Genomic DNA, 227,982 nt, shown 5'->3' with positions numbered 1-227,982 from the left:
AAGGGCACGGAATGCGGGCGGGTGTTCACCAATCGTCCGCATTTCGATGTTTGCCGTCGGCCCCTCCTCGTGTTTACGGTCGAGAACCGCTCTGTTCCCCGTATCCCATTCGAGGACGCATTCATCATGAAGCAGTCTGCTGCCAAGACCCTCGGTGTCGCCGCTCTCGGTGCCGCCTTCGCCGCCGTCGGCGCGGGCGCCGCGAACGCCGCCCCTGCCGTTCCGGACGCCACGCAGGCCCTGGACGGCATCACCAAGACGCTGCCGGCGGAGACCGTGGCCCAGGCGCTGCCCGGCGCCGCCGGTCAGGCCCTGACGCAGGCCCAGCCGGCGCTCGGCGCGGGCCTGGCCGCCGCCCAGCCGGTCGCCGAGAAGGTGCTCGCCGGGAGCCCGACCGCGCCCGTCGCCGGACTCCTCGGCGGCCTGCCGCTGCAGGGCCTGCCCACGCACGGCCTGCCGATCAACGGCATCCCGCTGGGCTGAGCGGCGCAGCACGCGTCACGCACAACGCCGTTGGGGCGCACCCGAAAAGCACCGGGTGCGCCCCAACGGCGTTGTGCACGGGCGGGCTCAGGTCGTCACCAGGCCGTGCGGGCCGCCTTGTCCTCCGAGGGCAGCAGCACCCACAGCGCTATGTAGAGCAGGAACTGCGGGCCGGGCAGCAGACACGAGAGCAGGAAGATCACGCGCATCGTGGTCGCGGAGGTGCCGAAGCGCCGGGCCAGCGCGGCGCACACTCCGCCGATCATGCGGCCGTTGGTGGGGCGGGCGAGGCTGGACATCTGCGGCTCCTTCTTGAGCGTCAGGTCGAAGGCGGCCCCTGCGGCCGTCCTCCATCTGCCTTCAACGCTACGGAGACGAAGGGGACGAAGCGTCGCTCTATGGTGCGATGCCGACCCTGGGAATCCTCGGGGTCCGACCCTGAGCCGCCTCCTCCTGACGGACCGCGGCAGGCGCCCGGCGCTCGTCCCTGCGGCGCAGCCGCGCGCGGAGCGCCGGCACCACCGCGACGTGCGCGAGGGCCACCCCCACGGTGTTCAGCAGCATCGAGTCGACGTCCACGACCTGACCGGGCACCCCGGTCTGCAGCAGCTCGATGCCCAGCGACAGCAGCGCGCCCGCCGTGACGGTACGGATCAGGGAGGCGAGCGGCGAGACCCGGAGCCGGCCGTGCACCAGCGGCAGCAGGACGCCCAGCGGGGCGAGCAGCCCGAGGCCCGCACCGATCCGCCGGGCCGCCTCGGGCCAGCCCAGCCGCAGATCGGCGCGGATCCCGTCGAACGGGTGCAGATTGGCGGGCATCACCCAGGGAACGTTCAGCGGGCGCAGCGTGACCCAGGCGACGAACACGAGGTGGGCGGCCAGGAGGAGAATCCCGGTCGCGCGGATGCGGATCGCGGCGCTGCCGCCGATGGAGCCTTGACGCTGCACGCCCCCCAAGACGCGCCCCCCGGCACGATCGGTTCCGGCTCACCGCCCCGGACCGGCGGGCGCCCCAGGTCCGGCCCGCCCGCCGCCGCCCCTCGACAGACGGTGACCTGCGACGACGACCTGCGCCCGGCACACCATGAGGCGTCCGCCACACGACGTCTTCGCGGAGCGGCTCAGCCGCCGTCCGTGACCGCCGACGACGGGGGCTCCGCGCTGCCGGGGCGGGAGCGGACCTCGTCGGTGCACGCGTAGCGGCGCAGCGGATCGGAGCCGGGACCGCCCAGCACCACCGAGCCGTCGCCCTCGGCCGCCGCCGAGTCGGAGAACGTGCAGACGACCTGGGCGAGGGCGAACGAGGTCAGGTCCCCGGGCGAGGTGCTCAGCCGCAGCGCGTCGTCCGGGTCCCGCGGGCGCGGCCCGCTCACCGACATCCCGCCGCGCACGTCCGTCGTGTACCCGGCCTCCTTCTCGGCCGCCGACGGCGACTCGGCGAGCTGGTCGAGCAGGCCCTGCGCCACCACCACCCGCCGCTCGGAGTCCGCCGCGCCGTCCGGCACCCGCACGGACCGGTCCACGGCCACCAGCGACGAACCGCACAGCAGGAACACCTGCACCGGCACGCCCGCGCGTGCGGCCTGCGAGGTGATGTCCGGCTCGGGGAGCGAGCAGCGCACCCGGGACGGCGCCGGCCCGAAGTCGGTCGGCACCTCGGTGGCCCGGATGCCGCAGCCGCCGAGCAGCCCGGCCAGCCCGGCCAGCACGGGCACGGCGAGCAGCCGTCGCAGCGCTGCACGGCCCATGGTCACGATGCGTCCCCCTTGTCCGGCACGGCCGTCCTGCCCTGCTCGCCGCTCTGTTCCGCCAGCTCGGAGGCGTCCCGGGGCAGCCGCAGGGTGAACACCGCGCCGCCCTCCGGGTCGTTGGCGGCGGTGATCTCGCCGCCGTGGATGTGGGCGTTCTCCAGGGCGATGGACAGGCCCAGCCCGCTGCCCTCGGAACGCGGCCGGGAGGCGCTCGCCTTGTAGAACCGGTCGAAGACGTGCGGCAGCACCTCCTCGGGGATGCCGGGCCCGTGGTCCCGCACGGAGATGACGACCGAGTCGTCCGCCTCGGACACCGACACCCGCACCGGCGACCCGCCGTGCTTGAGCGCGTTGCCGATCAGGTTGGCGAGGATGACGTCCAGCCGACGCGGGTCGAGCAGCGCGTGGATGCCGCGGGCGGCGTCCAGGTCGACCGAGTCCAGCCAGGCGCGCGCGTCCATGCAGTGGGTGATCTGGTCGGCGACGTCGACGTCGTCCAGGACCAGCCGTGCGGTGCCCGCGTCGAAGCGGGTGACCTCCATCAGGTTCTCGACGAGGTCGTTGAGCCGACGCGTCTCGCTCACCACGAGCCGTACCGCGGGCTCGATCATCGGGTCTATGCTGCCCGACTCGGCGTCCAGCTCCTCCTCCAGCACCTCCGCGACGGTGGTGATGGCGGTGAGCGGGGTGCGCAGCTCGTGCGACATGTCGGCGACGAACCGGCGCGAGGCGCTCTCACGGGCGGCCATGTCGTCGACCCGCTTCTCCAGTGCCTCGGCCGTCCCGTTGAACGTCCGTGCCAGATCGGCGAGTTCGTCCGTGCCGGAGACCCGCAGCCGGGTGTCGAGCTTCCCCTCGCCGAGCCGCCGCGCCGCGACGCCCAGCCGGTGCACCGGCTTCAGGACGGTCGTGGCGGCGGCCTGCGCGAGCAGCGCGGCGCCGATCAGCGCGAGGGCGGTGGCGATCCCCAGCGACCAGGCCAGCGAGTTGAGGTCCTTGGCCTCCGGCTCCAGCGACTTGCGCATGTACCCGGTCGGCCCGCCCCCGATCACCTTCGTCCCGGCCACCAGATACGGCGTCCCGTGGTCGACGACCCGCTGCCAGTACAGGTGGTACGGCGACTTGTTGCCGCCGGTGACGTCCTGCTCCTTGTTGACGGCCGTCCGCAGCGACTTGGGCACGTCGTCCAGCGAGAACCCGTTCAGCCCGCCCGAGTTGCCGTACACGGTCTTGCCGGTCGAGTCCGAGCCCACCAGGAGCACGCTGAAGCGCTGGCTGCTGTTGGCCATCTGCCCGGCGGTGTGCTGGAGCTCGTCCTGCGAGGGATGCTCGGGCAGCGAACCCGCCCGGTTCTGCATCTCCTGCTCGAAGTCCCGCAGCACCGCGCCCTGGGTACGGGTCAGCACGGCCTCGCGGTTGAGCCAGTACGCGATGCCGGACGCGGACACGGCGGCCGTCAGCGCCACCGCCCCGAACACGACCACGAGCCGCAGCCGCAGGCTGGTGAGCCGCAGTCTCGACAGTCTTCCCTTGCGCACCGCGGACCAGCCGCGGAGCCCCCCTCGAGCCTCAGTCACTGAGGGGCGTCCAGGCGGTAGCCCACACCACGCACGGTACGGATCAGGACCGGGGACGACGGAACGTCCTCCACCTTGGCCCGCAGCCGCTGGACACACGCGTCCACCAGCCGTGAGTCGCCCAGGTAGTCGTGCTCCCACACCAGCCGCAGCAACTGCTGACGGGACAGCGCCTGCCCCGGCCGCCGGCTCAGTTCGAGCAGCAGCCGCAGCTCGGTCGGGGTGAGCTGGAGGTCCTCGCCGTTCTTCGTCACCGTCATCGCGGCACGGTCGATGACGAGGCTGCCGAAGCTCGCCGAGTCGTTCGACTCACGCTCACCACGCCGCAGCACGGCCCGGATACGGGCGTCCAGCACCCGCCCCTGCACAGGTTTGACGACGTAGTCGTCGGCGCCGGACTCCAGCCCGACGACCACGTCGATGTCGTCGCTGCGGGCGGTGAGGAGAATGATCGGCAGCTGGTCGGTGCGCCGGATGCGCCGGCACACCTCGAAACCGTCGATGCCGGGCAGCATGACGTCCAGCACGATCAGATCCGGCCGCTGCTCGCGCAGCAGCTTCAGACCGTCCTCACCGCTCGCAGCGGTCGCCACCCGGTGCCCCTGGCGCGTCAGTGAGAGCTCCAGGGCCGTACGGATGGCGTCGTCGTCCTCGATCAGCAACAGGGAAGGCACGGGCTCATTCTGGCCCATGAGGGGCCTGTCGTTCGACCTATGGGGCGGGGCTCAGGCGCCAGAGGGAGACGGTTTCCGCGGCACGGGCCGCGAACAACGGGTCGGAGGCGTCTTTCGAACGCATGTGCCTGGGTCGTACATCGATCCGGTCCGCAACGCGCAGACCAGCGGTTTCGACGAGTCCGAGCAGCTCGTCACGGGTCCGCAGACCGAGGTGCTCGGCCAGGTCGGACAGCACCAGCCAGCCCTCGCCGCCCGGCCGCAGGTGCTCCACGAGACCTCCCAGGAACCCTCGCAGCATCCTGCCGTCCTCGTCGTAGACCCCCAGTTCGATCTCCGCGGTCGGCCGCCCGGGCAGCCACGGCGGGTTGCAGACGACGAGATCGGCCCGGCCGCCGCGATCCGGGTAGAGGCAGGGCCCGGTCACCTCGATCCGCCCGTCCAGGCCCAGCCGGCGGGCGTTGTCCGCCGCGCAGACCAGCGCCCGCGGACCGGCGTCCGTGCCGACGATCCGGCCGACGCCCCGGCGGGCCAGCACCGCCGCGAGGACGCCGGTACCGGTGCCCAGGTCGAACGCGGTGGCCGCGGCGGGGTCGCGCAGGACCGCCGGCGGCAGGGGAGCCTGCGCCACGAGGTCGACGTACTCGCTCCTGGTCGGTGCGAAGACGCCGTAGTGCGGGTGGACGCGGGCGCCCAGGGCCGGGACCTCGACGCCCTTCAGCCGCCACTGGTGGGCGCCGATCACCCCGAGCAGCTCCCGCAGCGGGACCAGGCGCGCGCCGACGGGCGGACCGTAGGCCGCACGGCAGGCCGCCCGGACGTCGGGGGCCCGGCGCAGGGCCACCGTGTGCTCGGCGGTCAGTTCGACCAGCAGCCGGTCCAGGACGCGGGCGCGGTGGGCGCGCGAGCGCCGGTGCAGCCGGTAGGCCTGCGCGGGGTCGGGAGAGGTGGGGCCGCCGCCGATCCGGCGGTCCATCGCCCGCAGCAGCTGACGGGCGCCCTGGAAGTCGCCCCGCCACAGCAGGGACGTGCCCTCCAGGGCGAGGCGGTGGGCGGTGGCGGCGCGCATCCGGTCGTCGGCGTCGACGACGACGGCGTCGGTCGGGATCGGGGTGGGGTGGGACTCCACGTGCGTACTCCTCGTGGTCGTGAGTGCCAGGACACGAAGGGCACTTCGACGAAGGACGGGGAGCGGCGAGCCGGGATCGAGCAGGCCCGACCGGCGCCCGGACGCCGCATACGGGCGGGGCGCGTGAGGTCGGGAGGAAGGGTGGCCGCTACCGCGTCCGCGTCGAAGCGCGGAGGCGGGAGTCGAACAGCACCATGCCGGGAGTCGTCATGCCGGGAGTCACCCCGGCAGCGTCCCACGGTGACCTGCGAGGACCAAGCCGGCCGGCGTACTGCGAACGGCTGTGAACGAGCTGTGGTCGCGCGATGACAGGCCCCTGTGACAGGTCTGTGACAGTCGGCGGACACGGCGATGAAGTGGCCCGGGCAATCTTTTGGTCACGGGGCAAGAGACCGAACACCGGCAAGTCCACGACGGGGGGCGCGAGATGAACACGCTGCACGGTATGAGCACCAGCGCAGTGATCACGCGCCTGCACGATGTGAACCGGGGTTCCGAGAAGTCCGGCGCCGTGAGCGGGCGGGGGTGCGCTCGCGGCGCCGGGCGTCAGCACACCGGGTACATGACGGTGGTCGACGCTCACACGGGGGAGCAGCCCGCGGCGGTAGCCGCTATGGGCACTGCGGGGGGAGCCGCGTACGGGGAGGACACGGGGGAGCGTCGCTCGCTGACGGAGGCGGAGTTCACCGCCTACGTCCAGGAGCGCCGCGCCTCCCTGTACGCAACCGCCTATCACCTCACCGGTGACCGCTTCGAGGCCGAGGACCTGCTGCAGAGCGCGCTGTTCTCGACCTACCGGGCGTGGGACCGGATCAGTGACAAGGCCGCGGTCGGCGGATACCTCCGCCGGACGATGACGAACCTGCACATCAGCGCGTGGCGCCGCCGCAAGCTGAACGAGTACCCGACCGAGGAGCTGCCGGAGACGCCCGGCGACACGGACGCGATGCGCGGCACCGAGCTGCGCGCGGTCCTGTGGCAGGCGCTGGCCCGGCTGCCCGAACTCCAGCGGACGATGCTGGTCCTGCGCTACTACGAGGGCCGCACCGACCCGGAGATCGCGGAGATCCTCGACATCAGTGTCGGCACGGTGAAGTCCAGCATCTGGCGGTCGCTCCGCCGGCTGCGCGAGGACGAGGTCCTCAGCTTCGGCCGTGACGAGGAGGACGCCTTCGGGGAGCTTGTCGCCTGAGGGTCACGGGGGAAGGGCCCGGCTCCGCTCAGGGGAGCCGGTGAACGGGGGAAACAGGGGAAAAGGGGAAAACAGGGGGGACGCGGTACCCGGGGGCCCGACGGGGGACGTCAGGGGAGCGGTACCGCACAGCACGGGGGAAGCACCACCCGGGGGGACACGGGGGAGCGGGACTGGAGGGCCGGGGGGTCCGTCCAGTCCCGCTTTTTTGTGCCCCGGAGGAGTCCTAGGCGGCCGTGCGCGCCGTCGATGACTGCCGGCCAGCCGCCGCGGCGGCCAGCCGGCCCATCGCCTCGTCACGGTCGCAGGCGTACGCGCCGAGCGCGCTCTGGCGGGCCACGATGGAGCGTTCGGCGCGCATCAGCCGCCAGCCCCGACGCAGCAGGAAGGGGACCGACTTGCGGCCCTCCTTCAGATCGCGCAGGAAGCGCCGGCGGAACGTCTTCACCGGGCCGCGGCTCAGACACAGCGCGTCGGCCAGGACGCCCAGCTCCTGGCAGCGGTTGACGATCTCGGCGGCGAAGATGCCCTCCGCGATGAACAGCGGGGTCCGCCCGATGTCGATCGCCTCCTCGCCGGTGCGGGCGCTGAGCGAGATGTCGTACACGGGAACGTTCGTCCGGCCCGTGCCGCACAGCTCCACGATCGAGGCGACGGCCGTGTCCGCGTCCCACGAGTCGGGGTGGTCCCAGTCGATGTCGGAGCTCCCGGCGACCTGCGGCAGCGTCGGGTCGTCGCCCTCTTTGTAGAAGTCGTCGAGCCGCAGCACCGGGAGGCCGGAGCGGGCGGCGAGCAGGGACTTGCCGGAGCCGGAAGGGCCGCAGAGCAGCACGACTCGCGTCGGTATGGGCGGTTGGGAGGTCACGGGACACCAGTGTGAGGCATGCCCCCGCCCGTCAACGACCCCGCGGGTCGGCTTTGATGCGCGCGTCACACCTCAACTACCCTTCGTGTCGACCTGATCACCTTGCGCAGCAGAAGGCGGCAATGCGATGGCCCGACACGACTCCCCCCAGAACTCCACCGGCCGGCGCGCCCTCGCCGCCCTCGCGACCGCCGGGGTGGCGCTGGGGGCGGGCGCCGGCAGTGCCGTCGCGGCCACCGGCGAGCCGGTCGTCGACGGGCTGCGGACGCGCCCCACGTCGATCGGCCGGATCGACCCGCAGGCGGGCGTGCAGGGTGCGCTCGGCTCCCTGACGTACGTCACCGGCGCGGTCTCCGGCCTCAAGCCCAACCCCCTCGCGGGCACCGGCGTCGACCCCCTCGACAACGGCGTCGGCACCCAGCTCGCCGACTTCCGGCCGATCACCTCCCAGATGCTGACCGGGCCGGTGGCGCAGGCGCAGTCGATCGGCTCGATCCCGGTGCTGGGGGAGGCGACGAAGCTGCTGGGCGGCTGACCGCCCTTCTCATGGACGGAAGCCGCGTCGCCCCCGGACGGAGGGGCGGCGCGGCTTCCGCGTGTCGGGGCCGGACTCGGACAGCGTCTAGGACCTGTCCGGCCGATCATGCCGCAGACGCGGGGTGTGGCACGCCCATCTGCGGCGTTGTCGTCACTCGCCGACGCTCCGCGTCGACTCCCTCCTCCGCCTTGCAGCTGCACGCACCACACCCCGCTCCCCGGCGCTGATTCGGCACCGTCGCTTTCCTGCGACTTGATCGGCCGGACAGGTCCTAGTACGCCGAGCCCGACGCGCCCAGCGAACCCGTCGGGTGCCAGACCGTCTTCGTCTCCAGGAAGGCCGTCATACGGTCCGTCCCGGGAGCCGCCGACCAGTCGTCCACAGGCTGTGGACGAAGGACGCGCTTCAGGTTGTCGGCCGCCGCGATCTCCAGTTCCTTCGCCAGCGCCTCGTCGGCGCCGGCCAGGTCGATCGCGTTGACGTCCTGGTGCGCGGCCAGGGGCGCCGCGATCTCCGCCGTACGGCCGGAGAGGACGTTGACGACCCCGCCGGGGACGTCGGAGGTGGCCAGGACCTCGGCGAGGGAGAGCGCGGGGAGCGGGGACCGCTCGCTCGCGATCACGATCGCGGTGTTGCCCGTCGCGATCACCGGGGCGAGGACGCTCACCAGGCCCAGGAACGACGACTCCTGGGGGGCCAGCACCGTGACCACGCCCGTGGGCTCGGGGGAGGAGAGGTTGAAGTACGGGCCCGCGACCGGGTTGCCGCCGCCCACGATCTGGGCGATCTTGTCGGTCCAGCCCGCGTACCAGACCCAGCGGTCGATCGTCGCGTCCACCTGAAGAGCCGCCTTGGACTTCGACAGGCCCTCGGCGTCGGCGACCTCACGGGTGAACTGGTCCCGGCGGCCCTCCAGCATCTCCGCGACGCGGTAGAGGACCTGGCCGCGGTTGTACGCCGTCGCCCCGGCCCAGCCGCCGAACGCCTTGCGGGCGGCGACGACCGCGTCACGGGCGTCCTTGCGGCTCGACTGCGGGGCGTTCGCCAGCCACTTGCCCTTGGAGTCGCTCACCTCGTACACCCGGCCGCTCTCGGAACGCGGGAACTTCCCGCCGACGTACAGCTTGTAGGTCTTCAGCACAGTCAAGCGATCAACTGTATTTTCTTTCATCGCTCGCCCTCCGGGCTCGACGGGGCGAGGTACGCCTCCAGGCCGTGGCGGCCGCCCTCGCGGCCGAAGCCCGACTCCTTGTAGCCGCCGAACGGCGACGTCGGGTCGAACTTGTTGAACGTGTTGGACCAGACGACACCGGCGCGCAGCTTGTTCGCGACCGCGAGGATGCGCGAGCCCTTCTCCGTCCAGATGCCCGCCGACAGGCCGTACGGCGTGTTGTTGGCCTTGGCGACGGCCTCGTCCGGCGTGCGGAAGGTGAGGACCGACAGGACCGGGCCGAAGATCTCGTCGCGGGCGACCTTGTGGGCCTGGGTGACGTTCGTGAACAGCGTCGGCGCGAACCAGTAGCCGGCGGTGGGCAGTTCGCACTCCGGGGACCAGCGCTCGGCGCCCTCCGCCTCGCCCTGCTCGACGAGCGAGGTGATCCGGGAGAGCTGCTCCTCGGAGTTGATCGCGCCGATGTCCGTGTTCTTGTCGAGCGGGTCGCCGAGGCGCAGGGTGGACAGACGGCGCTTCAGCGAGTCCAGCAGCTCGTCCTGGATCGACTCCTGGACGAGCAGCCGGGAGCCCGCGCAGCAGACCTGGCCCTGGTTGAAGAAGATCCCGTTGACGATCCCCTCCACCGCCTGGTCGATCGGCGCGTCGTCGAAGACGATGTTGGCGCCCTTGCCGCCCAGCTCGAGGGTGAGCTTCTTGCGGCTGCCCGCGACCGTGCGTGCGATCTCCTTGCCGACGGCCGTGGAGCCGGTGAAGGCGACCTTGTTCACATCCGGGTGCGCGACGAGCGCGGCGCCCGCGCCGCCGTAGCCGGGGAGGATGTTGACGACGCCCTTGGGGAGGCCGGCCTGGCGGCAGACGTCCGCGAAGAACAGCGCCGACAGGGGAGTGGTCTCCGCCGGCTTCAGCACCACCGTGTTGCCGGTGGCGAGCGCCGGGGCGATCTTCCACGCCAGCATCAGCAGCGGGAAGTTCCAGGGGATGACCTGGCCGGCCACGCCCAGGGGACGCGGGTTCGCGCCGTAGCCCGCGTGGTCGAGCTTGTCGGCCCAGCCCGCGTAGTAGAAGAAGTGCGCGGCGACCAGGGGGAGGTCGGCGTCGCGCGTCTCCTTGATGGGCTTGCCGTTGTCGAGGGTCTCCAGGACGGCGAGCTCGCGGCTGCGCTCCTGGATGATCCGGGCGATGCGGAAGAGGTACTTCGCGCGCTCGGCGCCCGGCAGCTCGGACCACTTCTCGAAGGCCTTGCGGGCGGCCTTCACCGCGCGGTCGACGTCCGCCTCGCCCGCCTGGGCGATCTCGGAGAGGACTTCCTCCGTGCTGGGGCTGACCGTCTTGAAGACCTTGCCGTCGGCCGCCTCGACGAACTCGCCGTCGATGAACAGGCCGTAGGAGGGGGCGATGTCGACGACCGAGCGGGACTCGGGCGCCGGTGCGTATTCGAATACCGAAGCCATGGTGATCAGTCCACCGTCACGTAGTCGGGGCCGGAGTAGCGGCCGGTGGCCAGCTTCTGACGCTGCATCAGCAGGTCGTTGAGAAGCGAGGAGGCGCCGAAGCGGAACCAGTGGTTGTCCAGCCAGTCCTCGCCCGCGGTCTCGTTCACCAGGACGAGGAACTTGATCGCGTCCTTGGTGGTGCGGATGCCGCCGGCGGGCTTCACACCGACCTGGACGCCGGTCTGCTGCCGGAAGTCGCGTACGGCCTCCAGCATGAGCAGGGTGTTGGCGGGGGTGGCGTTGACGGCGACCTTGCCGGTGGACGTCTTGATGAAGTCCGCCCCGGCCAGCATGCCGAGCCAGCTCGCCCGTCGGATGTTGTCGTACGTCGACAGCTCGCCCGTCTCGAAGATGACCTTGAGGCGGGCCGCCCCGGAGGCCTCCTTCACGGCGACGATCTCGTCGTACACCTTCATGTACCTGCCCGCGAGGAACGCCCCACGGTCGATGACCATGTCGATCTCGTCGGCGCCGGCGGCGACCGCGTCACGGACGTCCGCCAGCTTGACGTCGAGGGCGGCGCGGCCGGCCGGGAAGGCGGTGGCGACCGAGGCGACCTTGACGCCGGAGCCCGCGACGGCCTCCTTGGCGACGGCCACCATGTCGGGATAGACGCAGACCGCGGCCGTGGTGGGGGTCGTCCGGTCGGTCGGGTCGGGACGGGCCGCCTTCGCGCCGAGCGCCCGGACCTTGCCCGGGGTGTCCGCGCCTTCCAGCGTCGTCAGGTCGACCATCGAGATGGCGAGGTCGATGGCGTACGCCTTGGCGGTCGTCTTGATGGAACGGGTGCCGAGCGCGGCGGCGCGCGCCTCCAGGCCGACCGCGTCGACGCCGGGCAGCCCGTGGAGGAAGCGGCGCAGCGAGGTGTCGGACGAGGTCACGTCCGTGAGTGCCTGCGCTGCCGTGGGTGCAGGTGCATTGGTGGGCATGGTCACCAGACGAGCATATCTACGCGCGTAGCGGGTGTACACCCCCGGAAGTCCTTTCGGGGGCGCCGCAGGCCGTCGCCCCGCGTGGGCTCCGCGTGGGCACCGCGTGGGCTCCGCGTGGGCACCGCGCGGGAGCCGCGCGGGCTCCGCGTGGGAGCGGGCCGCGGTCGTCGGGCAGAATCGGGGCCATGACGAGCCCGGAAGACCAGGAACCAGCGCGCCGGCCCTCGGGGTCCTCGGAAACGCCGAAGACGCCGGAGGTGCCGGAGACGCCGGAGATCTCGGAGACGTCCGGGGTGTCCGAGGCGTCCGGGGTGTCCGGGGCGTCGGTCGTCCCGGGTGTCGAGACCAAGGACCGCATCTACCGGTCGCCCGCCGGCATCGTCGGTGGCGTGCTGCTGCTGGGGCTGGTCGGCTGGCTGGGCGTCGACGCGATCGTCGCGGGCGAGGGGCGCACGCCGTGGCTGGCGCTGGCGGTGCTGATCCTGGTCGTGCCGCTGACCGTCGCCCTCACCCTGCGGCCCGCCGTGTACGCGGGCGAGGACCGGCTGCGGGTGCGCAATCCGTTCCGGGTGATCGTGCTGCCCTGGGGGCAGGTCGCCGCGCTCCGGTCCGGCTACTCCAACGAGGTCGTCGCCGCGTCGGGCAAGAAGTTCCAGCTGTGGTCCGTCCCCGTCTCGCTGCGGGCGCGCAAGCGCGCGACCCGGCAGGAGACCCGCGCGAGGGCCGAGCAGCGCGACGGCCGGACCGCCTCCCGGAGCGCCGACGGGCTCGGCGCACTCGGCGGCTTCGGCGGCGGCGGCGGTCGCGCGCGGGCCGGCCGTGCCGTGCCGGACGGGCCCGCGCGTGCCGAGACCGACCGGGTCATGGACGAGCTCCGGCAGCTGTGGGAGGCGCACGAGAAGGACGAGAGCGCCCAGGGGGAAGTGACCGTGCGCTGGGCCTGGGAGATCCTGGGACCGGCCGCGGCCGGGGCCGTGGTGCTGGGGATTCTGCTGGCTGTGGGGTGATCGGGGGACCGGAGGGTGATCGGGAGGGGACTTCCCCGGTCACAGGTTCATCGGTCATCATCGGCGCTCGCCCCGGTCGCCGTGCCGGCCTTCCTGCCGGGGCCCGTGGGTTGGGGGAGCGATGAGTACGAATTCCGGTGGGGTGCTGCGGCTGCCCGATTCGGCGATACCGGACGGCTGTCCGTCCTGGGACGCCGAGCAGGCGGAGCGCTGGACGCGGGCGCTGCCCCCGCGCTGGGTGCCTGTGCGGGCGCGGCTCTCGGCGGTCGTGCCGCTGCTGCTGCTGGCCGTGCCCGGCGCCGGTCTGCTGAGCGCGAACGGCGCGCTGCCCGCGTGGGGCGCGGCCCTGGTCGCCCTGCACCTGGTGTGGCTGGTGCTGCGGCCCGAGGCGGCCGCGGTCCTCGCGCCCGTCGCCCTCGTCGTGGTGCTGGCGCTCGGGGATCTGCACCCGGGTCTGCGGTGGGGGCTCGCGGTCGCGCTCGTGGGGGTCTGGGCGGCCGTCTGGCTGCGGCTCGCCGCGCGCAGGCGGCAGCGGGCGGAGGGCCTTGCGGCCGCCGGCGGTGCGACCGCCGTGGTGTCGGGGACCATGTTCGGACGGGTGGAACGCGGCACGTTCCTGCTGTGGTGCGGGCTCGTGACGGTCGTCGCCGGCGGGGTGCTGTACGCGACCGCCGACCTCTGGGGCGGTGTCGACGACCGGCAGGCGACCCCGGGGGCCGCCTGGGGCCTCGCCGGGCTCGGCCTCACCCTGCTGGTCTCCGGGGCCCTGGGCCGCCGCCGGGCCCTCGCCCTGCGGGGAGTGCCGGTCCCGGTGCTGCGCGTGCTCCTGCGCGAGAACAGCGAGGTCGACACCGAGGTCTTCGCCGCCGACGACATCGCCGCGCTGCGGCCCCTGTTCACGGTCGCCACCTCCGAGCTCGACGACTCGACGGACGACGGCGACGACGATGAGGGCGGCGATGACGATGACGGCGATGACGACGAGATCCGGGACCTGATCGAGCGGGTCGACGCCGGGCGGGCCGGGCCGTTGCGGGAGGGCGTGATGTACGGCGTCCCCTACGACGGCGCCGAGATCGTGTTCGTCGCCGCCTCGGAGGAGGCCGGTGAGCCGCCCGTGGTGGAGGCGTCCGTGGGGCCCGTGCGGCCGATGACGGCGGGCGCGGTCCGGCGGACGGTCCGGGAGGAGAAGCGGAAGGCCGGTCACGAGGCTCATGACGAGGCGCTGCGCCGGGCCGCCGCCGCGGCCGTCGCCGAGGGGGCCGGCGGGGGGACGCCGGTGGAGGTCCGGCACTGGCGTGCGGGGTGGGCCGACCGGTTCGCCGTCGTGGTGGGGGTGCTGTACGTCGTGACCCTCTGGGAGTCCGGGTGGTGGGGGTTCGTCTACGGCCTCGCGCTGACCCTGCTCGCCGCCCTGCTGCTGCCGCGCCGGCTCGCCTGGCGGATCACCGCCGACCGCGAGGGCCTGTGGTTCAACGGCTTCCGGGAGACCCGGCACATCGCCTGGGACCACATCAGGATCGTCCGGTGCGAGGGTTTTCAGCTGCGGATCGACAGCAAGCGGGCGTCGTTCGAGGAGTGGACGGTGGCCTCGCCGCGTTGGCGGTGGCTGGAGCGCAGGCTCGGCAGGACCCACCCGTACGAGCGCGCGGCCGCCGAGATCTCCGCGATGTGGCGGGAGCCGGCGCTGCGGCCGGTCGGTGTGGGGGACGACCGGCAGCGCGGGCGGCTGCTGTGGCCGATCGGGGTCGTCATCGGGGCCGTGGGCGCGGCGGCGGTGTTCCTCCTGGCGTGACGGCTCGCGGGCTGCGCGGGGCGGGGCAGGCGCCGGGCTTCCCGTGCGGGGAGCCCGGCGCGGTCGGGTCCGGGGGTCAGCCCACGACGTCGACGAAGGCGCCCGGGGAGAGCGCGGGCGCGGTGCTCGCCGTGCCGGCGTAGGACCACCGGTAGGTGCCGTCCGTGTATGCGCGGACGGTGGTGGAGAGGGCGCCGCCGGCAGTCGTCGAGACGGTCTTCAGGGTGCAGAAGGAGCTGCTGCCCTTCGGGCGGAACTGGAGCTGGACGGCTTGTCCCGCCTCGGCGGGCACGGATGCGCCGGTCGCCCAGCCGGCGTGCGTCACGCCGCCCGTGAGGGCGACGGTGCGGCCCCACTTCACCCGGGCGGGAGTGGCGGCGACGGTCGCCCGGGACTCGCGCAGCACGCTGAAACCGGCCGCGGCGTCGAGGAACTCGGCGTCGCCGTCGGCGCCGATCGCGTAGGCGCTGACGCTCCATGCGCCGGCCTGTGCGTCGGTGGCCGGGGCGGTGCCGGGGGCGAGGGTGAAGGTCAGGGTGCAGGTGCTGGTGGTGTCGGTGGTCGGGCCGCAGGCCGCGGCCGGGGCCACCTTGGCGTCCGGGGCGGCGAACGAGCCGTGGTAGAGGGTGGCGTTGATCTGGTCGAGGCCGGTCGGGTCGGTCGCGGTGACCTCGACGGTGACGGTTCTCGCGCTCGTGCCGACGACGACGGGACGGCCGTCGCCCACGACCACACCGGTGACGTCGGTGTCGCCGAACTGCTCGTCCGCGTGCGCGGTGGGAACGGCGAGGGCGGACAGGGCCACGACGCCGCACGCGGCGGCGACTGCGGAGTAAATACGCATGAGAAATCCCCAATGGTGAAATGCGAATTCCGTGGTCGGTTGTCATGAAAAGAAATATCGGGTGGGACGATTCGGTGGAAAACCGAAGGGGAAACTCGGTGCAAATTCCAGTGGGCCTGGCCGCCACCTAGGCGTGCCGTGGGACCGCCGTGGGGAATACACCCACTCCTGTCGTTTTCTGTCGATCGGTGTGTGAACTAGGGGCAACTTTCGAGTGAAAACAGTCGAACCTGTTGATCTCCTGTCGCGTTCCCCTCACTAGCCTGCGGGTGCCGTATGAGGCGGCGAACCAACGTCGACTCGTGCGGCTTCCTGATATGGGGATACAGGAGTGGGGATGGATGTCGGCAAGAATGGGGGGCGCGGCCGCACCCGGCACGCGCTGTCAAATAGATATAGGTGCAGACGGCACTTACTCGTGGAGACTGACCGCCACGAACGGGCGGGTGATCGCCGTGGCCGCGAGAACGTACCGGGACTACGGCGAGTGCCGAGCCGCTTTCGAACGGACCTGCGCCGACGTCGGGAAGATGGCCGGCGCGGTGCACCACACCACCGAGGGCAGCGGCTGGGTCTGGCGGTTACGTGACCCCGTCGGCGGCGTCGTGGCGGTGTCCTCGCGTGCCTACGAGCGGCACTCGACCTGCCAGGCGGCGTACGAGCGGTTCCGGGCGCTGCTGGCCGACCTCGGATCGGGCGGGGTGATTCCGTGGGGGGACGCCGAGTGAGCCGCACCGGCGGGTGAGTCGCACGAGCGAGTGAGTCGCATGGGCGACTGAGCCGTATGAGCGAGTGAGCCGTACGAACAGCTGACGGATCGGCCGTCGGCCAGGGGCAAGGGACCGCCGCCCGCAAGGGTTCGGACCCTTGCCCTCTCCTGTCTGTCCCCTCCTGTCGCCGCGTTCACGTCAACATCGGAAGTTGCCCCGCGGGGGCGTCTCGTTCACGTTCAGGTCTACACGCGTCCATCCCGCCTCAGAAATGTCGTCATGTGTGACGACGCGAATCATCGAGCGGTCCGTGGCCCCCGCGGACGACCCTCCCAGACGCCTGTACCCAGACCAGGGCGTACCGGACCGTGTGTTCCGGGGCGTCCTGCGCGGTGGCGGCACGCTCGTGCTCGCGATCATGCTGCTCGTCGGCGGCTTTCTGACGTATCGGGCCTGGCAGGCGCTGTCGGTCGCGAAGTGGGGCTTCGTCACCACCGAGGCGTGGGAGCCCGAGGGCGGCAACTTCGGCATCGCGGCGGTGATCGTCGGAACCCTGCTGATCGCCATGGTCGCCATCGTGTGCGCGGTACCGCTGGCGATCGGCACCGCGCTGTACATCTCCGAGTACGCGCCGCCGCGGATCCGCCAGACCCTCATCAGCGTCGTCGACCTGATGGCCGCCGTGCCGTCCGTGGTCTACGGCCTGTGGGGGCTGTTCTTCTTCCAGGGGCACGTGGTCACCCTGTCCCGCTGGATCTCCACCTACTTCGGGTGGATCCCGCTGTTCAGCGTCGACGGCGCCGACCCGACGGACCCGCTCGCCACCGCGACGGTCTTCACCTCCTCCACCTTCATCGCCGGCATCGTCGTCTCCCTGATGGTCGCGCCGATCATCTGCTCGGTGGTGCGGGAGGTGTTCTCGCAGGCCCCGGTCGGCGAGCGGGAGGGCGCGTACGCGCTCGGCGCGCACCGCTGGGGCATGATCCGCAGCGTCGTCCTGCCCTTCGGCAAGGGCGGCATGATCGGCGGCACCATGCTGGGCCTGGGCCGGGCGCTCGGCGAGACCATCGCCGTCTACCTGATCATCTCGCCGGTCTTCGCGATCCAGCCGCACATCCTGCAGAACGGCACCAGCTCGGTCTCCTCGCTGATCGCCCTGCGCTACGGCGAGGCGACCGACCTCGGCATGTCGGCGCTGATGGCCGCCGGCCTCGCGCTCTTCCTGATGACCCTCGTCGTCAACTTCGCCGCTTCGTCGATCGTCGCCCGCAGCCGTTCCGGCGCGACGAGCGACTCCTGAGGAGACCGAGCCCCGATGACCGTCACCGCTCCGCAGAGCCCGCCCGGCGACCGGGCCGCGGCCACCGAGCTGCCCGCCCGCAGGACCGGCGGCAGGTCGACGCGCGAAGAATCGCGCCGCAACCTGGCCACGCTGCACGCCACCGACGTGTACGCGCTGCTGGGCGCCGGCGCCGCCGCCCTCGCCGTCACCTGGCTGCTGTTCGACCGGATGCTGCCCTTCAACGGCACCCTCGGCTTCCTCGTCGTCGCCTACGTGCTCTTCGTCGGCCTCTACGCGCTGCTCGTCTCCTTCGACGAGGACGGGCCCGCCGTCCGCGACCGGGTGGCCGCCGTGATCGTCCAGAGTCTCGGCCTGGTGATGCTCGCCGCGCTGGCCTTCGTGGTCGTCTACACCCTCTACGAGGGCCGTGAGGCGCTGCCGCACCTGAACTTCTACACGCAGTCGATGGCCGACGCGGGGCCGGTGGAGCCGCTGAGCGTCGGCGGCATCCTGCACGCGATCGTCGGGACGCTGTGGCAGATCACCATCGCCCTGGTGATCTGCATCCCCACCGGGCTGGTGTGCGCGGTCTTCCTGAACGAGGTGCCGGGCCCGTTCAGCCGGTTCGTGCGCACCATCGTCGAGGCGATGACCGCGCTGCCGTCCATCGTGGCCGGTCTGTTCATCTACGCGACGATCATCCTGGGCCTCGGCTTCGACCGGTCCGGGCTCGCCGCCGCGCTCGCGATCTCCGTGATGATGCTGCCGATCGTCATCCGCGCCTCGGACGTGGTGATCCGGCTGGTCCCGGGCACGCTGCGGGAGGCGTCCTACGCGCTCGGCACCTCGCGCTGGCGCACGGTCTGGCACGTGGTGCTGCCCACCTCCCGGTCCGGGCTCACCACGGCCGTCATCCTCGGCACCGCGCGCGGGGTGGGCGAGACCTCGCCCGTCCTGCTGACCGCCGGCTTCACCGCGGAGCTCAACACCGACCCGCTCAAGGACCCGATGGTGTCGCTGCCGCTGGCCGCCTTCGAACTCGTCAAGTCCCCCGAGCCCTCCTACATCGCCCGCGGCTTCGGCACCGCGGCGGTCCTGCTGATGCTGGTGCTCGTCCTGTTCGTGATCGCCCGGGTCATCGGCGGCCGCGGGCCGGGCCGGCTGACCCGACGTCAGGAGCACCGCCGGGTCAGGAGGTCCCGCCGCGACGCGCAGCGCTTCGCCGCCCGCGGGACCGCCGGCGCCGCTTCGGCCGGCGCCGCGGCCCGTTCCGTATCGACCGGTTCCGTATCGACGAGGAGCACCACGTGATACCCGCACCCGTCCGTCGTCCGCGCGCCCTGCGTGTGTACCAGGCGTGGGCGCTGGTCGTCGCCCTGGTCTGCGCGCTGCTGGCCCTGCATCCGCCGGGGGCCGAGGCCGCGAGCTATGTGAAGATCAGCGGCTCCGGCTCGACGTGGAGCGCCAACGCCATCGAGCAGTGGCGCCGCAACGTCCGCCAGCAGGGCATGACCGTGAACTACTCGTCGGTGGGCTCCACGGTCGGCCGGACCCAGTTCGCCAACGGCACCTCCGACTTCGGCGTCTCCGAGATCCCCTACGGGCTCACCGAGTTCGGGTCGACGGACTCCCCGCCGGAGCGCGACTACGCCTATATGCCGATCGTGGCCGGCGGCACGTCGTTCATGTACAACCTGAAGATCGGCGGAAAGCGGGTCACCAACCTGCGGCTGTCCGGGGACGTCCTCACCAAGATCTTCACCGGCAAGCTCACTATGTGGAACGCGGCGGAGATCAAGGCGGACAACCCCAAGCTGGCCCTGCCGGCCCGCCGGATCGTCCCGGTCATCCGCTCCGACGGCTCGGGCACCACCGCGCAGTTCACGCTGTGGATGTCCAAGCAGCACTCCGCGCTCTGGAACGACTACTGCCGTCGGGCGGGCAAGCCCACACCCTGCGGTCTGACCTCGTACTTCCCGAACATCCCGGGCTCCGGTTTCGTCGCCCAGTCAGGTTCGCTCGGCGTCGCGGGCTACACCAAGCAGCCGCAGGCCGAGGGCGCCATCACCTACGTGGAGTACTCGTACGCCACGAACGCGGGCTTCCCGGTGGCCAAGGTCCTCAACAAGTCCGGCTACTACGTGGAGCCGACCGCCTCCGCCGTGGCGGTCGCGCTGACCAAAGCCAAGATCAACAACGACCCGCGCTCCGCGAACTACCTGACCCAGAACCTGGACACCGTCTACTCCTACAGCGACCGGCGCACCTACCCGCTGTCCAGCTACAGCTACATGATCATCCCGATCAAGGAGGAGATGGACTTCACCAAGGCCAAGGGCGCCACGCTGAGCGCGTTCAGCAACTACTTCCTGTGCGAGGGCCAGCAGCAGGCCGACCGGCTCGGCTACTCGCCGCTGCCGATCAACCTGGTCGAGGCGGCCATGGAACAGGTGCGCAAGATCCCCGGCGCCCAGGCGGAGAACATCAACATCAGCAAGTGCAACAACCCGACGTTCTCCAGCGACGGGACGAACCTGCTGGCCAAGAACGCCAAGTACCCGCAGGCCTGCGACAAGAAGGGCTCCGACCAGTGCGCCGCCGGCACCGGCGGCGCCAGGACGCCCACCACGTCCTCCGGCAGCAGCGGAGGCAGCGCCTCGGGCGGCTCCGGTTCCACCGGCGGCACGACCGGCGGCTCGACCGCGACGGGCGGTTCGGGGACGACCGGTTCGGGCGGCGCCACCGGCGGCACGACCGGCGGCACGACCGCGGCGGGCGGCACGACCGGCGGCACGGTCGTCGACCCCGACACCGGTGAGGTGCTCGGCGCGGACGGCGGCACCGGGGACACCTCGGTCGCCGCGAGCCCGGTCTCCCTCGCCTCCGGCGACGCCCTCGGGCTGCGCACCGCGCTGATGGCGCTGTCGGCCGTCCTGCTGCTCGGCGTGGTCGTGGGACCGCCGCTGATCGGCCGGCTGATGTCCAACCGGACGCGCCGCAACGGAGGTTCGGCATGACCGCCCTGTTCCGGCCGGCGGCCGTGTCCCGGTCGCGTGTCGTCGCCGCCGTGGGCGCCCTGGTGGCCGGCCTCGTGCTGGCCGTGCTGCCGGTGCCGCCCGCCACCACGCCCGCCGCGGCCGCGGACGGCTCCGCGGTGACGGTGACCGGGAAGCAGGGCAAGTACGACGACTTCTCCGGCCTGAAGGTGACGGTCCACCAGACGAAGAACCTGCGCACCCAGGGCGTCCAGGTCACCTGGGAGGGCGGCACGCCCACGACGACCGACACGGCGTTCTGGACCAACTACCTCCAGATCATGCAGTGCTGGGGCGACGACGCGACCGGCCCCACACGCGAGAGTTGCGTGTACGGCGGATCCGGGATCCCGCTCCCGGGCACCGGCGTGGACGGCCGCTCGATCCCCGCGGGGGCCGACCTCGACGAGACGCAGTACACCGGCCCCGGCGCGTTCGTCCCGTTCCGCCCCGCCGGCGACTTCCCGCCCACCACGACCCCCAACGACAAGACCTACTTCGGTCCGCTGGACACCAACGAGCAGCCCGCCAACCGCACCTTCGCGGGCGGCGAGGGCGAGACGACCTTCGAGGTCCAGGACGGCATCCAGGCGCCCCACCTGGGATGCGGACTGAACACGGCGCCCACCGGGGCCACCCCCGTGCCCCGGTCGTGCTGGCTGGTCGTCGTGCCGCGCGGCACGCACAACGCCGACGGCACGGACGTCACACGGCCGGGCCAGGACGGCACGATCGACGGCTCGCCCCTGTCCACCACGAACTGGGCCCAGCGGCTGGTGGTCAAGCTGGACTTCCTGCCGGTCGACGAGTTCTGCCCGGCCGGCCAGCCGGAGCGGCCCACGGCCGGCTCGGAGCTGGCGACGGACGCCGTCACCTCCTGGCAGCCGAAGCTCTGCGCCTCCACCGGCAGCACCTTCGCCTTCACCCAGGGCGGCGAGGAGCCGGCCCGCACCCAGGTGCAGGCCACCACGGCCGAGACGCCCGTGCTCGGCTTCACCGTCGATCCGGTGGCCCCGTCGGAAGGCGCGCCGAAGGTCGTGCACGCGCCGGTGGCGGTGTCCGGGCTGACGATCGCGTTCTTCATGGAAAGCGCGTCCGGCGTGGTGCAGGAAATGAAACTGACACCGCGGCTCGTCGCCAAGATGCTCACGCACTCCTATGTCAAGGACGTGACGCTGACCCTGCCGAACCCGCCGGCCCATCTGGACGGAAATCCGCTGTTCTTCAACCAGGACCCGGAATTCAAGGAGCTGAATCCTGAATTCCCGGCACTGAGCGGACAGCCGTCGAGTCTCATGGTTCCGCTGCAGAGTTCCGACACCACCCGGATCGTCTGGAACTGGCTCCAGTCGGACCAGGAGGCCCGGGACTTCCTCGCCGGTCAGCCGGACCGCTGGGGAATGACGGTGAACAGCTACTACAAGGACATGAACCTGGCCGCGGCCACCTCGCTCACCGACTTCCCCAAGGTGGACCCGACCACCTCGCCGGCCGTCGCCAACAGCGATCCGCCCCTCACCTACGCGGTGACAGACCTCGACCCGTACACGGCCGACCTGCACGACGCCGCGCTGCGCACCCGCCGCGGGAACAACAACAGCACCGTCAAGTGGGAGCCGGGGAACAACGCCCCGCCCAAGCTCGCCAACGAGGTGCCGTGGTCGGGCCGGCACGCCGTGATGGCGATCGTCGACACCGCGTCGGCGGAGCGCTACGGACTCAAGACGGCGGCCCTGCGCAACGCGGGCGGCGCCTTCGTGAAGCCCACGGCCGACACGCTGACGGCCGCCGTCGGCCGGATGCAGCCGTCCACCGTGGACGCGACCGTGCTCAAGCCCGATCCGGCGCTGGCCAAGGGGCAGGCGTACCCGCTGACCGCCGTCGCCTACGCCGCGGCCTCGCTGAACCAGGACGCCAAGGCCCGCCAGGCGTACGCCAGGTTCATGAGGTACGCGGCCGGAGCCGGCCAGACCCCGGGCCTGTCCGCGGGCGAACTGCCCCCGGGCTACGCGCCGCTGCCGGCCGAGCAGCGCACACAGGCGCAGACCGCCGCCACCGCCCTGGAGCGCGGCGCGACCACGACCGACCCGTCGTCCGACCCGTCCGACACCGGCACCGACTCCGGGACCGACAGCGCAGGCACCTCCTCCGGCGCGGACACCGGGGGCGCGGCCACCGGTGGAACCGGCGGCACGGACAGCTCCGCCACCCCCGCGGCCGGTGCCGCGGGCGGCTCCGGCGCGCCCTCCGCGGGGCCACAGGAAAACGTGGCGAATACCGCCGGCGGAGTCACTCCTAAAGACGTACTGGGAATTATCCGCTGGGTTCTCCTGGTCGTTCTGTTTATCGGCGGAGCGGCCGGACTTTCCGGTCCGATAATGCTGCGCCTTGCCCAACGGCGGTCCCCCTAGGGGGCGCTTAGGAAATCTCCGCTTAACCTTTCCCTCATGGGCAGTTCGTTGGCCATCGGGGAGGAATCCTGGAAATGTACGCAGTGGCCGATCGACGGGTCGGCCGCAACAAAATCCGGATTCTGCTGAACGTCCATTCTTCGCAATCCAGAACGAGGGGTTCAGAAATGAACGTCAAGTCTCGCGCTCAGGTCGGCGCCGCTTTCGGTGTCGCGGCTCTCGGTCTCGGCATCCTGGCCGCTCCGGCCTCGGCCGACCCGGGCTCGACCAGTGACTACCGTCAGCTCGCCGGTGTGGGTTCGGACACCACTCAGTACGTCATGAACGGCCTGGGCGACGTCATCACGAACGCCAACGGCAGCGTCATCGCGTCGTACGACGCGACGCCCATCAACACCACCATCACCACCAAGGACCCGGCGACCAAGCCGAACTGCACGATCAACCGCCCGAACGGCTCCTCGGCCGGCATCACGGCGCTGAACAACGACATCACCGCCGCCACCGGCTGCCTCGACTTCGCCCGCTCCTCGCGCGGCCCGGCCGACACCAGCACCGCCGACCTCACCTTCATCCCGTACGCCAAGGACGGCGTCACCTACGCCACCGACCTGGGCAGCACGGTCCCGACCAACCTGACGAAGACGCAGCTGGCGTCCATCTACACCAACTGCACGTACACCGACGCCTCGAACAACGTCATCACCGTGCAGCCGCTGCTGCCGCAGACCGGTTCGGGCACCCGGACCTTCTGGCTGTCGGCCATCGGCATCAGCGAGTCCCAGGTCGGCGCCTGCGTCACCCAGGGCATCCAGGAGCACGACGGCACGGCGATCACCAGCGGCACCCAGCTGATGCCGTACTCGATCGCCCAGTGGATCGCCCAGGGCAAGGGCTACGCGGACGTCCCGAACCGTCGCGGCGAGTCCCGGCTGCGCGGCATCAACGGCACGACCCCGACCACCGGCTCGGGCGCCACGATCGCGCTGAACACGCTCTTCGACGCCGGCTTCCTGCGTGACGTCTACAACGTCGTCCAGAGCACCCGGCTCGGCGAGGCGGTCATCGCGGACACCTTCGTGGGCTCCGCCTCCAAGGTCTGCGCCAACCCCACCACGATCACCAACTACGGCTTCGGCACCGTGGCCAACTGCGGCGCCACGACGCTCACGGGCGAGCGCTGACCCGTGATCGTCCGCTGAATCCCGCGCAACGGCCGGGCACCGTCAGGTGCCCGGCTCCGCGCGCTGTCCCTGTACACCCGTCAACCGACCCCGGGGGGCAACGAAATGACAGTGCTCCATTCCTTCCGAAGAACGGCCGCCGCCCTGGCCGCCTGCGCCCTGCTCGCCCTGGGCCTGGTGACCCTGGCCGTGTCCCAGTCGCCGCCCGCCCGGGCCGCCTCCGTCGGCGAGTTCACCCTGACCCCCGCCAGTGGCAGCCTGACCGCCGCGCAGCCCATCGCCGGCTCCCTCTCGATACCCGGCCGGTGCCCCGACGCGGAACCCGAGGAGGGCTTCAACTACTTCAGCGTCCTCAGGCTGTACGTGGTCAAGGCCGACAAGACCGAGGCCACCGCGCTGAACGGGATCACCCACAAGGGCCCCTACACCGCGGCCACCACCTCGGCGATCTCACTGGCCCGCGCGGACAACCCGGGGCTGGCGGTCGAGAGCCTCGCGAGCGCCATCACCGGCGACGGCACCTACGAACTGCGGCTGCGCTGCGTGGACAACTTCGACTGGGCCAAGGCGCCCGAGGCGATCGTCCCGGGCGACCCCTTCTGGTCCCAGAAGATCACCGTGTCCGGTGACAACTGGGTGGTCGGCGAGGGCGCGACGGCCACCAGCCTCAGCCTGGACGCCGTGCCCGGCGACGCCGAGCCCGGAGCCGCCGTCAAGCTCACCGCGACCGTCGCACCGGCCGCGGCCACCGGCACCGTCACCTTCCTGGAGGGCACCGCCACCCTGGGCACGGGCACGGTCACCGCGGGCAAGGCCGAGTTCAGCACCACGACCCTGACCCAGGGGCGGCACGACATCACGGCCCGCTTCACCCCCGCGTCCACCGCCGAGTGGGGTGCCTCGGAGGCGGCCGCCAAGACCGTGCTCGTGTACCCCGCGGACTACGAGATCCGCGACGCCACGGACACCCGGCTGGCCGCCGAACCCCAGCTGCAGCGCGGCCAGAAGGTCAAGCTGATCGTCCGCGGCTGCACAGCCGGCACGGCGTACACGATGACGATGAGCGGCAACGACACCGTCTTCCCCGCCGCCACCGCCGACGCGAGCGGAGTGGCGACCTGGTCGGCCCTCACCGTTCCCGCCGACGCCAAGGCCGGCCGGGCGTCCTGGACGTTCACCGCGACCGGCAAGAACTGCAAGGTCAACGGCGGCACCGGCGCGGAGTTCAGCACCGCGGCCTTCACCCTGCCCGAGCCGTCCGCGTCCCCGACGCCGACCACCACGGACGACCCGACGGGCGACCCCAGCGACGACCCGACGGGCGATCCCACGACCGACCCCACCGACGACCCGACCGGCGACACCTCCGGCACGACCTCCGGGACCACCGGCGGTGGCTCCGGCGGGACCTCGACGACCGGCGGCGGCCTCGCCTCCACCGGCAGCGAGATCGCGCTGTTCTCCGGCGTCGGCGCGCTCGTCCTGTTCACGGCAGGCGTCCTGTTCATCCGCTTCGGCCGCCGCAACGGGCTGCTGACCTTCGGCGACCCGCGCTCATAACGGCGAGGGAGCACGGGCGGCGGGCTCCCGGCCCGCCGCCCGCGCCTGTCGTCTCTCCACCACACACCACTTCACAGGAGCGCTGTCCGTGACCGTGCTGTCCCCGCCCCCGCCGGCCGAGGCGACGCCGGCGCCGGCGCCTTCGCCCGAGCCCGATCCGGCGCCCGCCTCCCGGCCGCCCCGGGGCGAGCGCGCCGGCCTCGCCTTCGCCGGCGCCGCGCTGTGCGTGCTCGCCGCCCTGCTGCTCGGCTTCGCGGCCAACCTGACCATCGTCGGCCACCTCCAGCACGCCCGCGACCAGCAGACCGCCTACGACGAGCTGCGCCGCCAACTCGCCCTCGGCATCGCGCCGGTGGGACAGCGGACGTACGAGGGCGACATGGTGACGCCGGGCGCGCCCGTGGCCCTGCTGCGGATCCCGGCGCTGGGCCTGAAGGAGGTCGTCGCCGAGGGCACCGCCTCCGGGGTGCTGATGTCCGGCCCCGGCCACCGCCGGGACACCCCGCTGCCCGGACAGGCCGGCACCAGCGTGATCATGGGCCGCCAGTGGGGGTACGGCAGCCCGTTCAACGACATCCACCAGCTGCCGGTCGGCGCCGAGATCCGGGTGACGACCGGTCAGGGCACCGCCGTCTACACCGTCTCCGGCGTCCGCCGCCAGGGCGACCCGCTGCCGCCCGCGCTCCGCCAGGGCCAGGGGCGGCTGATGCTCATCACCGCCGCCGGCGGCCCCTACACCCCCTCCGGCACGGTCCTCGTCGACGCGACCCTGACGAGCGCGGCGCAGCCCGCCCCGCCCCGCCCGCTCACCCTCGGCTGGCTCGACGAGTCCGAGAAGGCGCTGGGCAGCGAGAAGGCCGCCTGGCTCCCGGTGTTCCTCTGGTCGCAGGCGCTGCTGCTCGCCGCCCTGCTCACCATGGCCGCCTACCGCGTGTGGGGCCGCTGGCAGACCTGGATCGTCGCCGTGCCCGTCCTGGCCGCCCTGGGCCTCGCGGTCTCCGGCGCCGCCACCCGACTGCTGCCCAACCTGCTCTGATCGACGAGGAGTTCACCCGACATGTCCGAGACGCCCGACACGCTCGTCGACGAAATCCCGGGCCCCACGCTCAAGTTGGAGAGCGTCCGACCGGGCGAGCCGGCCCGCACCCGCGCGGGCGGCGGCAACCCGGCCACCCTGGAGGCCGACTCCATCTCGGCCTGGTTCGGCGACCACAAGGTCCTGGAACAGGTCTCGCTCACCATGCCCGCCCGCAAGGTCACCGCGCTGATCGGCCCGTCCGGCTGCGGCAAGTCCACCTTCCTGCGGATCCTCAACCGCATGCACGAGCTGATCGGCTCCGCCTCCCTCGCGGGCCGGGTGCTGCTCGACGGCGACGACATCTACGACCGCGGGCGGCGCATCACCCACGCCCGCCGGGAGATCGGCATGGTGTTCCAGAAGCCGAACCCCTTCCCGGCGATGTCGATCTACGAGAACGTCACCGCCGGTCTCAAGCTGGGCGGCATCAAGGCCGGCCGCGACGCCAAGGACACGCTCGTCGAGGAGTGCCTGACGAAGGCGGGCCTGTGGAAGGAGGTCCGCGACCGCCTGCGCCAGCCCGGCGGCGCACTCTCGGGAGGCCAGCAGCAGCGCCTGTGCATCGCGCGCTCGCTGGCCGTGCGCCCGAGGGTCCTGCTCATGGACGAGCCGTGCTCGGCGCTCGACCCGACCTCGACGCGGCGCATCGAGGAGACGATCCACGAGCTCGCCGAAGAGGTGACGATCGTGATCGTCACCCACAACATGCAGCAGGCGGCCCGGGTCTCCGACAGTTGCGCGTTCTTCCTCGCCGAGCAGGGCACCCCCGGCGCGATCGTCGAACACGGCCCCACGAACGCCATGTTCGACAGCCCGCAGGACCCGCGCACCTCGGACTACGTCAACGGCCGCTTCGGCTAGGCGGCCGCAAGCGCACGGACTCAGATGCCCGCGGCCGCCGACAGGTCCCGCTTGATCGCCGCGAGGAGGACGTCGGCGGCGGCGCGGGCCTCGGGCAGACCCGAGTGCCCGGCCACCGGCACCACGACCTCCAGATAGCACTTCAGCTTCGGCTCGGTGCCGCTGGGCCGGACGATCACCCGCGCGCCGTCGAGGGTGTAGCGCAGGCCGTCGGTGGGCGGGAGCGTCTCGGTGCCCCGGGTGAGGTCCTCGGCGCGGGTGACGGCGAGCCCCGCGAGGGAGGCGGGCGGCTGCTCGCGCAGTCGTCGCATGGCGTCGGCGATGACCGACAGGTCCTCCACCCGCACCGAGAGCTGGTCGGTGGCGTGCAGCCCGTGCTCCACGGCGAGGTCGTCGAGCAGGTCGAGGAGGGTGCGGCCCGCCTCCTTGAGCTCGGAGGCCAGCTCCGTGATGAGCAGCGCGGCGGTGATCCCGTCCTTGTCGCGGACGCCCTCGGGGTCCACGCAGTAGCCGAGGGCCTCCTCGTAGCCGTAGCGCAGGCCGTCCACGCGGGCGATCCACTTGAAGCCGGTGAGGGTCTCCTCGTAGGGCAGCCCGGCCTTCTCGGCGATCCGGCCGAGGAGCGAGGACGAGACGATCGACTCGGCGAGCACGCCGGTGGCCCCGCGCCGCACGAGGTGGGCGGCGAGCAGCGAGCCGACCTCGTCCCCGCGCAGCATCCGCCAGTCCTCGCCGTCCGGGACGGCCACGGCGCAGCGGTCGGCGTCCGGGTCGTTGGCGATGATCAGGTCGGGTCCGCTGTCGCGGGCCGTCGCGAAGGCCAGGTCCATGGCCCCCGGCTCCTCCGGGTTGGGGAAGGAGACGGTCGGGAAGTCCGGGTCGGGCTCGGCCTGCTCGGCGACGAGGACCGGCGCCGGGAAGCCCGCGCGGGCGAAGGCGGCGAGCAGGACGTCCTTGCCGACGCCGTGCATCGCCGTGTAGACGGTCCGGGCGGTGCGGGGCGAGCCCGGGGCGAGGACGGCGTCCGTGCGGGCCAGATAGGCGTCGAGGACGGCGTCGTCGAGGATCTCCCAGCCGCCGTCCGGGCGCGGCACGTCGGCCAGGGAGCGGACGGCGTCGATCTCGGCCGCGATCTCGGCGTCGGCGGGCGGCACGATCTGCGAACCGTCGCCCAGGTACACCTTGTAGCCGTTGTCGCGCGGCGGGTTGTGGCTGGCGGTGACCTCGACCCCCGCGACCGCGCCGAGGTGCCTTATGGCGTACGCCAGGACGGGGGTCGGCAGCGGGCGCGGCAGCACGGCGGCCCGCAGCCCGGCGCCCGTCATCACGGCGGCGGTGTCGCGGGCGAAGTCGGCGGACTTGTGACGGGCGTCGTAGCCGATCACGACGAGCCCGCCGCGCTGCCCCGTGGCGTCCAGGTACGCGGCGAGACCGGCGGCCGCGCGGATGACGACGGAACGGTTCATCCGCATCGGCCCGGCGCCCAGCTCGCCCCGCAGCCCGGCGGTGCCGAACTGCAGCGTGCCGCTGAACCGCCCGGCGAGTTCGGCGACGTCTCCGGCGGCCAGCAGCTCGGCGAGTTCCTCGCGGGTCTCCGGGTCGGGGTCCTCGGCGAGCCAGGTCTGGGCCCGGGCGATGAGATCGTCGTGCACGGTCGGTCAACCTTCTCTTGGGCGGCTGCTCTGTCGGCGCCGGTCGGCATCATCCAGCCTGTCCGGCGTTTGAGGACGAGGCCCGTTCAGGGCCGAAGCGGGGGCCTGGGGGCGGCAGCCCCCGGACACCGGCGGAACCGATGCCTACAGCCTTCCCAGCACCTGGGTCAGCAGCGACCCCATCCGGGTCGCCGAGTCACGCCCGGCCTGGAGAACCTCTTCGTGGTTCAGCGGCTCACCCGTCATACCGGCGGCGAGGTTGGTGACGAGGGAGATGCCGAGGACCTCGGCGCCCGCCTCCCGCGCCGCGATCGCTTCGAGCACCGTGGACATGCCCACCAGGTCCGCCCCGATGACCCGGGCCATCCGGATCTCGGCGGGAGTCTCGTAGTGCGGGCCGGGGAACTGGGCGTAGACGCCCTCCTCCAGCGTGTCGTCGATCTCCTTGCACAGCGCGCGCAGCCGCGGCGAGTACAGGTCCGTGAGGTCGACGAAGTTCGCGCCGACGATCGGGGACGTCGCCGTGAGGTTGATGTGGTCGCTGATCAGGACCGGCTGGCCGGGGCGCATGCCCTCGCGCAGGCCGCCGCAGCCGTTGGTCAGCACGATCGTCTTGCAGCCGGCCGCCACCGCCGTACGGACCCCGTGCGCGACGGCGGCCACACCACGGCCCTCGTAGTAGTGCGTGCGGCCCAGGAAGACCAGGGCCCGCTTCTCGCCGATCTGGTACGAGCGGACCTTGCCGCCGTGCCCCTCCACCGCCGGCGGCGGGAAACCGGGCAGCTCGGTGACCTGGAACTCGGCGTCGGGAGCGCCGAGGGCGTCCACGGCCGGCGCCCAGCCGGAGCCCATCACGAGGGCGACGTCGTGGGTCTCGGCGCCGGTCAGTTCGCGCAGGCGCGCGGCCGCGGCGTCGGCGGCGGCGTGGGGGTCGCCCTGGATGTCGTCCGGGAGAAGAGATGCGTTCACGCGACTGAGGGTAGCCGGTTCCGGCCTACGCGCGTAGATGACAGAGCCCACCGGAAGGCGATCGTTGTCTTGTCGTTTCCAACGAGGGCCGGGGCCGTCACTCGCCGGTGACGTAGATGTCCTTGTCGTTGAAGACCATGACGACGAAGATCAACAGCCGCCCCACACTGACCGTGTACTCGATGAGGATGTTCTGCGTCAGCCGGATCGTCCGGTCGTCGCCCGTGGAGCTTATGGGCCGGGACAACTCGGGAAAGGGATCGGCGGTGAGCATGGTGATGCCCTTGTCGAACGCGGCGCGTTGCTGTGCGTCGAGCTCGTCGCGTGCCACCGCTGCCTGCTCGGTGTAGTAGACCGTGTAGGCGGTCCTGCCGGTCATCCTGTCCTCCCGGTGGTCAGTCGATCCGGGACCGATTCTATGGGCGGGTGTCCTCAGCAGGGTCGTTTCCGCAGCTCCATCACGTAATCGTGGGGCGCACCCGCGGATTCCGCCGCGTCGGCGATCTCGCCGAGGTAGCGGGCCGAGGGCAGGCCGCCCTCGTAGCCGTCGAGGACGTACATCCAGGCGGACTCCGTCCCGTCCAGCGTGTGGACCTGGACCCGGGCGCGGCGGTAGATGCCCAGGCCGACGCCCTCCCAGCGGTCCAGCGAGTCCTCGTCCATGGGGGCGACGTCGTACAGCGCGACGAAGACCTGCGCGGCGGGGTCCTCCACGACCATGGCCAGCGCACCCTCCCAGCCCAGCTGCTCCCCGCCGAACGTGAGCCGCCACCCGTTCAGCCAGCCGGTGGCGCGCAGCGGCGAGTGGGGAGCACGGCGGGTCATCAGCCGCGCGTCGAGGTTGCCGGCGTACGCGGCGTAGAGCGACATGTAGAGGAGAGTACGGCAGCCCGCGCACGCGTCACTCCCGTAACAGTGCGGCCTCGCCCCGCCCCCGGGGCGGTATCACCGTCGGCCGTGCGGGAGAATGGGGCATGTGACTCGGATCGTGATCATCGGTGGCGGACCCGGCGGCTATGAGGCGGCCCTGGTGGCCGCGCAGCTCGGCGCGGAGGTGACCGTCGTCGACTGCGACGGTCTGGGCGGGGCGTCGGTGCTGACCGACTGCGTGCCGTCGAAGACTCTTATCGCCACGGCAGAGGTGATGACCACCTTCGACTCGTCGTACGAGGAACTGGGCATCATCGTCGCCGACGACACCCCGCCGCTGGAGCAGACGGCCCGGGTCGTCGGGGTGGACCTCGGCAAGGTCAACCGACGGGTGAAGCGCCTCGCGCTCGCCCAGTCCCACGACATCACCGCCTCCGTCACCCGGGCCGGCGCCCGGGTGCTGCGCGGCCGCGGCCGGCTCGAGGGCATGCAGGCCCTGGACGGCTCCCGCAAGGTCGTGGTCACGGCCGCCGACGGCACCGAGGAGACCCTCGTCGCCGACGCGGTCCTGCTCGCCACCGGCGCCCACCCGCGCGAGCTGCCGGACGCCCAGCCCGACGGCGAGCGCATCCTGAACTGGACCCAGGTCTACGACCTCGCCGAGCTCCCCGAGGAGCTCATCGTGGTCGGCTCCGGTGTGACCGGCGCGGAGTTCGCCGGCGCCTACCAGGCCCTCGGCTCCAAGGTCACCCTCGTGTCGTCCCGCGACCGCGTGCTGCCCGGCGAGGACCCGGACGCCGCCGCCGTCCTGGAGGACGTCTTCCGCCGCCGCGGCATGAACGTCATGGCCCGCTCGCGCGCCGAGTCCGCCAAGCGGGTCGGCGACCGGGTCGAGGTGACGCTGTCCGACGGCCGGGTCATCTCCGGCTCGCACTGCCTGATGGCGGTCGGCGCCATCCCCAACAGCGAGGGGATGGGGCTGGAGGAGGCGGGCGTCCGGGTCCGCGAGTCCGGCCACATCTGGACCGACAAGGTCTCCCGCACCACCGCCCCCGGCGTCTACGCGGCCGGTGACGTGACGGGCGTCTTCGCCCTGGCCTCCGTCGCCGCCATGCAGGGCCGGATCGCCATGTACCACTTCCTCGGCGACGCGGTGGCCCCGCTCAACCTGAAGACCGTCTCCTCGAACGTCTTCACCGACCCCGAGATCGCCACCGTCGGCTACACCCAGGCCGACGTCGACGGCGGCAAGATCGACGCACGGGCCGTCAAGCTGCCGCTGCTGCGCAACCCGCGCGCCAAGATGCAGGGCATCCGCGACGGCTTCGTCAAGATCTTCTGCCGGCCCGGCACGGGCATCGTCGTCGGCGGTGTGGTCGTGTCGCCGCGCGCCTCGGAACTCATCCACCCCATCTCGATCGCCGTCGACAACAATCTGACGGTCGAACAGATCGCGAACGCGTTCACCGTGTACCCGTCCCTTTCGGGGTCGATCGCGGAGGTCGCGCGTCAGCTGCACACGCGCAAGGCGGCGGGCGAGGCCTGACGGCCCGGCGCAGAACCGTTTCGACTCCCCGTCGGGCGCGGGGAGTTGACGGACGGTTGACGGCGGGTCGCGGACGAGTTGACGGCACGTCATCTTCGGAAGCGGGCCCTATACCACCTCCCGTCCCCCTGTGCGAACAACTTCTACTATTCGGCGCAAAGAGCTGAAAGCAGACGGTCGTCCGCGTTACTGTCAGTTTCGTGTTCGCTGCAGAACGTCGTCAATTGATCCTCGAAATGGTGCGAGCGAACGGGGCCGTGTCGCTCCGTGAACTCGCCCGCGTCGTCCAGACCTCCGAAGTGACCGTGCGGCGGGACGTGCGCGCACTGGAGGCAGAAGGACTCCTCGACCGCCGGCATGGCGGTGCGGTATTGCCGGGCGGGTTCACGCGAGAGTCCGGCTTTCCGCAGAAATCCCATCTCGCGACCGCCGAAAAAACCGCCATCGCGGACCTCGCCGCCAACTTCGTCGAAGAGGGCGAGGCCATTGTGGTCGGGGCGGGAACCACCACCCAGGAGCTGGCCCGCCGGCTCGCCCGGGTGCCCGGACTGACCGTCGTCACCAATTCCCTTCTGGTGGCCCAGGCATTGGCCCATGCAAACCGGGTCGAGGTCGTGATGACCGGCGGCACCCTGCGCGGTTCCAACTACGCCCTCGTCGGAAGCGGCGCCGAGCAGTCCCTGCAGGGGCTCAGAGTGTCGCGGGCCTTCCTCTCCGGGAGCGGACTGACGGCCGAGCGCGGGCTGTCCACGTCCAACATGCTGTCGGCGTCCGTGGACCGGGCGCTGGTGCAGGCGGCTGCCGAGGTCGTCGTCCTCGCCGACCACACCAAGCTCGGCACCGACACCATGTTCCAGACCGTGCCCACGGATCTCATCACCCGTCTGGTGACCGACGAGCCGCCCGCGCACGACGACCGCGCCGCCACCGAACTGCAGGCCCTGGCCGACCAGGGGGTGCAGATCGCCGTGGCCGGGGCGGCGGGAAGCCAGGGGGGTGAAGCGGTCCCGGCGCGCCACCAGCAACAGCAGCGTCGGGACGTACCGCTGCCGGCTCCGCGCCGGGGGCAGCTGCCGGGCGCGGGCGCGGGCGCGCTGCGCGCGGCTTCGGGGCTGGGTGAGGCTGCTCCTGGCGGGGAGCGGGCGCGGGTCGCGGACCTGCGCCGTCGTTGACGCGCGGGTCCACGGCTCCTGGGGGCTGCCGCCCCCAGACCCCCGCTTCGGCCCTGAAACGGGCCTTGTCCTCAAACGCCGGACGGGCTGAAATGCCATCGCCGGGCGGGCTGGGAAGCAGACGCCCGGCAGGCTGAAAGGCAGGTGCCCGGTCGGCTGATGGGGGAATGCGGCGAGGCGCCCGGGGTTGCCGGGCGCCTCGACTTGGTTGATCTCGGGGTCAGTCCTTGATCTCGCAGATCGTTGCGCCCGATGTGATGGACGCGCCGACCTCGGCCGCGAGGCCCTTGACGGTGCCGGAGCGGTGCGCGTTCAGCGGCTGCTCCATCTTCATCGCTTCGAGGACGACGATCAGGTCGCCCTCCTTGACCTCCTGGCCCTCCTCGACGGCGATCTTGACGATCGTGCCCTGCATCGGGGAGGCGAGGGTGTCGCCGGAGGCCATGGGGCCGGACTTCTTGGCCGCGCGGCGCTTGGGCTTGGCGCCCGCCGCGAGGCCGGTGCGGGCCAGGGACATGCCGAGCGAGACCGGGAGGGAGACCTCCAGACGCTTGCCGCCGACCTCGACGACGATCGTCTCGCGGTCGGTGTCGTCCTCGGTCTCGGCGTCCGTGGGGGCGGCGAAGGCCGGGATCTCGTTGACGAACTCGGTCTCGATCCAGCGGGTGTGGACCGTGAACGGGCCCGCGGAGCCGGTGAGCTCGGGGGCGAACGCCGGGTCGGTGACGACCGCGCGGTGGAAGGGGATGGCGGTGGCCATGCCCTCGACCTGGAACTCGGCCAGCGCGCGGGCGGCCCGCTGGAGCGCCTGCTGCCGGGTGGCGCCGGTGACGATCAGCTTGGCCAGCAGGGAGTCCCACGCGGGGCCGATGACCGACCCGGACTCGACGCCCGCGTCCAGGCGGACGCCGGGGCCGGTGGGCGGGGCGAACGTGGTCACCGTGCCGGGGGCGGGCAGGAAGCCGCGGCCGGGGTCCTCGCCGTTGATGCGGAACTCGATGGAGTGGCCGCGCAGGACCGGGTCGCCGTAGCCGAGGGCCTCGCCGTCGGCGATGCGGAACATCTCGCGCACGAGGTCGATGCCGGCGACCTCCTCGGTGACCGGGTGCTCGACCTGGAGCCGGGTGTTGACCTCCAGGAAGGAGATCGTGCCGTCCACGCCGACGAGGAACTCCACCGTGCCGGCGCCGACGTAGCCGGCCTCCTTCAGGATGGCCTTGGAGGAGGAGTACAGCTCGGCGACCTGGGCCTCGGACAGGAACGGCGCCGGGGCCTCCTCGACCAGCTTCTGGTGGCGGCGCTGGAGGGAGCAGTCACGGGTGGAGACGACGACCACGTTGCCGTGGGAGTCGGCCAGGCACTGGGTCTCCACGTGGCGGGGCTTGTCGAGGTAGCGCTCGACGAAGCACTCGCCGCGCCCGAACGCGGCCACGGCCTCGCGCACCGCGGACTCGTACAGCTCGGGGACCTCTTCGAGGGTGCGGGCGACCTTGAGACCGCGGCCGCCGCCGCCGAAGGCGGCCTTGATCGCGATCGGCAGCCCGTGCTCCTCGGCGAAGGCGACGACCTCGTCGGCTCCGGAGACCGGGTCGGGGGTGCCGGCGACCAGCGGCGCGCCGGCCCGCTGGGCGATGTGCCGGGCGGCGACCTTGTCACCGAGGTCGCGGATGGCCTGCGGGGGCGGGCCGATCCAGATCAGGTCGGCGTCCAGGACGGCCTGGGCGAAGTCGGCGTTCTCCGAGAGGAAGCCGTAGCCGGGATGGACGGCGTCGGCGCCGGACTCCCGCGCCGCGTTCAGCACCTTCTCGATGTCGAGATAGCTGGTCGCCGGAGTGTCACCGCCCAGGGCGAACGCCTCGTCCGCCGCCCGGACGTGCAGAGCGTCCCGGTCGGGCTCGGCGTACACGGCCACGCTCGCGATACCGGCATCCCGGCACGCCCGGGCCACGCGGACAGCGATTTCGCCACGGTTGGCGATGAGCACCTTGCGCACGATTTTGGCTCCCTCCTTGAAACAAGCCGAGTTTAGGGACTGCCGACACGACTCATCGACCCGTCCCCAAAGGTGAGCTTGCCCACACGGAGCGTGATGCCAGGCTCACTCGACACCGAAATCCCTTGTAGTACCGCCGTACGCAGCACTCCTGCGGGAAACCCTAGCCCTCTCATGTGGTCAAGGTCTCTGTGAGAGCGTGCTGCGGCCCACTCCGTTTCTTTGTGGAGTCCCTACGAATGGCCCAACGATTCTTTGCCGCCCGCAGAACCCTTGTCCCGCGGTTTACCCGTTAGTAGCGTTCAGGATGCTGACTCGAGCCAGGATCGAAAGTGGGTGGGGACCGGTGGTTCGCAGACCGGTGGCGTGGATCGTGGCGGTCGTGCTCTTCGCCGAGGCGCTCGGCATCGCCGCGCTGAACTGGTTCATGGGCATCGTGGTGGACCGGCAGGACATGTCCCTGGCGGGCATGGACCCGGGCGTGATGTCGACGTCCTCGAAGGTCGGCGGGATCGTCTTCGGCCTCTACTTCGCCCTGTGCGGCGTGGTCGCCCTGCTGGTGGCCCTGCGCGACCGCGCGCCCGCCGGGCTCGGCAGGGTCCTGCTGATCAGCGTGGCGGTGGTCCACGGGCTGCTGGGCGCCCTCGCGTGGGGGCTGCTGGGCGTGCCGCAGTTCGTGTTCATGGTGGTCGTGCTCACCCTGATCGTGCTGCTCCTGATGACCTACGACGCCCAGGCGCAGCCCGCCGCCCCCGCCCCGACCCCGGAACCCGAGGACGGCAGGGGCGACGGCGGCGGCTCGCCCGTCATCCCTCCGCCGGCGCCCACAACTCCGTGATGCCGACGCCCAGTTGCGCCAGCAGCCGGCGCACGAGGGGCAGGCTGATGCCGATGACGTTGCCGTGGTCGCCGTCGATGCCGTCGATGAACGGGGCCGAGCGGCCGTCCAGGGTGAACGCCCCCGCCACGTAGAGGGGTTCGCCCGAGGCGACGTACGCGGCGATCTCGTCGTCCGTCGGCTCGCCGAAGCGCACGACGGTGGAGGCGACGGCGGAGGTGTAGCGCCCGCTGAGGGTGTCGTAGAGGCAGTGGCCGGTCTGGAGCGTCCCGGCCCGCCCGCGCATCGCCTTCCACCTCGCGGTGGCCTCCTCGGCGTCCGCGGGCTTGCCCAGCGCCTCGCCGTCCAGATCGAGCACCGAGTCGCAGCCGATCACCAGGGCGCCCTTGACCTCCGGCTTCGCGGCCACGACGGAGGCCTTCGCCTCGGCGAGCGCGAGCGCCAGCTCGGCGGGGGTGGGGGCGGTGACGGCGTCCTCGTCGACCCCGCTCACGATCACCTCGGGGACGAGGCCCGCCTGCCGCAGCAGGTTCAGTCGGGCGGGGGACTGGGAGGCGAGGACGAGTCTGCGCATGGGCTCAGGGTAGTGCGACCGCAGGCCCCTCACCTGACGCCCAGGACGATCATCGCCACGACCATGGCCACCGCCAGGAAGAAGCCGAGCCGTCTCAGGGTCTCCTGCATGTCGCGGAGTTCCTTGGGGGGCTCGTTCTCGGGGTCGGACCACAGCATTCCACCAGCGTGGGGCTTGGGCAGCGCCGGGTGCCTGAGTAGGGGTACTCAAATCGGCACCCGGGGTTCCTCCCCTGTGCGCGGTTCCCCGCGCCCCTTTAGCCGGGCCAGTAGGTGCGGGTCCAGGACGCCTCGCCGGGGTGCGGGAGGCGTTGGGCTGCGATGCGGGACGGGTCGGACCATGCGTCCCTCGGGGGTTCCGCGCCGGGCGGCGTGGCCGATGCCGCCGCGGCGCGGGCTCGGACGACCGCCAGGGCGGCGGCGAGCTCCTCGGGGGTCGGGTTGCCCCGTACGACCTTGATCGTCACAGCGGCTCCTTAGAGGGGGATGTTGCCGTGCTTCTTGGGGGGCAGGGACTCCCGCTTGGTGCGCAGCTGGCGCAGGCCGCGGACGATGTGCCGGCGGGTGTCGGACGGCATGATCACCGAGTCGACGTAGCCGCGCTCGGCCGCGATGTAGGGGTTGAGGAGGGTGTCCTCGTACTCGCGGATCAGACGGGCGCGCACGGCCTCCAGGTCCTCGCCGTTCGCCGTCGCCTCGGCGATGGTGCGGCGGTGCAGGATGTTGACCGCGCCCTGGGCGCCCATGACGGCGATCTGGGCGGTCGGCCAGGCCAGGTTGAGGTCGGCGCCCAGGTGCTTGGAGCCCATGACGTCGTACGCGCCGCCGAAGGCCTTGCGGGTGATCACCGTGATGAGCGGGACCGTGGCCTCGGCGTAGGCGTAGATGAGCTTGGCGCCGCGGCGGATGATGCCGTCGTGCTCCTGGTCGACGCCGGGCAGGAAGCCGGGGACGTCCACGAAGGTGAGCACGGGGATGTTGAAGGCGTCGCAGGTGCGCACGAAGCGGGCCGCCTTCTCGGAGGCGGTGATGTCCAGACAGCCGGCGAACTGCATCGGCTGGTTGGCGACGATGCCGACCGGGCGGCCCTCGACGCGGCCGTAGCCGGTGAGGATGTTCGGCGCGAACAGGGCCTGCGTCTCGAAGAACTCGGCGTCGTCCAGGACGTGCTCGATCACCGTGTGCATGTCGTACGGCTGGTTGGCGCTGTCCGGGACGATCCGGTCCAGCTCCAGGTCCTCGTCGGTGACCGCGAGGTCCGCCTCCTCCGGGAACGCCGGGGGCTCGGAGAGGTTGTTGGACGGCAGGTACGACAGCAGCTGCTTGACGTACTCGACGGCGTCCTTCTCGTCGCCGGCCATGTGGTGCGCCACGCCGGAGACGGAGTTGTGGGTGCGGGCGCCGCCGAGCTCCTCGAAGCCGACGTCCTCGCCGGTGACCGTCTTGATGACGTCCGGGCCGGTGATGAACATGTGCGAGGTCTGGTCGACCATCACCGTGAAGTCGGTGATCGCGGGGGAGTACACCGCGCCGCCCGCGCAGGGGCCGACGACCAGGCTGATCTGCGGGATGACGCCGCTCGCGTGGGTGTTGCGGCGGAAGATCTCGCCGTACGCGCCGAGCGAGGCCACGCCCTCCTGGATGCGGGCGCCGCCGGAGTCGTTGATGCCGATGACCGGGCAGCCGGTCTTCAGCGCGAAGTCCATGACCTTGACGATCTTCTGGCCGTAGACCTCGCCGAGCGCGCCGCCGAAGACCGTGAAGTCCTGGGAGAACACGGCGACCGGGCGGCCGTCGACGGTGCCGTAGCCGGTGACGACGCCGTCGCCGTAGGGGCGGTTGTGCTCCAGACCGAAGTTGGTGGAGCGGTGCCGGGCGAACTCGTCCAACTCGACGAAGGAGCCCTCGTCGAGGAGGAGGTCGATGCGCTCACGGGCCGTCAACTTGCCCTTGGCGTGCTGTTTCTCGACGGCGCGTTCCGAACCGGCGTGCGTCGCTTCGTCGATGCGGCGCTGGAGATCCGCGAGCTTGCCCGCGGTCGTGTGGATGTCGATCCCTGGGATCTCGTGGCGCTCTTCCGGCTCGGACATCGGGATTCGGCTCCCTGCCTGCTCAAAAGGGGGGACGGTTACTCATCCGTAGAGTAGTGGGGGCCCTACCGATCGGCAGTGCGGCGTTGAACACACCTAGGGTGGCTTGCATGACACCGCGAGATGCAGCAGACGCAGGCGGCAGCCGGTGGTCCGATCTGGACCGTCCGCCCCTCAACGCCCCGACCCTGCGCCGGGCGCTGGTGCGGGAGGGCGGGCTGTGGTCACAGGTGGATGTGGTGCAGCGGACCGGGTCCACCAACTCCGACCTCGTGGCGGCGGCGAGCGCGGGCAGGGCGGGCGAGGGCGCGGTCCTCGTCGCCGAGGAACAGACCGCGGGCCGGGGCCGCCTGGACCGGCAGTGGACGGCGCCGCCACGCTCCGGGCTGTTCTTCTCCGTGCTGCTCACCCCGAGCGAGGTGCCGGTCGCCCGTTGGGGCTGGCTGCCGCTGCTCACCGGGGTCGCCGTGGCGACGGGCCTGTCCCGGGCGGCGGGCGTCGACACGGCACTCAAGTGGCCCAACGACCTCCTGGTGACCGTCGGGGGCGAGGAACGCAAGGCCGGCGGCATCCTCGCGGAGCGTGCCGGGGAGGACGCGGTGGTCGTCGGCGTCGGCGTCAACGTCTCGCTGCGCGCGGACGAACTCCCGGTGCCGCAGGCGGGTTCGCTCGCCCTGGCCGGCGCGGTGGCCACGGACCGCGACCCGCTGCTGCGCGGCGTCCTGCGGTCGCTGGAGGAGTGGTACGGGCGCTGGCGGACCGCCGGCGGCGACCCCGTGGCGAGCGGTCTGCAGGAGACGTACGCGGCCGGGTGCGCCACGCTGGGACGAACGGTACGGGCCGAGCTGCCGGGGAACCGGTCCCTGGTGGGAGAGGCGGTGGCGGTGGACGGCGACGGCAGACTCGTGATCGCTACGGAGGAAGGCGTGCAGCAGCCGGTGGGCGCGGGTGACATCGTGCATCTGCGGCCGGCCTGAGGCTGCAGGAAGCCGCATCTTTTCCGCATTTTCCCCGGTCGGTCCCCGTCTGACAGGAACGCCGGGCAACATGTTCCCGGCCGGCACCGAACGGAGTGAGCTGGCGCACACCTGCCGTAGAGTTGAGGCCGGTCGATACCTGACCGCGGAAGATCGGAAGGGCAGCAGGCGTGACCGTCGACGACACGGGCTCCGGCGCGGGCGCGGACGGCCGGGTAAACCTGCCGGCCGCTGAACCCGGCGAACCGGGCGACCCCGGAGAGGACCCGCATCCTCTCGCGCTGCGCCTCGAACAGCTCATCCTCGGCGCCGAGCGGCGCTACACCCCCTTTCAGGCCGCCCGCAGCGCCGGCGTCTCCATGGAGCTGGCCTCGCGGTTCTGGCGGGCCATGGGCTTCGCCGACATCGGACAGGCCAGGGCGCTCACCGAGGCCGACGTCCTCGCCCTGCGGCGGCTGGCCGGTCTCGTCGAGGCGGGCCTGCTGAGCGAGGCGATGGCCGTGCAGGTGGCGCGGTCCACCGGGCAGACCACCGCCCGACTGGCGGAATGGCAGATCGACTCCTTCCTGGAGGGTCTGACCGAGCCGCCCGAGCCGGGCATGACCCGCACCGAGGTCACGTACCCGATCGTCGAGCTGCTCCTGCCCGAGCTGGAGGAGTTCCTCGTCTATGTCTGGCGCCGGCAGCTCGCCGCGTCCGCCGGGCGGGTCGTGCAGGCCGCGGACGACGAGGAGATGGTCGACCGTCGGCTCGCCGTCTGCTTCGCCGATCTCGTCGGCTTCACCCGGCTGACCCGGCGGATGGAGGAGGAGGAACTCGGCGAGCTGGTCGAGGCCTTCGAGACCACCTCCGCCGACCTGGTCGCCGCCCGCGGCGGACGGCTGATCAAGACCCTCGGCGACGAGGTGCTGTACGCCGCCGACGACGCGGGCACCGCCGCCGACATCGCGCTGCTGCTGGTCGAGACGATGAGCAACGACGAGACGATGCCCGAGCTGCGCGTCGGCATGGCCTTCGGCACGGTCACCACACGGATGGGCGATGTCTTCGGCACGACCGTCAACCTGGCCTCGCGGCTGACGTCGATAGCTCCTCGGGACGCCGTCCTCGTCGACAGTGCCTTCGCCGAGGAGCTGATCCGCACCGGCGACGCCCCGGCCTCGGAGGCGGAGGCCGCGGAGGAGGCGGCCGCCGCCGAGAAGGAGGGCGAGGAGCCGCCCACGTACCGCTTCGCACTGCAGCCGATGTGGCAGCGCCCGGTGCGCGGCCTGGGAGTGGTCGAACCCTGGCTCCTCACCCGTCGCCACACCGTGGACTAGCGCGTCACCAGCGGGTCCACGCAGAGGCCGATGATCGGGACGCAGACGGTCGGCCGGTGTGGGGTCTCGGGGTTCTCGGGCTGGGGTGCGGGCGCCGGGGCGGCGGTGGTCGGGGCCGGCTGCGGGGGTTGCGGAGCCTTCGTCGCCGCGGCGGCGGGTGGCGGGGCGTGCGGTGCGGGCGTCGCCGCGGGGGCGGCCGGGGTGTAGGTGGCGCCCGGGGTGAGGGCGACGGACGTCGGGGAGCCGGGGGCGCCCGGGAGGAGACCGGGCCCGGGTGTCGGGCCGGCGCTCGCCCCGCCCATGGCGCTGGGCGCGGTGGGACTGACCGCGACGATGTCCTCCGCGTCGGCCGAGCGGCCGGTGCCCCGGTCCGCCTCCGTGTCCGGGTCGCCGCCGATGTCGTCCGCCGTGCTCGCGACCGGGTCGGGCTGCGGCTCGGCCTCGACCGTGCCGAGACCGCCGGCGCCGCCCGGATCGGGGGTCAGCCGGACGAGGCTCAGCACCCCGGCCGCCAGCGCGAGGCCGCCCGCGGCGAACAGCACCTTGCGGGGGCGGGGGCGGCGATGCCGGCCCCGGGCGCGCGGGGCCCACGGCCGGTCGGCCTCCACCGGTCCCGCCACGTCCTGAGCCGCCGTGTCGTCGTGCCCGGTCCGGGTGCTCGTCATCGTTTCCCTTCCCGATGCGGTCGCGCCCCCGATGCGCCGGGGCGGACGCACGTTATGCGCTCCCGTGAGCGGTGCGGGGGGAGTTGGGCGGGATGTCACTCGAACGGGTGGGCGGGGCTGTTTTCGGGGACCGGTTCGCTCTTTCGCTCGCGCGCCCCGGCTGGGATGATCGGACGGCAGTTGTTAACCGTCGTTAACCGGAGGGTGTCGTGAGCGGAGTCGGCGAAGAGCGGTTCGGGGAGTTCGTGCTGGTGCGGCGGCACGGGGACGGCGGGCACGTCGCGGAGCTGGCCCTGGACCGGCCGAAGGCCATGAACGCCGTCTCCACCGACATGGCCCGGTCGATCGCCGGGGCGTGCGCGGCGCTGGGCGAGGACCGGGACGTCCGGGTGGTCGTGCTGACCTCGACGCACGAGCGGGCGTTCTGCGTCGGCGCCGACCTGAAGGAGCGGAACTCCTTCAGCGACGCCGAACTGCTGCGGCAGCGGCCGCTCGCGCGCGGGGCGTACACCGGGGTGCTGGAGCTGGCGGTGCCCACGGTCGCGGCGGTGCACGGGTTCGCGCTGGGCGGCGGGTTCGAGCTGGCGCTGGCCTGCGATCTGATCGTGGCGGACGGCACGGCCGTGGTGGGGCTGCCCGAGGTGTCGGTGGGCGTGATCCCCGGCGGCGGCGGGACACAGCTGCTGCCGCGCCGGGTGGGGGCGGCCCGGGCGGCCGAGTTGATCTTCACGGCCCGTCGGGTGGAGGCGGCCGAGGCGCGGGAGCTGGGGCTGGTGGACGTCCTGGTGGAGGAGGGGCGGGACCGGGCGGAGGCGCTGGCGCTGGCCGCGCGGATCGGCGGCAACTCGCCGGTGGGGCTGCGGGCGGCCAAGCGGGCGCTGCGGCTGGGGCAGGGCCTCGACCTGCGGGCCGGGCTCGAGGTCGAGGACGCCGCGTGGCGGTCGGTGGCCTTCTCGGGGGACCGGGCGGAGGGGGTGGCCGCGTTCAACGAGAAGCGGAAGCCGCAGTGGCCGGGGGAGTGAGTGTGACCGGGGGGCGAGTGTGACCGGGGAGTGAGCGTGACCGGGGGGTGAGTCGTGCGCGGAGAGTCACCCGTCACTCTAAGTGGCTCTTCGCATCCCCTTTCGGGCTGAATGTCCCTAGCCTGGGGATATGGGTGAGGACAGACGCCTGGTGGCCGTGGTGGCGCTCGCGCAGGGGATGGCGGCCGCGCACACCCCCCGCGAGTCGTGGCGCGCGGCCGCGCTCGGCGCCTGCCGTGCGCTGGCCGGGAGCTTCGCCGCGCTCTCGGTGTGGGAGCGTGACCTCGGGCGGCTGCGCGTCCTGGTGAACGTGGGGGACCGGGCCGCCGACGAGGACGAGTTCCCGGAGGCCGAGGCCTACCCCGTGCACCAGTTCCCCGAGATCACCGAGTTCCTGCACGAGCGCTGGGCGTCCGGCGGCGAGCCCAACGCCTGGGTGGAGACCGCCCACGGGCTCGCCGCCGGGCGCCCCGGCTACTGCCAGCAGCGGGTCGCCGCGCTGCGCCGCCGGGGCCGCGGCTCCTGTGTGGTCGCGCCGATCGTGCTGCACGGCCGGGCCTGGGGTGAGCTGTATGTCGCGCGCTCGGCCGGCACGCCCGTCTTCGACCGGGCCGACGCCGACTTCGCCACCGTCCTCGCCGCGGTCGTCGCCGCCGGGCTCGCCCAGACCGAGCGGCTGGAGGAGGCCCGCCGGCTCGCCTTCACCGACGCTCTCACCGGCCTGGCCAACCGCCGGGCCGTCGACGTACGGCTGGAGGAGGCGGTGGAGCGGCACCGTGCGCAGGGGGTCGTCGTCAGCCTCGTCGTGTGCGACCTCAACGGGCTGAAGCGGGTCAACGACACCCTCGGGCACGCCGTCGGGGACCGGCTCCTGGAGCGGTTCGGATCGGTGCTGTCGCTGTGCGGGGCCATGCTGCCCGGCGCGCTGGCCGCGCGGCTCGGCGGGGACGAGTTCTGCCTGCTGGCGGTCGGGCCGCCCGCCGACGACGTCGTCAAGGTCGCCGACGACCTCTGCCGCCGGGCCGGCGAGCTGGAGCTCGGCGAGGGCGTCGCCTGCGGGGTCGCCTCCACCGAGGACCCCATCGGGCCCGTGCGCTCCGCCCGCCGGCTGTTCCGGCTGGCCGACGCCGCCCAGTACCGGGCCAAGGCCGTACGGGCCGCCCGGCCGGTGGTCGCCGGACGGCAGGGTCCCGACGACCCGGTCGTACGCCTCGCCGACGAGCCTCCCGGCGAGCGGGCGACGACCGGCGAGCGGAGACGGTTCCGGGGGCGGCCGTGACCAATTCGGTAAGGGGCGAACGGGCACCCCACTCGTGACATCCTCGTCTTCACTGCGTACGCTCCTGAATATGGATATGCACACTGTGGTGGTGGGGACGTCCGGGGTGACCGCGTCCGACGTGCTCGCCGTGGCGCGCGACAGCGCGCGGATCGAGCTCTCCCAAGAGGCGGTCGCGGCCCTCGCCGCGGCCCGCGAGATCGTGGACGCGCTGGCGGCCAAGCCCGAGCCCGTCTACGGCGTCTCCACCGGTTTCGGCGCGCTCGCCACCCGGCACATCAGCCAGGAACTCCGCACCCAGCTGCAGCGCAACATCGTCCGCTCGCACGCCGCCGGCATGGGCCCGCGGGTGGAGCGGGAGGTCGTCCGCGCGCTGATGTTCCTGCGGCTGAAGACCGTCTGCTCCGGGCACACCGGTGTGCGGCCCGAGGTCGCGCAGACCATGGCCGACATCCTGAACGCCGGCATCACCCCGGTCGTCCACGAGTACGGCTCGCTCGGCTGCTCCGGCGACCTGGCCCCGCTCTCGCACTGCGCCCTCACCCTGATGGGCGAAGGGGACGCGGAGGGCCCGGACGGCGTCGTACGGCCCGCCGGCGAGCTGCTCGCCGCCCACGGCATCACCCCCGTCGAACTGCGCGAGAAGGAGGGCCTGGCGCTCCTCAACGGCACCGACGGCATGCTCGGCATGCTGGTCATGGCCCTCGCCGACCTGGAGATGCTCTACAAGTCCGCGGACGTCACGGCCGCGCTCAGCCTGGAGGCGCTGCTGGGCACCGACAAGGTCCTCGCCCCCGAGCTGCACGCCATCCGCCCGCACCCGGGGCAGGGCGCCTCGGCCGCCAACATGCTGGCCGTGCTGGCGGGTTCGGAGCTCACCGGCCACCACCAGGACGACGCGCCCCGCGTCCAGGACGCCTACTCGGTGCGCTGCGCCCCGCAGGTGGCCGGCGCCGGCCGCGACACCATGGCCCACGCCCGGCTCGTCGCCGAACGGGAGCTGGCCTCGGCGGTCGACAACCCGGTCGTGCTGCCCGACGGGCGCGTCGAGTCCAACGGCAACTTCCACGGCGCCCCGGTCGCCTACGTCCTGGACTTCCTCGCGATCGCCGTCGCCGACCTCGCCTCCATCGCCGAGCGCCGCACCGACCGGCTGCTCGACAAGAACCGCAGCCACGGCCTCCCGCCGTTCCTCGCGGACGACCCCGGCGTCGACTCCGGTCTGATGATCGCCCAGTACACGCAGGCAGCGCTGGTCAGCGAGCTGAAGCGGCTGGCCGTCCCGGCGTCCGCCGACTCGATCCCGTCCTCCGCCATGCAGGAGGACCATGTGTCGATGGGCTGGTCCGCGGCCCGCAAGCTGCGCACCGCGATCGACAACCTGACGCGCGTCATCGCCGTCGAGCTGTACGCGGCCACGCGCGGCGTGGAGCTGCGCGAGGGGCTGACGCCCGCGCCGGCGACCCGCGCGGTCATCGAGGCCGTGCGCAGGGCGGGCGTCCAGGGCCCCGGCCCGGACCGGTTCCTCGCGCCCGATCTCGCGGCGGCGGACACGTTCGTCCGCGACGGGCGGCTGGTGGAGGCCGTGGAGACGGTCACCGGGCCGCTGCGGTGACATGGGCGGGGCCCTGCCGTAGGGAGCTACGGCAGGGCCCCGGTGTCTTCTCGCCCGTCGTGCGGGCTACTTGAGCTTGGCGACCTGCGCGGTGATGAGGGCCGCCGGGACGTCGCCCATGTCGCCGCCCTTCTCGAACGCGGCGAAGTTCACCGTGTAGAAAGTGGCGAGGATGTTGTCCTTGCGCACCACCTCGGTGTGGAAGGTGGCCGTGCCCGCGCCGTCCATGTCGACGTCCTCGGTGAACGCGAGCGACTCGTCGCCCGTCCCGGAGGCCTTCTCCGCGGCGACCTTGACGACCTTCGTGTTCTCGCTGTCGGCCGAGAGGCCGTAGCCCCCGGCGCAGGCGGTGATGCCGTCGGAGACGGCCTTCATGGCCTTCTCGGCGCCGTCGCCCTCGTAGGAGGACAGGCCCACGAACGTCAGGTCGATGTCGAAGGCGGCCTCGAGGTCCTCGGGCGCTGCGGTGGCCGTCGACGCCTTGTCCTCGCTGACGCTGTTGCTCGCGTTCGCGGTCGTGTCGCCCGGGGGGAGCGCGGCCGTGGCCCAGGCGAGCGGGTCGCAGGCCGGCTTGTCGGTCTTCACCTGGGTCTTGGACTTCGGAAGGGTGTCGTCCCCCGAGTCGACCTTGAAGCCCTTCGCCTCGCCCTGGGCGAGCAGCAGCTTCTCCAGTTCGGCGGAGGTGAGCGCCTTCGCGGCCGGGTCCGACGAGGAGGTGGACGCGGACGCGGAGGACTTGGAGTCCTTGGCGTCGGCGGAGTCCGATCCGTCGTCCCCGCAGCCGGTGAGGAGGGAGAGCGAAAGTGCGCCTATCGCGGCAGTGGCGCACAGCCGCGCCCCCGAGGTTCTCTTCATGAGCGAACTATGAAGAGCCTGTCAAAGAAGAGTCAAATCAATTCAAAAACCCAGACGTTCACGACGAATGGAATACACCACGAAGCCGGCACCCAGGGCGAGAAGCGTGGTCCCGCCGACGACGTAGGGGGTCGTGTCGAAGCTTCCGGTGTCGGCGAGCCGGGTGCCGTCGTCGCTCGTGGTCCGGGCCGCCTGCTCGGCCGTCGCATCGGTCGCTGTGTCGGTCGTCGTATCGGTCGACGTCGTGCGCGTCGTCGTCTCGGTCGTGGTGGTCGACGCGGTCCGCGCCTGGGTCGTGACCTGCGTCGTCGGCTCCGTTCTGGCCGGTGTGTCCTGGGACGCGTTGGCGGACGGGACGAACCACAGGGCACCCAGCAGGGTCCCCGCGGCGGTGGCGGTCAGCAACGGACGGCGAGCGGATGACACGGAATATCTATCCCCTTGTGGCGCTGGCGAATTGGCCGTGTGGCCCGATGCTAATGAAAGGCGCGGGTCGCGGGAAAGTTGCGGGAGCTGTGAGCCGTACGCTCCGGCCATGAGCACTGAAGAGACATCACGTTATGTACGGGTTCGAGTGGAAATTCTTGTCGAAGTTCATGACGAGGACGCCGTCACGAAGGCGGCGCTGCGCAGGCTCGCCGAGGACGCGGAGGTCGCGGACGACGAGCGCGCGCATGCCGAGGGCGCTGTGACGGAAGACACTGCGGAGGCTCTCGCCTATCTCGTCGACCCGTTCGACCTGATCGGAGAGGTGCCCGGGGTGGAACTCCAGCAGGCCTCCTGGTCCAGTGAACGCGTCGACTACGACCCGGATTCGCCGGAGTGGGACCTCGACGACGATGATGTCGACGAGGATGAAGAGGCGGACGGCGACGACGCACGCGGCATCGGCTGAACGTCTTGGGGAATTCGTGACCCCGGACGGCAACCGCCGGCCGGGGTTTCGTCGTCTCAGCAGACGCACGAACCGACACCCGCACCATTCGATACCTGCACCATGAACGCCGCGAACGTGGCGTGCCCCACACCTTCGGAAAACGTGGAACGGGAAGAAGCGGTCGTAGCGTTGAAGATTCTTAACGGGGATCTCGGGGTTTTGTTAACGGCAACGATGGAGAAGCGTGTGATGACGGACAGTAGGCGGCGTCGGGGTCTTGTGGCCGCGTCCGCACTGCTCGGCGGTGTTCTGGTGCTCTCTGCGTGTTCCGGCGGTGACAGCGACGCCTCGGACGGCGGGGGCAGCTCCTCGCAGGCCAAGGCGGACGAGGCGGCGGCCAAGAAGTCCTCCGAGGCCCAGATCAAGATCACACCCGCGGACGGCTCGGACAACGCCTCCATCAACAACTCGGCGGCCGTCACGGTGAGCAAGGGCACGCTCACCCAGGTGACGATGACCACCGGCGAGGGCACAGCCGTCGAGGGGACCCTCTCCGCCGACAAGACCAGCTGGAAGCCGAACGCCCAGTTGGAGCGCTCCACCACCTACAAGGTGGCGGCCAGCGCGACGGACTCGGCGGGCCTCGAGGCCCACGAGAACGCCTCCTTCACCACGGTCTCCCCGGACAACAGCTTCATAGGCAACTTCACGCCGGAGGACGGTTCGACCGTCGGCGTGGGCATGCCCGTGTCGATCAACTTCAACAAGGCGATCACCGACAAGGCCGCCGTCCAGAAGGGCGTCACGGTCACCTCCACCAGTGGCCAGGAGGTCGTCTGCCACTGGTTCTCCACCCAGCGCATGGACTGCCGTCCGGACGACTACTGGAAGGAGAACTCCACCGTCACGCTGAAGCTCGCGCTCGACGGAGTGGAGGGCGCCTCCGGTGTCTTCGGCGTCCAGCAGAAGACCGTCACCTTCAAGATCGGCCGTAACCAGGTCTCCTACGTCGACGCGAAGACCAAGCAGATGAAGGTCACGCACAACGGCGCCACCATCAAGACCATCCCGATCTCCGCCGGCTCGCCCGACAACAAGACGTACGAGGGCAAGATGGTGATGTCGGAGATGTTCAAGGAGACGCGCATGAACGGCGCGACCGTGGGCTTCACCGACGACGACGGCAAGGGCGAGTACGACATCAAGGACGTGCCGCACGCCATCCGCCTCACCAACTCCGGCACCTTCGTGCACGGCAACTACTGGGGCGCGAAGTCCGTCTTCGGCTCGGTGAACACCAGCCACGGCTGTGTGGGCCTGTCCGACACCAAGGGCGCCAACGACACGGGCAGCGCGGGCTACTGGTTCTACACGAACTCGATGGTCGGCGATGTCGTGGTCGTCTCCAACACCGGCGACAAGACGGTGTCGCCGGACAACGGCCTCAACGGCTGGAACATGGACTGGGCGCAGTGGAAGGCGGGTTCGGCCGTCTGAGGCCCGACTCTCCCCGAGTTCGACGATGAGGTGAAGGCGGTCGCCCGCGAGGCGGCCGCCTTCCGCATGTGACGCCTCGCACGGCCCCCTCAGTCGCGGCGTCGGCGCGGCCGGGACCGCCGCTTGCGGGCCCGCCCTTCGGCGCCGTTCCCCGGTTCGCGCCCGGGGGTCCTGACGTTCTCCAGCAGGGACTGGCCCTGCCGGTCGACGGCACGGGTCACGGGCTCCTGGAGAATGCCGAACGCGATGGACCACGCGACGATCTGAGTGGACGTGTCGAGAGCGGTGAGCCCCGGGAAGAACCGGCCGCTGAGCAGGATGATCCCGATGACGGCGGTGAGCGCCCCGACGGGCAGCCGCAGCAGGAGCAGTCCGGTGGCCACCCGGTAGGGACCGGCGGTCCCCCGGACCTCGCGCAGGGAGATCGCCCCGGCGACCGCGGCGCCGAGCAGTCCGCAGAACTCGATGAACCAGACGCCCTGCCAGGACGGTTCGTCCCCGAGCGGGCAGACGGTGGGTTCGGCGTTCGGATCGTCGGCGTTCATCGGGAAGCAGAAGCGTTCTCCGACGTCCTGCGAATCCGTCAGGGCCCACAGGGCGAAGCCGACGGCTATCAGGGCCATGACGGCGGTCGCCGCCGACATGATGGCGATGAAGCTGCGTACCTTGGCCCGCTCCCGTTCCTCGGCCTGGTAGGCGCCGTGCAGTGTCTGCGCGAGCAACTCCCGGTCGCTCTCGGTGACTTGGGCGTCGCGCGGGCGGGAGTACAGTCGCTCCAGTCGCTGCAGACGCACGTCCTTCGGATCGAGATGCAGACGCGCCTGGACGAGGACGGGCAGGAGTTTCCCGTGGAGCGCGGCCGCCGGGACGAGGCGCACGAGCGCGACCTCGGCCTCGTGCATGTTCGCCAGCGCCCGGTCCGTGGCTCTGCCCGAGAAACGCTGCCGGAACCTTCTTCTGACCAGTGCCTCCCGGGCCGCCCGGAGATGGGACTCGGCCTTCTTGACGTACCAGGTGTCGAGTCCGTCGCCGGCGGCGGCATGCCGCTTCAGCCTGTTGAGCTGCCCTTGCAGATCGGCGACATGAGCCGTGGTTCGCTGCGCCCAGGACGAGTTCTGGTGGACGGCGATGTCGCCGTCGCCGTCCGGAGTGTCGGGGGGTGGAGTTCTGGCTGCCATCGATCGCTCCCGGCGCCGGCAGAACACCCCTGTCCCCATTGTCGATCCGGTGCGCGGATCGAGCAACCGTACGGGTCCGGGTGGGGGGCGTGGCGTGGGCCGGTGGGCTCTGTAGGCGTCCCCTGCTGACAGGTGCGTGCGGGCTGGTTCCTGGTTCTCGGACAGCCTTCTCATGCTTCTCTTATTTGCGCCTTATCCAGTCATCACGCGCCGTACCTAGCTTTCGGCCATGTTCTTCACCTACCTGAGGCGCGAGCTGCGCCGCCGCAGAAAAGCGGCCCTCGTCGTCGCCTCCGGCCTCGCGCTGGGCATCGCGCTGGTCATCGTGGTCACCTCCGTGTCCTCCGGCATGGGGAAGGCTCAGGACAAGGTCCTGGAGTCCCTGTACGGCCTGGGTACGGACATGACGGTCACCAAGGCCGCCACGCCCACCGCGAACGCCTCGGACCGTCCGCGCTTCCAGTTCGACGCGCAGGACCAGGACTCCGACGCGGAGCAGAGCACCGACCGCGTCATGGTGCAGGGCTTCCAGACCCTGTCGACGGCGACCGTCACCAAGGTCGGCAAGCAGAGCGGCGTCTCGGACGCGGTCGGCGGGCTGAGCCTGCAAGTCCTCAAGGTCAGCGGCCAGTTCACCCGCGGACAGTTCCAGCAGCAGGACGGCGGCACCACCGGCGGCGGCAACGGCGGCCAGCAGGGCGGCGGCAACGGCGGCGGTGGCGGCCAGCCGCAGGGTGAGGTGCAGGGCGGCGGCGCCAACTTCGACGTCAACAGCTACTCCGTCTACGGCACCGACGTCACCCAGCCCGCGCTCGGCCCGCTGACCTCCTCGACGATCACCGGCGGCCGTACCTTCAAGACCTCGGAGACCAGCGGCAAGGTCGCGGTCCTCGACTCGGCGTACGCCAAGGAGAAGTCCCTCAAGGTCGGCTCCACGCTCACCATCAGCAGCACCAAGTTCTCGGTGATCGGCATCGCCACGGCCGACAGCGGCGACGCCGCCGCCAACGTCTACATCCCGCTGACCCAGGCTCAGACCCTCAGCGACTCGAAGGACAAGGTCACCACGATCTACGTCCAGGCGACCGACTCCAAGAAGATCGACAGCGTCAAGTCGACGATCCAGAAGAACGTCTCGGGTACGACGGTGACGACCTCCGCCGACCTCGCGGACACCGTCTCCGGCTCCCTCTCCACGGCGTCCTCGCTCGCCTCCAACGTCGGCAAGTGGCTGTCCATCGCGGTGCTGCTCGCCGCGTTCCTGGTCGCCGGTCTGCTCACCTCCTCGGCGGTCTCCCGCCGGGTCCGCGAGTTCGGCACGCTGAAGGCGCTGGGCTGGAAGTCCGGCCGGGTCACCCGGCAGGTCGTCGGCGAGGCCATGGTCAACGGTCTGCTGGGCGGCGCCCTGGGCATCGGCCTCGGCCTGGCGGGCGCGTACGCCGTGACCGCCGTCAGCCCCACGCTGCAGGCCCAGTTGGGCGGCGGGGGCGGTGGCGGCGGCCAGGGCGGTCCCGGCGGGGGCGGCGGCTTCGGCGGCGGTCCCGGTCGCCAGGCGGCGGCCAAGACCCTCGACGTCGCGCTGACCGCTCCGGTGAGCGTCACGACGGTGGCCGTCGCGGTGGGTCTCGCCGTGGCCGGCGGTCTGATCGCGGGGGCGTTCGGCGGCTGGCGGGCGTCGAGGCTGCGTCCGGCGGACGCGCTGCGCCGCGTCGAGTAGCAGCCAAACCCACCTACGAGCTCCAGGAGTTGTTGTCCCCATGTACGAACTCAGAGGCGTCACCAAGCGCTACACCCGGGGCAAGGACACGGTCCACGCCCTCGACGGCGTCGACCTGACCATCCCGGACGGCGACCGGCTCGTCATCCAGGGCCCCACCGGCGGCGGCAAGTCCACGCTGCTGCAGATGATCGGCGCGCTCGACCGGCCCAGCGAGGGCGAGATCGTCCTGGACGGCGTCGACCTGGCGAAGCTCTCCGAGGCCAGGCTGACGAAGGTGCGCAGCGAGAACATCGGCTTCGTCTTCCAGTCCTTCAACCTCATCCCGACGCTCAACGCGCAGGAGAACGTGGAGACGGCCCTCGTGCCGCTCGGCGTGAAGGTCAAGGAACGCCGTGAACGGGCCGCCGAGGCGCTGAAGTCCGTGGGCCTGGGAGAACGCCTCGGACATCTGCCGTCCGAGATGTCCGGCGGCCAGCAGCAGCGCGTCGCCATCGCCCGCGCGCTGGTGAAGCAGCCGAAGGTGCTGCTCGCCGACGAGCCCACCGGCAACCTCGACGAGGGCATGCGCGACGAGATCATGGACGTGCTGCACACCATGTGGAAGGAGCACGGGCTGACCTTCATCATGGTCACCCACGACTCCTCGATCGCGAAGAAGGCCCCTCGCGTGGCGACGATCCGCAAGGGCAAGATCACGGTGAAGGAGAACGCCGCTTCATCCTGACGTGGTAACCCTCAGGTTTGACGTACTTCTGGCGTATTGAGGCGTCCGATGACCCCCCGTCATACTTCTGTATGTTCCGGGGGGTTTGCGCATGAAGCGTGTCTTGAAGCATGTCCAGAAGCATGTTCTGAAACATGTCCGGTTGTCGGTCGTCTTCGTAGTGCTGCTGGTCGCGGGTTCGGTCGGCCCGGCCGCAGCTGAGTCCACAACAGGGTCCGATGTCAGAGGAGTCGAGCGGCAGCACCTCACCCTCATCACCGGCGACCGGGTCACGGTCGACGGCAGTGGGCGGGTCGTCGGTCTGTCGCGGGCGGCGGGGCGCTCCCACATCCCCGTGCAGATCCGCAGGTGGGCCGGGCACACCCTCGTCGTCCCGGCGGACGCCGCCGTCCTGGTCGCGGCGGGCAGGCTGGACCGCCGGCTGTTCGACACCGCCGAGCTGGCCAGGTCGTCCGGGAACGGCACGGCGGCGAACGGCACGGCGCTGAAGGTCATCGTCGGCTACCAGGGCGCCGCCACGGCCGCCAAGGCCGACGTCCGGGACGCGGGCACCCTGCGCCGCACCCTGAAGTCCCTGAACGCGGACGCCGTGCAGACCCCGCAGCAGGACACCCCCGAGCTGTGGGACGCGGTGACCGAGGGCGACGAAACGGCCGCCGGCGTCGCGCACGTGTGGCTCGACGGGGTGCGCAGGGCGAGCCTCGACAGGTCGGTCCCGCAGATCGGCGCCCCCAAGGCGTGGGCGGCCGGCTACGACGGGAAGGGGGTGCGGATAGCGGTGCTGGACACCGGCATCGACACCGCGCATCCCGACCTGAAGGACCAGGTGGTCGCGGAGCGGAACTTCTCCGCCGCCGCCGACGCGAAGGACCGCTTCGGCCACGGCACGCACGTGGCGTCGACGGCGGCCGGCACCGGCGCGAGGTCCGCCGGCAAGTACAAGGGCGTCGCCCCGGGAGCCAAGCTCCTCAACGCCAAGGTGCTGGACGACGAGGGGATGGGCGAGGACTCCTCGATCATCGCCGGCATGGACTGGGCGGCCGAGCAGGGCGCCGACATCGTGAACCTCAGCCTCGGCGGGCCGGACACCCCGGGAGTCGACCCGATGGAGGCGGAGGTGAACAAGCTGTCCGCCGAGAAGGGCATCCTCTTCACCATCGCGGCGGGCAACTCCGGTCCGGAGACGGTCGGTTCGCCCGGCACCGCCGACGCGGCCCTGACGGTCGGCGCGGTCGACGGCAAGGACCGGCTCGCGGAGTTCTCCAGCACCGGCCCGCGCGTCGGCGACGGCGCGATCAAGCCCGACGTCACCGCGCCCGGCGTGGACATCACGGCCGCCTCCGCGCACGGCAGCTTCCTCGCGCGGGAGGCGGGCGAGAAACCGGCGGGCCACCTCACCCTGTCCGGTACGTCGATGGCGACCCCGCATGTGGCGGGCGCGGCGGCGATCCTGAAGCAGCAGCACCCGGGGTGGACGTACGCGGAGCTGAAGGGCGCGCTCGTCGGCTCGGCCAAGGCCGGCAGCGGCAGCGGCGGCGCCAGGTCCACGCCGTTCGAGCAGGGTTCGGGCCGGATCCGCGTCGACCAGGCGATCCGGCAGACGGTCGTCGCCGACCCGGTGTCGCTGAGCTTCGGCGTCCAGCCGTGGCCGCACCAGGACGACCGGCCGCTGACGAAGCAGCTGACGTACCGCAACCTGGGGCCGAAGGCCGTCACCCTGAAGCTGACGGTCACCGCGACCGACCCCAAGGGCCGCCCGGCGCCGACAGGTTTCTACAAACTGGCCGCGAGGACGGTGACGGTCCCGGCGGCCGGAACGGCGACCGTGGGCGTGACCGTCGACACCCGGCTGGGCGGAACGCTGGACGGCGCGTACTCGGCGTATGTGACGGCGACGGGCGGGGGCCAGTCCGTCCGAACGGCCGCCGCCGTGCAGCGTGAGGTGCAGTCGTACGACGTGACGCTGAAGCACATCGGCCGTGACGGCGGCCCCGCACCCGGCTACGACACGGCCCTGCTCGGCTACACGGGCCTGGCGACGGACCGCGTGTACCAGGCCCCGGCGGCGGCCTCCGGCACGACGACCCTGCGCCTGCCCAAGGGCACATACCTGCTGGACGCATGGATCGCCGCCGACCTGGTCGACTTCGAGGGAGGCGTGGACTGGCTGGTCCAGCCGAAGCTGAACGTCACCCGGGACACGACGGTGACGATCGACGCGAGGCGGACGAAGGCGGCCGACATCACGGTCCCGGACCCGTCGGCGAAGTCGCTCTCGGCCACGATCTCCTACCTCCACGCCCCGGCGGGCGTCGGCGTCGGCCTGAGCCTGGGCTCCTTCGCCGACCTGCGCATGGCCCACCTGGGCCCGCGGACGACCGGGCTGACGCAGACCTGGAGCGGCCAGTGGGCGAAGGGCGCAACGGCGGAGTACGACGTGGCGACGACGGCGAAGGCGCCCACCGTCCAGGGCGCGAAGGTCCGTCACTTCAGGGCGGCCGAACTGGCGAGGACGCAGAACACCCTGGGCGCGTCGGCGCCCGGCAGGACGGGCGGCCTCACGGTCTGGGGCAGTTTCCCCGAGGACCTGGTCCTGGGCCTGCCGGTGGCCCAGCCGCTGCCGGGCACACGCACGCTGTATCTGTCCACCTCCGACCGGATCCGGTGGAGCGTCGACTTCGAGCAGTACGGCGACGCGAAGGACGAGGACGGCCTGCCGATCGCCGAGGTGTACTACACACAGGGCGACCCAAGGACGTTGCAGCCGGGCCGCAGCTACCGGAACACCTTCAACAGGGCGGTGATCGGCCCCCACCTGGAGACCGACTACGGCCTGTTCCGCGAGGCCGACACCCTCTACGGCTTCCTCCCCCTGTTCGCCGACTCGTCCGGCCATGTGGGCTCGTCCGCGTTCACGGAGGTGGAGACCACCCTCTACCGCAACGGCGCAAAGCTCGGCACGAACAAGGACCCCCTGTTCGGGGACGAGTCGTTCAAGGTGCCGGCGGGAGACGCGCGCTACACCCTGACGACGTCGGTGCGCCGAAGCGCGGCGGTGGCGACGGCGACGAGCTCGGTGACGGCGAGCTGGACCTTCCGCTCGAAGCGCCCGACGGGCGACGAGGTGGCCGTCCTCCCCGCCTCGACGGTCCGCTTCGGCGCGGTGACGGACCCGGACAGCCGTGTCGAGGCGGGCCGCAAGGCCTTGGTGCCGATCACGGTGGAGGGCGCGGCCAGGGGCACGAACCTGCGCTCCCTGGCGGTGTGGGTGTCGTACGACCACGGCACGACCTGGCTGAAGACCCCGGTGGTCGCCGGCCGCATCACGGTGCTGAACCCGGCGGTCGGCCGGTCGATCTCCTTCCGCGCGGAGGTCGCCGACCGGAAGGGGAACACGGCTTCGGTGGCGGTGTACGACGCGTACTACGGCAGGTAGGCGACCGGTTCGCTGAGCGCTGAGCGAACGCCCGCCGGAAGGGAAGCCTCCGGCGGGCGGTTCGTGCTTGCGTGACCCCATGACGGGATCTGAGACCACACCCACCCCATCCACCACAGTCGAGTACATCCGCTATCGCATCCCTGACGAGAGGTCGGCGGAGTTCCTCGCCGCGTACACCCGGGCCGCGCGTCGGCTCGCGGCCTCGCCGCACTGCGTCGACTACGAACTCGCCCGCTGCGAAGAGGACTTCGAGCACTTCATCCTGCGGATCACCTGGACCTCGACCGAGGACCACCTCAAGGGCTTCCGGACCTCGGAGCTGTTCCCGCCCTTCCTCGCGGAGATCCGCCCGTACATCGGGGACATCGACGAGATGCGCCACTACAAGGCCACGTCGGTGCGCGGGACGGGCTCCGCCGTGCCCACGCTGTACGCGTGGGCGGGCGGCGCGGAGGCCTTCGCCCGGCTGACGGAGGCCTTCTACACGAAGGTGCTCCAGGACGACCTCCTCGCGCCGGTCTTCGCCGGTCTCGCTCCCGAGCACGCCGAGCACGTCGCCCTCTGGCTCGCGGAGGTCTTCGGCGGACCGGACAGCTATTCGGCGACCCAGGGCGGCCACAGTCACATGGTCGCCAAGCACTTCGGCCGGGACATCACCGAGCCGCAGCGCCGCCGCTGGGTGAACCTGATCCAGGACGCCGCCGACGAGGCCGGTCTGCCGACCGACGCCGAGTTCCGGTCCGCGTTCCTCGCCTACGTGGAGTGGGGCACCCGGCTCGCCGTCCACTTCTCCGGCCCCGAGGCCAAGCCCCCGGCCGAGCAGCCGGTGCCGAAGTGGGGCTGGGGCGCGGCCCCGCCGTACCAGGGCTAGCCCGTCGGGCGGCGGCGCGGGGACCCGGTCAGGCGGACGGGGTCGGGGACTCCGCGCCCGCCCGCCGCGCGTCCGCGCCCCAGCTGGCCAGCAGCCGCAACGCCTCCGCCGAGGGCGAGCCCGGCTCCGCGTGGTAGGTCACCAGCGACTGGTCACCGTCGTCCGCCAGCTTGAACCCCTCGAAGTTCAGAAAGAGTTCGCCGACCAGGGGATGCCGCAGGCGCTTCACCCCGTGGCTCTTCTCCTTGACGTCATGGGTCGCCCACAGCCGTCGGAAGTCCTCGCTCTTCACCGACAACTCGCCCACCAGCGCCGAAAGCCGCGGGTCGTCCGGATAGCAGCCGGCGTCCATGCGCAGGTGGCACACGATGTCGATCGCCTTCTGCTCCCAGTCCACGAAGAGGTCCCGGTAGTCGGGGCGCAGGAACACCAGCCGCGCCCAGTTGCGCTCCGCCGGCGGCAGCTCCGCCCAGTCGCCGAAGACCGCCGCCGCCATCCGGTTCCACGCCAGGATCTCCGTGCGCCGCCCGCCGACGTACGCGGGCACCGAGTCCATCGTGTCCAGCAGCTGCCGCAGCGCCGGCCGCACCTGCTGGGGCCGGGCCGTCTGCTTCTTCTTGTGCTTCGGCTTCGCCAGGTGGGTGAGATGCGCGTGCTCGGCGTCCGTCAGCCGCAGCGCGCGGGCGATGGAGTCCAGCACCTCCGCCGACACGTTCCGCCCGTTGCCCTGCTCCAGGCGCGTGTAGTACGCCACCGACACCCCGGCGAGCTGCGCCAGCTCCTCGCGCCGCAGCCCCGGCACCCTGCGGTGCCGTCCGAAGTCGGGCAGGCCCACGTCCTCGGGCTTCAGCCGGGCCCGCCTGGTGCGCAGGAACTCGCTGAGCTCGGCGCGCCGGTCCAGGGAGGCGCCGGCGGGTTCGGGGCGATCGTCCATGCCGTCCAGTATTCCCGGTCGTACGTACAGCAGCCTGACCCCGCCAGTGGTAGGCACAGCGGACGTACGCAGAAGCGTGACCTGGGTGAATCCCCTGGGCTGGGGCAGGCTGGACGCCGTACCCGGCCGGAAGGCAGGCCGGGACGACGAACCCCCCGCTAGGAGAACCCGGCATGACCACTGTTGCCGCGTACGCCGTACCCGCCGCCAAGGCTCCGCTGGAGCGCACGACGATCGAACGCCGCGCGGTGCGTGAGTTCGACGTCCTGATCGACATCAAGTTCGCCGGCATCTGCCACTCCGACATCCACCAGGCCCGCGAGGGCTGGGGCGAGGCGATCTTCCCGATGGTCCCCGGTCACGAGATCGCGGGCATCGTCTCCGAGGTCGGCCCCGGCGTCACCAGGTTCCGGGTCGGCGACCGGGTGGGCGTCGGCTGTCTCGTCGACTCCTGCCGGGAGTGCGAGAGCTGCAAGGCCGGTGAGGAGCAGTACTGCACCGGCGGCAACGTCGGCACCTACAACGCGGTCGGCAAGGACGGCGAGCCCACCTACGGCGGCTACGCCGAGAAGGTCGTCGTCGACGAGAACTTCGTCGTCGGCATCCCCGAGGGCATCGCCCTCGACGAGGCCGCGCCGCTGCTCTGCGCCGGCATCACCCTGTACTCCCCGCTCAAGCACTGGAACGCCGGCCCCGGCAAGAAGGTCGCGATCGTCGGTCTGGGCGGCCTCGGCCACATGGGCGTCAAGATCGCCCACGCGCTCGGCGCCGAGGTCACCGTCCTCTCCCAGTCGCTGCGCAAGCAGGAGGACGGCCTCAAGCTGGGCGCCGACCACTACTACGCCACCAGCGACCCGAAGACCTTCAAGGAGCTGGCCGGCACCTTCGACCTGATCGTCTCCACGGTCTCGGCCCCGCTCGAGTTCAGCGCGTACCTCTCCCTGCTCAAGCGGGACGGCGCCCTGGTGAACGTCGGCGCCCCCGAGGAGCCGATCTCCCTCAACCTCTTCTCCGTGATCGGTGGCCGCAAGACCCTCGCCGGCTCCATGATCGGCGGTATCGCCGAGACCCAGGAGATGCTGGACTTCTGCGCCGCGCACGGGTTCGGCGCGGAGATCGAGCTGATCCGCGCCGACGAGATCAACGAGGCGTACGAGCGGGTGCTCGCCAGCGACGTCCGCTACCGGTTCGTGATCGACACGTCGACGATCTGACCACCACCTGGATTCCCGGGCCCTCGGCGTGCGCGCCGGGGGCCCGGCCTCGTCGCGAGGCGGCGCACGGGCTCAGCCCAGGCAGTCGACCGGCCCGCCCGCCGGCTGGTACAGCGTCCAGACGATCACACCCTGGAGGACGAGGAGCAGCAGCGCCGCCGGCAGCGCCATCCCCGCCATCTGCACCGGCCCGCGCGGGCGCAGCGGCTGCAGCAGCCGCCGCCCCGCCAGCGCCGCGGCGGCGAGGGTCGCGAGGAGTCCGGCGTAGGCGGTCGCGTACATCGGCCAGGTGCTCGCCATGACGTGGCAGGCGGCCGACTCGGCCTCGGCGCGCGCGTTCTCGGCCACGCTGAACCCGTACGCCGCGAACACACCGAGGACGAGCAGGGCGACGGACGCGTACGCGATCCCCCACCCCTCGCTCCTCCTGCCGTCGGTGGCGGAGGCGGTCGCGTCGGCGGTGACGTCCGTGAGCGTGTCGGTACCCATGCCCCTCAAGAGGGCCGTCGAGCACCCCTCGGTTCCCGTCCCAGCAGCCACAGCAGATACGGCCCGCCGACCAGCGCGGTCAGCGCGCCGACCGGGATCTCCAGCGGCGGCAGCAGCATCCGGGCGGCCAGGTCCGCGCCGACCAGGACGACCGAACCCGTCAACGCGCTCGTCACCAACGGGAGTTGGGGCGTACGGGTGAGGCGGCGGGCCAGTTGGGGCGCGGTGAGCGCGACGAAGCCGATCGGGCCCGCCGCGCCCGTGGCGGTCGCCGCGAGGACGACGCCGAGGACCGTCAGACCGAGCCGCGCCCGGTCCACCCGAACGCCGAGCGCGGCCGCAGTGTCCGTGTCGAAGCCGAGCGGACGGACGGCCCGGCTCGCCCACACCAGCGCGGGCAGCGAGAGCAGCAGGACGGCGGCGAGCGGCCCCGCCTGCTCCCAGCCGCGGCCGTTGAGGCTGCCGGTGAGCCAGAGCTTGACCTGCTCGGCCGCCTCCAGCTCGCTGTCGGCGAGGTAGAGCTGGACGATCGCGGAGAGGGCGACGCCGATGCCGACGCCGGTGAGCACGAAGCGGCTCGGCTGCATCCCACGGCGCCAGGCGAGGGCGTAGACGAGGGCCGCGGCCGCGAGACCGCCCACGACGGACACGGCCGGCATCGCACCGGGCGAGGAGACGGCGCCGGTGGCGAGGGCGAGGACGGTCGCGGCGGCCGCGCCATGGCCCACACCGATCACATCCGGGCTGGCCAGCGGGTTGCGGGTGACCGTCTGCACGAGCGCCCCGGACAGCCCGAGGGCGGCGCCGACGAGGGCGCCGAGGGCGATACGGGGGACCCGCAGCTCGCCCACGATCAGGTCGTGGGGGCCGGCTTCGCCGCGCAGGGTGCGGTAGACCTCGTCCGGCGGGACGTAGGTCTGCCCGAAACAGGCGGAGGCGAGCATGACGCAGGCGAGGAGCAGCAGAAGTGCGGTGGCGGCGCAGGCGGCCCGGCGGTGGAGGAGGACCGAGATCCGGGGGTGGGGGCGCAGGACCGCGACGTCCCTGGGGCGAGCGACCGTGATGTCCTTCTGTGGGCTCACGGGGCGGGTGACCGTGACGTCCTTCTGTGGGCTCACGTCGCCACTCCCTTCCGCCGCACCAGCACCACCAGCACCGGCACCCCCACCAGCGCCGTCATCACCCCGGCCGGTACCTCCGCGGGAGCCCGTACCACCCGCCCGGCCACATCCGCGAGCAGCAGCAGCGCGGCGCCCAGCAGTGCCGACAGCGGCAGCACCAGCCGATGCGCGGCGCCCCGCGTGACCCGGCGGGCGAGGTGGGGAACGGCCAGGCCCACGAAGGCGATCGGCCCCGCGGCGGCCACCGCGGACGCGGTCAGCAGGGTCGCCCCGAGCGCCGCGCACACCCGTACCGTGTGCACCCGGTGCCCCAGCGCCCGGGCCGTCTCGTCACCGAGGGCCAGCGCGTCCAGCCCCCGCGCGCACGCCAGCACCAGCAGCGCGCCCGCCCCGAGGAACGGCAGCATCCGTACGACGGTGTCGGCGTCGCGTCCGCTCAGCGCGCCCACCTGCCAGAACCGGAACTGGTCGAGGGTCGCCGAACTCGACGTCAGGACGACGGTCGTGCCGCCCGCGGTCATCGCGGACAGGGCGGTGCCGGCCAGCGCCAGCTTCACGGGCGAGGCCCCGCCCCGGCCCCGGACGGCGATCCCGTACACCAGACACGCGGCGCCGACGGCGCCGACGAAGGCGTACCAGACGTACCCCGAGAAGCCGTTCGCGAGGCCGAGGGAGATGGCGAGGACGACCCCGGCCGCGGCGCCCTGACTGAGGCCGAGGATGCCGGGATCGGCGAGCGGATTGCGGGTGACCGCCTGCAGGGCCGCCCCCGCGAGACCGAGCGCGGCCCCCGCCGTCAGCCCGATCTCGGTCCGCGGCAGCCGCAGCGACCGCACGACGAGGGCGTCCGGTGAGCTCCCGCCGTCCAGCAGGGCGTCGAGCACGGCGGACGGCGGCACGGCCCGGGCGCCGACGGCGAGGCTGAGCACGGCCGCGACGGCCACCAGCAGGGCGGCCGCCGGCCAGGCGAGGTGTTTCACTCGGGGCTCACTGGGCTTTCACTTGGTCAGGCGGTCGGCAAGCTCGGTGACGACCAGACGCGCGGCCGTCGGACCCGCGTTCAGGTACCAGGGGTCGTCGTCGACCTTGACGGCCTGCCCGGACTTCACCGCGCCCATCCCCTTCCACAGCGGCCCGGCGACGATGCTCGCGGCGTCCGTCTTGCTCGCGTCGCCCTGGACCGAGTAGAAGATCCAGTCACCGTCCGCCGTGTCGATCTTCTCGGCGCTGATGTCCTGCGAAATGGCGTTGAACTGCTGCGACTTGGGGCGGGAGAGCCCCATGTCCACGGCGATCGACCCGGTGAAGGACGACACGCCGAACATGCGCGTGCGGTCCGGGGTGAACCGCAGCATGGACACGGTCGGGTCGCCCTCGACCGCGTCGCCCTTCGTCCGGGCGTCGCCGACGATGCCGTCGAGCAGCTTCTGCGCGGCCTGTCCCTTGCCGATCGCCTCGCCGACGAGCAGCAGGTCCCGCTTCCAGTTGATGCCCTGCCCGGCCGTGACGACGGTCGGCGCGATCTTCGACAGCTTGGGGTAGAGGTCGCCGAGGGAGTCGTTGACCAGGATCAGGTCCGGCTTCGCGGCCGCCAGGGACTCCAGGTTGGGGGCCTGACGGGTGCCCGCGTCGGTCATCGCGGCGAGCTTCGCCTTGACTTGCGGGAAGGCGTCCGTCAGATAGTCCGGGACGAGACCGGCGTTGTCGGCACGGGTCGAGGCGGTCGGGACGACGCCGAGGCTGAGCAGGTCGTCGAGCTGTCCCGTGCTGAGCACGGCGATCTTCTTCGGCTCCGTCTTGACGGTCGTGCTGCCCTGGAAGTGCTTGACCGTGCGCGGGAACGTTCCGTCCGCGTCGGTGTCCGCGCCCATGCCGTCGGCGAGGGCGCTCGGAGCGGCGGAGGGTCCTTCGGAGGCCCCGGCGACGAGGTTCTTCTCGCCGTCGGCCTTCGCGCCGGAGGACTTGGCATCGTTGTCGGATGCGGACGAACAGCCGGCCAGCAGCCCTCCGACCACGACGGAGACCACGGAGACTTTCCACTTCAACGTACGCACAACCACTGCTTCCGGTCATCCACTAAGGCGAGCCTTACCTTAACCGGTGCCGGACTGCGGTGATGACGGGGGTCGGGGTCGGGTCGGGGTCGGGCGACCGAGGCCCGACCCCTCGAACGCACCCTCAGCCGTCCGCCTGGAGACCCTTGAGACCGTCGTACGCGGCCATCACCATCTCCATTCCCCGCTGGTCGGCAGCGGGTTCGCGCATCTGGTTCGTCGCGTACGCGACCGTCATCCGCGTCTCGGGGTCGATCACGACCAGCGCGCCGCCCCAGCCGCCCCACCCGTAGGTGCTGCCGAAGCGCCCGTAGCCCAGGCCCCAGCTGACCGGCATGCCCAGGACGCGGTCCTCGCCGCTGAACTGCTCCTCCCACGCGCGCTCACAACCCGCCCGCGACAGCAGCCGCACCCCGCGCACCGAACCTCCGCAGGCCATCACCGACTGGACGAGGGCCACCGAGCGGGCATTGCCGAATCCGCTCGCCGCGGGGATCTGCGCCCGGCGCCAGGCCACGCTGTTGCCGTCGCGGACCCGCAGCACGGTTCCGGCGGCCGGGGCGGCGGCGCCGGGCGCGCTCGCGGCGTAGTCCTCGTCGTGGGACGGCGGCGGGATCGTCGCCGCCACCCGGTGGTCGTGCTCGGCCGGCAACCCCATCCGGAAGTCCGCGCCCAGCGGTCCGGCGATCTCGTCGGCGAAGAACTCCCCGGGGCTCCGGCCGGTGATCCGGCGCACCACCTCGCCCACGAGGAACCCCTGGGTGAGCGAGTGATACCCGACCGCGGTGCCCGGCTCCCACTGCGGCGCCGTCGCGGCCAGTCGTGCCGTCGCGGCGGACCAGTCGTAGACCTCCGCCACCGGCCCCTCCCAGTCGGGCAGGCCCGCGGTGTGCGAGAGCAGATGCCGTACCAGCACCCCCTCCTTGCCCGCCGCGGCGAACTCCGGCCAGTACCGGGCGACCGGCGCGTCCGGATCGAGCTCCCCACGGTCGGCCAGCACCAGCGCGCACAGGGCCGTCATCGTCTTGGTGACGGAGAAGACGTTGACGATGGTGTCCCGCTGCCACGGGACCGTGCGCTCCGCGTCGGCGAATCCGCCCCAGACGTCCACCACCGGCTCGCCGTCCACGAAGACGGCCACCGAGCCGCCGGCGTCCCCGCCGTCCAGCAGTGCGGCGAGGGCGGTGGGCACCGCGGTGAAGAGTTCGTCGTACGAGCCCTGAATGTCAGCCGGGTGAGCCGTGTCAGCCATGTCTGCCATGTCTGCCATCTAGCCTGCGTCGGGCCGCCCACGGCAACCGCATTTACCCTCCGGTCACTTGACCTGCGGGGATATCCCGAACGGGCTACTTCCGACGAGTGGATATGCGAGACGGTGATTGCTGGATAGAGTCGTCTCGTTACAGCTGGTTGCGGGGACAACCAAAGCGTCGCGCCTTCGGCTGCCCCCGTCCGGGGGAGGACCTGCCGCACATGAGTCGTCGCTCTACTGGTTTCGTCGGCGTCTGGGCCGAGATGCAGCGGCAGCAGCAACGCCAGCTGGAAGCCGAAGCCAGACGGCGGCGACAGCACGAACAGGAAACGCGGGCCTACCAGCGGCGAGCCGCCCAGAGCCACCGCGAGTACCGGCAGGCAGAGGCGCTACGGCGCACGGAGGAACTGGACGCGCAGGTGGCGTCGCTGCAAGGCCTGCTTGCCTCGGGTTGCCGGGCTCCGGCCTTCAGGGCCGCCTCGCTCATGCGACCCGAGGAAGTCCAGCCCTTCGCTCCAGGACCGTTGGCGCAGCCGGTGCCCATGCCCGATTTCAGCCACTACCAGCCCCAGAGCGGCTGGACCGCCGGCCGCAGGGCCCAGGCGCAGTCCGAAGCACGAGCGCGCTTCGAGCACGACTGGCAGGCCGCCCAGGCCGCGGAGGCCCAGCGACAGCGACAACTGGCGTCGTACCAGCGGGAGTACCAGCAGTGGGTCGACGCTCAGCTCGCTGAGGTACGACGGCACAACGCCGGCGTCGTGGCGATAACCGAAGGCGTGCGGCGCCAGGACCCCGATTCCGTGATCGAGTACTTCTCCGCCGCCCTCTACGCCTCGACGGCATGGCCGGAGGGTTTCCCACGTCAGGTGGCGGCCGCCTACGACCCGGCGGCACGGCAGCTGGTGCTGGACTGGGAGTTGCCCGCCTACGGCATCGTGCCGGAGGCCAAGGCCGTCCGGTACATGCACGGGGTCGACCAGGACAAGGAGACTCCCCGCCCCGTGGGCCGGCGCCGCGCTCTCTACCGGGAGGTTCTGGCCCAGTGCATGCTGCTTGTCCTGCACGAGCTGTTCGGCGCAGATGAGCTGGGTGCGCTCGAGTCGGTGACATTGAACGGCTTCGTCGACGGGCATGACCCCACGACGGGCCGACCGGGCCAGATGTTCCTCGCCACCGTCATGGCCTCGCGCTCTTCGTTCCGTGACCTGCACCTGGCACAGGTCGACGCAGGCAGTTGCCTGGCCGACGCGCTGCGCGGGCAGCTCTCGGCTCGGCCGGACCAACTCACACCCGTGCGGCCGAGCAGGCGGCCGCAGGATGTCGGGAACCGCGTCGTCGCCCACGGCAGCGACGAGGAACCGGACCTGTACGCCATGGACCCGATCGCCTTCGAGAATCTCGTCGCCGATCTCTTCCGTGCCATGGGGATGCAGGCGGTGACCACCCAGCGCTCCAACGACGGCGGGGTGGACGTCGACGCGCTGGATCCGACGCCGATCCGAGGCGGCACGATCGTCGTGCAGGTGAAGCGCTACCGCAACACGGTGCCGCCCACCGCCGTGCGCGACTTGTACGGAACCGTTCAGGACGCCGGCGCCAACAAGGGCGTCCTCGTGACGACATCAGGCTTCGGCCCCGGCTCGCACACCTTCGCCAACGGCAAGCCACTGGAACTCATCTCGGGCCCTGAACTCGTCGACCTGCTGCATCGCCATGGACTGCGCGGGCGGTTGGGCGACGCAGGACGCCAAGTCCCGGCCCGGCCGACGCCCTCCGTGCCGAGCACCCGGCTGCCCGACGACTACAACGTCCTGGGCATGTCGTGGACCGGAAGCGTCGCCTTGGACGTGTGCGCTCTCGTCTGCCGTGGCAACCGCGTCCTCAGCGACGATCACTTCGTCTTCTTCAACAACCCGCAGACGCCGGACGGCTCAGTGCGTGCCCTTCCCGCCACCGCGCCTGACAAGGCCGCGATCTGTGTCTCCTTCGACGGACTGCCCGAAGAGGCGGACCGGTTCGTCCTCGTGGCGGCCATCGACCCAGAGGTCGACCCGGACGCCGACCTCTCCGGTTTCACGGACGCCTGCATCCGCCTGCTCGATCCGGCCCTCGCCGAGCTGGGCCGGCTCGAAGTCTCCGACGGCCGACCGGGCGAGACCGCCTTGGTGCTCGGCTCCTTCCGCCGGAGGCCGAACGGGGACTGGGACTTCGTCCTGGGCGGCAAGGGCTACCCGGGCGGCCTGGAGGACCTCGTTCAGGATTTCGGCATCGAGGTGGAGTAGCGCCGGCCGGAGTCCGTCGGCCGCAGCTGTGTCCGGAAGGCCGTCGGGACGGCGGTCGGGACGGCTGTCGGGACGGCTGTTGTGCCACGGGACGCGAGATGCGCACGTTGTCGCCTACGCTCGAAGGGAACAGGTTTCCCCTGGACCGTGCGGAACGGTCACGGAGGTGACAGCCATGCGTGCCTCGCTGTTACAGCTGTCCGTGGACTCGTCGGACTCCGCCGACGAGCGCCGTCACAGGGCGGCTTCCCTGGTCCGCAGCCGGGCGGGCGACGATCTCGTGGTCCTGCCGGAGCTGTGGACGGGCGGCGCCTGGGCCTACGACCGCTGGGGACGCGATGCCGAAGGGGTCGACGGCCCCACCGCCGAGATCATGTCCGCCGCCGCCCGTCAGGCCGGGACGTGGCTCCACGCCGGATCGATCATCGAGCGGGACGGGGACGGGACCCTGTACAACACCGCACTCCTCTTCGACCGGGAGGGCGAGCTGCGCGGCAGCTATCGCAAGATCCATCGATACGGCTTCGACACCGGTGAGGCGACCATGATGGGCGGCGGCGACGACATCGTCACCGTGCCCACCGACTTCGGTGTGATCGGCCTCGCCATCTGCTACGACCTCCGCTTCCCCGAACTCTTCCGGGGCCTGCTCGACGCGGGCGCGGAGCTGATCGTGGTGCCTGCGGCCTGGCCCGCGGCCCGCCTCGGCCACTGGCAGCTCCTTACCCGCACGAGGGCCCTGGAGGAGCAGGTCTTCCTCCTGGCCTGTTGCGCGGCAGGCACCCACGGCGGCATGCAGCAGGCCGGCCACAGCATGATCATCGACCCCTGGGGAACCGTCCTGGGCGCGGCCGGCGCCGCAGCGGAGACGGTGACGGTGGACCTCGACATGGCCGAAGTCACCCGCATCCGCACCGAGCTTCCCGTACTCCGCGATCGAGTCCTCGCCATCGGGGCCCCTGAACGGCGGTGAATGCGGCATCGGGGCCCCTGAACAGCGGTGAATGCGGCGGGCGGGGCGGGCAGACCGGGTCGCCGCCGCTGACGAGGGCGTGGATCTCCGGATGCCCCGTCTCCATTGATCCGGCCCGGCAGCGGATCTGCGGGAGGGGCGTCGCCGGGAATAGCCTGGAGAAGAACGAAACCGGGACAGAACGGACCATGTGAAGAAGAGGTGGAGCCATGTCCTGGAATCTGAACGGCACATATCTGGAGAGCTGCAACTGCGACGTGGTGTGCCCCTGCACCACCTCCGGCCTCACCGCACCGGCCGACCACGAGCGCTGCCAGGTGACCTTGGCGTTCCACGTGGACAGCGGGAGCGTGGACGGCGTGGACGTCTCCGACCGCAGCGTCGCCGTCTTCATCGACGCGCCCCGGGTGATGGCCGACGGCGGCTGGCAGGTGGCGCTGTACCTCGACGCTTCGGCCGACGACGGCCAGGCGGAGGCGCTGGGCAAGGTCTTCTCCGGCCAGGCCGGCGGGCCGATGGCGGCGCTCACCCCGCTCATCGGCGAGGTCCTCGGCATGGAGCGCGCTCCCATCGACTACCGCGACGACGGCCGCCGCCACGCCGCGCGGGTGGGCGACGCCATCGACATCGAGATCGAGGACCAGGTCGCCCCCCAGTACGGCGAGGACGGTCCGGTCATGGGCCTGACCGGCATGTTCCACCCGGCGAACAGCACGCTGACCATCGCCCGGTCCACCCGGGCGACGGGCGACGGCGTGTACGGCCGATCCTGGGACTTCTCCGGCGGCAACGGACACTCCGCGCCCTTCACGTGGTCCGCGTGACCGGTCGGCTGGTCACCGTCCGCCGCAGGGCGGGCCCCGCCGGACTGCTGTTGGTCGCGGCGGCCGCCGCCTGGGTCTGGGTGGTGACACGCTGGGACGGCACGCAGGCGATGCCGGGCACCATGGGCCTGGGCCTGCCCGCTTTCCTGGCCGTGTGGACGCTGATGATGGCTGCGATGATGCTGCCCGCCACGGCACCCGTCGCCGCGCTGTACGCACGCACCATCACCGTGCACCGGGTGCCGCGCATGGTCGTTTTCACCGTCGCCTACCTGCTCGTCTGGGCAGCGGCCGGGCTGCTGGCGTACGGGCTGGCCGTCGGCCTGGGCCGTGCGGCGAGCCTCCCCGCCGCGACGGGGACGGCAGTCGCCGCGGCCGTTTTCGCGATCAGCGGTGTCTACCAGCTCACGCCCCTCAAAGACCGCTGCCTGGCGAGGTGCCGCTCGCCGATCTGGCTGATGCTGCGCTACGCCTCGTACTCGGGGCCCTCGCGCGATCTGCGTGTGGGAGCCCACCACGGGGCCTTCTGCCTGGGCTGCTGTTGGTCGCTGATGGTGCTGCTCGCGGCGTTCGGCGTGATGAACCTGTGGGCCATGGTGGTCCTGACCGCCGTGATCACCGCTGAGAAGCTGGCTCCGGCCGGCCCTCTGGTGGCCCGTGTCGTGGGGATCTCCTCGATCGCCCTGGCCGTCGCCGTCTTCTGGTTCCCGGCGCTGGCTCCGGGCCTCACCGGTGGCGGTATGGCCAGGATGTGAGGGCGGGCAGGTGCCCGCGCGAAATCACCCGCCGCGCGTTCTCCGTCACCGTCTACGCTCTCCATACAGCCCCCGCTCATCGAGATCCGAGTAGATCCATGCGGTGCGGCACTCGGGCTCCGAGAAGCATTCAGCCTCCCCGGCGTAAATCGCCACCCATGAGTCGCTTCCGCGCCACCAGGTGTCCGCCAGCCCCATGACCTCCGTCACGGGCTCGAAGCCGTCCAGGGGGATGGCATCGACCTCAGCGCCGGTCACCCTGGTGATCCGCTTCGCCCGCGTGGACACACAGTGGGCCAGCGCGACGGACTCCACCCACCCCTCGACGGACCGGTGCAGGGGCGTCCAGCGATCGCCGTGGATGCCGAACTCGCCCCCCCCGGGCCGATCAAGAACGAATACGGGAGCGCTGTCCGCTGGGGCCCGGCAGCGAACCACCACCCTTCAGCCGACGAACCTTCCGGAAGATCGGAATCCAGATACCTGGGTCCGCCGTCGTAGTGCGGAGCGGGCGGCAGGACGAGTCCACCCCAACGTTCCTGATACGACGCCACGCGGTCGATCTCCGAGGAGGGGATCCCGATTGCGAGCCACCGCTCCCTGAGCCCGCTGACGGGCGGCACGTCGACCCGACGCTATCTGTTGTGCATCGGCGCGAGCGTCGCACAGCAGGCGTCTGCGGTGTGCGCTCCGAATCTCACCCGGACCGACGTCAGGCATCAGGCGCGTAGTAGGCGGCGTACAAGGCTGAGTGCCCTGCGGCGGAGAAATCCTCGAAGTCGCCGGCCGCCTCACAGCGGAGCAGTCGTTGCAGTGCCGCTTCGGCTTCGGGACGGCGCTGGTTCGCCAGATACGCCTTGGTCCTGGCCAGTCCGCTTCCGCACAGCAACTGGATGTCGATCGAGCAGTCGGCGTCCATGCTTGCGGACTTGGCCTGCCAGATGAGCAGCACGTCTTCGAGGACCGCGGCGTTGAACAGCTGTACGCAGCACAGCTTCATGAGCTCCGTGTCGCCGTCTCCCTGCGCACACTTCTCCAGCCGGGTCTGCGCGGTGAGCAGACCTCGTACTTCGTCGAGGTCCGCCCCGGCAGGGTGCAGACCGTACCGGTGCAGGCTCTCGTCCTCGTCCATCGCCGTGCTTTCTCAGGTTTCGGCGCTGCCGGCGGGACTGTGGTCCGTCCTGCGAGTCCACAGTGAAATATCGCTGCTCGTCGCTACGGCGATGGTCTGCCCGGAGGGCGAGAACCCGACCGCTCGGAGTTCGGAGTAGTGGGAGTGGAAGATGTGCCACCACCGCTCTCCGTGGGGACCGCGGTGGGGCAGGCCGCCGTCGCCGGAGAGCAGGACACGGTCGTTCGGCCAGGCCGGAGTGACGACCTCCAGAGTCCAGCCGTCCGCCGTAGTGGTGTGAAGCCCACCGCCGAAGAGCCCCGCGATACGCACGCGGCTACCGCTGATCGGCCCCAGTCCGGGGCAGGACAGGTCGGCAACGGCGTCGGGGGTGCCGTCCTCAGGGTCGGGGTCGCGGTCCCTGGCGATCTTCTCCCCGGTGACGGCGTCGAAGAGGCCGTGACCGTCGTGCGAGACGACCATCACCAGATCGCGACCATGGTCGGGATGCGACGCGAAGCCGATACCGAGGAGCCCGCCGACAGGCACGAAGGCAACCCGCCGCCACGGTTCGGGGGCAGGCACCACGGGAGCCGCGAGGAGCCGTGTCCGCAATGCCCGTTGGTACGCGGAGAGCTCTGGCTCAAGAACTGGCTGCTCGACCGGAACTGCTTTCTTCGTCCACTTCGCCACGGCTCCATGATCTCCGCTTCGGCAGGCCTGCCCAACGGAGTTGACGCAACTCTGCGCCCAGACAGGCAGCCTTGCAGGCTGTGAAAGCGGCTTGGTGATCCATGTCATTCTGTCCCGCTTCCGTGCCGCCGGGAAACGGCCGTCGCGGGCGGCGGGTAGGCCGATTTCCTGGGAGTACGCCTGGTGGACGGTGATCGTGGATTCCGAGTGGGCCGCGCGGATCCTGCGTTGCGGTTCTTTCGTGGCGTACAGCGTGAAGTCGGCCGGTTCAGGTGGTCATTGGTTTTCGGGTCGCTTGGTTTGACACCCGTCCTGCTTGGCTCAGAGCAGCAGGGGAAGGCCCACGAGTGTCGCGCCGCTTGCGCCGAGTGCGGCCATGAGTGATCCGGGCCAGTTGCCCGACTGGGCGTAGGTCAGCAGCCCTGCCAGCAGTCCTGCCACCACCGCGGCCAAGAGGATGAGAGCCCAGCGCAAGGACAGCCGCTCCGGCGGTGGCGGTGGCGGTGGCGTGGGCGAGGTCGGTTCGGACATACGGCACTCCTGCAGCTGCGTCAGGAAACCTCTCGAATGAGTGACCACCGTAGCCAGATGAGCGGTATCAGAGAAGGCTTCTGATGTGTCGTCACTGCGCGAAGGGGGTGCAAGGGGGCGGTTGCGGGTGGGCGCGCGCTCCGTTGTGCGCCCATAGGGCTCTCTGTGCTACTTCACGCGTTGGCCGGACGGCTGACCAGAACCGCGCTGTGACCTAGCATTCCCGCCATGACTGGTCCTGAATTAGACCCTCGCGTGGATTCCGAGGACGCCCTACGGGGTTCCACCGCCAAGGTGGTGGAACTGCTGGGCTGTCAGATCGTGGAAGGCGGAAAGCCGCGCGACCAGCACCTGACCGTGGACGCCGTCGTGCACGAGTTCGGGATCACCCGGCCCATGGCGCGCGAGGCACTGCAGACGCTGCATCAGAAGGGCCTGATCAATCTGCAGCCGCGGATCGGAGCCACCGTCCAGGCGCTGGAACGGTGGGACCTGCTGGACCCCGACGTGATCGCGTGGCGTCTGGAGGTGGCCCCCGACAGCCAAATGCGGTCACTCACCGAGCTGCGGGAGGTGATCGAGCCCCGGGCGGCCAGGCTTGCGGCGCTGAGCAGGTCCGCGGAGGTCTGCCACGACTTGACCAGCCAAGCCCGCACCTTGCTCGCCCTCAGCGAGGAACCGGACTTTGCGCAGCCGCGGGAAGGCGCCGCGATCCGGCAGCGCTTCCGGGACGTCGACGCCGCCTTCCACCGCACCCTGCTGGCCGGCTCGCGCAACGAATTGTTCCTGCGTCTCTCCCACCCGGTCGTCATGGCCCTGAACCACCGGATCGACCGGGACTGGGCGGGCGGTCACCAGGAAGCGACAGTCACGTCGGCGCGCGCCGCTGTCGGCGCCGACACCGTGCAGAGCTATCCGGCCCGGCCGGAGCCGATCGCCATGTGGCTGCACATGGGGCTGGCCTACGCCGTCGACCAGGGACTTGCGACGGCATCGGAGGCCTTCGCAGAGGCCATCCTCGCCGAGATCCGGGGCGGACGACTGCAGGATCCCGCGGTCCTCGACCATCTTCGGGCGGGGCTGGACGAGTTCAACGCGAACGGCCTGCCGACCGCCCATCGAGACGGTTTCCGGGAGGCCATGGCCGCGTTGGTCCGTGCTCGGCGCGCTCCCGTCGTCGTCATGGGGGTGACCGGGTGCGGCAAGACCACCGTGGGCCAGTACCTGGCGGAGTCGCTCCGGGTGCCCTTCGAGGAGGGGGACCGCTTCCACAGCAGGCCCAACCGGGAGTCGATGGAGCGCGGCGACCCGCTCGACGACCGGAGCCGCAGTCCGTGGCTGGCCGCCATCGCGGGCCGTATGCGGGCGGCGGGCTCGGAGGAAGGGCTGGTGATCACGTGCTCGGCCCTCAGACGTATCTACCGCGAGATGCTGCGTGTGGCCCGCCCCGACGCGTTCTTCGTGCACCTGGAACTCGGCCAGGACGAGGCCACCGCCCGCGTGGCCGGCAGACAGTCGCACTACATGCCCTCCTCCCTGGTGCCCTCACAGTTCGAGGACCTCGAACCGCTGCAGGACGACGAGGTCGGCATGACGGTCGACGCGACCCTGCCCGTCGAACGCATCGTCGCCGAGGTGCAGACCCGGCTGGCCCGGCACGCGCGGGGGCGCTGAGCCGGTCCGCCCGAGCACGGACCGCCGTCCGAGTCGCCCGGCCTGTGCGTGCGTTCCGCCGGCCGCGTGCGGACCGAGCCCCGGCAACGGGCTCGCCGCCCCCCTGTCGCCGCACGGCTCCGTGACCGACGACCCGAACGGTCGACCTCGACCATCTGACCCGACCGTTTGGCCTGGCCGCTTGACCCGACCGTTTGACCTGACCGTTTGAGCCTGGCCGTTTGAGTCTGGCCGTTTGGCCTGCCCGGTCGACCCTCCCGGTCGACCCGCCCGATTGACCCGCCCGATTTGACCTGCCCGATCGACCCGACCGAAGAGAAGGGGACCTCGTCATGCGGATCGAGTCTGCCGAGGTGATCGTCACCAGCCCGGGACGGAACTTCGTCACCCTGCGCCTCACCACCGAGGACGGCGTCACCGGCCTCGGCGACGCCACGCTGAACGGCCGGGAACTGGCCGTGCAGTCGTATCTGGACGACCATGTCGTCCCCCTGATCCTCGGCGGCGACGCCTCGCGTATCGAGGACACCTGGCAGTACCTCTACCGGGGCGCCTACTGGCGGCGCGGCCCCGTGACCATGGCGGCCATCGCGGCGGTCGACACGGCGCTGTGGGACATCAAGGCCAAGAGCGCCGGGATGCCCCTCTACCAGCTCCTCGGCGGCGCGTCCCGCAGCGGAGCCCTGGCCTACGGGCACGCCTCGGGCCGCGATGTGCCCGAACTGCTCGACTCCGTCCGCAAGCATCTGGAGCTGGGCTACCGCGCCATCCGCGTGCAGAGCGGCATCCCCGGCCTGGACTCGGTGTACGGGGTGGCTGCCTCCGGCGCGGAGGGCGCAGAGCGCTACGACTACGAGCCCGCGCGCCGCGCCACCGTCGGCGGGCGGCTCCGCCCGACGGTGGAGATCTGGGACACCCGCGCGTATCTGCGGCACATGCCGTCCGTCTTCGAGGCCGTCCGGGCGGAGTTCGGTCCCGAACTGCCGTTGCTGCACGACGGGCACCACCGGATGACGCCGATCCAGGCCGCTCAGCTGGGCAAGGCACTGGAGCCGTACGACCTGTTCTGGCTGGAGGACGCCACGCCCGCGGAGGATCAGGCGGCCCTACGGCTGATCAGGCAGCACACGACGACACCGTTGGCGATCGGTGAGGTCTTCAACTCGGTGTACGACTACACCACGTTGCTGAGCGAGCGGCTGATCGACTACGTGCGATCCGCCGTCACCCACACCGGTGGTGTAACCGCCATGAAGAAGCTGCTCGACCTCGCAGATGTCTACGGCATCAAGTCCGGGATGCACGGCCCGACCGACATCTCCCCGGTGGGCATGGCCGCGGCGCTCCACCTGGACCTGGCCATCCACAACTTCGGCATCCAGGAGTACATGCAGCACTCCGAGCGGACGCTGGAGGTCTTCCGCACCTCGTTCCGGTTCGAGGACGGGCTGCTGCACCCGTCCGACACCCCGGGACTCGGAGTCGAACTCGACACCGAGGCGGCGCGCCACTTCCCGTACGAACCGGCGTACCTGCCGGTCAACAGGCTGCGGGACGGGACCGTGCACGACTGGTGAGCACCGTCCGCCGACGGTTGCGGAATGCGTCGGCCGGTCCGGATCGGGGTCGCGGTCCCGGGCAGACTTCCTTACGCCCTCGTCTCTGAAAGGATCCGGCCGGCGCCGGACAGGACGGGTTGTGGAATCCATGACGGAAGAGGAGTCGCGCCAGAGGCAGCGGGCGCGCTTCGAAAGACTGGCGCACGTGGTGGTGGAACCGTTGCACCGGTATCTGCTGCGACGGACGAGCGCCGACATGGTCGACGACATCCTGGCGGAGGCGATGCTGGTGCTGTGGCGCCGTATTGACGACGTCCCCGGCCTGGGGTCGGCGCCGGCTTCCCTGCCTGACCTCGACCCCGACCCTGACCCCGACCTCGACCCCGACCTCGACCCCGATGACGTGCTGCCGTGGTGCTACGGGGTGGCACGGGGCTGCCTGGCGAATGCCCGCCGTGCCGACGGGCGCCGACTCCGGCTGGTGGAGCGGTTGATCCGGACGCAGGAGGAGCAGCCGGCCGGGGTCGCCGACCACAGCGATCTGCACGCCGCGCTCGCCTCCCTCGGGGCGCTGGACCGTGAGGTGGTGCGGCTGTGGGCGTGGGAGGGGCTGGCACCCCGGCAGATCGCGGAGGCGACCGGGTTGACGTCCAACGCCGTGAGCATCCGGCTGCACCGGGCGAAAACGAAACTCGCCGAACAACTCAGGCGAAAGCATGACGAACCGTCCGGACACAAGAGAGATGAAGGAAGGAGCGGTCAGTGAATGACGACGAGTTGCTGGCCCGGCTGAAGTCCGCGGACCCGGCGCTGGCCCCACATGCTCCGCTGCCTGACATCGACCGACTTGTGGAGGACATCTTGACCACCGACACCACGCTCCAGACCGGCAGTACGGTCCCCGTGAAGACCGCCGCGCGACGGAGCCGCCGTCAGCTCCTCGGACTCGCGGCGGCTGCCGGTCTGCTACTGCTCGGCGGCGGCATCGCCGGAGGAGTCATGGCGAACGACGACAACGGGCACCCGGCCTCGGCCGGCCCACTGAAACTCACCACCCAGGGCGGCTTCGGCAACCAGAAGTGTGTGGCACCCGGTCCCGACACCCTGCGTGGGTACCCGACCCTCTTCGTGGGAACGGTCACCTCCATCAAGGGTTCCACGGTCACCTTCCGCGTCGACGACTGGTTCAAGGGCGGTGACACGGAGACGGTGGTGCTCGACAGTGACGCGAACCGGCCGGAGGCGCTGACGTTCTCGGAAGGTGAGCGCTACATCGTGGCCGCCGAGAACGGCGTCGTCCCGGTGTGCGGTACGAACGGGGCCTCGGACGAGACGGTCGACGAGCTCCGCCAGGCATTCGGGAAGTAAGGGCAACCAGCCGCAAGGGCAACCGGCTGCCCGGACGATCCGAGCCCACCGACGGCCGCGGTGGGCTCGGACCGGCCGAACGCTCCGGAGCGCGTGACGGCCGAGTTCCTGGACGATCACGACATCGAGGTGGTCGTGCACGGAGACGACATCTCGCCGGAGACCGTCGAAGAGGTCTTCGGTCCGGTGGCCGCTGCGGGGAAGTTGCAGCTCGTGAAATACACGGCGGGTGTCTCCACCACTGACCTCATCCGAAGGTGCGTGACGCGAGGCATCTCCTCGTGATCTCCGTGTGATGCCGCTCGGCGGACGCGGGCCCGTGCAGTTCGCGAGCCGGGTCGGCCGGGCCCGGAATCGGTGGGGACCCTCGTGCGTTGAGGTCAGTGGGCTGGGATGCCGGTGGTGTGCGAACCGAGCAGCCCGCGTGACCGAGCCGACAGATATTGGAGGGGCCGTAATGGCGTCGCAGACGCAGAGGGCCGTGCTGGCTGGTGGATGCTTCTGGGGGATGGAGGAGCTGATACGCCGACTCCCGGGCGTGACGGCGACCCGGGTCGGATACACGGGGGGTGACGTGGCGAACGCGACGTACCGTAACCACGGCACGCACGCGGAGGCCATCGAGATCGTCTTCGATCCCGAGAAGACCGACTTCCGCGCGCTCCTGGAGTTCTTCTTCCAGATCCACGACCCGAGCACCAAGAACCGCCAGGGCAACGACATCGGCCTCAGCTACCGCTCGGCGATCTACTACGTGGACGACGAGCAGAAGCGGATCGCCGAGGACACGATCGCGGATGTGGACGCCTCCGGACTGTGGCCCGGCAAGGTCGTCACCGAGGTGGAGCCGGTCGGCCCCTTCTGGGAGGCCGAGCCCGAGCACCAGGACTATCTGCAGCGTTACCCGGACGGCTACACCTGCCACTTCCCGCGCCCGGGATGGCGGCTGCCCGCCCGCGCGGAGGGCTGACGGCGCGGCGGTCCGGCGAAGGGCGGAAGGCGCAGGCCGGCCCGGCCGACTGGCCGGCCCGGCCGACTGGCCGGGCCGGCCCGGCCGAGGCTTCGCCCGACGGTCCGCCGACCTCAGTGCGGCAGCGTGGCCGGGCTGCCGCCGTTCGCCTCGTAGCCCGCCACCGCCAGCGCCCGGTAGATCGCGAACTCGCCCGCCGGGTCGGGGGAGAGGGTCCAGGGGAGGGCGCCGACGTGTCCGTCCACATGTATGAGCTGGCTCATCGCCTCGGACCAGCGCTCGGCCCGCACCAGGAAGAAGATCAGCAGGTGGCGGACGTGCGCCAGCATCGGGTCGTCGGGCCGGGCCGCGTGCACCGCGAACAGCGCGCCGTGCATCGCCTTCGTCACGACCTCGCTCTGGTAGAAGCCGCTGACCAGGTTCACCTCGGGCAGGTGCTCGAAGACCGCGAACAGGGGCATGGCCGCGAGGAGCGAGCCCTGGGGGGCTCTGGCCGCTGCCGCCTCCGCGAAGGCGTTCGCCATCTCGCGCGAACCGTGCCACTTCTCGCACCAGTAGTGCAGGGCCGCCAGATGCGCCCCCATGTGCGCCGGAGCGCGGTCCAGGATCTTCAGCCAGAGCTGCTCGAACTCCGCCTGCGGGTAGTTCAGGCCACGGGCCACGGACAGCTCGACGATGTACGGGATCGGGTCGCCGGGGGCGAGCAGCGCCGCCTGACCGCAGGCGTCCTTCGCCTCCTCCATGATGATCCGGAAGTCGTCCGTGCCCCGCGTCGACGTCCGCCACGCCTGCTGGACCAGGAACTCGGCGTGCACCGCCGCACCGCCCGCGTCCTTCGGGGCCTCGGTCCGCCACACCCGCAGCCACTGCCCGCCCGGCGTCTCGCTGACACCGCCCGGCCGCTGCTGCAGCTCCAGCGCCGCCGCGCCCGCGAAGGCCTGCACGCGCTGCCAGCGCAGCTCACCCTCCGTCTCGGTGCCGGCGAGCAGCTGCTGCGCGGCCCGGTAGTCCTGCGTGTGCTGCACCACGTCCAGCACGTCCAGCAGGTCCTGGTCGGGGCCGGGCATGCGGATGTCCAGCTCCTCCGTGCGCACGAATCCGTAGGTCGCCGGGTCCGCGGCGTCCGGGTGATCCGCCGGGACCAGCTCGATCTGGCCGCGCCTGCGCCGCAGGAACGGCAGCAGCACGAAGCCGATCAGGACCAGCGCAATCAGGACCCAGAGAATCTCCATGCCACAAGCGAACCAGACCGCGCCGACAATTGGCCAACCCGCCCCCGCACCTGTGGACAACTGTCCGCTCACAGCCGAGAAAACCGCCCGTCCCACGCCCGTTCCACGCCCGTCGCACGCCCGTCCCGGGCCCTGCCCGCGTCCGGCGCGCGAGCGGACTACGCTCGTTGTCCATGAGTGACAGGCACATCAGTCAGCATTTCGAGACCCTCGCGATCCACGCGGGCAACACCGCCGATCCCCTCACCGGCGCGGTCGTCCCGCCGATCTACCAGGTCTCGACCTACAAGCAGGACGGCGTCGGCGGCCTGCGCGGCGGCTACGAGTACAGCCGCAGCGCCAACCCGACCAGGACCGCCCTGGAGGAGAACCTCGCCGCGCTCGAAGGCGGCATCCGAGGCCTTGCGTTCGCTTCCGGACTGGCGGCCGAGGACTGCCTGCTGCGTACGCTGCTCAGCCCCGGCGACCACGTGGTCATCCCCAACGACGCGTACGGCGGCACCTTCCGGCTCTTCGCCAAGGTCGTCGCCCGGTGGGGGGTCGAGTGGTCGGTCGCCGACACCAGCGATCCGTCCGCCGTGCGGGCCGCCCTCACCCCGAAGACCAAGGCGGTGTGGGTGGAGACCCCCTCCAACCCGCTGCTCGGCATCACCGACATCGCCGCCGTCGCCCAGATCGCCCGTGACGCGGGCGCCCGGCTCGTCGTCGACAACACCTTCGCCACGCCGTATCTGCAGCAGCCGCTGGCGCTCGGCGCGGACGTCGTCGTGCACTCCCTGACCAAGTACATGGGCGGTCACTCGGACGTCGTCGGCGGCGCGCTGATCACCGGCGACGCGGAGCTGGGCGAGGAGCTGGCGTTCCACCAGAACGCGATGGGCGCGGTCGCCGGGCCCTTCGACTCCTGGCTGGTGCTGCGCGGCACGAAGACGCTGTCGGTGCGCATGGACCGGCACAGCGAGAACGCCACCAAGGTCGCCGACATGCTGACGCGGCACGCACGCGTGACGAGCGTGCTGTACCCGGGCCTGCCGGAGCACCCCGGTCACGAGGTCGCCGCCAAGCAGATGCGGGCGTTCGGCGGCATGATCTCCTTCCGGGTGACCGGCGGTGAGGAGGCGGCCGTCGAGGTCTGCAACCGCGCCAAGGTGTTCACCCTGGGCGAGTCCCTGGGCGGCGTCGAGTCCCTCATCGAGCACCCGGGGCGCATGACGCACGCGTCCGTGGCCGGTTCCGCCCTCGAGGTGCCCGCCGATCTCGTCCGTCTCTCCGTGGGCATCGAGAACGTCGACGATCTCCTCGAAGACCTGCAGCAGGCCCTCGGCTAGACCCTCGCCGGGGCTTGTCCGTCACCAGTCGGTGAGCGGTGGAGTCGTCTCCGACGGCGGCTCCACCCAGGGCTGGGCGATCACCGCCCAGACCACGAACGCCACGGTCGCCGCGAGCAGCAGCAGCCACAGCAGCCGCCGGGCGATCGTCCGCCGGCGCAGCATGCGGCTGCCCCGGCGTACGACGTCCGCGTGCAGCTCCGCGGGCACGTGCGGCGCCGTCCGCTCCATGATCTGCCGTACGGCGGCGTCCCGCTCGGCGCGGTTCACGACGCGGCCGCTTTCGCCCGGCGGACCGCGGGCGCCGGTCCGCGCGGGGGGTGCAGAAGCGTCGCCGTCGCGCGGTCGCAGACCGTGCGGACCCGGTCCTTGGGGAGGCCGAGCAGGGCCGCCACCTGCTCCTCGGCGACGCCCTCGTACAGCCTCAGGACCAGGACGAGGCGTTCCTGGGGAGTGAGCCGGGCCAGTGCTCCGACGGCGGCGGGCCGCTGCAGGATGCGGCCCAGGGGCAGCGCGCCGTACTGGTGCCAGGCGCCGTGCAGGAAACGGGTGGCGAGGTGCTCGCGGGCACGGTTGTACGGATCCTCGCCGTGCAGTCGGTCCCAGCACGCGTACGTGTGCGCGAGGGCGAGCGTCAGCAGGCGACGCGCGCGCGGGTTGGCGTCCGGGGCCTCGGCCGTGAGCAGTGTCGCGGCGTGCAGCAGCCGTCCGCCCGCTCCGGCGACGAACGCCTCGAACTCCCGGGCCCGGCGGGCTTCCTGGGCCGCACGCGTCTCTCGCACACCGAGCCTCCCGCCCGACGGCGTCCCCCTGAACCCCTGGATCCCGGAGCTCCCCGAGCTTCCCGAACTTCCGGGGCTTTCGGAGCTTTCGGATCCCTGGCCTCTGGACGGCCATGTCCTCCGGTCTCATATGAGGCCAGGGGCAGGCTTTCGGTCAAGGGCCGCGCACTCCTCGTTCGAGGGCCGCGCACGCCTCGGCGAAGAGCCGTGCACGCCTGGGCGAAGAGCCGCGCGCTTCTCGCTTCTCGCTCAGGACACGGTCTATGACGGCTCCGCGCCCGGCAGGCCCTGGGCGGCCATCCGGGAGGACAGCGCGGTGTTGAAGCGCGTGAGGAGCGTGCAGAACGCCTCGCGCTCCTCCGGCGCCCACTCTTCCGTGAGCTCGGCCATCAACTGCCGCCGGGAGGACCGTACTTCCTCCAGACGCGACTGCCCGCGCGGGGACAACTGCAGCACCACGGCCCGTCCGTCCTCGGGGTGCGAGGTCCGCTTGACCAGGCCGGTGTCGACGAGCGGGGCCACCTGCCGGGTGACCGTGGACGAGTCGATGCCCATGCTCGCGGCGAGCGCCTTGACGCCCATCGGGCCTTCCTTGTCGAGGCGGTTGAGCAGCAGGTATGCGGCGCGGTCCATGGAGTTGCGCACCTGCCCGACACCGCCGAGCCGGGTCTGTTCGGCACGGCGGGCGAACACCGCGACCTCGTGCTGCAGCGTGTCGAGAAGACCGGTGTCACCGACGGTCGTCATGTCCATCGACATTTCAGGTGTTGTGGGCATGGCCGGGGGCTCACTTCATGAAGGGGCTGCTGGAATGGGGGACAGAGTACGCGGCTGGAAGGCGGGTCGTACCGGCGCTGAGGAAACCGGTCTCGGAGGTTGGTCACAGCGGCCGTTCCCGCCTGTGAACTGCGATGCTGGTGTCATGAGCTACCGCCCGGCTGACTCCTTGCGTGCCGTCACCCTCGACGATGTGCGTGGCGCCCAGAAGATGCTGTCGGGCGTCGCGCGGATGACCGCGATGGAGGGCAGCAGGCACCTTTCCCAGTTGGTGGGGGCTCCGGTGCACTTCAAGTGCGAGAACCTCCAGCGGACGGGATCGTTCAAGCTGCGCGGCGCGTACGTCCGGATCTCCGGGCTGCTGCCGGAGGAACGGGCCGCCGGGGTCGTCGCGGCGAGCGCGGGCAACCACGCGCAGGGCGTCGCGCTGGCCTCGTCGCTGCTGGGCGTGCGTTCCACGGTGTTCATGCCGCAGGGCGCGCCGCTTCCCAAGATCAGCGCCACCCGCGAGTACGGCGCCGAGGTGCGCCTGCACGGCTCGGTGGTCGACGAGACGCTGGCCGCCGCGCAGGAGTACGCCGACGCGACGGGGGCGGTGTTCATCCACCCCTTCGACCACCCCGACGTCATCGCGGGGCAGGGCACGGTCGGCCTGGAGATCCTGGAGCAGTGCCCGGAGGTGCGCACGATCGTCGTCGGGGTCGGCGGCGGCGGTCTGGCGGCGGGCATCGCCGTCGCGGTGAAGGCGCTGCGGCCGGACGTGCGGATCGTCGGCGTGCAGGCGGCGGGGGCCGCGGCGTATCCGCCGTCGCTGGCGGCCGGGCGGCCGGTGTCGATCCCCAACCCGGCGACGATGGCCGACGGCATCAAGGTCGGCCGGCCCGGCGATGTGCCGTTCGCCCTCGTCGGCGATCTGGTGGACGAGGTGCGCACGGTGACGGAGGACGAGTTGTCCACCGCGCTGCTGCTGTGCCTGGAGCGGGCCAAGCTGGTCGTCGAGCCGGCCGGCGCCAGCCCGGTGGCCGCGCTGCTGAGCCGGCCCGAATCCTTCGACGGGCCGGTCGTCGCGGTGCTGTCCGGCGGCAACGTCGATCCGGTGCTGATGGAGCGGGTGCTGCGGCACGGCATGGCGGCGCAGGGCCGCTACCTGGCCGTACGGCTGCGGCTGACGGACCGGCCGGGCGCCCTCGCCACGCTGCTCGGCGTGTTGTCAGCGGTCGATGTCAACGTTCTGGACGTGGGCCATGTGCGGACCGATCCCCGGCTCGGGCTGACCGAGGCGGAGGTCGAGCTGCACCTGGAGACGAAGGGTCCGGCGCACTGCGCCGAGGTCGGCCGGGCCCTGCGCGAGTCCGGCTACACCGTCATCGCCTGACCGCCTGACCGCCTGACCGCCTGACCGCCTGACCGCCTGACCGCCTGACCGCCTGACCGACCGACTGGCTGATTGGTCCAGGTCGGATCCCTTCTCCGTCACTCGTTCGAGTAAGTCCGTTGTGAGACGCGATACATCGCGTTATGGTGTGTCGCATGCCGCTCATTCCATGCCCGGTCCTGCGGAGAGACGGGTGGAACGAAAAGTGCAAACCTAGGCTTTCTGAAGAATCCCCAACGACGTGGAGACTCATATGCCAGGCGCCATCTACGCCGAAGGTCTGGTCAAGGCCTTCGGCGACGTAAAGGCTCTGGACGGCGTCGACCTCGACGTCCCGGAGGGCACCGTCCTCGGCCTGCTCGGGCCGAACGGGGCGGGCAAGACCACCGCGGTCCGCTGTCTGACCACCCTCCTGCGCCCCGATCGGGGCCGGGCCGTCGTCGCCGGCTTCGACGTGCTCAAGCACCCCAACGAGGTGCGCCGCTCGATCGGCCTGTCCGGCCAGTTCGCCGCGGTCGACGAATACCTCACCGGCCGCGAGAACCTCCAGATGGTCGGTCAGCTCTACCAGATGAGATCCCGTGCGGCCAAGGTCCGGGCCGCCGAACTGCTCGACCAGTTCGACCTCGCGGACGCCGCCGACCGCACCGCCAAGACCTACTCCGGAGGCATGCGCCGCCGCCTCGACCTGGCCGCGGCGCTGGTGGTCTCGCCGCCCGTGATGTTCATGGACGAGCCGACGACCGGCCTCGACCCGCGCAACCGCCAGCTCCTGTGGGAGGTGATCAAGCGTCTGGTCTCCGGCGGCACGACGCTGCTGCTGACCACTCAGTACCTCGAAGAGGCCGACCACCTCGCGCATGACATCGCGGTCGTCGACCACGGCCGCGTCATCGCCCGCGGCACCTCCGACCAGCTCAAGGCCCGCACCGGCGGCGAGCGCGTGGAGGTTGTCGTGCACGATCGCGAACACATCGCCACGGCCGCGGAGGTACTGGCCGGCTTCGGCAAGGGCGAGACAACCGTCGAGCAGCACACGCGCAAGCTCACCGTGCCCGTCGCGGGCGGCGCCAAGCTCCTCGCCGAGGTCATCCGCGAGCTCGACACCCGCGGCATAGGGATAGACGACATAGGCCTGCGCCGCCCCACCCTCGACGACGTCTTCCTCTCCCTGACGGGACACGTGGCCGAAGCGAAGGCCGAGGGCAACGAGCACAGCGAACGCAACGGACAGAGCGAGAGGGAGACCGTCAAATGAGTGCCGTCACCGACGCCGTACGCGGCGCGGCGCCCGCGCCCGCCCATCCGCTCGGACAGTCCGTCCGCGACTCACTGGTCGTTGCTAAGCGCAACTTGATTCGGATGTCCCGGATCCCGGAAATGGTCATTTTCGGGCTCATTCAGCCAATTATGTTCGTGGTGCTCTTCACCTATGTGTTCGGCGGCTCCATGCAGATCGGCGGCAGCACGAGCGCCACCGACTACACGAACTTCCTCATGGCCGGCATCTTCGCGCAGACCGTCACCTTCGCCACCGCAGGCGCCGGCGCGGGCATCGCCGACGACATGCACAAGGGCCTCATAGACCGCTTCCGCTCCCTGCCCATGGCGCGCGGCGCGGTACTCACCGGGCGCACCCTCGCCGACCTGGTGCAGACGGCGCTCACGTTGCTGGTCCTGGCGGTCGTCGCGCTCCTGGTCGGCTGGCGGGTCGGGTCCGACGGCGACACCGACATCGGCCGGGTGCTGGGCGCCTTCGGTCTGCTGCTCCTGCTCGGGTACGCGTTCACCTGGATCGGCGCCCTGATCGGTCTGACCGTCCGCACACCCGAGGCGGCCACCTCCGGCGGGCTGATCTGGCTCTTTCCGGTGACCTTCATATCCAACGCGTTCGTCGACACCAGCAATATGACGCCCTGGCTGCGTCATGTGGCCGAGTGGAACCCCTTCAGCGCCACCGTCCAGGCCTGCCGGGTGCTGTTCGCCAACCCCGGCCAGTCGGCGTCGGACGCCTGGCCCATGCAGCACCCCGTCTGGGCCTCGCTGATCTACTCGGTGCTGATCGTCCTGATCTTCCGGACGCTGGCGGTCCGCAAGTACCGCTCGGCCACCGCATGACGAAGCCCCCGGCGGCACGGGGCGCCGGGGGCTCGTCCGGAAGGTCCGGGAACGGGAACGTCCGGGAAAGGGGGCTCAGCCGCTGTGAAGGTCAGGCGCTGTAGGGCTCGGCCTTGAGGATGCGCACGGAGGCCTTCTTGCCGTTCGGCAGCTCGTACTGCGCGTCCTCACCGACCTTGTGACCGATCACGCCGGTGCCCAGGGGCGACTGCGGCGAGTAGGTCTCGATGTCGGAGCTCGCGTACTCGCGAGAGGCGAGCAGGAACGTCGTCGTGTCGTCCTCGTCACCGTCGAACGCGATCGTCACGACCATGCCGGGCGCCACCGCGCCGTCCGTGGAAGCCGGGGCCTCGCCGACCTTGGCGTTGTCGAGAAGCTGGGTCAGCTGGCGCACACGAAGCTCCTGCTTGCCCTGCTCCTCCTTGGCCGCGTGGTACCCACCGTTCTCACGCAGGTCCCCCTCCTCGCGCGCAGCCGCGATCTTGGCGGCGATCTCCGTGCGCGCAGGACCAGTAAGGTACTCAAGCTCGACCTTGAGCTTGTTGTACGCCTCCTGGGTCAGCCAGGTGACGGACTCGCTGGTCTGGGTCACAGGTGCTCCTCGTCGGTACTGGGAATACAAAGCATCGCCCTACCCAGAAGCATGTTCCTCAGGGGATGGGCGAAACCACGAGCCTAACAATTCAGCGGGCGAAGGGGGAGGACATAAGGCACCAGAATTACGTCAACGCAGGTCAGCGTGTACGTATTGCGGAGGATGCCCCGCCTGGACGGCCCGGCGTCAGCCGGCGTGACAGCCGAGCAGCTCTGCCGTCGTGCCCTTGGCCGTCGTACGCAGGGTGACCACCCGGTCGATGCGCGTGTCCGAACCGGAGAAGCGGAAGTCCGCCCGGCCCACCTCGGTGCCGTCCTCGGCCTGCGAGCGGACCGTGCAGTAGCCGTTCGCGCCCGAGTCCTTGCGGACCTCCAGGTGGACCTGCACCGCATCGTCCGAGGCCACGTCGAAAGTGATCACCTCGGCGCTGATCTTGTTCTGGCCGACGTAGTGGTAGGCGAAGTAGCCGACCACCGCGAGCAGCAGCGCGCCGAGCACGGCACCGGCGATCTTGAGCTTGTGGTCGGCGTGCTCGTCCGAGGAGCGGCCGTAGCGGCCCTCGGGCAGTCGCGTGCTCGCCGTACTCATGATCGTCCTCCCGGCGCGGAATTAATCGCCCTCCGATTCGGTCACTATAGAAGCCTGCGATCGCGCCGGTTCACACCGGGCGCCGACTTACCGAGGATTGAGTCTTGACTGACCAGCTGCGACTGATGGCCGTCCACGCGCACCCCGACGACGAGTCGAGCAAGGGCGCGGCCACCATGGCGAAGTACGTGTCCGAGGGGGTGGACGTGCTGGTCGTGACCTGCACGGGCGGGGAGCGCGGCTCCATCCTCAACCCCAAGCTGCAGGGCGACAAGTACATCGAGGAGCACATCCACGAGGTACGCAAGAAGGAGATGGACGAGGCCCGCGAGATCCTCGGCGTCAGTCAGGAGTGGCTCGGCTTCGTCGACTCGGGCCTGCCCGAGGGCGACCCGCTGCCCCCGCTGCCCGACGGCTGCTTCGCGCTGGAGGACGTCGACAAGGCGGCCGGCGAGCTGGTCAAGCAGATCCGTTCGTTCCGCCCCCAGGTGATCACCACCTACGACGAGAACGGCGGCTACCCGCACCCCGACCACATCATGACCTACAAGATCTCGGTCGTGGCCTTCGACGGCGCGGACGACGCCGAGAAGTACCCCGAGGCCGAGTTCGGCCCGGTGTACCGGCCGCTGAAGCTCTACTACAACCAGGGCTTCAACCGCCCGCGCACGATGGCGCTGCACAACGCGATGATCGAGCGCGGCCTGGAGTCGCCCTACGCGGAGTGGCTCAAGCGCTGGGACGAGTTCGGGCAGCCGGAGCGCACGCTGACCACGCACATCCCGTGCGCCGACTTCTACGAGATCCGTGACAAGGCGCTGATCGCCCACGCCACGCAGATCGACCCCGACGGCGGCTGGTTCCGCGTTCCCATGGAGATCCAGCGGGAGGTCTGGCCGACCGAGGAGTACGAGCTCGCGAAGTCCCGCGTCGATACCTCCCTCCCCGAGGACGACCTCTTTGCGGGCATCCGCGACAATGCCTGACATGAGCGCAAGCGTGAGCCTGGCAATGACGCATCTCGTCCCCCTCGCCAAGGAGGTCGACGAGAACAAGGTCACTCCCGGCGTCCTCGGCTTCATCGTCTTCGCGGCGATGGCGGTGGCGGTGTGGGTTCTGATGAAGTCCATGAACAAGCACATGGGCAAGGTCGACTTCACCGAGCCGACGGGCCCGGACGAAGCCCCCGGCAAGGGCGCTCCGGCGAACACGCCGGGCACCGCGCCGACGACCGGGAAGCCGTCGTCGGCGACCTGAGGCGAAGGCGTAGGCGCGGGGCGGGGGCGGGGGCGAATCGCCCCGCCCCCGCCCCCGACCCCGACGCTCCGGGCGTCGGTGCCGACGCCGGCTACCCCGTGGGGAGTTCCACGCCCATGATCTCGCGGCCGTGTCGGCTCGGGACCATTCCCAGACGCCAGGCCTGCCAGCCCGACTCCAGACGGATGCCTCGCTCCAGGAGCAGCGCGTAGGCCTCCAGGCATTCGGTGAGGCGGCCGTCGCGCAGCGGGTGGTGGGTCCGGCTCAGCTGCGCCAGTTCCTCCTCGGCCACCGCCGTGCCGACCACGACACCGCCCGGGGCCGCGTACGGCAGCAGGGTGCAGCGCAGGAAGCGCGCCCAGTCCTCGCCGCGCCGGTCGCCGTAGGACGCGAACAGGGCCGTCGCCTCCTCGCACAGCGCCAGGGCGGCCTGGGCACGGGCGTTGCCCGCGTCGACGATCGCCAGCTCCAGGCAGGTCCAGGCCTCGCCGTGGGGGACCCCGATGCGCTGGAAGTCGGCGCGCGCGTCGACCAGCAGCTGCCGGGCGAAGCCGGAGTTGCGCAGGGAGCCGGTCTGCGCGGCACGCTGGTCGCGGGTCACCCGGGCCGAGTGGTGCCGGGCGCAGGCCAGGCCGTAGACGTCCCGCATCCGGGAGAAGAGACTGCGGGAACGTTCCAGCTCGCGGACGGCATGGTCGAGGTCGCCCGTCTCCTCCAGGGCCAGACCCAGGTAGTAGATCGTCCAGGCCTCGCCGCGCGCGTCCTCGTTGTCCCGGTGCCTGGCCGCCGCCCGGCGCAGATCCTCGGCCGCCGGGCCGGGATCGCCGGCGATCATCCGGGCCCGGGCCAGCTGGGTCAGGGCCCAGGCCTCGCCGCGGGCGTCGCGGGTGCGGCCGTACAGATCGAGGGCCTGCCGCAGCTCGGCCTCGGCCTGCGGGACGTCGCCGCGCCGCAGATGCAGCTGGCCCAGCTGGAAGTGCGCCCATGCCTCACCGTGCACGGAGCCGCCCTCGCGGTGCAGGACCAGGGAGCGGGTGAGCAGGTCCAGGGCCTCGGCGAGGTGGGCGCGGTCCCGCTCCACCGCGGCCAGCGCGTGCATCGTCCAGGCGCGGTCCGTGGCCAGCTGGGGTGCGGCCTGCAGATCCATCGCCTCCCGCAGCTTCGCCGACGCCTCGGTGAGCTGGCCCTGGTGGTGCAGGGTGATGCCCAGCGAGCACAGGGCGCGCGCCGCGCCCGCGTCGTGATGTGCCTGGAGATAGAGGTCGACGACCGAGCTGAGCGTGGTGCGGGCCTTGTCGAGCTCGCCCAGCTGACGGGCCGCGATGCCCGTACGCCACTGCACGGACCGGACCAGCAGGTCCTGGCCCACCGACTGGGCCAGCTCGCTGATCTCACCGAGCCGGTAGAGATCGCCGCGCAGCAGGCAGTAGTCGCACAGCGCACCCAGCAGGCTCATGACAGCGTTCTGGTCGACGCCCTCCGCGTGCCGCAGCGTGGCCGTGATGAAGCTGGACTCGTCGTCCAGCCAGCGCAGCGCCTCGTCCAGCGAGGTGAAGCCGTGCGGGGTGAAACGGTCCGAGCGGGTCGACATGTTGCCGTCGACCAGCCGCAGCACGGAGTCGGCGAGCTCGGCGTAGCTGACGATCAGACGCTCCTGGGCGGCCGAGCGGTCGGCCTGTTCCTCCTCGTCCAGCAGCCGGGCCTGCGCGAAGGCGCGGACCAGGTCGTGCAGGCGGTAGCGGTCGCCGCGGACCAGGTCGACCAGACCGGCGTCGGCGAGGGCCGCGAGATGCCGCGCGGCCTCACCGCGGTCCGTGGCGAGCAGCGCCGCCGCCGCGGCCGCCCCGAGCGAGGCCCGCCCGGCCAGCGCCAGCCGGCGCAACAGCCTGCGCGGCACCTCCGGCTGGTCGGTGTAGCGCAGCCACAGCGCGCGCTCCACCGGCTCCACCGGACCGTACGCGCCCAGATCCGCGGCCAGCGCGCGCGGCGAGCGCGGGCCGAGCGAGGAACCCGCCACGCGCAGGGCCAGCGGCAGTCCGCCGCACAACTCGGTGATCAGGTCGGCGGATTCGGCGTCGTACGGACCCGAGGAGTCCTGCGCCGCCGCGCCCAGCAGTTCCTCCGCGCCCGCCGCCTCCAGCGGGCGCACCGCCAGCTCGTGCACCCACGCGGACAGCTCGGCCGGCAGCGCGGGCGGGGTCCACGCGGTGATCAGGACGAGGCTGTCGGAGCGTTCGGGGACGAGCGCGCGGATCTGCTCCGCGTCGGAGGCGTCATCGAGGACGACGATGACCGGCAGGCCCGTCAGATGCTGCTGATACAGCTCGCCCAGCCGTTTGACCTGCTGGTCCGCGGAGGAACGCTCCCGGAAGAGGAGCTGCTCGCGGGGCGCGCCCAGCCGGTTCAGCAGGTGCAGCAGGGCGTCCCTGGTGGGCAGCGGCGTCTCCTGAGCGCTGTCGCCGCGCAGGTCCACCACGCACGCGCCGCGGAACTGGTCCCGCAGATCGTGCGCGGCCCGTACCGCGAGCGTCGTGCGGCCGCTGCCGGGGTCGCCGTGCAGCACGACCACGGTGGGCCGGGTCTCCGTACTGGCCCGCGCCGACTGCACCCACTGCCGGATCTGCGCCAGCTCCGCCCGACGCCCCGCGAACGGACCGGACGGCTCCGGGAGTTGGGTGAAGGACTGCGCCAGCACCGTCCGCCCGCGCGCCGCCGCGCTCTTGTCCGTACCGCGCAGCTGCGGTCCCGGCGTCTTCTTCGCCCCGGTCGTCGCGCTCAGCACCCGCTGCTGGTCCAGGAACGGCCGGATGCCCCGCACCTCCAGCGCCGTGAGCCACTGCAGCCGCAGTTGCTCGGCGCCGCCGGGCTGTCCCGCCTCGCCGGCCCGGTGATGCGCGGCCGGCAGATGCGAGCCCGCCACCTTCACGACGGTCGCGGCGGCCCCGACGACCCCGACGGCCATCCCGGCCCCGATGGCCGTGCCCGGACCCGTGCCCAGCGCGAGGTCGGCGACCGCCGTCGTCACGGCGGCAACACCCGCCACCAGCAACGGAGTCCGTCCGCCTTCGCGCGCGTACCGCTGCCCGAAACTGATCCGCCGGGCCTCCGACTCCTCCAGGGCGCGCGCATACGCCTCGTACTCCTCGGCGGCCGTCTGCGCCATGGCGTCCAACGCGCCACGCGCCCGGGTCAGCAACGCCTGACGATCGGCACGCCCGCCGGACCGCCGCACCTCCTCCTCCACGGCCCGCGCCAACAACCGCTCGGCTTCCGCCCTATGGCCGTCCCGCATGTCCCGTCCCCCTCCGGCGGTCACACATTTCTTGGTCAAGTGTGCTGCGGGCGGCTCTGTGGCGCGAGGGGGCGTGGGGCGCGATCGTCCCGCCCGGACACGGCCTCGGCGCGCGTGGCCGCCGTCCGGCGGACGCCTGACGCATGAGCGGCGGGGTACTGCGGCAGGATGGACCCCATGCCGAACCGACTGGCTCATGAGACATCCCCCTACCTCCTCCAGCACGCCGACAACCCCGTCGACTGGTGGCCCTGGTCGGCCGAGGCCTTCGAGGAGGCGCGCAGGCGGGGGGTGCCGGTGCTGTTGAGCGTGGGATACAGCAGCTGTCACTGGTGCCATGTCATGGCGCACGAATCCTTCGAGGACCAGGAGACCGCCGACCAGCTCAACGCCCACTTCGTCAACGTCAAGGTGGACCGCGAGGAGCGGCCCGATGTCGATGCCGTCTATATGGAGGCCGTTCAGGCGGCCACCGGGCAGGGTGGCTGGCCGATGACCGTGTTTCTCACGGCCGATGCCGAGCCGTTCTACTTCGGGACGTACTTTCCGCCCGTGCCGCGGCACGGCATGCCCTCCTTCCGGCAGGTGCTGGAGGGGGTCCGGCAGGCGTGGACCGAGCGGCGGGACGAGGTGGCCGAGGTCGCCGGGAAGATCGTGCGGGATCTGGCGGGGCGGGAGATCTCCTACGGGGACGGTCGGGCGCCCGGCGAGCAGGAGCTGTCACAGGCGTTGCTCGGGCTGACCCGGGAGTACGACCCGCAGCGGGGCGGGTTCGGCGGGGCGCCGAAGTTTCCGCCGTCGATGGTCGTCGAGTTCCTGCTGCGGCATCACGCGCGGACCGGGGCCGAGGGCGCCCTGCAGATGGCGCAGGACACGTGTGAGCGGATGGCCCGGGGCGGGATCTACGACCAGCTCGGCGGCGGGTTCGCCCGGTACTCCGTCGACCGTGACTGGGTCGTGCCCCATTTCGAGAAGATGCTGTACGACAATGCGCTGCTGTGTCGTGTGTATGCCCATCTGTGGCGGGCCACCGGCAGCGAGCTTGCCCGGCGGGTCGCGTTGGAGACCGCCGACTTCATGGTGCGGGAGCTGCGGACCGACCAGGGCGGCTTCGCCTCGGCGCTCGACGCCGACAGCGACGACGGGACCGGGAAGCACGTCGAGGGCGCCTATTACGCGTGGACGCCCGCGCAGCTCGGCGAGGCGCTCGGGCCGGACGACGCCGAGCTCGCCGCCCGCTACTTCGGCGTCACCGAGGACGGCAACTTCGAGCATGGCTCCTCCGTGCTCCAACTCCCGCAGCAGGACGGGGTCTTCGACGCCGAGAAGATCGCCGACATCAAGGAGCGGCTGCTTCGCGAGCGCGCCGAGCGGCCCGCGCCCGGGCGGGACGACAAGGTCGTCGCCGCCTGGAACGGGCTCGCGATCGCCGCGCTCGCCGAGACCGGCGCCTACTTCGACCGCCCCGACCTCGTGGACGCGGCTCTCGCCGCCGCCGACCTTCTCGTCCGGCTGCATCTCGACGATCTGGCCCGCATCGCCCGGACCAGCAAGGACGGGCAGGTCGGGGCCAACGCGGGCGTCCTGGAGGACTACGCCGACGTCGCCGAGGGGTTCCTCGCGCTCGCCTCGGTCACCGGGGAGGGCGTCTGGCTGGAGTTCGCCGGGTTCCTGCTCGACCATGTCCTCGTCCGGTTCGTCGACCCCGAGTCCGGTGCGCTGTTCGACACCGCGGCCGACGCCGAGCAGCTCATCCGGCGTCCGCAGGATCCGACCGACAACGCCGTCCCCTCCGGCTGGACCGCCGCCGCCGGCGCCCTGCTGAGCTATGCGGCCCACACCGGTTCCGAGCCGCACCGCACCGCCGCGGAACGGGCGCTGGGGGTGGTGAAGGCGCTCGGGCCACGGGTGCCCCGGTTCATCGGGTGGGGGCTCGCCGCCGCCGAGGCGCTGCTCGACGGGCCGCGCGAGGTCGCCGTCGTCGGCTCGGACCCGGACGACAAGGCCTCGAAGGCCCTTCTTCGCACGGCACTTCTGGGGACCGCCCCGGGAGCCGTCGTCGCGTTCGGGACCCCGGGGAGCGACGAGTTCCCGTTGCTCGCCGACCGGCCGCTGAGCGGCGGCGAGCCGACCGCGTACGTCTGCCGCAACTTCACGTGCGACGCCCCGACCACCGACCCGGAGCGGCTGCGCACCGCGCTGAACGGCTGAGCGGGACGGATCTCAGGCACCGCTGAGGATCATCGCGCCCAGCGTGAGCTGCGCACCCCACTGCACTCCCACGGCCCCGAGCCTCGCGTACGTCCAGCGGGCCCGGGGCCACACCAGCGCCGCCAGCCCGGCCAGCACGGACAGCCAGAACATGCCGTACAGGGCGCTGCCGGGGACCGTGGAGCACCGCTCGCCGTAGGTCAGACAGCGGCCGCCGCGCTCGGTGGAGAGCACGGCCAGCCAGGCGAGGCCGGCGGTCGGCAAGAGCGACACGAGTCCGGCCACGGCCCAGCCGGCGAGGAGGCGGTCCTTGTGCTGCGGAGTGAGCGTGACCTGCTGCGGGGCGGTGGTGTTCATGGCCCCATCCCACCGCGCGGCAGGGCTGTCCGTGAGGGCCGGCGTACTCAGTTCCCCTGCGCGCGCATGCTCAGGGCGTCCTCGACGATCGCCACCAGCTGTTCGTGGTGGGCGCCCTTCCAGTACGCGCGCCCGCAGGAGCGGCACTGGGCGAAGACGTCGTAGGACTTCTGCGTGCCGTGTCGCAGCTGGTCGGCGACTTCGTCCTTGGTGGCTTCCTTCAGGAGGCCGTTGCAGGCCGTGCACCGGGTCCAGGGGAGGAGTTCGGGTGCGAACCGGTCGAGGACGTCGCGGAGTTGCTGTTCGGGGTCGGTGCTGTAGACGTAGGCGCCCGCCCACAGCTCGCGGCGGCGCAGCAGGCCGCGGTCGCGGCTGAGCATGACGCGCTGCTGCGCCGCCGAGCGGGCGGCGAGCGCCGGGTCGCCGATGTCGGTCGACTCGTATGCCGCGTCCACGCCGAGCAGCCGCAGCCGGCGGGCGAGGGTGCCGAGGTGGACGTCGAGGATGAAGCGCAGGGGGGCGCCCGGGACGAGCTGGGGGCGGGCGACCGGGTGGACGGCGACCGACTCGCCGTCGGCCGGGATGTGCGAGACCCGTACCTCGCGGCCGTCGACGAGGAGGGCGCCGACCTCCGTGAGGGGCACCCCGAGGGACTCGACGACATGGCCGAGGGTCGAGGCGCCGTCGACGGCCAGCGCGGTGGCGCCGGCGCGCCGGGCGTGCGGGACGAACAGGGCGAGCTCGGGGGAGATTTCGACGCGGATCTCGGGTGCGTTCACCTGGTCAGGATGGCATGGCCGGAGGTGGGGGATCAGCGGGTTTCCTTGCCGAGGCCGTGCTCCAGGACGTCCAGCGCGCGGTCGACGAGGCTCGCGAAGTCGTCCTGGTGGCCCTGTTCGGCCCAGTACAGGGACGTCTCCATCAGGCCGCCGATGAGGGACATCGCGTAGACGCGGACCTCCAGGCTGTCGGGGTCGCGGCCGGTGCGCTCGCCGATCGCGGTGCAGATCATGCGGCCGATGACCGACATGCTCTCCATCATCCGTGAGCGCACGGCAGGGATCTGGACCATGAGGTGGGTGCGCAGCCGCGCCACCTCGATGTCCTCCTGGATGCCCTGGCGGACGCCTTCCTGCAGCACGTACCGCATGGTGTCCGGCACCGGCTCGTCCGCCGGGCGGGCCAGCAGCGCCTCCAGGAGGATCGGGTCGTACTCGTCGGTGAGCACGATGTCCTCCTTGGTGGGGAAGTAGCGGAAGACGGTCGAGGGCGACACCTCGGCACGCTCGGCGATCTGGTCGATCGTCGTGGCGTCGTACCCCTGTTCCTTGACCAGCGCATAGGTCGCGGTGCGGATCGCCTCGCGGGTCTTGATCTTTTTGCGCTCACGGAGGCCCAGCTGGGGGCGGTCGGCGGGAGAGCTGAAAGGTGCGGCCGTCATGTCGCTCATTGTCGGGCATCGGCCGTGGGGGCGGCCATGGCGGCGTCGTCGCTCACCTTGCGGGCCGCCCCGGACCCGCCCGGCAGGAACGCCGCCGCGAGCAGTGCGGAGACCAGGGCGGCGATCCCGCACACCAGCATGACCAGGCCCATGCCGTGCACATAGGCGCTGTCCGCGGAGGCGGCGAGATCGGTCAGGTGGGCCTTCTCGGCGATCAGCCGGGCGGCGACCACCGAGTCCCCGGCGGTGTCCGCGGTCCCGGCGGGCAGACCGGTGACGTCGAGGCGGTCGCGGAAGGTGCTCGCGAGCAGGCTGCCGAGCAGGGCGATGCCGATCGCGCCGCCGACCTGGCGGAACGTCATCAGCAGGCCGGAGCCGCTGCCGGCCCGGTCGGAGGGCAGGGCGCCCAGCGCGCCGGACATCGCGGGCACGATCGAGAAGCCGAAGCCGGCCCCGGCGAGCGACAGCCACAGCGCGACGAAGCCGTAGCCGGAGTCCACCGTCGTCCGGCTGCCGAGGAGGGCGGCGAAGGCGAGCACCACCAGGCCCGCGCTCACCACGGCCCGGGCTCCGAACCGGGCGACGACCGGCTGCGCGGTCCGCGCGGCGACGAGCAGGCCGCCCATCAGCGGCAGCAGCCGCACACCGGTGCCGAGGGAGTCGTGGCCGAGGACGGCCTGGAGGTAGGGCGGCAGGACGAACATCAGTCCGGACAGCACGAACATCACGAGGGTCGCGGCGAGCGTGTTGAACAGGAACCCGCGGTGGGCGAGGAGCCCCATGTCGAGCATCGGCCGCACGGCGCGCCGCTCGCGCAGTACGAGTGCGGTGATCAGCGCGACGGACGCGACGAACATCGCCAGGACCAGCGGGTCGGTCCAGCCGCGGGTGGGTGCCTCGATGATCGCGTAGATGAGCGCGGCGAGGCCGGACGCGGTGAGCGCGGTGGAGACGGTGTCGACCTTGGGGGAGGCGGGGTCGCGGGTCTCCGGCAGCAGGAAGACGCAGGCGGCGATGCCGATGGCGGCCATCGGGAGGTTGATCAGGAAGACCGAGCCCCACCAGAAGTGGTTGAGCAGCCAGCCGCCGAGGATCGGCCCGAGCGGCAGACCGAGCGTCGAGCCGGCCGAGACGATGCCGACGGCCTTGGTGCGCTCCTCGGGGGTGAAGAGCGAGGGCAGCACCGACAGTGCGAGCGGGGTGACCAGCGCGGCGCCTACGCCCATGAAGGCGCGGGCGGCGATCACCGCGTCGACGCTCCCGGCGAGGGTGCCGACCAGTGAGCCGACGAGGAAGATGCCGAGCCCGGCGATCAGCATCCGGCGCCGGCCGAACCGGTCGCCGAGGAGTCCGGCCGGGAGCATCAGCGCGGCGAACACGACGATGTACGAGTCCGCCATCCACTGCTGCTGGCCGGTGGTGGCGCCGAGCTGCTCCGCCATCGTCGGGAGGGCCACGTTGAGGATCGTGGTGTCGAAGCCGAGCGTGAGCATGCTCGCGACCAGGGCGCCCAGGGCCCACCAGCGACGGGGGTCGGTGCCCGTCTCATAGTCGTGCGTGACAGTAGCCATGAAATGAGAGTAGCTCTCAAAAGGTGGTTCCTGTCAATCGCGTTCCCGTCCATCGCGATGTGCTCGCACAAACACGATGTGCTCGCACAAAAAGAACCGGCCACGGCGTGGAGCCGTGACCGGGAGAAGGCGGAAAAGCGACGGTTACGCGTGCTGGTAGGCCACCAGGGAGATGCCGACGTAGTGGACGACGAACGCGGCGAGCGTGAAGGAGTGGAAGACCTCGTGGAAGCCGAACCAGCGCGGTGAGGGGTTGGGGCGCTTGATGCCGTAGATGACGCCGCCCGCGCTGTACAGCAGACCGCCGACGATCACCAGGACCAGCACCGCGATGCCGCCCGTGCGCATGAAGTCCGGCAGGAAGAAGACGGCCGCCCAGCCCATCGCGATGTAGCAGGGCGTGTAGAGCCAGCGCGGGGCGCCGACCCAGAAGACCCGGAAGATGATCCCGGCGAGGGCCGCTCCCCAGATGCCCCACAGCAGCCACTGGCCCTTGGCCCCGGGCAGCAACAGCATGGTCAGCGGCGTGTAGGTGCCCGCGATGATCAGGAAGATGTTCGCGTGGTCGAGTCTGCGCAGGATGCCGTCCATGCGCGCGTTCCAGTTGCCCCGGTGGTACAGGGCGCTCACCCCGAACAGCAGGCAGGCGGTGAGGGCGTAGATGCCGCAGGCGATGCGGCCGCGGGAGGAGTCGGCCAGGGCGGTGAGCACGAGGCCGGAGATCAGTACGGCCGGGAACATGCCCAGATGCAGCCAGCCGCGGAGCTTGGGCTTGATTTCTTGCGGCAGGGAGAGCGCGACGGGGCCGCGGCCGGCGGCCGGCGTGTCCGTGGGCGCGTCGGGGACGGGCGCAGTCATACCCCGAATCGTACCTACGGAACCGTAAGTTACGGATCAGTCCGGCGAGATGCGGGGCGAAGAGTGGCCATCGTCTCACGGGAGTTACGTCAAAAGGGTCCCGTCTGAACGTCATGTGGACGCAAAGAGTCGTCCGTACACCTGGCCGGGCACGTGGCCATCCTCACTCCGCTCACCTGTGAGGCCCTATGGACATATGGGCGGAACGGTCGGATGATCAAATGAGTGCGGTCGACACCGGATGAGCGCCAAGGTCACCACCAAGAAGCATCCGGGTCGCAGCCCCCACGGGGCCTCCAACAAAAAACCCCTCTTCTAGGAGCAATCGTGGCGCGCGACATCGCGGCTCCCCCCGTCATCCCCACCGACCACCAGGAACTCGTCTCCTGGGTGAACGAGATCGCCGAACTGACGCAGCCGGACAACGTGGTCTGGTGTGACGGATCAGAGGCCGAGTACGAGCGACTGTGCGAGGAGCTCGTCGGCAAGGGCACCTTCCGGAAACTCGACCCGATCAAGCGCCCGAACTCCTACTACGCGGCATCCGACCCCACCGACGTCGCCCGCGTCGAGGACCGCACCTTCATCTGCTCCGAGCAGGAGGAGGACGCCGGCCCGACCAACCACTGGAAGGCCCCCGCCGAGATGCGGGAGATCTTCTCCGGGGAGAAGGGCCTGTTCCGCGGCTCGATGCGGGGCCGCACCATGTACGTCGTCCCGTTCTGCATGGGCCCGCTGGGCTCGGACCTCTCCGCGATCGGCGTCGAGATCACCGACTCCGCCTACGTCGCCGTGTCCATGCGCACCATGACCCGCATGGGACAGCCGGTGCTGGACGAACTCGGCGCCGACGGGTTCTTCGTGCGTGCTGTGCACACGCTCGGAGCGCCGCTGGCCGAGGGCGAGGCGGACGTCCCGTGGCCCTGCAACTCCACCAAGTACATCTCGCACTTCCCCGAGAGCCGCGAGATCTGGTCCTACGGATCCGGCTACGGCGGCAACGCCCTGCTCGGCAAGAAGTGCTACGCCCTGCGCATCGCCTCCGTCATGGCCCGCGACGAGGGCTGGCTCGCCGAGCACATGCTGATCCTCAAGCTGACCCCGCCGCAGGGCGAGTCGAAGTACGTGGCGGCGGCCTTCCCCTCGGCCTGCGGCAAGACCAACCTCGCCATGCTCGAGCCGACGATCTCCGGCTGGACCGTGGAGACCATCGGCGACGACATAGCCTGGATGCGCTTCGGCGAGGACGGCCGGCTGTACGCCATCAACCCCGAGGCCGGCTTCTTCGGCGTCGCGCCCGGCACCGGTGAGCACACCAACGCCAACGCGATGAAGACCCTGTGGGGCAACTCGGTCTTCACCAACGTGGCGTTGACGGACGACAACGACATCTGGTGGGAGGGCATGACGGAGGAGACTCCCGCCCACCTCACCGACTGGAAGGGCAACGACTGGACGCCGTCCGCGGACGTCCCCGCCGCCCACCCCAACGCCCGCTTCACCGTCCCCGCCGCACAGTGCCCGATCATCGCGCCCGAGTGGGAGGACCCCAAGGGCGTGCCGATCTCGGCGATCCTCTTCGGCGGCCGGCGCGCGAGCGCGGTCCCGCTGGTGACGGAGTCCTTCGACTGGAACCACGGCGTCTTCCTCGGCGCGAACGTGGCGAGCGAGAAGACCGCCGCCGCCGAGGGCAAGGTCGGCGAGCTGCGCCGCGACCCCTTCGCCATGCTGCCGTTCTGCGGCTACAACATGGGCGACTACATGGGCCACTGGGTCGACGTCGCCAAGGGCAAGGACCAGGCGAAGCTCCCGAAGATCTACTACGTCAACTGGTTCCGCAAGAACGACGCGGGCAAGTTCGTCTGGCCCGGCTTCGGCGAGAACAGCCGCGTCCTGAAGTGGATCGTGGAGCGGCTGGACGGCAAGGCCGAGGGCGTCGAGACGGCGATCGGCGTGCTGCCGGCGAAGGGCGCGCTGGACACGGCGGGTCTCGCACTCGCCGAGGAGGACCTCGACTTCCTGCTCACGGTCGACAAGGAGGTCTGGCGCGAGGAGGCCGCGCTGGTCCCCGAGCACCTGAACACCTTCGGCGATCACACGCCGAAGGAGCTGTGGGACGAGTACCGGGCGCTGGTACAGCGCCTGGGCTGACGCCCGCCTTCAAAGAAGACTCCGCGGCCGGTACGGGTGTGCCCTGACCAGCGATCGTCACGGCCGGCCGCGGTGCAGACCGGCGAGGCCGCGTACAACGGCGTATGCGGCCCTGGGTCTGTCGTCTGCTCCCCGTCCGCCCCGACGGTGAGCGGACGACAGACCCTCGCCTATGCGGTTTTTCGGGTGCGGGTCCGCTGTGGCTTGTCGTGCCCACGCGGCGGAGCCGCAGATCGACACAGCCCCGCGCCCCTGGGTTGGCTACTGTGAGCGGTCCTCCAAGTAGCGCGTGTGCGTCTCCTGGCGCCTTGCCTCTATCTCCTGCAGTGCGGTCGCCAATCGCTCCGCCTCCTCCTGCAGCAGTGTCAACTGTCGCTCCAGGTGGCGTTCCGGGGGTTCCTGGCCCGGTGTCATCCTCGTCCACCAGCGTGCCCGTACGAAGCTGTCGACCGCCTCCGGCAGGTCCTGGCGCACGGTCCGCGACAGGACGTGGACGCCCTCCGGGTCCTGGGCGAGGATCTCGGCGACCCAGCCGGGTTCCAGCAGCGCGCTCAGCAGGCCGGTGAGTTCGGCGAGGCGGCCGGCGGCGGCCGGGGGCAGGTCGACCTCCGCGAGGTACTCACCGAGCCGCTCGAAGTCGCCGCGCACCTCGTCGAGCTGGGCGGACGGGTCCGGGAAGTCGGGCAGCGGGGGCCGCTCCGGCGGGGCGATCAGCGCGCCCGCGCCGTAGAGGCCGACGACCACGACCGGCCAGTACGGGCCCGCGACGCCGGTGAAGGTCAGGACCAGGCCGACCAGTCCCGCCGCGCTGCCGGTGATGTTCTTGCGGGACTCCAGGTACCCGACGAACCTACTGGTAGCCACGGATCTCCTCGAAGGCGCCGTCCAGCGAGCCCTTCTGGGCGTCGAAGAGCCGGCCGCCGGTCAGCTCGGCGATGTGCTCCAGCTCCCCCCGGTCGGAGTCGCCGAAGAGGATGGGGAAGACGGGGATGTCCTGCCGTTCGGCGTCGAGGCCCTTGTAGAAGCCGTCGAAGTCGTCGGCCTTCGCGCCCGCCGTGTTCTCCCCGTCGGTCATCAGCACGATCGAGGTGAACGCGTCCCGGTCGGCGCCGAGGTGGTCGTACGCCTTCTCCAGCGAGGTGTAGATGGCCGTGTCCCCGTCGGCCGACAGTTCCTTGGTGTCCTTGCGGATCGCGGCGAGCCCGGTGTCCGGGTCGGTGGGGCTGACGACATGCGTCCGGACGCTCTTCACATCCGAGCCGAACGGCATCAGCGTCACCTCCTCGCGGTCCCGGAAGTCGCCGGTCAGGTCGGTGAGGGCCGCCTTGAGGCGGCGCAGCCGGTCGCCCTCCATCGAGCCGGAGGTGTCGAGGACGTACACCGTCCGCGAGGGGCGGCGCAGTTCGTTCTCGTAGGCGTCGAGCAGTCCGTCGGCGACGGATCGGCTGCCGGGGAAGGGCAGTTCGCGCCGCCGGGTGGTGTCGAGACCGGGCGCGGGCGGCACGGAGGCGACCACCGGGCGGCGGTGCGTCTTGGCGGTGATCAGCCGCTGGACGGCCTCCGTGCGCAGCGCGTCGGTCACCCGCTTGACGTTGTCGCGGGTCGTCGCGTCGGTCGCGGCGAGCGAGGAGAGGGGGTAGTCGGCGGTGATGACGCCGTCGGTGGGGCGGATCACGGTCAGTCCCGGGATGCCCTTCAGCACCGACTCGTAGTTGAGCAGTGCGTCGACGTCGCCGCGCCGGGCGTACGCGTTCGCCAGCCAGCCGGACGAACCCGAGGTCAGCTGCTGCCCCTTGAAGAACTCCTTCAGCCTCGGGGTCGCCTTCGCGACATCCGCGTCGGTGAGCGCGGATTGGGCTCCCGAGAGCGCCGAGGCGACCGAGACGAGAGTGGAGAAACCGGAGTTGGAGCGGGCCGGGTCGGTCATGCCGTAGGTGAGCTTGCCGTCCTGGACCGCCTGCTCGATCTGCGACCAGGTGACCTGGTCGGCCTTCCAGCCGAGTGAGGTGAGCGTCGTGGTCTTCACCCCGAGGGCCACCGGACTCGACATGATCGGCGTCTCCGAGACGATCTTCTTCGCCGCGTCGGGGCGCAGCCGCAGATAGTCGTCGGAGGACAGCCAGACGGCGTCGTACCTGCCGTCCGTGCCGCTCTTCGCCAGCACGTTCACGGCGTCCAGGGTGCCCATGTAGGTGGGCCGGATCGTGACGCCGGTGTCCTTGCGGACCTGCTCCAGGACGGGGGCCATGTCGCTCAGCTCGCTGGAGGCGAGGACACGGAGGGTGCCGGGCCGGGCGGCGTCGGGGTCCTTCTCGTCCCCGTCGGCCGCCGTCGAGCAGGCGGTGAGCAGCAGGGCGAAGGCGGTCAGCGCGAGGAGGGGCCGAAGAGGCCGTCTCATGAGAGGCCGCCTTCCAGTGCGCTCCGCGAGCGGCTGCGGTCCAGGTAGGTGCTCGCCTGCTGGAGTTCGGCCGTGAGGTTCTCCACGGTCACCGCCATCGCCTCGGTCGCCTGCACCTTGTAGGTGTCGATGGCGTCGAGGGTGCGGTAGATCTGCTGGAAGGCGGAGCGCAGGGTCTCCGCGCCGACGGCCGGGTCGGCGGCGATGCGCTGGATCTCCCCGCTCTGCGTCGCCAGCATCTCCGCGTTGCCCCGGATGAGGTCCTCGGTGGTGCCGCGCAGGGCGTTGACCTGCTCGATGACCTTCTTCTGGTTGTCGAGCGCGGAGGCCAGCATGACCGAGATGCGCAGCGCCGAGACCGTGGTCGTGGCGGCCCGGTCGACGCCCTTGATCAGTTCGTCGTTGTTGCGGCGGACGACGTCCATGGCGAGGTAGCCCTGGGCGCACACCGCGAGCTGGGTGAGCAGGTCCTGGTGCTTCTGCCGGACCGGGAAGAGGACGTCGGCGCGCAGGCTGTCGGCCCGCTCGGGGTCGGTGATCTCGGTGCCGGAGATCTGCTGTTCGACGGCCGAGTCCAGGGCGTCGGTCAGGACGATGTACTCCTGGAGCTTGCCCATGGTCTCCCACAGCCGGACCCGCTCGGTCTGCAACGCGGCGTTGTCGCGCCGCAGTTCGTCCTGGCCGCCGCGCAGCGAGCCCACGATCTTGTTGAGCGTCCCTTGCGCGGAGGCGTACTTGGCGACGTGGTCGCGCAGCTTGTTGCCGCCGGGGAGCTTGGAGAGGAACTTGCGGCCCTTGCTCGCCGGCAGGTCCCGCGGGTCCAGGTCCTCGACCACCCGCCGCAGTTCGACGAGCGAGCCGGCCACCTTGGACTGGGCGTCCCCGCCCTGGTCGGGCAGGCTGCGGATGGTCCGCTCCAGCATGCGGTTGGACTGCGCGGCGGCCGTGCGCATCTCACCGGCGCCGAGCGCGGTGATCTCGCCGACCTTGCCGACGAACTCGGGCGAGCGGGCGTCCAGCGCGGCGAGCCCGTCGACATAGGCGGCGGCCTTGGTCGCCATGTCGGTGCGGACGGAGTCGTCGACGGGGACGAGTCCGCCGGCCCGCTCGCGCGGAACGGCGGCGACCGCCTCGGGCGGGGTGAGGGTGAAGTCGCTGTCGGTGGTGTTGCTCATGTGGTGTCGTCCCCCTTATCCGCGCGCCCGTCGCGCCAGCTCGTGCAGCACCGCGGAGGTGGGCACGGGCGCCTGGCGGACGCCGGTCAGTTGCTGCTTGAGATAGGTGCCGGCCGAGGCGAACTCGGCGGCCACGCCCTGCGGACGGAACCCGTGCCGGATCTCCAGCTTGCGCAACCCCGGGTCGGTGGCCAGGAGTTGGGCGAGTCCGGCGCCGTTCTCGGTGAGCGGCACGGCGGTGTGGTCGCTGTTGACGGTGGTGTCCGGGTAGAGGACCACCAGGTCGCCGGGCTGCTGTCCGTCCGCGAGGAGCGAGGCGACCTGCGACTCGTAGACCAGGACGAGCGGGTTGCCGGCGCCGCTGACGAAGTCCCGGAAGGCCGCGTCCGTGCCGGTCTGCTGGGCGCCCTGGACGCTGACCAGCTTGTGCAGCAGCGGCGCGGTCCTGTCGACCTCGGCGTCGCTCGCGACGACCTTGCCGCCGTTGGCGACGTAGGAGGCGGCGGCGAGATAGAGCGCGCCGGAGTTGGAGGTCTCCGGGTCGGTGCTGGAGAGATAGAGGGTGCCGGTCAACTCCCCGTACTTCTCGGCGCCCTTGAGCTGCTGCCAGGTCCGGTCGGCTTGGGCCGCGTCGAGATAGGCGGCCATCTTCAGCGTGCCGCGGTGTGCGGCGTCCAGCGTGGCCAGGCCGTTGCCGGCGAGCACGTCGGCGGCGTTCTTGTGCGCCACGACGACGAGGGGCGAGTAGAAGGGGCGGGGGAGGGTCCCCTGCACCTTGTACTTGGCCGCGAGCTCGACGGCGGGCGCCTGGCTGCTCGGGAACGCGAGGTCGTAGCCCTTGAGGTCCAGTCCTTCCATGGCCCAGGACCCGGAGGTCTCGGCCTTGACGGTGTAGCCCTTGGCGGCGAGGGCCTTCACCACGTCCGGGTCCGCGAAGAACTCCGCCTTCTCCGACCCGATCACCGTCCGCACGGTCTTCGTTGCCGTGCCCTTGTCCTCATCGCTGCGACCTGCGACGACGGCGACCACCACACCCGCCGTCAGCAGTACCGCGAGGACGATTCCCACGATTCGTCTCACAGGTGGAGAGTGCTCCCGGAACCCCACATTCCTGGGTGCTCCGAATGAACACGGGGTGACACGCAAGCTCCGGCCCTGCAACACCCCTGAGGGGCGCGGGGAACTGCGCGACAAGCCGCAACGGACGCGCACCCGCAAGACGGCATCAACGCCCACGGTGAATAGGCGCCCCCGCCAAAGCCACGCAGTGCATGGCTCCCGGTCCGCGCGTCGCTGCGGGTGCACGCGGACCGGGGCCGTTCGGGGGGTTCAGCCGGCGGTGTTGCTCAGTTCCCTGGGCTCCGTCAGGGCGGCCGTGTGCGCTTCCATGCGCTGGGCCGCCAGGATCGCCGCCGTGGTGTCCGCGCGGGACGCGGCGACGAGGAGGGCGCGGCCCGCCAGGGCGTTCGCCCGCTCGTGCAGCACCGTGAGGTGCGGCTCGGCGGCGGAGGTCGGGCGGACCGGGGTCCGTCCTCCCCGCAGCCGGGTGACCTGCTGCGCGAGCCGGGCGGCCGCGGTGTCCAGATCGGTGGACGGGGCCGTGGCGCGCAGCTCGTCGGTGACGGCGAGCAGTGCCGCGAGATGACCGGCGAGCTGGATGTCCAGCTCCTCCTCGCGGGAGCGGTGGGGGAAGTCCGAGGACGTGCCGGCCATCGTGCTGTGGACCGACTTGGTGCGGATCGGCTCGTACATGAGGATGGCCTCCTGTGCTGTCAGGAAACCATCCTAGCTTAGATTTCGTCTAAAGTAGACCCATGGCCCAAGCCGCGGCTACGGCTGGCCGTAGCCGTCCAGGAAGCGGGCGATCCGGCCCACCGCGTCGCGCAGGTCCGTCGCCGTCGGCAGGGTGACGACCCGGAAGTGGTCCGGTTCCGGCCAGTTGAAGCCGGTGCCCTGGACGACCATGATCTTCTCCCGGCGCAGCAGGTCCAGGACCATCCGCCGGTCGTCCTTGATCTTGAAGACACTGGGGTCCAGGCGCGGGAAGAGATACAGCGCGCCCTTGGGCTTCACGCAGGTCACGCCCGGGATCTGGGTGAGCAGCTCGTACGCGACGTCCCGCTGCTCCTTGAGCCGGCCGCCCGGCAGCACCAGGTCGTTGATCGTCTGGCGTCCGCTGAGCGCGGCGACCACTCCGTGCTGGCCCGGCATGTTCGCGCACAGCCGCATGTTCGCCAGGATCGTCAGGCCCTCGATATAGGAGTCGGCGTGGGCGCGCGGGCCGGAGATCGACATCCAGCCGACCCGGTAGCCGGCCACCCGGTACGCCTTCGACATGCCGTTGAAGGTGAGGGTGAGCAGGTCCGGGGCGACCTTGGCGGTCGGGGTGTGCGTGGCGCCGTCGTAGAGGATCTTGTCGTAGATCTCGTCCGAGCAGATCAGCAGGTTGTGCCGGCGGGCGATGTCCGTCAGCCCCCGGATCATGGCCTCGTCGTACACCGCGCCCGTCGGGTTGTTCGGGTTGATGATGACGATCGCCTTGGTGCGGTCGGTGACCTTGCGCTCGACGTCCGCGAGGTCCGGCATCCAGTCCGACTGCTCGTCGCAGCGGTAGTGCACGGCGGTGCCGCCGGAGAGGGAGACGGCCGCGGTCCACAGCGGGTAGTCCGGCGCCGGCACGAGGACCTCGTCGCCGTCGTCCAGCAGGCCCTGCATCGCCATGACGATCAGCTCGGAGACGCCGTTGCCGATGAAGACGTGCTCGACGTCCGTCTCGATGCCGAGCGTCTGGTTGTGCATCACGACGGCCCGGCGCGCGGCCAGCAGGCCCTTGGCGTCGCCGTAGCCGTGCGCCGTCGAGACGTTGCGGAGGATGTCCTCCAGGATCTCCGGCGGGCAGTCGAAGCCGAAGGCGGCCGGGTTGCCGGTGTTCAGCTTGAGGATGCGGTGACCGGCCGCTTCCAGGCGCATCGCCTCTTCGAGAACCGGGCCCCGGATCTCGTAACAGACGTTGGCGAGCTTGGTCGACTGGATCACCTGCATGTCTGGGAGCTTACGGCTCGGTAACGCATCCCGTGGCGTGTTTTCCACCACGTGAGACGGGTGGTTTGGGGTGTTATCGCCGGTAGCTGTCCCAGGAATCACACCTGTCCCTAGAATCTGCAGCCATGTCCAGGTCAGGTGAGAGCGGTACGCCCCGGGTTCGGCCGATCGTGTACCACCCGTACGCCGAGTCCGACCCCTCCTCGTACGAGCAGTACGCCGATCCGGCGGCGGCGCACGGATGGGAGAACGCGTACGACGAGACGCAGCGGCTTCCCCCGGTCCCCGCCGTGCAGGAGGGTGCGGGCGGTCGCGCGGACCGTCGGCGCGCCGTGCGCCGGACGGGCGGGTGGCGTTCGCGCCGGGTCGTGGTCGCGGCGGGAGCGGTGGGCGCGGTGTCGCTGGCCGCCGTGGTGGCGGGCCTGTCCTGGTCCGGTCCGGCGACCGACGGGCGGCAGGGCGAGCGGGGCGAGCAGGGCGGGCGTGCGGATACGCGCTCGTCGTCCGACGACACGGCGAGCCCCTCGGCGTCGCCGTCGCCGTCCCCGTCCGCGGGCGAATCCACCGGTTCCGCGGGGCCGAGCCCGTCCGCGTCGACCGCTGCCGCTGCGGCGCCGTCTCCGGGCGGTACGACGTCCTCCGCGCCCGCGGCCGCCTCCTCGGCCGGCGAGCCGACGGCGAGCGACCCGGCCTCTTCGGCGGCGGCGCAGGGATCCGGGAAGGGCAACTCCGGGAAGGGGCGGGGGGCCGGCAAGGGGGGCAGGTAGGCGGGACGCTCACCGGCTCCTGCCAGGCCGCTTCCCGGCGGCCGAAAACCAACCCTTGTCCGTGATCGCTCAGGGCAGCGTCCAGAACTGGGTGGTGACGAGGTAGAAGACCGCGACCCAGAACGCCATCAACGCGGTGACGACGCCGAGGCCGACGAGGTTGGTCCGCGTCGCCGGCTCGTCCGGGGGCGGCCGCAGCCACCGGCCGAGGAGCCGGTTCACGTAGTGCGGCATGGTGAGGAAGCTCATCAGGAAGCTCGACAGCAGGTTGCCCACCAGCAGCCCGAGCCAGAACGGCATGCCCAGCGGCGACAGGGCCAGCGTCAGCAGCACGACGGTCGGGTACAGACCGACCCAGACGGCGATGGACGTCTTCGTCTCCGAAGGCGGCGGCGATTCCTTGCCGCTCTCGTCGAAGGCGAACCAGCTGCCGAACGAGTTGTCGATCGTGTGCAGTCTGAAGTCGTTGAACTTCGCGCCTTCGGCGAGCAGCTCCTGCCGCCGCGGTGACGTCAGCCAGGCGTCGAGATGCTCGGCGCTGTCGAATCGGTACATGGTGGTCCAGTCGGCCTGGACCCCCTCGACCGGGCGGAACAGCTCGGTCCCGCGGAATCCCTCGAACTTCCCCTCCTCCTGGCTCATACGGCGCTGCCAGGCGAGGAACTCGTCCACCTGGCCGGGATCGACGCGGTGGGTGATCACGACCGTCACCAGCGGATCCGCCGGCCGGCCGCCGCCGCTGACGACCTGCTGCGTGCCGGGGCCGTCCAGGTAGGTGTCGCCGACCTCCAGGAGGCGCTGTCTGGTCGCGCTGTTGATCCACGCCTGAAGATGGGCCACCGAGTCGAACCGGTAGACGACGACCCACTCGGGCTGCAGGTCCGTCGGCCGGGACACCTCGACGCCGAGATACCCGGCGTAGTCGGCGGCGGCGGCGTTGACGTCCTCCTGCCAGGATTCGTATTCCTGTTCGAGTCCGGGCAGTACCTTCTGGCCGATGATCGCCGTCGCCGCCGCACCCTCGTGCTGTCCGGTGCTCATGAGTCCGGGCCCGTCGACACCGACTGCTTCTCGATGAGCCGGCTGTAGATCCGCTCCGGAGTCAGCGGCAGCGAGCGGAAGCGGACGCCCGTGGCGTCATGGAGGGCGTTCGCCAGCGCCGGGGCCACCGGGTTGATGCAGCACTCCGCCATTCCCTTCGACCGCAGGGGGCCGACGGAGTCCGTCGAGGCCACCAGAAGCACGTCGGTGCGCGGAACGTCGGCGTAGGTGGGGATGCGGTAGTTGCGCAGGTTCGGGTTCACCATGACGCCGTCCGCGTCGATGTGATGGTTCTCGGTCAGCGCGAACCCGATGCCCTGGGCGACCCCGCCCTCCACCTGCCCGCGCACTTGGGCGGGGTTGACGACCGCGCCTGCGTCGGCCGCCTGGACGCTGTGGAGGATGCGGATCTCCCCCGTCACCCGGTGCACGGCGATCCGGAAGCCCTGGGTGTTGGAGGTGACGCTGCGCGGCGAGCCGTAGGCCTTGCGGGCGGCCGTGAAACGGATTCCGCGCGCCCTCGCCGAGGCGACCAGCTCGGCCAGCGGCACCCGCCGGTCGCCGCAGACGATCTCCTCGTCGTCCATCGAGCACAGCACGAGATGCACGCCCGTGTACGCGGCGGCGTACTCCAGGATGCGGTCGCGCACGGCGTCGGCCGCCCGGAGCACCGCGTTGCCCGACACGAACAGCCCCGCACTCGCGAAGGCGCCCGTGTCGAAGCCCGTGCGGTCGGTGTCGGACTGCACCAGCCGGATGCGCGACGGTGTCGTACCGAGCTGACCGGCCGCGATCTGGACATGCGCGGTCGACGTGCCCTCGCCGAACTCGACCGTGCCGACGGCCAGTTCGTACACCAGGTCGTCGCCGAGCGTGACCCAGGCCTCCGAGATGTGCTCGGTCGGCGGCGCCGTCTCGTGCAGGGAACTCGCCACGCCGGTCCCGACGAGCCACTCGGGGCCGGGGGCCGCCTGGCCCGCGGTCCGGGCCAGGGCCTCGCCCACCCGGTCGATGCACTTCGCGAGGGAGTCCTCGGTGAACGACACGTCGTCGGGGCCGTCGTGCAGGGCGACGAGCGGTTCGCCGGGACGCACGATGTTCCGGCGGCGCAGTTCGAGCGGATCGAGGTGCAGGGCGCGCGCCAGCTCGTCCATCGCCGACTCCACGGCGAACGCCGGCTGGGTCATCCCGTAGCCGCGCAGTGCGCCGCTCGGAACGGTGTTGGTGTAGACGGAGTACGCGTCGTACTTCTTGTGGGGACAGCGGTAGATCATGACGGCCGCGCCGCCCGCGTACAGCGTCTCGCCGCCGTGGTTGCCGTAGGCGCCCGTGTTCGACACATTGCGGACCTGGAACGCCGTGAGGGTGCCGTCGGCCTTCGCGCCGAGCTTCACCGTCAGCGTCATCGGGTGGCGTGGCGAGGCCGTGGTGAACTCCTCCTCGCGGGTGTACTCGAAGCAGACGGGACGCCCGGTGTCCAGGGCGGCGAGCGCGGCGAGGTCCTCCGAGATCACCTCCTGCTTGCCGCCGAAGCCGCCGCCCACGCGCTTGCAGAACACCCGGAGCTGGTCGGGGCGCAGGGCGAACAGATGGGCGAGTTTGACCTTCGCGATCGACGGCGACTGCGAGCTGGTGCGGACGTTGAGGCGCCCGTTCTCCAGCCAGGCGATCGAGCCGTGCGTCTCCAGATGCGCGTGCTGCACCCGGGGCGAGGAGTACGTGCCCTCGTGGATCACGTCGGCCTCGGCGAACCCCGCGTCCACGTCGCCGATGTGCGTGTGGATCGCCAGCAGCACGTTGTGGACGGGATCCAGGGCGAACGGATCGTCCGTGCGGTGGAGTTGTGGCGCCCCCTCCGCCATTGCGGCTTCGGCGTCGAACACGGCCGGCAGCACCTCGTACTCCACGACGACCTTCCGGCAGCCCTCCTCCGCCGCCCCGACCGTGTCGGCCACGACCGCGACCACGCGCTGTCCGACGAAACGGACCGTGTCGTCCAGGATGAAGGTGTCGTCCGGGTCGACGAGATGGTCGGTGTGGATCGCCGTGGTGAAGCGTCTGCGCGGCACGTCCTGCCAGGTGTAGACGCGCCGCACGCCGGGGACCGCCAGGGCGGCGCTCTTGTCCACGGACACGATCCGGGCGTGCGCGTGCGGCGAGTGCAGCACCTTGAGGTGCAGCATGCCGTCGAGGCGGGCGTCCATCGTGAACTCGGCGCGGCCGGTCACCACATCGTCGGCCGCCGGCGCGCCGACGCTCGTCCCGACGGCCTTTCCCGGCGCGGCGGCCTCCACGCCCACGACGCCCCGCACGGCGTCCTCGATCGCCCGATAGCCGGTGCAGCGGCAGAGGTTGCCCTTCAGCGCCCGGGGCAGGTCCGCCCGTTGCGCGTCGGTGAACGTCGCCGACGTCATGATCATCCCGGCGGTGCAGAAACCGCACTGGAACCCCGGGGCGTCGCGGAACTCGCGTTGCACCGGATGCAGGTCGCCGGGTGCTCCGAGGCCCTCGATCGTCGTGACCTCGTGGCCGTCGGCGCGGAAGGCGGGGGTGATGCAGCTGTGCACCGGGTCGCCGTCCAGCCACACCGTGCAGGCGCCGCAGTCGCCCGCGTCGCAGCCCTTCTTGACGCCGTAGTGGCCGAGCGAGCGCAGGAAGGTGCGCAGACACTGCCCGGGCACCGGTTCCTCGGCGAAACTCCTGCCGTTCACCAGGTAGCTCATGTCAGGTCACCGGCCTTGAGTTCGCGACGGATCTCCTCGGCGAAGTGCCTTGTCAGATGGCGACGGTGGTCGGGGGTCCCGTTGGGATCGGCGAACCACAGGCCGGCCGGGACGGCGTCGATGCGCCGGCGCAGGGTGGGGGCGTCGGGCGGGCTGTCGAAGGCGAAGCGCACCGGGCGGGTGGTGCCGGCCGTGACGGTGAGCAGCAGGTCGCCGCTGCCCGGTGTCCGGGTGCCGATGAGGAACACCGTCGAACGGCCGAGCCGGGTCAGCGTGAAGCGGCGGTGCGCGGTGCGCTTGCGCAGGGCGTGGGCCGGGATGCCGACGCGGCGCAGGATCTCCCCGGGAGCGAGCACGTTGCGGTGGTCCCCGGTGACGAAGTCGACGGCGTCCACGATGCGCGTCGACCCGTCGGGAGCCCAGAGCTCGTAGCGGGCCTCCAGCGCGACCGTCAGCGTGATCATCGGTCCGGCGGGCAGGGACATGCAGATGTTGCCGCCGACGGTGGCCGAGTTCCAGACCTTGAAGGAGGACAGAAAGGCCTCGCAGCTCGCCGCCAAGAGGGGGCCCGCGATCCAGTCCCGCGGGGGCGCGTAGGCGTACAGATCGCGGACGGTGCAGGTGGCGCCGATCTCCAGGCCCGCGTCGGTGGCGACCAGGGGCGCCCAGCCCAGCGCGGTCAGGTCGACCAGTCGGCGCAGCTGAGGCTGCTCGGCGGAGAAGAGCCACGTGCCGCCGGCGAGCCAGGCGTCGCCCTCGCGCCAGTCCCTGCCCGGTCGATCGGGCGACGGTTGCCGGACGACTTCGGTGATCGTGTTCAGGTCCATGGTCGGGAGCCGATCTCTGAACTGCGCCCCTCTCCAGGGTAGTCCCGGCGGCCGAAAACCGACTCTTGATCTCACCCCCCACGGCACTAACAATGCGCATGACAAAACTGTGCATGACAAGTCAACGGGCGGCCGGAAGATCTCCGGTCGCCTTGTCGTAAGAGGGGACCCCCACATGAGAAAGCCTCTCGTCGCCGCGTTCATCGCCCTGGCCATCGCCGGGGCAGGCGCGGCACCCGCGGTCGCGGCGCCGGTGAGCGCACCGGCCGCGGCCCAGGCCGGGACGACGACCGAGACCAAGGCCGCCGCGCCCACGCTCCAGGCCGTCACGCTCGCCGGGACCGTCGCGCTCAGCAACTGTTCCGGCTCGGTCATCCGCTTCCCGAACTCGCTGGCCACCGACCCGGCGCTGGTGCTCTCCAACGGCCACTGCCTGACGACCGGCTTCCCGGAGCCGGGCGAGGTGCTCGTCAACCAGGCCTCCAGCCGCACCTTCGGCCTGCTCAACTCCGCCGGCACCCGCGTCGCCACCCTCCGGGCCAGCAAGCTCGCCTACGGGACGATGACCGACACGGACGTCTCGATCTACCAGCTCACCAGCACCTACGCGACGATCCAGTCCGCGTACGGGATCGCCCCGCTGACCGTGCAGGACACCCACCCGACCGCCGGCACCGCCATCACCGTGGCCTCCGGTTACTGGAAGACGCTCTACAACTGCAGCATCGACGGGTTCGCGTACCGCCTGAAGGAGGGCGACTGGACCTGGAAGGACTCGATCCGTTACACCTCCGCCTGCCAGACCATCGGCGGCACCTCCGGCTCGCCGGTGATCGACCAGGCCACCGGCAAGGTCGTCGCCGTCAACAACACCGGCAACGAGGACGGCGAGACCTGCACGGTGAACAACCCGTGCGAGGTCAGCGAGAGCGGCACCGTCACCGTCCGCGAGGGCATCAACTACGCCCAGGAGATCTACCAGATCCCGGCCTGCTTCACGACCGGCAACCAGCTCAACCTCAGCGCTGCCGCTTGCACCCTGCCCAAGCCGTAGCACTCCGTCGGGGGGTGCGATCGGTTGTCGGGCGACTGCGGGTCCGCTGTGGCCGGTCGCGCAGTTCCCCGCGCCCCTATAGGGGGTTGCGCCGGCCGTAGGGTCAAGAGTGGGCGTTCCGTCACACGGGACTGCGACGGACCGCCCTGCCCGCCAACTCATCCGTGCGGCGACCGTCCTCGATGACGAACCGGCCGTCGATCAGCACGTGCGGGACGCCCCTCGGCAGGGTGCGCGGGCGGTCGAAGGTGGAGCCCGCCGCGACCGTCGCCGGGTCGAAGAGCACCAGATCGGCGCGGTAGCCCTCGCGGACCAGGCCCCGGTCGGCCAGACGCAGCCGGGCCGCCGGGCGCGAGGTGAGATGGGCGACGCAGTCCTCCAGGGACAGGACGCCCAACTCCCGTACGTACCGGCCGAGATACTGCGGGAACGTGCCGTACGCCCGCGGATGCGGCTTCGCGCCCTGCAGGATGCCGTCCGAACCGCCCGTGTGGACGCGGTGCCGCATGATCGTCCGGACGTTCTCCTCATGGCCCACGTGCTGGAGGACCGAGGGGGCGAGCCGGTCGTCGAGGAGCAGCCGGCGGGCCGTCGTCCAGGGGGTCTCGCCGCGCGCGGCCGCCGACTCCCGGACGGTACGGCCGACGTACTCCCCGAGCGCCGGGTCGCCCACGCCGGAGATCTCGATCGTCTCCCAGTCCACCGGCACCCCGTGACAGCCGTCCGCGCCGACGACCTCCATATGGTGACGGACCCGCTCGGCGGTCTCGTCGTCCGCGAGACGGCGCAGGATCTCCGCCGGGCCGCCCTCGCTCGCCCAACTGGGCAGCAGGGCCGCGAGCGTGGTGCTGCCGGGGGTGTAGGGGTAGGTGTCGAGACTGATGTCGGCGCCCGCCTCCAACGCCTCGTCCAGCAGCGCCAGCAGCTCGGGCGCCCGGCCCTCGTTCTCGCCGAAGTTCATGGTGGCGTGGGCGAGATGGAGCGGACAGCCCGCCCTGCGGGTCAGCTCGACCATCTCCGCGTACGCCGCCAGCGCACCGGCGCCGTAACTGCGCTGGTGGGGGCAGTAGTAGCCGCCGTAGGACGCCACCACCCGGCACAGTTCGGTGAGTTCGGCGTCCTGCGCGTACATGCCGGGCGTGTACGTCAGCCCGGACGACAGTCCGACCGCGCCCTGCTCCAGCCCCTCCGCCACCAGCTGCCGCATCCGGTCCAGCTCCCGGGGCGTGGCCGGGCGGTCCTCCCAGCCGACGGCGAGGGCGCGGACCGTGCCCTGCGGGATCAGATACGCGGCGTTGACGGCGATCCCGCGATCCAGCCGGTCCAGGTACTCGCCCACCGACCGCCAGTCGAAGTCGACGTCGTCGCCGGGGCCGTTCCAGCCGGCTATGGCCGACCGGACCTCTGCCAGCGTCCGGTCGTCGACCGGGGCGTACGACAGACCGTCCTGGCCCAGCACCTCGAGGGTCACGCCCTGCGCGGCCTTCGCACTGTGGTCGGGGTCGCGCAGCAGGGCGAGGTCGCTGTGCGCGTGCATGTCGATGAAGCCGGGGGAGAGGACGAGCCCCTCGGCGTCCAGCTCCCTGCGCGCCCTGGGCCGTTGGCACCCGGCCGCGGCCGCCTCCTGCACGATCCCCACGATCCGGCCGCCGCCCACGACCACATCGGCGCGGTACGCGGACGCGCCCGAGCCGTCGACGACGTCCGCGTCCCGGATGACGAGTTCTTCCATGACCGGCCTCCAGCGATGAGAAGTGCGATGAGGACAGGTCCTAGAAGAACGTGCGGATGTAGTCGACGACCGTGCCGTCCGCCTCGGCCACGGGGATCAGCGGCCACTTGTCGAAGGACGTGCAGGGGTGGGACAGACCCAGGCCGATCCAGTCGCCGACCTCGACGTCCGCCTCGGCGGTGGTGCGCAGCCAGGCGTGCTGGTCGGACAGGCCGGTCACCGAGACGCCGGTGGCCGGGCGTTCCGTGCCGTCCCGGCGGACCGCCTGGGCGAAGGGCAGGTCGAGGTCGTAGGCCGCGTCCCGCTTGCCCGCGTTGAGGAACGCCTGCTCGGGGGAGGGGCGGGAGACGACCTGGGTCCACAGCCGGAACGCGGGCTCCAGCGCGCCCTCCCCGGGTACCCGGTTGAACGGCGTGAGCTTGCGGTAGTGGCCGTCGTCGTGCGAGACGTACGCGCCCGAGCGCAGCAACTTCAGGACCGGGAGCGAGAGTTCGGGGATCTCGGCGAAGACGTCGGCGACCGCGTCGAACCAGGCGCTGCCGCCCGCGCTGACCACGATCTCCTCGGCGCCCGTGAACCGTCCCGCCTTGTCGAAGTCCACGGCGAGGGCGACGAGTCGACGCAGCCACGCGTGCACCCGCTCCGGGTCGGCCTGCGGGACCTCGCCCTCGTAGCCCGCGACCCCGACCAGCCGCAGGCTCGCCGCGCCGGCCACCGCGTCCGCGACCGCCGCGCACTCGGCCTCCGTGCGCACCCCGGTGCGGGCGCCCTCGCCGGCGGCCAGTTCGACGACGACGTCCAGCGGGCGGCCGGCGCCGCGCAGGGCGGCGTCCATCAGCTCGACCCCGCGCACCGAGTCGACGTAGCAGACGAAGCGGAAGCCGGCGTCGGCGTCGAGCTGCGCCGAGATCCAGCGCAGGGCGGCCGGGTCCACCAGCTCGTTGGCGAGGAAGACCCGCTGGACGCCGTACGCCCGGGCCACCCGCACCTGGTGCGGGACGGCGAGGGTGATGCCCCAGGCGCCGCGGTCGATCTGACGGCGGAAGAGCTGCGGGGCCATGGAGGTCTTGCCGTGCGGGGCGAACGCGAGACCGTGCCGGGCCGCGTACGTCTCCATGAGGTCGAGGTTGTGCTCCAGGCGCTCGGCGGAGAGGGCCAGCACCGGGGTCGCGAAGCCGCCGGTGAACAGGTTGCGGCGCTGGGCGGCCAACTCGCCGACGGTGAGGCCGTCGGCGTCCGGCGGGAGGCCCTTGAAGCGGTGGTCGACCCGTTCCTCGGCCAGTCGGGCCAGCGCCTCGCTTGCCTCGGTGCTCATGGAACCTCCCTGATCAGGAGCGTTGCAATATCTGCAACGTCCATTGCGTATGTCGCTTACTGCTGTCTAACATCTCGGCCAACGCCGGGTCAACGGAGCCGCCGACCCGCACCAGCACAGGAGCCACGAGGTGGACGTCGTAGACGTGGTCGCGCTCGGCGAGTCCATGGTCACCTTCCTGCCCACCCGGCCGGGCCGCCTCGCCGACGTGCCGTCCTTCGACCGGGCCATCGGCGGCGCGGAGTCCAACGTGGCCTGCGCGCTGGCGGCCGCCGGACACCCGGTGCGCTGGGTCAGCCGGGTCGGCGCGGACGGCTTCGGCGACCATCTCGTCGAGGCCGTCGGCTCCTACGGCGTCGACGTCGCCTCCGTACGGCGCGATCCCGCCCGCCCGACCGGCGTCTACTTCCGCACCGCCGGCGACCGGGCCACCGACGCGCACGAGGTCGCCTACTACCGGACCGGGTCCGCGGCCTCCGCGATGTCCGTCGACACCGTCGACCTCGACGCCGTCCGCGCCGGCCGCGTGCTGCACCTGACCGGCATCACGGCCGCCCTCTCCGACGACTGCCTGGGCCTGCTGCGGGAACTGACGGCCCGCCGGCCCGGACGCCCGCTGATCTCCTTCGACGTCAACCACCGCTCCGGGCTCTGGCGCAGCGCCGACGGCCCGCGCGTGCTGCTGGAACTCGCCCGCGCAGCGGACCTCGTCTTCGTCGGGGAGGACGAGGCGGAGGAGGCGTGGGGGATCACCGGCGGCCCGACGGCGATCAGGGCGGCGCTGCCGGAACCGCACGTGCTGGTGGTGAAGCAGGGGGCCCGGGGGGCGACGGCATTCGAGAACGACGGCACCGGGCGGCCGACGGTCACCTTCGTGTCCGCGCCGATCGTGCGGGTCAGCGCAGCGGTGGGCGCCGGGGACGCCTTCGCCGCCGGGTTCCTCTCCGCGACCCTGCGCGGGCTCTCGGCGCGGGAGCGGCTGCGGCACGGGCACCTCATGGCCGCCGCCGCCCTCACCGCCCCCGGCGACCTCGCCGTACCCCCGACGCGCGAGCACGCGGACCGGCTGGCCGACCTCGACGACCGGTCGTGGGAGACACTTCGACTCGGCCCCGGCTGGACCAAGGCCGTGGCCCCGGAGGAGGTACCCACCCCATGAGTCAGACCGTCGACCGCGCCCTGAGCATCCTGCCGCTGCTCGCCGAAGGCCCCGCCGACCTGGGACAGGTCGCCGACCGCCTCGGCGTGCACAAATCGACGGCCCTGCGGCTGCTGCGCACCCTGCACGAACACGGCCTCGTCTACCGCCAGTCCGACCAGCGCTACCGCCTCGGCGCGCGCCTCTTCGCCCTCGCCCAGGAGGCGATGGAGAACCTCGACATCCGCGAGATCGCCCACCCCCACCTCGTCCGCCTGAACGAGACCTGCGGGCACACCGTCCATCTCGCCGTGTACGAGGAGGGCGAGGTCCTCTACATCGACAAGGTGGAGAGCCGCTACCCGGTGCGCATGTACTCGCGGATCGGCAAGCCCGTCGCCATCACGGTCGCCGCCGTCGCCAAGCTGCTCCTCGCCGACCTGCCCGAGCCCGAGCGGCGCGCGGTCGCCGAGAAGCTGGACTACCCCCTCTACACGGCCCGCTCGACCCCCAACGCCCCCGCCTTCGTACGGGAGCTGGAGAAGGTGCGCGAACAGGGCTGGGCCACCGACCTCGGCGGCCACGAGGAGTCCATCAACTGTGTCGCCGCGCCGATCAGGGGCTCCGACGGCCGGGTGGTCGCCGCGATGTCCGTCTCCGCGCCGAACGTCGTCGTCACCGCCGACGAACTCCTCACCCTGCTCCCGCTGGTCCGCCGCGCGGCGGACGCCATCAGCGGGGAGTACTCCGGAAGAACGCCAGCGAAGGACACCCAGTGACCGAGAAGACCGCCCTCACCCCCAAGACCCACACCGCTCCGCCCGCGAAGTTCTCGCACGGCGTGCGCAAGGGCAACATCCTGCAGGTCGCGGGCCAGGTCGGCTTCCTGCCCGCCGAGGAGGGCAAGCCCCCCACGCCCGCCGGACCCACCCTGCGCGAGCAGACCCTGCAGACCCTCGCCAACGTCAAGGCGATCCTCGAGGAGGGCGGCGCGAGCTGGGACGACGCGATGATGATCCGCGTCTATCTGACCGACGTCGACCACTTCGCCGAGATGAACGGCATCTACAACGCCTACTTCGAGGAGCAGGGCCTCACCGCGCCCCCGGCCGCCCGCACGACGGTCTACGTCGGCCTCCCCGCCGGGCTCCTCATCGAGATCGACGCACTCGCCGTCCTCGGCTGACACCCGCCCCCCCCCGATTCCCGCACGCCGTGAACGGCGCGGCACCCCACGGGGTGCCGCGCCGCGCTCCCCCCTGCCCGAAAGCTGTATGCGTCTACGCAGAGGACCCCCATGTCCCTTCCGCTCGCCGCCTCCGCCCCGGCCGAGACCCCACCTCACACCGGAGGCCTGCTGCTCCTCGTCGACGGCACCGCAGGCCTTCTGACGGTCGCCGCCCTCGGCATCGCCCTGCTCCTCTTCCTGATCATCAAGGTCAGACTCCAGCCCTTCGTGGCCCTCCTGGCCGTCTCCATAACCGTCGGCCTGCTCGCGGGACTCTCGGTCACCGAACTCTTCGGCACGGTCCAGCGCTCGGACGCCGTGTCCACCATCGAGTCCGGGATGGGCGGCATCCTGGGCCATGTCGCGATCATCATCGGCCTGGGCACCATGCTCGGGGCGATCCTCGAAGTCAGCGGCGGGGCCGAGGTGTTGGCGTCCCGGCTGCTCGGCCTGTTCGGGGAGAAGCGGGAGCCCCTCGCCATGGGCCTCACCGGCCTGATCTTCGGCATCCCGGTCTTCTTCGACGTCGGCATCTTCGTCCTCGCGCCGATCGTGTACGCGGCGGCCAAGCGCTCCGGCAGGTCGATCCTGCTCTACTGCCTCCCGCTGCTCGCCGGTCTGTCGATGACCCACGCGTTCCTGCCCCCGCACCCGGGCCCGGTGGCCGCGGCCGGCCTGCTGCACGTGGACCTCGGCTGGGTCATCCTGATGGGCGTCGTCTGCGGCATCCCGGCCGTCCTGGCCGCGTGGGCGTTCTCCGCCTGGGTCGGCAAGCGCCTCTTCGTCGCGGTGCCGCAGGACATGGTGGAGGCCGCCGCGGAGGCCAGGCTCGCGGTGATCGACGAGCAGCGCGAGCAGGGTGTGGAGCCGCGGGAGGACCCGGTGCCGCTGGGCACGGTCCTCGGCATCATCGGCACCCCGCTGGTCCTGATCCTCGCCGCGACCTTCTCCTCGATCGCCCTCGACCCCTCCACGGGCCGCTCGGTCGTCGAGTTCTTCGGCCACCCCTTCGTGGCCCTCACGATCGCCCTGTTCCTGGCGTACTACCTGCTGGGCATCCGGCGCGGCTGGTCCCGCAAGTCCCTGGAGACGGTGTCCACGGCCTCGCTGAAGCCGGTCGGCAACATCCTGCTGGTGGTCGGCGCGGGCGGGATCTTCGGCGCGGTCCTGAAGGCGAGCGGGGTGGCGCAGGCGCTTTCGGACACCTTCAACGACGTCGGCCTCCCGGTGATCGTCCTCTCCTACCTGATCTCGGTGGTCCTGCGGGTCGCCCAGGGCTCGGCGACGGTCGCGATCGTGACGACGGCGGGCATCGTGGCGCCGCTGCTGGCGGAGGGCGACCACTCGCAGGCCTTCGTCGCCCTGGTCATCATGGCCATCTCGGCGGGCTCGATCTTCGCCTCGCACGTCAACGACGGCGGCTTCTGGATGGTGGCCAAGTACTTCGGGATCAGCGAGCGCGACACCCTCAAGACGTGGACCGTGCTGGAGACGGTGCTGTCGGTGGTCGGGTTCGTGATGGCGGCCGGATTGAGCCTCTTCGTGTAGGTCTCCGGTAACGAAGTAGGGGCTGGCTGTGTCCGGCACAGGATCTTCGACCATACTGCCCGCTGTGGAGCAGCGCATAGGTTCGAGCAGCCAGCCCCTGGAGGGCGCCGGATTCGACCCGGCATTCATCCCCGGGCTCACGTCGCCCGTGACCGCGGAGCCGGAGGACGCGAAGCCGGCCGAGGACGAAGAGGGGGAGTCGACGACAGAGGAGACTCCCGCCGCGGAGACCTCCACCGAGAAGGCGGAGTCGGACGACGACTCGGATGAGGACTCGGAAGAGGAACTGTCGTCCGAGGGCCCCGTCTTCGAGGCCTCCGACCGCCGGGCGCGGATCGCCGCCGACGCCAAGGGCGTCCGGCTCCGCCTCGACGAGGAGGAGTGCGAGTTCCGTTGGGACGAGATCGGCGCGATCGAGACGGAGTCACCGCGCTTCGGCAAGCGGTTCACCATCACGGTGCACACCCCTGACCGCCGCTGGTACCCGATCGAGATCGAGGCGACGGCCAGGGCCCGCTTCGGCGAGTGGGAGAAGCAGTTGGACGACGTCCTCGACGCCTACTTCGAAGAAGGCGACGCCGAGGACGACGATGTAGACGTAGAGGTCAAGGAAGCCGACTAGCTGCAGTACTGGGTCGCCTTGCCGATGGACCGGTACATACAGTCCGCGTTCTCCAACAGCTGCAGCACCGCATCCCGGTTACGGGACGTCTCCCGCTCGATGACCTCGTCGGGCGGGTAGAACCCGCCTCCCGCGCTGGAGGACGGGTACATCTCGAAGGTGTACGAGAAGATCTTCTGCGTACCCCAGAGGTAGTCGTCGATCGACCCGTCCGTGATGTACAGGTCACTGGCCTGTTCGGCGGTGTACCCGTTGCTCGCGGCCATCTTCTGCCCGACGGCCTTGAACGCCGCGTTGTCGTCCACGGTCATCCCGGTCGCCGTGTCGGCGGTGGTGTAGCCGAACGGCCACAGCACGAGCTGGCTGTAGGTGTGGAAGTCGATCCCGGCGGTGATCTGCTGCTTCCCGCCGACGATCCGGCTGCGCACGAAGTCCGCGACCACCTTCACCTCGGGCGCGGACTCGGCGGAGGTGCCCCGGTAGGTCTCGGAGGACGTGGTGCCCGAGGAGCCGCCACAGCAGCCGAACTTGTAGTTCCAGTTCCGGTTGAGGTCCGTGCCGACGTAGGAGGAACCGGAGTTGGGCTGCCGGTTCTTGCGCCACGAGCGGTAGGAGCCGGTGGCGACGTCGTACTCGCCGCCGTCGGGGTTGAGGTCGGGGACGATCCAGATCTCGCGGCCGTTGACCATGCTGGTGACGCGTGAGTCGGAGCCGTAGCCGGCGCCCAGCTCGCGGATCAGGTACAGGGCCATCTCCACGGTGAGGTGCTCGCGGGCGTGCTGGTGGTGGGTGAACAGCACCTCCGGCTCGGCCTCGTCGCTGGCCACGTTGTCGCTGATCTTGATGGCCACGATGTCCCGGCCCTGGTACGACTTGCCGATGACCCGCTTGCTCATGATGCCGGGGTAGGCGGCGATGCGCTGGTCGATCTCCGTCGTCATCTCGGCGTAGTTGTGGTAGCGCGAGTCGGCGGACGGGAAGTCGAAGAGCCGTACCTCGTCCTCGGCGACCCGGTCCGGCGCCGAGCCCAGCAGGGACACTTCGTACCCCTGCGCGCGCAGCTTCTTGATGTGCTCCGCGCGGCCGGAGACCACGACGGTCTCCTCGTCGGCCTCGTCGATGCTCACGCCGGACGCGGCGATCGCGGTGCGCAGTTGCGGGGTGCTGTGGGCGATGTGGATCTCGTACTGGCGGATGTCGTCGGCGGAGGGCGCCGCCTTCGGGGCGCTGCCCGCCGCCGCGTCGGTGACCGTCGCCGAGACCGGCGCCGCGAGGGCGAGGGCCAGCAGGGCGGCGAGCACGGCGGTCCGTCTGCCGCTTCGGCGGCCGGTGGCGCCGGGACTGCCTGAGCCTGAGCCGCGAATGCGAAGTCGCATGAACGCTCCTGGTGGGGAGTCGGGTTGTGGGGGGCTGTGCGCTTGCTGTGCGGCGGTACGGGTGTCGCTCATCGTCGGTGTATGGCATGAGCAGGTCAAGAGACGACAAAGCGTCGATGTGGCTGGAATCATGCGGAATCGGCACCCGACCGGCCGCGCAGTGTAGTCGCGGCGGCGCCTCCCGAAGCGATCCCACGCGAAGTGCACCCACGCGTGTGAGGCGAGTGTGCATATATGTACGCCTCGGGGAAGGCTGGGGATTCGCGACGACGACCAAGGACTGTTCATGGGCGGATCAGCGCCGCGCCGGGACGGTCACCTGCCGGTGGAGACGACCAGCTTCGTCGACCGGCGGAGCGAACTGACAGCGGGCCGTGAGCTGTTGGCCAGAGCCCGACTGGTCACCCTGAGCGGCCCCGGCGGGGTCGGCAAGACCCGGCTGGCCGGCCGGATCGCGGCCCGCGTGGAACGGGCCTTCCCCGACGGCGTCCGCTTCGTGCCCCTGTCCGGCCTGCACGATCCGACCCTGGTCCCCCTGGCCGTGGCCGACGCGCTCGACCTGCACGACCACTCGGAACGCCCCGCGCTGGACGCGCTGGTGGAGCAGCTGACGGACCGCCGGGTGCTCCTGGTCATGGACAACTGCGAACACCTGCTCGCCTCCTGCGCCACGCTGGCCGGCGCCCTCCTGCGGGGCACGACCGGCGTCCGCGTCCTCGCCACCAGCCGCCACCGCCTCGGCCTGACCGAGGAACACCTGATGGACGTCCGCCCGCTGCCGGTCCCGGACCCGGACGGCGACCTCACCGCCGCCGACGGCTACCCGGCCCTCGCGCTCTTCGCCGACCGGGCGGCCGCGGTGGCCCCCGGCTTCCGCCTCACCGCGGCCAACCGCGCCTCGGTCGCCCGCCTCTGCCGACGGCTGGACGGCCTCCCCCTCGCCATCGAACTCGCCGCGGTCCGCATGCGCGTCCTGGACCTCCCCCAGCTCCTGACCCGCCTGGACGACCGCTACCGCCTCCTCACCACCGGCAGCCCCACGGACCCGCCACGCCACCAGACCCTGCGCGCGGCCATCGACTGGAGCTACGAACTCTGCGACGCACAGGAACAGCTGACCTGGTCCCGGCTGTCCGTCCTCCCCGGCACCTTCGACCTGGAGACGGCCGAGGCGGTGTGCGCGGGGGAGGGACACCTGGAAGCCGGCGACGTCCTGGAAGCCGGCGACGTCCTGGACGCCGTGGCCGGCCTGCTCGACAAGTCCGTCCTGTGCCGGGAGACCGGCCCGACGGGCGGCGCACGGTACCGCCTCCTCGACACCCTCCGGCAGTACGGCCTGGAGCGCCTGCGGGAGCGCCCCGGCGAGGAGCACCGGGCGCTGGTCCGGCACCGGGACCGGATGCAGCGGCAGGCCGCCACCGCCGAGCGCGACTGGTTCGGCCCCGCGCAGCCGGACATCGTCGCCTGCCTGCGCGCCGACCAGGACAACCTGCGCAGCGCCCTCGACTTCAGCCTCACCACCCCCGGCGAGTCCCACGCGGGCCTGCGGCTCGCCGGCACCCTCTGGTTCCACTGGCACGCCTGCGGAGCCCCCCGGGAGGGCCGCTACTGGCTGGACCGGGCCCTGGAGGCCAACCCCGACCCCACCCCCGAACGGGCCAGGGCCCTGTGGGTCGCGGGCCTCCTCGCCGGCTGCCCGGAGGACCTCACCCGGGGCCGCCGCCGCGCGCAGCAGGCCCGCGAGCTGGCCGAGACCCTCGGCGACGAGGCGGAAGCGGCCCACGCCGACTACGTCGTGGGCGTCATCCGGCTCTTCAGCGACGACCTCACCGGCGCCCTCGACCACTTCCGGGCCGGCGTCGCCCGCGGCCGGGTCCCCGGCCAGCACCTCAGCCTCGTCGGCCTGGACCGGGTCGAACTGGCCTGCGCCCTCGCCTACCTGGGCCGCGCCGACGAGGCCATCGAGGTCTGCGAGGCGACCCGGCGGCTGTGCGACGGGCACGGGGAGCGATGGGTGCTGTCGTACGTGGAGCGCATCCTCGCCCTGGCCCACAGCGTGCGCGGCGACTGGGAGCGGGCGCAGCGGCACGGCCGGGAGGCGATACGTCTCAAGCACGCGGTCCACGACGTCCTGGGCATGGGCCTCACCCTCGACCTGCTGGCCCGGATCGCGACGGCCCGCGGCGCCCACGAACACGCGGCGGTCCTCCTCGGCGGCTCCGATCGGGCCTGGGCGGACGTCGACCGCGACCGGTGGGGCTCCGCCTGTCTGAACTCCACCCGGCGCGGCAGCGAGGAGCGCGTCCGGGCGGCGATCGGACGCGCCGCGTTCCGCCGGGCGTACGAACGCGGGGCCGCCCTCACGCTCACGGACGTGGTCGCCCTCGAACTGGAGGAGATGGCGCCCGCGCCGGCCCCCGTGGAGGAACCGCCCACCGCCCCCGGCGTCCGGCTCACCCGCCGTGAGGCCCAGGTCGCCGAACTCGTCGCCGAGGGGCTCGCCAACCAGCAGATCGCCGACCGGCTGGTGATCGCCCGCCGCACCGCCGAAGGACACGTCGAACGCATCCTCAGCAAGCTCGGCTTCAGCAACCGCAGCCAGATCGCCTCCTGGGTGACCGCCCAACGCTGACACCCAGGCGAGTTGCATCCACCCGACCGCTCGACCGATGGGGATCCATGACCGCTCAGCCCGCCACCGCCCCGGGGACGTTCGACCACCGCATGTCCGTCTCCGCCACGGACGAGGGGTTCGTCGCCGCCGCCCTCCCCTTCCTCGCCGAGGGCCTGGCCGCAGCCGAGGAGCCCCCGCCCGTCGCCATCGTCGCCCCCGACAAGCTGGACCTCCTGCGCGACGCCCTCGGCGCGGACGCCCGGCACGTCGGCCTCGTCCCGCACACCGACTGGTACACCGGCTCGGCGGCCAACGCCATCGCCCGGGCGGCCGGCCACCTCGCCGCGCACGCCGGTCCGGGCGGCCGGGTCCACCTCCTCATGGAGCCCGTGTGGAACGGCAGGGCCGGCCGCTCCCCGCGGGAGAGCGCCGAGTGGATCCGCTACGAGGCCCTCGCCAACCTCCTCTTCGCGCCGACGGCGACCACCGCGATGTGCGTCTACGACACCCGTACGGCAGGCTCCGTCCTCATCGAGGCGGCCCGTCGCGCCCACCCCGACACCGGCGTCTACGCGGACCCGCTGTGCGTGGCGGCGGAGCTGGACGCCGTGCCGCTGCCCCCGACGCCCGCCGACGCCCGGCGGCTCGCCGACCCCGCCCCGGACGCCGTCCGCTCCTGGGCGGTCGGCCGTGGACTGGGCGCGGCGGACGCGGAGCTGTTCGCCACGGCCGTCGCGGAGGCGGCCTCCCTCGGACCGGTCACCGGGGCCCTGCTGTGGGGCGAGGCGCCCGGCTGCGTCTGCGAACTGCTCCTCGCCCGCCGACTCGACGACCCCCTGGCCGGCTTCGTCCCGCCGCCGACGCTGGAGCCGGCACCCGGCCAGGGCCTGTGGTTCGCCCGCCAGGTGTGCGCGTACGTCGACGTCCGGGACGCCTATGCGGGCGCGGACGGCCGGGTCGACGCCGGCGTAGGCACGACCGTACGACTGCAGTACGCGTAGACGTGGCCGGGGCCTCTCGACGGGTACGGAATCGGGTAGTCCTCCCCGTACGTGGACGGCCCGGGGGAGGACATCCTGAACCCATGCTGCGACTTTCCGGGGGAAGCGGCCCCCTCCCGGACCCCCGCCCCCAGTACGCCGCCTACCCTCAACCGCCGATAGGAGCAGGCCATTCGAGCGTCGAGTACGAGCCCCGGCCCTCCGCCGTCCGCGAGGCCCGCGCGCAGGTGCGCAGGCAGTTGGAGGGCTGGGGGCTGGCGGACCGGGCGGAGTTGGTGGACACGGCCGAGCTGCTCGTCAGCGAACTGGCCACCAACGCCCTGCTGCACTGCGCGAGCAGCTTCCGCCTCACGCTGAACGCCGCGCACGGTGTCCTGCGCTGCGAGGTGACCGACTCCGGCCGCCGCGTCCCGCAGGTGCTGCAGGCGGGCGGTGCGGAGAGCGGCCGGGGGATGTTCCTGGTGAACGCGCTCGCCCGGCGCTGGAGCTGCCACCAGGAGGGGGCGGGCAAGACGGTCTGGTTCGAACTCGGCACCTGCGGGGGCGACGGCTGCGAGCGGCGCGAGGCGCTCGACCGGCGGGTGGTTTGAGGGGAGCGTGATCACTTCGGGTGGAGATCGCGCACGCCCCCTTGTCGGACCGGCGTCTTTGGGCTTTCTTGACCTTCATGGCGGACACCACGGGAAACCCCACGGACACCGAGGCAACATCCGACATCGACAATCCCTCCCGCAACCCCTCCCCCCGCAAAGCGAGTTGGAAGTACATCGGCCCGGGCATCGTCGTCGCCGCGACCGGTGTCGGCGCCGGCGACCTCGTCGCCACCCTGATCGCGGGCAGCAACTTCGGCTACACCCTCCTCTGGGCGGCGGTCGTCGGCTGCCTGGTCAAGATCTCCCTCGCCGAGGCGGCCGGCCGCTGGCATCTGTCCACCGGCCGCACCCTCTTCGACGGCTGGGCGAGCCTCGGCCGCTGGACGACGTGGTTCTTCGTCGTCTACGTGGTCGTCTGGGGCTTCGTCTACGGCGCGGCGGCGATGTCGTCGAGCGCGCTGCCGCTCCAGGCGCTGTTCCCGGACGTGATGGACCTGAAGGCATGGGCCGTCGCCTGCGGGCTGGTGGGCCTGGTGTTCGTCTGGTTCAACAAGTACGCCGTCTTCGAGAAGGTCATGACCGTCCTGGTGGGCGTCATGTTCGTGGTGACGGTGTATCTGGCGATCCGGGTCACCCCGAACCTGGGCGACGCCTTCGCGGGCCTGCTGCCGGTCCTGCCGGACGAGAAGGACTCCGTCCTCAACACCCTCGGCCTGATCGGCGGCGTCGGCGGCACCATCACGCTCGCCGCGTACGGCTACTGGGTCAACGCCAAGGGCTGGACGAACACCGGCTGGATGAAGGTCATGCGGCTCGACAACCGGGTCGCGTACATCACCACCGGCATCTTCGTCGTCGCCATGCTCTTCGTCGGCGCGGAGCTGCTGCACTCCGCGAACGTGGCGATCGCGAGCGGCGACAAGGGGCTCATCCAGCTGAGCGACATCCTGGCGGCGGAGTACGGCACGGCGACGGCCAAGTTCTTCCTGATCGGCTTCTTCGCCACCTCCTTCACCTCGCTGATCGGCGTCTGGCACGGCGTGAGCCTGATGTTCGCCGACTTCGTGGCCCGCTTCCGCGGCCGGGGCGGCGCGAGCGGGAAGGAGGTCGCCTCCGGCGAGCGGGAGCGCTCCTGGCCCTTCCGGGCGTACCTGCTCTGGCTGACGTTCCCGCCGATCGTGCTGCTCTTCCAGGGCCAGCCGTTCCGTCTGATCATCCTGTACGGCGTGCTGGGCGCGGCCTTCCTGCCGTTCCTGGCGGGAACGCTGCTGTGGCTGCTCAACTCCTCCCGTACCCCGCGCGAGTGGCGCAACGGGCTGCTGAGCAACGCGATGCTGGTGCTGGCGGGGCTGCTGTTCCTGGTGCTGTGCGTGAAGCAGGTCTGGGACCAGCCGTGGTCGGAGTTCTTCTGACGTGTCCCCACACCTGCAGAACTGTTTGAGAAACTCAAGCTTGATTAAGTCAAGCTTGAGTTCGGCAATCATCTCTCCTAGGCTGCTGATCCCCTAGGAGAGGTGCCAGGCCGTGGCCGTGACCGTGCTGGACGACAAGACCGCGCTCGTGCTGATCGACCTTCAGGCCGGCACGCTCGCCGCCCCCACCAAGCCCTACCCGGCGGCGGACGTGGTGGCCCGGGCCGCCGAACTCGCCGACGCCTTCCGCGCCGCCGGCGCCCCCGTCGTCCTGGTCCGGATGGTGACCTCGCCCGACGGCGCCGACGCGACGTCCGGCCGCAGCGAGGCGGCCCGACTGGCCGGCGGCCGCTCCCGCGCCTACGACCTGGGCCCGATCGCCGAGCCGCTCACCGGCCACGACGAGGACATCCTGGTGGCCAAGCGGAACTGGGGCGCCTTCCACGGCACCGACCTCGACATCCGGCTGCGCCGCCGGGGCGTCACCCAGATCGTCCTGGGCGGCATCGCCACCAGCCTCGGCGTCGAGTCCACCGCCCGCGCCGCCCACGAGCACGGCTACCACGTCACGTTCGCCGTCGACGCGATGACCGACATCAACGAGGACGCGCACCGGCACGGCGTGTCGTACCTCTTCCCGCTGATCGGCGAGCCGGGCACGACGAAGGAGATCATCGCGCTGCTGGCCGACCGCTGACGGACGGGCCCTCGGCCGCCGACTCGTCAGCCGCCGAGCACGTCCCAGTGCGAGCTGAGCGCGATCTTCCGCAGCTGGGCCATGGTGAGGGCGGGTTCCGGGCGGGTCGCGGCCGTCGACTGGCTGCCCGAGTTGAACGCGCTGATCACCACCCGCCTGCCGTCCTTGCGCATCGTGTCCACGGTCCACATCACGACGCCCTCGCCGCCCTTCTCGCCCGGCCCCTGACTCGTCGCGACACGGGTGCCGTCGGGGAGGGTCTCGGCGGAGCCGTACAGCTGGTCGGCGACGTCGGACATGTTCAGCTGGAGGTTGACCTGGACGTAGCTCTTCCCCTTGCCGTCGTCCACGACGGCGTAGACGAACCCCTCCTGGCCGCCGCTGATGCCGATCGTCAGGTTGTCGGGGAGGGTCATGCTCAGGACGGAGAGCATCCGCTGCACCTGGACGGCCGGGTCGGCCTGGGACGACGAGGTGGCCGGGGTCGGCTTCACGTCCTTCGCGGGGATGGCGGCGATGATCCGGCGCCAGTCGTCGGCCGCCGCGAGCGTCTTCAACTGCGCGACGGTCAACGGCGGTTCGGGGCGGCTGACCGGCTCGCCCTTCTCCGCCGGGGCGTTCCACTCCAGGACGCTCACATGCTGCCCGGCCGGGGTGACCAGGTCCGCGCCCCACGCCTTGGTCTCCTCACGGCGGTCGGGATACTCGTAGCCCTGGTAGACGGTGATCGCGGACCCGTCGGGCAGCAGCTCGGTCTTACAGCTGTCGAGGCCCGAGTCCGGACTGTCCGGGCAGGGCATCACCTGGCCGGACGGATTGACCTCGCTCCCGTCCGGGCGGATCTGGTCCAGGCCCACCGAGACGGCCGCGTCGCCCTTGCCGTCGTCGAACACGCCCGTGGCGAGCGGCGGCAGCTCCCCGTCCGTGCCGCGCGCCTCCGTCCTGGTGAACTTCCCCTCGGGGAGCAGCTTCTGGAGGGTGCGGACGACGTCGTCGGCGGAGAACGCCGGCTGCGCGACATCGCTGCTGCCGGTCGCGGCGGCGGCGGACGGCTTCGAGGTGCCTCCGGCGCCGCCCCACGGCACCAGCAGTGCCCCGCCCACCCCCACGAGGGCGAGGCCCGCCGCGCTCCCCGCGACCGCGGCCCTGCGCCGCAGTCGCAGCCGGTGGCCCCGGGCCTGACCGGCGGCCGTGAGCTCGGCGCCCGGGTTGCCGAAGGTGCCGCCGGCCTCGTGCAGGGCGGCGGAGAGCTGCTCCTCGAAGGGATCGCTGTGCTGGTCGACGGGCATGGTGAACCACCGTTTCCGCAAGATGGGTCGAAGTGATGGGGGCGAAGGCCAGAGGAACCGGGAGTCGAACGGGAGGCCGAACCGGAAGTCGGACCGGGAGGCTCAGGGGCGGGCGTACTCGCCGATGTCCTCGCCCAGCAGTTCCCGCAGCCGTCCGAGGGCTCGTGTGCACCGCGTCCGCACGGCCGCCGAGCTGGCGTTCATCGCGCCGGCGGTCTCCTCGATCGAGCGGTCCTCCCAGTACCGCAGGACCACGACGGCCCGGTCCTTGGCGGGCAGCCGCCCGAGGGCCTGGAGCAGCGTCATTCTCAACGGCGTGTCGGTGCCGCCGCCGTCGGCCATGTCCGGGAACGTGTCGACGGCCCGCTCGCGGCTGCTGCGCCGGCGCTGGTGGGCGAGGAAGGTGCGGGTGAGGACGGTCTGCGCGTATCCGGCCGGGTTCTCGACCCGGGACACCCGGCCCCAGCGGACGTACAGTCTGCCGAGGGTCTCCTGGACCAGATCCTCGGCGAGGTGCGTGTCCCCGGCGGTGAGCAGACACGCCGACCGGTAGAGGTGCCCGGTACGGGCCGCCGCGAACTCGGCGTACTCGTCCGCGCGGACCTGCCTCATGAGTGTTCCCCCTGCGTCGGTTGCCGTGCCGTCCTCATCTCATTAATGCGCTGGGGCACGCGGAATGTTTCAAGGGGGGCTTCCAGGGGACCGAAAGCGGTCGCACAGGGGCCGCCGGGTAGGTTTCGGCTGTGACAGACCAGCCGCCGACGCCGCCGACGCCGCCGATCCCGCCGGGCTTCGGCCCGCCTCCGCCCCAGTACGCCCCGCAGGCGGTCCCGCCGCAGCCCGGCCCGGAGTTCCTGGCGGTCGACAAGCACAACTCGGTCGTCGTCGACGCGTCGGGCGTCGCCTTCGAGATGTACGACATCACCGTCGACTTCCCCTGGCCCGAGATCCGCAGCGTGCACTACAAGGCCGCCCCCAACGGCAAGGCCCTCATGGTCGCCGTGGTGCACGTGGACGGCAGGGTCTACGAGTGCGTGGTCACGGCGAAGCCACGAGAGCGCTTGCAGGGTTGGTTCGCACAGCTGGCGTGGGTGCTGGGGTACTACCGGCCGGCGGGGTAGGCGGCGGAGGCGGTGGACTTCGGGGCGCTGCGGTTACGGCAGCCCGTGCACATGCGGGCCGACCGCGTTGGACCAGGCGTTGCCCGCCGCCGCGTCCCAGTTGGTCGACCAGGTCATCGCGCCCCGCAGGTCGGGGTAGGTCTTCGACGGTTTGAAGGAGCCGCAGCCGGTGCCCTTCGTCAGACAGTCCAGGGCGTTGTTGACCACCGTCGGCGACACGTACCCGCTGCCCGCGCCGCTGGGTGAGGCCGGCAGGCCCAGGCCCACCTGGGACGGGGCGAGTCCGCCCTCCAGTTGGATGCAGGCGAGCGCGGTCAGGAAGTCCACCGAGCCCTGGCTGTAGACCTTGCCGTCGCAGCCCAGCATCGAACCGCTGTTGTAGTACTGCATGTTGACGACCGTGAGGATGTCCTTCACGTTCAGCGCGGTCTGGAAGTACGCGTTGGAGGTCGACTGCATGTCGATCGTCTGCGGGGCCATGGTGAGGACCAGCCCCGAACCCGCCTTCCCCGACAGCGACCTCAACGCCTGCGACATATAGGTCGCGTTGAGCCCGTTCTCCAGGTCGATGTCGACGCCGTCGAAGCCGTACGTCTGCATCAGCGCGTACACCGAGTTCGCGAAGTTCGCCGCGGAGGCGGAGTCGTTGATCGACACCGTGCCGTTCTGGCCGCCCACCGAGACGATGACCTTCTTGCCGGCCGCCTGCTTCGCCCTGACGTCCGCCTTGAACTGGTCGACGGTGTAGCCGCCCAGGCCGGCCGAGTCCAGGTTGAAGGTCACGGCGCCCGGCGTCGTCGTCGCGTCCGCGAAGGCCACGGCGATGATGTCGTACTGGGACGGGACGTCCGAGATCCGCTGGACCGTCGCGCCGTTGTTGAAGTTCTGCCAGTACCCCGTCACCGCGTGCTTCGGCAGGGTGGGACCGGTCGGGACGGCCGACGTCGTGGCCGTCACCGTCGTCGACTTCACCGACTCGCCGGCCGCGTTCGTCGCGGTGACCTGGAAGCTGTACGAGGTCGACGCGGCGAGCCCGGTCACGGTCGCCGAGGCGCCGGTCACGGCGGTGACCTTGGTGCCGCCCCGGTAGACGGAGTAGCCGGTCGCGCCGGACACCGCGTTCCAGGCGAGGGAGACGGACGACGACGTCGTGCCGGACACGGACAGTCCGCTCGGCGCGCTCGGCACCGTCGGGGCCGGGTCGCCGCCTCCGCCGCCGTCGGGGCCGTAGACGGAGACGTCGTCGGCGTAGTACGCCGCCTGGCCGTACCAGCCGTGGGTGTAGAGCGTCACCGAGGTCGTCGAGGCGCCGGTGGTGAAGGTCGTCGACAGCTGCTTCCAGGTCGACGAGTCGGGGGTCCAGGTCGAGACGTCCGTCGTGCCCGTGCCGGTCACGCCCAGGTAGGTGTAGCCGCCCTGGACCCAGGCGCTCAGCGTGTAGGTGGAACTCGGTTTCACCGCCACCGTCTGGGTGCACCTGGCGTTGTCCTGCCCGGCGGGCGTCGCCTTCAGCGCGGCCGCGCCGCCGTGCACGGGGGAGGAGACGGTCGTACCGCTGCCCGCGGAGCACGTCCAGTCGGTCAGGCCGGACTCGAAGCCGGCGTTCTTCGCGTTGTTCAGGTCCGCGGCGGACGCCTGAGCCGCGCCCGTCAGGGACAGGGCGAGGGCGGCGACGATCGCGCCCGCGGCTCCCGACCGGAGTCGTGTCACTCGTGTCACGCGTGACTTTCGTTTAAGTGGGGACATGACAACAAAGTGGTCCAGACCAATCCCGGTTGTCAAGGGGTCCGTTTGTGGAGGGTCGGTGTGCGTAACCTGCCCCGTTTTGCTGTGAGTTGCGCGAAGAACAGTTGCTTACCAGCTACGGAAAGCTGTTCTCCGGCCACAGGGGCGTGGATACAGTGCTGAGGTAGTCACGCAATGAAGTCACTGCGGTCCACCGGAGTAACGCCGGCGGACCGGACTGCGGGAGTCGGGGAGCTGCGCGTGCCAACAGCCATTGCCGTGACCGGAGCAGACCTCGCGCTGCCGCCACAGGACGAACGCACCCTGCCCGCCGCCGTCCTCGCCGACCTCGACCGCCAGCCGCTGGACCGGTCCCTCGCCGCCGTCCAGGCGCTCCTCGACCAGTACGGGCACCTGATCGTCCTGTACTCGCGCGCCGCGCCCACCGCCGTGGAACAGCGACTGCACACCATCCGCTCCCTCCTGGAGAGCGACCGCATCGCGCTGTTCCGCCCCGACCTGCCACCGCTCGGGGTCGCCGTCCTCGCCCGCCAGCTGCGTCAGCTGGCCTCCTGCGACCTCGGGCCCGGCGTCCTCGCCTCCGCGGGCCGGCTGCTCACCCACTACATCCACGCGGGCGCGCTCCTCGGCTCGGTCGCGCGTCTCGACCGCGTTCCCGTCGTCGGCCTGAAGTCGCATGCCCGGTCGTGGGTCCCGGGCGCCCAGTTCGGCGTGCTCGCCCACCCGCAGCCGCAACTGGTCAGGGCGACCCCCGAAACCGTGCTGCCCGGACCGGAGTTCGGCACCTGGCTGCTCGTCGCCCGCGGACAGCTCCAGTCCGACTGGGTGACCGACGTCCTCGCCCCCGCCTGGAAGGTCCAGGGGCTGCGCGAGACGACGCTGCCCGCCGAGTCCGCCGACTGGTGGGGCACCGGCAAGGCGATCGAGTTCTGCGCCTACCTGCCCGACCTCTCGGTCCTCTACCAACTGGTCGCCTCGGTCCGCCAGAGCGTCTGTCACTGGTGCGGCATCGACGTCATCGGCGACCGCTGCGTCTTCTGCTCCGCCACCCCGCCGCCCGCCTCCGAGCTCACCGCCCGATCCGCCCGCGCACTCACCGCGGGCGGCTGAACCGCACCGTCCCAGGCCCCCGTTCCGTCCGCTCGACCCGACCCCCGACGAGGTTGTACGGCTCATGAACTCCCGTCAGCGCCGCGGCGTGATTCTCCTGCTCCTGTCGGTCGTGTGCGCCCTCGGCGCGTTCGCCGGCGTCCTCTCCGTCATCGACGACGTGAAGTCCAAGGTCGGCCCCGAGGTCACCGCGTACGAGCTGCGCTCCGACGTGGCGCCCTACACCACCCTGAGCGCGGGCCAGTTCAAGAAGATCGAGATGCCGAAGCGCTGGCTGTCCGAGAACGCCGTCACCGACCTCGCCGCCATCAGCGGCAAGATCGCCGTGACGACGCTCAAGAAGGGCTCCCTGCTGCAGAGCGACATGATCGTCGACCAGCCCGCGCTCCAGCCGGGCCAGCAGGAGGTCGCCATCATGATCGACGCGGCCACCGGCGTCGCCGGCAAGATCACCCCGGGGTCGTCCGTCAACGTCTACGCCACGTTCGAGGGCGCCCGCGACTCCGACCCCGACCAGTCGAAGATCATCGTGACGAACGCCCGGGTCCTCGACGTCGGCGAGCTGACCCCCCTGGAACCGGACGCGAACAACCGCAGTCAGTCGGTCACCGACGCGGTCCCCATCACCTTCGCGCTGTCCACTCTCGACGCCCAGCGCATCACGTACGCGGAGTCGTTCGCCAAGCGCGTCCGCCTCGCCCTCGTCGCACCCGGCGGCGACACACCGGTCCCCGACCAGGACCGTACGTACGAACTCGCCACGGACAAGTGAGAGGCCGCCGCCCATGCCCACGAGGATCCTCCCGGCCGTCGGCGACGCGGACGCGGTCCGTTCCCTCACCACCCTGCTCAGCCAGCTCCCGGACGCCGAACCGGTCGCCCCCGTCTCCGACTCCACCCAGCTCGTGGACACCCTCGCCCGGCTCGCCGCCGAGTCGGTCGACGAACTCCCCGAGGTCGTCGTCGTCCACGAACGCATCGGCCCCGTACCGGCGCTGGAACTCGTCCGCGAGGTCGCCCTGCGCTTCCCCGCGGTCGGCGTCATCCTCGTCACCACCGACGTCGGCCCCGGCCTCTTCGCCGCCGCCATGGACTCCGGCGCCCGCGGCCTGGTCACCCTGCCACTGAGCTACGAGGATCTCGCCAACAGAGTCCAGGCCGTCGCCCAGTGGTCGGTCGGCGTCCGACGCCATCTCGGCCACGGCGGCGACGTGTTCACCGGCGTCGGCGGCACGGTCGTCACCGTCAGCGGCGCGAAGGGAGGAGTGGGCGCCACCCTCACCGCCGTCCAGCTCGCCCTGGCCGCCCAGGCCTCCGGCCGCTCCACCGCCCTCGTCGACCTCGACCTCCAGGCCGGCGACATCGCCTCCTACCTGGACGTCCAGTTCCGCCGCTCGGTCGTCGACCTCGCCGCCATCACCGACCTCTCGCCCCGGATCCTCGCCGAGGCCGTCTTCCGCCACGACACCGGCGTGGCCCTGCTGCTCGCCCCCGGCGAGGGCGAACGCGGCGAGGAGGTCACCGACCGCGCCGCCCGCCAGATCCTCTCCGCCCTGCGCTCCCGCTACGAGGTCGTCGTCGTCGACTGCGGCGCCCAGCTGAGCGGCGCGGGCGCGGCCGCCGTCGAACTCGCCGACCGCGCACTGCTCGTCACCACCCCCGACGTGGTCGCCGTCCGCGGCGCCAAACGCACCGTCCGCATGTGGGACCGGCTCCAGATCCGCAAGGCCGAGGAGACGACCGTCGTCGTCAACCGGCACACCCGCGGCACCGAGATCCAGCCCCCGCTCATCCAGAAGATCACCGGCACGGCCATCGCCGCGACCACGGTCCCCGCCAACTTCCGGGAACTCCAGGCCGCGGTGGACGCCGGCCGCGTCCACGCCCTCGACGGCAAGGGCGCCGTCCGCCAGGCGCTGTGGGCGCTCGCGGCGGAGCTGGAGCTCGTCAAGGCCCCGGAGACCGCGCTGGTGCGCCGGGGCGGCAGCCGGGCGCGCGCCGCGGACCGGAGCCCGGTCGGGTTCCGGCGGCGGAAGGAGTGACGCCATGAGGAGACCGTGGGGGCGCGACCGGGGCCAGGTCACCATCGAGTTCCTCGGCATGACGCCGCTGATCATCGTGACCCTGGTGGTGGTGTGGCAGTTCGTCCTTGTGGGGTACACGTTCACGCTCGCGGGGAATGCTGCCGACGAGGCGGTGCGGGCCGGCACGGCGGCGCACCCGGGGGAGCGGCAGGCCGCGTGCCAACAGGCGGGCCTGGCCGAGCTGGGGAGCGCATGGAAGGGGAACGCCGAGGTGAACTGCGGCGGCACCGGCTATGTCACGGCCGACGTCACCCTCCACGTCCCCGTCCTCTTCCCGGGGCTGATCGACTTCCCGTTCCCGGTGCACGGCCATGCCGGCGCCGTCGAGGAAGAGGACGGCGACTGAGATGGCGGACGGACGCCGGACAGACCGCGGACGCTCCCGTGACCGGGGCCAGGTGGCCCTGGAGTACCTGGGTTTCCTCCCCCTGCTCCTGCTGGTCGCGCTGGCCGCCGTCCAACTCGGCCTGATCGCGTACGCGGCGCAGCAGGCGGGCACGGCGGCCCGCACGGGGGCGCGCAGCGCGTCGCTGCGCGAGGACTACGCCGCGGACTGCGCGAACGCGGTCAGCAGCTGGCTGGACGCGGGCTGCACGCCCGCGTATCTGGGCGACGAGGTCAAGGTCACCTCCACCGTCACCATCCCGTCCGTCATTCCCGGCATCGACTTCGGCACGGCCAGCAAGACGGCCGTCATGCCGGTGGACCACTGAAAGGCGGCGCGGCCATGAGTCTGCGGGCACGGATCACCTCCCCCGAGGAGAACGGCGGCCGGGGCGAGGACGGCCATCTGGTCTCCTCCTACCGGACCAAGCTGCTGGAGGAGATCGACCTCGCCGAGATGAGCTCGCTGGCGGCGGCCGAGCGCCGGGCCCGGCTGGAACGGGTGCTGGGGCACATCATCAGCCGCGAGGGCCCGGTGCTGTCGACGACGGAACGCGCCCAGCTGATCCGCCGGGTCGTCGACGAGGCACTCGGCCTGGGCATCCTGGAGCCGCTGCTCGAAGACGCGTCGATCACCGAGATCATGGTGAACGGCCCGGACTCGATCTTCGTCGAGCGCGGCGGCCGGGTCGAACAGCTCCCCATCCGCTTCGCGTCGAACGACCAGCTGATGCAGACGATCGAACGCATCGTCTCGACCGTCAACCGGCGCGTGGACGAGACCAACCCGATGGTCGACGCCCGCCTCCCGTCGGGCGAACGCGTCAACGTGATCATCCCGCCGCTCTCCCTCACCGGCCCCATCCTCACCATCCGCCGCTTCCCCCGCTCCTACACCCTGCACGAGCTGGTCGGCTTCGGCTCGCTCGACGAGCACATGCTGTACCTGCTGGCGGGCCTGGTGCAGGCGAAGTTCAACGTGATCGTCTCCGGCGCGACCGGCACCGGCAAGACGACGCTGCTGAACGCGCTCTCCGGTCTGATCCCGGAGGGCGAACGCATCATCACCATCGAGGACTCGGCGGAACTCCAGCTCCAGCAGTCCCATGTGATCCGCCTCGAGTCCCGCCCCCCGAACGTGGAGGGCAACGGCCGCATCACCATCCGCGACCTGGTCCGCAACTCGCTGCGGATGCGCCCGGACCGGATCGTGGTCGGCGAGGTCCGCGGCGGCGAGTCGCTCGACATGCTCCAGGCGATGTCCACGGGCCACGACGGCTCCCTGGCCACCGTCCACGCCAACAGCGCCGAGGACGCCCTGATGCGCCTGCAGACCCTCGCCTCGATGTCCGACGTCGAGATCCCCTTCATCGCCCTCCACGACCAGATCAACAGCGCGGTGGACGTCGTCGTCCAGCTCACCCGGTTCGCCGACGGCGCCCGCCGCGTCACCGAGATAGCCCTGCTCGACAGCCACGGCGGAGAGCCGTACCGGCTGGCGACGATCGCCCGCTTCAACGCCCGCCCGATGGCCGCCGACGGCCGCATCCACGGCGACTTCGAGTACTTCCCCCTCCCGCGCCGCACCGCGGACCGCCTGTACATGGCCAGCCAGCCGATCCCGCAGGCCTTCGGGGTGGCCCGCGCGGCACACGAACTGACCACAAGGGAAGCCCGGTGACGCCGATGAACCTCGACACCCTCACCGCCCTCACCACCGGCGTGACTGTCCTGACCTGCACCCTGGCCGTCGCCGGCCTGCACGCCTACGGCAAGGGCCGCGCCCAGCGGGCCGAACTCGTCGAACGCCTCTCCTACACCGGCCGGCTCCCCGACACGGGCCGCCGACGCCGCTTCCGCGGCCTGGACCGCCGGCTGCGCCGCACCCGGTCGGGCCGCAACCTGGAACTGAGGCTCGCGGCGACGGGCCTGGACGTGACGCCCGGCGAGTTCCTCGCCTACATGCTGGCGACCGTGGCCGGCCTGTGGCTGATCGGCGACGCCGTCCTCGCCCCGTTCTTCGGACCCATCGCCGGTCTCCTGGGCGTCTGGGCGGCCTGGCAGTTCCTCAACTGGCAGCGCCAGAAACGCATCGAGCGGTTCATCAACCAACTCCCCGAACTGGCCCGCATCCTGGCCAACGCCACCCACGCCGGCCTGGCGCTGCGCACCGCGATCGGCATGGCGGCGGAGGAGCTGGAGGCCCCGGCGGGCGAGGAACTGGCCAAGGTCGCCAACCAGTTGACGGTCGGCCACTCCATGGACGACGCCTTGGGCGAACTCGCCGACCGGCTGCCCTCCCGCGAACTCGTCGTCCTCGTCACCACCCTGGTCCTCTCCAACCGGGCCGGCGGCCAGGTCGTCGGGGCCCTGCGGAACCTGACGGAGACGCTGGAGGAACGCAAGGAGACCCGGCGCGAGGTCCGCACCCAGCTGTCACAGGTGAATCTGACCTCCTATGCGGTGCCCGGGCTGGGGGTCGGGGCGTTGTTCCTGATGAACAGCGTGGAGGGCGGCACGCTGGACCGTATGACGGGCTCGCCCGTCGGCCAGGCCTGCGTGATCATCGCGTTCGGCCTCTACGCGGTCGGCTTCGTCCTCATCCGCCGCATGTCCCGTATCGACGTCTGAGCAGTCCGGGGAGGAGAGGAACGGGATGGAGTACCTGCTCGCACTGGCCGTGGGGCTCAGCGTCTGGGGCATGTTCGCCGGCATCCGCATGTACCGGGCCGACGTGAAACTGCCCAGCGACCTCCAACTGGCCCTGGAGGTCGGCTCGACCCGCACCGGCGCGGTCGGCTCGGTCGTCGACCGGATGGGCATGCGGTACGCGCCCGCCGTCCTGCGTCTGATGGGCCCCAAACAGGTCACCCGGTACCGCCGCAGGATCGACCTCGCGGGCAACCCGGGCGGCCTGACGATCGACCGCTACGCCGCCCGGCGCGCCGTCTACGGCGCGATCGGAGCCTTCGGCGCGCTGGCCGCCGTGCTCCAGGGCAGCTACTTCGTCGCCCTGCTCATGCTCGGCTTCGGCCTGTTCTGGTCCGAGGTCGGCATCTGGTCCGCGATCCGGATCCGCAAGGACGCCATCGAGCGGACCCTGCCGGACTTCCTCGACGTCCTCGCCGTGGTCGTCAGCGCGGGCCTCGGCTTCCGGCAGGCCCTCGACCGGGTCGCCACCAGGTACGAGGGACCGTGGGCGGACGAGATCCGCATCACGCTGCGTCAGATGGACCTCGGCGTGAGCCGCCGCGAGGCCTTCCAGGAACTGCGCCGCCGCAACGACTCCGAGCAGGTCGCCATGTTCGTCACCGCACTCCAGCAGGGCGAGGAGCTCGGCGCGCCGATCGTCGACACGCTCGTCGCGATCGCCAAGGACATGCGCCGCACGGACGCGCAGAACGCCCGCCGCAAGGCGGCCCGAGCGGTCCCCAAGGCCACACTGATGATCACGACGTTCATGGTCCCGGCGACGATGCTCCTCCTCGGCGCGGGGATGCTGCTCGGCTCCGGTACGGACTTCAGCTCGATCACGGGCGAGTAGGCAGGCGGGCGAGCGGGATGACGGCCATGACGACGGCGGGCATGACGGCGACCACGAGGGGGCGCGGGCAGGCGCTGCGGCGGCGCGTGCGGCTGCCGGGCCTGCTCGGCCGTGCGCACACCCCCGCCACGCCCATACCGCTCCAGGTCAACGCCCTTCAGGCGATGTGCCGTCAGGTCTTCGGCTTCCGGCTGGCCATGATCGCCGTCGCCGCCCCGCCCGCCCTGCTGAACGCGGCCCCGGGACTGGGCGTCCGCCTGGTGGGCGCCGCCGTGGTCGTCACCTTCATGGGCTCGTACGTCCTCTTCCGGGACTGGGAACGCTTCGGCCCCCTGCTGCTGCGCCACCCCGCGCTCCTGGTCGCGGACACCGCGTTCGGCACCCTGCTGCTGATCTCGGCGGGCCCGGACACCACGCTCGCCTACGTCAGCGTCTGCACCCCCCTGCTCGCCGGCATCGTCTACGGCTGGCGGGGCGCCGCCTGCTTCGCCTCCCTCCAGTCGCTGATCCTGCTGCTGGTGCACGCGACCCTGGTACGGGATCCCGGCGCGAGCCTCGCCGAACGGCTGCTGCTGCCGGGCCTGTGCGTCATCACCGGTGCGATGGGCTCGTCGCTGCGGGGCCTCATGCTCCGCTTCGGCGCGGCCACCCTGGCCCTGACCACCGTCAAGGCCCGGCTGGCCGTCACCGAGGCGGTCGCCGCCGAACGCGCCCGGCTGGCCCGCGAGATGCACGACTCCGTGGCCAAGACCCTGCACGGCGTGGCCCTCGCCGCGGACGCCCTCGCCCGCTCGGCCGCCGCGCCGGACATGGACCCGGCCCGGGTGCGGCAACACGCCGAACTGGTCGCCCGGGCCGCGCGCCGGGCCGCCGCCGAGTCCCGGGAACTCCTCACCGACCTGCGCCGGGAGTCGGATCCGGCGCAGGGCGTCGACATCCTGCCCGAACTGGCGGCCAACACCAGCGACTTCGCACAACGCACCGGCCTGCCGATCACCTACCACCCCTCGGGCGACCGGACGACCCTCCCCGTCCCGCCCGCCGTGGCCCGCCAACTCCTCACGATCACCTCGGAGGCCCTGGAGAACGCCCACCGCCACGCGGCCCCGACCCATGTCGAGGTGCGGGCGGCCGTCCACGGCGAACTCCTCACCCTCAGCGTCCACGACGACGGCCGGGGCCTCCCGCCCGACACCACCCTCGAACGACTGCGCCGCACCGGCCACTTCGGCCTGGTCGGCATGGTCGAGCGGGCCGCCTCCGTCGGCGCCCGCATCCACATCGGCCACGGCCATGACTCCCGGGGCACCGAGGTGCGCCTGGAACTCCCGCTGGCCGCACTCACCCGAGAGGAGGCCGCCTGATGCCGGACGGCGCCGTGCAGCCGCTCTTCCCCCCACCGCCCAGGCCGGCCCGTGTGCGCGTGGTGGTGGCCGACGACAACCCGGTCGTCCGCGCGGGCCTGACCGCCCTGCTCTCCGGCCGGGACGACATCACGGTCGTCGCGGAGGCGGCGGACGGCCGTGAGGCCTACGAGGCCACCCTCCGCCACCGCCCCGACGTCGTGCTCCTGGACGTCCGCATGCCGGGCGTCGACGGCCTCTCCGCCCTTCCCCACCTGGTGCGGATCGCCCGGGTCGTGATGCTGACGTACAGCCACGAGGCCGAGATCGTCCGGGCGGCCCTGCGCGGCGGGGCCGGCGGCTATCTGGTCCACGGGGAGTTCACCGTGGAGGAACTGGCGTCGGCGGTGCGGGACATCACCTCGGGCCGCGCCCACTTCACCCCCACGGCGGCGACGGCAGTCCTCGCACACATCCAGTCCGATGCGAATGCACACGCCGAACCGGACCCAACACCCCTATTTTCCCCGACATCCCCGGAATCGCTTTCGCAGTTGCAATCGCCTGTGAGACAGTTGACCCCTGTACATAGCCTTGTACACAGGGCGGGGTTCCAACTCAGCGTGAGGGAGGCGGAGATCATGGACTTCATCGCATCGGGCATGAACAACCAGCAGATCGCCGCCGCCTGCTTCATCAGCGAGAAGACCGTCAAGAACCACATCAACCGCATCTTCGCCAAGCTGCACAGCAGCAGCCGCTCCGAGGCCGCGGCCAAGTGGCTGGGAACGGCGGTGACCTCATGACACCCGACCGCACCCCGCACTGGGCCCGGAATTGGGCCCTGGGACCCTCGGCCGAACCGCCGCCCCCGTCGTACGGTGCCCCTTACGCCACGAACGGAGGGGAACGCCATGAGCGACCTGCTGCTGAAGACCGCCGTCGCGGCCAGGGTCCGGGTGAGCGGCTGGACGAACACCACGGTGCGGGCGGTACGCCGCCGCGCCGCCGACGACAAGGGACAGACCGCGGTCGAGTACCTGGGCATCATCGCGGTGGTGGTGGCGATCGTGGTCCTGATCGCCAACACGAACCTGGGCCAGACGATCGTCGACAAGCTCCGGGCACAGATCGCCAAGGTGGCTCCCTGACACGAGTCCGCGCACACGGCGACGCCGGGCAGGTCTTCCCCATCTACATCACGGTGGTGGCGGGCCTGCTCTTTCTCGCGTTCGCGTACTTCGCCGTCGGCCAGGCCGCAGCGAACCGCAACGGCGCCCAGACCGCCGCCGACGCGGCGGCGCTGGCGGCGGCCCAGGAGACCAGGGACCAACTGGCCGACCTGTGGGTACTGGCCGTCCTGGACCCGACGAAGTGGCAGGACATCTTCGACGGCAAGGGCGCGGACAACTCGTGCTGGCGGGCCGGCCAGTTGGCGGCGATGAACGATGCGACCGTCGAGTGCAGCCCGGACGGCCTTCTCGGCTACACCGTCACGGCGCAGACGAACAAGACCATCGGCGAATCAGTCGTTCCCGGCACAGCGGACAGGCGGGCTCATGCCGACGCCATCGCTGTGATCGAGTCCCTGTGCACGTTTGAGCTGCCGGACCCGACCCCGACCCCGACCCCGACTCCGGACCCGACCTCGACCCCGGACCCGGACGCCGAGGACGACGTGCTGCCGAGTCTCACCTGCAAGGACGGGGGGATATGGGATCTGGACCCGACGGACCTCGGCGATCTGCCTGGGCCCGAGGACCTCTTCTCCGTCCACCTGGCCGACTGAACGAGCGAACGACGAGTGAAGAAGGAGGCAGGGCGATGAGCATGCGGTTCACTGCGAAGGCCCGCAGGGGGATGGTCGCGCTGGCTGTCGTGGGCGGGCTGGCTCTTGGCTCGGCCGCCTGCGGGGGCGGTGGCGGCGACGATGACAAGAAGCCACAGAACACGTCGTCCGCTTCCAAGCCCAGTGGATCGCAGCCGGACGTTCAGGAGGGTCAGTCCGACGAGCCCTTGGCCGAGTTGAAGGGTCCGAGCGGGCTGCTCCTGCAGATCAAGTCGGCCGTGCGTGACTCAGGCGGCTTCGTCACCGTCAACGGCGCCCTCAAGAACGACAGCGGAACAGAAGCCGTGATCCCCTCCGCGCTGAGCGGCAATGAGACCGAGATCATCAACAACGGGCTGTCCCTCGGCGGAGCCACCCTCGTCGACTCCAAGAGCAAGAAGCGTTACTACGTCCTCCGTGACACCGAAGGCCGGCCGTTGACGACGACGGGCTTCTCCACCCTCAAGGCCGGCGAATCCATCGACGTCTTCCTCCAGTTCCCCGCCCCGCCCGCCGGTTCCACGGACGTCACCTTCCAACTCCCGCTGTTCCCCAGCGGGGTCATCAAGATCTCCGGGTGAGGCGGTCATGACCCCACGTCTCGCTCTGGCGGTGGCCACGGCCACCCTCGTGATCGTCGGCACGGCTCCTGCCGCCCGGGCCGACACCACCCCCAGCGTGCCCCCCGGCACCGAGCCCACCGCCACCGCCCCGGTCGAGGTGGACCCGAACGACCCCGATCTCAAGCTCCCCGAGGGCGGCACCCTGGCCGAACCCAAGGTGCTGGACATCAAGCAGGTCGTCGAGGACGAGACCGGTGACGAACGCCGGGAGGACACCAACGCCGATGTGACGTTCGCCCTCCAGGCCGAGGTCCTCTTCGGCAAGGACAGCGCGAGTCTGGGCGCGGCGGCGAAGGCCCGGATCGGCACGATCGCGGCGGAGATCAAGAAGCAGAACACCACCCTGGTCCGCGTCTTCGGCTTCACGGACGACCTGGGCTCCTCCGCCCACGGCGACGTCCTGTCGAAGCAGCGGGCGGACGCCGTGCAGGCCGAGCTCGCGGGGGAGCTGAACAACCCGAACATCACCTTCGAGGTGCGCGGCTACGGCGAGCAGTACCCCATCTCCGACAACTCGACCGAGGCCGGCCGCAAGAAGAACCGCCGGGTGGAGGTCACGTTCCCGCGGACGGTGAGCTGACCCGGACCTCGACCCGCACCCCCGCCCGCACCCCCCACCCCTCCATCGCCCCCGCCGCGGCCTCCAGCACATGCCGGGACCGCAGCCGGGGCAACCCCAGTCGCCCCGGCCGCATGGTGCGCACGGCGATGACCTTCAGCCGCCGGTCGAGATACGCGACGTCGATCGGCATCCGCATCCGGAACGTGTGCACGCTGCCGGCCGGGGTCAGCAGCATCGCCCCGTCCACGGAGTCCCGCCCGAGCAGGCCCCTCGTGCGGGCCCGGTAGGAGGCCGCGACCTCCAGCGGAACCCGCGGGCCGGCACCGCCGCCCACGATCAGTTCCCCACGCCCGTCCCGCCAGCGCGCCATCCCCGTCTCCCCTCGGCCGCGTCGTTACCCTCTGCACCGTAGCGAGCCGGGGACACGAAGGGTGGCCGTCGTATGGGGAAGATCGTCCTGATGATGTCGATGTCCCTGGACGGCTGTATCGAGGGCCCGGGCCACGACATCTCCTGGCATCGCGTCGACGACGAGGTGCACCGGTACGTCAACGACAGGGTCCGGGAGCTGGGCGCCATGCTCCTCGGCCGGACCACCCACGACCTCATGGCCGACTTCTGGCCGACCGCCGACGCCGACCCGGCCGCCCCCGCCTCGGTGGCCGACTTCGCCGCGATCTGGCGCGAGAAGCCGAAGTTCGTCTACTCGCGGACGCTGGAACACGTGGAGGGGAACACGACGATCGTCCGGGACGTCGTCCCCGCGGAGGTGAACGCCCTCAAGGAGCAGATCGGCGGCGACCTCGGCCTCGGCGGCGCCGAACTCGCCGCGGCCTTCCTCCGCCAGGACCTGGTCGACGAACTCCGTGTCTACGTCCATCCGGTGCTCGTCGGCGGCGGCACACCCCTGTTCCCCCACACCGACCGTCCCGCCACGACCGCGCTCCACCTCACCGAGTCCCGCACCTTCGGCAACGGGGTCGTGATGCTGCACTACGAGCGCCCGGAGTAGGTCCGGTCGGCGTCGCGAAAATCAGCGGCGGTTCTTGCGCCCGCTCTGCCACGATCCCCGTATGGACGTCTTCGAGAGCCTCCTCGCGGAGGGCGCCGCCGTGCCCACCGAAGGGTGGGACTTCTCCTGGTTCGAGGGGCGGGCCACCGAGGCGCGGCCCTCCTGGGGGTACGCCTCCTCGCTGGCCGGGCGGCTGGCGGGCGCGAGCGCCGTGCTCGACGTGCAGACCGGGGGAGGAGAGGTCCTGGACTTCGCGCTCGGCCGCGCCGCCCCCGACGCGCCCGTCCTGACCGTCGCCACCGAGGGCTGGCCGGCGAACGTCGCCAAGGCCACCGCCCTGCTCCGCCCGCGCGGCATCGCGGTCGTCGCGTCCCCCGAGGACGGCCCGCTGCCGTTCGCGGACGCCGTCTTCGACCTGGTGAGCAGCAGGCATCCGGTCCGGCCCCTGTGGAGCGAGATCGCCCGCGTCCTGCAGCCGGGCGGCACGTACTTCGCCCAGCACGTCGGTCCCCGCAGCGTCTTCGAGCTCGTCGAGTACTTCCTCGGTCCGCAGCCGGCGGCGGTGAACAGCGGACGTCACCCCGACCGCGAGCGCGCCGACGCCGAGCGGGTCGGCCTGGAGATCGTCGGCCTGCGCGCGGAACGGCTCCGCGTCGAGTTCCACGACATCGCCGCCGTCGTGCACTTCCTGCGCAAGGTGGTGTGGATGGTGCCCGGCTTCACGGTGGAGGCCTACCGGCCCCGGCTGCGCGCCCTGCACGAGCAGATCCAGGCCGACGGCCCCTTCGTCGCGCACAGCACCCGCCACCTCGTCGAGGCGCGCCGCCCGTAGGCCCTCCCAAGAGCCCCCGTTGTGCCAGTCGTGGCGAATTGGCCAGGAATCACCCCTGCGCACCCGGGCCCCGCTCCCCTCCTCGCGCCTCCCCTCCACCCTCCGGATCCACGGAGTTTCCGGAGCGCGGAGGGGGCTGCGCGAGGATGCCCGCGTCAAGCGGGCGTTCGCGGCCGCGTTAGCCCGTCGGAGGGACGGATGGACATGTGGCCGACCGGGGCTCAAGTCGCTCCAAAACCTCAGCTTCCCTCGGCAATCGGGTGCATTGCCCTGCGAATCCGCTGTGTTCCGGCCATGAACCACCCATGAACAACGCCCGAAAGGGCCACCGGCGCGTCGTCGGGCGACTCCGGAGAGTAGTTGTGGTGCGCCGATGCGCGCAGCATCACTTACGAAGGGTTATGGTGGAAACCCCCCCTCGGGCCGGTCCGTCTCCCCCCCACGGACCGGCCCGTTTTTTTGTCCCCGCACCACCGTCGGCTCCCGTGTGACCGGTCCGAGCCCTGCGCGGTAGGCTGCGCCCCGCGGGGACCGCACCGTACGGAGGGGCTGACAAACACGTGAACCTGCGCGACAAGCTGCGCGGCCTTCTGGTCAGGCTGTACGCACGCCGGGTGGAAGGTCACCTGGACCACGCTCAGGTGCCCAAGCACATCGGCGTCATCATGGACGGCAACCGGCGCTGGGCGAAGGCCGCGGGTTCCACCACGGAGCACGGCCACCGGGCCGGCGCCGACAAGATCGAGGAGTTCCTCGGCTGGTGCACCGAGACGGACGTCGAGGTCGTCACCCTCTGGCTGCTGTCGACGGACAACCTCGACCGCGCCAAGGAAGAACTCGTCCCGCTCCTCGGCATCATCGAGGACGTCGTGCGCACCCTCGCGGCCGACGGCCGCTGGCGGGTCCACCACGTCGGCAACCCCGACATCCTCCCCTCCCATGTGCAGACCGCGCTGAAGGAGGCCGAGGAGGCCACCGCCCATGTCGACGGGATACTGGTCAACGTCGCCATCGGCTACGGCGGCCGGCAGGAGATCGCCGACGCCGTGCGCTCGATGATCGTGGACGCGGCGGACAAGGGCACCTCGATCGAGGACCTCGCCGAGTCCGTCAGCGTCGAGCTGATCGGCCGCCACCTCTACACCGGCGCCCAGCCCGACCCCGACCTGGTGATCCGCACCAGCGGCGAGCAGCGGTTGTCCGGTTTCATGCTGTGGCAGACCGCCCATGCGGAGTACTACTTCTGCGAGGTCTTCTGGCCGGCCTTCCGCAAGGTCGACTTTCTGCGCGCCCTGCGCGACTACGCGGCCCGGCACCGCCGTTACGGCGGCTGAGGCGCCACCCTCGCGTTCACCCTCTTGGGGCGGAAGTAACAAGGAGTTCACCGGGGCGCCGTCATATGCCCTGGCATGGCAGCGCATGTTCGAGGGCATAAGCCAAGCAGGTCGACGCCCGAACCACGGGTGTCGTATCTCAGCGGACGGCACGGGGCCGTCCGCCCGGGAGGCCCTTTGCACCAGCCCGACCGTGCGGTCACGGCACGGAAGAAGCAGCGGGGGGCCGGTTCTCGGCCCGTGCAAGCGGGCCGGGAACCGGTCCAGCTCCACTCCGTCGCTCCCCGACCTCATCCGAGGGGGTACGTCCTTCCGTGGTGACCAGCACAAAGCGCCGTATGCCAGACCGGCGCACCTATGTTCTCGACACCAGCGTCCTGCTGGCCGACCCGAACGCCATGACCCGCTTCGAGGAGCACGAAGTCGTGCTTCCCATCGTCGTGGTCACGGAACTGGAGGCCAAGAGGCACCATCCCGAACTCGGCTACTTCGCCCGGCAGGCACTGCGCCTGCTCGACGACTACCGGGTGAAGTTCGGTCGCCTGGACGCTCCCATTCCGATCGGCGAACTGGGCGGGACCATCCGTGTCGAGCTCAACCACTCGGACCCCAGCGTCCTGCCGTCCGGCTACCGCCTGGGGGACAACGACTCCCGCATCCTCGCGGTCGCCCGAAATCTGCAGGCCGAGGGGTTCGACGTCACCGTCGTGTCGAAGGACCTTCCGCTCAGGATCAAGGCGTCCTCGGTCGGTCTCCTCGCCGAGGAGTACCGCGCCGAGCTCGCCATCACGGGCTCCTCCGGCTGGACCGGAATGTCCGAACTGACCCTGTCCGGTGAACAGGTGGACATCCTCTTCGAGGAGGGGCGCATCCACGTGCCCGAGGCCGCCGACCTTCCCGTGCACACCGGTCTGACCATCCAGTCGGAGCGCGGCAAGGCCCTCGGCCGGGTCACCGCCGACGGAAACGTCCGCCTCGTGCGCGGCGACCGGGAGGCCTTCGGCATCAAGGGCCGCAGCGCCGAGCAGCGCATCGCGCTCGATCTGCTGCTCGACCCGGACGTCGGGATCCTGTCGATGGGCGGCCGGGCCGGCACCGGCAAGTCCGCGCTCGCGCTCTGCGCGGGTCTGGAGGCGGTCCTGGAGCGCCGCCAGCACCAGAAGGTGATGGTCTTCCGGCCGCTGTACGCGGTGGGCGGACAGGAGCTGGGCTATCTGCCCGGTTCCGAGGCCGACAAGATGGGCCCCTGGGCGCAGGCGGTCTTCGACACGCTGTCCGCGGTCACCAGCCGCGAGGTCATCGAGGAGGTCACCGCGCGCGGGATGCTGGAGGTCCTGCCCCTGACGCACATCCGGGGCCGTTCCCTGCACGACGCCTTCGTGATCGTCGACGAGGCGCAGTCGCTCGAACGGAATGTGCTGCTCACCGTTCTGTCCCGAATCGGCGCGAATTCCCGGGTCGTGCTGACCCACGACGTGGCGCAAAGGGACAATCTGCGCGTCGGGCGTTATGACGGAGTGGTCGCCGTCGTCGAGAAACTGAAGGGGCATCCGCTCTTCGCGCATGTCACTCTGAACCGGTCCGAGAGGTCCCAGATCGCGGCGCTTGTGACCGAAATGCTGGAGGACGGGCAGATCTGAATGCCCTGCCCCGATTGACGGGGATTGGGCGTGAGTTGGCGCCGTCCGACAAAGGCTGTGAGCCTAGTCGGGCGGCGTCGGCGTGTGTGGGGGTTTCGCGAAATACCCAGGGTCCCGACAGGTGTGAGCTTTCACACGTAACTCGGAATTGCCTTGCGCGGTTTGGTTACGGCAGAGTCTCAGTTCCGTCAGGCCCCGCATACGACACAGCTGTACCCCCAGCGGCACAGCGCCACTTGAGTACCACCTCAAACTCCATACCGACCGTCGTATGCCGCCCGCGCACCACGGGCGCTCCCTTTCCGGGAGCCGTCCAACGGGCCCGCGTCTCCTGTGACCCCGCAGTTCGGAGACCAGCGTCAAGGGGCACGATTGCGTCCGCCAGGGTCACCGAAGCGGGCGATGCTGGAAGGAAACCGTGTGAGCCGGATCTCGGTCCGGGGATTCGCAGTGGCCTCGGCCACGGCGGTCACCGCTGTCGGAAGCGTCGTCGGCGTTGCCTCGGGCAGTGTCGCGCAGCCCAACGACGCAGAAGCGACGGCAGGCGACGCGACGCTCCTCGCCGACATACCCGTGGGCCAGCAGGCCCAGGTGCAGACGGCGTCCCTCGCGCAGCAGGCCAACGTACAGGCCATCGCCGCGGACGAGGGCGCGAAGAAGGACGCCGAGGAGACGGCCCGCAAGGCCGCCGCCAAGACGGCCGTCGCGAAGAAGGAGGCCGCCGAGAAGGCGGCCAAGGAGCGCGCCGAGGCCAAGGCCAAGGCCAGCCGCAGCGCGGGCGACTTCCCGATCCAGAGCTCCTACACCATCGCCCAGATCAAGGCGATGGCGGCGCAGATGGTGCCGAGCGGCCAGTTCCAGTGCTTCAGCAACATCGTGGACCACGAGTCCAGCTGGAACTACCACGCCGTGAACGCCTCCTCCGGCGCCTACGGTCTCTTCCAGGCGCTGCCCGCCGGCAAGTACGCGTCCGCCGGCTCCGACTGGCAGACCAACCCGGCCACCCAGATCAAGTGGGGCCTCAACTACATGGACAGCCGCTACGGCAGCCCGTGCGAGGCGTGGTCGTTCTGGCAGGCCAACCACTGGTACTAGGCCGTACGGCCGGTCGGCCGTGCGTTCCCTTCAACTGACGACCAGCAGACCTGTCGACCACAGATCTGACGACCAGCAGAAGGAATCCGTGTGAGCCCGATATCGGCCCGGGGATTCGCCGTTGCCTCGGCTACCGCTGTCACCACCGTGGGCGCCGTCGTGGGCGTCGCCCAGGGCGGCGTCGCGCAGCCTCTCGACGACGCCGAGGCGACAGCGAGCGAATCCACCCTCCTCGCGGACTTACCTGCAGGCCGGCAGGCCCAGGTGCAGTCCGCCACGCTGACGCACCAGGCCGACGTCCAGGCCATCGCCGCCGACACCACCGCCAGGAAGTCCGCGGAGGAGTCGGCCCGCAAGCAGGCGGCCAAGGACGCGGTGGCCAAGCAGAAGTCCGCCCAGGCCGCCGCGGACAAGGCGAAGGCGGACAAGGCCGCCAAGGAGGCCGCGGACAAGGCGGCCGAGAACGAGGTCGAGTCGACCTCCGCCTCCGGAAGCTTCCCCCAGCAGGCGTCGTACACGGTCGCCGAGGTCAAGGCCATCGCCCGGCAGATCATCCCGAGCGGTCAGTTCCAGTGCTTCAGCAACATCGTGGACCACGAGTCCACCTGGAACTACCAGGCCGTCAACCCCTCCTCCGGCGCCTACGGCCTCGTCCAGGCCTATCCCGGCTCGAAGATGTCCTCCGCGGGCGCCGACTGGCGGACCAACCCGGCCACCCAGATCAAGTGGGGCCTGAACTACATGAACGACCGCTACGGCAGTCCCTGTGACGCCTGGGCCTTCTGGCAGGCCAACGGCTCCTACTGAGCCGGTGACTTCGCGGTAGCTCTCAACCCTGCGCAGCCCCTCCCCGTCCTAGGGGGAGGGGCCATCGCCATGTACGGTCGGTACGGCCGTGACCGACGACTCCAGGGGGAGTGGTGGGGAGAGACGGGGGAAGAGGTCGGATCATGTCGCGAGTGCCAGGGTGGCTGGGGCGGCTCGGCGCCGGGCTGAGCGAGATGGGCGAGCGGCTCGACGAGCGGCGCGCGGAGGTGGAGCGGGAGACCTCCGCCGAACTGAATCCGACGCCGGATCCGCGGCCTGATCCGAATCCGTTGTCGAAGCCGACGACGTCCGAGGCCGCCGCGGCGTCCGCGAGCTCCGTGGCGACCGCCGAGGAGTTCCTGGCGGAGCCCCCGCTGCGGGCCACGCGTCCCGATCCCGCGCAAGTGGTGCCCTGGGGCGTCCGGGTCGCGGCCGAGGCGGGCTGGCGGCTGCTGGTGCTCGCCGGGACCGTCTGGATCCTGATCAGGGTCATCAGCGCGGTCCAACTGGTCGTCATGGCCTTCGTGGTCGCCCTGCTCCTCACCGCGCTCCTCGAACCGACCGTGGCCCGGCTGAAGCGGGTCGGCGTCCCCGGCGGGGCCGCCACCGCGCTGACGGCGATCCTCGGGTTCGTCGTCATCGGTCTGATGGGCTGGTTCGTCACCTGGCAGGTCATGGCGAACATCGACGACCTCTCGGACCAGGTCCAGGACGGCATCGACGACCTGCGCCGCTGGCTGCTCAACAGCCCCTTCCACGTCACCGACAAGCAGATCAACGGCATCGCCGAGAACCTGCGCGACGCGATCGGCGACAACACCGACTCGATCACCTCGGCCGGCCTGGAGGGCGTCACGGTCGTCGTCGAGGCGCTGACCGGCATCCTCCTGGCGTTCTTCTCCACCCTCTTCCTGCTCTACGACGGCAAGCGCATCTGGGAGTGGACGCTCAAGCTGGTCCCGGCCGCGGCCCGGCCGGGCGTGGCGGGCGCGGGCCCGCGGGCCTGGGCGACGCTCACCGCGTACGTCCGCGGCACGGTGATAGTCGCGTTGATCGACGCGATCTTCATCGGCCTCGGCATCTACTTCCTCGACGTGCCGATGGCCGTCCCGCTCGCCGTCTTCATCTTCCTGTTCTCCTTCATCCCGCTCGTCGGCGCGGTCGCCTCCGGCGCGCTCGCGGTCGTCGTCGCGCTGGTCACCCAGGGCGTGTTCACCGCGGTGATGACCCTGGCGGTCGTGCTGGCCGTCCAGCAGATCGAGGGCCACATCCTCCAGCCGTTCATCCTCGGCCGCGCCGTGCGCGTCCACCCGCTGGCGGTGGTCCTGTCGGTCGCCGCGGGCGGCATGGTGGCGGGCATCGGCGGCGCGATCGTGGCCGTGCCCCTGGTGGCCGTCACGAACACGGTGGTGGGCTATCTGCACGCCTACTCCCGGGAGCAGGCCCTGCGGCACGCGCCGCGCCCGAGGGGAGCCACGGCCTCGGACGTGGCACCGGTGACGGCCGCTCCGGCCACTCCGGCGGGTGCGGCCACTCCGGCGGGTGCGGCCACTCCGGCGGGTGTGGCGACTTCGGCGGGTGCGGCCGCTCCGGCGGATTCGGCGCCTGCGGACAGGGCGTCAAATGAGCGCTGAACAAAGCAAATTGAATTCCCCGAACGGCTGCTGAGCGCTCAACTTCCGTCAGCTGGAGGTCAGCTGAGGGCAGCTCGGAAATCCCCCGCGGGAATATGCGCCCGGACTGATACACATTCCCTCCTCAGCGCTACGCGTCAGGCGTATGTGCGAGAGGCTCAAGGGGAGTGATGTCGGGCTACGAACTGCTGGCACGCGACCTTGCCGCGTGCAGCCGGGAGGGCTTCACCGGGGAACTGCGCGTCTTCGGCGCGCCCGGCGGCGCGTTCCATCTGTACGGCGGGCTGGTCGTCGCGGTCGAGTCGCCCGGCGCGCCCGCGCCGGAGGCGCTGCTGCTGCGGTCCGGCCGGATCGGCGGCGAGGAGTGGGCCGGGCTGGTGCGCGAGTCGGGCGGCGCGCGCTGGCCGGCCGCCGGGCTGATCGCCCACGGCTACGCGGGGGCCGCACAGCTCCGGGTGGTCTGCGCGATGGCCCTCCAGGACGCCGCGTTCGCAGTCGTCGCGGGCAGTGTCGACGGCTGCGAACGCGGTCCGGCGGCCGGTCCGCCGCCCGCCGCGGTCGCCGTCGGCGAACCGCCCACCCGGCTGCTCCAGGAGGCGTCGCGCAAGCTGGCCGCGCTGCTGGCGCTGCCGTGCCCGGTGCGCCCGGACCGGGAGCGGCCGGTGCCCGCCTCCCTCTCCTACGCGGCGGCCCGCCTCGGCGCGTTGCAGTGCGAGCTGCTCGCCCACGCGGACGGCCGACGCACCGCCCGGGACCTCGCCTTCCGCACCGGGCGCGGGGTCTACACCGTCACCGTGGAGGTGGCGCGGATGGTGGGCGAGGGGCTGCTGGAGTGCGTGGACGCGCCTCGTCCGATCCCGGTCCGGCTGCCGCCCGACGGGCACGGCGTGCGCCCCCGGGAGCCGGCGCCGCCCGCGCTCCCGCCGCCGCAGCCGGTCGCGGAGGAGGCGACGGCGCTGCCCCGCCGTCGGCCCGGCGCCAGCGGCATCAACGAAGCGCTCACACCGGAACAGGACGAGGCCGGCAACGGCACCGGCTGGAAGGAGTTCTTCCGCCTGCGGAACTCGCCGGCGAAATAGCGGCCCCACATCGATGCCCCCCGCATGGATCCCTTCGAACGGATCTCCTCGAACGGATCCCTCGCATCGATCCTCCGCGTCTATGCCCCACCCAAATGCCCCCACGTGAAACCCCCAAAGAAAACAGACGGTCATATGCGATCAGAATCAGGGGAGTTGCCTTCATGGACCACAAAGCCCTCGCGCGGGAGATGCGCGGCCTGCGCGAGCAGGTGACCGGCATCACCGACACCGCGGTGGCGGCGGCCGACGGACTGCTCATAGCCGCCGACACCGCCGACTCCATCGACCCGGAGGGCCTCGCCGCCCTCGCCGCGGCCGGCCTCGGCCTCGCCCGCCGCACCGCCGAGGCGACCTCCCGCGGCGCCCTGCACCGCACGGTGGCCTACGGCAGCCACGGCTGCGCCGCGTTCTACGCGGTCGGGGACACCGCGCTGATGGTCGTGCTCGGCGACGAGGGCATGGACGTGGAGCGCCTGCACACGGCGACCCAGCCCGCCCTGCGCCGTATCGACCTGATCCTCACCGAGAAGACCGGAGTCTGAAGGGATGGCGACGAAGCGTATGACCCCAGGTTTCTCCGACCAGGTGATGGGCCTGGTCAAGTCACTGCGTACGGATGCCCCCGACTGCGTCGCGTCCGGCGTCGTCGACATGTCGACCGGCATGCTGCTCTCCTACGAGACCGTCGACAACCATCCGCCCGAGGTCCTGGACCTGCTGGCGGGCGCCACGCTCGACCTCTTCCAGGGCCGTACGGTCGTGATGATCGAGGACGTCTTCAAGGAGCGGCGCGGGAACCAGAGCGACAACCACTTCTTCCAGGAGATCCTCGTCAACAGCGAGAACCTCACCCATCTGTTCGTACGGATGACCGAGCAGCAGGACGTCGTCGCGGTGGTCGTCTGCCGCAAGTCCGTCAACGTCGGCATGCTGTTCGCGCAGGTGCGGAGGGTGGTGCGGGAGTACCAGCTGTGAACGGCGAAGGGCCCCTCGCACCGGCGAGGGGCCCTTCGGGGGCGGTCGGGTCGGTCGCTACTCCGTGCGCAGCCCGTCCGGCCGCAGCAGCCGCAGCAGCGGCGGCAGGCTCAGCAGCGTCACCACCAGGACGACCGCCGCGGCGATGCCGGTCATCGACAGCACGCTGGCCCAGTCGATGCCGACCGGTGTGTCCGTCATCTTCAGCAGGACCGCGCCCAGCGTGAGCCCGACGACCAGGGCCAGCGCCAGGCCCAGCGTGATCGGGATCGCCGTCTGCCACAGCACCGACAGGCCCAGCGTGCGCCGCCGGGTGCCGAAGGCGACCAGGGACGACAGCAGCTTGCGGCGCTCGCGCAGCTGCTCCAGCTGCGCGACCAGCAGGCTCGCGCCGATCAGCAGCAGCACCGCGGCGGAGCCGACGAGCAGGCCGGTGCGCAGGGAAGTGAACCGGGCGGCCTCCCGGCTGGACGCCCACATCATCGGGTCGGCCTGCGGGTCCACCTTCGCCGCGGTGTTGCGGGCGTAGTCGAAGGCGTCGGGCACGGACTGGTCGATCGAGAGGTACAGCTGGCCGGAGAGGATCGCCTCGGCGTCCTTGGGCAGCGCGCCCGGCGTCATCAGGAAGCCGCTGCGCCGGTTGCCGGTCGGGTCGTCGACCGAGTGGGCCTGCTTGATGCCCGCCGGGACGGTCCAGACGACCTCCTGGCCGCGTTGGGAGTAGGACGACGACGCCAGGTACAGCTTCTTGCCGGGCTTGTTCATCTTCGGCGCGTCCCCGGAGTACCCGTCCTGGCCGCCGTCGACGACGAAGATGTCGCCGTCCTTGCAGGAGGGCAGCTTCGCCACCTCGCGCAGGGTCGTGCAGTCGCCCATGGTCAGCGAGTCGGACAGGGTCGGGCCGTCCTCGTTCTTCCAGGTGACGTCGGCGAGGTACTCCTCCCACAGCGCCGTGACCTTCCGGACGCCCTTGGTCTCCTGGAACGCCTTGACGGTCGCGGCCATCGGAGTGCCCTGCGGCACCTGCACCTGCATCTGCGCCCGCCGGACGTCCTGGTCGGTCGTCGCCTGGGTGTAGTCGCTGTCCACTCCGGCGAACAGCATCTGCAGCGCGATGGCTCCGGCCACCGCCACGGCGATGCCGTTGACCATCCGTGCTGCCGTGCCGCTGCTCAACTGCAGCCGCCGTACCGCCAGTTGCCAGGCGACGCCGCCGGACCCGAGCCGGGCGACGACCGCTTCCACCAACCAGGGCAGCAGTGCGGTGACCCCGACGAGGAGCAGCAGGACGCCGCCGACCACCAGGTACTGGTTGAAGTCGCCGTTCTCGCGGCCCTGGCCGATCATCGGGTAGAGCATCACGAGGCCGGCCACCGGCAGCAGCAGCCGCCACCACAGCCTGCGCCGGGCGGGCTTCGCCGCGCGCACCACGCCGAGCGGTTCGATCACGACACCGCGCAGCGAGAGGAGGGTGACGAGGACGGCGGACGTCGGCACCGCCACGGCGACCAGCAGGGCCAGTACGGGGGAGGGGTTGAGATAGCTGGGCCACACGCTGACGCCGAGCAACTCGACGGAGCCCGCCACCTGCCGTCCGACCAGGAAGAAGCCGGTGCCGATGACCAGGCCGAGCAGCGCGCCGCCCATCGCCTCGCCCGCCGCGATGCGCCGGGTCATCCGGCCGTCGGCGCCCACCAGGCGCAGCGCGGCCAGCCTGCGGTCGCGCCGCTCGCCGCCGAACCGCACGGCCGCCGCGATGAACACGGCCACCGGCATCAGCAGCATCACGATCACCACGATGTTCAGCAGCACCAGCACCGGGTCGGTGCTCTCGGGCGTCGGATTCGGGTCCCCGAACTTCGTCAGCCGGGAATCGCCGAAGCCGTCGACCCGGGAAGCGAGTCCGGAGGCGCCCGCGTAGTAGGCGAGTTCGTGCGAGCCGATGAGCCCGCTCTCCCCGATGGTCCCGACGATCCGGTACGGCAGCCGCTCCCGCAGCAGCCGCGCCCCGTCGGAGGCGAGCAGTGTCTTCAGGGCGGGGGAGACCAGCATCTCGCCCTCGGCCGGGTAGGCGTTCACGCCGGGCGGCAGCGGGGCCTGCGCTCCCTCGGGCTCCACCAGCCGGCCGCGTACGTCCTTGTCGCGGAACGTCGTGTCGACGTGGGAGACCAGCACGGTGTTGTCGGCCTTCGGCACCGGCTTTTCCGTGAACGAGTAGTCCATCCGGGCCTGTTCGCGCTCGTGCCGCACCGAGAGGACGTTCGGCAGCGCCGTCGACAGCAGCAGCAGCGCCACGCCGAGGCCGACGCCGAGCGCCGTCAGCACGGCCCGGACCCATCCCTCCCGCCCGCCCGCGAAGGCGAACCGGAGTCCCATCCCCAGATCCTGGGACCACTGGCGCAGGTTCATACGACGCGCTCCATGTCGCGCGACTTGCCGTCCCGTACGACGATCTCGCGGTCGGAGTAGGCGGCGACCCGCGCCTCGTGCGTCACGAGCACCACGGCCGCGTTGGCCGACCGGGCGGCCTCGGTGAGCAGCTCCATCACGCGCTCGCCGTTGAGCGAGTCCAGCGCGCCGGTCGGCTCGTCGGCGAAGACGACCCGCGGGCTGGTGACGAGCGAACGCGCCACGGCCACCCGCTGCCCCTGACCGCCGGACACCTCGCCGGGCCGCTTCTTGCCGAGGTCGTCGACCTCGAGGCGCTCCATCCAGCTCAGCGCGGTGTGCTCGGCCTGCTTGCGCGGGGTGCCGTTCAGCCGCAGCGGCAGCGCGACGTTCTCCACGCAGGTCAACTCCGGCACCAGCTGGCCGAACTGGAACACGAACCCGAACTCCGAGCGCCGCAGCTGACTGCGCTGGGCGTCGGTCATCGTCGCGAGCTCACGGTCGCCGTACCGGATCGAGCCCGAGTCGGGCGTCACGATACCGGCGAGGCAGTGCAGCAGCGTCGACTTGCCGGACCCGGACGGGCCCATCACGGCGACGACCTCGCCGGCGTGGATGGAGAACTCGGCGCCGTCCAGCGCCATCGTCGGGCCGTACGCCTTCTTCAGGTCCTCGGCGACGAGCAGGGATCCCCCGGGAGCGTTCATGCGTTGACCGCCGCCTTCAGCTTGTCGAGGCGCGCGGCGGCGAGCTCCAGCCAGCGCAGGTCGGCCTCGAGATGGAACAGGGCATGGTCGCAGATCAGCTGGTCGGCCAGATCGCCCTTGCGCTTGCGGTCGGTGAGGATGCGCATGCTGCGCAGGTGCTCGGACCGCTGTGTGTCGAGGATGTCGGCCGCGTCGCGGTGGGTCAGCAGCGCGAGGACGATCTTCGTGTACAGCGTGGACTGCAGATACGGCTCGGGCTTCTCGGGCGTGGCGAGCCACTGCGCGACGTCGGTGACGCCGGCGTCGGTGATCGCGTACCGCTTGCGCTCGGGGCCGCCGCCGGCCTCGATGCCGTCGACCTCGACGAGCCCGTTCTTCAGCAGGCGCGACATCGTCGAGTAGACCTGGCCGTAGTGCAGCGGCCGGTCGTGACCGAACTTTTCGTCGAAGGCCCGCTTGAGGTCGTAACCGTGGCGGGGCCCGGACTCCAGGAGTCCCAGGAGAGTGTGACCGATGGACATGAGGAGGACTGTACATGCGGTGTATACCCGGTGTGTATACATGCGGTGTGCAGGTGGCGCCGGAGGGTGGGAGTGCGCAGGTGGGAGTCGATTGTCACTGTTCGGAAACAGCCCCCGGGCCGGTCAGGCCGGCGGGGGCCCGGGGGTGGAGCCGCCCCCGGGGGGCCGCCCGCGGCGCGGGATGGGTCCCGCCTCGCCCGGCAGCCGCCCCGCGTCCTTCAGGGCCTTGCGCAACAGGAACTCGATCTGCGCGTTCGCCGACCGCAGCTCGTCCGAGGCCCAGCGGGCCAACGCGTCGTAGACCAGCGGGTCGAGCCGCAGCAGCACCTGCTTGCGCTGCTGCTGCGGCCGACGCCGAGGGGTCTGGCCCTCTTCGGGTGAGGTCACTGGTAGAGCGTCCCGGTGTTCAGCACCGGCTGGGGCGATCGGTCCCCGCACAGCACCACCATCAGGTTGGACACCATCGCCGCCTTGCGCTCGTCGTCCAGTTCCACGAAGCCCTGTTCGGCGATCCGGCTGAGCGCCGCCTCGACCATGCCCACGGCGCCGTCCACGATCTCCCGCCGGGCCGCGACCACCGCACCCGCCTGCTGCCGCTGGAGCATCGCCGAGGCGATCTCGGGAGCGTAGGCGAGGTGGGTGAAGCGGGACTCGATGATCCGGACGCCGGCCGCCTGTACGCGCGCGTGCAGCTCTATCGCGAGCTTCTCGGTGATCTCCTCGGCGTTGCCGCGCAGCGAGAGCCCGCCCTCGTCGTGCGAGTCGTAGGGGTACTCGATGGCGATGTGCCGGACGGCCGCCTCGGTCTGGGTGGCGACGAACTCCAGGAAGTCGTCCACCTCGAAGGAGGCCTGCGCGGTGTCGTGCACGTTCCACACCACGACCGCGGCGAGCTCGATCGGGTTGCCGTAGGCGTCGTTGACCTTCAGGACGGGCGTCTCGTGATTGCGGACCCGGGTGGAGATCTTCTCGCGGGAGGTGAAGGGGTTCACCCAGCGCAGGCCGTCCTCGCGGATGGTGCCCCGGTAGCGGCCGAAGAGCTGCACCACGCGGGCCTCGCCCGGCGACACCGTGTTCAGTCCGCACATCGCGAGGAACGCGGCGACGGTGACCAGGATGCCGCCGGTGATCAGCGCGGCCTTGAGGCCGGCCGCGGCCGCCATGCTGCCCGCGGCGATCATCCCGCCGCCGGCCAGCAGCCCGGCCAGGCCGAGCGTCAGCGCGAGCCCGCCGCCCACGCTGTGCGCGGCGAACTCCTGCACGCTCGGCTCGGGCATCTGCGGCGCGTCGACGGCCTCGGTCATGTCGTCGGCGGTGACTTCGGCGGTGGCGGTGGGGTCGTGTGCGGACATGGTGGGGTCCCCGTCTCTGTTCATCAGCCGATTCAGTTATCGGCTGCCTAGCTAAGTGATATCACTTTAGCGCGTGATGGCAACCCTGTACGCCTCTCGTACGTCGAATCGGTGGGGACGTTCCACCGGTTCCACGGGGAGGGGTGCTGATTCTCACGCCCTCCGAAGACCGGATCGAGAGCGCTCCGTCATAGCGAGCGGTGTTAGCTTTCTGAGCTGACCTGCCCCTGCCCTTGGGCACTGGTGTGACTGCCGAGTAGGAAGCGGAGCGAGCGGACTCATGGGACGAGCGGAAGAGAGACGAGCGCGACAGCGCGGTGGCCGCCGCGCGGCGCCCAGGAACCGCTCGACGGAGACGGAGGCGCCGACCTCGGCGCCGGAGTCCTCGGACACGGGCACAGCGACCGCCACCGCCACCGCCACGGACGCACCCGAGCCCGGAGGCCGCGCGGCGGCCCGCAGGGGCGCGAAGAAGGGCGGCAAGGGCGGCAGAGGCGTCAAGGGCAAGGCCGGTAAGAAGGACAAGAGCGTCATACGCCGGATCTTCACCTGGAAGAAGATCCTCGGCACGTTCATCGGTCTGACCATGGCCGTCATCGGCGCCCTCGTCTGGCTGTACGTCAGCACGCCCATCCCCAAGGGCAATCCCGACGCCGACCTGCAGAGCAACGTCTACAAGTACGGCAACGGCTCGATGCTCGCCCGCGACGGCGAGGTCAACCGGGAGAACGTCGACCTCGCGTCGGTCCCCAAGCCGGTGCAGCACACCTTCGTCGCCGCCGAGAACAAGACCTTCTACGACGACGCCGGCGTCGACCTCAAGGGCACCGCCCGCGGTGTGCTCAACACGCTCATGGGCAAGGGCGCGCAGGGCGGTTCGACGATCACCCAGCAGTACGTCAAGAACTACTACCTGACGCAGGAACAGACCGTCTCGCGCAAGCTGAAGGAACTGGTCATCTCCCTGAAGCTGGACCGGGAGGAGTCCAAGGACTACATCCTGGCCGGCTACATCAACACCAGCTACTACGGCCGCGGCGCCTACGGCATCCAGGCCGCCGCCCAGGCCTACTACCGGGTCGACGCCGACAAGCTCTCCGTCGAGCAGGGCGCCTACCTCGCCGCGCTGCTGCAGGCGCCCAGCCAGTACGACTGGGCCGTCGCCTCCGACACCGGCAAGCGCCTGGTCAAGGCCCGCTGGAACTACGTCCTCGACAACATGGTCGAGCAGGACTGGCTCGACAAGAGCAAGCGCGCCGCCATGACGTTCCCGGAGCCGAAGGAGCCCAAGGCGGCGCCCGGCAAGGAGGGCCAGGTCGGCTACCTGGTCGACGCGGCCAACGCCGAGCTCGCGGGCCAGCTCGTCGCCCAGGGCATCGCCGACGACTACGAGTCGGCCGCGGCCCTGGTGAGCAAGGGCGGCTGGAACATCGAGCTGAACATCGACAAGACCAAGCAGAAGGCGCTGGAGGAGTCGGTCAAGGAACAGCTGACCAGCAAGCTCGACAAGAAGAAGCGCACGGTCGACGGCGACGTCCAGGCCGGCGCGGTGTCCGTGAACCCGAAGACGGGCGCGGTCGAGGCGATGTACGGCGGCACGGCCTACACCGAGCACTACATCAACAACGCCACCCGCACCGACTACCAGCCCGCCTCCACCTTCAAGCCGGTGATCCTCGCCGCGGCCTTCGACGAGAACGCCCAGACCCAGGACGACGACCCGATCACCGCGAACACGATCTACGACGGCACCAGCAAGCGCCCGGTGGTCGGCAGCGACATCGGCTTCGCCCCGGAGAACGAGGACGACCAGGACTACGGCGACGTCACCGTCCAGACGGCGTTGAACCAGTCCATCAACTCCGTGTTCGCGCAGATGGGCGTCGACGTCGGGATGGCCAACGTGCTGAAGGTCGCGAGCGACCTCGGCATGGACACCGAGGACCTGAAGGCCGTGCCCGCACAGACCCTGGGCACCATGGGCGCGAGCCCGCTGCAGATGGCCGGCGTCTACGCCACCCTCGACAACCACGGCAAGAAGGTCACCCCGGCGATCATCAAGTCGGCCGAGAACAGCGCCTACCCGTCGTTCAAGCACACCGACGCCATCGGGGAGCAGGTCATCGACCGGGAGGCCGCCGACTCGGTCACCTCGATCCTCACCGGCGTGGTCGACGACGGCACGGCCAAGAAGTCCGTACGGGACAACCCGCTGCGCAAGGGCCAGAAGGTGGCCGGCAAGACCGGTACCTCCGACAACAACAAGTCGGCCTGGTTCACCGGCTACACCCCCGACCTGGTGACCTCGGTCGGCCTCTTCGGCGAGAGCGCCAAGACCCACGCCCAGGTCCCGCTGACCGGCGCGACCGGTCTGATCAGCGCGGGCGGCGGCCGCATCAACGGCGGTGGCTACCCGGCGCAGATCTGGGCGGCGTACACCTTCGGCGTCTCCACCAAGGTCACCAAGTTCGACCTGGACACCGAGCAGGGCGCGGCGGTCCAGACGGCGTCCCCGTCGGCGTCCTCGTCCCCGTCCGCGAGTTCGTCGCCCTCCTCGTCGCCGTCCGCGTCCTCCTCGCCGTCCTCGTCGCCGAAGCCGTCCTCGTCGCCGTCCTCGTCGCCGAAGCCGAGTTCGTCCCCGTCCAGCACGCCGACGGGTGGCACGTCGACGGAACCGAGCACGGACGATCCGTCGACCGGAACCGAGGATCCGGACGAACCGCTCTTCAGCCAGTAGCGGCACAACCCGACAGCGGTACAACGCGGAGGGCGCCCGGTGATCATCACCGGGCGCCCTCTCCGCTGTGTCTGTCTGCCGCTGTCCGCGTCGGTCAGCTCCGGTTCAGCTCGAACCAGACCACCTTGCCGGTGCTCAGCCGGGTCGCCCCCCAGCGCCGGGCGAGCCGGTTCACGAGGTACAGCCCGCGGCCGCCCTCGTCGGTGGCCCTGGCCTGCCGCAGCCGGGGCAGCTGAGGCACGTCGTCCCCGACCTCGCAGCGCAGCACATCGGTCCGCAGCAGGCGCAGCGTGACCGGTCGCGTGGCATACCGCACCGCATTGGTGACGACCTCGCTGACCAGCAGCTCGACGGAGTCCGTCATGTCCTCCATGCCCCAGCGGGACAGCGCCCGGCGGGCCAGCCGACGGGCCCGCCCCGGCGCCGCGTCCTCCGGTTCGAGGAACCAGTACGCCACGTCGCTGGGCGCGATCCCGTCGAACCGGGCGGCGAGCAGCGCGATGTCGTCGTCCCGGTCGCCGGGGCCGAGCATGTCGAGCACCTCGTCGCACAGCGCTTCGAGGGGCGGCGGATGGTCGGGACCGGTGAGCTGGGCGGTCGCGGCGAGCTTCTCCCGCAACTGCTCTATACCCGTCGCCACGTCCCGCAGCCGGGACTCGACCAGGCCGTCGGTGTACAGCAGCAGCGTCGCCCCGGCCGGCGCGTCGAGCTCCACCGCCTCGAAGTCGACCCCGCCGACGCCGATCGGCGCGCCCGGCGGCACCCGCAGCACCTCGGCATGGCCGCCCAGGTGCAGCAGAACGGGCGGGGGATGGCCCGCGTTGGCGATGGTGATGCGGTGCGACACCGGGTCGTACACCGCGTAGAGGCAGGTCGCCATGCGGTCCGTGCCCAGGCGCTGGGCCTGCTCGTCCAGGTGGTGCAGGACCTCCTGCGGGGGCAGGTCGAGACCGGCCAGGGTCTGGGCCGTCGTGCGCAGCTGTCCCATGATGGCCGCCGACGTCATGGAGTGCCCCATGACGTCGCCCACCACCAGCGCCACCCGGCTGCCGGGCAGCGGGATGGCGTCGTACCAGTCGCCGCCGACCCGCGCCGTCTCGGCCGCGGGCAGGTACCGGGACGCCAGCCGTACGCCCGTGGGACGCGGCAGGGTCTCCGGCAGCATCGTGCGCTGCAACTCGTCGGCGATGTACGCCTCACGGTCGTACAGCACCGCCTTGTCGATGCCCAGGGCGCTGTGGGTGGCGAGCTGGGCGGCCACCAGCAGGTCGTCGTTCTCGAACGGGATGCGTTCCGGGCGGCGCAGGAACACCGCGGCGCCGATCACCCGGCGCCGGCCCCGCAGCGGGGCCAGGACGGCCCGCTGGCCGCCCGGGATGACCAAGGTGCTGTCCTCGCCGAGGAGTTCGGGCAGCGCGGCGCGTGCGGCCGGGGAGTCGGCGAACACCGGACGCACCCCGCGCAGCACCTCCGCGAGCGCCCCGCCGGGCCGCACCTCGCACAGTTCCGCGATCGCGGCCGACAACTCGGCGGTCAGCTCCGCCGGTTCCGGCGGCGGCAGCGCCAGCGCGGCGAAGCCGGTCTCGGTGTCCCGCTCCTCCGGGATGCGGTCGGTGCGCCGCAGCCGCAGCATGATGCGGTCCGCCGCGGGCCGCTCGTCGCCGACCGGCAGCGGGTCGCGCAGATAGACGAGGATCGCGTCGGAGAAGGTCGGCACGGTGGCCCGGCACAGCCCCATCACGATCTCGTCGAGGTCCAGGCCGCGGGCGATCCGCCGGGTCGCGGCGCCCACGAAGCGCAGCCGGTCGCCGTCCCGCCGCATCGGCGTGGGCCGACCGGGCGTCACCGCCCCGCCGCCGCGCCGGTCCTGCGGGCCGGGAGCGCGCTCCGGTCGGGCTTCGACGCCGCCCGGCTGGGCGGGGATGGACTCGGGCGCGGGACGCGGCCGATGCTCGCCCACGTTCGGCTTGTCCCGCACCGGAGACGCTCCCGTCGCCTCGTCGGACGCCGACGGCTGGGAGTGCTCGGTGTCGGAACCGGCCTCCGGACCGGCCGGCTCCTTTCCCGCGTTTCCTGCGGCTCCCTGGCCGCCGCCCTGGCTGCCCTGGCCGCCCATGTCGCCCTTTCCGCCTTTGCCGCCCTTTCCGCGCGTCGCCGTGCCCGAGGTGTCGGGCGGTAAGGCGGACGCGCCCGGCGCGGGCGCCGGGGTATGCAGGAGTGCCCCACGGGGGTCCGTGGGGTCGACGCCCTGGGGGCGTTCGTAGGAGGTGGGCTGCTCCGTCACGCGTGTCGAATCCGTCCGTCCGGGGCTGCGCGCCGCGCGCGCAGTTGGTCCCGCAGGAAACCCGATACCCGGAATACATGTCCCCGGAACGGAAATCCCGCGTGGTCAGAGGTTGTTCCTGTGTCACGGGTGGACCGGACGCGACCCTGGGGGCCGACGTCGAACATCCCGCCGGTGTTGCCGTCGTGCCCCTCGCTCACGTCCTGCCGCCCCTCGGTGACGTTCGGTCAGACCCGGCGTCTGCTCCGGGAGTTACTACCTGCGTGCCTTGCGGAGGACGATCCTACGTTTGTTGCCCGGGGGCGCATCAAGAGTCTCATGTGGACATGTGCGCGGGGGTACGGTCCCAGTCCTCCGGCAGCAACGGTACGGCCCAGGACGGATCCGGGCGCCAGTGCTGCCAGCCCTCGTTGTACGGCGGCCCCCAGTCGCGGATCCCTTCGACCGCTCTGCGGCCCGCTTCCCGCACCTGTGCGGCCACCGTCGCGTCCATCAGTCCGTCCTGCTGGGCCTGCGCGAACTCGTCCTCGTCGCGCCAGCCCCAACTGCGGTCCGGGTACACGCAGATGTCCAGGAAGTGGTCCTCGGAGTCCACCCCGCCGTCCCAACGGGCCAGCGGCTGCTCCAGGTTGACGTACCAGTTCTTGAACTGCCAGCCCGGCTCCCAGAACAGCCACACCGACCAGGGCTCGCCGGGCCGGGCCAGCTTCAGCACGCCGGTGCCGAACCAGTGGTCGCGCCGCACGGTCCGCGGCTTGGTGTACCGGGTGCGCAGCGGCTCCTGGTGCGGTGAGGTGCCGTCCGCGAGCACCGGCTTGACGCACTCCGTGCCCGGGGCCAGCCACACGGCGAGCAGCTCCTCGTCGTCCCGCACGACGGTGACCGGGCGGGCGATGTGGACCTGCGCGCCGCCGTTCTCCCGGTAGCGCCACAGGATCCGGTCCCCGGGCCTCCAGAAAGCGGCCGCGCCGCCCGTTCCTACGCGTCTCACCGCTCCACCGTCTGCCATGCACAGATATTAGGTGCCATGGGCATACGACGCTGCGGCGCGCGTCACGGTTCTCACGCCGGGGCGCGAAGGTTTCGGGCGCGGTTACGGGTGCGTCATCCGCAGGACATCCAACGCCTCGTCGAGCTGCTGAACCGTCAGATCCCCGCGCTCCACGTACCCGCCCTCGAGCACCGTCTCCCGGATCGTCTTCCGCTCCGACAGCGCCTTTTTGGCCACCTTCGCGGCTTCCTCGTACCCGATGTACTTGTTCAGCGGGGTGACGACGGACGGCGAGGACTCGGCGTACTCGCGGGCGCGCTCGCGGTGGGCGACGATGCCGTCGACCGTCCGGTCGGCGAGCAGCCGGGACACGTTCGCGAGCAGCCGGACCGACTCCAGCACGTTCTTCGCGATCACCGGCAGCATGACGTTGAGCTCGAAGTTGCCGGCCGCGCCCGCCGTGGCCACCGTCGCGTCGTTCCCGACCACCTGGGCGGCGACCATCAGCACGGCCTCCGGGATCACCGGGTTGACCTTGCCGGGCATGATCGAGGAGCCGGGCTGAAGGTCGGGCAGGCTGATTTCGGCCAATCCCGTGCGCGGCCCCGAAGCCATCCACCGCAGATCGTTGGCGATCTTCGTGAGGCCCACGGCGATGGTCCGCAGCTGCCCGCTGGTCTCGACGATGCCGTCCCGAGCGCCCTGCGCCTCGAAGTGGTCGCGCGCCTCGGTCAGCGGCAGCCCGGTGGCCCGGGCGACCTCCTCGATGACGGCGGCGGAGAAACCGGGGGGCGTGTTGATGCCGGTGCCGACGGCGGTCCCGCCCAGCGGCAGTTCGGCGAGCCGGGGGAGGGAAGCGGTCAGCCGCTCGACGCCGTACCGCACCTGCGCGGCGTACCCGCCGAACTCCTGGCCCAGGGTGACGGGCGTGGCGTCCATCAGATGGGTGCGCCCCGACTTCACGACGTCGGCGAACTCCGCCGACTTCCGCTCCAGGGACGCCGCCAGGTGCTCCAGCGCGGGGATCAGATCGCGTGTGACGGCGGCGGTGGCCGCGATGTGGATCGAGGAGGGGAAGACGTCGTTGGAGGACTGCGAGGCGTTGACATGGTCGTTGGGGTGCACGCCCCGGCCCAGCCGCTCACCGGCCAGCGTGGCCAGGACCTCGTTGGCGTTCATGTTGGACGACGTACCGGACCCGGTCTGGAACACGTCCACCGGGAAGTGGTCGTCCCACCGCCCCTCGGCGACCTCGGCGGCGGCCTCCTGGATGGCGTCCGCGATGTCCTTGTCGACCACCCCGAGCTGCGCGTTCACCTTCGCCGCGGCGCCCTTGACCCGGGCCAGGGCCTCGATGTGCGCGCGCTCCAGACGCTGCCCCGAGACGGGGAAGTTCTCGACGGCGCGCTGCGTCTGCGCCCTCCACTTGGCGTCCGCCGGGACGCGTACCTCGCCCATGGAGTCGTGCTCGATCCGGTATTCGCTCATGTCCGGTACAGCGAGCGGGACGGCGGGGATGTTCCGACGTTGAGCCGATCGGGTGAGTCCCGCCATGTGACTCAGGTCTCACCAGGGCCGTGCAGCAGACGAGGGGGCAGCCGCGTCGTGGAGGGGTGACAGGAAGGGAGGAGCGTGTGGAGACGGACTTCCATGAATTCGTGGCCGCTCGATCGGCCGCGTTGTTCAAGGGCGCGTTCGTCCTCACGGGAAACCGTGAGGCTGCGGAGGACCTCGTCCAGGAGACCCTGGAGAAGGCCTGCCGCAAGTGGCGCACCATCGCGGCGAAGGACGCTCCGGACGCCTACGTCCGGCGGATCATGGTGAACCTGGCCAACGACCGCTGGCGGAGATTCCGCCGCCTGACCACCGCTCCGCACCCGGAAGGCGCCGACCCGGCCGCCCCCGGGGACGAGTACGGACAGGTGGACAGCAGGGACCAGTTGGTGCGCGCACTGCAGCGACTGCCCATGCGGATGCGGACGGTCGTGGTGCTGCGGTACTTCCACGATCTCTCCGACCTCGAGATAGGGGCCGACCTCGGCGTCTCGCCGAGCACGGTCCGCTCCCAGCTCGCCCGGGGGATCGAGAAGCTGAGAAGCCAGTTCCCCGCACTCTCCGAACCTTCGCCCCAGCGGCACACGGAAGGAATCCGATGACTTCGTACGGCGACGCGCCGGCTTCCGGCCGCACACCTTTCGAACAGGAACTGATGAACGCCATGAACCTTTTCGCGAACTCCGCCGACGCCCCCGACTTCGACGCGCCCCAGATCGAGCGCCGCACCCGTCGCCGGCGGACCATCGGCATCGCCGCCGTCGCCGCCGCCCTCATCGCGGGCGGCGGGGGCACGGCCCTGGCCACCTCGGTCGCGGGAGGCAGCAAGGCCTCGGCCCCGGCGGCGACCAGCACGGCCGCCGAGAGCGACGACGCCACCACCCTGCTCTACCTCTTCAGCGACGGCACGACCACGCGGATCCCCCTCGCGGGCCACAGCCTGGACATGGCCAAGCCGCTGCTCGAAAAGACGCAGACGAAACTGGGCACCGTCACCAAGAAGGCCGTCAAGGGCTGCAAGCCGAACTCGGTGCTCGAGGTGACCCCGCACGCCCCGAAGACCATCAAGCCGGGCGACACGGTCAGCTTCACCATCTGCGCCGGCTGACCGGCCCCTGCCCCGACAACGACGCCCGCCCCTGCGCCAATCAGGGGCGGGCGTCCGTCACAGGATCACACGGTCACGCGAGGCCGGGCCCGCGCACCGGAATCGTCGTGGCATCACTCAGCCCGTCCGGCGTTTGAGGACGAGGCCCTTCGGGCCGAAGCGGGGGTCCGGGGGCGGAGCCCCCGGGCGGGGTCGACGGGGCTACGCGAGCCCCGGCCCCCGCACCGGAATCGACGTGAACGTCGGTGCGGGTGCCGGGTCCTGGAAGAAGTCGTTGCCCTTGTCGTCGACGACGACGAAGGCCGGGAAGTCCTCGACCTCGATCTTCCAGACGGCCTCCATGCCGAGCTCCTCGTACTCGACGACCTCGACCTTCTTGATGCAGTCCTGGGCGAGCCGGGCGGCGGGGCCGCCGATGGAGCCGAGGTAGAAGCCGCCGTGCGCGTCGCACGCGTCCGTGACCTGCTTGCTGCGGTTGCCCTTGGCGAGCATCACCTTGGAGCCGCCCGCGGCCTGGAACTGCTCCACGTAGGAGTCCATACGGCCGGCGGTCGTCGGCCCGAAGGAGCCGGACGCGTAGCCCTCGGGGGTCTTCGCCGGGCCCGCGTAGTACACCGGGTGGTCCTTCAGGTACTGCGGCATCCCCTCGCCCGCGTCCAGCCGCTCCTTGATCTTGGCGTGCGCGATGTCGCGGGCCACGACCAGCGGGCCGGTGAGCGAGAGCCGGGTCTTGACCGGGTACTTCGTCAGCTCGGCGAGGATCGACTCCATCGGCTGGTTCAGGTCGATCTTGACGACGTCCGACGACTCGTCGAGGTGCTCGTCCGTCGTCTCCGGCAGGAAGCGCGCCGGGTCGGTCTCCAGCTGCTCCAGGAAGACGCCCTCGGCGGTGATCTTCGCGACGGCCTGGCGGTCGGCGGAGCAGGAGACGGCGATGGCGACCGGGCAGGACGCGCCGTGCCGCGGGAGGCGCACCACGCGCACGTCGTGGCAGAAGTACTTGCCGCCGAACTGCGCGCCGATGCCGATCTTCTGCGTCAGCTCGAAGACCTTCTCCTCCAGCTCCTTGTCCCGGAATCCGTGCCCGAGCGGCGACCCCTCGGCCGGGATCTCGTCCAGGTAGTGCGCGGAGGCGTACTTCGCGGTCTTCAGCGCGTACTCGGCGGAGGTGCCGCCGACGACGATCGCCAGGTGGTACGGCGGACAGGCGGCCGTGCCCAGCGAACGGATCTTCTCCTCCAGGAACTTCATCATGGAGGCCTCGTTCAGGACGGCCTTCGTCTCCTGGTAGAGGAACGACTTGTTGGCGGAGCCGCCGCCCTTGGCCATGAACAGGAACTTGTACGCGCCGCCGTCGGTGGCGTACAGCTCGATCTGCGCCGGGAGGTTGGAGCCGGTGTTCTTCTCGTCCCACATGGTCAGCGGGGCCATCTGCGAGTAGCGCAGGTTCAGGTTCAGGTAGGCGTCGTAGATGCCGCGGCTCAGGGCCGACTCGTCGCCGCCCTCGGTGAGCACGTTCTGCCCGCGCTTGCCCATGACGATCGCGGTGCCGGTGTCCTGGCACATCGGCAGCACGCCGGCGGCCGCGATGTTCGCGTTCTTCAGCAGGTCGAGGGCCACGAACTTGTCGTTGGCCGAGGCCTCGGGGTCGTCGATGATGCGCCGCAGCTGCGCGAGGTGCGCGGGCCGCAGGTAGTGCTGGATGTCGTGGATCGCCTCCTCGGCGAGCTTGCGCAGCGCCTCCGGCTCCACCTTGAGGAACGTCCGCCCGTCGGCCTCGAAGGTGGAGACACCCTCGGCGGTCACCAGCCGGTAGGGGGTGGTGTCCTCTCCCATGGGGAGCAGATCGGTGTACGCGAACTCAGGCATCTCGCCCATTCCTCACTCGACAGACAGCGGCCGCCTCCGTTGGCGGGCGCTCACCAGCGTAGAACCTGCTTCGGACGGCGAGCTTGTGAGGTAAGGCTCAGTTCGAACGCGATCGACCTCGCCTCGACCCCGCCGCGGGTCGCCGCGGTTCACCCGACAGGGGCTATCGCGATCTATCGTGTTTGGGTACGCTGATCCCGTGGACCTTCAGAAGCAGACCGCTGCCGCCCCCACGCCGACGGCCGAGTTGCGCGCCTCGGACGCCGACCGTGACCGTGTCGCCGACATGCTCCGCGAGGCCCTCGCGGAGGGCCGGCTCACCGCCGACGAGCACGCCGAGCGCGTCGAGGGCGTACTGGCCGCCAAGACCGTCGGCGAGCTGGAGGTCTTCGTCCGGGACCTGCCGGCCGCCCATGAGGCGCGCACGACCCCCGGCCCCGCCTCCGCGCCCAGTCGACCCACCCCCGGCGCGATACCCGCCGACCCCGACGACACCGTGGTCGCGGTCTTCAGCAGCGCCGTCCGCAGAGGCCGCTGGCGTGCGGGCCGCCGCCTCCACGCGTACGCGGTCTTCGGGAGCGTCGAGATCGACCTCACCGAGGCGCTGTTCGAGTACCGGCAGGTCGTGATCAAGGCGTTCTCGGTCTTCGGCAACGTGGAGGTCCGGGTTCCGGAGAACGTCTCGCTGCGCGGCACCGGCGGCGCGGTGCTCGGGAGCTTCGAGGTGGTCTCGCTCGACTCCCCGCAGCCCGACGCCCCGGTGGTCTATGTGGACGGCTGGGCGGTGCTGGGCAACATCGAAGGCCGGCCGAAGCGCGGAAAGCTCGTCGCGGACATTCTCGATCGGGTTCAGGACAAGGTCGACAAGAGTTTGCGCAAACACCTGGACCGTTGACGGTAGTGAAGAGGGCCGGGAAGCCGGAGCGGCCGCGGTGGTTCGGAACTCAGTGCATAGGCACGCGCACAGCGGGTAGGCCTTGCTGCATCGTCTCTCGCTCGCGAAGCCGTCGTCAGGAGTAGACCCGTGCTGCAACCGCCGCATTCGTCCCTGCAGGTCGCCGCTGTACCGGCCCAGCGGGTACCAGCGCGCGACAGGGACCAAGACGCTCCCTGGCATACCGAGGCGGTGTGCCGGCGCGACGAGGCAGGCCTGTTCTTCGCCCCCTCCAAGGAGCCCACAGCCGCCCGGCTCTCCCGCGAGGAAGCGGCGAAGCGGGTCTGTGCGCGCTGCCCCGTCATGGTGGAGTGCCGCGAACACGCGCTCCTGCAACCCGAGCCCTACGGCGTCTGGGGCGGTCTCACCGCCGCCGAACGCCGAGTGGTCCTCGCCCGACGCCGTCGCCGTGACGTGGAACTGCAGAAGGCGGCCCGCACGACGGGCCGTATAGCGGCGGCGGGCTGACCGGCCCCGCACAGAAAAGGGGCGCCCCCTCCGCACCGGGGGCGCCCTGCTTCTTGTGGCTCTTGCGGTCGAGGGGCGCGGGGAGCTGCGCGATCAGCCGCTGCGGACCCGTATCCGCCGACGGTCCGTACCCTCGGCCCGGTAGGCGCCGGTGCTACTTCGCCCGGTCGAAATCGACCGCGCTGTACGCCCGCAGCTTGCTCAGCCGGTGCTCGGAGTCGATCCGACGGACCGTCCCGGACTTCGACCGCATCACGATCGAGTCGGTGGTCGCGGTCTCCGACCGGTACCGCACCCCGCGCAGCAGCTCGCCGTCGGTGATGCCGGTGGCGACGAAGAAGACGTTCTCGCCGGTCACCAGGTCCTCGGTGGTCAGCACCCGGCCGAGATCGTGCCCGGCGTCGATCGCCCGCTGCCGCTCCTCGTCGTCCTTGGGCCACAGCTTGCCCTGGATGACACCGCCCAGGCATCGCACGGCGCAGGCCGAGATGATGCCCTCGGGCGTGCCGCCGATGCCGAGCAGCAGGTCGACGCCGGTGCCCTCGCGCAGGGCCAGGATCGAGCCGGCGACATCACCGTCGGAGATCAGCTTGATCCGTGCACCGGTCGCCCGGATCTCCTCGATGATGCCTTCGTGCCGCGGCCGGTCCAGGATGACGACGGTGACGTCCTCGGGCGTGGCCCGCTTGGCCTTGGCCACGCGTCGGATGTTCACGGAGACGGGGGCGTCGATGTCGACGAAGTCGGCCGCCTCCGGCCCGGTGACCAGCTTGTCCATGTAGAACACGGCGGACGGGTCGAACATCGCGCCCCGTTCGGTGGCCGCGAGGACGGCGATCGCGTTCGGCATGCCCTTTGCCGTCAGCGTGGTGCCGTCGATCGGGTCGACCGCGATGTCGACCTCGGGCCCGGTGCCGTCGCCGACGCGCTCGCCGTTGAAGAGCATCGGGGCTTCGTCCTTCTCGCCCTCGCCGATGACGACCACGCCGTTCATCGACACGGTGGAGACGAGGGTCCGCATGGCGCGCACCGCGGCGCCGTCGGCGCCGTTCTTGTCGCCGCGCCCCACCCAGCGGCCGGCGGCCATGGCGGCGGCTTCGGTCACCCGGACCAGCTCGAGGGCGAGGTTGCGGTCGGGGGCCTCGGAGGGGACATCGAGTTCGGACGGCAAGTGATGATGCTCGGTCATCGGAGCGCACCTTTCTGACTGATACGACGACGGCCGGATGAGGGTTCGATCCCCGACTCTATCGTCAGTCCGACAAAATGAGCAGGGGACCCCACGGATGAGCGCACCGGGCACCTGCGACGATAGGGGGCGTGGCAGGTTCGAACGGCAAGCAGAAGACGGCCCGGGACATGATCCTCTCCCTGGGCGTGATCATGATCGCGGCGGGCGTCATATACCTCTTCGTCCCGCACGACGATCGCGCTCCCGACGTCAAAAGGGTCGACTACCGCGTCGAGCTCCTCACGGCGCGCCGCGCGGCGTCGTACCCGGTGGCCGCGCCCGAGGGCCTGCCCGACACCTGGAAGGCGACCTCGGTGCGCTTCAAGGGTGACGACTTCGACGCCTGGCACCTCGGTTTCCACGCCCCCGACGGGGAGTACGTGACGATCGAGCAGTCCACTCAGAAGCGCTCGCAGTTCATCGACCAGGCCAGCCAGGGCTCGACCGCGACGAAGGTCACCGAGCAGATCGGCGGCCGCACCTGGACCCGCTACACCGGCGGCCGCTACGACGCGCTCGTCCTGCAGGACGCCGAGGGCTCCACCACGGTGGTCGCGGGCACGGGCTCCTTCGCGCAGCTGTCGACGATGGCCGGCGCGCTGAAGCTGGCCTGAACCTCCGAGCGCACAGGTCATGGCTGAGGCCCCCGGCGGGATCGCCGGGGGCCTCAGCCGTGCAGACCGCTCGCCGTGTGGGTCAGACGGTGGTGACGACCTCGTCGTACGCCAGGCGCGGGGAGCGCGGGTACGAGGCGCCCTCGCCCGGCTTGCCGATGTTGACGACCATCAGCGGGGTGTGGTCGTCGTCCAGGAACTCCTTGCGGACGCCCTCGAAGTCCAGACCGCTCATCGGGCCGGCGGCGAGGCCCGCGGCGCGGACGCCGATGATGAAGTACGCGGCCTGGAGGGCGGCGTTGACCTTGGCGGAGCCCTCACGGGCGGCGCGCTCACCGAAGAACAGGTCCTTGGCCTGGGGGAAGGCCGGGAACAGGGTCGGCAGCTCCTCGTGGAACTCGTTGTCCGCGGAGAGGATCGCGACCAGCGGGGCGGTGGCGGTCTTGGCCTGGTTGCCCTCGGCCATGTGCTGCACCAGGCGCTCGCGGGCCTCGGCGGAGCGGACCAGGGTGATGCGCAGCGGGGTCTGGTTGAACGCCGTCGGGCCGTACTTGACCAGGTCGTAGATCGCCTGGATCTGCTCGTCGGTCACCGGCTCGTCGGTGAAGGTGTTCGCGGTGCGGGCCTCGCGGAACAGCAGGTCCTGGGCGGCGGCGTCAAGAGCGAGAGGCATGCGTGGACTTCCTTTGGTGCGCGTCCGGATCCGGGCTGCCGGACCGGCTGACGTCCACGACGGTACGCGAGAGATGTTCAAGGTTCAACAAAACTCGGGTGTGCAGTGACCGCCCTCACAGCTGTCGTCCCGCGCGCCTACTTGTCCCCGCCTTCTTCTTCCTCCTCCTCGGCGAGCGCCGCGTCCAGCCGGGCCCGTGCGCCCTCCAGCCAGCGCCGGCACACCTTGGCCAGCTCCTCACCGCGCTCCCAGAGCGCGAGGGACTCCTCCAGAGTGGTGCCGCCCGCCTCCAGTCGCCGTACGACCTCGATCAGCTCGTCGCGCGCCTGCTCGTACCCGAGGGTTTCCTCGACCTTGCCCGTCATGCACCCCGTCCTAGTTGTCATTGCCCTGGTCCGTCGCCGGCTCCGGTCGTCGCCGGCTCCGGAAGTCGTCAGCGCTGGTCGTCGCCGGCTCTGGAAGCCGTCAGTTCTGGTCGTCGTTGTCGACCCGAACGGTGAACTCGCCCTCGGCGACCCGTGCGCGCAGCGTCTCGTCCGCCGCCACCTCGTCCGGATCCCGGACCACGTGGCCGTCGGCCCTCTGCAGCACCGCGTACCCCCGCTTCAGCGTCGCGGCCGGCGAGAGGGCCACCACACGCGCGTGCGTGTGCGTCAGCTCCGAGTCGGCCCGGTCCAGAAGGTGCCCGACCGTGCGCCGGGAACGGCCGACGAGCGAGGCGACCTGATCGGCCCGTTCGTCGATCATCCGATGCGGATCCTGTATCGCGGGCCGCGCGAGCGCGTGGGCCAGCCCGCGCTCCTCCCGCTCCACGAACGCCTCCGCACACCGGCGCGCCCGCCCGCGCAGCATCCGCACCCGCTCCAGCTCCTCGCCGACGTCCGGCACCACCTTCTTCGCGGCGTCGGTCGGCGTCGAGGCGCGCAGGTCGGCCACATGGTCGAGCAGCGGGTTGTCCGGCTCGTGCCCGATCGCCGAGACGAGCGGCGTACGGCAGGCCGCGACCGCCCGGACCAGCTGCTCGTCCGAGAACGGCAGCAGATCCTCCACGCTTCCGCCGCCCCGCGCGACGATGATCACGTCCACCTCCTCCAGGGCGTCCAGCTCCTTCACCGCCTGGACGACCTGCGTCACCGCGTGCACGCCCTGGACGGCCACGTTGCGCACCTCGAAGCGGACGGCGGGCCAGCGGTGCCGGGCGTTCTCCAGGACGTCCCGCTCGGCCGCGGAGGCCCGCCCGCACACCAGCCCGATGAGCTGCGGCAGAAAAGGCAGCGGCTTCTTCCGTGCGGGCGAGAAGAGCCCCTCCGAGGCCAGCGACTTCTTCAGCTGCTCCAGCCGCGCCAGCAGCTCACCGACGCCCACCGGCTTGATCTCCACGGCCCGCAGCGACAGCTGGCCGCGCGGCGCGTACCACTCCGGCTTCGCATGGACGACGACCCGCGCGCCCTCGCCCACGACGTCCGCCACCGCGTCGAACACCTGCCGGTAGCAGGTCACGCCCACGGAGATGTCGTGCGACGGGTCCCGCAGCGTCAGGAACACGACGCCGGCACCCGGACGCCGCGACAACTGGGTGATCTGCCCCTCGACCCACACCGCGCCGAGCCGGTCGATCCAGCTTCCGATGAGCCGCGAGACCTCGCCGACGGGCAACGGGGCGTCCGCGGACGTGTTCACAGCCATGCGCCCGAGAGTAACGGCCACGACTGACAACGCAGTGGACGCGAACCATTCACCCCGGCGGGGATCTTCGACCCCCTGGACACGGCCTTACGATGGGACGCATGACTGCTTCGCCTGGCCGCCGCCGTGTCCTGCTCGCCGCTCCCCGGGGCTACTGCGCGGGCGTCGACCGCGCCGTGATCGCCGTCGAGAAGGCCCTGGAGCAGTACGGGGCCCCGGTCTACGTCCGGCACGAGATCGTCCACAACAAGTACGTCGTGCGGACCCTGGAGAAGAAGGGCGCCATCTTCGTCGAACGGACGGAGGAGGTCCCGCCGGGCAACATCGTCATGTTCTCGGCGCACGGCGTCGCCCCGGTCGTCCACGAGGAGGCCGCGCGCGGGCAGCTCGCCACCATCGACGCGACCTGCCCGCTGGTCACCAAGGTCCACAAGGAAGCCGTCCGCTTCGCCAACGAGGACTACGACATCCTCCTGATCGGGCACGAGGGCCACGAGGAGGTCATCGGCACCTCCGGCGAGGCGCCCGACCACATCCAGCTCGTCGACGGCCCGGCGGACGTCGCCAAGGTCGAGGTCCGCGACCCGTCGAAGATCGTGTGGCTCTCCCAGACCACCCTCTCGGTCGACGAGACGATGGAGACGGTCGACGCCCTCAAGGAGAAGTTCCCGCAGCTCATCTCCCCGCCCAGCGACGACATCTGCTACGCCACGCAGAACCGTCAGCTCGCGGTGAAGCAGATGGGCGCGGAGGCGGAGCTGGTGATCGTGGTCGGCTCCCGCAACTCCTCGAACTCCGTACGGCTGGTCGAGGTCGCCAAGCTGGCCGGCTCCCGCGCGGCCTACCTGGTGGACTTCGCGAGCGAGATCGACGAGGCCTGGCTGGAGGGCGTCACCACGGTCGGCGTCACCTCCGGGGCCTCCGTCCCGGAGATCCTCGTCGAGGAGGTCCTGGCCTGGCTCACCGAGCGCGGCTACGGAGACGTCGAGCTGGTCAAGGCCGCCGAGGAGCACATCACCTTCTCGCTGCCCAAGGAACTCCGCCGTGACCTGCGCGAAGAGGCTGCGGCACTGGTCGCCGGGCGCGGCGGCAGCGGTGCCGCGGGAGCCTCGACTGAGTGACTGTCAGTCGATCGTCGTAACGTAGGGCCATGCAGATCTTCGGCGTGGACATCGGTGGATCCGGGATCAAGGGCGCCCCGGTGGACCTGGACAAAGGCGACCTGGCTCAGGAGCGCCTGAAAGTGCTCACCCCGCACCCGGCGACGCCCGAGAGCGTCGCCGACGGGGTCAAGCAGGTCGTGGAGCACTTCGGCTGGACCGGCCCCGTGGGCCTGACCTTCCCCGGCGTGGTCACCGGCGGATCCACCATCCGTACGGCGGCCAACGTCGACAAGAGTTGGATCGACACGGACGCGCGCGCGTTGTTCGGCGAGCGCCTGGGCGGCCTGCCGGTGACGATGGTCAACGACGCGGACGCGGCGGGTGTGGCCGAGATGGCCTTCGGGGCCGGCCGCGACCGCAGCGGCACGGTGATCCTGCTGACCTTCGGCACGGGCATCGGCAGCGCCCTCTTCGTGGACGGTGTGCTCGTCCCCAACACAGAGCTGGGCCACCTTGAGCTGCACGGCCACGACGCCGAGAAGCGCGCCAGCAGCAAGGCCAAGGAGGACGGCGAGCTGACATGGGAGCACTGGGCGCACCGCGTCCAGAAGTACCTCGACCATGTCGAGATGCTCTTCTCGCCCGAGCTGTTCATCATCGGCGGCGGCGTCAGCCGTAAGTCGGAGAAGTTCCTGCCCTTCATCGAGGGCATCAAGGCGGACATCGTCCCGGCCCAGCTGCAGAACAACGCGGGGATCGTGGGGGCGGCGATGCACGCGGCGAAGGGGTACTGAGCGCTTCGCTGGAAGTGCCGCGATGTGCCGTCGTTCCGCTGCGGCGCCATCGTGGCTGGTCGCTCCCCCACTCTCGGCTGCGCTCGAGCGGGGGGACCCCCACCGCGGCGGAGCCGCAAGTCGATGCGGCCCCGCGCCCCTTCAGGGCGCTGCCGAACCGCAGCCGACTTCGCCCGACCCGCTTAGGGCCTGTCCTTGCGCGGCTGCCGAGCACGTACGGCGTGCCGGCGGGCCGCCGCCCGGCGCAGGCCGCGCGCCAGGATGGTCAGCGCGGCCATGAGCGTCCCCCCGTAGAGCCAGCCGACCTGTGTGGCCAGCGCCGTCACCAGCCCCATCAGCCGGGCCCCGAACCCGTGCCCGCCCTCGGCCACGGGCAGCAGCCCGACGGTGAAGGCGATCGGCACGACCACGGGCGCGGAGAGCAGGTCGCCGCCGCGCACCCACAGGGCGGTCAGCAGGCACACCGGCAGGAACAGCACGCCGTACGCCGTCAGCGAGGACCCGAACAGCAGCTGGTCCAGGCACCCCAGCACGAACATCAGCGCACTGCTGAAGAGCCCGGCGCCAAATCCGGTGAGCCGTGGATTGGGCACCCGTAGCCCGGCAGGCCCGGCCGAGGGCCGCACGGGGGCGGTACCGGCGGCACCGGCGGGACCGCTCCGAGGGGCGGCAGGGCGTGGCTGCTGCCGACGGCCCCGCTCCTCCCGCCCGGCGGCCTGGGGCGGAAGGGGCGGCACGGACGGAAGGGCCGGAAGGGGCGGCGTCGGGTCGCGTCGGGTGGCGCCTCGGCTCGGCGGACGGGTCCTGTGTTGCTCCACTGGACCAACTTAGGTCGGTTTATGTGCCGAATCGGGTGTCGGACACGCCGGGGGCCCGAGCTTGGCCATCCGCCCGCGCTTGGCCATCCGTTCGACAGGTCCGCCGGGCCGCGTCCGGGTACGCCGTAAACTGGTGGCCCGGTCGGCCCTCCGCCCCCTGGCCCTCGCCTCGAGGGAACCGGCCCCCTGGCCCTCTCACTACGGGAAGTCGCAACGTGTCGCTCACGATCGGAATCGTCGGCCTGCCGAATGTCGGCAAGTCGACCCTGTTCAACGCCCTGACCAAGAACGACGTGCTGGCGGCCAACTACCCGTTCGCCACGATCGAGCCGAACGTCGGGGTGGTCGGCGTCCCCGACGCGCGCCTCACGAAGCTGGCCGAGATCTTCTCCTCCCAGCGGATCCTCCCGGCGACGGTCGACTTCGTCGACATCGCGGGCATCGTGCGCGGCGCGAGCGAGGGCGAGGGCCTGGGCAACAAGTTCCTCGCGAACATCCGCGAGTCCGACGCGATCTGCCAGGTCATCCGCGCCTTCAAGGACGAGAACGTCGTCCACGTCGACGGCAAGGTCTCGCCGAAGGACGACATCGAGACGATCAACACCGAGCTGATCCTCGCGGACCTCCAGACGATCGAGAAGGTCCTGCCCCGCCTCCAGAAGGAGTCGCGGATCAAGAAGGACGTCGTCCCGAAGGTCGCGGCCGTCGAGGCGGCGAAGGAGATCCTGGAGAAGGGCGACACGCTGTTCTCCGCGGGCATCGCCCAGGGCTCCGGCAAGGAGGAGCTCCTGCACGACCTGCACCTCCTGACCACCAAGCCGTTCCTCTACGTCTTCAACGTCGACGAGGACGAACTGGTCGACGAGGACTTCAAGACCGAGCAGCGCGCCCTGGTCGCCCCCGCCGAGGCGATCTTCCTCAACGCCAAGCTGGAGCAGGACCTCGCCGAGCTGGACGAGGAGGACGCGATGGAACTCCTGGAGTCGGTCGGCGCGGAGGAGCCCGGCCTGGCCACCCTCGCCCGCGTCGGCTTCAACACCCTCGGTCTGCAGACCTACCTCACGGCAGGCCCCAAGGAATCCCGCGCCTGGACCATCAAGAAGGGCGCCACCGCCCCCGAGGCCGCCGGCGTCATCCACACCGACTTCCAGAAGGGCTTCATCAAGGCGGAGGTCATCTCCTTCGCCGACCTGGTGGAGACCGGCTCGGTCGCCGAGGCCCGAGCAAAGGGCAAGGCCCGCATGGAGGGCAAGGACTACGTCATGCAGGACGGGGACGTGGTGGAGTTCCGCTTCAACGTGTAGTCGTCTGCAGGTCAGAAGGGGTCGGACTCCGGCGAGTCCGACCCCTTCTCCGTTTCCCGTGCCGACTTGGTGCTTGACTCTTCAGCTGCTTCGGGGCGGTGCGAGCTTGCCCAGGTCGAGGCTGATCTCGAAGGGTACCGGGCGCCGGAGCGAGCCCCGGAAGATGCCGGCGGGCGCGTAGGCGTGGGTGGGTTCGTCGAGCTCGTAGACGTGTACGACGGGTGCGCCGTCCTCGTCCTCGATGCACCAGTAGTGCGGGATGCCGGCCTCCGCGTACTTGCGGAGCTTGACAGTGCGGTCGCGGTGGGCGGATTCGGGGGACACGACCTCGATGACGAGTCGAACTTCCTCTGGTGCGAACCAGGTCCGGTCACCGTCGAAGTCGGCCGTCGTCACCAGCAGATCCGGTTCGGGCCGGTTGCGCTGGTCGAGCTTGATGGTCATCTCGCGGCCGACTCTGGTGTCGGCAGGAGCCTGCTCCATGAGGGCGACCGTGAGCATGGTGACGAGGTGGCCATGCCACCACCTCTGCGGCGACATCATGAAGACGAGGGCTCCGTCGATCAGCTCGGTGTGGCGGGGTGCCTCGGGGAGGCGGTCGAGGTCCTCCGCGAACCAGCCGTCCGCGCGCGGAGGGCGCATCCAGTCGGGCAGTGCGGTCATGGCTTCACAGTAGCGGGCCGCAGCTCAAGCTGGAGAGCCAACGATCCCGGCCCTCACAGAGAAGGTGCAACGCGAGCGGGCGGAGCCGTACGTCATCGTCGACATCAGGCCCCGTATCCCTGGGGCATCTGGCTGCTCCGGGGTGCTGGGTAAAAATCGATTTCCTCTGATCAGCGTTGTCCGCGGGCCCTGCGGCGGGCGTCTCGCAGTGCTCGTAGGGTGCCCGGCAGCGGTGGGTTCGCGGAGCCCTGGAGGAGGGCGGCGCCGCGGGTCAGGGCCGCGTCTGCGGTCAGGAGTTCGATGTCGATCACCGCGGCCAGCAGGGCCTGGTGGGGGGCCGCGACCAGGGTGGGCAGTTCGCGGGCTGTGTGCAGGGCCTCGCGGGCGGTTTCGACCTCGTGGGTCACCAGTTCGCCCAGGGCCGGTGACTGCACGCCTGCCGTGAGGTCCTCCATCGACACCGAGAAGCGTTCCAGGGTCTGGATCGGGATGCCCAGGTGGCCTTCCCGCAGGTCCTCGGCCAGGTCGTTGACGAAGTCCAGCCGTTGGCTGCCGTCGATGAACGTCCGGCACAGCGCCCGGTAGCGGCCGGCGTCGGTCTCCGGTTCCAGCAGTACGGCGACCAGCCAGAAGGCGGGCAGCGAGTAGGCGTCCACATAGGCCTGGTAGTCGGACTCGGCGGTGAAGCCATCGAAGTCCAGGTCGGTGTCGGCCGTGGACAGGTACTCCTCCAGCGCCGGCCGCAGACGCGGGTTGTCGGCGATGGTGTGCAGCAGCGCGCGGATCAGGGGGACCTCGGCCTCGCCCGTCTCCAGCGCCTTGCGCAGCTGCTGCTCCCAGGACGCCCAGGCCGCGATCCGCTGTGGCTTCGGGCCGGTGTCCAGGAGATTGTCGCTGTGGTGCATCACGGCCGTCGCGGCCACCACGTGGGGCAGCACGGGCCGTGGCAGCAGCAGTCGGGCCGCCAGGTAGGAACTGCGGCGGGCGCGTGCGACGAGTCGTCGCTGGGCGGTGTAGTCGCGGCGCAGCTGCGGCTCCCTGATCCCGGCCGCGTCCAGGCTCTGCTTCCACATGTTCAACTCCGTCTGTCTGTCTGCCGGTCAGCGGAAGGGCTTCGGTTCCGTGACCCACCCTGCCGCCAGTACCAGTCGGGAGTGGCGGTGCAGGGCGAGGAAGCCGAAGGGGCGGTCGAAGCGGGCTCTGAGCCTGGTGGTGACCCAGCGGAGCTGGGGTACCGCACCGGCTCCGACGGGGGCGAAGGCCGTCACCGCGGACGCTCGGAAGCCCTTCGCGCCGAACTCCGCCATCGCGGACTGCCGAGCCGAACCGATGGCCAGCGGGAGAGCGCTGATGCCGGGGAAGTGCCCCTCCTCGGCGTCCCGGGCGGTCGTCAGGCCGAACAGTTCGTGGCGCGCGAGCAGATCGTGGTCGGCGGTGATGCCGAACGCCGCCGTCATGACGTCCAGCGTCGGCGGGTCGGGCGTCATGGAGCGCACCTTCTCGACGCGCAGGCCGGGACCGACGTCCCCGTAGGGGAGCATCGGGCCGGGTATCACCGGGTGCCGGCCGGCGAGCAGGCCCACCCCCGCGCCCAGCACCTGGCCCGGCGTCATCTGCTGCTCGCCGAGGAGCAGATGGACGTCGATGCCGTCGGTGCCGAACACCTTCAGCTCGGTGACGTGTCCGTCGGGTGTGTCCGCGACGCCGATGCGGTCCAGCAGGAGGGTCTGGCGTCGCAGGCCGAGCAGCGTGGGGTCGGTCCGGCCGGGCCAGTGCGGGCTGTACAGGGGGACCTCGTCGAAGGGGCGCAGCCACTTCGTCCGCAGGGTCAGTGCGCTCGCCAGCACCATCTCGGTGTCGTCCGTCAACACGACCGGCATCCGCTCGATCAGCCCGCCGGTCCGCTTCGCCGCCCAGGCGTTCAGGGCCTTCTGGTCGGCGACCGGGTCGGCCGTCAGCACGCCGTGCGCCTCGGCCGGCAGCCCCGCCTCCCAGGCCTCGCGCAGTTCCAGGGTGCGCTTGGTCCACAGCCCCAGGGCCGTGTCGAGACCGCGCATCGACGCCATCGTGGCGAGCAACTCCCGTGCCGCGGGGGCGGCTTCGCCGGCCGGCATGCCGAGGGCCTCCGCCAGCTCCTTGCGCGCCTGGCCCGTCGCCCCGTCCGCGAAGAACGCCAGCAGCGGCCACACCCCCGCGGCCGAGAGGACCGAGCCCTCGTCCACGACCCCGGCCCATCGGCCGGTCAGCGCGTTGACCGCCCGGATCGTTGCTTTCGTGACCGCCATTCCGCCCGCCCCCGCTCGTACCGCGCTTACGATGCGCCCAGTCGTACACCAGTCCAGCGCAACTGTCAGAACCCCCTGTCAGACTGGCCCGAGCACCCGAACGGCCAGCCGTCTTGACAGCCGTTCCGACAACTGACCGACAACCGCCTGACAACTGCCTGAACCGTCTGAACCAGGAGCACGGTACTCGTGTCCATACCCCCGCCTCCCGGGCCCCACCAGCCCCAGGACCCGTACCAGCCTCCGCAGCCGCAGAGCCCGTACCCGGGAAGCCCGTATCCGCAGGACCCCTTCGCCCCGCCCCCGCCCGCGCCCGCCCCGTACGCCCAAGGGCCGCAGGGACCGTACGGGCCGCACGGCCCGCAGGGGCCGTACCCGCAGGCTCCCTACGGGATGGCGCCCTACCCGGGCTGGGGTCAGGCGTACCACCCCTACGGGCAGCCCTCGCAGATCAACGGCGTGGCCATCGCCTCCCTCGTCCTCGGCATCCTCTGCTTCCTGCCGGCCGTCGGCCTGGTCCTCGGGATCATCGCGCTGGTGCAGATCAAGAAGAAGGGCGAGCGCGGCAAGGGGATGGCGTTCGCCGGCTCGATCCTGTCCTCCGTCGGACTCGCGCTGTGGGTCCTGGCGTTGGCCACGGGCGGCGCTTCCGACTTCTGGGAAGGGTTCAAGGAGGGCGCGAGCGCCAACTCCAGCTTCTCGCTCGCCAAGGGCGACTGCTTCGACGTGCCGGGCAAGACCTTCGACGAGGACGTCTACGACGTCGACGAGGTGGCCTGCTCCGGTGAGCACGACGCCGAGGTGTTCGCGTCCGTCCCGCTGTCCGGCAGCGACTACCCGGGCGACGACCGCGTCACCGACGTGGCCGACGACAAGTGCTTCGAGCTCGAGGACGCCTACGCGATGGACCCGTGGGCGCTGACCGACGAGGTCGACGTCTACTACCTCACGCCCACCTCCGAGAGCTGGGCATGGGGCGACCGCGAGATCACCTGCGTCTTCGCCAACGTGGACGAGAGCAAGACCCTGACCGGCTCGCTGCGCGCCGACGAGACGACCCTGGACGCCGACCAGTTGGCCTTCCTCAAGGCGATGGCCACCGTCGACGAGGTGCTCTTCGAGGAGCCGGAGGAGTACGCCGAGGAGGACCTGGAGAGCAACCGGACCTGGGCCGGGGACACCGGGGACGTGACCGGCGCGCAGGCGCTCGCGCTGGGTGCGCACAGCTGGTCCGCGGCGGCCGCGGAGCCCGTCGGGGCGCTGGTGAAGGACATGCAGACCGCGAGCAAGGAGTGGGCGGCGGCGGAGAAGGCCACCGACGCCGACGGCTTCTACGAGCACTACGACACCGCCTACGAGTACGTCGACGGCGACACCACCGTCACCGCACGCGAGGCTCTGGGGCTGGCCACCACGCCGCCCACCTACGACGAGGACTCCGGCGGCGGGAGCGGCGACACGGGCGGGGGCGACAGCGACAGCGGGCTGGATGTGTGATCGCGTCCGCAGGGGGGAGAAAGCGGGGAGAAAGTGCCTGGCTAATGCATTTCCCGGGCACTTGTCATCACATCGAGTGATTCTCTGGCCTTTGCTTGCACGGCACAACCCACGGTTGCCAGGCTGTAGCTGTCTGTACAACCTGATGGGAGTGGCCAGTGACATTCGGTGAGCAGCCGGCGTATCTGCGTGTCGCGGGTGATCTCCGCAAGAAGATCGCCGACGGGTCGCTGCCACCGCACACCCGCCTTCCCTCACAGGCGAGAATCCGCGAGGAGTACGGGGTCTCCGACACCGTGGCCCTCGAGGCGCGCAAGGTGCTGATGGCGGAGGGGCTGGTCGAGGGCCGTTCCGGTTCGGGAACGTATGTGCGCGAGCGGCCCGTGCCGCGCCGGATCTCCCGCTCCGGCTATCGCCCCGTCAGCGGTGCCACGCCGTTCCGTCAGGAGCAGGCGGAGGCGCACACGCGGGGCACGTGGGAGTCCAGCAGCGAGCAGGTCGAGGCGGGCGTCGCGGTCGCGGAGCGGCTGGGCATCCAGGCGGGCGACCGTGTGATGTGCACGAAGTACGTCTTCCGGGAGGCCGGCGAGGTGATGATGCTGTCCACCTCGTGGGAGCCCCTCGCCGTCACCGGCCGCACGCCGGTCATGCTGCCCGAGGAGGGCCCGCTCGGCGGCATGGGCGTCGTCGAGCGGATGCGGGCGATCGACGTCATCGTCGACAACGTCACCGAGGAGGTGGGGGCCCGTCCCGGTCTCGCCGAGGAACTGCTCGCCCTCGGCGGCGTTCCGGGGCATGTCGTCCTGGTCGTGCAGCGCACGTACTACGCCTCGGGCCGCCCGGTCGAGACGGCCGACGTGGTGATTCCGGCGGACCGCTACCGGGTCGCGTACCACCTGCCGGTGAAGTAGCCCCGCCGGAGCGGGCGGGGAGGGGTGGGGAGGGTCGGGGGAGTGGGCAGGGGCGGTAGCGCATTCGCTCGGACGGCGCACACCCTTCCGGCAGTTGCCCCTGGTATCCGCGTGCTGCGGGCCTGTCCCCGGGCCGTCGGGATTCGGTCGTTTCCGGTCGTTCTCGCAGGTCGCTCGGTACGTGCAAAGAACCCCGCCAACCGGACGCATTGCGGCGCGCGGACGGCGCGTTCGGCCCCGTGCGCCCCCTGCGTCTTGGCTGGTTGCGTACCTCTTTGTGCAAAGCCGTGTTCGGTGCGTAAAGGTAAGGCGTACGCTCGGGCATATGCGGATTGCGGTTTCCTTGGCAGGCGGTGCGCGAGGCGTGCCGCGGACGGGATCCGGGCAGGCCGGGGCGAGAAGGGGGCGTGGGGCGCGATGAACGACAGCACCATCTCTCTGCCTTGGCATGTCATACGGCAGGACGACAACGGCAACCGGTACCGCGTGGGCCGGTACGCGACCCGGGCCGAGGCCCAGAAGATCGCGGACAGCCTCGATGCCCGCGGCCACAAGCAGCTCTACTGGGTCGAGCGGGTGGGCCAGGGCGTGGGCCAGGGTCCGACCCCGGCGCAGGCGCAGCCTCAGACGCAACCCCAGGCCCCGGCCCAGGCGCAGAACGGGGGAGACGGCGCCCGGAGCTGACGTGCCCGGAGCCGGCGTGTCCGGTCCCGTAGGCTCCGGCGCATGACGGAACGGATCGTGGTGGTCGGAGCCGCCCTGCTCGACGGCGGCCGCCTGCTCGCCGCGCGCCGCAGCGCACCCCCGGAACTCGCCGGACGCTGGGAACTGCCCGGCGGCAAGGTCGAGAAGGGCGAGGCCCCCGAGGCTGCCCTCGTGCGCGAACTGCGCGAGGAACTCGGCGTGGAGGCGGAGACCGTCGAGCGCATCCCCGGCGAGTGGCCCCTCAGGCCGCCCTATGTCCTCCAGGTGTGGACCGCCCGCCTGCGCCCGGGCTCCCCCGCCGCCCGGCCGCTCCAGGACCACGACGCGCTGCGCTGGCTCACCCCGGACGACATCTGGGACGTCGACTGGCTGGACCAGGACGTCCCCGCGGTACGCGAAACCCTCACGAGGCTCCCCACCCGGACCCGCTGAGCGATCCGGTCGCCCCCAGGGCGCGCGCGACGGTCCCGGTTCGCCCCGGGGGCGCGTTGATCGCCGAGTGGGGCGGACGGTACGCCGTTTGTGCCACTGTGCGCCCTGTCTTGCGGTACTGGCCCGCGGATATCGGGTATGTGCTCCTTAACCCTATGAAATCGGACATGGGGTCTACTCGCTGGCCTGGGAAGTGATCGGCGTGATCGACACCGAAGGCGACCGCGCCGAGTGGACGTTCCCCGCGGAGCCCGGTGCCGTGCGCACCGCCCGCAGTGCCGTCCGGAACCAGTTGCGCGGCTGGGGCCTCGACAGCCTGGGCGACATCACGGCTCTGCTGGTCAGTGAGCTGGTCACCAATGCGTTGCGGCACGCGAGGGGCCCCATCGGGGTCCGGCTGGTCCGCCCCGCGGGCCTGGCCGACGTGCTGCTGGTCGAGGTCTCCGACTCGCTGCCGGACCCGCCCCGCGAGCGCGTCGCCCGGCCCGAGGACGAGAGCGGGCGCGGGCTGCAGCTGGTGGCCTCCTCCTCGCGCCGCTGGGGCACCCGGCCCGGGGACACCGGAAAGACGGTGTGGTTCGAACTCGCGGTGCCGGGTTGACGGCGCGTGACGCGGGGATGAGCCCGGTGTACAGCGGGGGCGGCGGTGTCGTCCGTCCGGTTCTGGTCGCCGACCGGTTGTGGAAGGTGTGATTCGACGACGTGTCCGCTGGTTAGAAGACTGGAAGTGTTGTCGCGGAACGGGCCAAAAAACGCCTGGACCGTGCTGTGATCGTGAACACCGTGTCGTGCGGACCCGTAGTGCTGGATACTGCGGGCAGCCGCCGCCGGTGACCGGTGCCGGACGCGGTGAGCTGGAGGGGACGGTTCGCGTGAGCGAGATACCAGCGAAGGCCACGGAGTCCGAGGACCCGTCGGGCGGCGCGAGGGCGAAGAGTTCTGGCGTGCTCGCCCCGGACGCCGTTCTCGCCGCGGACGCCGTGCACGGCCCGGTCGACCGCGTGACCAGCGACCCGGCCGACCGCGTGGGCGACGGCTTGGGCGACGGCTTGGGCGACAGCGCTGGCGAGGCGGCGGCGCACGGTGACGCCATGTGGCAGAGCAGTCCGCCCGGCTCGATCTACGACTACATCAAGGTCGCCTCGTTCTCGATCGGCCCCGACGGCCTCGTCGACCAGTGGAGTCTGCGCGCCGAGCAGATCTTCGGCATCCCCGCCGACAAGGCCGTCGGCATGGACCCCATCGACGCCTTCGTCGACCCGGACCTGCGCGAACGCGGTCAGCGCAAGATGGCCGAGATCCTGGACGGCCGCGAGTGGACCGGCGTCGTGCCGTTCCGGATGCCGGACCCGGTGCCCGGCGGCGGACGCGGCGAGCAGGGCCTCGCCGAGGTGTACGTCATGCCGACGCAGAGCCTGGACGGCGAGAAGGCCGCCGTGTGCATCGTCGTCGACGTCCGCACGCTCCGCAGTATCGAGACCGACCTCGCCGCCTCGCAGGCCATTTTCGGTCAATCCCCGTTCGGGTTCCTGCTGATCGACCCCGACCTGCGGATCCGCCGGGCCAACCACCGGTTCTCCTCCATCTTCGGCGGCGACCCCGACGACCACCGGGGCAAGGGCGTCCACGACTACCTGCCCCGGCCCGAGGCCGAACGGGTCAGCGCGACCCTGCGCAGGGTCCTGCAGACCGGCGAATCCATCACGGACATGCACGTCACCGGCTTTGTGCCGGGATCCGACGAGCGCCGCCACTGGTCGATCAACCTCTACCGCGTGCACAGCGGCAGCGGCCGTCCCATCGGCGTCGCCTGGCTCGGCACCGACATCACCGCCCGGCGCGCCGCCGCCCGCGAGGCCGCCGCCGCACGGCGCAATCTCGCCCTTCTGAACGAGGCGGGAGCCCGCATAGGGAACTCCCTCGACCTGGAGACGACCGCGCGCGAGCTCCTCGACGTCGTCGTGCCCGGCTTCTGCGACCTCGCCACCGTGGACCTCTACCAGGGACTCCTGGCCGGCGACGAGACCCCGCCCGGCCTCGCCGACGGCAGCGCGGAACTGCGCCGGGTCGCCTTCTCCTCCGCAGTCTCCGACGCCCCCTTCGCCGGCAGCGGCGTGCCCGTCGCCGTCGGCGCGGTCCACCACTTCCCGTTCAACTCGCCCTGCGCGGACGCCCTGCGCACCGCCCGCCCGCAGCTCATCCCCGGCGAGGAGGGCGGTCTCGTGCAGTCCACCCTCGCCGTCCCGATGGTCGCCCACGACACCGTCGTCGGCCTCGCGCAGTTCTCGCGGACGAAGGGCAGCGAGCCGTTCGGGGACCGGGACCGCGATCTGGCCGTGGAGCTGGCCGCGCGCGCCGCCGTCTGCATCGACAACGCGCGGCTGTACCGGCGGGAGCACGAGCGGGCGTTGATACTGCAACGGTCGCTGCTGCCGCCCGGCGACCCGGTCGCCTCCGGACTGGACATCGCCTGTCGCTACCTCCCCGGCAACGCCTCCACCGGCCGCCCCAGCGAGGTCGGCGGCGACTGGTTCGACGTCATCGAACTCCCCGGGCACCGGACCGCCCTGGTGGTCGGCGACGTCATGGGCCGCGGACTGCGGGCCGCCGTCGCCATGGGCGAACTGCGGACCGCCGTGCGCACCTTGGCGCTGCTGGACCTCGAACCCGCCGAGGTGCTCTCCGCGTTGGACGAGATCGCGCGCGGCCTCGGCACCCCCGGCGGCGTCCAGCAGGCCACCCGCGCCGCCCGCCGCCCCCGCGAGGCCGACCTGTCCGAGGTGTACCTCGCCACGTGCGTGTACGCGGTCTACGACTCGGTGACCCGGCGCTGCACCTTCGCCAACGCGGGCCATCTGCCCCCGGTCCTCGTCGAACCCGGCGAGCCGGCCCTGATGCTGGACGTGCCGCCGGGCATGCCGCTCGGCGTGGGCGGCGAGCCCTTCGAGGAGGTGGAGGTCGAACTCCCCGAAGGCGCGCTGCTGGCGCTCTACACGGATGGACTGGTCGAATCGCGCGACCACCCGCTGGACGAGGGCCTCAACGCGTTCGTCGCAGCGCTGACGGACCCCTCCAGCCCGCTGGAGGACGTCTGCGACCACGTCCTGAACACCCTCGACACCCACCACGGCGAGGACGACCTGGCCCTGCTGATGGCACGCGTCCAGGGCCTGCCCGCCGACTCGGTCGGCGACTGGACCCTGCCGCGCGAACCGCGCAGCGTGGGCCGGGCGAGAGAGCACGCGCGCCGGCAGTTGCTGTCCTGGGACCTGGAACCCCTGGTCGACACGACGGAGTTGCTGGTCAGCGAGCTGGTCACCAACGCCCTGCGGTACGGCGAGGGCGAGATCAGACTCCGGCTGCTGCTGGACCGCACGCTGGTCTGCGAGGTCTGGGACTCCGGCCTCGTCCAGCCGCGCCGCCGCCGCGCCCGGGACACCGACGAGGGCGGCCGCGGCCTCCAGCTCGTCGGCCTCCTCTCGGCCGCCTGGGGCTCGCGCCGCACCCCGCGCGGGAAAACGGTGTGGTTCGAACTCCCGCTGCCGGACGGCGAGACGGGCCTGGCGGACCCGGCGGAGGCCTTGCTGAGCCTGTTCTGACGCGCGGTCAGCCGGGGCCGGGTCCGGCAAAGCCGGCCGGCGTCCCGCTCCCGGGATCCTCGGCCGGGACGATGCCGCCGAGGACGGCCCCGCCGACACCGGCCGCGTCGGGCCCCGCGTACGGGTTCCCGTGCGCCCGTACGTCGAGCTCGGCCAGCTCCCGCGCCTCCAGGGCGAGGGCGTCGGCGGGCGGACGGTCCGCCGGGTCCCCCGTGGCGAGCAGCCGTTCCGCCTCCGCCAGCCGGGTGCGTGCGGCGGCCCCCACCGCCCCGCGGTGCGTCGCGACGAAGTCGGCCGCGGCGGCGACGGCGACGCGGGCCGTGAGCAGCGCGGCGGCCGGCAGCACCCCGGCCCGCCCGGAGGCGACCGGCGCGGTCGCCCGCACGATCCGCCGCAGCACCCCGACCGGGTCATGGAGCTGCCCGCCGGTCAACTCCTGCCGCACGGACGCGAGCACGGCATCGGCGTGCGCCAGCCGCGAGTGCAGCTCGCCCGGGGGCGTGGCGGCGAGGTCCTGGGTGCTCTGCCGGGCGGGCGCGCCACCCCCGGCCGCCCGTTGCCGTCCCCGCTCCCGTTCCCGTTCCCGTTTCTGTTCCTGCTCCCGGATCCAGGACAGCTCGGTCTCCGCGCCGGTGAGGGCGGCCGGCACCGTCCGTTCGGCCGTGCTCAGTTCCGCGGCCAGTCGGTCGACTCCGTCGACGAGGACGGCCGCCTGGTCGACCGCGCCCTCTGCCGTACGCAGGTGCCGGGCCGCCCGCTCCGGTTGCCCCGAGTCGGCCGACTGGCGGGCCTCGTTCAGCAGGGCGGTGGCGAACACCAGCCGGTCCTTGGCCTGTTCGACGTTCCCGGTGACCGAGGCGGTGGCGGTGGGCGCGTACCGGGTCCGGAGCCCGGCGAGGACGGTCTCCGAGGCCCCCGCGCGCCCCGCCAGTTCCCGGAAGCGGCCCTCGGCGACCCCCAGAGCCTCACCCAACCCCCCGTGTTCCAGTCCGCGCAGCCGCTGGAAGTCCTCGGCCACGGCGTCCAGCCGCCGCCCCGCCTCCTCGCAGCGTCCGACGATCCCGGCGAGCGCGTGTCCCCGGGCCGCCGCCTCCGCCGGCACCCCCTCGTCGTAGCGCTGCCGCATCCGGAACGCCGCGGCGAGTTCGTTCTCCGCCTCGCGGACGGCCCCGCGGAACTCCGCCACGGCCTCCGCGCCGAACAGCGCCTCGGCGAAGCCGAGTTCGGCGCGAGCGGCCCGCATCCGGTTGTCGGCGGCGACCAGCGCCGCGCAGGCCTGCTCGTCGGGGGCGGCGAGCGGCGGCGACGACGTCCGCGGCGGTGGGCTGCCGGTCCCGCCGGGGGTCGTCCGGTCGCGGGTGCGTCGGACCCGGCGTATGTACCCGTACCCGGCGACCGCGCCCGCCGCGGCGACGGCGGCCAGCGGCAGCACCAGATCGACGGTGGACCTCTCGTCCTCCTGGGCCACGGCGGCGCTCGCGACGGGCCTCGGCTCCTTGATCGCAACCGGAGCGTCGGTACCGGACGTCATCCCTGGCAACACCAGCCACACGACCCCGACCGCTCCGCCCAGCACGGCATGCGCCACCCGCACGGATATGTGCGATGCGGGACGCCGCGGCCGGCCTCGGAGCAAGGAAGAGGTCACATTTGGGAGCGTATGGCCGCGAATACGGCCACGCGACCGGGATACACCCGAGACGGGGGCGGTGGGGCGGAACAACACGGGAGGGGGAACCGCGGTGGAACGCGCAGTGGGGCAGCCGGGGACGGAAGCGGGAACGGAAACAGGGACCGAAGCACGGCCGGAAGCAGGGGCGGAGACGGAGGGGGCGGCCGACGGGGTGCCCGAGGGGGCGGGCGAGACGGCGGGCGAGGGGGAGACGCCACCCGCAGCCGACGACACGGCCGACCACGCGGCCGAGGCGGGTACGCCACCGGCCGCCGAAGACGCCGCCGAAGACGCCGTCGATGATGCGGCCGAGGCGGCCGCGGTCCCTCCGCGGCGGCGTCGCCGACGGCTGCTGCTCCGCGTCGCCCTCGGCCTCGTCCTGCTCCTCGTCGTGCCGGTGCTCGCCGCCCTGACCGCCCTGCGCGTGAACTACCTCGGCGACCCGGCCGACGGCACGTACACCCGCGGCAAGGACGCCATCTGGCTGGGCCACGCCTGGGTCGACGGCCGTAAGAAGGACGCCGACGTCAAGGCGCTGGCCGACCGGCTGCGGGACACCGGGATGCGGGACCTCTACGTCCACGCGGGCCCGCTGGAGCACGACGGCACGCTGCCCGAGTCCGCGTACGCCAATGCGCGTTGGTTCATAGCCGCCGTCCACCGGGAAGCGCCGCAGCTGCGCGTCCAGGCCTGGCTGGGCGACGTCCTCGCCAGCGAGAGCCCGAACGGCATGCGGCTGGAGCGGGCGGCGACCCGAGCCGCAGTAGTCCGGTCGGCCGAGGAGATTCTCGCCGTCGGCTTCCAGGGCACGCACTTCGACCTGGAGCCGCTGCATTCCGACGACGCCGACTACCTCACCCTCCTGGACGCCCTGCGCACCGTCACCCGTGCCCACGACGCCCAGCTCTCCGTCGCCGCCCACCAGATCGACCCGGTGCCCGGCTTCCACTCCTTCTGGGGCACGACCACCGGTCACCCCAAATGGTGGTCGCAGAAGTTCTTCGGTCAGGTCGCCCGCCGCGTCGACCAGATCGCCGTGATGTCGTACGACACCATGCAGCCGCTGGAGGGCACGTACGGCGGTTACGTCGCCCAGCAGACCTCGCTCGCCCTGGAGGTCACCCCGCCCGGCACCGATCTGCTGATGGGCCTGCCCTTCTACCGCGAGAACCGGTTCGGCCACTGGGCGCACGCCGAGACGGTCGCCGCCGCCGTCCGAGGCGTCCGGCTGGGGCTGTCCCGCACCGACGCGGACCGTGCGAACTTCGGCGTCGCGGCGTACGTCGACTTCACGGCGACGGAGACCGACTGGACGTCGTACGAAGAGGGCTGGGTCCGGTGAGCGCTGCGCTGGACGGCGACTTCCCAAGGGCCGGCCTCGCGCGGGCCATCACCTGGTCAAAGATCTTGCGGGCGTCGGCGTTCCTGGCAACATGAGCCCATGCACTGGGTTCTGGTTGGGGTGTCCGCACTGGCCGTGACGGTGCTCGCCGTGGGCGGTGTGGCCGGGATCGCGACCGGCTGGGTCCCGCCGTGGGGCAGGTCCAGGGTCCTCCGGCCGCGACTGTTGGGCTGCGGATCGCTGACCGCCGCGGTCGGAGCAACGGTGTGGATCTTCGTGGGCCCGCTGGCCGGTCCGCCGCACGGCACGTCGGCCTACGTCGCGTGGGCCGGCTGGGTCGTGTTCATGGTGGGGCTGCTGATCCAGCTCCGTTCCCAGCGTCCCGGCCACGGTCCTCGTACCGGCCCTACGACGACCGCCTCCTGATCTTCGACCCCAGCCACACCAGCGGGTCGTACTTGCGGTCGACCGCCCTCTCCTTCAAGGGGATCAGCGCGTTGTCCGTGATCTTGATGCCCTCGGGGCAGACCTCCGTGCAGCACTTGGTGATGTTGCAGTAGCCGAGGCCGTGTTCGTCCTGGGCGGTGCGTTTGCGGTCCAGGCCGCTCTCCTCGGCCCCGTCCAGCGGGTGCATGTCGAGCTCGGCGACCCGCATGAGGAAGCGCGGGCCCGCGAACGCCGGCTTGTTCTCCTCGTGGTCGCGGACGACATGGCAGGTGTCCTGGCACAGGAAGCACTCGATGCACTTGCGGAACTCCTGCGGACGGTCCACGTCCTCCTGGAACATCCGGTACTCGCCGGGCCCGACCCCCTCCGGCGGCACGAACGACGGGACCTCCCTGGCCTTCTGGTAGTTGAAGCCGACGTCCGTGACGAGATCACGGATCACCGGGAAGGCGCGCAGGGGAGTGACGGTGATCGCCTCCGCCCGGTCGAACACCGACATGCGCGTCATGCACATCAGCCGGGGCCGCCCGTTGATCTCCGCCGAACACGAACCGCACTTGCCCGCCTTGCAGTTCCAGCGGACGGCGAGATCGGGGGCCTGTGTGGACTGGAGACGGTGGATGATGTCGAGCACCACCTCACCGTCGTTGACCTCGACCTCGAAGTCCTTCAGGCCACCGCCGTCGACGTCGCCCCGCCAGACCCGGAAGCGGGCCTCGTAGCTGCTCACTCGTACAGCTCCTCTTCGGTGAGGTACTTGACCAGCTCCTCTTTCTCGAAGAGGGCGAGCAGGTCGGCGCGGATGGGTTCGGTGGTCTCGCGGGTGAGGGCGATCTGGCCGTGGACGGGGTCCGTCGCCGCCAGGTCGCCGGTCGCGTCGACGAGTGCGCACAGCAGGTTGGCGTTGCGCCAGCCGCGGTCCATCGTCGGGTGGTCCTCGCGGGTGTGGCCGCCTCGTGACTCCGTGCGTTCCAGGGCGGCCCGGGCCACGCACTCGCTGACCAGGAGCATGTTGCGCAGATCGAGGGCGAGGTGCCAGCCCGGGTTGAACTGGCGGTGGCCCTCGACGCCGGCCCGCCGCGCCCGTACCCGCAGTTCGGCCAGCTTCTCCAGGGCGTGCTCCATCTCGCCCTCCCGGCGGATGATGCCGACCAGGTCGTTCATGGTCTGCTGGAGTTCCTGGTGGAGGGTGTACGGGTTCTCCGGCGGCTTCCCGGTCGGCTCCTCCCCCTCCGCGGAGAACGGGCGCAGCGCCTCCGCGGCCGCCGCGTCGATCTGGGCGTCGTCCACCGCGGGGCGGCCGTCGGCGAGGTCCGCCGTGTGCTGTGCCGCGTGCAGTCCGGCCCGGCGGCCGAAGACCAGCAGGTCGGACAGCGAGTTGCCGCCGAGCCGGTTGGAGCCGTGCATGCCGCCGGCCACCTCGCCGGCCGCGAACAGCCCCGGCACCCCGCGGGCGGCCGCCGTGTCGGAGTCGACGGCGATGCCGCCCATCACGTAGTGACAGGTCGGTCCGACCTCCATGGCCTCCGCGGTGATGTCGACGTCCGCGAGCTCCTTGAACTGGTGGTACATGGAGGGGAGTCGGCGCTTGATCCGTTCGGCCGGCATCCGGGTCGACACGTCGAGGAAGACTCCGCCGTGCGGGGAGCCGCGGCCCGCCTTCACCTCGGAGTTGATGGCGCGGGCCACCTCGTCACGGGGGAGCAGCTCGGGGGGACGCCGGTTGTGGTCCGGGTCCTCGTACCAGCGGTCGCCCTCCTCCTCGGACTCGGCGTACTTCTCCTTGAACACGTCCGGGACGTAGTCGAACATGAAGCGTTTTCCGTCGGAGTTGCGCAGCACCCCGCCGTCGCCGCGGACGGACTCGGTGACGAGGATGCCCTTCACCGACGGCGGCCAGACCATGCCCGTCGGGTGGAACTGCACGAACTCCATGTTCAGCAGGGGTGCGCCGGCGAGGAGGGCCAGGGCGTGGCCGTCGCCCGTGTACTCCCATGAGTTCGACGTCACCTTGAAGGACTTGCCGATGCCGCCGGTCGCGATCACCACGGAGGGCGCCTGGAGGACGAAGAAGCGGCCGGTCTCGCGCTCGTAGGCGAAGACGCCGGAGACCCTGGTGCCGTCCTTGAGGATCCGGGTGACCGTGCACTCCTGGAAGACCTTCAGCCGGGACTCGTAGTCGCCCGTCTCGCGGAAGTCCTCCTGCTGGAGGGAGACGATCTTCTGCTGGAGCGTGCGGATCAGCTCCAGGCCCGTGCGGTCGCCGACATGGGCGAGGCGCGGGTACTCGTGGCCGCCGAAGTTGCGCTGGGAGATACGGCCGTCCGCGGTGCGGTCGAAGAGGGCGCCCCAGGTCTCCAGCTCCCACACCCGGTCCGGGGCCTCCTGGGCGTGCAGCTCGGCCATCCGCCACTGGTTGAGGAACTTGCCGCCGCGCAGGGTGTCGCGGAAGTGGACCTGCCAGTTGTCGTGCTCGTTGGCGTTGGCCATGGCCGCCGCGATGCCGCCCTCGGCCATCACCGTGTGCGCCTTGCCGAACAGCGACTTGCAGATGACGGCCGTGCGGGCGCCGTGCTCGCGGGCCTCGATGGCGGCACGCAGCCCGGCGCCTCCCGCGCCGACCACGACGACGTCCCACTCCTGGCGGTCGACCACGGACATCAGAAGGCCCCACTCGTCTCGCGCAGCTCGCGCATCTAGAAAAACCTCGGATCGTCGAAGACACCGGACGCGACCAGGTACACGTAGAAGTCGGCGAGGGCCACGCTCACCAGCGACGCCCAGGCGAGCTGCATGTGACGGGCGTTCAGCTTCCCGACGAACTGCCATGCCGCGTAGCGCACGGGGTGCTTGGAGAAGTGCTTCAGCTTGCCGCCGACGATGTGCCGACAGGAGTGGCAGGAGAGCGTGTACGCCCAGATCAGCGTGATGTTGAGCAGGAAGACAAGGGTGCCCAGGCCCATGTGGCCCCAGTTGTAGTGCTCGTCGCGGAAGGCGAGCACGGTGTCGTACGTCAGGATCCCGGCGACCACGATCGCGGCGTAGAAGAAGTACCGGTGGATGTTCTGCAGGATCAGCGGGAAGCGGGTCTCACCGGTGTACTTCGCGTGCGGCTCGGCCACCGCGCAGGCCGGGGGCGAGGCCCAGAAGCCCCGGTAGTAGGCCTTGCGGTAGTAGTAGCAGGTCAGGCGGAAGCCGAGCGGGAAGATCAGGATGATGATCGCGGGGGAGATGCCCCACCAGCCGCCGAGGAGATCCGCGTTGGGGCCCTGGCGCATCGTGTCGCAGTTCTCCGCCAGACAGGGCGAGTAGAACGGCGAGACGTACGGCGCCGCGTAGTAGTCCGCGTTCGCGAAGGCCCGCCACGTCGAGTAGACGATGAACGCCAGCAGACCGGCGGCGGTGGCGGCGGGCGCCAGCCACCAGCGGTCGGTCCGCAGATGGGGCGCGGCGATCGCGGCGCGGCCGGCGCCGCGGACGCCGCTTCGGGGATGGGGGTCGGTGGGTGGAGGTTCCGTACCAGTGGCCAACTCAGGACTCCGGTCGGGTCAGGGTGCGTGTCGGTCCCGGGCGCCGAGTCCCTCGTCGTCGGTGTCGATCCACAGGGAGTCGTCGTACGGGGTGTCGGGGATGGTGACCAGCTCGGGCTTGCGCGGTGCGCGGGGCTGGGCTGCGGCCTCGCGCAGCAGGGCGACGCTCTCCTTGAGATGGGCGGCGTCGGTGCGGACGCGGCGCATCTCCAGGCCGCCGCTGCCGAGCTGCTGTTCCAGGCGGCCGACGGACCGGGAGAGGTCGTCGAGACAGCGCTGGACCGTTGTCAGGTCGTCGTGCACGGACATGACATGACCTCGCTTCCGTGGGCGGTGCCCTGGACGGCAACGTTCATGCGCCTGCGAGTGTTGCGCGTCACACCGGTGAATGTGAAGGCGTGTGCAGCGATTGGCGGGTGCGTTGCTCCGCACGGGTGGCCTTGGATGCGCCCGCCGCCGTGTCGCTCCCGGCAGGCGAATCCTTTCGTCTTCAGTTCCTCTGCAGAGAGTCGTAGATCTGATCAACTCCAAAATACCGCCAAACGTGATCAAAACGCACCCGCGTCACCGGAGGTACCAGAGATGTCCCACGACGGCGTCGGTCCGCGCGCGGTGCTGCGCTCGGTCGCCTTCCTCACCGCGGGTGTGCTCGCGGTGCCCCTGCTGACCGGCTGCGGCTCCGCCGACGAGGCCGGCAAGCCGCTGGCCCGCCAGGACATCGCACCCGCCGCCCGCGCCCGGATCGCCGAGGGCGGCACCCTGCGCTGGGCGGTGGACGCGGTGCCCGAGACCTTCAACACCTTCCAGGCGGACGCCGACGCCACCACGACCCGGGTCGCCCAGGCCGTGCTGCCGACGATGTACCGCATCGACGCGAACGGCAGGCCGCAGCGCGACGCCGACTACCTGGAGTCCGCGAAGGTCGTCGACACCGAGCCCAAGCAGGTCGTGCTCTACAAGCTGAACCAGCAGGCCGTCTGGAGCGACGGCCGGGAGATCGGCGCCGCCGACTTCGCCGCCCAGTGGCGCGCGCTGGCCGGCAAGGACACCGCGTACTGGACCGCCCGCAACGCCGGCTACGACCGCATCGAGAAGATCGAGCGCGGCGAGAACGACCTGGAGGTCCGGGTCACCTTCAGCCGGCGCTACGCCGACTGGCGGTCGCTGTTCTCCCCGCTGTATCCGAAGGACGTCATGGGCACGCCCGACGCCTTCAACGACGGGGCGCGGCGCAAGCTGAAGGTGACCGCCGGGCCGTTCCTCGTGAAGCAGATCGACCGTAAGAAGAACGAGGTGCGCCTCACCCGCAACCCGCGCTGGTGGGGGCGTCCGGCCAAGCTCTCCGAGCTGGTGCTGACGGCCGTCCCGAGGGACGAGCGGGCGACCGCGCTGGCCGCCGGGAAGATCGATCTGGCCGAGGTCGACCCGACCGCGGCACAGCGGATCGACGGCGCCGCGAACGGCTCGGCCGGACCGCTCGCCGGCCCCGGCTCCGAGGGCACCGCGGCGAAGGCGCTGCGCTCCTGGGCGCTCGCCCACGGCTCCGACGAGGAGGCGGCCGGCGACGAGGACGCGACCGACGACGAGGGCGCGGCCGAGAACGAGGACGAGGCCCGCACGAAACTGCGCAGCGCGATCGCGCAGTGGGAGCAGCAGCAGAAGGCGCTGCGCGGCTTCGAGGTGCGCAGATCGCTGGAGCCGGCCTACACCCAGCTGGCCCTGAACGGCTCGGAAGGGCCGCTGGCGGACGAACGGGTGCGCCGCGCCGTGGCCAGGGCGCTGGACCGCAAGGAGCTGGCCCGGCTGGTGCTGAAGCCGCTGCGGCTGCCCGCGCAGCCCGTCGGCAGCCATCTGGCCCTGGCCGGACAGGACGCCTACGCCGACAACAGCGGGGCGATCGGCGGCCAGGACACCTCCGAGGCGCAGGCGCTGCTCGCGGACGCGGGCTGGGTGGCCGGCGGCCCGATCAAGGAGAAGGGCGGCAAGGCGGCCGGCCCGGCGGGCAAGAAGGCCGCCGACGACTCCGCCGACGACTCCGCGGACGGCGACGACGGCACCTACATCGTCGGCGAGGACGACAAGGCGCCGGCCGAGACCGGCCGCGAGGAGAAGCACACCGCGGCCAAGGGCGAGAGCGCGCAGAACAGCGCGCACAAGAGCGAGAACGGCGGGCGGCAGCTCGCCCAGGACGGCAAGCAGTACAAGCAGCCGCACCAGGGCGGGGCCCCCGGCGCCTACGCCCCGAAGGGCACCGCGGCCCCGGACGCGACCCCCGCGCCGGCCGGCTCCGCCGCGCCCGCGGTGGCTCCGGGCAAGGCGCTGGCCAAGGACGGCAAGGCGCTCGACCTGCGGTTCGTGCTGCCGTCCGGCCCCGGCTCGGAGTCGCTGGCAGCGGTCGCCGAACGGATCACGAAGATGCTGGCCAAGATCGGCATCCGCACGGAGATCACCAAGGTCTCCGACGAGAGCTACTTCAAGGACCACATCGCCTCCGGCCAGTACGACCTCGCCCTGTACTCCTGGCCCGCGTCCGCCTTCCCCGCCACCGACGCCCGGCCGATCTACGCCAAGCCCGTCCCGGCCGCCGACGGCTCGCTGAGCGTCGAGCAGAACTACACACGGGTCGGCACCGACCAGGTCGACCAGCTCTTCGACCAGGCGATCGGCACCCTGGACGAGGGCGAGGCGCGGTCCCTGCTGCGCAAGGCCGACTCCCGGATCTGGGCGGCTGCCGGATCGATTCCGCTCTATCAGCGGCCCCAGCTCACGGCCGTCCGGAAGAACGTGGCGAACGTGGGCGCCTTCGGCTTCGAGACCCCCGTCTACGAGGACATGGGCTTCCTGAAGAAGGGCGCGAGCGGCGCGAAGGGCACCTCGACGCCCGCCCCGAACTCCTCCGTGAGCCCCTCCGGGAACTGAGGCAGAACCGGCCGGGCGGCCCTGCGGGGGCCGTCCGGCGCGGGGCCACGTACCATGGGGTGAGGCCGTGGCGTGTCAAGCCCGGCAGGGCCCGCGTAACACAGACGTACGCAGCAGGGCCGTCCTCACACTCCGGGAGAACGCCGCTATATGGCCACGCGCCACGACATCCGCAATGTCGCCATCGTCGCTCACGTCGACCACGGCAAGACGACCTTGGTCGACGCCATGCTCAAGCAGGCCGGTGCCTTCGCAGCGCACGCCGCGGAGTCGCTCGACGACCGCATGATGGACTCGAACGACCTGGAGCGTGAGAAGGGCATCACGATCCTGGCCAAGAACACGGCCGTGAAGTACCACCCCAAGGATGGCGGCGAGGTCGTCACCATCAACATCATCGACACCCCGGGCCACGCCGACTTCGGCGGCGAGGTGGAGCGCGGTCTGTCGATGGTGGACGCGGTGGTGCTGCTCGTCGACGCCTCCGAGGGTCCGCTGCCCCAGACCCGCTTCGTGCTGCGCAAGGCGCTGCAGGCCCGCCTGCCCGTCATCCTGTGCATCAACAAGACGGACCGCCCCGACTCGCGCATCGACGAGGTCGTGAACGAGGCCTACGACCTCTTCCTCGACCTGGACGCCGACGAGGAGCAGATCGAGTTCCCGATCGTCTACGCGTGTGCGCGGGACGGAGTGGCCTCGCTCACCAAGCCGGAGGACGGCACCGTCCCGGCCGACAGCGACAGCCTGGAGCCGTTCTTCTCGACGATCCTGTCGAGCGTCCCGGCCCCGTCGTACGACGAGGAGGCCCCGCTCCAGGCGCACGTCACCAACCTGGACGCGGACAACTTCCTCGGCCGTATCGCGCTGCTCCGCGTCGAGCAGGGCGAGCTGCGCAAGGGCCAGACCGTCACGTGGATCAAGCGCGACGGCACCATGTCCAACGTGCGCATCACCGAACTGCTGATGACCGAGGCGCTCACCCGCAAGCCCGCCGAGAAGGCGGGCCCCGGTGACATCTGTGCCGTCGCCGGCATCCCGGACATCATGATCGGCGAGACCCTCGCCGACCCCGAGAACCCGATCGCGCTGCCGCTCATCACGGTCGACGAGCCGGCGATCTCCATGACCATCGGCACCAACACCTCGCCGATGGTCGGCCGCGGCGGCACCGGCAAGGGCGCCGAGAACAAGGCCGTGGTCAAGGACCGCAAGGTCACCGCCCGCCAGGTCAAGGACCGCCTCGACCGCGAGCTGGTCGGCAACGTCTCGCTCCGCGTGCTCGACACCGAGCGGCCGGACGCCTGGGAGGTCCAGGGCCGTGGTGAGCTCGCGCTCGCCATTCTGGTCGAGCAGATGCGCCGCGAGGGCTTCGAGCTGACCATCGGCAAGCCGCAGGTCGTCACGAAGGACGTCGAGGGCAAGACCTACGAGCCCGTCGAGCGCATGACGATCGACGTGCCCGAGGAGCACATGGGCCCGGTCACGCAGCTCATGGGCGTCCGCAAGGGCCGGATGGACAACATGTCGAACCACGGCTCCGGCTGGGTCCGCATGGAGTTCGTCGTTCCCTCCCGCGGCCTCATCGGCTTCCGTACCGAGTTCCTCACCGGTACGCGCGGCACCGGCATCGCGCACTCCATCCACGAGGGCCACGAGCCGTGGTTCGGCACGCTGACGACCCGTAACAACGGCTCGCTGGTCGCCGACCGCGCGGGCGCCGTCACCGCGTTCGCGATGACGAACCTCCAGGAGCGCGGTGTGCTGTTCACCGACCCCGGCACCGAGGTGTACGAGGGCATGATCGTCGGCGAGAACTCGCGCTCCGACGACATGGACGTGAACATCACCAAGGAGAAGAAGCTCACGAACATGCGGTCGTCGTCGGCCGACTCGTTCGAGGCGATCGTCCCGCCGCGCAAGCTCTCCCTGGAGCAGTCCCTGGAGTTCTGCCGCGACGACGAGTGCGTCGAGGTGACCCCGGAGGCGGTCCGCATCCGCAAGGTCGTCCTCGACCAGCGTGACCGCGCCCGCACCGCGAGCCGCGCCAAGCACGGCTGATCCTCGGCCGTTTGACGGCCACTCGACGGCCCTTTTCCGGCCGTCCGAGCCCGGGCGCCCCCATGACGGGGGCGCCCGGGCTTTTTTCGGCTCCACCCCAGCCTCTCCTCGACGCCGTCTATGCCTGCGTCGATCCACGCGCGAGGCTGTCCTAGGCCGGTTTCCGGCCCGCCTGTCGTGAGGGGGTTCGTCGTGACCACGGTGACCGAGGACGCCGGGGAGCCAGGGCCAGGGCGAGGGCGAGGGCGAGGGCCGGAGCCAGGGCCGGAGTCCGAGCTGTCCGGACCGGCCGACGCGGACGCGTTCCTCTCGGTACGGGACCTGCACGTCGGCTTCACCACGCAGGACGGCGTGGTCCAGGCCGTCGACGGGCTCTCCTTCGACCTCGCACGCGGCCGCACCCTGGGCATCGTCGGCGAGTCGGGATCCGGGAAGTCCGTCACCGGCCTGACGATCCTCGGCCTGCACAACCCGATGTTCACCGCCGTCGAGGGCGAGATCCTGCTGGAGGGGCAGGAGCTGACCACGGCCCGGGAGGCGGAGCTGGAGCGGCTGCGCGGCAGCAAGGTCGCGATGATCTTCCAGGACCCGCTCACCGCGCTGTCCCCGTACTCCACCGTGGGCCGGCAGATCGCCGAGCCGTACATGAAGCACCGGGGCGCCTCGAAGAGGGCCGCCCGGGCGCGCGCGGTCGAGATGCTCGACAAGGTCGGCATCCCCGACCCCCGGGAACGGGCGAAGGACTACCCCCACCAGTTCTCCGGCGGCATGCGGCAGCGCGCGATGATCGCGATGGCACTGGTCTGCGACCCCGATCTGCTGATCGCCGACGAGCCGACGACCGCGCTCGACGTGACGGTCCAGGCGCAGATCCTCGACCTGCTCAAGGACCTCCAGCGGGAGTTCGGCACCGCGATCGTCTTCATCACGCACGATCTCGGGGTCATCGCCGACATCGCCGACGACGTCATGGTGATGTACGCGGGCGGCGCGGTCGAACACGGGACGACCCGGCAGGTGCTGCACTCACCGCAACACCCGTACACCTGGGGCCTGCTGAACTCCGTGCCCCGGCTGCACTCGGACCTGGGCACCCCGCTCGCCCCCATCCCCGGCGCCCCGCCCTCGCTGCTGAACCCGCCGTCCGGCTGCCGGTTCCACCCCCGCTGCACCTACCAGCACCGGGTCGGCGGCGGCCGCTGCGTCACCGAACGCCCCCTGTCGGCCCCGGACCGCGCCGCCGCCTGCCACCTCACGGCGGAGCAGAAGCGGACCATCTTCCTGACCGAGATCAAGCCCCGGTTGGCGTAACCGGAGGAGGAGGACCCCGTGGAGAAAGAGGAAGCGACGCTCCCCGCCCCGCGCGAGGCCGACGCCGCGCCGGCTGAGACGGCCGAGACGGTCGCGACGGTCGCGACGGCTGAGGTCGCCGACCCGGCAGGCGCGGTCGACCCGGCCGACCCGGCCGACCGTCCCGTCGAAGGGGAGCCGTTGCTCGTCGTCGAGGGACTCACCAAGTACTTCCCGGTCAGGGGCGGCTTCCCGATCCGGCGCACGATCGGCCAGGTGCAGGCCGTGGACGGCATCGACCTGACCGTGCGGGTGGGCGAGAGCTTCGGCCTGGTGGGGGAGTCGGGGTGCGGCAAGTCCACGACCGGCCGGCTGATCACCCGGCTGCTGGAGCCCACGGCCGGCACGATCACGTACCGCGGGAAGGACATCGGCCACGCCACACGCAGAGAACTGGCGCCGATCCGCTCCGAGATCCAGATGATCTTCCAGGACCCCTACTCCTCCCTCAACCCGCGGCAGACGGTCGGCAAGATCGTCTCCGGGCCGATGGAGATCAACGGGATCCGGCCCGAGGGCGGCCGGGAGAAGCGGGTGCGCGAGCTGCTGGAGATCGTCGGTCTCAACCCCGAGCACTACAACCGCTTCCCGCACGAGTTCTCCGGCGGTCAGCGGCAACGTATCGGCGTGGCCCGGGCGTTGGCGCTGGAGCCGAAGCTGATCGTGGCCGACGAGCCGGTGTCCGCGCTCGACGTGTCGATCCAGGCGCAGGTCGTCAACCTGCTCCAGAACGTGCAGCGGGAGCTCGGCATCGCGTTCCTGTTCATCGCCCACGACCTGGCCGTCGTACGGCACTTCTCGCAGCGTGTGGCGGTCATGTACCTCGGGAAGATCATCGAGATCGGCGACCGCGAGTCCATCTACACCCGGCCGCGGCATCCGTACACCCACGCCCTGCTCTCCGCGGTCCCCGAGGCGAAGGTCACGGACGGGGAGGCGTCGGCGCGACAGCGGATCCGGCTCGCCGGGGACGTGCCCTCGCCGATCGCCCCGCCCTCCGGCTGCCGCTTCCGCACCCGCTGCTGGAAGGCGCAGGACAGGTGCGCGGCCGAGGAACCGCCGCTGGTCCGCATCCCGGGCAACCACGAGGGTCACTCGACGGCCTGTCACTTCCCCGAGGAGCCGACGATCGAGGCCCGCGAGGAGGACATCGTGCTGGACCCGGCGCTGGTGGCCCTGGAGGAGAGCGGGAGCAGGAACAGCCCGTCCGGCGATTGAGGCGAGGCCCGCACCGGCGACGCCCGCACCGGCGAGGCCCGTATCGGCCTCAGCTGTCCGGCGTCACCACGGTGATGATCTCCGGACTGGTCGAGGTCAACGGCCCCCGCCCCCAGTCCCCGTACTGCTCCACCACCCGCAACCCCGCCTCGGCGAGGAAGCCGGAGAGAGCCTCGGGGGTGAGGAAGCGGAGCGTGGTCCGGCTGACGCGGCGGCGGAGCCAGTCGCGGGACTCGAAGGTCTCCGTGAACGTGACCCGGTCGCCGGCCGGCGGGTCCTCGACCTCGTGCCAGACCCGTACGACACGGCCGTCCGGGTCGCTGACCTCGCGCACCCGGTCCGGGGTCCAGGTTTCCCAGGCCCGCGCCGCCGGGTTGCGGGTCTCGAACACGAACCGTCCGCCGTCGCCCAGGGCGGACCGGACGGCCCGCAGCGCGGTGCGCAGTTCGTCGTCGCCCAGAAGCGTCTGGAAGGCGTGGCCCTTCATCGTGACGAGGTCGAACCCGCCGTTCCACAGGTGGGTGCGGAGATCGCCGAGCAGCCACTCCACGCCGGGTGCCCGGCGCCGGGCCTGGACGAGCATCGCGGCGGCCGGGTCGAGGCCGGTGAGCCGCCCGGGGTGGCGGTCCGCGGCGGCCCGCGCGAGGAGCCGGCCGGTGCCGCAGCCGACGTCCAGCACCGCGTCGGCGGATCTCACCAGGTCCAGGTAGAAGTCGTCGTCCGGCCCCCACGGGTTGATGGTGTCGTAGAGGGAGGCGAGGGTGAGATCCGCGAACGAATGATCGACCACCGCGGCAGTCTGCCACACCCCGATGTGACATACGGCAAGATCCACAACATCGGAATCCCCGTCCGGAATCCCCTCCCGAGTCCCGTCCGGATCCCGTGCGTAATCCGCTCGACAGACGGGTGGGCGGGGGACATGCTCGTCCGCGATGACGAGAACAGACGACATGCCTCCCGCGTGGGACGAGCGGACCCAGCTCACCACCTACCTCGACTACGTCCGGGACACCGCCCGCGCCAAGTGCGAGGACCTCTCCGACGCGGACGCCCGCAAGGCGCCCCTGCCGGGTTCGCCGCTGATGACCCCGAGCGGCGTGGTCAACCATCTGCGCTGGGTCGAGTACTACTGGTTCCGGGTCGTGTTCCTCGGCGAGGAGGACGAGGGGCCGTGGACCGACGAGGACCCCGACCGCGAGATGCGCATCGCCGTCGATCTCCCGCTCGCGCGCGTGCTCGACGAGTACGCCGAACACGCGGAGAGCCACCGCGAACTGGTCGCCGGGCACGACCTCGACACCAAGGCACGCACGGCGACCCGCGACGGCCGTCATGTGGACCTGCGCTGGATCCTGCTGCACCTGATCGAGGAGACGGCCCGCCACAACGGCCACCTGGACATCCTGCGCGAACTGATCGACGGCCGGACGGGCGTGTAGGACAGGCCCGGCCACAGGCAACCGAACGCCCTCCAGTTTTCTACTCCTCTCGGATCGCCTCCACCGCCTCCCGGACCTCCGGGTCCGGGTCGGCGGCGAGGCGGTCCAGCAGGTCCGTGACGCCCGGGGTGGACCAGCGGGCCACCGCCCAGACCAGGTCCTCCCGCACCGAGGGGTCGGGATGCCCGGCCAGCGGCGCCAGTTCGGCCAGCGGGCCGCGCCCGCGCATGCCGAACCAGTGCAGCGCCTCCCGCAGCACGGCCGGGTCCCCGGGATCACCGGCCGCCGCGATCCGCGCCAGCAGCACGCGGGGCGGCGGGGGCGGGCCGTCCAGCGGGTGCGGCAGCCGTTCGAGCAGTCGGCGGGCGCCGTAGCCGCCGCGCACGCGGCAGCCGAAGCAGGTGCACGGCTTCGTTCCGTGCGCGTTCGGCAGATACCGCCAGCCGACCACCTGCGGCGCCTTGCGGATCCGGTGCACCTCGCGGGGCCGGATCGCCCGGGGCACGAACACCTCCCACCCGCGCGGGTCCTCCAGCGCCGCGATCCGCCGTACCGCCTCGGCGGCGGTGATCTGCGAGCCCTCGTCCCGGGGGCGGTCCCGGTAGTGGCCCGCCGACACCTCCTGGGCGTCGTCCAGCCGCACGTGGACGGCGACCAGCCCGCCCCGGCTGCCGAACCGGGCCAGCTCGCGCAGCCATTGGTGAGTGAGGGTGTACGACGGCAGCACCGGGAAGCAGTGCACCCCGCGCGCGCCGCCTTGCCCCTGACCGCTCGCGCGGATGCCGGACCGCCGGATGCGCGGCGCGTTCGCCGCGGACGTCAGGTGCACGAACATCGCCATGACACGCATGCTAGCGAGGGTTTCCGCTGGTCGGGCGGTGCTGAAAGGCGGATGAAAGAACGCCGAAGGAGCCGGGAAAGCCGGCCGGCCGAGACTGTTGGTGCGGGGCGGGCATCAACGGGGGAAACGCGGCGCCCGCCCCGCTTCACTTCACTCGGCCACCGCGCTCGGCCACCTCGCTCGGCCACCGCGCCGCGCCGCCCGGCGTATCGGCGACGGCAACCGCGGCCCTCGTCCGCCACATTGGCCGGAACCCGACCCCCGTGCATCCCAGCGGTCACCGTTGGTGAGGGTCGACGTTGCCCGGTCGTTGTCCCTGGACTACGTTCTGTGAATGCTCTCCCCACGGCCCCGGTTCCGCCTGCTCGGACCCCTGGACGTCGAGATCGACGGACGGGCCGTCGTACTCACCGGCCGGCAACGGGCGCTGTGCGCCGTGCTCCTGCTCCACGCCAACCACGTCGTCTCCGTCGACCGGCTGATCCAGTGCCTGTGGGACGACCGTCCGCCCGGCGCCGGCGCGGCCCGCGTACGGGCCCTCGTCGCCGAGGTGCGGCGCGCGCTCGGGCCCACCGGACCGGAGCTGCTGACCACCCGTCGGCCCGGCTACGTCATGCACGCGAGCCCCGACGAACTCGACCTGCTCGCCTTCGAGAACCTCATCAGGGACGGCTCCCGGGCCGCGGCCGACGGCGACTGGCGGGCGGCCCGGCGCAGCGGCGAACAGGCCCTCGCCCTGTGGCGGGACGAGCCGCTGACCGACCTGTCGGAAGTCGCGGTGCGCGAGGCCGAACGCCAACGCCTCGGCGAACTGCACCTCGTGGCCCGTGAGGGCATGGCCGAGGCCGAGATCGAGACCGGCCGGCACCGGGAGGCCATCGCCGAACTCCTCCGGCTGACCGCCGCCCACCCGCTGCGCGAACGCCCGCACGGCCTGCTGATGCGCGCCCTGCACCAGGACGGCCGCAGCGCCGAGGCCCTGGAGCTGTACACCGCGCTGCGCCGACGCCTGGTGGACGAACTCGGCATGGACCCCTCGGCCGACCTCAGGGAGCTGCACCAGCGCCTGCTGCGAGGCGGCGGCGACGCGGGCGGCGGCATCGCCGGCAGCGGCCCGCCCCGGCGCGCGCCGGCCGCCGCGCCCGAGCGTCCCGTGCCGCGCCAACTCCCGCCCACGCCCCGCCGTTTCGTCGGCCGCGGCCAGGAGCTCGACCGCCTCGACTCCTGCCTGCACACGGCCGAACCGCTCGCCGTGATCGTGGGACCGGCGGGCGTCGGCAAGAGCGCCCTGGCGCTCAACTGGGCCCACCGGGCCGCCGACCGCTTCCCCGACGGGCAGCTCTTCCTCGACATGCGGGGCTTCGACAACGCCGAGCCGATGACCCCCGAGGAGGCCCTGCCGCTGCTCCTCCAGGGCCTGGGCTGCGCCCCGCGCGACATCCCGCTGGGCGCCGAGGCGCAGACCGCGCTGTACCGGACGCTGCTGGCGGACCGCCGGGTGCTGGTCGTCCTCGACGACGTGGCCGACGCGTCGTACGTACGCCGGCTGCTGCCCGCCTCGTCGGGCTCACTGACGCTGGTGACGAGCCGCGACAAGCTGAGCGGCCTGGTCACCCTGGACGGCGCGTTCCGGGTCTCCTGCGACGTCCTCGACAGCGCCGCCGCCCTCGAGCTGATCAGCGGCGCGGTCGGCGCGGAGGCGGTGGCCGCCGATCCGGAGGCGGCCGCGCGGCTCGTCGAACTCTGCGACCACCTGCCGCTCGCGCTGTGCGTCGCCGGCTCCTGGATCGGCGACCGGCCAGGCAGTATCCGGGCATACGTCCGTGACCTCGCCGACCGGGGACGGCTGGCCCGGCTGCACGTCGAGGGCGAGGAGTCCGTCGCCGTCCGGGCCGCGCTCGACCTGTCCTACGGGGTGCTGCCGGACGAGGCGCGCCGGGCCTTCCGCTCGCTGGGCGTGCTGCCCGGCACCGGCCGGTCGGTGCCGGCCGCCGCCGCTGCCGCCGGGACGGACGAGCGCGGCCTGGCCGACCTGCTGCGGCTGGCCCAGCGCGTGCATCTGCTGCGCGACGTCGAGTACGGCCGCCCGGCCTGGCACGACCTCGTGCACGAGTACGCCCGCGACCGCACGGTCGCCGAGGACGCCCCCGCGGAGCGGGCCGCCGCCGTCACCCGGACCCTCGACCACTACCTCCAGAGCGTCGTCAACGCGGCCGCCACGGTCGGCCTGTACGTCATGCGCAACCGCCCGGACGCCGTCGAGGGCTCGCTGCCACGGGAGTTCGGCACGACGGAGGAGGCGTACGCCTGGTTCGACGCGGAGTGGGACGACATCGCCGCCGCGATCGGGCACGCCGCCGAGCACGGTCCCGCGCCGTACGTGTGGTGGCTGGTGGACGCGCTCCAGGACCTCTTCCACCACCGCCGTCCGCTGTCCGACTGGATGCGGCTGGCCACCCTCGCCCGGGAGGTGGCCGCGCGCAGCGGGGACGACGTCGGCCAGGCCTCCATGTGTCTGTCCCTGGGCAGCGCCCGCTGGCGCAACGGGGATCTGCGGGGCGCCCTGGCGGAGTACGAGGAGGCGGAGGAGCTGGCGCGCCGGGCCGGCTGGACGTACGGCGAGGCCGGCAGCCTCCAGGGCAAGGGCGTCACCCTCAAGCTGCTGGGCGAGCTGCACCGCGCACTGCCCTGCTACGACCGTGCCCTGGCCCTCTACCGCACCCTGGGGAACGTCAGGAACGAAGAGATCATGCTGATCAACACGGCCTCCCTGAACCTCACCCTGGGCCGCCTCGACGCGGCCGAGGAGGCGGCGTGCACGGCCCTCGACCTGATCGGCGACACGGCCCACCACAACCGTGCGATGGCCCTCGTCAACCTCGCCCTGGTCCGGCAGAAGCAGGCCCGGTTCGACGAGGCGACGGCGGCGCTGCGCACCTGCTTCCTCGTCTCCCGCGACTCGGGCTCCACCTACACCGAGGCGGTGGCCCTGGAGGCGCTGGGCCGGGTCCGCGCCGACACCGGCCGGGACGACCGCGCGCTCCTCGCCTACGAGGACGCCCTCGCCGTCTCCCGGCGGGTGGAGAACCGCAACTGCCAGGTCGACAGCCTGGTCGGGATCGCCTGCGTGAAACTGCGCGCGGGCCGGGCCGAGGAGACGGCCGAACACCTCGACGCCGCCTTCGAGATCGCCGAGCGCACCGGGCACCGCGCGGGCCTCGTCGAGGTCCTGCTGGCCCGCGCCGACCTGGCCCGCGCCCAGAAGCGCCCCGCAGAGGCCCTGGACTGCCTGGAGCGTGCCGAGGGCCTCGCGGCCGACGGGAACCCCCTCACCCTCCCGCGGGTCCATCTGGCGGCCGCCCTGGCCCTCCTGGACACCGACAGCGCGGCCCGCGCCGGCGCCGAGGCGACCCGTGCGGCCGGCCTGGCCCACGCCTCCGGTCAACGCCTCGTGCACGCGCACGCCGTCGCCGCTCTGGCCGCCGCGCACGAGGCCCAGGGGGATGCCGGGTCGGCGCGCACGGCCCGGGCGGAGGCGGAGTCGTTGTACCGGACGATCGGCCTTCGGCCCGAGCCCGACGCGCCGCTGCCCCACCACCGTCATCAAGAGCTCCCTCCGGACGCAGAATCCAGACTCACGCTGTACCTGACCGAACACTTCGACGGCTGAGACGACTGAGACCGCTGAGACGACTGAGACCGCTGAGACGGCTGAGGCACTGAGACGCCGGGGCGGGTAGCGCGGCCGCCACGGCCGGCCGGTCAGCCGGTCGGCCGTGGCAGCCGCTCGACTCACACGGCGGACGTCGCGTACGCGCTGCCGAGCCGCAGCCGCGGGTCGCGGGCGAGGATCCGTTCCTGCAGGGAGCGCAGTTCCGGACCCGGTTCGCAGCCCAGCAGGTCGACCATCCGCAGCCGCAGCAACTGGAAGCAGTCCAGCGCGTCCGCCTGGCGTCCGCCGCGGTGCAGGGCGAGCATCAGCAGGCCCGTGACCTTCTCGTCGAAGGGATGCATCTCGGCCAGCCAGTGCAACTGCGGCAGGCACTCCTCGTGCCGCCCCGCCCGCAGAAACAGCTCCGTGCTGCCGATCAGCGCCTCCCGGTGCTCGCGCCGCAGCGCCACCCGCGCCGACTCCGCCCAGGCCGTGCGGACGTCCGCCAGCGGCTCGCCCCGCCACAGCTCCAGGGCCCGCCCGTAGTGATCGAGGGCGAGATCGGTCTCCCCGCTCCGGGCGGCCTGCTGAGCCCGACGCACCAGACCCCGGAAGCGCGCGGTGTCCACGCTCTCCTCCTCGACGGCGAGGAGGTACCCGCCCCGCTTCCGCACCAGCTCGACCCCCTCGGACCGCTGCCGCCCGTCGGCCCGCAGCGCCTTCCGCAGCCGGGTCGCCTGGATGTACAGGGCGTCCCGCGGACGCTGGGGCCGGCGCTCCTGCCACACCCGCTCGATCAGCGCCTCGTCGGCCACGAAGCTGCCAGGAGTCCACGCCAGCGCCGCCAACAACAGCTTGGTCCCGTGCGGAAGCGGCAACTTGTCCCCCGACCGCGCCCGCGCCTCCACACACCCCAACAACTGAATTTCCATCACGCACCCCCGTACCTGGAACCACTCGAGCCACCACTGTGCGCACGAACTGTTCGGCTGGTGCATGGATACTGCACGGCCTTCGACACCCGAGGAACGCCGAAGGCCCGCGCCGGTGGGCGAGGGCCTTCGGTGCGCAGCGGTCGGGCTGCCGGCTACGCGTTCTTGGCGAGGCGGGCCGCCGGGACCGTCGCCGGGCCGGCGTCCGCCGCCTCCGCCGTCTCGGGGTAGTGGCAGGCCGTCAGATGGCCGGGCTTGTTGCCGGAGGCCTGTACCAGCGGCGGGGCCTCCGAGGCGCACTTGTCCGTGGCCTTCCAGCAGCGGGTGCGGAAGCGGCAGCCGGAGGGCGGGTTGATCGGCGAGGGCACGTCGCCGATCAGGCGGATGCGCTCGCGCGGGGTGTCCTCCACCGTGGTCTCGGGCACCGCGGACAGCAGCGCCCGGGTGTACGGGTGGCGCGGGTTGCCGTACAGGTCCTCGCGGTCGGCGATCTCGACGATCTTCCCGAGGTACATGACCGCCACGCGCTGCGAGAAGTGCCGTACGACGGCCAGGTCGTGGGCGATGAAGACGAACGCGATGCCGAGGTCCCGCTGGACCTTCTGGAGCAGGTTGACGACCTGCGCCTGGATCGACACGTCGAGCGCGGAGACCGGCTCGTCGGCGACGATCAGCTTCGGCTCCAAGGCGAGCGCCCGGGCCACGCCGATGCGCTGGCGCTGGCCGCCGGAGAACTCGTGCGGGAAGCGGTTGTAGTGCTCGGGGTTGAGACCGACGATCTCCAGCAGCTCACGGACGCGCTTCTCGCGCCCGCCGGCCGGGTTGATGCCGTTGATCTCCATCGGCCCGGAGACGATCTTGCCGACCGTCTGCCGCGGGTTCAGCGACGCGTACGGGTCCTGGAAGATCATCTGGATCTCGGAGCGGATCGGCGCCAGCTGTTTACGGCTGGCGTGCGTGATGTCCTGGCCGCGGTAGGAGACCGTGCCGCCCGTCGGCTCGAGGAGCCGGGTGATCAGCCGGCCCGTCGTCGACTTGCCGCAGCCGGACTCGCCGACCAGGCCCAGGCTCTCACCCTCGGCGACCTGGAAGTCCAGCCCGTCGACGGCCTGTACGGCGCCGACCGTACGCCGGATCGGGAAGCCGCCCTTGATCGGGAAGTGCTTGGTGAGCCCGGAGACGTCCAGGAGGGGAGCGGTGCTGCTCATGGTGGTGAATTCCCGTCTCTTGAACGTCAGTTCGCCGCGCTGTCGGCGAGGTCGGAGAAGTACTCGGCGCGCTGGGCCGAGGTGAGGTGACAGGCGGAACCCCGGCCGTCCAGGATCTCCAGGAGCGGCTGCTCCGTGGAGCACAGGCCCCCCTCGACCTTCTCGGCGAACGCGCACCGAGGGTGGAAGCGGCAGCCCGACGGCGGGTTCAGCAGCGAGGGCGGCGAACCGGGGATCGGGTTGAGCGGCACGTCCACCGGGTGGTCCAGGCTCGGCATCGAGCTCAGCAGGCCCCAGGTGTAGGGGTGTTGCGGGTCGCGCAGCACTTCCTGCTTCGTCCCGCGCTCCACACACCGGCCGCCGTACATCACCAGCACGTCGTCCGCGATGTCCGCGATGACGCCCAGGTCGTGGGTGATGAAGATGATCGCGGTGCCGAACTCCTGCTGGAGGTCCTTGAGGAGGTCCATGATCTGCGCCTGCACGGTCACGTCGAGGGCCGTGGTCGGCTCGTCGGCGATCAGCAGCTCGGGGTCGCAGACCAGCGCCATGGCGATCATCGCGCGCTGGCGCATACCGCCGGAGAACAGGTGCGGGTAGTCGTCCACCCGGATCTCCGGCTGGGGGATGCCGACCCGCCTCAGCATCTCGATCGAGCGGGCCCGCGCCTCCTTCTTGGAGCAGCCCGTGTGCTTGCGGTACGTCTCGCCGATCTGCCGGCCGATGGTGTGGTACGGCGACAGCGAGGCCAGCGCGTCCTGGAAGATCATCGCCATCTTGTTGCCGCGGAGCTTCTCCAGGGTCTTCTCCGAGGCGCCGTTCAGCTCCTCGCCGTCGAGGACGATGGAGCCCTCGACGTGGGTGCTCTCCGGGTTGTGCAGGCCCAGGATGGTCAGGTTGGTGACCGACTTGCCGGACCCCGACTCACCGACGATGCCCAGCGTCCTGCCGCGAACGAGGTCGAAAGAGAGGCCGTCGACGGCCTTGACGGTGCCGTCCTCGGTCGAGAAGTGCACCTTCAGGTCCTTGACGGACAGGAAGGGCTGCTGATCGGTGCTCGTCACGGGGACGCTCCAGTGGGGGTGATGCGAGGGGTAGCCGGCGGGTGTGGGTGGGGGTCAGGCGAGGCGGATACGCGGGTCGATGAGCGCGTAACAGGCGTCCACGACGATGTTGGCGAGCACCACGAAGGAGGCGGTGATGACCATGATGCCGAGCAGCATCGGCAGATCGCTGGTGAGGACGGACTTCACCGCCAGCAGGCCGACGCCCTGAACGCTGAAGGTCTTCTCCGTGATCATGGCGCCGCCGAGCAGCACGCCCATGTCGATGCCGAAGATGGTGACGATCGGACCCATCGCGCCGCGCCAGGCGAAGCGGAAGAAGACGGTCCGGCTGGACAGACCCTTGGCCTTGGCGGTGCGGACGTAGTCCTCGCTGAGCGTCTCGACCATCTGGGAGCGCGTCATACGGGTGTAGTTCGCGGTGAAGATCAGCGCCAGCACCAGCCAGGGGAGCAGCAGACCGTTGAACCAGGCGGCCGGGTTGTCGGTCAACGGGGTGTACGACGGCTGGTCCAGGATGTGCAGCTGGTACACGAAGACGTAGAGGGCCAGCGTGCCCACGAAGTAGATCTGCATCGACGAGGCGACCAGCGAGGAGCTGCTCGCGATCTTGTCGAGGGCCTTGCCCTGCTTGACGGCGGCCAGCATGCCCGTCCCGACGCCGAAGACGAGGAACACCACGGAGGCGCCGAGGGCGAGGGAGACCGTGGTCGGGAACCGGTCCATGATCGTGCCGAGCACGGGCTCGCGGTTGACGAACGAGTAGCCCAGGCACGGGGCGTCGCAGTGTCCGAAGGAGGCGAAGTCCCGGCCGGCGAAGACGCCCACCAGCCAGTGCCAGTACTGCACCGGCAGGGAGTCCGTGATGCCCATGTTGTGACGGATGACCTCGAGGGTCTCCGGGGTGCACAGCTTGCCGCAGGCCAGCCGGGCCGGGTCGCGCGGCACCGCGTAGAAGAGCATGAACGTGACCGCGCTGATGATCAGCAGCGTGATCGCGGCGCCGAGGAGTCGGCGGGCTAGGAAGCGAAGCATGGGGAGTGGCTTTCCTCGGAGGGCCGTCGTGTGGTTCGGGCCGGGCCGGGGTGACCGGCGGGCACGGTGGACGAGCCGAGGGCGGGGCGGCCGAAGCCGCCCCACCTCTCAGGTGTGGATCAGGACTTGACGTACAGCTTGTAGAGCATGCAGCCGTCGAAGTTCGGGTCCATCTTCACGTTGCCGAGCTTGGAGCCGTGCATGTAGATGCGCTTCATGTACACATCGGGGATGAACGAGGCGGTCTCGGTGACCTGCTTGTCCAGGGCGGCCCACATCTTGTTGGCCTTGGCCTGGTCGGGCTCGGCAGTGGCGGCCTTGATGGCGGCGTCGACCGCGGAGTCCTTCAGGTGGCAGTAGTTCGAACCGCCGTCGGTGATGCCCTTGCTGTCGAACAGCGGCTGGAACACCGAGAAACCGGTCGGCCAGTCGGAGGACCAGCCACCCCAGTAGATGTCGAACGGGTTGGCGACCTTGCCGGTCTCGTCGTACCAGGTGGTGGAGTCGATCGGCTTGGTCACGACGTCGAAGCCGGCCGCCTTCAGGGCGTTCTGGATGACGACGGTGATCTTCGACTGGGTGTCGTCCTGCTGGTAGGCGTAGACGATCTTGGCGCCGGTCTTGCCGGCCTTCTCCAGGATCTTCTTCGCGGCGGCCGGGTCGCCGGCCGGGTTCTTCAGCTTGCCCCACACGTCCTGCGACTCGTAGCCGGCGACGAGCGGGCTCATGATGCCGGTCGCGTAGTCACCGCGGACCGCGCCACCCTGCAGCTGACGGATCGCGGCGGTCGGCCAGGCCTTGATCAGAGCCTCGCGGACGGCCTTGTCGGTCACCCGGGTCTGGTTGATCCAGTAGACGCTGACGCCGCTGCCCAGGCCGCTGAAGACGCGGTCCTTGGCCTCGGTCTGCGCCTTCTGGACGCGCTCCTGCGGGATCGTGCGCCAGCTGACGGCGAACTGGTCGTTGCCGGAGTCGGCGAGCAGCCGGTCGATCGCGGTCAGCTGCTCGATGCCGAAGGAGAAGTTGAACTGGTCCGGGTAGGCGTTGCGGATCGGGTCCGTGGCCGCGTCCCAGTGCTCGTTGCGGACCAGGACCATCGACTTGTCGGTGACGTGCGTCTGGACCTTGTAGGGGCCGTTCGACACCGGCTTCTTGTCGTAGTTCTCCTTGGTGTCCTTCTTCACCGGGGTGGGGGCGTACGTGTTCATCGCCACCACGTAGTTGAAGTCGGGACGCGCCTCGGCAAGGCGGAACGTGATCTTCTTGCCGCTGGTCTCGATCGACTTCAGGTGCTTGCCGCCGTACGGGCCCGGGTACGACTTGCGGTACTCCGAGCTGCCCGTCAGCCACTGCTGGATGTACATGGCGCCTTCGGTGATGTAGCTGGCGAAGGCACGCTCGAAGCCGTGACGGACGTCGTCGACGGTGACGTCGGAGCCGTCCTCCCACTTGACGCCGTCCTTCAGGGTGAAGGACCAGGTCTTGCCGCCGTCCGCCATGGTGCCCGTGTCGGTGGCGAGGTCGCCGACGAGGGTCATCGAACCGTCGTCCGCGATCTTGTAACCGGTCAGCGTGCGGTTGATGACGATCGAGCCGAGCGAGTTCCAGGCGTAGTAGATGCGCTGCGGGTCGAGGTGCGAGAAGTCGTCGTCGTTCAGCAGGTAGACGGTTCCGCCCTTCTTCGCGCCGGAGACCTCGGGGGCCGGACCCTTGGAGTCCTCGGCCGTACCGATCTTGACCGTGGTCGCGTTGGCCTTGGCGGCGTCCTGCTTGCCACCGGAGCCGCTGTTGCTGGTCGAGTCCCCACTGCTGCACGCGGTCAGCACGGAGCCCGCGGCGGCGGCCACACCGGTGGCTATCAGGAAGTTTCTGCGCGAGAAGGACATCGCATCCTGCCTTGAGGTGAGAGTGATGAGAGAGGGTTCCGGCACCCCGGCGCCTTTGCCGTGGTCCTGAAAAGGGCCGGAGTCAGCGCTTGGTCTTCGGGTCGAGTGCGTCGCGTACCGAGTCTCCGAGCAGGTTGAACGCCAGCACGAAGATCACCATGGCCAGGCCCGGGAAGAGCAGGTAGGTGATGTCGTCCTGGTAGACCTGGGCGGCGCGTCCGATCATGACGCCCCAGTCGGGGGTCGGATCCTTGATGCCGACGCCGAGGAAGGCGAGGCCCGCTTCCGTGGTGACCATCAGAGGCAGGTTGAGCGTTGCCTGGATGAGGATCGGCGTCCACAGGTTGGGCAGCAGCTCCTTGAAGATGATGCGCGCCGGAGACGCTCCCGTGACCTTGGCCGCCTCGACGAACTCCCGTTCGCGCAGGGCCAGTACCTGGCCGCGCAGCAGTCGGGCGATGGACGCCCAGCCGAAGACGGTGAGCAGCAGGACGAGGGAGCCCACGGTGAGCCACATCGGCGTGTTCTCGTCGGGCTGCACGAAGATGGCGAGCACCACGGGAGTGAAGGCCACGAAGAACAGCTGCGAGGGGAAGGCCAGCAGGATGTCGATGACCCGGCCGATGAACCAGTCCGTCTTGCCGCCGACGTAGCCGGCGGTGACGCCGAGCACCACGCCGATGATCACCACGAGAACGGTGATGGCCGTGGCGATCAGCAGCGAGTTGCGGATCGCGTACAGCAGGAAGGTGAAGACGTCACGGCCGAGCCCGGGCTCGATGCCGAACCAGAACTCGCTGTCGATGCCGCCGTTGGGCTTCACCGGGTAGCTGTTGTCGCCGAGCAGTCCGGGCGTGTTGAGCCCGTAGGTGGTGTACGGGTCCTTGCCGTACAGGCCGGCTATGAGTGGCGCCGCCAGCGCGATCACGAAGAAGAAGATCACGATGCATGCGGAGATGACGCCCGTACGGTCCCGCTTGAAACGACGCCAGGCGAGTTGCCCGGGAGACCGGCTCTCGTTGACCTTCGGAGCGTCGGAAGTGGTCGACTTCGCGACGTTCTCGTCGGTCACCTCGAGCGGTGCAGCCGCTGATGGAGTTGGGGGGGTCATGGTGCTCCTGGCCCAAGGGAGGGTCTGATGACTCCGCAGGGCACTCCCCTACGGGCTACGCGGGACTTTTTCAACGCAATTCGTTCAAGGTCAATAAATTCTGGTCTCCCTTGGTCTTCTCTTTACCTTCTTTACCCGGCGTTGACCGTACCGTAGCTACGCGTGTAGCGCGCCGTAATCGTTCCGTGTCCAAATTCGGGCCAACTGGGCAAAGCGGGCAACGAGTTCGATATGCGGACGCCTCAGTGTCGGAATGCGTACATCTTGTGGCCGCAAGCCAACGGTTCGGCATCGGATCCCGGGGACCCGTTGCGCACTACACCGAAGATCCATTGTGACCTGCGCAGAAGATCCTTTTCGACCCCTCAGCAGGAACCTGCTGTCGGCAGTAGGTGCACTTGCGCCATCCCCCGAATAGCCCCCTGGCGGCCATCCGTTGGGCGCGGCCCGAGTGCGGTATGCACCCTTTGAGTCGATATTGACCGTTAATGGATCGGTGTTTCGACGTCTCGACGCTGACGGTGGAGCGCTCAGGTAAAGACGCGGTCAATGAGGAGGCATCCATGCGCGGAGCCACGCACGCCAAGTGGGCCGTATGCGCGTTGGCGACAGCGCTCGCGGCGACGGCCTGTGGGGGCGGGGGGAGCGACAGCGGGAGCGGCGACGGCGCGGTGCTCAGCTCCTCCTGGGGAGACCCGCAGAACCCGCTGGAACCCGCCAACACCAACGAGGTGCAGGGCGGCAAGGTGCTGGACATGATCTTCCGGAGCCTGAAGAAGTACAACCCGGAGACCGGCGCCGCCGAGGACATGCTGGCCGAGAAGATCGAGACCACGGACTCCCAGAACTTCACCATCACCGTCAAGGACGGCTGGACGTTCAGCAATGGCGAAAAAGTGACGTCCAAATCCTTCGTCGACGCCTGGAACTACGGCGCCAGCCTGAAGAACAACCAGAAGAACGCGTACTTCTTCGAGTACATCGACGGCTACACCGCGGTCCATCCCGCCGACGGCACCGCCCAGAGCGCCGGCGCCCTCGCCGGGCTCAAGGTGGTCGACGACAAGACCTTCACCGTCAAGCTCAAGCAGAAGTTCTCCACCTTCCCCGACACCCTGGGCTACCCCGCCTACGCCCCGCTGCCCCAGTCCTTCTTCACCGACCACGCGGGTTGGCTGAAGAAACCGATCGGAAACGGGCCGTACACGATCGACTCCTATACCAAGGGCTCCCAGATGGCCCTGAAGAAGTGGGACGGCTACCCCGGCACCGACAAGGCGGAGAACGGCGGAGTGACCCTCAAGGTCTACACCGACAACAACACCGCCTACACCGACCTGCTGGCCGGCAACCTCGATCTCGTCGACGACGTGCCCGCGGCCCAGCTCAAGAACGTCAAGAACGACCTCGGCGACCGCTATCTGAACACCCCCGCCGGCATCATCCAGACCCTGGCCTTCCCCTTCTACGACAAGAAGTGGAACACCACCGGCTCGGACCAGGTCCGCACCGGCCTCTCCCGGGCGATCGACCGCAAGCAGATCACCGAGACGATCTTCCAGAACACCCGCACCCCCGCCACCGACTGGACCTCCCCGGTGCTCGGCGAGGAGGGCGGCTTCAAGGAAGGACTGTGCGGAGACGCCTGCGAATACGACCCCGACGCGGCCAAGAAGCTCATCGAGGAGGGCGGCGGACTCCCCGGCGGCCAGGTCAAAATCACATACAACGCGGACACCGGATCCCACAAACAGTGGGTCGACGCCGTCTGCAACTCGATCAACAACGCCCTCGGCAACGAAAAGGCCTGCGTCGGCAACCCGGTCGGCACCTTCGCCGACTTCCGCGGCCAGATCACCGACCGGAAGATGAGCGGCCCGTTCCGGGCGGGCTGGCAGATGGACTACCCCCTCATCCAGAACTTCCTCCAGCCGCTCTACTACACCAACGCCTCCTCCAACGACGGCAAGTGGTCCAACGAGGAGTTCGACAAGCTCGTCGACCAGGCCAATGCCGAGACCGACACCGCCAAGGCCGTGGAGACCTTCCAGCAGGCCGAGGAGGTCGTCCGCGACAACATGGCCGCCATCCCCCTCTGGTACCAGAACGGCAGCGCCGGTTACTCGGAGCGCCTCTCCAACGTCAAGCTGAACCCGTTCTCCGTCCCGGTCTACAACGAGATCAAGGTCAGCTGACCCGCCATGGGCCGGTATGTGATCCGGCGTCTGCTCCAGATGATCCCGGTGTTCATCGGCGCCACGCTGCTGATCTTCCTGATGGTGAACGTGATGGGCGACCCCGTCGCGGGCCTGTGCGGCGACCGGCAGTGCGATCCGGCCACCGCCGCCCAGCTGGAGAAGGAGTTCGGCCTCGACAAGCCGGTCTGGCAGCAGTACCTGACCTACATGGGGAACGTCTTCACCGGAGACTTCGGGACGGCGTTCAACGGACAGCCCGTCACCGAGCTGATGGCCACGGCGTTCCCGGTCACCATCCGGCTGACGATCGTCGCGATCCTCTTCGAGATCGTCATCGGCATCACCTTCGGCGTGGTCACGGGCCTGCGCCGGGGCCGGCCCGTCGACACCGGGGTCCTGCTCCTCACCCTCGTCGTGATCTCCGTCCCCACCTTCGTCACCGGCCTGCTGCTGCAACTGCTGCTCGGCGTCGAGTGGGGCTGGATCAAGCCGTCGGTCTCCTCGGAGGCCACCTTCGGCGAGCTGATCGTCCCCGGCCTGGTGCTGGCCTCGGTCTCCCTCGCCTACGTCACCCGCCTGACCCGCACCTCCATCGCCGAGAACAAGCGCTCGGACTACGTCCGCACGGCCGTCGCCAAAGGGCTGCCCCGCCGCCGGGTCGTCACCCGCCACCTGCTGCGCAACTCGCTCATCCCGGTGGTCACCTTCATCGGCACCGACATCGGGGCGCTGATGGGCGGCGCGATCGTCACCGAGCGCATCTTCAACATCCACGGCGTCGGCTTCCAGCTCTACCAGGGGATTCTGCGGCAGAACACCCAGACGGTCGTCGGCTTCGTGACGGTGCTGGTCCTGGTCTTCCTCGTCGCCAACCTGCTCGTCGACCTCCTGTACGCCGTACTCGACCCGAGGATCCGCTATGCCTGAGCCGACGCCCGGGGAGCCGCCCGGGGAGCACCATCTGCAGGGCGCGGCCCGCACACCGGAGGAGGGCGTCATCGCCGACACCGGCATGGGCGGCACGATGGACCTGGCGACGGCCGAGGGCGAGACACTGGAGCCGCCTTCATCAGCCGCCTCCGGCGGACGGGCCCGCTCCCTCTGGTCCGACGCCTGGCGCGACCTGCGCCGCAACCCGGTGTTCATCGTCGCCGGTCTGGTCATCCTCTTCCTGGTCTTCATCTCGCTCTGGCCCGGGGCCATCACCTGGGAGAGCCCCCTGCAGTGCAACCTCGCCAAGGCCCAGGAGGGCTCCCAGCCAGGCCACCCCTTCGGCTTCGACGGCCAGGGCTGCGACGTCTACACCCGCACCGTCTACGGCGCCCGTACGTCCGTCACGGTCGGCGTCCTGGCCACGCTCGGCGTCGCCCTGTTCGGCAGCGTCCTCGGCGGACTCGCGGGCTTCTTCGGCGGGGCGGGGGACTCGGTCCTGTCCCGGATCACCGACATCTTCTTCGCCATCCCGGTCGTCCTCGGCGGACTCGTCCTCCTCTCCGTGGTGACCAGCAATACGGTCTGGCCGGTCATCGGGTTCATGGTGCTGCTCGGCTGGCCCCAGATCTCCCGCATCGCCCGCGGCTCGGTGATCACCGCCAAACAGAACGACTACGTCCAGGCCGCCCGCGCCCTGGGCGCCTCCAACTCCCGCCTGCTGCTGCGCCACATCACCCCGAACGCGGTCGCCCCGGTGATCGTGGTCGCGACCATCGCGCTCGGCACGTACATCTCGCTGGAGGCGACCCTGTCCTACCTCGGCGTCGGCCTGAAGCCGCCCACCGTCTCCTGGGGCATCGACATCTCCGCCGCCTCCCCCTACATCCGCAACGCCCCCCACGCCCTGCTCTGGCCCTCAGGCGCCCTGGCCCTCACGGTCCTGGCCTTCATCATGCTCGGCGACGCGGTCCGCGACGCCCTGGACCCGAAGCTGAGGTGACGGCGGATGCTGCTCGAAGTGCGTGATCTGCATGTGGAGTTCCGTACCCGGGACGGGGTCGCCCGGGCCGTCAACGGCGTCAGCTACGGCGTGGACGCGGGCGAGACGCTCGCCGTGCTCGGCGAGTCCGGGTCCGGGAAGTCCGTCACCGCTCAGGCGGTCATGGGCATCCTCGACATGCCGCCCGGGCGGATCACCGGCGGCGAGATCCTCTTCCAGGGCCGGGACCTGCTGAAGCTCAAGGAGGAGGAGCGCAGGAAGGTCCGGGGCGCCGAGATGGCGATGATCTTCCAGGACGCCCTGTCCTCCCTGAACCCCGTGCTGTCGGTCGGCGACCAGCTCGGCGAGATGTTCACCGTGCACCGCGGGATGTCGCGCAAGGAGGCGCGGGCCAAGGCCGTCGAGCTGATGGACCACGTCCGCATCCCGGCCGCCCGGGAGCGGGTCAAGGACTACCCGCACCAGTTCTCCGGCGGCATGCGCCAGCGCATCATGATCGCGATGGCGCTCGCGCTCGAACCGGCGCTCATCATCGCCGACGAACCCACCACCGCCCTCGACGTGACCGTCCAGGCCCAGGTCATGGACCTGCTCGCGGAGTTGCAGCGCGAGTACCGCATGGGGCTCATCCTCATCACCCACGACCTCGGCGTGGTCGCCGACGTCGCCGACCGCATCGCCGTCATGTACGCGGGCCGGATCGTCGAGTCGGCCCCCGTCCACGACATCTACAAGGCCCCGGCCCACCCGTACACCCGCGGCCTGCTCGACTCCATCCCGCGCCTGGACCAGAAGGGCCAGGAGCTCTACGCCATCAAGGGCCTGCCGCCCAACCTCATGGACATCCCGCCGGGCTGCGCCTTCAACCCGCGCTGCCCGATGGCCCAGGACGTGTGCCGCACGGACGTGCCCCCGCTGTACGAGGTCGACGGGTCGGACGCGGAGCGGACGGACCGCACCAGCGCCTGCCACTTCTGGAGGGAGTGCCTCCATGGCTAGTACCTCGGCCGCCGAGCCGATCCTCGAAGTCAGCGGACTGGTCAAGCACTATCCGCTCACCCGGGGCATCCTGTTCAAGAAGCAGGTCGGAGCGGTGAAGGCCGTCGACGGGGTCGACTTCACCCTCCACCGCGGCGAGACCCTCGGCATCGTCGGGGAGTCCGGCTGCGGCAAGTCCACGGTCGCCAAGATGCTGGTCAACCTGGAGAAGCCGACGGCGGGGGAGATCCGCTACAAGGGCGAGGACCTGACCCGCCTGTCGGGCAAGGCCCTGCGGGCGGTCCGCCGCAACATCCAGATGGTGTTCCAGGACCCGTACACCTCCCTCAACCCCCGGATGACCGTCGGCGACATCATCGGCGAGCCGTACGAGATCCACCCCGAGGTGGCCCCCAAGGGCGACCGGCGCCGAAAGGTCCAGGATCTCCTGGACGTCGTCGGCCTCAACCCCGAGTACATCAACCGCTACCCGCACCAGTTCTCCGGCGGCCAGCGCCAGCGCATCGGCATCGCGCGCGGCCTCGCCCTGCGCCCGGAGGTGATCGTCGCCGACGAACCGGTCTCCGCGCTGGACGTGTCGGTCCAGGCGCAGGTGATCAACCTGATGGACCGGCTGCAGAGCGAGTTCGACCTCTCGTACCTCTTCATCGCCCACGACCTCTCGATCGTCCGCCACATCTCGGACCGGGTCGGGGTCATGTACCTCGGACGGATCGTGGAGATCGGCCGGGACGCCGAGATCTACGACCACCCCACCCACCCGTACACCCAGGCCCTGCTGTCCGCGGTCCCGGTGCCGGACCCGGAGGCGCGGGAGCACCGGGAGCGGATCATCCTGGCGGGCGATGTCCCGTCCCCGACGAACATTCCCTCCGGCTGCCGCTTCCGCACCCGCTGCTGGAAGGCGCGGGAGCGCTGCGCGCAGGAGGTGCCGGAACTGGCGGTCCCGGCGGAGTTCCGGCTCGCGACGGGCCCCGCGGCCCACGACTCGGCCTGCCACTTCGCGGAGGAGAAACAGGTGGTCCCACCGGAGGACGATCATGGTGAGGGGATGTCATAAGGCATCAAACGCACACCAACCGCGTTAACACGCAGGCAACTTGGCTGACCCGATTCCGATATACGGACGCGCCAGTCTGAACAGCGTACGGCCGTGCGGGTGCCGTAAACGGGCCGGGAGCGCCATGTCTCCCGGCCCGTTGCCCCTTTTTGCGCCTAAACCGGCGCCGCTCTCGCGGACCTGGCTGGTGCTTCGTCGTGGTTCCTCAATTATCGGTTGCGGTGCTCTGTGGAGAGTCGCCGATCAGCCCAGTGTGAGAGCGCGCCGAAGGAAGTCCACCTGGAGCAGCAGCAGGTTCTCCGCGACCTGTTCCTGCGGGGTCATGTGGGTGACGCCCGACAGCGGCAGCACCTCGTGCGGCCGGCCGGCGGACAGCAGCGCCGAGGACAGCCGCAGGGCGTGGGCGACGACCACGTTGTCGTCGGCCAGCCCGTGGACGATCATCAGCGGGCGGTGGGGCCCGGCGGGGGCGGAGAGCCCCTCGTCGGTGATGAGCGAGCTCTTCGCGTACGCCTCCGGGGAGGCGGCCGGGTCGCCGAGGTAGCGCTCGGTGTAGTGGGTGTCGTAGAGCCGCCAGTCCGTCACCGGCGCGCCCGCGATGCCCGCGTGGAAGACGTCGGGGCGGCGCAGCACCGCGAGGGCCGCGAGCCAGCCGCCGAAGGACCAGCCGCGGATCGCCACCCGGGAGAGGTCCAGGGGGTGGCTCTTGGCCAGATCCTGGAGCGCGTCGATCTGGTCGTCGAGGCTGACCGTGAAGTCGTGGTGGATCGCCTTCTCCCAGCCGGGGGAGCGGCCGGGGGTGCCCCGTCCGTCGGCGACGACCACCGCGAAGCCCTGGTCGGCGAACCACTGCGAGGTCAGATGGGCGTTGTGCGCGGCGAGCACCCGGGGCCCGTGCGGACCGCCGTAGGGGTCCAGCAGGACGGGGAGGAGGGAGCCGGACGAGGAGGATGAGGTGTCACCGGGGTAGTCCGTAGGCATGAGCACGGCGCACGGGACGCGCCGTGCGCCCCCTTCGGTGAGCCGCACGCGGGGGGACAGGCCCGGATCCTGCGCATATGACCGGACGATCCCCGTCGGCTTCCCGTCCTTCAGCACCCGCGCCACGCTGCCCGGCCGGTCCGGCACCGCAGACACCAGCACGGTCACGTTCCCCGCGCGCACCGCCGAGTGCACACCGGGCTCCTCGGACAGGCGCTCGACGCCCAGTTCGTTGACGCGGTAGACATGCACCTCGCCGATTTCCGGCGCGGCCGCGTCCTCTCCGGCCGAGGCGGAGACCAGCACGTCGTCGGCCGTGACGTCCAGCACCGCCCGCACATGCAACTGGGCTCCCGTCAGCGGACGTTCGCCGACCGCGAGGACCCGTGCGCCGCCCTCGTCGGCGATCCGGACCAGCTGTCCGGAGGGGCTCCAGCAGGGCACTCCAGGGAAAAGATCCAGCCAAATCAGATCTTCGTCCGCGTGCACCATCCGGGTCGTCCCGGAGGCGGTGTCCACGGCGAGGAACAGCTGGCTGCGCTGATCGCGCGCCTGTACGAGCAGCAGCGGCGCCCCCGCCCCTGACCAGTGCACTCGCGCCAGATACGGGTAGCGCGCCCGGTCCCAGACGACCTCCGTGCGCACCCCGTCGAGCCCGAAGAGGAACAGCCGTACGTCCGCGTTGGGCGTCCCGGCAGCCGGATAAGGCACGTGTTGTGGGTCACGTTTCGGCTGCGCGGGATCGGAGATCCACCAACGCTCCACGGGCGTGTCGTCCACCCGCGCCACCAGCAGCCGATCCGACTCCGGAGCCCACCAGAAACCGCGCGAGCGGCCCATCTCCTCGGCCGCGATGAACTCGGCCAATCCATAGGAAACCGTCTCCGATTCCGGTTCCGCGACCGCCCGGTCGCCCGCACCCTCGGCGCCGACCACCCGCAGGGCGCCTCCGACGACGTAGGCGACGAGCCGGCCGTCGGGGGAGGGGCGGGGGTCGATCACCGGTCCGGGGACCGGCAGTTCGGCGGCCGTCCCGGCCCGCAACTCGGCCGTGAAAAGCCGCCCTGACAAGGCGAAAGACGCCAGCTCGACGGCCTCGTCAGTGGCGTAGCCGACGATCCCGGCACCGCCCTCACGACTGCGTTCGCGGCGCGCCCGTTCCGCCGGGGAGAGGTCCTCCGCGGTGCCCCCGAGCAGGGCGGGCGGGTCGGCCGCCAGGCGTTCCGTGCCGTCCGCGGGGTCGAGGACCCACAGCGCGCCCGCGCGGTCCGTGCCGGAGCCTGAACGCAGGAACACGACCCGGGAGCTGTCGGGAGCCACCGTGAACGAACGCGGCGCGCCGAGGGTGAAACGCTGGGTGCGGGCGTGCCTGCGGGGGAAGGAGTCGGACTCGGTCGTCATGGGCCGACCATATTGGCCATGCGCCCCCTTGTGCGGCCGTGCGCCGAGAGATGCGCACGTACTCATAGTTATGATCACTAGCGCACTGTGGGTATGAACCTGCTGGCAGTTGTATGGATTTACCAGTTGTCTCGCTCTGTTTTTGCCCCCACGTTCCCGGGTTCTTGGAGGTGAGCCGCCGTGGCACTCTCGATTTCGGCGGTGGTGCTGCTGGCGATCATCGTCTTCTTGTTGATCAAGAAGTCAGGACTGAAGGGCGGTCACGCTGTCGTCTGCATCCTGCTCGGTTTCTATCTGGCGTCCTCGACGATCGCACCCACGATCAGCGATCTGACCACGAGCGTGGCGGACGTGATCGGCAGCCTCAAGTTCTGACGGGGCGGCCGCCTCGTAGGGTGGCCCCATGACGGAACTGCCCGGCCGGCGTCTGTTGCTGGTGCACGCGCACCCGGACGACGAGTCGATCAACAACGGCGCGACCATGGCCAGGTACGCGGCCGAGGGCGCTCATGTGACCCTGGTCACCTGCACCCTCGGCGAACGCGGCGAGGTCATCCCGCCCGAGCTGCGGCATCTGACCGGCGCCGCCCTGGGCGAGTGCCGGCGGCGGGAACTCGCCGCCGCCATGGCCGAACTCGGCGTGCGGGACTTCCGCCTGCTCGGCGGCGCCGGCCGCTACGGCGACTCCGGGATGATGGGCCTCCCCGACAACGACGACCCCGCCTGCTTCTGGCAGGCCGACGTCGACGAAGCCGCCGCGTCCCTCGTCGAGGTGATCCTCGAGGTGCGCCCCCAGGTGCTCGTCACCTACGACGAGCACGGCGGCTACGGCCACCCCGACCACATCCAGGCCCACCGCGTCGCCATGCGGGCGGTGGAGCTCGCCGAGAGCGCCGGGTGGCGCATCCCCAAGGTGTACTGGAACCGCGTCCCGCGCCCCGTCGCCGAGGCCGCCTTCGCCCGCCTGCGGGAAGAGCTTCCGCGGCTGCCCTTCGCCGGGAGCGCCGCCGTCGCCGACGTGCCGGGGGTCGTGGACGAGGACCGCGTCACCGCCGAGATCGACGCCACCGCCGCGTACGCGGACGCCAAGGCGGCCGCGATGCGCGCGCACGCCACCCAGATCGAGGTCGCCCCCGACGGGCGGTCCTTCGCCCTGTCGAACGAACTCGCCCAGCCCCTCTTCACCGTCGAGTACTACGAACTCGTCCGCACAGAGTCGAGCGGAGCGTCCGGCGGAGCGTCCGCCGAGAAGAGGGAGACCGACCTGTTCGCCGGTGTCGGCGACGCGGAGGTGGCCTGATGTCCGACCGTGGCTCGATGCTCGCCCAGCCGCTCCGGATGCCCCCCGCCGGACGGGCCGTCGCCTACGTGGGACTTCTGCTGCTCGGCGCGGTCACCGGACTCGCCGGAGCGCTCGTCCAGGCCGGCTGGTTCCCGGGCGGTCTGCTCCTCGCGCTCGTCGGCGCGGCCGGGCTGTTCATCGGCGGGGCGCGGGCCCTCGACACCCGTGCCGGGGCCGTCGCGCCCGCCGCCGGCTGGATGATCTCCGTCATCCTGAGCACCGCGGGCCGTCCCGAGGGAGACTTCCTGTTCGGCGCGGGAGGCGGCTCCTACCTCTTCCTGCTCGGTGGCATGGCACTTGCTGTGATCTGCGCCACCATTGGTTTGGGGCGGCAACCGGTCGGCGATGACGTCCGACTTGGCAAGTGACGTACCACTTCACCCTGGGGTACCGGTGGGAGTCCCGTGTGGGTTTCCCTGACGGTCGTGGGATACGGGCCAGAAGTGGCCAGTATGGTGGTGCGCGCCGCCGAGCTGCCCGTGAGGCCGTGGCGGGCGGCGGAGCCAACCTGGAGAACCTGCCTTGAGTCGTGAAACTGACAGTCCGTCCTCCGGGCCCAACGGGCGCGGCGGAGCCGCATACCCCTCGGGCACGCCGCCGTACGGCACCCCCGTGGTGTCCGACGGCGGTACGGACGCGGGCCGTTCGGCCGCGCGGCCGGAGGAACGCAAGACCGAGACCACGCTGACGACCCGGATCCGCATCAACATCCCCGGATCGCGGCCCATTCCGCCGGTCGTCGTGCGCACCCCCGTGGCCGACGCCGAGAGTACGGGCGACGACAGCCCCGGCCCCGGCGGCAATCCACCGGCGGACACCGGCGCCGGCGCGCCGCCGGCGGCAGCTGCGGGCGCCGTCGACTCGGTCTCGTCGGAGACCGGCTCGTTCAGGCTGCCCGGTGAACCCGTGCCCTCCGCGGAGGACAAGAGAAGCGACTGGTTCGCGCCTCGTAAGTCCTCGGCGGGCAAGGGCGGTCAGGGCGGCGGCGCCACCAACGGAGCCGGAATCCCGGGCGGTTCCGCCGCCGGGGCGGGTACGCCGCCCGCGAGCGGTCCGGCGGCCGGAACCGCGGCCGGGTCCGGCACCGGCGCGCCCGGCGGCGCGCGGCCGGGCGCCGGGCGTCCTGGTGGCGTGGTCGGCTCCATGAGCCTGTCGGGCGGTCCCCGCCCCGGCGGCACCAACGGTGCGGGGCTCCCCGGCGGCGCCACCGGAGGTCCCGTGGCTCCGGGGCACGGCGGCGGCACCGGCTCCTTCGACGTGACCGAGGCGCTCGCCGTGGGCCCGCTCGGCAACGGCTCCCGCCCGGGCCAGGCACTGGGCCAGGGCCAGGGCCGCCAGGGTCAAGGTCCGGGCCAGGTTCAGGGACCGGGCCAGGGGCAGGGCCAGGGCCAGGGCCCGGGGCAGGTTCAGGGCGGCGGTCCCGCCGAACCGCGCCGCGACAACCTGCCGTACTTCTCCGACAATGGCCAGAATGGCCAGAACGGTCCGAACGGTCCGAACGGCCAGAGCGGCCGGCACAGCCCGAACGGGCTCGGCGGCCCGCAGGGCCCGGCCGGCCAGACCGGTCCGAGCGGCCCGCACGGCTTCGGCGGCTCCTACGACTTCAACGGTCCGGACGGGCCCGGCGGCCCCGGCGGCCGAGGCGGCCCGCAGGGCGGCCCCGCGGGTCCGACCGGCGGCCCGGTCACCGGCGACGGCCCGATGGTGCCCCCGGTGGCCGGCGCCCCCGGCG

General features: G+C 71.1%; 207 protein-coding genes and 2 pseudogenes (1 of these 209 cut by a window edge). 116 read left to right on the top strand and 93 right to left on the bottom strand.

The window, feature by feature from the left end:
* Positions 1-126 precede the first annotated feature (126 nt).
* Positions 127-483: an ATP-binding protein gene (locus ACWD4O_RS05025; RefSeq protein ID WP_451277487.1), complete on the top strand. Its 357-nt coding sequence runs from the start codon at positions 127-129 to the stop codon at positions 481-483.
* Between the two features lie 95 nt (positions 484-578).
* Here ACWD4O_RS05025 and ACWD4O_RS05020 read toward each other — a convergent pair whose 3' ends face one another.
* The 6 genes from ACWD4O_RS05020 to ACWD4O_RS04995 all read right to left on the bottom strand — a co-directional run bounded on the left by ACWD4O_RS05020 (position 579) and on the right by ACWD4O_RS04995 (position 5,554).
* Positions 579-782: a PspC domain-containing protein gene (locus tag ACWD4O_RS05020; protein WP_190150823.1), complete on the bottom strand. Its 204-nt coding sequence runs from the start codon at positions 780-782 to the stop codon at positions 579-581.
* A 97-nt stretch (positions 783-879) separates the two neighbouring features.
* Positions 880-1,431: a VanZ family protein gene (locus tag ACWD4O_RS05015; protein ID WP_351908787.1), complete on the bottom strand. Its 552-nt coding sequence runs from the start codon at positions 1,429-1,431 to the stop codon at positions 880-882.
* 173 nt (positions 1,432-1,604) lie between these two features.
* Positions 1,605-2,231 (bottom strand): hypothetical protein, encoded by a 627-nt coding sequence (locus ACWD4O_RS05010; protein ID WP_451277750.1) that lies wholly within the window; start codon positions 2,229-2,231, stop codon positions 1,605-1,607.
* Between the two features lie 2 nt (positions 2,232-2,233).
* The gene (locus tag ACWD4O_RS05005; RefSeq protein ID WP_358800937.1) at positions 2,234-3,811 is read right to left on the bottom strand and encodes a HAMP domain-containing sensor histidine kinase; all 1,578 of its coding nucleotides are present in this window, start codon (positions 3,809-3,811) and stop codon (positions 2,234-2,236) included.
* Positions 3,808-4,485 carry a two-component system response regulator AfsQ1 gene (gene afsQ1, locus ACWD4O_RS05000; RefSeq protein WP_351908791.1) on the bottom strand — a complete coding sequence of 226 codons (678 nt, stop codon included), beginning with the start codon at positions 4,483-4,485 and terminating at the stop codon, positions 3,808-3,810. Before afsQ1 ends, ACWD4O_RS05005 begins: the two co-directional genes overlap by 4 nt.
* 37 nt (positions 4,486-4,522) lie before the next feature.
* The gene (locus ACWD4O_RS04995) at positions 4,523-5,554 is read right to left on the bottom strand and encodes a methyltransferase (protein ID WP_451277748.1); all 1,032 of its coding nucleotides are present in this window, start codon (positions 5,552-5,554) and stop codon (positions 4,523-4,525) included.
* A gap of 487 nt (positions 5,555-6,041) precedes the next feature.
* Between ACWD4O_RS04995 and ACWD4O_RS04990 the strand changes: the two genes are divergently transcribed.
* Positions 6,042-6,806 carry a SigE family RNA polymerase sigma factor gene (locus ACWD4O_RS04990; RefSeq protein WP_451277484.1) on the top strand — a complete coding sequence of 255 codons (765 nt, stop codon included), beginning with the start codon at positions 6,042-6,044 and terminating at the stop codon, positions 6,804-6,806.
* A 226-nt stretch (positions 6,807-7,032) separates the two neighbouring features.
* Here ACWD4O_RS04990 and ACWD4O_RS04985 read toward each other — a convergent pair whose 3' ends face one another.
* Positions 7,033-7,740: a uridine kinase family protein gene (locus ACWD4O_RS04985; RefSeq protein ID WP_451277482.1), complete on the bottom strand. Its 708-nt coding sequence runs from the start codon at positions 7,738-7,740 to the stop codon at positions 7,033-7,035.
* A gap of 58 nt (positions 7,741-7,798) precedes the next feature.
* Here ACWD4O_RS04985 and ACWD4O_RS04980 point away from each other — a divergent pair, with 58 nt between their 5' ends.
* Complete coding sequence (locus tag ACWD4O_RS04980; RefSeq protein WP_451277480.1) at positions 7,799-8,206, top strand: hypothetical protein; 408 nt, start codon at positions 7,799-7,801, stop codon at positions 8,204-8,206.
* A gap of 274 nt (positions 8,207-8,480) precedes the next feature.
* On the opposite strand, the gene ACWD4O_RS04975 is transcribed toward ACWD4O_RS04980, so the two are convergent.
* From ACWD4O_RS04975 to deoC, 3 genes are read right to left on the bottom strand one after another with little or no spacing between them, the layout of a single operon-like run.
* Complete coding sequence (locus ACWD4O_RS04975) at positions 8,481-9,380, bottom strand: aldehyde dehydrogenase family protein (protein WP_450950838.1); 900 nt, start codon at positions 9,378-9,380, stop codon at positions 8,481-8,483.
* Entirely contained in the window at positions 9,377-10,834 is a 1,458-nt protein-coding gene (locus ACWD4O_RS04970; RefSeq protein ID WP_450950839.1) for an aldehyde dehydrogenase family protein, read from the bottom strand. Before ACWD4O_RS04970 ends, ACWD4O_RS04975 begins: the two co-directional genes overlap by 4 nt.
* Positions 10,835-10,839: 5 nt before the next feature.
* Positions 10,840-11,805: a deoxyribose-phosphate aldolase gene (deoC, locus tag ACWD4O_RS04965; protein WP_451277746.1), complete on the bottom strand. Its 966-nt coding sequence runs from the start codon at positions 11,803-11,805 to the stop codon at positions 10,840-10,842.
* Between the two features lie 188 nt (positions 11,806-11,993).
* Here deoC and ACWD4O_RS04960 point away from each other — a divergent pair, with 188 nt between their 5' ends.
* Both ACWD4O_RS04960 and ACWD4O_RS04955 read left to right on the top strand, forming a co-directional pair.
* Entirely contained in the window at positions 11,994-12,815 is an 822-nt protein-coding gene (locus ACWD4O_RS04960; protein ID WP_451277477.1) for a PH domain-containing protein, read from the top strand.
* A gap of 121 nt (positions 12,816-12,936) precedes the next feature.
* Positions 12,937-14,610, top strand: coding sequence for a hypothetical protein (locus ACWD4O_RS04955; protein WP_451277475.1), 1,674 nt, complete (start codon positions 12,937-12,939; stop codon positions 14,608-14,610).
* 76 nt (positions 14,611-14,686) lie between these two features.
* Here the strand turns inward: ACWD4O_RS04955 and ACWD4O_RS04950 are convergent, their stop codons facing one another.
* Positions 14,687-15,454 carry a calcium-binding protein gene (locus ACWD4O_RS04950; protein ID WP_451277473.1) on the bottom strand — a complete coding sequence of 256 codons (768 nt, stop codon included), beginning with the start codon at positions 15,452-15,454 and terminating at the stop codon, positions 14,687-14,689.
* A 455-nt stretch (positions 15,455-15,909) separates the two neighbouring features.
* Here ACWD4O_RS04950 and ACWD4O_RS04945 point away from each other — a divergent pair, with 455 nt between their 5' ends.
* From ACWD4O_RS04945 to ACWD4O_RS04905, 9 genes are all read left to right on the top strand, one after another.
* Complete coding sequence (locus tag ACWD4O_RS04945; RefSeq protein WP_451277471.1) at positions 15,910-16,182, top strand: hypothetical protein; 273 nt, start codon at positions 15,910-15,912, stop codon at positions 16,180-16,182.
* Between the two features lie 265 nt (positions 16,183-16,447).
* On the top strand, positions 16,448-17,464 hold the full coding sequence (gene pstC / locus ACWD4O_RS04940) for a phosphate ABC transporter permease subunit PstC (RefSeq protein ID WP_451277469.1): 1,017 nt from the start codon (positions 16,448-16,450) through the stop codon (positions 17,462-17,464).
* Positions 17,465-17,479: 15 nt separating this feature from the next.
* A complete protein-coding gene (gene pstA / locus ACWD4O_RS04935) occupies positions 17,480-18,757 on the top strand; it encodes a phosphate ABC transporter permease PstA (RefSeq protein ID WP_451277467.1) in 1,278 nt (425 codons plus the stop codon).
* Positions 18,754-20,463 (top strand): phosphate ABC transporter substrate-binding protein PstS, encoded by a 1,710-nt coding sequence (gene pstS / locus ACWD4O_RS04930; protein ID WP_451277465.1) that lies wholly within the window; start codon positions 18,754-18,756, stop codon positions 20,461-20,463. The genes pstA and pstS overlap by 4 nt, the downstream gene beginning before the upstream one ends.
* Positions 20,460-22,892 carry a hypothetical protein gene (locus tag ACWD4O_RS04925; RefSeq protein ID WP_451277463.1) on the top strand — a complete coding sequence of 811 codons (2,433 nt, stop codon included), beginning with the start codon at positions 20,460-20,462 and terminating at the stop codon, positions 22,890-22,892. Before pstS ends, ACWD4O_RS04925 begins: the two co-directional genes overlap by 4 nt.
* 167 nt (positions 22,893-23,059) lie before the next feature.
* On the top strand, positions 23,060-24,076 hold the full coding sequence (locus ACWD4O_RS04920; RefSeq protein ID WP_451277461.1) for a hypothetical protein: 1,017 nt from the start codon (positions 23,060-23,062) through the stop codon (positions 24,074-24,076).
* 105 nt (positions 24,077-24,181) lie between these two features.
* Positions 24,182-25,636 (top strand): Ig-like domain-containing protein, encoded by a 1,455-nt coding sequence (locus tag ACWD4O_RS04915; RefSeq protein WP_451277459.1) that lies wholly within the window; start codon positions 24,182-24,184, stop codon positions 25,634-25,636.
* A gap of 88 nt (positions 25,637-25,724) precedes the next feature.
* Positions 25,725-26,672: a sortase gene (locus ACWD4O_RS04910; protein WP_451277457.1), complete on the top strand. Its 948-nt coding sequence runs from the start codon at positions 25,725-25,727 to the stop codon at positions 26,670-26,672.
* 21 nt (positions 26,673-26,693) lie between these two features.
* On the top strand, positions 26,694-27,575 hold the full coding sequence (locus tag ACWD4O_RS04905) for a phosphate ABC transporter ATP-binding protein (RefSeq protein WP_451277455.1): 882 nt from the start codon (positions 26,694-26,696) through the stop codon (positions 27,573-27,575).
* 20 nt (positions 27,576-27,595) lie between these two features.
* Here ACWD4O_RS04905 and ACWD4O_RS04900 read toward each other — a convergent pair whose 3' ends face one another.
* The 4 genes from ACWD4O_RS04900 to ACWD4O_RS04885 form a co-directional block, all read right to left on the bottom strand.
* Positions 27,596-29,227: a phospho-sugar mutase gene (locus ACWD4O_RS04900; protein WP_451277453.1), complete on the bottom strand. Its 1,632-nt coding sequence runs from the start codon at positions 29,225-29,227 to the stop codon at positions 27,596-27,598.
* A 144-nt stretch (positions 29,228-29,371) separates the two neighbouring features.
* A complete protein-coding gene (locus ACWD4O_RS04895; protein WP_450950853.1) occupies positions 29,372-30,196 on the bottom strand; it encodes a purine-nucleoside phosphorylase in 825 nt (274 codons plus the stop codon).
* 97 nt (positions 30,197-30,293) lie between these two features.
* Positions 30,294-30,575, bottom strand: a complete 282-nt coding sequence (locus ACWD4O_RS04890) for a type II toxin-antitoxin system RelE family toxin (RefSeq protein ID WP_451277451.1) — start codon at positions 30,573-30,575, stop codon at positions 30,294-30,296.
* A 53-nt stretch (positions 30,576-30,628) separates the two neighbouring features.
* Positions 30,629-31,066, bottom strand: a complete 438-nt coding sequence (locus ACWD4O_RS04885) for a gamma-glutamylcyclotransferase (protein ID WP_351908833.1) — start codon at positions 31,064-31,066, stop codon at positions 30,629-30,631.
* A 97-nt stretch (positions 31,067-31,163) separates the two neighbouring features.
* Between ACWD4O_RS04885 and ACWD4O_RS04880 the strand changes: the two genes are divergently transcribed.
* Both ACWD4O_RS04880 and ACWD4O_RS04875 read left to right on the top strand, forming a co-directional pair.
* Positions 31,164-32,612, top strand: a complete 1,449-nt coding sequence (locus tag ACWD4O_RS04880) for an NAD(P)H-quinone dehydrogenase (protein WP_451277448.1) — start codon at positions 31,164-31,166, stop codon at positions 32,610-32,612.
* Between the two features lie 200 nt (positions 32,613-32,812).
* On the top strand, positions 32,813-33,784 hold the full coding sequence (locus ACWD4O_RS04875) for a DeoR/GlpR family DNA-binding transcription regulator (RefSeq protein WP_451277446.1): 972 nt from the start codon (positions 32,813-32,815) through the stop codon (positions 33,782-33,784).
* Between the two features lie 220 nt (positions 33,785-34,004).
* Here ACWD4O_RS04875 and ACWD4O_RS04870 read toward each other — a convergent pair whose 3' ends face one another.
* Positions 34,005-35,777: an acetyl/propionyl/methylcrotonyl-CoA carboxylase subunit alpha gene (locus ACWD4O_RS04870; protein ID WP_451277444.1), complete on the bottom strand. Its 1,773-nt coding sequence runs from the start codon at positions 35,775-35,777 to the stop codon at positions 34,005-34,007.
* A 307-nt stretch (positions 35,778-36,084) separates the two neighbouring features.
* Between ACWD4O_RS04870 and ACWD4O_RS04865 the strand changes: the two genes are divergently transcribed.
* Positions 36,085-36,615: a hypothetical protein gene (locus ACWD4O_RS04865; RefSeq protein ID WP_451277440.1), complete on the top strand. Its 531-nt coding sequence runs from the start codon at positions 36,085-36,087 to the stop codon at positions 36,613-36,615.
* Here ACWD4O_RS04865 and ACWD4O_RS04860 read toward each other — a convergent pair.
* The 4 genes from ACWD4O_RS04860 to ACWD4O_RS04845 all read right to left on the bottom strand — a co-directional run bounded on the left by ACWD4O_RS04860 (position 36,584) and on the right by ACWD4O_RS04845 (position 39,278).
* On the bottom strand, positions 36,584-37,189 hold the full coding sequence (locus ACWD4O_RS04860) for a Maf family protein (protein ID WP_451277438.1): 606 nt from the start codon (positions 37,187-37,189) through the stop codon (positions 36,584-36,586). The two genes, ACWD4O_RS04865 and ACWD4O_RS04860, sit on opposite strands and share 32 nt — an antisense overlap.
* A 29-nt stretch (positions 37,190-37,218) precedes the next feature.
* The gene (gene mmpB / locus ACWD4O_RS04855; RefSeq protein ID WP_451277436.1) at positions 37,219-37,347 is read right to left on the bottom strand and encodes a morphogenic membrane protein MmpB; all 129 of its coding nucleotides are present in this window, start codon (positions 37,345-37,347) and stop codon (positions 37,219-37,221) included.
* Between the two features lie 98 nt (positions 37,348-37,445).
* On the bottom strand, positions 37,446-37,655 hold the full coding sequence (locus tag ACWD4O_RS04850; protein WP_451277434.1) for an acyl-CoA carboxylase epsilon subunit: 210 nt from the start codon (positions 37,653-37,655) through the stop codon (positions 37,446-37,448).
* A gap of 9 nt (positions 37,656-37,664) precedes the next feature.
* Positions 37,665-39,278 (bottom strand): acyl-CoA carboxylase subunit beta, encoded by a 1,614-nt coding sequence (locus ACWD4O_RS04845; protein ID WP_451277432.1) that lies wholly within the window; start codon positions 39,276-39,278, stop codon positions 37,665-37,667.
* A 110-nt stretch (positions 39,279-39,388) separates the two neighbouring features.
* On the opposite strand from ACWD4O_RS04845, the gene ACWD4O_RS04840 reads away from it, so the two are divergent.
* Both ACWD4O_RS04840 and ACWD4O_RS04835 read left to right on the top strand, forming a co-directional pair.
* Positions 39,389-40,255: a biotin--[acetyl-CoA-carboxylase] ligase gene (locus tag ACWD4O_RS04840; RefSeq protein ID WP_451277430.1), complete on the top strand. Its 867-nt coding sequence runs from the start codon at positions 39,389-39,391 to the stop codon at positions 40,253-40,255.
* Positions 40,256-40,425: 170 nt separating this feature from the next.
* Positions 40,426-41,574: an adenylate/guanylate cyclase domain-containing protein gene (locus ACWD4O_RS04835; RefSeq protein WP_451277428.1), complete on the top strand. Its 1,149-nt coding sequence runs from the start codon at positions 40,426-40,428 to the stop codon at positions 41,572-41,574.
* On the opposite strand, the gene ACWD4O_RS04830 is transcribed toward ACWD4O_RS04835, so the two are convergent.
* Complete coding sequence (locus ACWD4O_RS04830) at positions 41,571-42,239, bottom strand: hypothetical protein (protein ID WP_451277426.1); 669 nt, start codon at positions 42,237-42,239, stop codon at positions 41,571-41,573. The genes ACWD4O_RS04835 and ACWD4O_RS04830 overlap by 4 nt on opposite strands.
* 209 nt (positions 42,240-42,448) lie before the next feature.
* Here ACWD4O_RS04830 and ACWD4O_RS04825 point away from each other — a divergent pair, with 209 nt between their 5' ends.
* The 3 genes from ACWD4O_RS04825 to hutH all read left to right on the top strand — a co-directional run bounded on the left by ACWD4O_RS04825 (position 42,449) and on the right by hutH (position 46,155).
* Positions 42,449-43,261, top strand: a complete 813-nt coding sequence (locus ACWD4O_RS04825) for an enoyl-CoA hydratase/isomerase family protein (RefSeq protein WP_450948106.1) — start codon at positions 42,449-42,451, stop codon at positions 43,259-43,261.
* A gap of 130 nt (positions 43,262-43,391) precedes the next feature.
* Positions 43,392-44,540 (top strand): diguanylate cyclase domain-containing protein, encoded by a 1,149-nt coding sequence (locus tag ACWD4O_RS04820; RefSeq protein ID WP_451277424.1) that lies wholly within the window; start codon positions 43,392-43,394, stop codon positions 44,538-44,540.
* 76 nt (positions 44,541-44,616) lie between these two features.
* Positions 44,617-46,155 (top strand): histidine ammonia-lyase, encoded by a 1,539-nt coding sequence (hutH, locus tag ACWD4O_RS04815; protein ID WP_451277744.1) that lies wholly within the window; start codon positions 44,617-44,619, stop codon positions 46,153-46,155.
* Positions 46,156-46,221: 66 nt separating this feature from the next.
* Here hutH and ACWD4O_RS04810 read toward each other — a convergent pair whose 3' ends face one another.
* A complete protein-coding gene (locus tag ACWD4O_RS04810; RefSeq protein WP_451277422.1) occupies positions 46,222-47,010 on the bottom strand; it encodes a hypothetical protein in 789 nt (262 codons plus the stop codon).
* Positions 47,011-47,052: 42 nt separating this feature from the next.
* The gene (locus ACWD4O_RS04805; RefSeq protein WP_451277420.1) at positions 47,053-47,436 is read right to left on the bottom strand and encodes an LPXTG cell wall anchor domain-containing protein; all 384 of its coding nucleotides are present in this window, start codon (positions 47,434-47,436) and stop codon (positions 47,053-47,055) included.
* A 109-nt stretch (positions 47,437-47,545) separates the two neighbouring features.
* On the opposite strand from ACWD4O_RS04805, the gene ACWD4O_RS04800 reads away from it, so the two are divergent.
* Positions 47,546-47,905, top strand: coding sequence for a hypothetical protein (locus ACWD4O_RS04800; RefSeq protein ID WP_450948110.1), 360 nt, complete (start codon positions 47,546-47,548; stop codon positions 47,903-47,905).
* Positions 47,906-48,121: 216 nt separating this feature from the next.
* On the top strand, positions 48,122-49,384 hold the full coding sequence (locus ACWD4O_RS04795; RefSeq protein WP_451277418.1) for a L,D-transpeptidase: 1,263 nt from the start codon (positions 48,122-48,124) through the stop codon (positions 49,382-49,384).
* Between the two features lie 89 nt (positions 49,385-49,473).
* Here the strand turns inward: ACWD4O_RS04795 and ACWD4O_RS04790 are convergent, their stop codons facing one another.
* Entirely contained in the window at positions 49,474-50,562 is a 1,089-nt protein-coding gene (locus tag ACWD4O_RS04790) for a hypothetical protein (protein ID WP_451277416.1), read from the bottom strand.
* A gap of 229 nt (positions 50,563-50,791) precedes the next feature.
* On the opposite strand from ACWD4O_RS04790, the gene ACWD4O_RS04785 reads away from it, so the two are divergent.
* The 4 genes from ACWD4O_RS04785 (at position 50,792) to ACWD4O_RS04770 (ending at position 57,316) form a co-directional block, all read left to right on the top strand.
* A complete protein-coding gene (locus ACWD4O_RS04785) occupies positions 50,792-52,279 on the top strand; it encodes an ABC transporter permease (RefSeq protein WP_451277414.1) in 1,488 nt (495 codons plus the stop codon).
* A 40-nt stretch (positions 52,280-52,319) separates the two neighbouring features.
* Positions 52,320-53,006, top strand: coding sequence for an ABC transporter ATP-binding protein (locus ACWD4O_RS04780; RefSeq protein WP_351910168.1), 687 nt, complete (start codon positions 52,320-52,322; stop codon positions 53,004-53,006).
* A 91-nt stretch (positions 53,007-53,097) separates the two neighbouring features.
* Positions 53,098-56,442: a S8 family serine peptidase gene (locus ACWD4O_RS04775; RefSeq protein WP_451277411.1), complete on the top strand. Its 3,345-nt coding sequence runs from the start codon at positions 53,098-53,100 to the stop codon at positions 56,440-56,442.
* A 79-nt stretch (positions 56,443-56,521) separates the two neighbouring features.
* A complete protein-coding gene (locus ACWD4O_RS04770) occupies positions 56,522-57,316 on the top strand; it encodes a globin domain-containing protein (protein ID WP_451277409.1) in 795 nt (264 codons plus the stop codon).
* 28 nt (positions 57,317-57,344) lie between these two features.
* Here the strand turns inward: ACWD4O_RS04770 and ACWD4O_RS04765 are convergent, their stop codons facing one another.
* Positions 57,345-58,250, bottom strand: coding sequence for a helix-turn-helix domain-containing protein (locus tag ACWD4O_RS04765; protein WP_451277407.1), 906 nt, complete (start codon positions 58,248-58,250; stop codon positions 57,345-57,347).
* 173 nt (positions 58,251-58,423) lie between these two features.
* Between ACWD4O_RS04765 and ACWD4O_RS04760 the strand changes: the two genes are divergently transcribed.
* A complete protein-coding gene (locus ACWD4O_RS04760) occupies positions 58,424-59,464 on the top strand; it encodes an NAD(P)-dependent alcohol dehydrogenase (protein ID WP_451277405.1) in 1,041 nt (346 codons plus the stop codon).
* A 72-nt stretch (positions 59,465-59,536) separates the two neighbouring features.
* On the opposite strand, the gene ACWD4O_RS04755 is transcribed toward ACWD4O_RS04760, so the two are convergent.
* The 5 genes from ACWD4O_RS04755 to ACWD4O_RS04735 form a co-directional block, all read right to left on the bottom strand.
* Entirely contained in the window at positions 59,537-59,953 is a 417-nt protein-coding gene (locus ACWD4O_RS04755; RefSeq protein WP_451277403.1) for a hypothetical protein, read from the bottom strand.
* Between the two features lie 5 nt (positions 59,954-59,958).
* Entirely contained in the window at positions 59,959-61,035 is a 1,077-nt protein-coding gene (locus tag ACWD4O_RS04750) for a FecCD family ABC transporter permease (protein WP_451277741.1), read from the bottom strand.
* Between the two features lie 32 nt (positions 61,036-61,067).
* Entirely contained in the window at positions 61,068-62,054 is a 987-nt protein-coding gene (locus ACWD4O_RS04745) for a FecCD family ABC transporter permease (protein ID WP_451277401.1), read from the bottom strand.
* 18 nt (positions 62,055-62,072) lie between these two features.
* Positions 62,073-63,101, bottom strand: a complete 1,029-nt coding sequence (locus ACWD4O_RS04740) for an ABC transporter substrate-binding protein (RefSeq protein ID WP_451277399.1) — start codon at positions 63,099-63,101, stop codon at positions 62,073-62,075.
* 151 nt (positions 63,102-63,252) lie between these two features.
* Entirely contained in the window at positions 63,253-64,389 is a 1,137-nt protein-coding gene (locus ACWD4O_RS04735; protein WP_451277397.1) for a serine hydrolase domain-containing protein, read from the bottom strand.
* 212 nt (positions 64,390-64,601) lie between these two features.
* Here ACWD4O_RS04735 and ACWD4O_RS04730 point away from each other — a divergent pair, with 212 nt between their 5' ends.
* From ACWD4O_RS04730 to ACWD4O_RS04715, 4 genes are all read left to right on the top strand, one after another.
* The gene (locus ACWD4O_RS04730) at positions 64,602-66,662 is read left to right on the top strand and encodes a restriction endonuclease (protein ID WP_451277395.1); all 2,061 of its coding nucleotides are present in this window, start codon (positions 64,602-64,604) and stop codon (positions 66,660-66,662) included.
* Positions 66,663-66,837: 175 nt separating this feature from the next.
* Positions 66,838-67,635, top strand: a complete 798-nt coding sequence (locus tag ACWD4O_RS04725) for a carbon-nitrogen family hydrolase (protein WP_451277393.1) — start codon at positions 66,838-66,840, stop codon at positions 67,633-67,635.
* A 209-nt stretch (positions 67,636-67,844) separates the two neighbouring features.
* The gene (locus tag ACWD4O_RS04720; RefSeq protein ID WP_451277391.1) at positions 67,845-68,459 is read left to right on the top strand and encodes a DUF1326 domain-containing protein; all 615 of its coding nucleotides are present in this window, start codon (positions 67,845-67,847) and stop codon (positions 68,457-68,459) included.
* Positions 68,456-69,214, top strand: coding sequence for a DUF2182 domain-containing protein (locus ACWD4O_RS04715; RefSeq protein ID WP_451277389.1), 759 nt, complete (start codon positions 68,456-68,458; stop codon positions 69,212-69,214). The genes ACWD4O_RS04720 and ACWD4O_RS04715 overlap by 4 nt, the downstream gene beginning before the upstream one ends.
* Before the next feature lie 712 nt (positions 69,215-69,926).
* Here the strand turns inward: ACWD4O_RS04715 and ACWD4O_RS04710 are convergent.
* From ACWD4O_RS04710 to ACWD4O_RS04695, 4 genes and pseudogenes are all read right to left on the bottom strand, one after another.
* A complete protein-coding gene (locus ACWD4O_RS04710) occupies positions 69,927-70,346 on the bottom strand; it encodes a hypothetical protein (protein ID WP_451277387.1) in 420 nt (139 codons plus the stop codon).
* A 12-nt stretch (positions 70,347-70,358) separates the two neighbouring features.
* Positions 70,359-71,018, bottom strand: coding sequence for a hypothetical protein (locus tag ACWD4O_RS04705; RefSeq protein WP_451277739.1), 660 nt, complete (start codon positions 71,016-71,018; stop codon positions 70,359-70,361).
* Positions 71,019-71,114: 96 nt separating this feature from the next.
* Positions 71,115-71,270, bottom strand: a pseudogene (locus ACWD4O_RS04700) (DUF4291 family protein); the annotation flags it as partial.
* Positions 71,271-71,339: 69 nt separating this feature from the next.
* Positions 71,340-71,549 carry a hypothetical protein gene (locus ACWD4O_RS04695; RefSeq protein ID WP_451277385.1) on the bottom strand — a complete coding sequence of 70 codons (210 nt, stop codon included), beginning with the start codon at positions 71,547-71,549 and terminating at the stop codon, positions 71,340-71,342.
* A 255-nt stretch (positions 71,550-71,804) separates the two neighbouring features.
* On the opposite strand from ACWD4O_RS04695, the gene ACWD4O_RS04690 reads away from it, so the two are divergent.
* The 6 genes from ACWD4O_RS04690 to msrA all read left to right on the top strand — a co-directional run bounded on the left by ACWD4O_RS04690 (position 71,805) and on the right by msrA (position 77,120).
* A complete protein-coding gene (locus tag ACWD4O_RS04690; RefSeq protein ID WP_451277383.1) occupies positions 71,805-73,223 on the top strand; it encodes a gluconokinase, GntK/IdnK-type in 1,419 nt (472 codons plus the stop codon).
* A 332-nt stretch (positions 73,224-73,555) separates the two neighbouring features.
* Positions 73,556-74,800, top strand: coding sequence for a D-mannonate dehydratase ManD (manD, locus tag ACWD4O_RS04685; protein WP_451277381.1), 1,245 nt, complete (start codon positions 73,556-73,558; stop codon positions 74,798-74,800).
* A gap of 187 nt (positions 74,801-74,987) precedes the next feature.
* Positions 74,988-75,548, top strand: coding sequence for an RNA polymerase sigma factor (locus tag ACWD4O_RS04680; protein WP_451277379.1), 561 nt, complete (start codon positions 74,988-74,990; stop codon positions 75,546-75,548).
* On the top strand, positions 75,545-76,150 hold the full coding sequence (locus ACWD4O_RS04675) for a hypothetical protein (RefSeq protein WP_451277377.1): 606 nt from the start codon (positions 75,545-75,547) through the stop codon (positions 76,148-76,150). The genes ACWD4O_RS04680 and ACWD4O_RS04675 overlap by 4 nt, the downstream gene beginning before the upstream one ends.
* A 93-nt stretch (positions 76,151-76,243) precedes the next feature.
* Positions 76,244-76,435: a hypothetical protein gene (locus tag ACWD4O_RS04670; RefSeq protein ID WP_451277375.1), complete on the top strand. Its 192-nt coding sequence runs from the start codon at positions 76,244-76,246 to the stop codon at positions 76,433-76,435.
* 172 nt (positions 76,436-76,607) lie between these two features.
* Entirely contained in the window at positions 76,608-77,120 is a 513-nt protein-coding gene (gene msrA / locus ACWD4O_RS04665; protein WP_451277373.1) for a peptide-methionine (S)-S-oxide reductase MsrA, read from the top strand.
* A 113-nt stretch (positions 77,121-77,233) separates the two neighbouring features.
* On the opposite strand, the gene ACWD4O_RS04660 is transcribed toward msrA, so the two are convergent.
* Positions 77,234-78,352: a hypothetical protein gene (locus tag ACWD4O_RS04660; RefSeq protein WP_451277371.1), complete on the bottom strand. Its 1,119-nt coding sequence runs from the start codon at positions 78,350-78,352 to the stop codon at positions 77,234-77,236.
* Between the two features lie 173 nt (positions 78,353-78,525).
* Here ACWD4O_RS04660 and ACWD4O_RS04655 point away from each other — a divergent pair, with 173 nt between their 5' ends.
* Positions 78,526-79,680: a cystathionine gamma-synthase gene (locus ACWD4O_RS04655; protein ID WP_451277369.1), complete on the top strand. Its 1,155-nt coding sequence runs from the start codon at positions 78,526-78,528 to the stop codon at positions 79,678-79,680.
* Between the two features lie 21 nt (positions 79,681-79,701).
* Here the strand turns inward: ACWD4O_RS04655 and ACWD4O_RS04650 are convergent, their stop codons facing one another.
* From ACWD4O_RS04650 to ACWD4O_RS04640, 3 genes are all read right to left on the bottom strand, one after another.
* Positions 79,702-79,950, bottom strand: coding sequence for a hypothetical protein (locus ACWD4O_RS04650; RefSeq protein ID WP_351910120.1), 249 nt, complete (start codon positions 79,948-79,950; stop codon positions 79,702-79,704).
* On the bottom strand, positions 79,947-80,462 hold the full coding sequence (locus ACWD4O_RS04645) for a sigma factor-like helix-turn-helix DNA-binding protein (RefSeq protein WP_451277367.1): 516 nt from the start codon (positions 80,460-80,462) through the stop codon (positions 79,947-79,949). The genes ACWD4O_RS04650 and ACWD4O_RS04645 overlap by 4 nt, the downstream gene beginning before the upstream one ends.
* 261 nt (positions 80,463-80,723) lie before the next feature.
* Positions 80,724-81,221 (bottom strand): MarR family winged helix-turn-helix transcriptional regulator, encoded by a 498-nt coding sequence (locus tag ACWD4O_RS04640; protein ID WP_451277737.1) that lies wholly within the window; start codon positions 81,219-81,221, stop codon positions 80,724-80,726.
* A gap of 163 nt (positions 81,222-81,384) precedes the next feature.
* Here ACWD4O_RS04640 and ilvA point away from each other — a divergent pair, with 163 nt between their 5' ends.
* From ilvA to ACWD4O_RS04625, 3 genes are all read left to right on the top strand, one after another.
* Complete coding sequence (ilvA, locus tag ACWD4O_RS04635; RefSeq protein WP_451277365.1) at positions 81,385-82,614, top strand: threonine ammonia-lyase; 1,230 nt, start codon at positions 81,385-81,387, stop codon at positions 82,612-82,614.
* Positions 82,615-82,867: 253 nt separating this feature from the next.
* The gene (locus ACWD4O_RS04630; protein WP_451277363.1) at positions 82,868-83,872 is read left to right on the top strand and encodes an ATP-binding cassette domain-containing protein; all 1,005 of its coding nucleotides are present in this window, start codon (positions 82,868-82,870) and stop codon (positions 83,870-83,872) included.
* Positions 83,869-84,732, top strand: coding sequence for an ABC transporter permease (locus ACWD4O_RS04625; protein ID WP_451277361.1), 864 nt, complete (start codon positions 83,869-83,871; stop codon positions 84,730-84,732). The genes ACWD4O_RS04630 and ACWD4O_RS04625 overlap by 4 nt, the downstream gene beginning before the upstream one ends.
* A gap of 91 nt (positions 84,733-84,823) precedes the next feature.
* On the opposite strand, the gene greA is transcribed toward ACWD4O_RS04625, so the two are convergent.
* Positions 84,824-85,324, bottom strand: coding sequence for a transcription elongation factor GreA (gene greA / locus ACWD4O_RS04620; RefSeq protein ID WP_351910111.1), 501 nt, complete (start codon positions 85,322-85,324; stop codon positions 84,824-84,826).
* A gap of 189 nt (positions 85,325-85,513) precedes the next feature.
* Positions 85,514-85,915, bottom strand: coding sequence for a DUF4307 domain-containing protein (locus tag ACWD4O_RS04615; protein ID WP_451277359.1), 402 nt, complete (start codon positions 85,913-85,915; stop codon positions 85,514-85,516).
* A gap of 125 nt (positions 85,916-86,040) precedes the next feature.
* Here ACWD4O_RS04615 and mca point away from each other — a divergent pair, with 125 nt between their 5' ends.
* Positions 86,041-86,901: a mycothiol conjugate amidase Mca gene (gene mca, locus ACWD4O_RS04610; protein ID WP_451277735.1), complete on the top strand. Its 861-nt coding sequence runs from the start codon at positions 86,041-86,043 to the stop codon at positions 86,899-86,901.
* Positions 86,894-87,172 (top strand): hypothetical protein, encoded by a 279-nt coding sequence (locus ACWD4O_RS04605; protein WP_451277357.1) that lies wholly within the window; start codon positions 86,894-86,896, stop codon positions 87,170-87,172. The genes mca and ACWD4O_RS04605 overlap by 8 nt, the downstream gene beginning before the upstream one ends.
* A gap of 91 nt (positions 87,173-87,263) precedes the next feature.
* On the opposite strand, the gene ACWD4O_RS04600 is transcribed toward ACWD4O_RS04605, so the two are convergent.
* Positions 87,264-90,464, bottom strand: a complete 3,201-nt coding sequence (locus ACWD4O_RS04600) for a tetratricopeptide repeat protein (protein WP_451277355.1) — start codon at positions 90,462-90,464, stop codon at positions 87,264-87,266.
* 177 nt (positions 90,465-90,641) lie between these two features.
* Between ACWD4O_RS04600 and ACWD4O_RS04595 the strand changes: the two genes are divergently transcribed.
* Entirely contained in the window at positions 90,642-92,675 is a 2,034-nt protein-coding gene (locus ACWD4O_RS04595; protein ID WP_451277353.1) for a thioredoxin domain-containing protein, read from the top strand.
* Positions 92,676-92,687: 12 nt separating this feature from the next.
* Here the strand turns inward: ACWD4O_RS04595 and ACWD4O_RS04590 are convergent, their stop codons facing one another.
* The 5 genes from ACWD4O_RS04590 to trhA all read right to left on the bottom strand — a co-directional run bounded on the left by ACWD4O_RS04590 (position 92,688) and on the right by trhA (position 96,902).
* Positions 92,688-93,032, bottom strand: coding sequence for a hypothetical protein (locus ACWD4O_RS04590; RefSeq protein WP_451277351.1), 345 nt, complete (start codon positions 93,030-93,032; stop codon positions 92,688-92,690).
* Between the two features lie 47 nt (positions 93,033-93,079).
* Complete coding sequence (locus ACWD4O_RS04585; protein ID WP_351910099.1) at positions 93,080-93,811, bottom strand: Mut7-C RNAse domain-containing protein; 732 nt, start codon at positions 93,809-93,811, stop codon at positions 93,080-93,082.
* 32 nt (positions 93,812-93,843) lie between these two features.
* Positions 93,844-94,482 carry a TetR/AcrR family transcriptional regulator gene (locus ACWD4O_RS04580; RefSeq protein ID WP_451277349.1) on the bottom strand — a complete coding sequence of 213 codons (639 nt, stop codon included), beginning with the start codon at positions 94,480-94,482 and terminating at the stop codon, positions 93,844-93,846.
* Positions 94,479-96,044 (bottom strand): DHA2 family efflux MFS transporter permease subunit, encoded by a 1,566-nt coding sequence (locus tag ACWD4O_RS04575; RefSeq protein ID WP_451277347.1) that lies wholly within the window; start codon positions 96,042-96,044, stop codon positions 94,479-94,481. The genes ACWD4O_RS04580 and ACWD4O_RS04575 overlap by 4 nt, the downstream gene beginning before the upstream one ends.
* Positions 96,045-96,188: 144 nt before the next feature.
* Positions 96,189-96,902: a PAQR family membrane homeostasis protein TrhA gene (gene trhA, locus ACWD4O_RS04570; RefSeq protein WP_451277345.1), complete on the bottom strand. Its 714-nt coding sequence runs from the start codon at positions 96,900-96,902 to the stop codon at positions 96,189-96,191.
* Between the two features lie 327 nt (positions 96,903-97,229).
* Here trhA and ACWD4O_RS04565 point away from each other — a divergent pair, with 327 nt between their 5' ends.
* Positions 97,230-99,053, top strand: coding sequence for a phosphoenolpyruvate carboxykinase (GTP) (locus tag ACWD4O_RS04565; protein ID WP_451277343.1), 1,824 nt, complete (start codon positions 97,230-97,232; stop codon positions 99,051-99,053).
* 261 nt (positions 99,054-99,314) lie between these two features.
* Here ACWD4O_RS04565 and ACWD4O_RS04560 read toward each other — a convergent pair whose 3' ends face one another.
* The 6 genes from ACWD4O_RS04560 to ACWD4O_RS04535 form a co-directional block, all read right to left on the bottom strand.
* Positions 99,315-99,917, bottom strand: a complete 603-nt coding sequence (locus tag ACWD4O_RS04560) for a hypothetical protein (RefSeq protein ID WP_451277341.1) — start codon at positions 99,915-99,917, stop codon at positions 99,315-99,317.
* Positions 99,904-101,451, bottom strand: a complete 1,548-nt coding sequence (locus tag ACWD4O_RS04555; RefSeq protein ID WP_451277339.1) for a substrate-binding domain-containing protein — start codon at positions 101,449-101,451, stop codon at positions 99,904-99,906. Before ACWD4O_RS04555 ends, ACWD4O_RS04560 begins: the two co-directional genes overlap by 14 nt.
* Entirely contained in the window at positions 101,448-102,626 is a 1,179-nt protein-coding gene (locus ACWD4O_RS04550; RefSeq protein WP_451277337.1) for a toxic anion resistance protein, read from the bottom strand. The genes ACWD4O_RS04555 and ACWD4O_RS04550 overlap by 4 nt, the downstream gene beginning before the upstream one ends.
* A gap of 15 nt (positions 102,627-102,641) precedes the next feature.
* Positions 102,642-103,706, bottom strand: coding sequence for a hypothetical protein (locus ACWD4O_RS04545; RefSeq protein ID WP_451277335.1), 1,065 nt, complete (start codon positions 103,704-103,706; stop codon positions 102,642-102,644).
* Positions 103,707-103,955: 249 nt separating this feature from the next.
* On the bottom strand, positions 103,956-104,378 hold the full coding sequence (locus ACWD4O_RS04540; protein WP_451277333.1) for an SCO4983 family protein: 423 nt from the start codon (positions 104,376-104,378) through the stop codon (positions 103,956-103,958).
* Between the two features lie 78 nt (positions 104,379-104,456).
* Positions 104,457-105,668, bottom strand: coding sequence for a pyridoxal phosphate-dependent aminotransferase (locus ACWD4O_RS04535; protein ID WP_358801011.1), 1,212 nt, complete (start codon positions 105,666-105,668; stop codon positions 104,457-104,459).
* A gap of 125 nt (positions 105,669-105,793) precedes the next feature.
* Between ACWD4O_RS04535 and ACWD4O_RS04530 the strand changes: the two genes are divergently transcribed.
* Entirely contained in the window at positions 105,794-106,435 is a 642-nt protein-coding gene (locus ACWD4O_RS04530) for a hypothetical protein (RefSeq protein ID WP_451277331.1), read from the top strand.
* A 69-nt stretch (positions 106,436-106,504) separates the two neighbouring features.
* Here the strand turns inward: ACWD4O_RS04530 and ACWD4O_RS04525 are convergent, their stop codons facing one another.
* Genes ACWD4O_RS04525 through ACWD4O_RS04515 form a run of 3 tightly spaced genes read right to left on the bottom strand, consistent with a single transcriptional unit; the run spans position 106,505 to position 111,026 of the window.
* The gene (locus ACWD4O_RS04525; RefSeq protein ID WP_451277329.1) at positions 106,505-107,476 is read right to left on the bottom strand and encodes an antibiotic biosynthesis monooxygenase; all 972 of its coding nucleotides are present in this window, start codon (positions 107,474-107,476) and stop codon (positions 106,505-106,507) included.
* Positions 107,473-110,199 carry a molybdopterin-dependent oxidoreductase gene (locus ACWD4O_RS04520; RefSeq protein WP_451277327.1) on the bottom strand — a complete coding sequence of 909 codons (2,727 nt, stop codon included), beginning with the start codon at positions 110,197-110,199 and terminating at the stop codon, positions 107,473-107,475. Before ACWD4O_RS04520 ends, ACWD4O_RS04525 begins: the two co-directional genes overlap by 4 nt.
* Complete coding sequence (locus ACWD4O_RS04515) at positions 110,196-111,026, bottom strand: FAD binding domain-containing protein (RefSeq protein WP_451277325.1); 831 nt, start codon at positions 111,024-111,026, stop codon at positions 110,196-110,198. Before ACWD4O_RS04515 ends, ACWD4O_RS04520 begins: the two co-directional genes overlap by 4 nt.
* Before the next feature lie 175 nt (positions 111,027-111,201).
* Between ACWD4O_RS04515 and ACWD4O_RS04510 the strand changes: the two genes are divergently transcribed.
* Positions 111,202-112,080, top strand: a complete 879-nt coding sequence (locus ACWD4O_RS04510; protein ID WP_451277323.1) for a S1 family peptidase — start codon at positions 111,202-111,204, stop codon at positions 112,078-112,080.
* A gap of 121 nt (positions 112,081-112,201) precedes the next feature.
* Here the strand turns inward: ACWD4O_RS04510 and ACWD4O_RS04505 are convergent, their stop codons facing one another.
* Together ACWD4O_RS04505 and ACWD4O_RS04500 are read right to left on the bottom strand one after the other, a co-directional pair.
* Positions 112,202-113,812, bottom strand: a complete 1,611-nt coding sequence (locus ACWD4O_RS04505) for an N-acyl-D-amino-acid deacylase family protein (RefSeq protein ID WP_451277321.1) — start codon at positions 113,810-113,812, stop codon at positions 112,202-112,204.
* A gap of 40 nt (positions 113,813-113,852) precedes the next feature.
* Complete coding sequence (locus tag ACWD4O_RS04500) at positions 113,853-115,127, bottom strand: amino acid deaminase (RefSeq protein WP_451277319.1); 1,275 nt, start codon at positions 115,125-115,127, stop codon at positions 113,853-113,855.
* 166 nt (positions 115,128-115,293) lie between these two features.
* Here ACWD4O_RS04500 and ACWD4O_RS04495 point away from each other — a divergent pair, with 166 nt between their 5' ends.
* The 5 genes from ACWD4O_RS04495 to ACWD4O_RS04475 all read left to right on the top strand — a co-directional run bounded on the left by ACWD4O_RS04495 (position 115,294) and on the right by ACWD4O_RS04475 (position 119,663).
* Positions 115,294-116,286 (top strand): sugar kinase, encoded by a 993-nt coding sequence (locus ACWD4O_RS04495; RefSeq protein ID WP_451277733.1) that lies wholly within the window; start codon positions 115,294-115,296, stop codon positions 116,284-116,286.
* A complete protein-coding gene (locus tag ACWD4O_RS04490) occupies positions 116,283-117,044 on the top strand; it encodes an IclR family transcriptional regulator (protein WP_450948154.1) in 762 nt (253 codons plus the stop codon). The genes ACWD4O_RS04495 and ACWD4O_RS04490 overlap by 4 nt, the downstream gene beginning before the upstream one ends.
* Complete coding sequence (locus ACWD4O_RS04485; RefSeq protein WP_451277316.1) at positions 117,041-117,451, top strand: RidA family protein; 411 nt, start codon at positions 117,041-117,043, stop codon at positions 117,449-117,451. The genes ACWD4O_RS04490 and ACWD4O_RS04485 overlap by 4 nt, the downstream gene beginning before the upstream one ends.
* A 111-nt stretch (positions 117,452-117,562) precedes the next feature.
* Positions 117,563-119,041 carry a GntP family permease gene (locus tag ACWD4O_RS04480; protein WP_451277314.1) on the top strand — a complete coding sequence of 493 codons (1,479 nt, stop codon included), beginning with the start codon at positions 117,563-117,565 and terminating at the stop codon, positions 119,039-119,041.
* Positions 119,042-119,105: 64 nt separating this feature from the next.
* Positions 119,106-119,663 carry a hypothetical protein gene (locus tag ACWD4O_RS04475; protein WP_451277312.1) on the top strand — a complete coding sequence of 186 codons (558 nt, stop codon included), beginning with the start codon at positions 119,106-119,108 and terminating at the stop codon, positions 119,661-119,663.
* Here ACWD4O_RS04475 and ACWD4O_RS04470 read toward each other — a convergent pair.
* A complete protein-coding gene (locus tag ACWD4O_RS04470) occupies positions 119,660-121,039 on the bottom strand; it encodes a M14 family metallopeptidase (RefSeq protein ID WP_451277310.1) in 1,380 nt (459 codons plus the stop codon). The two genes, ACWD4O_RS04475 and ACWD4O_RS04470, sit on opposite strands and share 4 nt — an antisense overlap.
* Positions 121,040-121,325: 286 nt before the next feature.
* Between ACWD4O_RS04470 and ACWD4O_RS04465 the strand changes: the two genes are divergently transcribed.
* The 5 genes from ACWD4O_RS04465 (at position 121,326) to ACWD4O_RS04445 (ending at position 127,356) form a co-directional block, all read left to right on the top strand.
* The gene (locus ACWD4O_RS04465) at positions 121,326-123,671 is read left to right on the top strand and encodes an ATP-binding protein (RefSeq protein WP_451277308.1); all 2,346 of its coding nucleotides are present in this window, start codon (positions 121,326-121,328) and stop codon (positions 123,669-123,671) included.
* Between the two features lie 47 nt (positions 123,672-123,718).
* Entirely contained in the window at positions 123,719-124,654 is a 936-nt protein-coding gene (locus ACWD4O_RS04460; protein WP_451277306.1) for an anti-sigma factor RsbA family regulatory protein, read from the top strand.
* Between the two features lie 83 nt (positions 124,655-124,737).
* Positions 124,738-125,244 carry an ATP-binding protein gene (locus ACWD4O_RS04455; protein ID WP_451277304.1) on the top strand — a complete coding sequence of 169 codons (507 nt, stop codon included), beginning with the start codon at positions 124,738-124,740 and terminating at the stop codon, positions 125,242-125,244.
* 77 nt (positions 125,245-125,321) lie between these two features.
* A complete protein-coding gene (locus tag ACWD4O_RS04450) occupies positions 125,322-126,659 on the top strand; it encodes an Nramp family divalent metal transporter (protein ID WP_451277302.1) in 1,338 nt (445 codons plus the stop codon).
* Between the two features lie 112 nt (positions 126,660-126,771).
* Positions 126,772-127,356: an isochorismatase family protein gene (locus ACWD4O_RS04445; RefSeq protein WP_451277300.1), complete on the top strand. Its 585-nt coding sequence runs from the start codon at positions 126,772-126,774 to the stop codon at positions 127,354-127,356.
* A gap of 26 nt (positions 127,357-127,382) precedes the next feature.
* On the opposite strand, the gene ACWD4O_RS04440 is transcribed toward ACWD4O_RS04445, so the two are convergent.
* Together ACWD4O_RS04440 and ACWD4O_RS04435 are read right to left on the bottom strand one after the other, a co-directional pair.
* Entirely contained in the window at positions 127,383-128,645 is a 1,263-nt protein-coding gene (locus tag ACWD4O_RS04440) for a hypothetical protein (protein WP_451277298.1), read from the bottom strand.
* A 102-nt stretch (positions 128,646-128,747) separates the two neighbouring features.
* Positions 128,748-129,257, bottom strand: coding sequence for a SigE family RNA polymerase sigma factor (locus ACWD4O_RS04435; protein WP_358801030.1), 510 nt, complete (start codon positions 129,255-129,257; stop codon positions 128,748-128,750).
* A gap of 131 nt (positions 129,258-129,388) precedes the next feature.
* On the opposite strand from ACWD4O_RS04435, the gene ACWD4O_RS04430 reads away from it, so the two are divergent.
* On the top strand, positions 129,389-129,766 hold the full coding sequence (locus ACWD4O_RS04430; protein ID WP_451277296.1) for a hypothetical protein: 378 nt from the start codon (positions 129,389-129,391) through the stop codon (positions 129,764-129,766).
* A gap of 33 nt (positions 129,767-129,799) precedes the next feature.
* On the opposite strand, the gene ACWD4O_RS04425 is transcribed toward ACWD4O_RS04430, so the two are convergent.
* Positions 129,800-131,512 carry a chitinase gene (locus ACWD4O_RS04425; protein WP_451277294.1) on the bottom strand — a complete coding sequence of 571 codons (1,713 nt, stop codon included), beginning with the start codon at positions 131,510-131,512 and terminating at the stop codon, positions 129,800-129,802.
* Between the two features lie 240 nt (positions 131,513-131,752).
* Between ACWD4O_RS04425 and ACWD4O_RS04420 the strand changes: the two genes are divergently transcribed.
* The 14 genes from ACWD4O_RS04420 to ACWD4O_RS04355 all read left to right on the top strand — a co-directional run bounded on the left by ACWD4O_RS04420 (position 131,753) and on the right by ACWD4O_RS04355 (position 143,008).
* Complete coding sequence (locus ACWD4O_RS04420; protein WP_451277292.1) at positions 131,753-132,622, top strand: hypothetical protein; 870 nt, start codon at positions 131,753-131,755, stop codon at positions 132,620-132,622.
* Between the two features lie 64 nt (positions 132,623-132,686).
* Positions 132,687-133,394 (top strand): Flp pilus assembly protein CpaB, encoded by a 708-nt coding sequence (gene cpaB / locus ACWD4O_RS04415; protein WP_451277290.1) that lies wholly within the window; start codon positions 132,687-132,689, stop codon positions 133,392-133,394.
* A 13-nt stretch (positions 133,395-133,407) separates the two neighbouring features.
* Positions 133,408-134,664 carry an AAA family ATPase gene (locus tag ACWD4O_RS04410; RefSeq protein ID WP_351910028.1) on the top strand — a complete coding sequence of 419 codons (1,257 nt, stop codon included), beginning with the start codon at positions 133,408-133,410 and terminating at the stop codon, positions 134,662-134,664.
* 4 nt (positions 134,665-134,668) lie between these two features.
* The gene (locus ACWD4O_RS04405) at positions 134,669-135,052 is read left to right on the top strand and encodes a TadE/TadG family type IV pilus assembly protein (protein ID WP_451277289.1); all 384 of its coding nucleotides are present in this window, start codon (positions 134,669-134,671) and stop codon (positions 135,050-135,052) included.
* Position 135,053: 1 nt separating this feature from the next.
* Positions 135,054-135,419 carry a TadE/TadG family type IV pilus assembly protein gene (locus ACWD4O_RS04400; protein ID WP_451277287.1) on the top strand — a complete coding sequence of 122 codons (366 nt, stop codon included), beginning with the start codon at positions 135,054-135,056 and terminating at the stop codon, positions 135,417-135,419.
* Between the two features lie 14 nt (positions 135,420-135,433).
* On the top strand, positions 135,434-136,771 hold the full coding sequence (locus ACWD4O_RS04395) for a CpaF family protein (protein WP_451277285.1): 1,338 nt from the start codon (positions 135,434-135,436) through the stop codon (positions 136,769-136,771).
* A gap of 5 nt (positions 136,772-136,776) precedes the next feature.
* Positions 136,777-137,721, top strand: a complete 945-nt coding sequence (locus ACWD4O_RS04390) for a type II secretion system F family protein (protein WP_451277731.1) — start codon at positions 136,777-136,779, stop codon at positions 137,719-137,721.
* Between the two features lie 25 nt (positions 137,722-137,746).
* On the top strand, positions 137,747-138,634 hold the full coding sequence (locus tag ACWD4O_RS04385; RefSeq protein WP_451277283.1) for a DUF5936 domain-containing protein: 888 nt from the start codon (positions 137,747-137,749) through the stop codon (positions 138,632-138,634).
* 17 nt (positions 138,635-138,651) lie between these two features.
* Entirely contained in the window at positions 138,652-139,998 is a 1,347-nt protein-coding gene (locus ACWD4O_RS04380; protein WP_451277281.1) for a sensor histidine kinase, read from the top strand.
* Positions 139,998-140,783, top strand: coding sequence for a response regulator (locus ACWD4O_RS04375; RefSeq protein WP_451277279.1), 786 nt, complete (start codon positions 139,998-140,000; stop codon positions 140,781-140,783). Before ACWD4O_RS04380 ends, ACWD4O_RS04375 begins: the two co-directional genes overlap by 1 nt.
* Positions 140,784-140,891: 108 nt before the next feature.
* A complete protein-coding gene (locus ACWD4O_RS04370; protein WP_451277277.1) occupies positions 140,892-141,128 on the top strand; it encodes a Flp family type IVb pilin in 237 nt (78 codons plus the stop codon).
* Entirely contained in the window at positions 141,125-141,766 is a 642-nt protein-coding gene (locus tag ACWD4O_RS04365) for a pilus assembly protein TadG-related protein (protein ID WP_451277729.1), read from the top strand. The genes ACWD4O_RS04370 and ACWD4O_RS04365 overlap by 4 nt, the downstream gene beginning before the upstream one ends.
* Before the next feature lie 35 nt (positions 141,767-141,801).
* Positions 141,802-142,386 (top strand): hypothetical protein, encoded by a 585-nt coding sequence (locus tag ACWD4O_RS04360; protein WP_451277275.1) that lies wholly within the window; start codon positions 141,802-141,804, stop codon positions 142,384-142,386.
* A gap of 7 nt (positions 142,387-142,393) precedes the next feature.
* A complete protein-coding gene (locus ACWD4O_RS04355) occupies positions 142,394-143,008 on the top strand; it encodes an OmpA family protein (protein ID WP_351910012.1) in 615 nt (204 codons plus the stop codon).
* On the opposite strand, the gene ACWD4O_RS04350 is transcribed toward ACWD4O_RS04355, so the two are convergent.
* Positions 142,983-143,360, bottom strand: coding sequence for a DUF192 domain-containing protein (locus ACWD4O_RS04350; protein ID WP_451277273.1), 378 nt, complete (start codon positions 143,358-143,360; stop codon positions 142,983-142,985). The two genes, ACWD4O_RS04355 and ACWD4O_RS04350, sit on opposite strands and share 26 nt — an antisense overlap.
* Positions 143,361-143,432: 72 nt before the next feature.
* Here ACWD4O_RS04350 and ACWD4O_RS04345 point away from each other — a divergent pair, with 72 nt between their 5' ends.
* The 10 genes from ACWD4O_RS04345 to ACWD4O_RS04300 all read left to right on the top strand — a co-directional run bounded on the left by ACWD4O_RS04345 (position 143,433) and on the right by ACWD4O_RS04300 (position 153,401).
* A complete protein-coding gene (locus ACWD4O_RS04345) occupies positions 143,433-144,002 on the top strand; it encodes a dihydrofolate reductase family protein (RefSeq protein ID WP_451277271.1) in 570 nt (189 codons plus the stop codon).
* Between the two features lie 61 nt (positions 144,003-144,063).
* Positions 144,064-144,834, top strand: coding sequence for a class I SAM-dependent methyltransferase (locus ACWD4O_RS04340; RefSeq protein ID WP_451277269.1), 771 nt, complete (start codon positions 144,064-144,066; stop codon positions 144,832-144,834).
* A gap of 560 nt (positions 144,835-145,394) precedes the next feature.
* Positions 145,395-146,168 (top strand): isoprenyl transferase, encoded by a 774-nt coding sequence (locus ACWD4O_RS04335; protein WP_451277267.1) that lies wholly within the window; start codon positions 145,395-145,397, stop codon positions 146,166-146,168.
* 314 nt (positions 146,169-146,482) lie between these two features.
* The gene (locus ACWD4O_RS04330; RefSeq protein ID WP_351910002.1) at positions 146,483-147,808 is read left to right on the top strand and encodes a PhoH family protein; all 1,326 of its coding nucleotides are present in this window, start codon (positions 146,483-146,485) and stop codon (positions 147,806-147,808) included.
* 420 nt (positions 147,809-148,228) lie between these two features.
* The gene (locus ACWD4O_RS04325) at positions 148,229-148,903 is read left to right on the top strand and encodes an aggregation-promoting factor C-terminal-like domain-containing protein (protein WP_451277264.1); all 675 of its coding nucleotides are present in this window, start codon (positions 148,229-148,231) and stop codon (positions 148,901-148,903) included.
* 90 nt (positions 148,904-148,993) lie between these two features.
* Complete coding sequence (locus tag ACWD4O_RS04320) at positions 148,994-149,710, top strand: aggregation-promoting factor C-terminal-like domain-containing protein (protein ID WP_451277262.1); 717 nt, start codon at positions 148,994-148,996, stop codon at positions 149,708-149,710.
* Positions 149,711-149,853: 143 nt separating this feature from the next.
* Positions 149,854-151,344, top strand: a complete 1,491-nt coding sequence (locus ACWD4O_RS04315; protein WP_451277260.1) for an AI-2E family transporter — start codon at positions 149,854-149,856, stop codon at positions 151,342-151,344.
* Between the two features lie 170 nt (positions 151,345-151,514).
* On the top strand, positions 151,515-152,423 hold the full coding sequence (locus ACWD4O_RS04310; RefSeq protein ID WP_451277258.1) for a MarR family transcriptional regulator: 909 nt from the start codon (positions 151,515-151,517) through the stop codon (positions 152,421-152,423).
* Between the two features lie 164 nt (positions 152,424-152,587).
* Positions 152,588-152,968, top strand: a complete 381-nt coding sequence (locus tag ACWD4O_RS04305) for a roadblock/LC7 domain-containing protein (RefSeq protein WP_351909992.1) — start codon at positions 152,588-152,590, stop codon at positions 152,966-152,968.
* 4 nt (positions 152,969-152,972) lie between these two features.
* Positions 152,973-153,401, top strand: a complete 429-nt coding sequence (locus tag ACWD4O_RS04300) for a hypothetical protein (RefSeq protein WP_351909990.1) — start codon at positions 152,973-152,975, stop codon at positions 153,399-153,401.
* 57 nt (positions 153,402-153,458) lie between these two features.
* Here the strand turns inward: ACWD4O_RS04300 and ACWD4O_RS04295 are convergent, their stop codons facing one another.
* From ACWD4O_RS04295 to ACWD4O_RS04275, 5 genes are all read right to left on the bottom strand, one after another.
* Positions 153,459-155,810, bottom strand: coding sequence for an ABC transporter permease (locus ACWD4O_RS04295; protein ID WP_451277256.1), 2,352 nt, complete (start codon positions 155,808-155,810; stop codon positions 153,459-153,461).
* Positions 155,807-156,496 (bottom strand): ABC transporter ATP-binding protein, encoded by a 690-nt coding sequence (locus tag ACWD4O_RS04290; RefSeq protein WP_451277254.1) that lies wholly within the window; start codon positions 156,494-156,496, stop codon positions 155,807-155,809. The genes ACWD4O_RS04295 and ACWD4O_RS04290 overlap by 4 nt, the downstream gene beginning before the upstream one ends.
* Positions 156,493-157,017, bottom strand: a complete 525-nt coding sequence (locus ACWD4O_RS04285; RefSeq protein ID WP_351909983.1) for a PadR family transcriptional regulator — start codon at positions 157,015-157,017, stop codon at positions 156,493-156,495. Before ACWD4O_RS04285 ends, ACWD4O_RS04290 begins: the two co-directional genes overlap by 4 nt.
* A gap of 123 nt (positions 157,018-157,140) precedes the next feature.
* Positions 157,141-157,404, bottom strand: coding sequence for a hypothetical protein (locus ACWD4O_RS04280; RefSeq protein ID WP_450948189.1), 264 nt, complete (start codon positions 157,402-157,404; stop codon positions 157,141-157,143).
* Positions 157,401-158,369 carry an SPFH domain-containing protein gene (locus tag ACWD4O_RS04275; protein WP_451277251.1) on the bottom strand — a complete coding sequence of 323 codons (969 nt, stop codon included), beginning with the start codon at positions 158,367-158,369 and terminating at the stop codon, positions 157,401-157,403. Before ACWD4O_RS04275 ends, ACWD4O_RS04280 begins: the two co-directional genes overlap by 4 nt.
* 280 nt (positions 158,370-158,649) lie before the next feature.
* On the opposite strand from ACWD4O_RS04275, the gene ACWD4O_RS04270 reads away from it, so the two are divergent.
* Positions 158,650-161,106 (top strand): transglycosylase domain-containing protein, encoded by a 2,457-nt coding sequence (locus ACWD4O_RS04270; protein WP_451277249.1) that lies wholly within the window; start codon positions 158,650-158,652, stop codon positions 161,104-161,106.
* 94 nt (positions 161,107-161,200) lie between these two features.
* Here the strand turns inward: ACWD4O_RS04270 and ACWD4O_RS04265 are convergent, their stop codons facing one another.
* The 3 genes from ACWD4O_RS04265 to ACWD4O_RS04255 all read right to left on the bottom strand — a co-directional run bounded on the left by ACWD4O_RS04265 (position 161,201) and on the right by ACWD4O_RS04255 (position 165,869).
* Positions 161,201-163,390, bottom strand: a complete 2,190-nt coding sequence (locus ACWD4O_RS04265) for a SpoIIE family protein phosphatase (RefSeq protein ID WP_451277247.1) — start codon at positions 163,388-163,390, stop codon at positions 161,201-161,203.
* 316 nt (positions 163,391-163,706) lie between these two features.
* Positions 163,707-164,399, bottom strand: coding sequence for a cytidylyl-2-hydroxypropylphosphonate hydrolase (fomD, locus tag ACWD4O_RS04260; protein WP_451277245.1), 693 nt, complete (start codon positions 164,397-164,399; stop codon positions 163,707-163,709).
* Between the two features lie 84 nt (positions 164,400-164,483).
* Positions 164,484-165,869 carry a class II fumarate hydratase gene (locus tag ACWD4O_RS04255; RefSeq protein ID WP_450948194.1) on the bottom strand — a complete coding sequence of 462 codons (1,386 nt, stop codon included), beginning with the start codon at positions 165,867-165,869 and terminating at the stop codon, positions 164,484-164,486.
* A gap of 146 nt (positions 165,870-166,015) precedes the next feature.
* Between ACWD4O_RS04255 and ACWD4O_RS04250 the strand changes: the two genes are divergently transcribed.
* A complete protein-coding gene (locus ACWD4O_RS04250; protein WP_451277242.1) occupies positions 166,016-166,537 on the top strand; it encodes a SigE family RNA polymerase sigma factor in 522 nt (173 codons plus the stop codon).
* Positions 166,538-166,599: 62 nt separating this feature from the next.
* Complete coding sequence (locus tag ACWD4O_RS04245) at positions 166,600-167,043, top strand: hypothetical protein (RefSeq protein ID WP_451277240.1); 444 nt, start codon at positions 166,600-166,602, stop codon at positions 167,041-167,043.
* Between the two features lie 201 nt (positions 167,044-167,244).
* Here the strand turns inward: ACWD4O_RS04245 and ACWD4O_RS04240 are convergent, their stop codons facing one another.
* Positions 167,245-168,912, bottom strand: coding sequence for a fumarate hydratase (locus ACWD4O_RS04240; RefSeq protein WP_451277238.1), 1,668 nt, complete (start codon positions 168,910-168,912; stop codon positions 167,245-167,247).
* 199 nt (positions 168,913-169,111) lie between these two features.
* Here ACWD4O_RS04240 and ACWD4O_RS04235 point away from each other — a divergent pair, with 199 nt between their 5' ends.
* Positions 169,112-169,807 carry a DUF1707 SHOCT-like domain-containing protein gene (locus tag ACWD4O_RS04235; RefSeq protein WP_451277236.1) on the top strand — a complete coding sequence of 232 codons (696 nt, stop codon included), beginning with the start codon at positions 169,112-169,114 and terminating at the stop codon, positions 169,805-169,807.
* 129 nt (positions 169,808-169,936) lie between these two features.
* Positions 169,937-170,314: a WhiB family transcriptional regulator gene (locus ACWD4O_RS04230; RefSeq protein ID WP_351918531.1), complete on the top strand. Its 378-nt coding sequence runs from the start codon at positions 169,937-169,939 to the stop codon at positions 170,312-170,314.
* 154 nt (positions 170,315-170,468) lie between these two features.
* Here the strand turns inward: ACWD4O_RS04230 and glpX are convergent, their stop codons facing one another.
* Entirely contained in the window at positions 170,469-171,503 is a 1,035-nt protein-coding gene (glpX, locus tag ACWD4O_RS04225; protein ID WP_450948199.1) for a class II fructose-bisphosphatase, read from the bottom strand.
* Between the two features lie 131 nt (positions 171,504-171,634).
* On the opposite strand from glpX, the gene ACWD4O_RS04220 reads away from it, so the two are divergent.
* Positions 171,635-172,159, top strand: coding sequence for a DUF4245 domain-containing protein (locus ACWD4O_RS04220; protein WP_450948200.1), 525 nt, complete (start codon positions 171,635-171,637; stop codon positions 172,157-172,159).
* Between the two features lie 82 nt (positions 172,160-172,241).
* On the opposite strand, the gene ACWD4O_RS04215 is transcribed toward ACWD4O_RS04220, so the two are convergent.
* The 3 genes from ACWD4O_RS04215 to xseA form a co-directional block, all read right to left on the bottom strand.
* Entirely contained in the window at positions 172,242-172,832 is a 591-nt protein-coding gene (locus tag ACWD4O_RS04215; protein WP_451277233.1) for a malonic semialdehyde reductase, read from the bottom strand.
* Between the two features lie 137 nt (positions 172,833-172,969).
* A complete protein-coding gene (locus ACWD4O_RS04210) occupies positions 172,970-173,197 on the bottom strand; it encodes an exodeoxyribonuclease VII small subunit (RefSeq protein WP_351918539.1) in 228 nt (75 codons plus the stop codon).
* Positions 173,198-173,297: 100 nt separating this feature from the next.
* Positions 173,298-174,518: an exodeoxyribonuclease VII large subunit gene (gene xseA / locus ACWD4O_RS04205; protein WP_451277231.1), complete on the bottom strand. Its 1,221-nt coding sequence runs from the start codon at positions 174,516-174,518 to the stop codon at positions 173,298-173,300.
* A 92-nt stretch (positions 174,519-174,610) separates the two neighbouring features.
* On the opposite strand from xseA, the gene ACWD4O_RS04200 reads away from it, so the two are divergent.
* On the top strand, positions 174,611-175,639 hold the full coding sequence (locus ACWD4O_RS04200; protein WP_451277229.1) for a 4-hydroxy-3-methylbut-2-enyl diphosphate reductase: 1,029 nt from the start codon (positions 174,611-174,613) through the stop codon (positions 175,637-175,639).
* Positions 175,640-175,668: 29 nt separating this feature from the next.
* A complete protein-coding gene (gene ppgK / locus ACWD4O_RS04195; RefSeq protein WP_451277227.1) occupies positions 175,669-176,415 on the top strand; it encodes a polyphosphate--glucose phosphotransferase in 747 nt (248 codons plus the stop codon).
* 182 nt (positions 176,416-176,597) lie between these two features.
* Here the strand turns inward: ppgK and ACWD4O_RS04190 are convergent, their stop codons facing one another.
* Complete coding sequence (locus tag ACWD4O_RS04190; protein WP_451277225.1) at positions 176,598-176,954, bottom strand: DUF6542 domain-containing protein; 357 nt, start codon at positions 176,952-176,954, stop codon at positions 176,598-176,600.
* A 494-nt stretch (positions 176,955-177,448) separates the two neighbouring features.
* Between ACWD4O_RS04190 and ychF the strand changes: the two genes are divergently transcribed.
* The gene (ychF, locus tag ACWD4O_RS04185) at positions 177,449-178,537 is read left to right on the top strand and encodes a redox-regulated ATPase YchF (protein WP_351918548.1); all 1,089 of its coding nucleotides are present in this window, start codon (positions 177,449-177,451) and stop codon (positions 178,535-178,537) included.
* Between the two features lie 81 nt (positions 178,538-178,618).
* On the opposite strand, the gene ACWD4O_RS04180 is transcribed toward ychF, so the two are convergent.
* From ACWD4O_RS04180 to ACWD4O_RS04170, 3 genes are all read right to left on the bottom strand, one after another.
* Entirely contained in the window at positions 178,619-179,200 is a 582-nt protein-coding gene (locus ACWD4O_RS04180; RefSeq protein ID WP_451277222.1) for a Uma2 family endonuclease, read from the bottom strand.
* Positions 179,201-179,370: 170 nt separating this feature from the next.
* The gene (locus ACWD4O_RS04175; RefSeq protein ID WP_451277220.1) at positions 179,371-180,273 is read right to left on the bottom strand and encodes a squalene/phytoene synthase family protein; all 903 of its coding nucleotides are present in this window, start codon (positions 180,271-180,273) and stop codon (positions 179,371-179,373) included.
* A 27-nt stretch (positions 180,274-180,300) separates the two neighbouring features.
* Complete coding sequence (locus tag ACWD4O_RS04170) at positions 180,301-181,485, bottom strand: serpin family protein (RefSeq protein WP_451277218.1); 1,185 nt, start codon at positions 181,483-181,485, stop codon at positions 180,301-180,303.
* Between the two features lie 189 nt (positions 181,486-181,674).
* Between ACWD4O_RS04170 and ACWD4O_RS04165 the strand changes: the two genes are divergently transcribed.
* The 6 genes and pseudogenes from ACWD4O_RS04165 to ACWD4O_RS04140 all read left to right on the top strand — a co-directional run bounded on the left by ACWD4O_RS04165 (position 181,675) and on the right by ACWD4O_RS04140 (position 188,629).
* Positions 181,675-182,982 (top strand): DUF4190 domain-containing protein, encoded by a 1,308-nt coding sequence (locus ACWD4O_RS04165; RefSeq protein WP_451277216.1) that lies wholly within the window; start codon positions 181,675-181,677, stop codon positions 182,980-182,982.
* Positions 182,983-183,140: 158 nt separating this feature from the next.
* Positions 183,141-183,893 carry a GntR family transcriptional regulator gene (locus ACWD4O_RS04160; protein ID WP_451277214.1) on the top strand — a complete coding sequence of 251 codons (753 nt, stop codon included), beginning with the start codon at positions 183,141-183,143 and terminating at the stop codon, positions 183,891-183,893.
* A 417-nt stretch (positions 183,894-184,310) separates the two neighbouring features.
* Positions 184,311-184,478, top strand: a pseudogene (locus tag ACWD4O_RS04155) (SPOR domain-containing protein); the annotation flags it as partial.
* Between the two features lie 141 nt (positions 184,479-184,619).
* A complete protein-coding gene (locus ACWD4O_RS04150) occupies positions 184,620-185,030 on the top strand; it encodes a (deoxy)nucleoside triphosphate pyrophosphohydrolase (protein ID WP_451277212.1) in 411 nt (136 codons plus the stop codon).
* Positions 185,031-185,223: 193 nt separating this feature from the next.
* Positions 185,224-185,631 carry an ATP-binding protein gene (locus tag ACWD4O_RS04145; protein ID WP_451277210.1) on the top strand — a complete coding sequence of 136 codons (408 nt, stop codon included), beginning with the start codon at positions 185,224-185,226 and terminating at the stop codon, positions 185,629-185,631.
* Positions 185,632-185,902: 271 nt separating this feature from the next.
* Positions 185,903-188,629 carry a SpoIIE family protein phosphatase gene (locus tag ACWD4O_RS04140; RefSeq protein ID WP_451277208.1) on the top strand — a complete coding sequence of 909 codons (2,727 nt, stop codon included), beginning with the start codon at positions 185,903-185,905 and terminating at the stop codon, positions 188,627-188,629.
* 7 nt (positions 188,630-188,636) lie between these two features.
* On the opposite strand, the gene ACWD4O_RS04135 is transcribed toward ACWD4O_RS04140, so the two are convergent.
* Positions 188,637-190,160: a hypothetical protein gene (locus ACWD4O_RS04135; RefSeq protein ID WP_451277206.1), complete on the bottom strand. Its 1,524-nt coding sequence runs from the start codon at positions 190,158-190,160 to the stop codon at positions 188,637-188,639.
* Positions 190,161-190,371: 211 nt separating this feature from the next.
* On the opposite strand from ACWD4O_RS04135, the gene ACWD4O_RS04130 reads away from it, so the two are divergent.
* Entirely contained in the window at positions 190,372-191,643 is a 1,272-nt protein-coding gene (locus ACWD4O_RS04130; protein ID WP_451277204.1) for a glycoside hydrolase family 18 protein, read from the top strand.
* A gap of 99 nt (positions 191,644-191,742) precedes the next feature.
* Positions 191,743-192,069 (top strand): hypothetical protein, encoded by a 327-nt coding sequence (locus ACWD4O_RS04125; RefSeq protein WP_451277202.1) that lies wholly within the window; start codon positions 191,743-191,745, stop codon positions 192,067-192,069.
* Here ACWD4O_RS04125 and ACWD4O_RS04120 read toward each other — a convergent pair.
* Genes ACWD4O_RS04120 through ACWD4O_RS04105 form a run of 4 tightly spaced genes read right to left on the bottom strand, consistent with a single transcriptional unit; the run spans position 192,050 to position 195,929 of the window.
* Complete coding sequence (locus tag ACWD4O_RS04120; protein ID WP_451277200.1) at positions 192,050-192,820, bottom strand: succinate dehydrogenase/fumarate reductase iron-sulfur subunit; 771 nt, start codon at positions 192,818-192,820, stop codon at positions 192,050-192,052. The genes ACWD4O_RS04125 and ACWD4O_RS04120 overlap by 20 nt on opposite strands.
* Positions 192,817-194,751: a fumarate reductase/succinate dehydrogenase flavoprotein subunit gene (locus tag ACWD4O_RS04115; RefSeq protein WP_451277198.1), complete on the bottom strand. Its 1,935-nt coding sequence runs from the start codon at positions 194,749-194,751 to the stop codon at positions 192,817-192,819. Before ACWD4O_RS04115 ends, ACWD4O_RS04120 begins: the two co-directional genes overlap by 4 nt.
* Before the next feature lie 35 nt (positions 194,752-194,786).
* On the bottom strand, positions 194,787-195,620 hold the full coding sequence (locus ACWD4O_RS04110; RefSeq protein WP_451277196.1) for a hypothetical protein: 834 nt from the start codon (positions 195,618-195,620) through the stop codon (positions 194,787-194,789).
* A gap of 18 nt (positions 195,621-195,638) precedes the next feature.
* The gene (locus ACWD4O_RS04105) at positions 195,639-195,929 is read right to left on the bottom strand and encodes a hypothetical protein (protein ID WP_351918577.1); all 291 of its coding nucleotides are present in this window, start codon (positions 195,927-195,929) and stop codon (positions 195,639-195,641) included.
* 273 nt (positions 195,930-196,202) lie between these two features.
* Here ACWD4O_RS04105 and ACWD4O_RS04100 point away from each other — a divergent pair, with 273 nt between their 5' ends.
* The 4 genes from ACWD4O_RS04100 to ACWD4O_RS04085 all read left to right on the top strand — a co-directional run bounded on the left by ACWD4O_RS04100 (position 196,203) and on the right by ACWD4O_RS04085 (position 203,165).
* Positions 196,203-198,539, top strand: coding sequence for an ABC transporter family substrate-binding protein (locus tag ACWD4O_RS04100; protein WP_451277194.1), 2,337 nt, complete (start codon positions 196,203-196,205; stop codon positions 198,537-198,539).
* A gap of 150 nt (positions 198,540-198,689) precedes the next feature.
* Positions 198,690-200,597 (top strand): translational GTPase TypA, encoded by a 1,908-nt coding sequence (gene typA, locus ACWD4O_RS04095; protein ID WP_451277192.1) that lies wholly within the window; start codon positions 198,690-198,692, stop codon positions 200,595-200,597.
* A gap of 192 nt (positions 200,598-200,789) precedes the next feature.
* Complete coding sequence (locus tag ACWD4O_RS04090; RefSeq protein WP_451277190.1) at positions 200,790-201,908, top strand: ABC transporter ATP-binding protein; 1,119 nt, start codon at positions 200,790-200,792, stop codon at positions 201,906-201,908.
* Positions 201,909-202,088: 180 nt separating this feature from the next.
* Entirely contained in the window at positions 202,089-203,165 is a 1,077-nt protein-coding gene (locus ACWD4O_RS04085) for an ABC transporter ATP-binding protein (protein WP_451277727.1), read from the top strand.
* A gap of 49 nt (positions 203,166-203,214) precedes the next feature.
* Here ACWD4O_RS04085 and ACWD4O_RS04080 read toward each other — a convergent pair whose 3' ends face one another.
* Positions 203,215-203,955, bottom strand: a complete 741-nt coding sequence (locus ACWD4O_RS04080) for a class I SAM-dependent methyltransferase (RefSeq protein WP_451277188.1) — start codon at positions 203,953-203,955, stop codon at positions 203,215-203,217.
* Positions 203,956-204,100: 145 nt separating this feature from the next.
* Here ACWD4O_RS04080 and ACWD4O_RS04075 point away from each other — a divergent pair, with 145 nt between their 5' ends.
* Complete coding sequence (locus ACWD4O_RS04075) at positions 204,101-204,607, top strand: DinB family protein (RefSeq protein WP_451277186.1); 507 nt, start codon at positions 204,101-204,103, stop codon at positions 204,605-204,607.
* A gap of 40 nt (positions 204,608-204,647) precedes the next feature.
* Here the strand turns inward: ACWD4O_RS04075 and ACWD4O_RS04070 are convergent, their stop codons facing one another.
* On the bottom strand, positions 204,648-205,448 hold the full coding sequence (locus tag ACWD4O_RS04070; protein ID WP_451277184.1) for a HEAT repeat domain-containing protein: 801 nt from the start codon (positions 205,446-205,448) through the stop codon (positions 204,648-204,650).
* A 334-nt stretch (positions 205,449-205,782) separates the two neighbouring features.
* Between ACWD4O_RS04070 and ACWD4O_RS04065 the strand changes: the two genes are divergently transcribed.
* Positions 205,783-209,118 carry a BTAD domain-containing putative transcriptional regulator gene (locus tag ACWD4O_RS04065; RefSeq protein ID WP_451277182.1) on the top strand — a complete coding sequence of 1,112 codons (3,336 nt, stop codon included), beginning with the start codon at positions 205,783-205,785 and terminating at the stop codon, positions 209,116-209,118.
* Between the two features lie 122 nt (positions 209,119-209,240).
* Here the strand turns inward: ACWD4O_RS04065 and ACWD4O_RS04060 are convergent, their stop codons facing one another.
* From ACWD4O_RS04060 to ACWD4O_RS04035, 6 genes are all read right to left on the bottom strand, one after another.
* On the bottom strand, positions 209,241-210,032 hold the full coding sequence (locus tag ACWD4O_RS04060) for an AfsR/SARP family transcriptional regulator (RefSeq protein WP_451277180.1): 792 nt from the start codon (positions 210,030-210,032) through the stop codon (positions 209,241-209,243).
* A 155-nt stretch (positions 210,033-210,187) separates the two neighbouring features.
* A complete protein-coding gene (locus ACWD4O_RS04055) occupies positions 210,188-211,240 on the bottom strand; it encodes an ABC transporter ATP-binding protein (RefSeq protein ID WP_451277178.1) in 1,053 nt (350 codons plus the stop codon).
* A 26-nt stretch (positions 211,241-211,266) separates the two neighbouring features.
* Positions 211,267-212,304: an ABC transporter ATP-binding protein gene (locus tag ACWD4O_RS04050; protein ID WP_450948229.1), complete on the bottom strand. Its 1,038-nt coding sequence runs from the start codon at positions 212,302-212,304 to the stop codon at positions 211,267-211,269.
* Between the two features lie 54 nt (positions 212,305-212,358).
* Positions 212,359-213,339 carry an ABC transporter permease gene (locus ACWD4O_RS04045; RefSeq protein WP_451277175.1) on the bottom strand — a complete coding sequence of 327 codons (981 nt, stop codon included), beginning with the start codon at positions 213,337-213,339 and terminating at the stop codon, positions 212,359-212,361.
* Between the two features lie 119 nt (positions 213,340-213,458).
* The gene (locus tag ACWD4O_RS04040) at positions 213,459-215,225 is read right to left on the bottom strand and encodes an ABC transporter substrate-binding protein (RefSeq protein WP_451277173.1); all 1,767 of its coding nucleotides are present in this window, start codon (positions 215,223-215,225) and stop codon (positions 213,459-213,461) included.
* Positions 215,226-215,307: 82 nt separating this feature from the next.
* Entirely contained in the window at positions 215,308-216,297 is a 990-nt protein-coding gene (locus ACWD4O_RS04035) for an ABC transporter permease (protein ID WP_451277171.1), read from the bottom strand.
* A gap of 602 nt (positions 216,298-216,899) precedes the next feature.
* On the opposite strand from ACWD4O_RS04035, the gene ACWD4O_RS04030 reads away from it, so the two are divergent.
* Genes ACWD4O_RS04030 through ACWD4O_RS04010 form a run of 5 tightly spaced genes read left to right on the top strand, consistent with a single transcriptional unit; the run spans position 216,900 to position 222,526 of the window.
* Positions 216,900-218,531: a peptide ABC transporter substrate-binding protein gene (locus tag ACWD4O_RS04030; protein ID WP_451277169.1), complete on the top strand. Its 1,632-nt coding sequence runs from the start codon at positions 216,900-216,902 to the stop codon at positions 218,529-218,531.
* Between the two features lie 6 nt (positions 218,532-218,537).
* Positions 218,538-219,461: an ABC transporter permease gene (locus ACWD4O_RS04025; protein WP_451277167.1), complete on the top strand. Its 924-nt coding sequence runs from the start codon at positions 218,538-218,540 to the stop codon at positions 219,459-219,461.
* Complete coding sequence (locus ACWD4O_RS04020) at positions 219,454-220,467, top strand: ABC transporter permease (protein ID WP_451277165.1); 1,014 nt, start codon at positions 219,454-219,456, stop codon at positions 220,465-220,467. The genes ACWD4O_RS04025 and ACWD4O_RS04020 overlap by 8 nt, the downstream gene beginning before the upstream one ends.
* Positions 220,468-220,473: 6 nt before the next feature.
* Positions 220,474-221,466 carry an ABC transporter ATP-binding protein gene (locus ACWD4O_RS04015; protein WP_451277163.1) on the top strand — a complete coding sequence of 331 codons (993 nt, stop codon included), beginning with the start codon at positions 220,474-220,476 and terminating at the stop codon, positions 221,464-221,466.
* Complete coding sequence (locus ACWD4O_RS04010; protein ID WP_451277161.1) at positions 221,459-222,526, top strand: ABC transporter ATP-binding protein; 1,068 nt, start codon at positions 221,459-221,461, stop codon at positions 222,524-222,526. Before ACWD4O_RS04015 ends, ACWD4O_RS04010 begins: the two co-directional genes overlap by 8 nt.
* A 243-nt stretch (positions 222,527-222,769) precedes the next feature.
* Here ACWD4O_RS04010 and ACWD4O_RS04005 read toward each other — a convergent pair whose 3' ends face one another.
* Positions 222,770-224,908, bottom strand: coding sequence for a prolyl oligopeptidase family serine peptidase (locus tag ACWD4O_RS04005; protein WP_451277159.1), 2,139 nt, complete (start codon positions 224,906-224,908; stop codon positions 222,770-222,772).
* A gap of 180 nt (positions 224,909-225,088) precedes the next feature.
* Here ACWD4O_RS04005 and ACWD4O_RS04000 point away from each other — a divergent pair, with 180 nt between their 5' ends.
* The 4 genes from ACWD4O_RS04000 to ACWD4O_RS03985 form a co-directional block, all read left to right on the top strand.
* A complete protein-coding gene (locus ACWD4O_RS04000; protein ID WP_351916765.1) occupies positions 225,089-225,283 on the top strand; it encodes a hypothetical protein in 195 nt (64 codons plus the stop codon).
* A 28-nt stretch (positions 225,284-225,311) separates the two neighbouring features.
* Entirely contained in the window at positions 225,312-226,208 is an 897-nt protein-coding gene (gene mshB, locus ACWD4O_RS03995; RefSeq protein ID WP_451277156.1) for an N-acetyl-1-D-myo-inositol-2-amino-2-deoxy-alpha-D-glucopyranoside deacetylase, read from the top strand.
* Positions 226,208-226,618, top strand: coding sequence for a DUF6113 family protein (locus ACWD4O_RS03990; protein WP_451277154.1), 411 nt, complete (start codon positions 226,208-226,210; stop codon positions 226,616-226,618). The genes mshB and ACWD4O_RS03990 overlap by 1 nt, the downstream gene beginning before the upstream one ends.
* Positions 226,619-226,772: 154 nt before the next feature.
* A protein-coding gene (locus ACWD4O_RS03985; RefSeq protein WP_451277152.1) for a hypothetical protein crosses the window boundary here: on the top strand, positions 226,773-227,982 show its beginning. 1,307 nt of this gene lie beyond the right edge of the window; only the first 1,210 of its 2,517 coding nucleotides appear in the window; its start codon is at positions 226,773-226,775; its stop codon lies beyond the right edge, outside the window.

Source organism: Streptomyces sp. NPDC002623 (assembly GCF_053592635.1).
The sequence above is the reverse complement of the archived record's forward strand: the minus strand, read 5'-3'. Positions and strand labels throughout refer to the sequence as shown.

Coding starts and splice junctions, on each gene's coding strand:
- ACWD4O_RS04455 (WP_451277304.1), top strand. CDS start 124,738: ATGCTGCGACTTTCCGGGGGAAGCGGCCCCCTCCCGGACCCCCGCCCC.
- ACWD4O_RS04135 (WP_451277206.1), bottom strand. CDS start 190,160: ATGACGTCCGGTACCGACGCTCCGGTTGCGATCAAGGAGCCGAGGCCC.
- xseA (WP_451277231.1), bottom strand. CDS start 174,518: ATGGCTGTGAACACGTCCGCGGACGCCCCGTTGCCCGTCGGCGAGGTC.
- hutH (WP_451277744.1), top strand. CDS start 44,617: ATGCACACTGTGGTGGTGGGGACGTCCGGGGTGACCGCGTCCGACGTG.
- ACWD4O_RS04180 (WP_451277222.1), bottom strand. CDS start 179,200: ATGACCGCACTGCCCGACTGGATGCGCCCTCCGCGCGCGGACGGCTGG.
- ACWD4O_RS04960 (WP_451277477.1), top strand. CDS start 11,994: ATGACGAGCCCGGAAGACCAGGAACCAGCGCGCCGGCCCTCGGGGTCC.
- ACWD4O_RS04810 (WP_451277422.1), bottom strand. CDS start 47,010: ATGAAGAGAACCTCGGGGGCGCGGCTGTGCGCCACTGCCGCGATAGGC.
- ACWD4O_RS04405 (WP_451277289.1), top strand. CDS start 134,669: ATGAGGAGACCGTGGGGGCGCGACCGGGGCCAGGTCACCATCGAGTTC.
- ACWD4O_RS04465 (WP_451277308.1), top strand. CDS start 121,326: ATGGGCGGATCAGCGCCGCGCCGGGACGGTCACCTGCCGGTGGAGACG.
- ACWD4O_RS04550 (WP_451277337.1), bottom strand. CDS start 102,626: ATGAGCAACACCACCGACAGCGACTTCACCCTCACCCCGCCCGAGGCG.
- ACWD4O_RS04800 (WP_450948110.1), top strand. CDS start 47,546: ATGAGCACTGAAGAGACATCACGTTATGTACGGGTTCGAGTGGAAATT.
- ACWD4O_RS04605 (WP_451277357.1), top strand. CDS start 86,894: ATGCCTGACATGAGCGCAAGCGTGAGCCTGGCAATGACGCATCTCGTC.
- ACWD4O_RS04820 (WP_451277424.1), top strand. CDS start 43,392: ATGGGTGAGGACAGACGCCTGGTGGCCGTGGTGGCGCTCGCGCAGGGG.
- ACWD4O_RS04730 (WP_451277395.1), top strand. CDS start 64,602: ATGAGTCGTCGCTCTACTGGTTTCGTCGGCGTCTGGGCCGAGATGCAG.
- ACWD4O_RS04030 (WP_451277169.1), top strand. CDS start 216,900: ATGCGCGGAGCCACGCACGCCAAGTGGGCCGTATGCGCGTTGGCGACA.
- ACWD4O_RS04025 (WP_451277167.1), top strand. CDS start 218,538: ATGGGCCGGTATGTGATCCGGCGTCTGCTCCAGATGATCCCGGTGTTC.
- ACWD4O_RS04915 (WP_451277459.1), top strand. CDS start 24,182: ATGACAGTGCTCCATTCCTTCCGAAGAACGGCCGCCGCCCTGGCCGCC.
- ACWD4O_RS04500 (WP_451277319.1), bottom strand. CDS start 115,127: ATGAGCACCGAGGCAAGCGAGGCGCTGGCCCGACTGGCCGAGGAACGG.
- ACWD4O_RS04755 (WP_451277403.1), bottom strand. CDS start 59,953: ATGGGTACCGACACGCTCACGGACGTCACCGCCGACGCGACCGCCTCC.
- ACWD4O_RS04215 (WP_451277233.1), bottom strand. CDS start 172,832: ATGCCTCTCGCTCTTGACGCCGCCGCCCAGGACCTGCTGTTCCGCGAG.
- ACWD4O_RS04345 (WP_451277271.1), top strand. CDS start 143,433: ATGGGGAAGATCGTCCTGATGATGTCGATGTCCCTGGACGGCTGTATC.
- ACWD4O_RS04100 (WP_451277194.1), top strand. CDS start 196,203: ATGTCCCACGACGGCGTCGGTCCGCGCGCGGTGCTGCGCTCGGTCGCC.
- ACWD4O_RS04310 (WP_451277258.1), top strand. CDS start 151,515: ATGTCGGGCTACGAACTGCTGGCACGCGACCTTGCCGCGTGCAGCCGG.
- ACWD4O_RS04530 (WP_451277331.1), top strand. CDS start 105,794: ATGTCCAGGTCAGGTGAGAGCGGTACGCCCCGGGTTCGGCCGATCGTG.
- ACWD4O_RS04540 (WP_451277333.1), bottom strand. CDS start 104,378: ATGTACGAGCCGATCCGCACCAAGTCGGTCCACAGCACGATGGCCGGC.
- ACWD4O_RS04735 (WP_451277397.1), bottom strand. CDS start 64,389: ATGGCAGACATGGCTGACACGGCTCACCCGGCTGACATTCAGGGCTCG.
- ACWD4O_RS04290 (WP_451277254.1), bottom strand. CDS start 156,496: ATGAACGCTCCCGGGGGATCCCTGCTCGTCGCCGAGGACCTGAAGAAG.
- ACWD4O_RS04005 (WP_451277159.1), bottom strand. CDS start 224,908: ATGACGACCGAGTCCGACTCCTTCCCCCGCAGGCACGCCCGCACCCAG.
- fomD (WP_451277245.1), bottom strand. CDS start 164,399: ATGGCAGACGGTGGAGCGGTGAGACGCGTAGGAACGGGCGGCGCGGCC.
- ACWD4O_RS04015 (WP_451277163.1), top strand. CDS start 220,474: ATGCTGCTCGAAGTGCGTGATCTGCATGTGGAGTTCCGTACCCGGGAC.
- ACWD4O_RS04975 (WP_450950838.1), bottom strand. CDS start 9,380: ATGAAAGAAAATACAGTTGATCGCTTGACTGTGCTGAAGACCTACAAG.
- ACWD4O_RS04590 (WP_451277351.1), bottom strand. CDS start 93,032: ATGAACACCACCGCCCCGCAGCAGGTCACGCTCACTCCGCAGCACAAG.
- ACWD4O_RS04340 (WP_451277269.1), top strand. CDS start 144,064: ATGGACGTCTTCGAGAGCCTCCTCGCGGAGGGCGCCGCCGTGCCCACC.
- ACWD4O_RS04555 (WP_451277339.1), bottom strand. CDS start 101,451: ATGAGACGGCCTCTTCGGCCCCTCCTCGCGCTGACCGCCTTCGCCCTG.
- ACWD4O_RS04950 (WP_451277473.1), bottom strand. CDS start 15,454: ATGCGTATTTACTCCGCAGTCGCCGCCGCGTGCGGCGTCGTGGCCCTG.
- ACWD4O_RS05020 (WP_190150823.1), bottom strand. CDS start 782: ATGTCCAGCCTCGCCCGCCCCACCAACGGCCGCATGATCGGCGGAGTG.
- ACWD4O_RS04295 (WP_451277256.1), bottom strand. CDS start 155,810: ATGAACCTGCGCCAGTGGTCCCAGGATCTGGGGATGGGACTCCGGTTC.
- ACWD4O_RS04520 (WP_451277327.1), bottom strand. CDS start 110,199: ATGAGCTACCTGGTGAACGGCAGGAGTTTCGCCGAGGAACCGGTGCCC.
- ACWD4O_RS04270 (WP_451277249.1), top strand. CDS start 158,650: ATGGGACGAGCGGAAGAGAGACGAGCGCGACAGCGCGGTGGCCGCCGC.
- ACWD4O_RS04575 (WP_451277347.1), bottom strand. CDS start 96,044: ATGGCTACTGTCACGCACGACTATGAGACGGGCACCGACCCCCGTCGC.
- ACWD4O_RS04285 (WP_351909983.1), bottom strand. CDS start 157,017: ATGTCCATCGGTCACACTCTCCTGGGACTCCTGGAGTCCGGGCCCCGC.
- ACWD4O_RS04510 (WP_451277323.1), top strand. CDS start 111,202: ATGAGAAAGCCTCTCGTCGCCGCGTTCATCGCCCTGGCCATCGCCGGG.
- ACWD4O_RS04190 (WP_451277225.1), bottom strand. CDS start 176,954: ATGTTCGTGCTGGGGTGCCTGGACCAGCTGCTGTTCGGGTCCTCGCTG.
- ACWD4O_RS05010 (WP_451277750.1), bottom strand. CDS start 2,231: ATGGGCCGTGCAGCGCTGCGACGGCTGCTCGCCGTGCCCGTGCTGGCC.
- ACWD4O_RS04955 (WP_451277475.1), top strand. CDS start 12,937: ATGAGTACGAATTCCGGTGGGGTGCTGCGGCTGCCCGATTCGGCGATA.
- ACWD4O_RS04245 (WP_451277240.1), top strand. CDS start 166,600: ATGAACCTTTTCGCGAACTCCGCCGACGCCCCCGACTTCGACGCGCCC.
- ACWD4O_RS04885 (WP_351908833.1), bottom strand. CDS start 31,066: ATGTCGCTCTACGCCGCGTACGCCGGCAACCTCGACGCGCGGCTGATG.
- ACWD4O_RS04640 (WP_451277737.1), bottom strand. CDS start 81,221: ATGTCGATGGACATGACGACCGTCGGTGACACCGGTCTTCTCGACACG.
- ACWD4O_RS04845 (WP_451277432.1), bottom strand. CDS start 39,278: ATGTCCGAGCCGGAAGAGCGCCACGAGATCCCAGGGATCGACATCCAC.
- deoC (WP_451277746.1), bottom strand. CDS start 11,805: ATGCCCACCAATGCACCTGCACCCACGGCAGCGCAGGCACTCACGGAC.
- glpX (WP_450948199.1), bottom strand. CDS start 171,503: ATGACCGAGCATCATCACTTGCCGTCCGAACTCGATGTCCCCTCCGAG.
- ACWD4O_RS04240 (WP_451277238.1), bottom strand. CDS start 168,912: ATGCCTGAGTTCGCGTACACCGATCTGCTCCCCATGGGAGAGGACACC.
- ACWD4O_RS04720 (WP_451277391.1), top strand. CDS start 67,845: ATGTCCTGGAATCTGAACGGCACATATCTGGAGAGCTGCAACTGCGAC.
- ACWD4O_RS04840 (WP_451277430.1), top strand. CDS start 39,389: ATGACACCGCGAGATGCAGCAGACGCAGGCGGCAGCCGGTGGTCCGAT.
- ACWD4O_RS04600 (WP_451277355.1), bottom strand. CDS start 90,464: ATGCGGGACGGCCATAGGGCGGAAGCCGAGCGGTTGTTGGCGCGGGCC.
- ACWD4O_RS04200 (WP_451277229.1), top strand. CDS start 174,611: ATGGGACGCATGACTGCTTCGCCTGGCCGCCGCCGTGTCCTGCTCGCC.
- ACWD4O_RS04495 (WP_451277733.1), top strand. CDS start 115,294: ATGGTCACCTTCCTGCCCACCCGGCCGGGCCGCCTCGCCGACGTGCCG.
- ACWD4O_RS04725 (WP_451277393.1), top strand. CDS start 66,838: ATGCGTGCCTCGCTGTTACAGCTGTCCGTGGACTCGTCGGACTCCGCC.
- ACWD4O_RS04210 (WP_351918539.1), bottom strand. CDS start 173,197: ATGACGGGCAAGGTCGAGGAAACCCTCGGGTACGAGCAGGCGCGCGAC.
- ACWD4O_RS04125 (WP_451277202.1), top strand. CDS start 191,743: ATGCACTGGGTTCTGGTTGGGGTGTCCGCACTGGCCGTGACGGTGCTC.
- ACWD4O_RS04040 (WP_451277173.1), bottom strand. CDS start 215,225: ATGTCCTTCTCGCGCAGAAACTTCCTGATAGCCACCGGTGTGGCCGCC.
- ACWD4O_RS04010 (WP_451277161.1), top strand. CDS start 221,459: ATGGCTAGTACCTCGGCCGCCGAGCCGATCCTCGAAGTCAGCGGACTG.
- ACWD4O_RS04370 (WP_451277277.1), top strand. CDS start 140,892: ATGAGCGACCTGCTGCTGAAGACCGCCGTCGCGGCCAGGGTCCGGGTG.
- msrA (WP_451277373.1), top strand. CDS start 76,608: ATGGCGTCGCAGACGCAGAGGGCCGTGCTGGCTGGTGGATGCTTCTGG.
- ACWD4O_RS04440 (WP_451277298.1), bottom strand. CDS start 128,645: ATGCCCGTCGACCAGCACAGCGATCCCTTCGAGGAGCAGCTCTCCGCC.
- ACWD4O_RS04695 (WP_451277385.1), bottom strand. CDS start 71,549: ATGTCCGAACCGACCTCGCCCACGCCACCGCCACCGCCACCGCCGGAG.
- ACWD4O_RS04860 (WP_451277438.1), bottom strand. CDS start 37,189: ATGCGCAGACTCGTCCTCGCCTCCCAGTCCCCCGCCCGACTGAACCTG.
- ACWD4O_RS04795 (WP_451277418.1), top strand. CDS start 48,122: ATGGAGAAGCGTGTGATGACGGACAGTAGGCGGCGTCGGGGTCTTGTG.
- ACWD4O_RS04625 (WP_451277361.1), top strand. CDS start 83,869: ATGAGTGCCGTCACCGACGCCGTACGCGGCGCGGCGCCCGCGCCCGCC.
- ACWD4O_RS04020 (WP_451277165.1), top strand. CDS start 219,454: ATGCCTGAGCCGACGCCCGGGGAGCCGCCCGGGGAGCACCATCTGCAG.
- ACWD4O_RS05025 (WP_451277487.1), top strand. CDS start 127: ATGAAGCAGTCTGCTGCCAAGACCCTCGGTGTCGCCGCTCTCGGTGCC.
- ACWD4O_RS04535 (WP_358801011.1), bottom strand. CDS start 105,668: ATGCAGGTGATCCAGTCGACCAAGCTCGCCAACGTCTGTTACGAGATC.
- ACWD4O_RS04595 (WP_451277353.1), top strand. CDS start 90,642: ATGCCGAACCGACTGGCTCATGAGACATCCCCCTACCTCCTCCAGCAC.
- typA (WP_451277192.1), top strand. CDS start 198,690: ATGGCCACGCGCCACGACATCCGCAATGTCGCCATCGTCGCTCACGTC.
- ACWD4O_RS04355 (WP_351910012.1), top strand. CDS start 142,394: ATGACCCCACGTCTCGCTCTGGCGGTGGCCACGGCCACCCTCGTGATC.
- ACWD4O_RS04360 (WP_451277275.1), top strand. CDS start 141,802: ATGAGCATGCGGTTCACTGCGAAGGCCCGCAGGGGGATGGTCGCGCTG.
- ACWD4O_RS04315 (WP_451277260.1), top strand. CDS start 149,854: ATGTCGCGAGTGCCAGGGTGGCTGGGGCGGCTCGGCGCCGGGCTGAGC.
- ACWD4O_RS04395 (WP_451277285.1), top strand. CDS start 135,434: ATGAGTCTGCGGGCACGGATCACCTCCCCCGAGGAGAACGGCGGCCGG.
- ACWD4O_RS04995 (WP_451277748.1), bottom strand. CDS start 5,554: ATGCGCGCCGCCACCGCCCACCGCCTCGCCCTGGAGGGCACGTCCCTG.
- ACWD4O_RS04175 (WP_451277220.1), bottom strand. CDS start 180,273: ATGTGGAAGCAGAGCCTGGACGCGGCCGGGATCAGGGAGCCGCAGCTG.
- ACWD4O_RS04865 (WP_451277440.1), top strand. CDS start 36,085: ATGCTGACTCGAGCCAGGATCGAAAGTGGGTGGGGACCGGTGGTTCGC.
- ACWD4O_RS04105 (WP_351918577.1), bottom strand. CDS start 195,929: ATGTCCGTGCACGACGACCTGACAACGGTCCAGCGCTGTCTCGACGAC.
- manD (WP_451277381.1), top strand. CDS start 73,556: ATGCGGATCGAGTCTGCCGAGGTGATCGTCACCAGCCCGGGACGGAAC.
- ACWD4O_RS04150 (WP_451277212.1), top strand. CDS start 184,620: ATGACGGAACGGATCGTGGTGGTCGGAGCCGCCCTGCTCGACGGCGGC.
- ACWD4O_RS04375 (WP_451277279.1), top strand. CDS start 139,998: ATGCCGGACGGCGCCGTGCAGCCGCTCTTCCCCCCACCGCCCAGGCCG.
- ACWD4O_RS04425 (WP_451277294.1), bottom strand. CDS start 131,512: ATGTCCCCACTTAAACGAAAGTCACGCGTGACACGAGTGACACGACTC.
- ACWD4O_RS04780 (WP_351910168.1), top strand. CDS start 52,320: ATGTACGAACTCAGAGGCGTCACCAAGCGCTACACCCGGGGCAAGGAC.
- ACWD4O_RS04505 (WP_451277321.1), bottom strand. CDS start 113,812: ATGGAAGAACTCGTCATCCGGGACGCGGACGTCGTCGACGGCTCGGGC.
- ACWD4O_RS04385 (WP_451277283.1), top strand. CDS start 137,747: ATGGAGTACCTGCTCGCACTGGCCGTGGGGCTCAGCGTCTGGGGCATG.
- ACWD4O_RS04410 (WP_351910028.1), top strand. CDS start 133,408: ATGCCCACGAGGATCCTCCCGGCCGTCGGCGACGCGGACGCGGTCCGT.
- ACWD4O_RS04760 (WP_451277405.1), top strand. CDS start 58,424: ATGACCACTGTTGCCGCGTACGCCGTACCCGCCGCCAAGGCTCCGCTG.
- ACWD4O_RS04970 (WP_450950839.1), bottom strand. CDS start 10,834: ATGGCTTCGGTATTCGAATACGCACCGGCGCCCGAGTCCCGCTCGGTC.
- ACWD4O_RS04785 (WP_451277414.1), top strand. CDS start 50,792: ATGTTCTTCACCTACCTGAGGCGCGAGCTGCGCCGCCGCAGAAAAGCG.
- ACWD4O_RS04580 (WP_451277349.1), bottom strand. CDS start 94,482: ATGAGCGACATGACGGCCGCACCTTTCAGCTCTCCCGCCGACCGCCCC.
- ACWD4O_RS04470 (WP_451277310.1), bottom strand. CDS start 121,039: ATGCGACTTCGCATTCGCGGCTCAGGCTCAGGCAGTCCCGGCGCCACC.
- ACWD4O_RS04525 (WP_451277329.1), bottom strand. CDS start 107,476: ATGAGCACCGGACAGCACGAGGGTGCGGCGGCGACGGCGATCATCGGC.
- ACWD4O_RS04170 (WP_451277218.1), bottom strand. CDS start 181,485: ATGGCGGTCACGAAAGCAACGATCCGGGCGGTCAACGCGCTGACCGGC.
- ACWD4O_RS04710 (WP_451277387.1), bottom strand. CDS start 70,346: ATGGACGAGGACGAGAGCCTGCACCGGTACGGTCTGCACCCTGCCGGG.
- ACWD4O_RS04305 (WP_351909992.1), top strand. CDS start 152,588: ATGGACCACAAAGCCCTCGCGCGGGAGATGCGCGGCCTGCGCGAGCAG.
- ACWD4O_RS03990 (WP_451277154.1), top strand. CDS start 226,208: ATGTCCGACCGTGGCTCGATGCTCGCCCAGCCGCTCCGGATGCCCCCC.
- ACWD4O_RS04990 (WP_451277484.1), top strand. CDS start 6,042: ATGAACACGCTGCACGGTATGAGCACCAGCGCAGTGATCACGCGCCTG.
- ACWD4O_RS04790 (WP_451277416.1), bottom strand. CDS start 50,562: ATGGCAGCCAGAACTCCACCCCCCGACACTCCGGACGGCGACGGCGAC.
- ACWD4O_RS04055 (WP_451277178.1), bottom strand. CDS start 211,240: ATGAGCAGCACCGCTCCCCTCCTGGACGTCTCCGGGCTCACCAAGCAC.
- ACWD4O_RS04460 (WP_451277306.1), top strand. CDS start 123,719: ATGACCGCTCAGCCCGCCACCGCCCCGGGGACGTTCGACCACCGCATG.
- ACWD4O_RS04920 (WP_451277461.1), top strand. CDS start 23,060: ATGAACGTCAAGTCTCGCGCTCAGGTCGGCGCCGCTTTCGGTGTCGCG.
- ACWD4O_RS04390 (WP_451277731.1), top strand. CDS start 136,777: ATGAACCTCGACACCCTCACCGCCCTCACCACCGGCGTGACTGTCCTG.
- pstA (WP_451277467.1), top strand. CDS start 17,480: ATGACCGTCACCGCTCCGCAGAGCCCGCCCGGCGACCGGGCCGCGGCC.
- ACWD4O_RS04450 (WP_451277302.1), top strand. CDS start 125,322: ATGGCGGACACCACGGGAAACCCCACGGACACCGAGGCAACATCCGAC.
- ACWD4O_RS04830 (WP_451277426.1), bottom strand. CDS start 42,239: ATGACGAGCACCCGGACCGGGCACGACGACACGGCGGCTCAGGACGTG.
- ACWD4O_RS04890 (WP_451277451.1), bottom strand. CDS start 30,575: ATGACCGGCAGGACCGCCTACACGGTCTACTACACCGAGCAGGCAGCG.
- ACWD4O_RS04350 (WP_451277273.1), bottom strand. CDS start 143,360: ATGGCGCGCTGGCGGGACGGGCGTGGGGAACTGATCGTGGGCGGCGGT.
- ACWD4O_RS04070 (WP_451277184.1), bottom strand. CDS start 205,448: ATGGCGATGTTCGTGCACCTGACGTCCGCGGCGAACGCGCCGCGCATC.
- ACWD4O_RS04275 (WP_451277251.1), bottom strand. CDS start 158,369: ATGTCCGCACACGACCCCACCGCCACCGCCGAAGTCACCGCCGACGAC.
- ACWD4O_RS04770 (WP_451277409.1), top strand. CDS start 56,522: ATGACGGGATCTGAGACCACACCCACCCCATCCACCACAGTCGAGTAC.
- mca (WP_451277735.1), top strand. CDS start 86,041: ATGGCCGTCCACGCGCACCCCGACGACGAGTCGAGCAAGGGCGCGGCC.
- ACWD4O_RS04655 (WP_451277369.1), top strand. CDS start 78,526: ATGAGTGACAGGCACATCAGTCAGCATTTCGAGACCCTCGCGATCCAC.
- ilvA (WP_451277365.1), top strand. CDS start 81,385: ATGAGCTACCGCCCGGCTGACTCCTTGCGTGCCGTCACCCTCGACGAT.
- ACWD4O_RS04435 (WP_358801030.1), bottom strand. CDS start 129,257: ATGAGGCAGGTCCGCGCGGACGAGTACGCCGAGTTCGCGGCGGCCCGT.
- ACWD4O_RS04660 (WP_451277371.1), bottom strand. CDS start 78,352: ATGGAGATTCTCTGGGTCCTGATTGCGCTGGTCCTGATCGGCTTCGTG.
- ACWD4O_RS04905 (WP_451277455.1), top strand. CDS start 26,694: ATGTCCGAGACGCCCGACACGCTCGTCGACGAAATCCCGGGCCCCACG.
- ACWD4O_RS04880 (WP_451277448.1), top strand. CDS start 31,164: ATGGGGCATGTGACTCGGATCGTGATCATCGGTGGCGGACCCGGCGGC.
- ACWD4O_RS04255 (WP_450948194.1), bottom strand. CDS start 165,869: ATGAGCGAATACCGGATCGAGCACGACTCCATGGGCGAGGTACGCGTC.
- ACWD4O_RS04925 (WP_451277463.1), top strand. CDS start 20,460: ATGACCGCCCTGTTCCGGCCGGCGGCCGTGTCCCGGTCGCGTGTCGTC.
- ACWD4O_RS04115 (WP_451277198.1), bottom strand. CDS start 194,751: ATGTCCGTGGTCGACCGCCAGGAGTGGGACGTCGTCGTGGTCGGCGCG.
- ACWD4O_RS04775 (WP_451277411.1), top strand. CDS start 53,098: ATGAAGCGTGTCTTGAAGCATGTCCAGAAGCATGTTCTGAAACATGTC.
- mshB (WP_451277156.1), top strand. CDS start 225,312: ATGACGGAACTGCCCGGCCGGCGTCTGTTGCTGGTGCACGCGCACCCG.
- ACWD4O_RS04980 (WP_451277480.1), top strand. CDS start 7,799: ATGGCCCGACACGACTCCCCCCAGAACTCCACCGGCCGGCGCGCCCTC.
- ACWD4O_RS04075 (WP_451277186.1), top strand. CDS start 204,101: ATGACGAGAACAGACGACATGCCTCCCGCGTGGGACGAGCGGACCCAG.
- ppgK (WP_451277227.1), top strand. CDS start 175,669: ATGCAGATCTTCGGCGTGGACATCGGTGGATCCGGGATCAAGGGCGCC.
- ACWD4O_RS04300 (WP_351909990.1), top strand. CDS start 152,973: ATGGCGACGAAGCGTATGACCCCAGGTTTCTCCGACCAGGTGATGGGC.
- cpaB (WP_451277290.1), top strand. CDS start 132,687: ATGAACTCCCGTCAGCGCCGCGGCGTGATTCTCCTGCTCCTGTCGGTC.
- ACWD4O_RS04060 (WP_451277180.1), bottom strand. CDS start 210,032: ATGGAAATTCAGTTGTTGGGGTGTGTGGAGGCGCGGGCGCGGTCGGGG.
- ACWD4O_RS04765 (WP_451277407.1), bottom strand. CDS start 58,250: ATGGACGATCGCCCCGAACCCGCCGGCGCCTCCCTGGACCGGCGCGCC.
- ACWD4O_RS04490 (WP_450948154.1), top strand. CDS start 116,283: ATGAGTCAGACCGTCGACCGCGCCCTGAGCATCCTGCCGCTGCTCGCC.
- ACWD4O_RS04045 (WP_451277175.1), bottom strand. CDS start 213,339: ATGCTTCGCTTCCTAGCCCGCCGACTCCTCGGCGCCGCGATCACGCTG.
- mmpB (WP_451277436.1), bottom strand. CDS start 37,347: ATGCTGTGGTCCGACCCCGAGAACGAGCCCCCCAAGGAACTCCGCGAC.
- ACWD4O_RS04400 (WP_451277287.1), top strand. CDS start 135,054: ATGGCGGACGGACGCCGGACAGACCGCGGACGCTCCCGTGACCGGGGC.
- ACWD4O_RS04380 (WP_451277281.1), top strand. CDS start 138,652: ATGACGGCCATGACGACGGCGGGCATGACGGCGACCACGAGGGGGCGC.
- trhA (WP_451277345.1), bottom strand. CDS start 96,902: ATGACTGCGCCCGTCCCCGACGCGCCCACGGACACGCCGGCCGCCGGC.
- ACWD4O_RS04630 (WP_451277363.1), top strand. CDS start 82,868: ATGCCAGGCGCCATCTACGCCGAAGGTCTGGTCAAGGCCTTCGGCGAC.
- ACWD4O_RS04065 (WP_451277182.1), top strand. CDS start 205,783: ATGCTCTCCCCACGGCCCCGGTTCCGCCTGCTCGGACCCCTGGACGTC.
- ACWD4O_RS04615 (WP_451277359.1), bottom strand. CDS start 85,915: ATGAGTACGGCGAGCACGCGACTGCCCGAGGGCCGCTACGGCCGCTCC.
- ACWD4O_RS04480 (WP_451277314.1), top strand. CDS start 117,563: ATGTCCCTTCCGCTCGCCGCCTCCGCCCCGGCCGAGACCCCACCTCAC.
- ACWD4O_RS04515 (WP_451277325.1), bottom strand. CDS start 111,026: ATGGACCTGAACACGATCACCGAAGTCGTCCGGCAACCGTCGCCCGAT.